209 protein-coding genes, 1 other RNA gene and 3 pseudogenes (2 of these 213 only partly in view) are annotated in these 221,724 nt (G+C 66.1%); 123 read left to right on the plus strand and 90 right to left on the minus strand.

Translation table 11 applies throughout. The features are described 5' to 3' along the window. The 4 genes from PHLH3_RS05825 to gatC all read right to left on the minus strand — a co-directional run. Positions 1 to 270 carry the 5' portion of a septal ring lytic transglycosylase RlpA family protein gene (locus PHLH3_RS05825; protein WP_213628544.1) on the minus strand. It extends 114 nt beyond the left edge of the window, so 270 of the gene's 384 nt are visible here — the first part of the coding sequence; the start codon lies at positions 268 to 270; the stop codon falls past the left edge of the window. A gap of 88 nt (positions 271 to 358) precedes the next feature. Then, a complete protein-coding gene (gene gatB / locus PHLH3_RS05830; protein ID WP_213628545.1) occupies positions 359 to 1,804 on the minus strand; it encodes an Asp-tRNA(Asn)/Glu-tRNA(Gln) amidotransferase subunit GatB in 1,446 nt (481 codons plus the stop codon). 11 nt (positions 1,805 to 1,815) lie between these two features. After that, positions 1,816 to 3,267, minus strand: coding sequence for an Asp-tRNA(Asn)/Glu-tRNA(Gln) amidotransferase subunit GatA (gene gatA / locus PHLH3_RS05835; RefSeq protein WP_213628546.1), 1,452 nt, complete (start codon positions 3,265 to 3,267; stop codon positions 1,816 to 1,818). Between the two features lie 16 nt (positions 3,268 to 3,283). Next, entirely contained in the window at positions 3,284 to 3,571 is a 288-nt protein-coding gene (gene gatC, locus PHLH3_RS05840; RefSeq protein ID WP_021217764.1) for an Asp-tRNA(Asn)/Glu-tRNA(Gln) amidotransferase subunit GatC, read from the minus strand. 218 nt (positions 3,572 to 3,789) lie between these two features. Between gatC and mreB the strand changes: the two genes are divergently transcribed. The 8 genes from mreB to tldD are packed head-to-tail and all read left to right on the plus strand — an operon-like array spanning position 3,790 to position 14,675. Then, positions 3,790 to 4,827, plus strand: coding sequence for a rod shape-determining protein MreB (gene mreB / locus PHLH3_RS05845; RefSeq protein ID WP_021217765.1), 1,038 nt, complete (start codon positions 3,790 to 3,792; stop codon positions 4,825 to 4,827). Positions 4,828 to 4,860: 33 nt separating this feature from the next. Further along, entirely contained in the window at positions 4,861 to 5,883 is a 1,023-nt protein-coding gene (mreC, locus tag PHLH3_RS05850; protein ID WP_213630425.1) for a rod shape-determining protein MreC, read from the plus strand. Then, on the plus strand, positions 5,883 to 6,371 hold the full coding sequence (gene mreD, locus PHLH3_RS05855) for a rod shape-determining protein MreD (RefSeq protein ID WP_213628547.1): 489 nt from the start codon (positions 5,883 to 5,885) through the stop codon (positions 6,369 to 6,371). Before mreC ends, mreD begins: the two co-directional genes overlap by 1 nt. A gap of 49 nt (positions 6,372 to 6,420) precedes the next feature. After that, positions 6,421 to 7,014: a Maf family protein gene (locus tag PHLH3_RS05860; RefSeq protein ID WP_213628548.1), complete on the plus strand. Its 594-nt coding sequence runs from the start codon at positions 6,421 to 6,423 to the stop codon at positions 7,012 to 7,014. 9 nt (positions 7,015 to 7,023) lie between these two features. Beyond that, entirely contained in the window at positions 7,024 to 8,481 is a 1,458-nt protein-coding gene (rng, locus tag PHLH3_RS05865) for a ribonuclease G (RefSeq protein ID WP_213628549.1), read from the plus strand. A gap of 14 nt (positions 8,482 to 8,495) precedes the next feature. Beyond that, positions 8,496 to 12,326 (plus strand): YhdP family protein, encoded by a 3,831-nt coding sequence (locus PHLH3_RS05870; RefSeq protein ID WP_213628550.1) that lies wholly within the window; start codon positions 8,496 to 8,498, stop codon positions 12,324 to 12,326. Between the two features lie 55 nt (positions 12,327 to 12,381). Continuing rightward, positions 12,382 to 13,236: a carbon-nitrogen hydrolase family protein gene (locus tag PHLH3_RS05875; protein ID WP_213628551.1), complete on the plus strand. Its 855-nt coding sequence runs from the start codon at positions 12,382 to 12,384 to the stop codon at positions 13,234 to 13,236. Next, positions 13,233 to 14,675, plus strand: a complete 1,443-nt coding sequence (tldD, locus tag PHLH3_RS05880) for a metalloprotease TldD (RefSeq protein WP_213628552.1) — start codon at positions 13,233 to 13,235, stop codon at positions 14,673 to 14,675. The genes PHLH3_RS05875 and tldD overlap by 4 nt, the downstream gene beginning before the upstream one ends. Positions 14,676 to 14,733: 58 nt before the next feature. Here tldD and yjgA read toward each other — a convergent pair whose 3' ends face one another. Then, positions 14,734 to 15,255 (minus strand): ribosome biogenesis factor YjgA, encoded by a 522-nt coding sequence (gene yjgA / locus PHLH3_RS05885; protein WP_173173224.1) that lies wholly within the window; start codon positions 15,253 to 15,255, stop codon positions 14,734 to 14,736. Between the two features lie 144 nt (positions 15,256 to 15,399). Between yjgA and pmbA the strand changes: the two genes are divergently transcribed. The 6 genes from pmbA (at position 15,400) to PHLH3_RS05915 (ending at position 20,865) form a co-directional block, all read left to right on the plus strand. Further along, positions 15,400 to 16,746, plus strand: coding sequence for a metalloprotease PmbA (pmbA, locus tag PHLH3_RS05890; RefSeq protein ID WP_213628553.1), 1,347 nt, complete (start codon positions 15,400 to 15,402; stop codon positions 16,744 to 16,746). 274 nt (positions 16,747 to 17,020) lie between these two features. Then, positions 17,021 to 17,413 carry a FagA protein gene (locus PHLH3_RS05895; protein WP_213628554.1) on the plus strand — a complete coding sequence of 131 codons (393 nt, stop codon included), beginning with the start codon at positions 17,021 to 17,023 and terminating at the stop codon, positions 17,411 to 17,413. Continuing rightward, on the plus strand, positions 17,410 to 18,786 hold the full coding sequence (gene fumC / locus PHLH3_RS05900; protein ID WP_213628555.1) for a class II fumarate hydratase FumC: 1,377 nt from the start codon (positions 17,410 to 17,412) through the stop codon (positions 18,784 to 18,786). The genes PHLH3_RS05895 and fumC overlap by 4 nt, the downstream gene beginning before the upstream one ends. A gap of 53 nt (positions 18,787 to 18,839) precedes the next feature. Further along, complete coding sequence (locus PHLH3_RS05905) at positions 18,840 to 19,286, plus strand: tetratricopeptide repeat protein (RefSeq protein ID WP_213628556.1); 447 nt, start codon at positions 18,840 to 18,842, stop codon at positions 19,284 to 19,286. Positions 19,287 to 19,300: 14 nt separating this feature from the next. Next, on the plus strand, positions 19,301 to 19,912 hold the full coding sequence (locus tag PHLH3_RS05910) for a superoxide dismutase (protein ID WP_213628557.1): 612 nt from the start codon (positions 19,301 to 19,303) through the stop codon (positions 19,910 to 19,912). 65 nt (positions 19,913 to 19,977) lie between these two features. Beyond that, positions 19,978 to 20,865 (plus strand): ZIP family metal transporter, encoded by an 888-nt coding sequence (locus PHLH3_RS05915; protein ID WP_213630427.1) that lies wholly within the window; start codon positions 19,978 to 19,980, stop codon positions 20,863 to 20,865. A gap of 95 nt (positions 20,866 to 20,960) precedes the next feature. Here PHLH3_RS05915 and PHLH3_RS05920 read toward each other — a convergent pair whose 3' ends face one another. From PHLH3_RS05920 to PHLH3_RS05965, 10 genes are all read right to left on the minus strand, one after another. Further along, positions 20,961 to 21,233 (minus strand): HPr family phosphocarrier protein, encoded by a 273-nt coding sequence (locus PHLH3_RS05920; RefSeq protein ID WP_213628558.1) that lies wholly within the window; start codon positions 21,231 to 21,233, stop codon positions 20,961 to 20,963. Between the two features lie 15 nt (positions 21,234 to 21,248). Then, positions 21,249 to 22,106, minus strand: a complete 858-nt coding sequence (gene rapZ, locus PHLH3_RS05925; protein ID WP_173173210.1) for an RNase adapter RapZ — start codon at positions 22,104 to 22,106, stop codon at positions 21,249 to 21,251. Positions 22,107 to 22,115: 9 nt separating this feature from the next. After that, the gene (gene ptsN / locus PHLH3_RS05930) at positions 22,116 to 22,580 is read right to left on the minus strand and encodes a PTS IIA-like nitrogen regulatory protein PtsN (RefSeq protein ID WP_111262502.1); all 465 of its coding nucleotides are present in this window, start codon (positions 22,578 to 22,580) and stop codon (positions 22,116 to 22,118) included. Between the two features lie 13 nt (positions 22,581 to 22,593). Beyond that, on the minus strand, positions 22,594 to 22,902 hold the full coding sequence (raiA, locus tag PHLH3_RS05935) for a ribosome-associated translation inhibitor RaiA (RefSeq protein ID WP_021217832.1): 309 nt from the start codon (positions 22,900 to 22,902) through the stop codon (positions 22,594 to 22,596). Positions 22,903 to 22,984: 82 nt separating this feature from the next. Beyond that, on the minus strand, positions 22,985 to 24,484 hold the full coding sequence (locus PHLH3_RS05940) for an RNA polymerase factor sigma-54 (RefSeq protein WP_213628559.1): 1,500 nt from the start codon (positions 24,482 to 24,484) through the stop codon (positions 22,985 to 22,987). A 141-nt stretch (positions 24,485 to 24,625) separates the two neighbouring features. Further along, on the minus strand, positions 24,626 to 25,351 hold the full coding sequence (gene lptB, locus PHLH3_RS05945; RefSeq protein WP_021217834.1) for an LPS export ABC transporter ATP-binding protein: 726 nt from the start codon (positions 25,349 to 25,351) through the stop codon (positions 24,626 to 24,628). Next, entirely contained in the window at positions 25,351 to 25,896 is a 546-nt protein-coding gene (gene lptA / locus PHLH3_RS05950; RefSeq protein ID WP_111262500.1) for a lipopolysaccharide transport periplasmic protein LptA, read from the minus strand. The genes lptB and lptA overlap by 1 nt, the downstream gene beginning before the upstream one ends. Continuing rightward, entirely contained in the window at positions 25,883 to 26,455 is a 573-nt protein-coding gene (lptC, locus tag PHLH3_RS05955; RefSeq protein WP_213628560.1) for an LPS export ABC transporter periplasmic protein LptC, read from the minus strand. The genes lptA and lptC overlap by 14 nt, the downstream gene beginning before the upstream one ends. A 9-nt stretch (positions 26,456 to 26,464) precedes the next feature. Beyond that, a complete protein-coding gene (locus PHLH3_RS05960; RefSeq protein ID WP_213628561.1) occupies positions 26,465 to 26,989 on the minus strand; it encodes an HAD family hydrolase in 525 nt (174 codons plus the stop codon). Beyond that, entirely contained in the window at positions 26,990 to 27,964 is a 975-nt protein-coding gene (locus PHLH3_RS05965) for a KpsF/GutQ family sugar-phosphate isomerase (protein WP_213628562.1), read from the minus strand. It abuts the gene before it with no gap. A 245-nt stretch (positions 27,965 to 28,209) separates the two neighbouring features. Between PHLH3_RS05965 and PHLH3_RS05970 the strand changes: the two genes are divergently transcribed. From PHLH3_RS05970 to hisC, 10 genes are all read left to right on the plus strand, one after another. Further along, complete coding sequence (locus PHLH3_RS05970) at positions 28,210 to 29,019, plus strand: ABC transporter ATP-binding protein (protein ID WP_111262496.1); 810 nt, start codon at positions 28,210 to 28,212, stop codon at positions 29,017 to 29,019. After that, the gene (gene mlaE, locus PHLH3_RS05975; protein ID WP_111262495.1) at positions 29,019 to 29,816 is read left to right on the plus strand and encodes a lipid asymmetry maintenance ABC transporter permease subunit MlaE; all 798 of its coding nucleotides are present in this window, start codon (positions 29,019 to 29,021) and stop codon (positions 29,814 to 29,816) included. Before PHLH3_RS05970 ends, mlaE begins: the two co-directional genes overlap by 1 nt. Beyond that, positions 29,816 to 30,283 (plus strand): outer membrane lipid asymmetry maintenance protein MlaD, encoded by a 468-nt coding sequence (gene mlaD, locus PHLH3_RS05980; RefSeq protein ID WP_021217841.1) that lies wholly within the window; start codon positions 29,816 to 29,818, stop codon positions 30,281 to 30,283. The genes mlaE and mlaD overlap by 1 nt, the downstream gene beginning before the upstream one ends. An 11-nt stretch (positions 30,284 to 30,294) precedes the next feature. Next, a complete protein-coding gene (locus tag PHLH3_RS05985; RefSeq protein ID WP_173173198.1) occupies positions 30,295 to 30,942 on the plus strand; it encodes an ABC transporter substrate-binding protein in 648 nt (215 codons plus the stop codon). Further along, on the plus strand, positions 30,935 to 31,243 hold the full coding sequence (locus PHLH3_RS05990; RefSeq protein WP_213628563.1) for an STAS domain-containing protein: 309 nt from the start codon (positions 30,935 to 30,937) through the stop codon (positions 31,241 to 31,243). The genes PHLH3_RS05985 and PHLH3_RS05990 overlap by 8 nt, the downstream gene beginning before the upstream one ends. A gap of 109 nt (positions 31,244 to 31,352) precedes the next feature. Continuing rightward, on the plus strand, positions 31,353 to 31,592 hold the full coding sequence (locus PHLH3_RS05995) for a BolA family protein (protein ID WP_173173194.1): 240 nt from the start codon (positions 31,353 to 31,355) through the stop codon (positions 31,590 to 31,592). Between the two features lie 23 nt (positions 31,593 to 31,615). Next, positions 31,616 to 32,881 carry a UDP-N-acetylglucosamine 1-carboxyvinyltransferase gene (gene murA, locus PHLH3_RS06000; RefSeq protein ID WP_043241471.1) on the plus strand — a complete coding sequence of 422 codons (1,266 nt, stop codon included), beginning with the start codon at positions 31,616 to 31,618 and terminating at the stop codon, positions 32,879 to 32,881. 85 nt (positions 32,882 to 32,966) lie between these two features. Next, positions 32,967 to 33,602, plus strand: a complete 636-nt coding sequence (hisG, locus tag PHLH3_RS06005) for an ATP phosphoribosyltransferase (protein ID WP_111262492.1) — start codon at positions 32,967 to 32,969, stop codon at positions 33,600 to 33,602. A gap of 119 nt (positions 33,603 to 33,721) precedes the next feature. Beyond that, the gene (gene hisD / locus PHLH3_RS06010; protein ID WP_213628564.1) at positions 33,722 to 35,035 is read left to right on the plus strand and encodes a histidinol dehydrogenase; all 1,314 of its coding nucleotides are present in this window, start codon (positions 33,722 to 33,724) and stop codon (positions 35,033 to 35,035) included. A 2-nt stretch (positions 35,036 to 35,037) separates the two neighbouring features. Then, positions 35,038 to 36,090, plus strand: a complete 1,053-nt coding sequence (gene hisC / locus PHLH3_RS06015; protein WP_213628565.1) for a histidinol-phosphate transaminase — start codon at positions 35,038 to 35,040, stop codon at positions 36,088 to 36,090. A 71-nt stretch (positions 36,091 to 36,161) separates the two neighbouring features. Here hisC and PHLH3_RS06020 read toward each other — a convergent pair whose 3' ends face one another. The 3 genes from PHLH3_RS06020 to algW form a co-directional block, all read right to left on the minus strand. Beyond that, complete coding sequence (locus tag PHLH3_RS06020) at positions 36,162 to 36,890, minus strand: DUF4198 domain-containing protein (protein ID WP_213628566.1); 729 nt, start codon at positions 36,888 to 36,890, stop codon at positions 36,162 to 36,164. A 13-nt stretch (positions 36,891 to 36,903) separates the two neighbouring features. After that, positions 36,904 to 38,991, minus strand: a complete 2,088-nt coding sequence (locus PHLH3_RS06025) for a TonB-dependent receptor (protein ID WP_213628567.1) — start codon at positions 38,989 to 38,991, stop codon at positions 36,904 to 36,906. A 130-nt stretch (positions 38,992 to 39,121) separates the two neighbouring features. Further along, entirely contained in the window at positions 39,122 to 40,279 is a 1,158-nt protein-coding gene (algW, locus tag PHLH3_RS06030; RefSeq protein ID WP_173173184.1) for a Do family serine endopeptidase AlgW, read from the minus strand. A 112-nt stretch (positions 40,280 to 40,391) separates the two neighbouring features. On the opposite strand from algW, the gene PHLH3_RS06035 reads away from it, so the two are divergent. The 4 genes from PHLH3_RS06035 to cysN all read left to right on the plus strand — a co-directional run bounded on the left by PHLH3_RS06035 (position 40,392) and on the right by cysN (position 44,569). After that, positions 40,392 to 41,150, plus strand: a complete 759-nt coding sequence (locus PHLH3_RS06035) for a Nif3-like dinuclear metal center hexameric protein (RefSeq protein ID WP_213628568.1) — start codon at positions 40,392 to 40,394, stop codon at positions 41,148 to 41,150. A gap of 152 nt (positions 41,151 to 41,302) precedes the next feature. After that, a complete protein-coding gene (gene cysD / locus PHLH3_RS06040) occupies positions 41,303 to 42,220 on the plus strand; it encodes a sulfate adenylyltransferase subunit CysD (protein ID WP_021217853.1) in 918 nt (305 codons plus the stop codon). A 55-nt stretch (positions 42,221 to 42,275) separates the two neighbouring features. Continuing rightward, positions 42,276 to 42,617, plus strand: coding sequence for a four helix bundle protein (locus PHLH3_RS06045; RefSeq protein ID WP_111262485.1), 342 nt, complete (start codon positions 42,276 to 42,278; stop codon positions 42,615 to 42,617). A gap of 53 nt (positions 42,618 to 42,670) precedes the next feature. Next, positions 42,671 to 44,569 (plus strand): sulfate adenylyltransferase subunit CysN, encoded by a 1,899-nt coding sequence (cysN, locus tag PHLH3_RS06050; RefSeq protein WP_213628569.1) that lies wholly within the window; start codon positions 42,671 to 42,673, stop codon positions 44,567 to 44,569. A gap of 173 nt (positions 44,570 to 44,742) precedes the next feature. On the opposite strand, the gene PHLH3_RS06055 is transcribed toward cysN, so the two are convergent. After that, positions 44,743 to 45,183 (minus strand): DUF1043 family protein, encoded by a 441-nt coding sequence (locus tag PHLH3_RS06055; RefSeq protein ID WP_111262483.1) that lies wholly within the window; start codon positions 45,181 to 45,183, stop codon positions 44,743 to 44,745. Positions 45,184 to 45,309: 126 nt separating this feature from the next. Between PHLH3_RS06055 and PHLH3_RS06060 the strand changes: the two genes are divergently transcribed. The 3 genes from PHLH3_RS06060 to zapE all read left to right on the plus strand — a co-directional run bounded on the left by PHLH3_RS06060 (position 45,310) and on the right by zapE (position 48,506). Then, complete coding sequence (locus tag PHLH3_RS06060; RefSeq protein WP_213628570.1) at positions 45,310 to 45,939, plus strand: alpha/beta fold hydrolase; 630 nt, start codon at positions 45,310 to 45,312, stop codon at positions 45,937 to 45,939. 30 nt (positions 45,940 to 45,969) lie between these two features. Continuing rightward, entirely contained in the window at positions 45,970 to 47,316 is a 1,347-nt protein-coding gene (locus tag PHLH3_RS06065) for a tryptophan--tRNA ligase (protein WP_213628571.1), read from the plus strand. A gap of 95 nt (positions 47,317 to 47,411) precedes the next feature. Further along, positions 47,412 to 48,506, plus strand: coding sequence for a cell division protein ZapE (gene zapE / locus PHLH3_RS06070; RefSeq protein WP_213628572.1), 1,095 nt, complete (start codon positions 47,412 to 47,414; stop codon positions 48,504 to 48,506). Positions 48,507 to 48,617: 111 nt separating this feature from the next. Here the strand turns inward: zapE and PHLH3_RS06075 are convergent, their stop codons facing one another. Together PHLH3_RS06075 and PHLH3_RS06080 are read right to left on the minus strand one after the other, a co-directional pair. Next, positions 48,618 to 49,580: a hypothetical protein gene (locus tag PHLH3_RS06075; RefSeq protein ID WP_213628573.1), complete on the minus strand. Its 963-nt coding sequence runs from the start codon at positions 49,578 to 49,580 to the stop codon at positions 48,618 to 48,620. A gap of 133 nt (positions 49,581 to 49,713) precedes the next feature. Continuing rightward, positions 49,714 to 50,613 (minus strand): GlxA family transcriptional regulator, encoded by a 900-nt coding sequence (locus tag PHLH3_RS06080; protein WP_178082980.1) that lies wholly within the window; start codon positions 50,611 to 50,613, stop codon positions 49,714 to 49,716. Positions 50,614 to 50,860: 247 nt separating this feature from the next. Here PHLH3_RS06080 and PHLH3_RS06085 point away from each other — a divergent pair, with 247 nt between their 5' ends. Both PHLH3_RS06085 and nfi read left to right on the plus strand, forming a co-directional pair. Then, the gene (locus tag PHLH3_RS06085) at positions 50,861 to 51,997 is read left to right on the plus strand and encodes an acyl-CoA dehydrogenase family protein (protein WP_173173167.1); all 1,137 of its coding nucleotides are present in this window, start codon (positions 50,861 to 50,863) and stop codon (positions 51,995 to 51,997) included. Between the two features lie 85 nt (positions 51,998 to 52,082). Then, complete coding sequence (gene nfi / locus PHLH3_RS06090; protein ID WP_213628574.1) at positions 52,083 to 52,790, plus strand: deoxyribonuclease V; 708 nt, start codon at positions 52,083 to 52,085, stop codon at positions 52,788 to 52,790. A gap of 1 nt (position 52,791) precedes the next feature. On the opposite strand, the gene PHLH3_RS06095 is transcribed toward nfi, so the two are convergent. Next, positions 52,792 to 53,829: an NADP(H)-dependent aldo-keto reductase gene (locus PHLH3_RS06095; RefSeq protein ID WP_213628575.1), complete on the minus strand. Its 1,038-nt coding sequence runs from the start codon at positions 53,827 to 53,829 to the stop codon at positions 52,792 to 52,794. A gap of 273 nt (positions 53,830 to 54,102) precedes the next feature. Between PHLH3_RS06095 and rplM the strand changes: the two genes are divergently transcribed. The 7 genes from rplM to PHLH3_RS06130 all read left to right on the plus strand — a co-directional run bounded on the left by rplM (position 54,103) and on the right by PHLH3_RS06130 (position 58,918). Then, complete coding sequence (gene rplM / locus PHLH3_RS06100; RefSeq protein ID WP_021217864.1) at positions 54,103 to 54,531, plus strand: 50S ribosomal protein L13; 429 nt, start codon at positions 54,103 to 54,105, stop codon at positions 54,529 to 54,531. A gap of 14 nt (positions 54,532 to 54,545) precedes the next feature. Next, positions 54,546 to 54,938, plus strand: a complete 393-nt coding sequence (rpsI, locus tag PHLH3_RS06105; RefSeq protein WP_111262474.1) for a 30S ribosomal protein S9 — start codon at positions 54,546 to 54,548, stop codon at positions 54,936 to 54,938. A 251-nt stretch (positions 54,939 to 55,189) separates the two neighbouring features. Beyond that, entirely contained in the window at positions 55,190 to 55,783 is a 594-nt protein-coding gene (gene petA / locus PHLH3_RS06110; protein ID WP_111262473.1) for a ubiquinol-cytochrome c reductase iron-sulfur subunit, read from the plus strand. Beyond that, positions 55,783 to 56,994, plus strand: coding sequence for a cytochrome bc complex cytochrome b subunit (locus PHLH3_RS06115; RefSeq protein ID WP_173173161.1), 1,212 nt, complete (start codon positions 55,783 to 55,785; stop codon positions 56,992 to 56,994). The genes petA and PHLH3_RS06115 overlap by 1 nt, the downstream gene beginning before the upstream one ends. Further along, positions 56,994 to 57,776, plus strand: coding sequence for a cytochrome c1 (locus PHLH3_RS06120; protein WP_111262471.1), 783 nt, complete (start codon positions 56,994 to 56,996; stop codon positions 57,774 to 57,776). The genes PHLH3_RS06115 and PHLH3_RS06120 overlap by 1 nt, the downstream gene beginning before the upstream one ends. Before the next feature lie 88 nt (positions 57,777 to 57,864). Continuing rightward, positions 57,865 to 58,482 carry a glutathione S-transferase N-terminal domain-containing protein gene (locus PHLH3_RS06125; RefSeq protein WP_111262470.1) on the plus strand — a complete coding sequence of 206 codons (618 nt, stop codon included), beginning with the start codon at positions 57,865 to 57,867 and terminating at the stop codon, positions 58,480 to 58,482. A 13-nt stretch (positions 58,483 to 58,495) separates the two neighbouring features. Continuing rightward, the gene (locus tag PHLH3_RS06130; RefSeq protein ID WP_173173159.1) at positions 58,496 to 58,918 is read left to right on the plus strand and encodes a ClpXP protease specificity-enhancing factor; all 423 of its coding nucleotides are present in this window, start codon (positions 58,496 to 58,498) and stop codon (positions 58,916 to 58,918) included. Positions 58,919 to 58,966: 48 nt separating this feature from the next. Here the strand turns inward: PHLH3_RS06130 and PHLH3_RS06135 are convergent, their stop codons facing one another. Genes PHLH3_RS06135 through PHLH3_RS06150 form a run of 4 tightly spaced genes read right to left on the minus strand, consistent with a single transcriptional unit; the run spans position 58,967 to position 62,292 of the window. Continuing rightward, complete coding sequence (locus tag PHLH3_RS06135; protein ID WP_111262468.1) at positions 58,967 to 59,497, minus strand: BON domain-containing protein; 531 nt, start codon at positions 59,495 to 59,497, stop codon at positions 58,967 to 58,969. Continuing rightward, complete coding sequence (locus PHLH3_RS06140; protein ID WP_111262467.1) at positions 59,494 to 60,087, minus strand: phosphoheptose isomerase; 594 nt, start codon at positions 60,085 to 60,087, stop codon at positions 59,494 to 59,496. The genes PHLH3_RS06135 and PHLH3_RS06140 overlap by 4 nt, the downstream gene beginning before the upstream one ends. A gap of 28 nt (positions 60,088 to 60,115) precedes the next feature. Further along, positions 60,116 to 60,484, minus strand: coding sequence for a YraN family protein (locus PHLH3_RS06145; RefSeq protein ID WP_173173154.1), 369 nt, complete (start codon positions 60,482 to 60,484; stop codon positions 60,116 to 60,118). Continuing rightward, a complete protein-coding gene (locus PHLH3_RS06150; protein ID WP_213628576.1) occupies positions 60,481 to 62,292 on the minus strand; it encodes a penicillin-binding protein activator in 1,812 nt (603 codons plus the stop codon). The genes PHLH3_RS06145 and PHLH3_RS06150 overlap by 4 nt, the downstream gene beginning before the upstream one ends. Before the next feature lie 152 nt (positions 62,293 to 62,444). On the opposite strand from PHLH3_RS06150, the gene rsmI reads away from it, so the two are divergent. The 18 genes from rsmI (at position 62,445) to lpxC (ending at position 81,735) form a co-directional block, all read left to right on the plus strand. Next, positions 62,445 to 63,287, plus strand: a complete 843-nt coding sequence (gene rsmI / locus PHLH3_RS06155) for a 16S rRNA (cytidine(1402)-2'-O)-methyltransferase (protein ID WP_213630429.1) — start codon at positions 62,445 to 62,447, stop codon at positions 63,285 to 63,287. A gap of 40 nt (positions 63,288 to 63,327) precedes the next feature. After that, an RNA gene (gene rnpB, locus PHLH3_RS06160) (RNase P RNA component class A) lies at positions 63,328 to 63,685 on the plus strand. Between the two features lie 304 nt (positions 63,686 to 63,989). Next, positions 63,990 to 64,445 carry a division/cell wall cluster transcriptional repressor MraZ gene (gene mraZ, locus PHLH3_RS06165; protein WP_031287485.1) on the plus strand — a complete coding sequence of 152 codons (456 nt, stop codon included), beginning with the start codon at positions 63,990 to 63,992 and terminating at the stop codon, positions 64,443 to 64,445. Continuing rightward, positions 64,442 to 65,389 (plus strand): 16S rRNA (cytosine(1402)-N(4))-methyltransferase RsmH, encoded by a 948-nt coding sequence (rsmH, locus tag PHLH3_RS06170; protein ID WP_111262462.1) that lies wholly within the window; start codon positions 64,442 to 64,444, stop codon positions 65,387 to 65,389. Before mraZ ends, rsmH begins: the two co-directional genes overlap by 4 nt. After that, a complete protein-coding gene (gene ftsL / locus PHLH3_RS06175) occupies positions 65,386 to 65,679 on the plus strand; it encodes a cell division protein FtsL (RefSeq protein WP_111262461.1) in 294 nt (97 codons plus the stop codon). The genes rsmH and ftsL overlap by 4 nt, the downstream gene beginning before the upstream one ends. Next, entirely contained in the window at positions 65,676 to 67,409 is a 1,734-nt protein-coding gene (locus PHLH3_RS06180) for a penicillin-binding transpeptidase domain-containing protein (RefSeq protein WP_111262460.1), read from the plus strand. The genes ftsL and PHLH3_RS06180 overlap by 4 nt, the downstream gene beginning before the upstream one ends. Further along, positions 67,409 to 68,872: a UDP-N-acetylmuramoyl-L-alanyl-D-glutamate--2,6-diaminopimelate ligase gene (locus tag PHLH3_RS06185; RefSeq protein WP_213628577.1), complete on the plus strand. Its 1,464-nt coding sequence runs from the start codon at positions 67,409 to 67,411 to the stop codon at positions 68,870 to 68,872. The genes PHLH3_RS06180 and PHLH3_RS06185 overlap by 1 nt, the downstream gene beginning before the upstream one ends. Further along, on the plus strand, positions 68,865 to 70,229 hold the full coding sequence (murF, locus tag PHLH3_RS06190) for a UDP-N-acetylmuramoyl-tripeptide--D-alanyl-D-alanine ligase (protein ID WP_213628578.1): 1,365 nt from the start codon (positions 68,865 to 68,867) through the stop codon (positions 70,227 to 70,229). Before PHLH3_RS06185 ends, murF begins: the two co-directional genes overlap by 8 nt. 2 nt (positions 70,230 to 70,231) lie before the next feature. Continuing rightward, positions 70,232 to 71,314 (plus strand): phospho-N-acetylmuramoyl-pentapeptide-transferase, encoded by a 1,083-nt coding sequence (gene mraY / locus PHLH3_RS06195; protein WP_111262457.1) that lies wholly within the window; start codon positions 70,232 to 70,234, stop codon positions 71,312 to 71,314. A 7-nt stretch (positions 71,315 to 71,321) separates the two neighbouring features. Next, complete coding sequence (murD, locus tag PHLH3_RS06200; RefSeq protein WP_213628579.1) at positions 71,322 to 72,668, plus strand: UDP-N-acetylmuramoyl-L-alanine--D-glutamate ligase; 1,347 nt, start codon at positions 71,322 to 71,324, stop codon at positions 72,666 to 72,668. Next, positions 72,668 to 73,876 carry a putative lipid II flippase FtsW gene (gene ftsW, locus PHLH3_RS06205; RefSeq protein ID WP_213628580.1) on the plus strand — a complete coding sequence of 403 codons (1,209 nt, stop codon included), beginning with the start codon at positions 72,668 to 72,670 and terminating at the stop codon, positions 73,874 to 73,876. Before murD ends, ftsW begins: the two co-directional genes overlap by 1 nt. Beyond that, the gene (gene murG, locus PHLH3_RS06210) at positions 73,873 to 74,943 is read left to right on the plus strand and encodes an undecaprenyldiphospho-muramoylpentapeptide beta-N-acetylglucosaminyltransferase (RefSeq protein ID WP_213628581.1); all 1,071 of its coding nucleotides are present in this window, start codon (positions 73,873 to 73,875) and stop codon (positions 74,941 to 74,943) included. Before ftsW ends, murG begins: the two co-directional genes overlap by 4 nt. Then, the gene (murC, locus tag PHLH3_RS06215; RefSeq protein ID WP_213628582.1) at positions 74,936 to 76,393 is read left to right on the plus strand and encodes a UDP-N-acetylmuramate--L-alanine ligase; all 1,458 of its coding nucleotides are present in this window, start codon (positions 74,936 to 74,938) and stop codon (positions 76,391 to 76,393) included. The genes murG and murC overlap by 8 nt, the downstream gene beginning before the upstream one ends. Beyond that, positions 76,390 to 77,337 (plus strand): D-alanine--D-alanine ligase, encoded by a 948-nt coding sequence (locus PHLH3_RS06220; protein ID WP_173173142.1) that lies wholly within the window; start codon positions 76,390 to 76,392, stop codon positions 77,335 to 77,337. Before murC ends, PHLH3_RS06220 begins: the two co-directional genes overlap by 4 nt. Before the next feature lie 4 nt (positions 77,338 to 77,341). After that, the gene (locus PHLH3_RS06225) at positions 77,342 to 78,205 is read left to right on the plus strand and encodes a cell division protein FtsQ/DivIB (protein ID WP_173173140.1); all 864 of its coding nucleotides are present in this window, start codon (positions 77,342 to 77,344) and stop codon (positions 78,203 to 78,205) included. 16 nt (positions 78,206 to 78,221) lie between these two features. Then, the gene (gene ftsA / locus PHLH3_RS06230; RefSeq protein ID WP_021218769.1) at positions 78,222 to 79,472 is read left to right on the plus strand and encodes a cell division protein FtsA; all 1,251 of its coding nucleotides are present in this window, start codon (positions 78,222 to 78,224) and stop codon (positions 79,470 to 79,472) included. A 48-nt stretch (positions 79,473 to 79,520) separates the two neighbouring features. After that, positions 79,521 to 80,711, plus strand: coding sequence for a cell division protein FtsZ (gene ftsZ / locus PHLH3_RS06235; RefSeq protein ID WP_173173138.1), 1,191 nt, complete (start codon positions 79,521 to 79,523; stop codon positions 80,709 to 80,711). Positions 80,712 to 80,823: 112 nt separating this feature from the next. Then, complete coding sequence (lpxC, locus tag PHLH3_RS06240; RefSeq protein WP_111262449.1) at positions 80,824 to 81,735, plus strand: UDP-3-O-acyl-N-acetylglucosamine deacetylase; 912 nt, start codon at positions 80,824 to 80,826, stop codon at positions 81,733 to 81,735. Positions 81,736 to 81,835: 100 nt separating this feature from the next. Here the strand turns inward: lpxC and PHLH3_RS06245 are convergent, their stop codons facing one another. After that, positions 81,836 to 82,297 carry a DciA family protein gene (locus PHLH3_RS06245; RefSeq protein ID WP_111262448.1) on the minus strand — a complete coding sequence of 154 codons (462 nt, stop codon included), beginning with the start codon at positions 82,295 to 82,297 and terminating at the stop codon, positions 81,836 to 81,838. A 79-nt stretch (positions 82,298 to 82,376) separates the two neighbouring features. Between PHLH3_RS06245 and PHLH3_RS06250 the strand changes: the two genes are divergently transcribed. From PHLH3_RS06250 to PHLH3_RS06270, 5 genes are all read left to right on the plus strand, one after another. After that, positions 82,377 to 83,303 (plus strand): M23 family metallopeptidase, encoded by a 927-nt coding sequence (locus tag PHLH3_RS06250; RefSeq protein ID WP_213628583.1) that lies wholly within the window; start codon positions 82,377 to 82,379, stop codon positions 83,301 to 83,303. 117 nt (positions 83,304 to 83,420) lie between these two features. Further along, positions 83,421 to 86,162: a preprotein translocase subunit SecA gene (gene secA / locus PHLH3_RS06255; protein ID WP_213628584.1), complete on the plus strand. Its 2,742-nt coding sequence runs from the start codon at positions 83,421 to 83,423 to the stop codon at positions 86,160 to 86,162. 123 nt (positions 86,163 to 86,285) lie between these two features. Next, on the plus strand, positions 86,286 to 87,503 hold the full coding sequence (gene argJ / locus PHLH3_RS06260) for a bifunctional glutamate N-acetyltransferase/amino-acid acetyltransferase ArgJ (RefSeq protein ID WP_213628585.1): 1,218 nt from the start codon (positions 86,286 to 86,288) through the stop codon (positions 87,501 to 87,503). Positions 87,504 to 87,664: 161 nt separating this feature from the next. Then, positions 87,665 to 88,306: a glutathione S-transferase family protein gene (locus PHLH3_RS06265; protein WP_213628586.1), complete on the plus strand. Its 642-nt coding sequence runs from the start codon at positions 87,665 to 87,667 to the stop codon at positions 88,304 to 88,306. Then, the gene (locus PHLH3_RS06270) at positions 88,303 to 89,247 is read left to right on the plus strand and encodes a Nudix family hydrolase (protein ID WP_213628587.1); all 945 of its coding nucleotides are present in this window, start codon (positions 88,303 to 88,305) and stop codon (positions 89,245 to 89,247) included. The genes PHLH3_RS06265 and PHLH3_RS06270 overlap by 4 nt, the downstream gene beginning before the upstream one ends. Positions 89,248 to 89,281: 34 nt before the next feature. On the opposite strand, the pseudogene PHLH3_RS06275 reads toward PHLH3_RS06270, so the two are convergent. The 5 genes and pseudogenes from PHLH3_RS06275 to PHLH3_RS06295 form a co-directional block, all read right to left on the minus strand. Then, positions 89,282 to 89,746 (minus strand): annotated as a pseudogene (locus PHLH3_RS06275) (transposase). A gap of 88 nt (positions 89,747 to 89,834) precedes the next feature. After that, positions 89,835 to 90,410, minus strand: coding sequence for a cob(I)yrinic acid a,c-diamide adenosyltransferase (locus tag PHLH3_RS06280; protein ID WP_213628588.1), 576 nt, complete (start codon positions 90,408 to 90,410; stop codon positions 89,835 to 89,837). A gap of 1 nt (position 90,411) precedes the next feature. Then, complete coding sequence (locus PHLH3_RS06285) at positions 90,412 to 92,424, minus strand: HAMP domain-containing sensor histidine kinase (RefSeq protein WP_213628589.1); 2,013 nt, start codon at positions 92,422 to 92,424, stop codon at positions 90,412 to 90,414. 45 nt (positions 92,425 to 92,469) lie between these two features. Beyond that, entirely contained in the window at positions 92,470 to 93,381 is a 912-nt protein-coding gene (locus PHLH3_RS06290) for a putative 2-dehydropantoate 2-reductase (RefSeq protein ID WP_213628590.1), read from the minus strand. Then, on the minus strand, positions 93,378 to 94,340 hold the full coding sequence (locus PHLH3_RS06295) for a response regulator (protein WP_111264779.1): 963 nt from the start codon (positions 94,338 to 94,340) through the stop codon (positions 93,378 to 93,380). The genes PHLH3_RS06290 and PHLH3_RS06295 overlap by 4 nt, the downstream gene beginning before the upstream one ends. A 227-nt stretch (positions 94,341 to 94,567) precedes the next feature. Here PHLH3_RS06295 and PHLH3_RS06300 point away from each other — a divergent pair, with 227 nt between their 5' ends. The 3 genes from PHLH3_RS06300 (at position 94,568) to PHLH3_RS06310 (ending at position 97,316) form a co-directional block, all read left to right on the plus strand. Continuing rightward, a complete protein-coding gene (locus PHLH3_RS06300; protein ID WP_111264780.1) occupies positions 94,568 to 95,047 on the plus strand; it encodes a YajQ family cyclic di-GMP-binding protein in 480 nt (159 codons plus the stop codon). A 117-nt stretch (positions 95,048 to 95,164) separates the two neighbouring features. Further along, positions 95,165 to 95,995, plus strand: a complete 831-nt coding sequence (locus PHLH3_RS06305) for a mechanosensitive ion channel family protein (RefSeq protein ID WP_213628591.1) — start codon at positions 95,165 to 95,167, stop codon at positions 95,993 to 95,995. Between the two features lie 98 nt (positions 95,996 to 96,093). Continuing rightward, a protein-coding gene (locus PHLH3_RS06310) for an IS3 family transposase (protein WP_213626103.1) occupies positions 96,094 to 97,316 on the plus strand; the annotation gives its coding sequence in 2 pieces (ribosomal slippage) (positions 96,094 to 96,457 and positions 96,457 to 97,316; 1,224 coding nt in all). 60 nt (positions 97,317 to 97,376) lie between these two features. On the opposite strand, the gene PHLH3_RS06315 is transcribed toward PHLH3_RS06310, so the two are convergent. Both PHLH3_RS06315 and PHLH3_RS06320 read right to left on the minus strand, forming a co-directional pair. Continuing rightward, positions 97,377 to 99,146 carry an AmpG family muropeptide MFS transporter gene (locus PHLH3_RS06315; RefSeq protein WP_213628592.1) on the minus strand — a complete coding sequence of 590 codons (1,770 nt, stop codon included), beginning with the start codon at positions 99,144 to 99,146 and terminating at the stop codon, positions 97,377 to 97,379. 75 nt (positions 99,147 to 99,221) lie between these two features. Beyond that, a complete protein-coding gene (locus PHLH3_RS06320) occupies positions 99,222 to 99,536 on the minus strand; it encodes an MGMT family protein (protein WP_244863055.1) in 315 nt (104 codons plus the stop codon). Between the two features lie 248 nt (positions 99,537 to 99,784). On the opposite strand from PHLH3_RS06320, the gene PHLH3_RS06325 reads away from it, so the two are divergent. Beyond that, positions 99,785 to 100,789: a DUF481 domain-containing protein gene (locus PHLH3_RS06325; RefSeq protein ID WP_213628594.1), complete on the plus strand. Its 1,005-nt coding sequence runs from the start codon at positions 99,785 to 99,787 to the stop codon at positions 100,787 to 100,789. A gap of 103 nt (positions 100,790 to 100,892) precedes the next feature. Here PHLH3_RS06325 and PHLH3_RS06330 read toward each other — a convergent pair whose 3' ends face one another. Next, the gene (locus PHLH3_RS06330) at positions 100,893 to 101,651 is read right to left on the minus strand and encodes an SDR family oxidoreductase (protein ID WP_111263043.1); all 759 of its coding nucleotides are present in this window, start codon (positions 101,649 to 101,651) and stop codon (positions 100,893 to 100,895) included. 109 nt (positions 101,652 to 101,760) lie between these two features. On the opposite strand from PHLH3_RS06330, the gene PHLH3_RS06335 reads away from it, so the two are divergent. From PHLH3_RS06335 to groL, 4 genes are all read left to right on the plus strand, one after another. After that, a complete protein-coding gene (locus tag PHLH3_RS06335; RefSeq protein WP_213628595.1) occupies positions 101,761 to 102,489 on the plus strand; it encodes a HugZ family protein in 729 nt (242 codons plus the stop codon). Between the two features lie 65 nt (positions 102,490 to 102,554). Next, positions 102,555 to 103,007 carry an FxsA family protein gene (locus PHLH3_RS06340; protein WP_213628596.1) on the plus strand — a complete coding sequence of 151 codons (453 nt, stop codon included), beginning with the start codon at positions 102,555 to 102,557 and terminating at the stop codon, positions 103,005 to 103,007. 224 nt (positions 103,008 to 103,231) lie between these two features. Continuing rightward, complete coding sequence (locus tag PHLH3_RS06345) at positions 103,232 to 103,525, plus strand: co-chaperone GroES (RefSeq protein ID WP_111263046.1); 294 nt, start codon at positions 103,232 to 103,234, stop codon at positions 103,523 to 103,525. Between the two features lie 39 nt (positions 103,526 to 103,564). Beyond that, positions 103,565 to 105,205: a chaperonin GroEL gene (groL, locus tag PHLH3_RS06350; RefSeq protein WP_213628597.1), complete on the plus strand. Its 1,641-nt coding sequence runs from the start codon at positions 103,565 to 103,567 to the stop codon at positions 105,203 to 105,205. 105 nt (positions 105,206 to 105,310) lie between these two features. On the opposite strand, the gene PHLH3_RS06355 is transcribed toward groL, so the two are convergent. Beyond that, a complete protein-coding gene (locus PHLH3_RS06355; RefSeq protein WP_173179704.1) occupies positions 105,311 to 106,039 on the minus strand; it encodes a phosphatase PAP2 family protein in 729 nt (242 codons plus the stop codon). Between the two features lie 153 nt (positions 106,040 to 106,192). Here PHLH3_RS06355 and PHLH3_RS06360 point away from each other — a divergent pair, with 153 nt between their 5' ends. The 4 genes from PHLH3_RS06360 (at position 106,193) to PHLH3_RS06375 (ending at position 110,021) form a co-directional block, all read left to right on the plus strand. Next, a complete protein-coding gene (locus PHLH3_RS06360; protein ID WP_213628598.1) occupies positions 106,193 to 106,876 on the plus strand; it encodes a response regulator transcription factor in 684 nt (227 codons plus the stop codon). Then, positions 106,866 to 108,143, plus strand: a complete 1,278-nt coding sequence (locus PHLH3_RS06365; RefSeq protein WP_213628599.1) for a HAMP domain-containing sensor histidine kinase — start codon at positions 106,866 to 106,868, stop codon at positions 108,141 to 108,143. Before PHLH3_RS06360 ends, PHLH3_RS06365 begins: the two co-directional genes overlap by 11 nt. A 559-nt stretch (positions 108,144 to 108,702) precedes the next feature. Beyond that, a complete protein-coding gene (locus tag PHLH3_RS06370) occupies positions 108,703 to 108,927 on the plus strand; it encodes a hypothetical protein (RefSeq protein ID WP_213628600.1) in 225 nt (74 codons plus the stop codon). 389 nt (positions 108,928 to 109,316) lie between these two features. Next, entirely contained in the window at positions 109,317 to 110,021 is a 705-nt protein-coding gene (locus tag PHLH3_RS06375; protein ID WP_213630431.1) for a lipopolysaccharide kinase InaA family protein, read from the plus strand. A 55-nt stretch (positions 110,022 to 110,076) separates the two neighbouring features. Here PHLH3_RS06375 and PHLH3_RS06380 read toward each other — a convergent pair whose 3' ends face one another. The 7 genes from PHLH3_RS06380 to PHLH3_RS06410 form a co-directional block, all read right to left on the minus strand. Continuing rightward, entirely contained in the window at positions 110,077 to 113,142 is a 3,066-nt protein-coding gene (locus PHLH3_RS06380) for a multidrug efflux RND transporter permease subunit (RefSeq protein ID WP_213628601.1), read from the minus strand. Between the two features lie 23 nt (positions 113,143 to 113,165). After that, positions 113,166 to 114,320, minus strand: coding sequence for an efflux RND transporter periplasmic adaptor subunit (locus PHLH3_RS06385; RefSeq protein ID WP_213628602.1), 1,155 nt, complete (start codon positions 114,318 to 114,320; stop codon positions 113,166 to 113,168). Between the two features lie 335 nt (positions 114,321 to 114,655). Beyond that, positions 114,656 to 116,287: a methyl-accepting chemotaxis protein gene (locus PHLH3_RS06390; protein WP_213628603.1), complete on the minus strand. Its 1,632-nt coding sequence runs from the start codon at positions 116,285 to 116,287 to the stop codon at positions 114,656 to 114,658. Positions 116,288 to 116,387: 100 nt separating this feature from the next. Continuing rightward, positions 116,388 to 117,482 carry a DUF1513 domain-containing protein gene (locus PHLH3_RS06395; protein WP_213628604.1) on the minus strand — a complete coding sequence of 365 codons (1,095 nt, stop codon included), beginning with the start codon at positions 117,480 to 117,482 and terminating at the stop codon, positions 116,388 to 116,390. A 1-nt stretch (position 117,483) separates the two neighbouring features. Then, a complete protein-coding gene (locus tag PHLH3_RS06400; RefSeq protein WP_173179693.1) occupies positions 117,484 to 118,548 on the minus strand; it encodes an imelysin family protein in 1,065 nt (354 codons plus the stop codon). Between the two features lie 10 nt (positions 118,549 to 118,558). Next, on the minus strand, positions 118,559 to 119,986 hold the full coding sequence (locus PHLH3_RS06405) for a di-heme oxidoredictase family protein (RefSeq protein WP_213628605.1): 1,428 nt from the start codon (positions 119,984 to 119,986) through the stop codon (positions 118,559 to 118,561). 245 nt (positions 119,987 to 120,231) lie between these two features. Next, entirely contained in the window at positions 120,232 to 121,569 is a 1,338-nt protein-coding gene (locus PHLH3_RS06410; RefSeq protein WP_111263058.1) for an imelysin family protein, read from the minus strand. Between the two features lie 201 nt (positions 121,570 to 121,770). Here PHLH3_RS06410 and PHLH3_RS06415 point away from each other — a divergent pair, with 201 nt between their 5' ends. Further along, the gene (locus PHLH3_RS06415; protein ID WP_043241229.1) at positions 121,771 to 122,343 is read left to right on the plus strand and encodes a LemA family protein; all 573 of its coding nucleotides are present in this window, start codon (positions 121,771 to 121,773) and stop codon (positions 122,341 to 122,343) included. A 29-nt stretch (positions 122,344 to 122,372) separates the two neighbouring features. Beyond that, positions 122,373 to 123,254 (plus strand): E3 ubiquitin ligase family protein, encoded by an 882-nt coding sequence (locus tag PHLH3_RS06420; protein WP_244863056.1) that lies wholly within the window; start codon positions 122,373 to 122,375, stop codon positions 123,252 to 123,254. Positions 123,255 to 123,424: 170 nt separating this feature from the next. On the opposite strand, the gene PHLH3_RS06425 is transcribed toward PHLH3_RS06420, so the two are convergent. The 4 genes from PHLH3_RS06425 to PHLH3_RS06440 all read right to left on the minus strand — a co-directional run bounded on the left by PHLH3_RS06425 (position 123,425) and on the right by PHLH3_RS06440 (position 127,678). Then, entirely contained in the window at positions 123,425 to 125,491 is a 2,067-nt protein-coding gene (locus tag PHLH3_RS06425) for a GGDEF domain-containing phosphodiesterase (protein WP_213628607.1), read from the minus strand. A 386-nt stretch (positions 125,492 to 125,877) separates the two neighbouring features. After that, entirely contained in the window at positions 125,878 to 126,459 is a 582-nt protein-coding gene (locus tag PHLH3_RS06430; RefSeq protein ID WP_213628608.1) for a Fe-Mn family superoxide dismutase, read from the minus strand. Positions 126,460 to 126,664: 205 nt separating this feature from the next. Continuing rightward, on the minus strand, positions 126,665 to 127,267 hold the full coding sequence (locus tag PHLH3_RS06435) for a LysE/ArgO family amino acid transporter (RefSeq protein WP_213628609.1): 603 nt from the start codon (positions 127,265 to 127,267) through the stop codon (positions 126,665 to 126,667). 3 nt (positions 127,268 to 127,270) lie between these two features. Beyond that, entirely contained in the window at positions 127,271 to 127,678 is a 408-nt protein-coding gene (locus tag PHLH3_RS06440) for an ACT domain-containing protein (RefSeq protein ID WP_213628610.1), read from the minus strand. 91 nt (positions 127,679 to 127,769) lie between these two features. Here PHLH3_RS06440 and PHLH3_RS06445 point away from each other — a divergent pair, with 91 nt between their 5' ends. Then, positions 127,770 to 128,666: a LysR family transcriptional regulator ArgP gene (locus tag PHLH3_RS06445; RefSeq protein WP_213630433.1), complete on the plus strand. Its 897-nt coding sequence runs from the start codon at positions 127,770 to 127,772 to the stop codon at positions 128,664 to 128,666. 1 nt (position 128,667) lies between these two features. On the opposite strand, the gene PHLH3_RS06450 is transcribed toward PHLH3_RS06445, so the two are convergent. Continuing rightward, a complete protein-coding gene (locus PHLH3_RS06450) occupies positions 128,668 to 129,726 on the minus strand; it encodes a saccharopine dehydrogenase NADP-binding domain-containing protein (protein WP_213628611.1) in 1,059 nt (352 codons plus the stop codon). Positions 129,727 to 129,902: 176 nt separating this feature from the next. Here PHLH3_RS06450 and PHLH3_RS06455 point away from each other — a divergent pair, with 176 nt between their 5' ends. After that, on the plus strand, positions 129,903 to 130,892 hold the full coding sequence (locus PHLH3_RS06455; RefSeq protein WP_213628612.1) for an NAD-dependent epimerase/dehydratase family protein: 990 nt from the start codon (positions 129,903 to 129,905) through the stop codon (positions 130,890 to 130,892). Between the two features lie 6 nt (positions 130,893 to 130,898). Here PHLH3_RS06455 and PHLH3_RS06460 read toward each other — a convergent pair whose 3' ends face one another. Beyond that, positions 130,899 to 131,159 (minus strand): hypothetical protein, encoded by a 261-nt coding sequence (locus PHLH3_RS06460; protein ID WP_111263068.1) that lies wholly within the window; start codon positions 131,157 to 131,159, stop codon positions 130,899 to 130,901. Between the two features lie 315 nt (positions 131,160 to 131,474). On the opposite strand from PHLH3_RS06460, the gene PHLH3_RS06465 reads away from it, so the two are divergent. Then, on the plus strand, positions 131,475 to 132,314 hold the full coding sequence (locus PHLH3_RS06465; protein WP_213628613.1) for an ATPase: 840 nt from the start codon (positions 131,475 to 131,477) through the stop codon (positions 132,312 to 132,314). A gap of 285 nt (positions 132,315 to 132,599) precedes the next feature. Here PHLH3_RS06465 and PHLH3_RS06470 read toward each other — a convergent pair whose 3' ends face one another. From PHLH3_RS06470 to PHLH3_RS06480, 3 genes are read right to left on the minus strand one after another with little or no spacing between them, the layout of a single operon-like run. After that, complete coding sequence (locus tag PHLH3_RS06470) at positions 132,600 to 133,649, minus strand: alkene reductase (RefSeq protein ID WP_173178778.1); 1,050 nt, start codon at positions 133,647 to 133,649, stop codon at positions 132,600 to 132,602. Between the two features lie 15 nt (positions 133,650 to 133,664). Then, positions 133,665 to 134,828, minus strand: a complete 1,164-nt coding sequence (locus PHLH3_RS06475) for an MFS transporter (RefSeq protein ID WP_213628614.1) — start codon at positions 134,826 to 134,828, stop codon at positions 133,665 to 133,667. Between the two features lie 44 nt (positions 134,829 to 134,872). After that, on the minus strand, positions 134,873 to 135,181 hold the full coding sequence (locus PHLH3_RS06480) for a helix-turn-helix transcriptional regulator (protein ID WP_213628615.1): 309 nt from the start codon (positions 135,179 to 135,181) through the stop codon (positions 134,873 to 134,875). Positions 135,182 to 135,318: 137 nt separating this feature from the next. Between PHLH3_RS06480 and PHLH3_RS06485 the strand changes: the two genes are divergently transcribed. Both PHLH3_RS06485 and PHLH3_RS06490 read left to right on the plus strand, forming a co-directional pair. Further along, a complete protein-coding gene (locus PHLH3_RS06485) occupies positions 135,319 to 135,900 on the plus strand; it encodes an ACP phosphodiesterase (RefSeq protein ID WP_213628616.1) in 582 nt (193 codons plus the stop codon). 69 nt (positions 135,901 to 135,969) lie between these two features. After that, positions 135,970 to 136,830 (plus strand): universal stress protein, encoded by an 861-nt coding sequence (locus PHLH3_RS06490; protein ID WP_213628617.1) that lies wholly within the window; start codon positions 135,970 to 135,972, stop codon positions 136,828 to 136,830. A 3-nt stretch (positions 136,831 to 136,833) separates the two neighbouring features. Here PHLH3_RS06490 and PHLH3_RS06495 read toward each other — a convergent pair whose 3' ends face one another. Continuing rightward, a complete protein-coding gene (locus tag PHLH3_RS06495; protein WP_213628618.1) occupies positions 136,834 to 137,607 on the minus strand; it encodes a lysophospholipid acyltransferase family protein in 774 nt (257 codons plus the stop codon). A gap of 14 nt (positions 137,608 to 137,621) precedes the next feature. Further along, positions 137,622 to 138,392, minus strand: coding sequence for an L-ornithine N(alpha)-acyltransferase (gene olsB / locus PHLH3_RS06500; protein WP_213628619.1), 771 nt, complete (start codon positions 138,390 to 138,392; stop codon positions 137,622 to 137,624). 138 nt (positions 138,393 to 138,530) lie between these two features. Here olsB and PHLH3_RS06505 point away from each other — a divergent pair, with 138 nt between their 5' ends. From PHLH3_RS06505 to PHLH3_RS06520, 4 genes are all read left to right on the plus strand, one after another. Further along, complete coding sequence (locus PHLH3_RS06505; protein WP_213628620.1) at positions 138,531 to 139,415, plus strand: acyl-CoA dehydrogenase family protein; 885 nt, start codon at positions 138,531 to 138,533, stop codon at positions 139,413 to 139,415. Positions 139,416 to 139,683: 268 nt separating this feature from the next. Then, positions 139,684 to 140,469, plus strand: a complete 786-nt coding sequence (locus PHLH3_RS06510) for an MBL fold metallo-hydrolase (protein WP_111263078.1) — start codon at positions 139,684 to 139,686, stop codon at positions 140,467 to 140,469. Between the two features lie 109 nt (positions 140,470 to 140,578). After that, positions 140,579 to 141,691, plus strand: a complete 1,113-nt coding sequence (locus PHLH3_RS06515; protein WP_213628621.1) for a serine hydrolase — start codon at positions 140,579 to 140,581, stop codon at positions 141,689 to 141,691. Next, a complete protein-coding gene (locus PHLH3_RS06520) occupies positions 141,688 to 142,020 on the plus strand; it encodes an amidase (protein ID WP_213628622.1) in 333 nt (110 codons plus the stop codon). The genes PHLH3_RS06515 and PHLH3_RS06520 overlap by 4 nt, the downstream gene beginning before the upstream one ends. Before the next feature lie 152 nt (positions 142,021 to 142,172). Here PHLH3_RS06520 and PHLH3_RS06525 read toward each other — a convergent pair whose 3' ends face one another. Further along, positions 142,173 to 142,565 (minus strand): GFA family protein, encoded by a 393-nt coding sequence (locus PHLH3_RS06525; protein ID WP_213628623.1) that lies wholly within the window; start codon positions 142,563 to 142,565, stop codon positions 142,173 to 142,175. Between the two features lie 181 nt (positions 142,566 to 142,746). Here PHLH3_RS06525 and PHLH3_RS06530 point away from each other — a divergent pair, with 181 nt between their 5' ends. From PHLH3_RS06530 to PHLH3_RS06580, 11 genes are all read left to right on the plus strand, one after another. Then, entirely contained in the window at positions 142,747 to 143,955 is a 1,209-nt protein-coding gene (locus tag PHLH3_RS06530; RefSeq protein WP_213628624.1) for an amidohydrolase, read from the plus strand. A 16-nt stretch (positions 143,956 to 143,971) separates the two neighbouring features. Then, complete coding sequence (locus PHLH3_RS06535; protein WP_213628625.1) at positions 143,972 to 145,306, plus strand: citrate-proton symporter; 1,335 nt, start codon at positions 143,972 to 143,974, stop codon at positions 145,304 to 145,306. A gap of 194 nt (positions 145,307 to 145,500) precedes the next feature. Then, positions 145,501 to 146,271, plus strand: a complete 771-nt coding sequence (locus tag PHLH3_RS06540; RefSeq protein WP_213628626.1) for an IclR family transcriptional regulator — start codon at positions 145,501 to 145,503, stop codon at positions 146,269 to 146,271. 131 nt (positions 146,272 to 146,402) lie between these two features. Continuing rightward, positions 146,403 to 147,710 carry an OprD family outer membrane porin gene (locus tag PHLH3_RS06545; RefSeq protein WP_213628627.1) on the plus strand — a complete coding sequence of 436 codons (1,308 nt, stop codon included), beginning with the start codon at positions 146,403 to 146,405 and terminating at the stop codon, positions 147,708 to 147,710. A 142-nt stretch (positions 147,711 to 147,852) separates the two neighbouring features. Next, on the plus strand, positions 147,853 to 148,434 hold the full coding sequence (locus tag PHLH3_RS06550) for a YceI family protein (RefSeq protein WP_173178764.1): 582 nt from the start codon (positions 147,853 to 147,855) through the stop codon (positions 148,432 to 148,434). Next, the gene (locus PHLH3_RS06555; protein WP_213630435.1) at positions 148,431 to 149,588 is read left to right on the plus strand and encodes a phosphatidylserine/phosphatidylglycerophosphate/cardiolipin synthase family protein; all 1,158 of its coding nucleotides are present in this window, start codon (positions 148,431 to 148,433) and stop codon (positions 149,586 to 149,588) included. The genes PHLH3_RS06550 and PHLH3_RS06555 overlap by 4 nt, the downstream gene beginning before the upstream one ends. A gap of 76 nt (positions 149,589 to 149,664) precedes the next feature. After that, positions 149,665 to 150,228, plus strand: coding sequence for a DUF2846 domain-containing protein (locus PHLH3_RS06560; RefSeq protein ID WP_213628628.1), 564 nt, complete (start codon positions 149,665 to 149,667; stop codon positions 150,226 to 150,228). Between the two features lie 88 nt (positions 150,229 to 150,316). Then, positions 150,317 to 150,898, plus strand: a complete 582-nt coding sequence (locus tag PHLH3_RS06565; RefSeq protein WP_213628629.1) for a DJ-1/PfpI family protein — start codon at positions 150,317 to 150,319, stop codon at positions 150,896 to 150,898. Positions 150,899 to 151,171: 273 nt separating this feature from the next. After that, the gene (locus PHLH3_RS06570; protein ID WP_173178761.1) at positions 151,172 to 151,474 is read left to right on the plus strand and encodes a ribbon-helix-helix domain-containing protein; all 303 of its coding nucleotides are present in this window, start codon (positions 151,172 to 151,174) and stop codon (positions 151,472 to 151,474) included. A 129-nt stretch (positions 151,475 to 151,603) separates the two neighbouring features. Beyond that, a complete protein-coding gene (locus tag PHLH3_RS06575) occupies positions 151,604 to 152,104 on the plus strand; it encodes a hypothetical protein (RefSeq protein WP_213628630.1) in 501 nt (166 codons plus the stop codon). 110 nt (positions 152,105 to 152,214) lie between these two features. Beyond that, the gene (locus PHLH3_RS06580; RefSeq protein ID WP_213628631.1) at positions 152,215 to 153,531 is read left to right on the plus strand and encodes an Nramp family divalent metal transporter; all 1,317 of its coding nucleotides are present in this window, start codon (positions 152,215 to 152,217) and stop codon (positions 153,529 to 153,531) included. 22 nt (positions 153,532 to 153,553) lie between these two features. Here PHLH3_RS06580 and PHLH3_RS06585 read toward each other — a convergent pair whose 3' ends face one another. From PHLH3_RS06585 to PHLH3_RS06605, 5 genes are all read right to left on the minus strand, one after another. Next, complete coding sequence (locus tag PHLH3_RS06585) at positions 153,554 to 154,096, minus strand: hypothetical protein (protein ID WP_213628632.1); 543 nt, start codon at positions 154,094 to 154,096, stop codon at positions 153,554 to 153,556. Then, a complete protein-coding gene (locus PHLH3_RS06590) occupies positions 154,074 to 156,878 on the minus strand; it encodes a M66 family metalloprotease (protein ID WP_213628633.1) in 2,805 nt (934 codons plus the stop codon). Before PHLH3_RS06590 ends, PHLH3_RS06585 begins: the two co-directional genes overlap by 23 nt. Positions 156,879 to 156,930: 52 nt before the next feature. After that, the gene (locus tag PHLH3_RS06595) at positions 156,931 to 157,164 is read right to left on the minus strand and encodes an SPOR domain-containing protein (RefSeq protein ID WP_213628634.1); all 234 of its coding nucleotides are present in this window, start codon (positions 157,162 to 157,164) and stop codon (positions 156,931 to 156,933) included. Then, positions 157,137 to 159,254, minus strand: a complete 2,118-nt coding sequence (gene gspD, locus PHLH3_RS06600; RefSeq protein ID WP_244862987.1) for a type II secretion system secretin GspD — start codon at positions 159,252 to 159,254, stop codon at positions 157,137 to 157,139. The genes PHLH3_RS06595 and gspD overlap by 28 nt, the downstream gene beginning before the upstream one ends. A 329-nt stretch (positions 159,255 to 159,583) precedes the next feature. Further along, the gene (locus PHLH3_RS06605) at positions 159,584 to 161,107 is read right to left on the minus strand and encodes a fumarate hydratase (protein ID WP_213628635.1); all 1,524 of its coding nucleotides are present in this window, start codon (positions 161,105 to 161,107) and stop codon (positions 159,584 to 159,586) included. 224 nt (positions 161,108 to 161,331) lie between these two features. Here PHLH3_RS06605 and PHLH3_RS06610 point away from each other — a divergent pair, with 224 nt between their 5' ends. Genes PHLH3_RS06610 through PHLH3_RS06620 form a run of 3 tightly spaced genes read left to right on the plus strand, consistent with a single transcriptional unit; the run spans position 161,332 to position 164,188 of the window. Further along, positions 161,332 to 162,459 carry a GGDEF domain-containing protein gene (locus tag PHLH3_RS06610; protein WP_213628636.1) on the plus strand — a complete coding sequence of 376 codons (1,128 nt, stop codon included), beginning with the start codon at positions 161,332 to 161,334 and terminating at the stop codon, positions 162,457 to 162,459. Further along, positions 162,452 to 163,390 (plus strand): iron-sulfur-binding ferredoxin reductase, encoded by a 939-nt coding sequence (locus tag PHLH3_RS06615; protein ID WP_213628637.1) that lies wholly within the window; start codon positions 162,452 to 162,454, stop codon positions 163,388 to 163,390. The genes PHLH3_RS06610 and PHLH3_RS06615 overlap by 8 nt, the downstream gene beginning before the upstream one ends. 24 nt (positions 163,391 to 163,414) lie before the next feature. Beyond that, the gene (locus tag PHLH3_RS06620; RefSeq protein ID WP_213628638.1) at positions 163,415 to 164,188 is read left to right on the plus strand and encodes an enoyl-CoA hydratase; all 774 of its coding nucleotides are present in this window, start codon (positions 163,415 to 163,417) and stop codon (positions 164,186 to 164,188) included. A 236-nt stretch (positions 164,189 to 164,424) separates the two neighbouring features. Here the strand turns inward: PHLH3_RS06620 and pyk are convergent. Both pyk and PHLH3_RS06630 read right to left on the minus strand, forming a co-directional pair. After that, a pseudogene (gene pyk, locus PHLH3_RS06625) lies at positions 164,425 to 165,875 on the minus strand (pyruvate kinase). An 87-nt stretch (positions 165,876 to 165,962) separates the two neighbouring features. Further along, entirely contained in the window at positions 165,963 to 166,766 is an 804-nt protein-coding gene (locus PHLH3_RS06630) for an outer membrane assembly lipoprotein YfiO (protein WP_213628639.1), read from the minus strand. Positions 166,767 to 166,927: 161 nt separating this feature from the next. Between PHLH3_RS06630 and PHLH3_RS06635 the strand changes: the two genes are divergently transcribed. The 3 genes from PHLH3_RS06635 to PHLH3_RS06645 all read left to right on the plus strand — a co-directional run bounded on the left by PHLH3_RS06635 (position 166,928) and on the right by PHLH3_RS06645 (position 168,230). After that, entirely contained in the window at positions 166,928 to 167,302 is a 375-nt protein-coding gene (locus tag PHLH3_RS06635) for a tetratricopeptide repeat protein (protein ID WP_213628640.1), read from the plus strand. A gap of 84 nt (positions 167,303 to 167,386) precedes the next feature. After that, positions 167,387 to 167,809, plus strand: a complete 423-nt coding sequence (locus PHLH3_RS06640; RefSeq protein ID WP_213628641.1) for a DUF4124 domain-containing protein — start codon at positions 167,387 to 167,389, stop codon at positions 167,807 to 167,809. Positions 167,810 to 167,870: 61 nt separating this feature from the next. Further along, positions 167,871 to 168,230, plus strand: a complete 360-nt coding sequence (locus PHLH3_RS06645; protein ID WP_173178748.1) for a PilZ domain-containing protein — start codon at positions 167,871 to 167,873, stop codon at positions 168,228 to 168,230. Positions 168,231 to 168,350: 120 nt separating this feature from the next. On the opposite strand, the gene PHLH3_RS06650 is transcribed toward PHLH3_RS06645, so the two are convergent. The 7 genes from PHLH3_RS06650 to PHLH3_RS06680 form a co-directional block, all read right to left on the minus strand. Continuing rightward, on the minus strand, positions 168,351 to 169,682 hold the full coding sequence (locus PHLH3_RS06650) for a DUF58 domain-containing protein (protein ID WP_213628642.1): 1,332 nt from the start codon (positions 169,680 to 169,682) through the stop codon (positions 168,351 to 168,353). Beyond that, on the minus strand, positions 169,679 to 170,806 hold the full coding sequence (locus PHLH3_RS06655) for a MoxR family ATPase (RefSeq protein WP_244862989.1): 1,128 nt from the start codon (positions 170,804 to 170,806) through the stop codon (positions 169,679 to 169,681). Before PHLH3_RS06655 ends, PHLH3_RS06650 begins: the two co-directional genes overlap by 4 nt. Beyond that, positions 170,803 to 172,104 carry a DUF4350 domain-containing protein gene (locus PHLH3_RS06660; RefSeq protein ID WP_213628643.1) on the minus strand — a complete coding sequence of 434 codons (1,302 nt, stop codon included), beginning with the start codon at positions 172,102 to 172,104 and terminating at the stop codon, positions 170,803 to 170,805. The genes PHLH3_RS06655 and PHLH3_RS06660 overlap by 4 nt, the downstream gene beginning before the upstream one ends. Beyond that, positions 172,101 to 173,702, minus strand: a complete 1,602-nt coding sequence (locus PHLH3_RS06665) for a DUF4129 domain-containing protein (protein ID WP_213628644.1) — start codon at positions 173,700 to 173,702, stop codon at positions 172,101 to 172,103. The genes PHLH3_RS06660 and PHLH3_RS06665 overlap by 4 nt, the downstream gene beginning before the upstream one ends. Beyond that, on the minus strand, positions 173,689 to 174,666 hold the full coding sequence (locus PHLH3_RS06670; protein ID WP_213628645.1) for a stage II sporulation protein M: 978 nt from the start codon (positions 174,664 to 174,666) through the stop codon (positions 173,689 to 173,691). Before PHLH3_RS06670 ends, PHLH3_RS06665 begins: the two co-directional genes overlap by 14 nt. After that, on the minus strand, positions 174,663 to 175,400 hold the full coding sequence (locus tag PHLH3_RS06675) for an RDD family protein (protein WP_173178743.1): 738 nt from the start codon (positions 175,398 to 175,400) through the stop codon (positions 174,663 to 174,665). The genes PHLH3_RS06670 and PHLH3_RS06675 overlap by 4 nt, the downstream gene beginning before the upstream one ends. A gap of 90 nt (positions 175,401 to 175,490) precedes the next feature. After that, positions 175,491 to 176,243: a hypothetical protein gene (locus PHLH3_RS06680; RefSeq protein WP_213628646.1), complete on the minus strand. Its 753-nt coding sequence runs from the start codon at positions 176,241 to 176,243 to the stop codon at positions 175,491 to 175,493. A 181-nt stretch (positions 176,244 to 176,424) separates the two neighbouring features. Between PHLH3_RS06680 and sbcB the strand changes: the two genes are divergently transcribed. Then, a complete protein-coding gene (gene sbcB, locus PHLH3_RS06685; protein WP_213628647.1) occupies positions 176,425 to 177,855 on the plus strand; it encodes an exodeoxyribonuclease I in 1,431 nt (476 codons plus the stop codon). 82 nt (positions 177,856 to 177,937) lie between these two features. Here the strand turns inward: sbcB and mvaT are convergent, their stop codons facing one another. Continuing rightward, positions 177,938 to 178,315: a histone-like nucleoid-structuring protein MvaT gene (gene mvaT, locus PHLH3_RS06690; RefSeq protein WP_111263379.1), complete on the minus strand. Its 378-nt coding sequence runs from the start codon at positions 178,313 to 178,315 to the stop codon at positions 177,938 to 177,940. A gap of 308 nt (positions 178,316 to 178,623) precedes the next feature. On the opposite strand from mvaT, the gene purU reads away from it, so the two are divergent. Together purU and PHLH3_RS06700 are read left to right on the plus strand one after the other, a co-directional pair. Then, positions 178,624 to 179,475: a formyltetrahydrofolate deformylase gene (gene purU / locus PHLH3_RS06695; protein WP_111263380.1), complete on the plus strand. Its 852-nt coding sequence runs from the start codon at positions 178,624 to 178,626 to the stop codon at positions 179,473 to 179,475. 37 nt (positions 179,476 to 179,512) lie between these two features. Further along, positions 179,513 to 179,701 carry a hypothetical protein gene (locus PHLH3_RS06700; protein WP_213628648.1) on the plus strand — a complete coding sequence of 63 codons (189 nt, stop codon included), beginning with the start codon at positions 179,513 to 179,515 and terminating at the stop codon, positions 179,699 to 179,701. A 94-nt stretch (positions 179,702 to 179,795) separates the two neighbouring features. On the opposite strand, the pseudogene PHLH3_RS06705 reads toward PHLH3_RS06700, so the two are convergent. Further along, positions 179,796 to 181,672, minus strand: a pseudogene (locus PHLH3_RS06705) (methyl-accepting chemotaxis protein). Positions 181,673 to 181,790: 118 nt separating this feature from the next. Here PHLH3_RS06705 and PHLH3_RS06710 point away from each other — a divergent pair. Next, positions 181,791 to 183,281 carry a helicase HerA-like domain-containing protein gene (locus PHLH3_RS06710; RefSeq protein WP_213628649.1) on the plus strand — a complete coding sequence of 497 codons (1,491 nt, stop codon included), beginning with the start codon at positions 181,791 to 181,793 and terminating at the stop codon, positions 183,279 to 183,281. A gap of 61 nt (positions 183,282 to 183,342) precedes the next feature. On the opposite strand, the gene PHLH3_RS06715 is transcribed toward PHLH3_RS06710, so the two are convergent. The 10 genes from PHLH3_RS06715 to PHLH3_RS06760 form a co-directional block, all read right to left on the minus strand. Then, positions 183,343 to 184,815: an inorganic phosphate transporter gene (locus tag PHLH3_RS06715; RefSeq protein ID WP_213628650.1), complete on the minus strand. Its 1,473-nt coding sequence runs from the start codon at positions 184,813 to 184,815 to the stop codon at positions 183,343 to 183,345. Positions 184,816 to 184,969: 154 nt separating this feature from the next. Continuing rightward, positions 184,970 to 185,167 (minus strand): hypothetical protein, encoded by a 198-nt coding sequence (locus PHLH3_RS06720; RefSeq protein ID WP_111263385.1) that lies wholly within the window; start codon positions 185,165 to 185,167, stop codon positions 184,970 to 184,972. Between the two features lie 312 nt (positions 185,168 to 185,479). Then, a complete protein-coding gene (mapR, locus tag PHLH3_RS06725; protein WP_213630440.1) occupies positions 185,480 to 186,889 on the minus strand; it encodes a GntR family transcriptional regulator MpaR in 1,410 nt (469 codons plus the stop codon). A gap of 77 nt (positions 186,890 to 186,966) precedes the next feature. After that, positions 186,967 to 188,385 carry a cytochrome c oxidase accessory protein CcoG gene (ccoG, locus tag PHLH3_RS06730; protein WP_173178735.1) on the minus strand — a complete coding sequence of 473 codons (1,419 nt, stop codon included), beginning with the start codon at positions 188,383 to 188,385 and terminating at the stop codon, positions 186,967 to 186,969. 831 nt (positions 188,386 to 189,216) lie between these two features. Continuing rightward, a complete protein-coding gene (locus PHLH3_RS06735; RefSeq protein WP_213626083.1) occupies positions 189,217 to 189,468 on the minus strand; it encodes a hypothetical protein in 252 nt (83 codons plus the stop codon). After that, positions 189,465 to 189,932 carry a BRO family protein gene (locus tag PHLH3_RS06740; protein ID WP_213628651.1) on the minus strand — a complete coding sequence of 156 codons (468 nt, stop codon included), beginning with the start codon at positions 189,930 to 189,932 and terminating at the stop codon, positions 189,465 to 189,467. The genes PHLH3_RS06735 and PHLH3_RS06740 overlap by 4 nt, the downstream gene beginning before the upstream one ends. 515 nt (positions 189,933 to 190,447) lie before the next feature. Next, positions 190,448 to 191,356 (minus strand): AraC family transcriptional regulator, encoded by a 909-nt coding sequence (locus PHLH3_RS06745; protein ID WP_213628652.1) that lies wholly within the window; start codon positions 191,354 to 191,356, stop codon positions 190,448 to 190,450. A gap of 126 nt (positions 191,357 to 191,482) precedes the next feature. After that, on the minus strand, positions 191,483 to 191,998 hold the full coding sequence (locus PHLH3_RS06750) for a phage infection protein (protein ID WP_213628653.1): 516 nt from the start codon (positions 191,996 to 191,998) through the stop codon (positions 191,483 to 191,485). A gap of 201 nt (positions 191,999 to 192,199) precedes the next feature. Then, positions 192,200 to 193,123 carry an NADP-dependent oxidoreductase gene (locus PHLH3_RS06755; RefSeq protein WP_213628654.1) on the minus strand — a complete coding sequence of 308 codons (924 nt, stop codon included), beginning with the start codon at positions 193,121 to 193,123 and terminating at the stop codon, positions 192,200 to 192,202. Between the two features lie 60 nt (positions 193,124 to 193,183). Beyond that, positions 193,184 to 193,615 carry a DoxX family protein gene (locus tag PHLH3_RS06760; RefSeq protein WP_213628655.1) on the minus strand — a complete coding sequence of 144 codons (432 nt, stop codon included), beginning with the start codon at positions 193,613 to 193,615 and terminating at the stop codon, positions 193,184 to 193,186. Positions 193,616 to 194,050: 435 nt separating this feature from the next. On the opposite strand from PHLH3_RS06760, the gene PHLH3_RS30620 reads away from it, so the two are divergent. The 6 genes from PHLH3_RS30620 to PHLH3_RS06785 all read left to right on the plus strand — a co-directional run bounded on the left by PHLH3_RS30620 (position 194,051) and on the right by PHLH3_RS06785 (position 199,018). Next, a complete protein-coding gene (locus tag PHLH3_RS30620) occupies positions 194,051 to 194,185 on the plus strand; it encodes a hypothetical protein (protein WP_280527452.1) in 135 nt (44 codons plus the stop codon). Between the two features lie 56 nt (positions 194,186 to 194,241). Then, on the plus strand, positions 194,242 to 195,423 hold the full coding sequence (locus PHLH3_RS06765) for a carboxymuconolactone decarboxylase family protein (protein ID WP_213628656.1): 1,182 nt from the start codon (positions 194,242 to 194,244) through the stop codon (positions 195,421 to 195,423). Positions 195,424 to 195,562: 139 nt separating this feature from the next. After that, the gene (locus PHLH3_RS06770) at positions 195,563 to 196,762 is read left to right on the plus strand and encodes an MFS transporter (protein WP_213628657.1); all 1,200 of its coding nucleotides are present in this window, start codon (positions 195,563 to 195,565) and stop codon (positions 196,760 to 196,762) included. Between the two features lie 187 nt (positions 196,763 to 196,949). Next, entirely contained in the window at positions 196,950 to 197,687 is a 738-nt protein-coding gene (locus tag PHLH3_RS06775; RefSeq protein ID WP_213628658.1) for an SDR family oxidoreductase, read from the plus strand. Between the two features lie 30 nt (positions 197,688 to 197,717). Beyond that, on the plus strand, positions 197,718 to 197,972 hold the full coding sequence (locus PHLH3_RS06780) for an Atu4866 domain-containing protein (protein WP_213628659.1): 255 nt from the start codon (positions 197,718 to 197,720) through the stop codon (positions 197,970 to 197,972). Between the two features lie 140 nt (positions 197,973 to 198,112). After that, positions 198,113 to 199,018 (plus strand): AraC family transcriptional regulator, encoded by a 906-nt coding sequence (locus tag PHLH3_RS06785; RefSeq protein WP_213630442.1) that lies wholly within the window; start codon positions 198,113 to 198,115, stop codon positions 199,016 to 199,018. Positions 199,019 to 199,027: 9 nt separating this feature from the next. Here the strand turns inward: PHLH3_RS06785 and PHLH3_RS06790 are convergent, their stop codons facing one another. The 5 genes from PHLH3_RS06790 to PHLH3_RS06810 form a co-directional block, all read right to left on the minus strand. Next, complete coding sequence (locus tag PHLH3_RS06790) at positions 199,028 to 199,585, minus strand: flavin reductase family protein (protein WP_213628660.1); 558 nt, start codon at positions 199,583 to 199,585, stop codon at positions 199,028 to 199,030. A 71-nt stretch (positions 199,586 to 199,656) separates the two neighbouring features. Continuing rightward, a complete protein-coding gene (locus PHLH3_RS06795; protein ID WP_213628661.1) occupies positions 199,657 to 200,418 on the minus strand; it encodes an SDR family oxidoreductase in 762 nt (253 codons plus the stop codon). Between the two features lie 233 nt (positions 200,419 to 200,651). Continuing rightward, complete coding sequence (locus PHLH3_RS06800; protein ID WP_213628662.1) at positions 200,652 to 201,074, minus strand: nuclear transport factor 2 family protein; 423 nt, start codon at positions 201,072 to 201,074, stop codon at positions 200,652 to 200,654. A gap of 75 nt (positions 201,075 to 201,149) precedes the next feature. Then, positions 201,150 to 201,749: an NAD(P)H:quinone oxidoreductase gene (wrbA, locus tag PHLH3_RS06805; RefSeq protein WP_213628663.1), complete on the minus strand. Its 600-nt coding sequence runs from the start codon at positions 201,747 to 201,749 to the stop codon at positions 201,150 to 201,152. Positions 201,750 to 201,868: 119 nt separating this feature from the next. After that, positions 201,869 to 202,774, minus strand: coding sequence for a LysR family transcriptional regulator (locus PHLH3_RS06810; RefSeq protein ID WP_213628664.1), 906 nt, complete (start codon positions 202,772 to 202,774; stop codon positions 201,869 to 201,871). 98 nt (positions 202,775 to 202,872) lie between these two features. Here PHLH3_RS06810 and PHLH3_RS06815 point away from each other — a divergent pair, with 98 nt between their 5' ends. Both PHLH3_RS06815 and PHLH3_RS30285 read left to right on the plus strand, forming a co-directional pair. Next, on the plus strand, positions 202,873 to 203,760 hold the full coding sequence (locus PHLH3_RS06815) for a pirin family protein (RefSeq protein WP_213628665.1): 888 nt from the start codon (positions 202,873 to 202,875) through the stop codon (positions 203,758 to 203,760). 416 nt (positions 203,761 to 204,176) lie between these two features. Continuing rightward, positions 204,177 to 204,410 carry an acyl-CoA dehydrogenase family protein gene (locus PHLH3_RS30285; RefSeq protein WP_244862990.1) on the plus strand — a complete coding sequence of 78 codons (234 nt, stop codon included), beginning with the start codon at positions 204,177 to 204,179 and terminating at the stop codon, positions 204,408 to 204,410. A gap of 144 nt (positions 204,411 to 204,554) precedes the next feature. Here PHLH3_RS30285 and PHLH3_RS06825 read toward each other — a convergent pair whose 3' ends face one another. The 4 genes from PHLH3_RS06825 to PHLH3_RS06840 form a co-directional block, all read right to left on the minus strand. Further along, a complete protein-coding gene (locus PHLH3_RS06825) occupies positions 204,555 to 205,367 on the minus strand; it encodes an SUMF1/EgtB/PvdO family nonheme iron enzyme (RefSeq protein WP_213628666.1) in 813 nt (270 codons plus the stop codon). Between the two features lie 58 nt (positions 205,368 to 205,425). Beyond that, on the minus strand, positions 205,426 to 206,577 hold the full coding sequence (nirK, locus tag PHLH3_RS06830; RefSeq protein ID WP_213628667.1) for a copper-containing nitrite reductase: 1,152 nt from the start codon (positions 206,575 to 206,577) through the stop codon (positions 205,426 to 205,428). A gap of 166 nt (positions 206,578 to 206,743) precedes the next feature. Continuing rightward, the gene (locus PHLH3_RS06835) at positions 206,744 to 207,628 is read right to left on the minus strand and encodes a TIGR02285 family protein (protein ID WP_213628668.1); all 885 of its coding nucleotides are present in this window, start codon (positions 207,626 to 207,628) and stop codon (positions 206,744 to 206,746) included. 23 nt (positions 207,629 to 207,651) lie between these two features. Further along, positions 207,652 to 208,851, minus strand: coding sequence for a CaiB/BaiF CoA-transferase family protein (locus tag PHLH3_RS06840; RefSeq protein ID WP_213628669.1), 1,200 nt, complete (start codon positions 208,849 to 208,851; stop codon positions 207,652 to 207,654). A 331-nt stretch (positions 208,852 to 209,182) separates the two neighbouring features. Here PHLH3_RS06840 and PHLH3_RS06845 point away from each other — a divergent pair, with 331 nt between their 5' ends. The 8 genes from PHLH3_RS06845 to PHLH3_RS06880 form a co-directional block, all read left to right on the plus strand. Further along, positions 209,183 to 209,803 carry a YjfI family protein gene (locus PHLH3_RS06845; RefSeq protein ID WP_213628670.1) on the plus strand — a complete coding sequence of 207 codons (621 nt, stop codon included), beginning with the start codon at positions 209,183 to 209,185 and terminating at the stop codon, positions 209,801 to 209,803. A gap of 14 nt (positions 209,804 to 209,817) precedes the next feature. Then, positions 209,818 to 210,513, plus strand: a complete 696-nt coding sequence (locus PHLH3_RS06850; protein WP_213628671.1) for a PspA/IM30 family protein — start codon at positions 209,818 to 209,820, stop codon at positions 210,511 to 210,513. Positions 210,514 to 210,574: 61 nt separating this feature from the next. Next, entirely contained in the window at positions 210,575 to 211,204 is a 630-nt protein-coding gene (locus PHLH3_RS06855) for an OB-fold-containig protein (protein ID WP_213628672.1), read from the plus strand. Between the two features lie 58 nt (positions 211,205 to 211,262). After that, positions 211,263 to 213,308: a flotillin family protein gene (locus PHLH3_RS06860; protein WP_213630444.1), complete on the plus strand. Its 2,046-nt coding sequence runs from the start codon at positions 211,263 to 211,265 to the stop codon at positions 213,306 to 213,308. 210 nt (positions 213,309 to 213,518) lie between these two features. Beyond that, positions 213,519 to 218,771, plus strand: coding sequence for a DNA repair ATPase (locus PHLH3_RS06865; RefSeq protein WP_213628673.1), 5,253 nt, complete (start codon positions 213,519 to 213,521; stop codon positions 218,769 to 218,771). A gap of 50 nt (positions 218,772 to 218,821) precedes the next feature. Further along, positions 218,822 to 219,319: a rhomboid family intramembrane serine protease gene (locus PHLH3_RS06870; protein WP_213630446.1), complete on the plus strand. Its 498-nt coding sequence runs from the start codon at positions 218,822 to 218,824 to the stop codon at positions 219,317 to 219,319. Positions 219,320 to 219,334: 15 nt separating this feature from the next. Next, positions 219,335 to 220,024 carry a phospholipase D-like domain-containing protein gene (locus PHLH3_RS06875; protein ID WP_213628674.1) on the plus strand — a complete coding sequence of 230 codons (690 nt, stop codon included), beginning with the start codon at positions 219,335 to 219,337 and terminating at the stop codon, positions 220,022 to 220,024. Between the two features lie 250 nt (positions 220,025 to 220,274). Beyond that, positions 220,275 to 221,724, plus strand: the 5' portion of a protein-coding gene (locus PHLH3_RS06880) for an AAA domain-containing protein (RefSeq protein WP_213628675.1). It continues 1,268 nt past the right edge of the window; only the first 1,450 of its 2,718 coding nucleotides appear in the window; it begins with the start codon at positions 220,275 to 220,277; the stop codon falls past the right edge of the window.

Here is a 221,724-nt window from a genome sequence, read left to right on the forward strand (position 1 = left end):
GTTGATACGGACCACCACGCTGCGGTCGTTGTCGAGGTTGGTGACCTTGACCCGGGTGCCGAAGGGCAGGGTGCGGTGGGCGGCGGTCAGGGCGTTCTGGTCGAAGCGTTCGCCGCTGGCGGTCTTCTGGCCATGGTGGCGCGCGCCGTAGAAGGAGGCGCGGCCCTCGGCGCGGTAGTCGCCCGGGGTTTCGCTGTCGCGTTCGAAGGGAAGGTAGGAGCAGCCGGTCAACAGGCCGGAGAAAGCGAGAAGGCAGAACAGTCGCTGCATGGCGTCACCTGATGGAGGCGAATCGGTCCTTTTGCCCTGCCATTACCCAGTGGGCCCCGCATGTGCGGGGCCCACTGGGCTAGCGGGCTCAGGCTTCGAGCTTCTTCTTCAGCAGTTCGTTCACTTGGGCCGGGTTGGCCTTGCCCTTGGCCGCCTTCATGGCCTGGCCGACGAAGAAGCCGAACATCTTGCCGCGCTTGGCTTCATCGCTGGCGCGGTACTGCTCGACCTGTTCGGCGTTGGCGGCGAGCACCTCGTCGAGCAGCTTCTCGACGGCGCCGCTGTCGGTGTTCTGCACCAGGTCGCGGGCCTTGATGATCTCGTCGGGCGAACCTTCGCCTTCGGCCAGGGCGGCGAACACGGTCTTCGCGGCCTTGCCGTTGATGGTGCCGTCCTTCAGGCGCAGGATCATGACGCCCAGGTGCTCGGCGGAAACCGGCGATTGCTCGATCTCCAGGCCATCCTTGTTGAGCAGGCTGGAGAGCTCGCCCATCACCCAGTTGGCGGCCAGCTTGGCGTCGCCGCAGGTGCGCTGCACGGCCTCGAAGTAGTCGGCCATCTCGCGGCTGGCGGAGAGCACGCTGGCGTCGTAGGCGGAGAGGCCGAACTGGCTCTCGAAGCGCTCGCGCTTCTGTACCGGCAGCTCCGGCAACTGGGCGCGGACTTCGTCGAGGAAGCTCTTCTCGATCACCACCGGCAGCAGGTCGGGGCAGGGGAAGTAGCGGTAGTCGTTGGCTTCTTCCTTGCTGCGCATGGAGCGGGTTTCGTTGGCCGCCACGTCGTAGAGCACGGTTTCCTGGACGATCTTGCGGCCCGATTCCAGCTCGTCGATCTGCCAGGCGATCTCGGTGTTGATGGCGCGCTCGATGAACTTGAACGAGTTGACGTTCTTGATCTCGCGGCGGGTGCCGAACTCGGCCTGGCCCTTGGGACGGACCGAGACGTTGCAGTCGCAGCGCAGCGAGCCTTCGGCCATGTTGCCGTCGCAGATGCCGAGGTAGCGCACCAGGGCGTGGATCGCCTTGGCGTAGGCGACGGCTTCCTTGGCGCTGCGCATCTCCGGCTCGGAGACGATCTCCAGCAGCGGGGTGCCGGCACGGTTGAGGTCGATGCCGGTCATGCCGTGGAAGTCTTCGTGCAGGCTCTTGCCGGCGTCCTCTTCCAGGTGCGCGCGGGTGATGCCGATGCGGCGGGTGGTGCCGTCTTCCAGGGTGATGTCCAGGTGGCCCTTGCCGACGATGGGCAGGTCCATCTGGCTGGTCTGGTAGCCCTTGGGCAGGTCCGGGTAGAAGTAGTTCTTGCGGGCGAAGACGTTGCGTTCGCCGATCTCGGCGTCGATCGCCAGGCCGAACTTCACGGCCATGCGCACGGCTTCGGCGTTGAGCACCGGCAGGACGCCGGGCATGCCCAGGTCAACCAGGCTGGCCTGGGTGTTGGGCTCGGCGCCGAAGGTGGTGGCGCTGGCGGAGAAGATCTTCGATTGGGTGCTGAGCTGTGCGTGGATTTCCAGCCCGATCACGGTTTCCCATTGCATGTGTGTCGTCCTCAGAATCCGGCCGGGGCCTGTTTGTGCCAGTCGGTGACCTGCTGGTACTGGTGGGCCACGTTGAGCAGGCGTCCTTCCTGGAAGTAGGGCGCGAGCAGCTGCACGCCTACCGGCAGGCCGTCGACGAAGCCGGCGGGCATGGACAGCCCCGGCAGGCCGGCGAGGTTGGCGGTGATGGTGTAGATGTCCTCGAGGTACTGGGCGACCGGGTCGTTGTTCTTCTCGCCCAGCTTCCAGGCCGGGTTGGGCGTGGTCGGGCCGAGGATGACGTCGACATCGGCGAAGGCCGCGACGAAGTCGTTCTTGATCAGGCGGCGGATCTTCTGCGCCTTGAGGTAGTAGGCGTCGTAGTAGCCGGCGGAGAGCGCGTAGGTGCCGACCATGATGCGGCGCTTCACTTCGCTGCCGAAGCCTTCGGCGCGGGAGCGCTTGTACAGGTCGGTCAGGTCCCTGGGGGCTTCGCAGCGGTAGCCGAAGCGCACGCCGTCGAAGCGCGACAGGTTGGAGCTGGCCTCGGCCGGGGCGATCACGTAGTAGGCGGGGATGGCGTGCTGCATGTTGGGCAGCGAGACATCCTTGACGGTGGCGCCGAGCTTCTTCAGCTCCTCGACCACGGCCATGACGGCTGCGCCGATGCAGGCGTCGAGGCCGGCACCGAAGTATTCCTTCGGCAGGCCGATGCGCAGGCCGGCCAGGGGCTGGGCGAGGGCGGCGAGGTAGTCGTCCACCGGGGCGTCGACGCTGGTGCTGTCCTTCGGGTCGAAGCCGGCCATGGCGCCCAGGAGCAGAGCGCAGTCCTCGGCGGTGCGGGCCAGCGGGCCGCCCTGGTCGAGGCTGGAGGCGTAGGCGACCATGCCCCAGCGCGAGACGCGGCCGTAGGTGGGCTTGATGCCGGTGAGGTTGGTGAAGGCGGCGGGCTGGCGGATCGAGCCGCCGGTGTCGGTGCCGGTGGCGCCGGGCACCAGGCGCGCGGCGACGGCGGCGGCGGAGCCGCCCGAGGAGCCTCCGGGGACGCGGTCGAGCGCCCAGGGGTTCTTCACGGCGCCGTAGTGGCTGGATTCGTTGGAGGAGCCCATGGCGAACTCGTCCATGTTCAGCTTGCCGAGGCTGACGGTGCCGGCGGCCTTGAGCTTCTCGACCACGGTGGCGTCATAGGGCGCGGTGAAGTTGTCGAGCATCTTCGAGCCGCAGCTGGTGCGCACGCCCTGGGTGCAGAACAGGTCCTTGTGGGCGATGGGCGCACCGAGCAGGGCACCGTTCTCGCCGGCGGCACGACGGGCGTCGGCGGCGCGGGCCTGTTCCAGGGCCTGGTCGGCGGTGACGGTGACGAAGCTGTTGAGTTGCGGGTCGAGGGCCTGGATGCGCGCCAGCAGGGCGCCGCTCAGTTCCTCGGAGGAAAATTCCTTGGCGGCCAGCGCGCGGGCGATCTCGGCCAGGGTCAATTGATGCATGCTGTAACCCTTTTCCTTAGTCGATGACTTTAGGCACGAGGTAGAGGCCGTTCTCGACGGCCGGCGCGATGGCCTGGTAGGCGTCGCGGTGGTTCTCCTCGGTCACTTCGTCAGCGCGCAGGCGCTGGGTGGCTTCGAGGGGGTGGGCCAACGGCTCGATGCCGTCGGTATCCACGGCCTGCATCGCGTCGATCAGGCCGAGGATGTTGTTGAGGGTCTCGGTGGTACGCGGGATATCGCCGTCGTTCAGGCCCAGGCGGGCGAGATGGGCGATCTTTTCCACGTCGGAGCGTTCAAGCGCCATCGGGTTCTCCAGCTGAGGTGCGGTCAGCGCGGTGCTCGGGACCGTGCGGGAAGGGCGCCGGGAACGGCACCGCGAACGGGCGGTCAAAGGCCGCGATGATGGGCCTAGAGGCCCGGAAAAACCGGCAATTTAACATATCGGCGCCTTGCCCAAAATCCCTGTCGTTGTTAGAGTTTGCCGCACTTTTTTACCCACGCGTTGCCTAGGGTCCCTCTCCCATGTTCAAGAAACTGCGTGGCATGTTTTCCAGCGATCTGTCGATCGACCTGGGCACTGCCAATACCCTGATTTATGTGCGCGAACGCGGCATCGTCCTGAACGAGCCGTCCGTGGTCGCCATCCGTAACCACGGCAACCAGAAAAGCGTCGTGGCTGTTGGGACCGAGGCCAAGCGCATGCTCGGTCGTACCCCCGGCAACATTTCCGCCATCCGCCCGATGAAGGACGGCGTGATCGCCGACTTCAGCGTCTGCGAGAAGATGCTGCAGTACTTCATCAACAAGGTGCACGAGAACAGCTTCCTGCAGCCCAGCCCCCGCGTGCTGATCTGCGTTCCCTGCAAGTCCACCCAGGTCGAGCGTCGCGCCATCCGCGAATCCGCCCTGGGCGCCGGCGCCCGTGAAGTCTTCCTGATCGAAGAACCCATGGCCGCGGCCATCGGTGCCGGCCTGCCGGTCGAAGAGGCCCGTGGCTCCATGGTCGTCGACATCGGCGGCGGCACCACCGAGATCGCCCTGATCTCCCTCAACGGCGTGGTCTACGCCGAATCCGTACGCGTGGGCGGCGACCGTTTCGACGAGTCCATCGTCACCTACGTGCGCCGCAACTACGGCAGCCTGATCGGCGAATCCACCGCCGAGCGCATCAAGCAGGAAATCGGCACCGCCTTCCCGGGTGGCGAGGTCCGCGAGATCGATGTTCGTGGCCGCAACCTGGCCGAAGGCGTACCGCGCAGCTTCACCCTGAACTCCAACGAGGTTCTGGAAGCGCTGCAGGAATCCCTGGCGACCATCGTCCAGGCGGTCAAGAGCGCCCTGGAGCAGTCTCCGCCGGAGCTGGCTTCCGACATCGCCGAGCGTGGCCTGGTGCTGACCGGCGGTGGCGCGCTGCTGCGCGATCTCGACAAGCTCCTGTCCCAGGAAACCGGCCTGCCGGTGATCGTCGCCGAGGACCCGCTGACCTGCGTGGCCCGTGGCGGTGGTCGTGCCCTGGAAATGATGGATCGTCACGCAATGGACCTGCTCTCCACCGAATAAGGTCGGAGAGCCATTGCACCAGAGGAGCGGGTCATAAAACCGCTATTCGCCAAGGGACCTTCGCTCGGCGTGCGCCTGTTGGTGTTCGCCGTGCTTTCTGCCGCCTTGATGGTGGTGGATGCCCGCTTCGACACCCTGAAACCGGCACGCAGCCAGATGGGCCTCGTGCTGACGCCCTTCTATTGGCTGGCCGATCTGCCGGTGCGCCTCTGGGATGGCGTCAGCGACCAGTTCACCAGCCGCAGCACCCTGATCGCCGAGAACGAGAAACTCAAGGCCGAAGGCCTGCTGATGCAGCGTCGCCTGCAGAAGCTGGCGGCCCTGACCGAGCAGAACGTGCGCCTGCGCGAGCTGCTCAACTCCTCCGCCCTGGTGGACGACAAGGTGCTGGTGGGCGAACTGATTGGCGTCGACCCGAACCCCTTCACCCACCGCATCCTGGTGGACAAGGGCGAGAAGGACGGCGTCTTCCTCGGCCAGCCGGTGCTCGACGCCCGCGGCCTGATGGGCCAGGTGGTGGAGGTCATGCCCTACACCGCCCGCGTCCTGCTGCTCACCGACACCACCCATAGCATTCCCGTGCAGGTCAACCGCAACGGCCTGCGCGCCATCGCCAGCGGCACCGGCAACCCGGAGCGCCTGGAACTGCGCCATGTGGCCGATACCGCGGACATCAAGGAAGGTGACCTGCTGGTGAGCTCCGGCCTCGGCCAGCGCTTCCCCGCCGGCTATCCGGTGGCGACGGTCAAGGAAGTCATCCACGACTCCGGCCAGCCCTTCGCCATCGTCCGCGCCGTACCCACCGCCGCGCTGAACCGCAGCCGCTACCTGCTCCTGGTGTTCACCGATACACGCAGCCCCGAACAGCGTGCCAACGACTCGGCCGAAGCCCAGGAAGCGGCCGATCGCGAGGCCGCCGGCCGGCCCGCTGCGGGTACCCCGGGTTCGGCCGCGCCTGCCGCCACGCAGGCGGCACCTGCATCTCAAGCACCAACACCTGCCGGCGCGGCTTCCTCGACACCGGCCACGCCGTCCGCCAACCGGGAGAACCGCTGATGGTCAGCGCCCGCTCGAACAATGGCTGGGTGATCTGGTTCAGCCTGGTACTGGCGCTGCTGCTCAGCGTCGCGCCCATGCCGACCTTCATGGAAGTCGGGCGGCCGCTGTGGCCCGCGCTTCTGCTCACCTACTGGACCCTGGCCCTGCCGCACCGCGTGGGCATGACAACCGCCTGGCTGGTGGGGATCGCCGAAGACGTGCTCTACGGCACCCTGCTGGGGCAGAACGCGTTGATCCTGGCGCTGATCACCTTCCTCGTACTGGCCCTGCACCAGCGCTTGCGCATGTTCCCCATGTGGCAGCAGAGTCTGGTACTCATGGTGGTCTTCGGCCTGGCCCAGCTGGTGCAGCTGTGGCTCAACGCCCTGACCGGCAACCGTCCGCCGACCCTGTTGTTCCTCTTGCCCGCTCTGGTCAGTGCCTTGCTCTGGCCCTGGGTTTTCGCCGCCCTGCGCGGCTTGAGCCGCCGCCTCAACGTCAACTGACCGGGCCGCGGCCATGCCGCGTGCCTTCTCGACATGGAGAAGTCCCAGCATGGCCACGCTCCACCTGGCATCCGGCTCGCCCCGCCGCCGCGAACTGCTCGCCCAGATCGGCGTTCCCTTCCAGGTTCTTTCCGCTGCCATCGATGAGTCCGTACGCCCCGGCGAGACGGCCGAGCGCTATGTCGAGCGCCTGGCCCGTGAAAAGGCCGCCGCCGGCCTGGCTGCGCTCGGTGATGCCGCAGCCGGCACCTGTGTGCTGGGGGCCGACACCTCGGTGGTGCTCGATGGCCGTATCCTCGGCAAACCCCTGGATCGCGACGACGGCCTGGCCATGCTGGCGGACCTCTCCGGGCGCGAGCACGAGGTGCTGACCGCCGTGGCGGTGGCCGAATCCGGCCTTTGCCTCTCGCGCCTGGTGACCAGCCGGGTACGCTTCCGCGTCATCCCCCAGGCGGAGCGCGAGGCCTACTGGGCTACCGGTGAGCCGCTGGACAAGGCGGGCGGCTACGCAATCCAGGGGCTCGGTGCGGTGTTCGTCGAGAACATCCAGGGGAGTTATTCCGCCGTTGTGGGTCTACCGTTGCTGGAAACGGCGGACTTGCTGGGCGAATTCGGCATTTCTGTTTGGCAGCGGGTCGGGTAGGTTCTCAGCATGAGCGAAGAGATTCTGATCAATATCACGCCGATGGAGTCGCGCGTGGCGGTGGTGGAGAACGGTGTGCTGCAGGAGGTGCATGTCGAGCGCACCCAGCGCCGCGGCATCGTCGGCAACATCTACAAGGGCAAGGTGGTGCGGGTACTGCCGGGCATGCAGGCGGCCTTCGTCGACATCGGCCTCGACCGCGCGGCCTTCATCCACGCCTCGGAGATTTCCAACCGAGAAGGCAGTGCGGTGGAGAACATCACCGCCCTGGTCCACGAGGGCCAGGCCCTGGTGGTGCAGGTGACCAAGGACCCCATCGGCAGCAAGGGCGCACGCCTGACCACGCAGCTGTCCATCCCCTCGCGCTACCTGGTGTACATGCCGCGTACGGCCCATGTCGGCATCTCGCTGAAGATCGAGGACGAGTCCGAGCGCGAACGCCTCAAGCAGGTGGTCGCCGATTGCGTCGCTGCCGAAGGCATCGAGGAAACCGGTGGCTTCATCCTGCGTACCGCTGCCGACGGCGCGCGGGCCGAGGAAATCCTCGTCGACATCCGCTACCTGCGCCGCCTGTGGAAGCAGATTTCCTCGCAGATGCAGAGCGCCCCGGCGCCTTCGGTCATATACGAGGACCTGAGCCTGGCCCTGCGCACCCTGCGCGACCTGGTGAACCCGCGGATCGAGAAGATCCGCATCGACTCCCGCGAGACCTTCCAGAAGGTCACCCAGTTCGTCGACGAGCTGATGCCCGAGATCGCCGATCGCCTGGAGCACTACCCCGGCGAGCGCCCGATCTTCGATCTCTACGGCGTCGAGGACGAGATCCAGAAGGCCCTGGAGCGCAAGGTGCTGCTGAAGTCCGGCGGCTACCTGATCATCGACCCCACCGAGGCGATGACCACCATCGACGTGAACACCGGCGCCTTCGTGGGCCATCGCACGCTCGAAGAGACCATCTTCAAGACCAACCTCGAGGCGGCCACCGCGATCGCCCGCCAGCTGCGCCTGCGCAATCTGGGCGGCATCATCATCATCGACTTCATCGACATGGAGGACGAGGAGCACCAGCGCCAGGTCCTGCGGACGCTGGAGAAGCAACTGGAGCGGGACCACGCCAAGACCAATATCATCGGCATCACCGAGCTCGGCCTGGTGCAGATGACCCGCAAGCGCACCCGTGAAAGCCTGATGCAGAACCTCTGCGAACCCTGCCCGAGCTGCCAGGGGCGCGGCATGCTGAAGACCGCCGAGACCATCTGCTACGAGATCTTCCGCGAGATCCTCCGCGAGGCCCGCGCCTACCAGGCCGAGGGCTACCTGGTGCTGGCGAACCAGAAGGTGGTGGACCGCCTGCTGGACGAGGAGTCGGGCAACGTCGCCGATCTCGAGGCCTTCATCGGTCGCACCATCAAGTTCCAGGTCGAGAGCATGTATTCCCAGGAACAATACGATGTCGTGCTGCTCTGAGGGCTTGAACTGATATGGCGCGCAAGGGCCTGTCCCTCGTCACCCTCCTGCGTACCCTGCTGGCGCTCTGCGCGCTGGGCCTGGTGCTCGCCGCCCTCTATGTGAGCCTCGGCCGGCAACTGGTGCCGCTGGTGGCCGAGTACCGGGGCGAAGTCCAGGAGAAGGCCCGGCAGGCCCTTGGCAAACCCCTGCTGATCGGCAGCCTCGAAGGTCGCTGGCAGGGCATGGGGCCGGTGCTGGTCGCCCATGACGTCACGCTCGGGGAAGGTGACGAAGTCCTGCGCCTGGACCAGGTGCGCGTGGTGCCCGACCTGCTCGGCAGCCTGCTGGCGCGCACCGCGCGCATCGCCAGCCTCGAGGTCGAGGGTCTGCAGTTGCAGGTGCAACAGGACGAAGCCGGCAAGTGGACCCTGGCCGGCCTGCCCGCCCGGGACGACCAGGCCCCGTTCGATGCGCGCAAGCTGCTCGATGGCTTCAAGCACGTCCAGCGCCTGTCCCTGCTCAACAGCCAGGTCACCCTGGAGCCCTGGAAGCAGAAGCCGGTCACCTTCACCTATGTACAGACGACCCTCAGCGGCAGCGCTGCCCGGCAGCGCCTGGACGGCCGCCTGACGCTGCCGGACGGCCAGCCGCTGAGCCTGCGCCTGCGCACCCGCATCGACCCAGACGCGCTGCTGGGCAGCGAGGCCGAGATCTACCTCAGCCTGCCCCAGAGCGACTGGGCACGCTGGTTGCCCAGGAGCCTGACCCGCGACTGGCGTGTCGAGCAGCTCAAGGGCGGTGGCGAACTCTGGGTCGACTGGAAGCGCGGCGCCCTGCAAGGCGCGGTGGCCCGGCTGCATGTCGGCGAACTGCGCGGCAGCTACGCGCAACGCAAGCCCGTGGCCGTCCAGGACCTGGCGGTGGACGCCTATTTCAACCGCAGCGACAAGGGCATGAGCCTGCTGCTGGATTCCCTGGCGGTGAGCGTCGGCGAGCAGCGTTACAGCAACGCCCACATTCGCCTGGAGCAGGTGCAGGACAACGGGCAGGGCGAAGCCGAGTGGAAGCTAGCCGCCGACCGCCTCGACCTCGATCCCCTGGTGCCGCTGGTGGAGGGCCTGGTGCCGCTGCCGGACCTGGCCGCGGAACTGGTCAGCGGGCTCAAGCCCCGTGGTGCGCTGCGCAATCTGCAGGCGGTCTACCGGCCCCAGGTGGAGGGTGCCCGGCGCATCGGCTTCAGCACCAACCTGGAGCGCATCACCTTCAATGCCGTGCATGGCGCGCCGGCGGCCGAGAACGTCAGTGGCAGCATCACCGGCGACCTGGCCGGCGGCGAGCTGCGGATGGATTCCGATGATTTCGCCCTGCACCTCGATCACCTGTTCCCCAAGCCCTGGCGCTACCGCGAGGCGCACGCGCGCCTGACCTGGAAGCTGGATGACCAGGCGTTCACCCTGATCAGCCCCTACCTCCAGGTGGTCGGCGATGAAGGCAAGGTCGCAGGCGACTTCCTCATCCGCCTGCTGCGCGACCCGGCCCAGGAGGACTACATGGACCTGCGTGTCGGCTTGCACGACGGCGATGCGCGCTACACCGAGAAATACCTGCCGACCCTCTCCAGCGGCCTCAGCCCGGCCCTGGCCGAGTGGCTGAAGACCGCCATCAAGGGCGGCTCGGTCGACGAGGGGTTCTTCCAGTACCAGGGCTCGCTGCAGCACGACTCGGTGCCGGAATCGCGATCCATCAGCCTGTTCTTCAAGGTCCACGATGCCGAGCTCGCCTACCAGCCAGGCTGGCCGGCGCTGCGCGAGGCCCGTGGCGATGTGTTCATCGAGGACAGCGGCGTACGGGTGCGGGTGCCCAGTGCGCGCATTCTCGACAGCCGCATCAGCGATGCGCGTGCCGATGTGCCCCACGTCGAGCATGGCCAGGTGCCGCGCCTACGGGTCCGGGCCAAGCTGGACAGCAGCTTCGGCGATGGCCTGAAGATCATGCAGGAAGCGCCGACGCCAGCCGCCGAGGTGATGGCCGGTTGGCAGGGCGATGGCACCCTGGACGGCAGCCTGGACCTGGACATCCCGCTGGAGAAGGCCGGTGGCGAGCCCCGGGTGATCGTCGAGCTGGCGACCCGTGAATCGCGCTTGAAGTTCGCCAAGCCGAGCCTCGAACTCACCGACCTCGCCGGCGCCTTCCGCTTCGATACCGCCAGCGGTCTCAGCTCGCCGCAGATACGCGGCAAGGCCTTCGGTCGCGAAGTCACCGCCAAGGCGGTCGCCGAAGGGCGCAATGGCAAGGGCCGCACGCGCATCCAGGCCAGCGGCCGTGCCGCGATCAAGGATGTCTCGGCCTGGCTGGGCGTGACCCGGCCCCTGCCGGTCGCCGGCGATGTTCCCTACCAGCTCGACCTGTTGCTGGATGGCAAGGACAGCCAGTTGCGCATCGCCTCCAGCCTAAAGGGCGTATCCGTCGACCTGCCGGCGCCTTTCGGCAAGGCTGCCGACGAAGTACGTGACAGCCAGTGGCGCATGACCCTGGACGGCCCGGAGCGACGCTACTGGTTCGACTATGGCGGTCGGGCCAACCTCGCGGTTGCCGCGCCGGCGACGGACTTGGCCCAGGCGCGCGGCGAACTGCTGCTGGGCTCGGGCAGCGCAAGCATGCCGTCGAACCGCGGCATCCGGGTGCGTGGCACCCTGGACGAGCTGGACCTGTCGGCCTGGCAGGCGGTGCGGGATCGCTACGCCGCCAAGGACGCCGGTGATGCCGTCGGCCTGTTGCAGGGGGCCGACCTGCGCATCGGCCGCTTCAGCGGCATGGGCATGAGCCTGGAGGACTTCCGCATCGGCCTGGCGCGGGGCGATGCGCTGTGGAAAGTCGATCTGGACAGCGACCTGCTGCAGGGCAGCGTCAACCTGCCCGATGCCAAGGGGGCGCCCATCGTCGTCGATATGGCCCGCGTGCGCCTGCCCAAGCCGCCGGAGAACGACGAGGCGGCGGAGGCCAGCCCCGACCCGCTCAAGGACATCGACCCCCATTCCATCCCGGCGCTGGACGTGCGCATCGCCCAGGTGCAGTTCGGTGACGAGCCACTGGGGGCCTGGGCGCTCAAGGCCCGGCCGACGCCCCAGGGCACTCTGTTCAGTGATCTCGATCTCAACCTCAAGGGCCTCAAGATCACTGGTTCCACCGGCTGGGAGGGCAACGCCGGGGCGAGCTCCAGCTGGTACAAGGGGCGCCTGGAGGGCAAGAACCTGGCCGATGTGCTGCTGGCCTGGAACTACGCGCCCACCGCCACCAGCGAACGTTTCCGCCTGGACGCCGATGGCCGCTGGCCGGGCTCGCCGGCCTGGGTCAGCCTCAAGCGGTTCTCCGGCACCCTCGATGCCAGCCTGCGCAAGGGGCAGTTCGTCGAGGTCGAGGGCAGCGCCCAGGCGCTGCGTGTGTTCGGCCTGCTGAATTTCAATTCCATCGGCCGCCGCCTGCGCCTGGACTTCTCCGACCTGCTCGGCAAGGGCCTGGCCTATGACCGGGTCAAGGGCCTGCTGGTGGGCAGCGAGGGCGTCTTCGTCACCCGCCAGCCCATCGTCCTCGAAGGGCCTTCCAGCGGGGTCGAGCTCAAGGGCACCCTGGACATGGCCCACGACACCATCGACGCCAAGCTGCTGGTGACCCTGCCGGTGACCAACAACCTGCCGCTGGCCGCGCTGATCGTCGGCGCCCCGGCCATCGGCGGTGCGCTGTTCGTCGTGGACAAGCTGCTGGGCGACAAGGTCGCGCGCTTCGCCAGCGTGCAGTACGAGGTGAAGGGGCCGCTCAAGGAGCCGAAGATCAGCTTCGACAAGCCGTTCGAGAAGCCCAATTGATTCCGTCGGCCCTGCGCTGGAGTAGCATGCGGCGATATCCACTGTGGAGAACGCCATGAGTTTCGCGGTGATCCAGATGGTCAGCCAGGACGATGTCCTGGCCAATCTTGCAGCCGCTCGTCGCCTGCTCGAGTCTGCCGCCGGGAACGGTGCCCGCCTCGCCGTGCTGCCCGAGAACTTCGTCGCCATGGGCCGCCGCGACTACGGTGCGATCGGCCGCGCCGAGGCGCATGGCGAAGGGCCGATCCTGCCCTGGTTGAAACGGACGGCCCGCGACCTCAGGTTATGGGTGGTCGCCGGGACCCTGCCGTTGCCGCCGGACGATGCTCCGGACGCCAAGCCCAACGCCTGTTCGCTGCTGGTGGACGACCAGGGCGAGCGGGTCGCGCGCTACGACAAGATCCACCTGTTCGATGTCGACGTGGCCGATGCCCGAGGCCGCTACCGCGAGTCGGACGACTACGCCTTCGGTGATCGCGTGGTGGTCGCCGACACCCCCGTGGGGCGGCTGGGCCTGACGGTCTGCTACGACCTGCGCTTCCCCGAGCTGTACGGGGCGCTGCGCGAGGCCGGGGCCGAGCTGATCACCGCGCCGTCGGCCTTCACGGCGGTGACCGGCGCGGCGCACTGGCAGGTGCTGGTGAGGGCCCGCGCCATCGAGACGCAGTGCTATGTGCTGGCGGCGGGGCAGGGTGGCGTTCATCCGGGGCCACGCGAGACCTTCGGGCATTCGTCTATCGTCGACCCATGGGGTCGCGTGCTGGCCGAGCAGGCCAGCGGCGAAGCGGTGCTGATGGCCAACCGTGATGCGGAGGAACAGCTGGCGGTGCGCCAGCGCATGCCGGTGACGGCACACAGAAGATTCTTGACGCCGGCCGCACCTGCGCCTGCGAGAACGGAGAAGTTATGAGCCAATTGTTGTTATCCGTCAGTGACCAGCTGCTGGCACCCGGCGGCCTCACCATCGAGCAGCTGCCGGGCGTGCTGGGCGAGCTCGCAGGCCCGGGCATCGACGCTGCCGACCTGTACTTCCATGGCCAGGTCTCCGAGTCCTGGGTGCTGGAGGACGGCATCGTCAAGGACGGCAGCTTCCATCTCGACCAGGGCGTGGGCGTGCGCGCGCAGTCCGGCGAGAAGACCGGCTTCGCCTACAGCAACGCCATCACCGCCGACGCCCTGGGCCAGGCGGCCCGCGCCGCACGCTCCATCGCCCGCGCCGGGCAGCAGGGCCGCGTGCAGGCCTTCGCCAGCCCCGACGTGGCGCGGCTCTACGCGCCCGACAGCCCGCTGGACGTGATCGACCGGGCGGAGAAGGTCGAGCTGCTCAAGCGCATCGACGTCGCTACCCGGGCGCTGGACCCGCGCATCAAGCAGGTCACCGTCAGCCTGGCGGGTGTCTGGGAGCACATCCTGATCGCCGCCAGCGATGGCAGCCTGGGTGCCGACGTGCGCCCGCTGGTGCGCTTCAACGTCAGCGTCATCGTCGAGCAGAACGGTCGTCGCGAGCGTGGCGGCCACGGCGGTGGCGGGCGTACCGACTACCGCTATTTCCTCCAGGAGGACCGCGCCATGGGCTACGCCCGCGAGGCGCTGCGCCAGGCACTGGTCAACCTCGAAGCCATCCCGGCGCCGGCTGGAACCCTGCCGGTGGTGATGGGGGCGGGCTGGTCCGGCGTGCTGCTTCACGAAGCGGTGGGCCACGGCCTGGAGGGCGATTTCAACCGCAAGGGCAGCTCGGCCTACAGCGGGCGGATCGGCGAGAAGGTCGCCTCCAGCCTTTGCACCATCGTCGACGACGGCACCCTGGCGGGTCGTCGTGGCTCGCTGAGCCTGGACGACGAAGGCACGCCGACCCAATGCACCACGCTGATCGAGAACGGCGTGCTCAAGGGCTACATGCAGGACAAGCTCAATGCCCGCCTGATGGGCGTGGCGCCCACCGGCAACGGCCGTCGCGAGTCCTATGCGCACCTGCCGATGCCGCGCATGACCAACACCTACATGCTGGCGGGGGAGAGCGACCCCGAGGAGATCATCGCGTCGGTGGAGCGCGGCATCTATTGCGCCAACCTGGGCGGCGGCCAGGTGGACATCACCAGCGGCAAGTTCGTGTTCTCCACCAGCGAGGCCTACCTGATCGAGAACGGCAAGATCACTGCGCCGGTCAAGGGCGCGACCCTGATCGGCAACGGCCCCGAGGCGATGAGCCGGGTTTCCATGGTCGGCAACGACCTGGCGCTGGACAGCGGCGTGGGTACCTGCGGCAAGGACGGGCAATCGGTGCCCGTGGGTGTGGGTCAGCCGACGCTGAAGATCGATGCGATCACGGTGGGGGGGACGGGAGCCTGAGGAGGGGCGTTGGGCGCTCGAAGCCGTGTGGCTTCCGGCTTCGAGCTACCAGCGGCCTTTAACGCAGCCCGCGCTGGGTTTCGTCCAGATCGCGGATGTATTTGAAGACCTTGCGCGCGGCGGCCGGCGGTTTGTTACGGGCCGCTTCGTGCTGGGCATGACGGATCAGGCTGCGCAGGTGCTGGCGGTCGGTTTCCGGGTATTCGACGACGAAGGATTCCAGGGTGTCGTCGTCACCGCCGATGAGGCGATCGCGCCAGCGCTCCAGGTTGTGGAAGCGCTCGTTGTACTGGCGGGTGGAGGCGTCGAGTTGGTCGACGAGGGTGACGATGGCCTCGATGTCCTGCTCGCGCATGAGCTTGCCGATGTATTGCAGGTGGCGTTTGCGTGCGATGTGGGCCTTGTGCTTCGGCGCGTCCAGCAGGGCCTTCTGCAACGCATCGGTCAGCGGCAGCTTGGCGAGAACATCGGGTTTGAGCGTGGTCAGACGTTCACCAAGGTCCTGCAGGGCGTGCAGCTCTTTCTTGACCTGGGTTTTGCTCTTCTCTCCGGAGAAGTCGTCGTCGAGGTATTCAGACATGGGGGCGATCCAGTGGGAAACGCCGCCATGATAACCAGTCGGACGGGGATTGTCCGGCCCGGCTGGCGCCGCAATGATGCGGTCCGTGGGGCGGTGCGCCGGGTGCGCCCGCCCCGTCGAAAGGTTTTGTGAACTGGAGTGGCTATGAGTGAAGTAGAAGTGGTCGGCCCGCAGGCCTTGCCCGAGTTGCAGGCACGGGTCGAGCGCATCCTCGCCGAAGCCGGTCGCCAGGGTGCGACGGCCTGCGAGGTCGCGGTTTCGGTGGAGCAGGGATTGTCGACCACGGTGCGCCAGCGCGAGGTGGAGACCGTCGAGTTCAACCGCGACCAGGGCTTCGGCATCACCCTGTACGTGGGGCAGCGCAAGGGCTCGGCCAGTACCTCGGCCACCGGCGACGACGCCATCCGCGAGACGGTGGCGGCTGCGCTGGCCATTGCCAGGCACGCGTCCGAGGACGAGTGCGCCGGCCTCGCCGATCGCGGCCTGATGGCCCGCGACCTGCCGGACCTGGACCTCTACCACCCCTGGGCCATCACCCCCGAGCAGGCGGTGGAGCAGGCGCTGGTGTGCGAGGTGGCAGCCTTCGATGCCGACCCCCGCATCAGCAATGCCGATGGCACCACCCTCAGCACCCACCAGGGCTGCCGCGTCTACGGCAACAGCCACGGCTTCATCGGCGGCTATGCCAGCAGCCGGCACAGCCTGAGCTGCGTGATGATCGCCGGTGGCGAAGGGCAGATGCAGCGCGACTACTGGTATGACGTGAACCGTATCGGCACCCAGCTGACCGATGCGCAGGTCATTGGTCGTCGTGCGGCCGAGCGCACCGTCAACCGCCTGGGCGCCCGCCCGGTGCCGACATGCGAGGTGCCGGTGCTGTTCGCGGCCGAGTTGGCCACCGGGCTGTTCAGCAGCTTCCTGTCGGCGATCTCCGGCGGCAATCTCTACCGCAAGTCATCCTTCCTCGAGGACTCCCTGGGGCAACGCCTGTTCCCCGAGTGGCTGAGCATCGACGAACGCCCGCTGATACCGCGTGCCATGGCCAGCGCCTCCTTCGACAACGACGGGCTGGCGACCTACGCCAAGCCGTTCGTGGAGAAGGGCGAACTGGTCTCCTACATCCTCGGCACCTATTCCGGCCGCAAGCTGGGCCTGCCCAGCACCGCGAACGCCGGAGGCGTGCACAACCTCTTCGTCACCCACGGGCAGGAGGACCAGAAGGCGCTGCTGCGCCGCATGGACCGCGGGCTGCTGGTGACCGAGCTGATGGGGCACGGCCTGAACATGGTCACCGGCGACTACTCCCGTGGCGCGGCCGGCTACTGGGTGGAGAACGGCGAGATCCAGTTCCCTGTCCAGGAAGTCACCATCGCCGGCAACATGAAGGACATGTTCCGGCAGATCCTGGCGGTGGGTAGCGATCTCGAAGTGCGCGGCAATATCCGCACCGGCTCGGTGCTGATCGAGCGCATGACGGTGGCGGGCAGCTGATCGCCCAGCCATCGTCATGAAGAACGCGCCCTGGTGGCGCGTTTTTTATGGGTGATTTTCCCGCACCGAAGGTTCCCTGACACCCGACGACACGACTTTCATGCGCCCCGGAGATTGGCGCTGTTGGGTGTTTTGCAGCCTATCTGCCAGCCGTTATCTCGTAGGTTGCGTCCGCTGACGTGAGGCGGGGCCGCCTCCGACGCACTTTCACTTTGCAACTGTCGATAATGTTTATTATTCTCAAATACGAATATTTTCTATTTGAGGATTCACAGTGCGGCCCCGTCTCGACGAACCCCAGGCATGCTCCGATTGGCGCTGGCTCGGCCAGCGCATCCGCTGTGCCCTGGCACCGGACGACCCGCGCCAATTGATGCGTTTTCTCGACGATGGCCACGAATTGGTGGTGCATCACGGCCTGCCGGCCTGGCGCATCTTCGAAGGCAGTTTCCAGCTGCTGCTGGACAGCGCGACCGACCGCGCCCTGCCCTGGCATTGGCGCTGCCTGTGCCTCGACCACGCCTACCTACCCCTGCAAGCCCTGCGTCCTCTGGCCCGCGACCCGTCGCGTCGCCAGCGCCTGCTCGGCCTGCAGCGGCGCCTGGCGACCCTTCGCCTGGCGCCATCCCTGAGCTTCATCGAACCGGAAGAAGGACATACAGCGTGACTGACACCCGAATCGAACGCGACAGCATGGGCGAGCTGGCGGTCCCCGCCAAGGCGCTCTACGGGGCCCAAACCCAACGGGCGGTGAACAACTTCCCGGTTTCCGGACAGCGCATGCCGGCAGCCTTCATCCGCGCGTTGATTCTCGCCAAGGCGGCTGCCGCGCGGGCCAACGTCGACCTGGAGCAGATCGGCCCGGCGATGGGCGATGCCATCGTCGGCGCCTGCCAGGAGTTGCTGGCCGGTGATTTCATGGCGCACTTCCCGGTGGATGTGTTCCAGACCGGCTCGGGCACCAGTACCAACATGAACGCCAACGAGGTGATCGCCACCCTGGCCAGCCGCCTGCTGGCGGAGCAGGTCAGCCCCAACGACCACGTCAACTGCGGGCAAAGCAGCAACGACATCATCCCGTCGAGCATCCACGCCAGCGCGGCCATCGAGTTGAGCGAGCGCCTGCTGCCCGCCCTCGGTCACCTGCTCAAGGTGCTCTGCGAGAAGTCCCTTGATGTTCGCCCCTACGTGAAGACCGGCCGCACCCACCTGATGGACGCCATGCCGGTGCGCATGAGCCAGGTGCTCGATGGCTGGGCCCAGCAGGTGCAAAGCAACATCGAGCACCTGCGTGCGCTGATGCCGAGCCTGCAGCAACTGGCACAGGGTGGTACCGCCGTCGGCACCGGGATCAATGCGCACCCGCGCTTCGCCGAGCGCTTCTGTTCCGAGCTGAACCTGCTGACCGGCCTGCAATTCACCCCGGGCAGCAACTTCTTCGCCCTGATCGGCTCCCAGGACACCGCGGTGGCCCTGTCCGGCCAGTTGAAGACCGTGGCGGTGACGCTGATGAAGATCGCCAACGACCTGCGCTGGATGAACTCCGGTCCGCTGGCGGGCCTGGCCGAGATCGAGCTGGAGGCGTTGCAGCCGGGCTCCTCGATCATGCCGGGCAAGGTCAACCCGGTGATCCCCGAAGCCACGGCCATGGTCGCCGCCCAGGTGATCGGCAATGACGCGGCGATCACGGTCGCCGGGCAGTCGGGCAACTTCGAGCTGAACGTGATGCTGCCGGTCATCGCTCACAACCTGCTGAACAGCATCCAGCTGCTGTCGAGCAGCAGCCGGTTGCTGGCCGACCGCGCGGTGGCGAGCTTCCGCGTCAATCAGCCGAAGCTGGACGAGGCGCTGTCGCGCAACCCGATCCTGGTCACTGCGCTCAACCCGATCATCGGCTACCTCAAGGCCGCCGAGATCGCCAAGCAGGCGTACCGCGAGGGCAGGGCGGTGATCGACGTGGCCCAGGAGAACACCGACCTCGGCCGTGCCGAACTGGAAAAGCTGCTCGACCCGGAGAAGCTCACCGAGGGCGGCCTCTAGCCGCGACCCGGGTGCCACGCAGGCGGCGCCCTTCGCCCACCCGGAGGTGGCCGATGGAGTACTGGAAACGAACCATCGAGGCAGGCAACCACTGCTTCCGTGCCGGTGAATGGATCGAGGCGCGCGAGCGCTACCTGCAGGCCCTGGCCCAGGCGCAGATGCTCCTCGAGCGCTGGCCCGACCCGGACCAGGCGGTGGCGGCGTTCGTGGTCTCGCACCACAACCTGGCCGACCTGCACCTGATGCTCGGGCAGCCGGAGGAGACCGCCGAGAACCTCTGCGCCTGCCACGAGCGCCTGTTGCAGGTGCTGCGCGATCCAGGCCTGCCCGAGACATTGCGCGACGTCGCCTTGCGCCACAGCCGCTGCACCTACGGCAGCCTGTTGCAGTTCATCCAGGAGCACGGCGCCTATCCCCGCACCGATCGCCTGCTCGGCATCGCCCCTGGGCACTCGTCGCGGGAGACGCCGCACCTTGCCCGCAGCCGCTACTACCACTGAATGAGGACCCGACCATGACCTACAGCCTGCCCACGCTGCCCTACGCCTACGACGCCCTGGAGCCGCACATCGACGCGCAGACCATGGAGATCCATCACGGCAAGCACCACCAGGCCTATATCAACAACCTCAACGCCGCGCTGGAGGGCAACCCCCTCGGGCAACTGCCGGTGGAGTCGCTGCTGCGGCGCCTGGCCGAGGTGCCCGAGCCGCTGCGCGCTGCGGTGATCAACAACGGCGGCGGCCATGCCAACCATTCGTTGTTCTGGACCGTGATGTCACCCAGTGGCGGCGGCCAGCCCCACGGCACGGTACGGACGGCCATCGAGGCCGAGCTGGGCGGGTTCGTCGCCTTCAAGGAAGCCTTCACCAAGGCGGCGCTGACGCGTTTCGGCAGTGGCTGGGCCTGGCTCAGCGTGACGCCGGACAAGCGCCTGGTGGTGGAGAGCAGTGGCAACCAGGACAGCCCGCTGATGAAGGGGCACGTACCGATCCTCGGGCTGGACGTCTGGGAGCACGCCTATTACCTGCGCTACCAGAACCGACGCCCCGAATACATCGGTGCGTTCTACAACGTCATCGACTGGGCCGAAGTCGATCGTCGATACCGTGAGGCGATGGCCTGATGCCCGAACCCGACATGCACGGCCTGGGCGTCGAAGGGCACCTGCACACGCCCGCCCGGGGCGCCATGCTGCCCCTGCTGCCGAGCGGGCTTTCCCTGCGCCAGGTCCTGGGGCTCTGTGTGATGCTCGCCGGTTGCGTGCTGCTGTCCTGGCAGGCGGTGCTGGAGGCCGAGCGTGCGCTGGAGCCCCATCTTTGGCATGCCCTGAAGTCGGGCGCGCTGTGTGCGTTGGGCACCGCTGTCGGGACCTTGCCGGTGCTGTTCATGCGCAGCATCTCGGCGCGTACCTCCGACGCCCTGCTGGGTTTCGGTGCCGGCGTGATGCTGGCGGCGACGGTGTTCTCGTTGCTGATCCCAGGCCTCGAGGCTGCCGGGCAACTGGGCTTCTCCCGCTGGTCGGCGGGGTTCCTGATGAGCCTCGGCCTGTTGCTGGGAGCCAGCGCATTGTTCGGCCTTGGCAGGCTGTTGCCGGAGCGGCCGCTGGAGGTCGACACGCGAACCGATCGCCTGGTGCTGGCGCCGCGCATCCTGTTATTCGTCATCGCCATCGTCCTGCACAACATCCCCGAGGGCATGGCCGTGGGGGTGGCCGCGGGCGCCGGGCTGGCGGGTGCGGACAGCCTGGCATTGGGCATCGCGCTGCAGGACCTGCCGGAGGGGCTGATCATTTCCCTGGTATTGGCGGGGGCGGGTATGTCACGGGGCAGGGCGATGCTGATCGGCGCGGCATCCGGGTTGGTCGAGCCGCTGTTCGCGTTGCTTTGCGCCTGGCTGGTGCAGGTGTCGGTGTTGCTGTTGCCCTGGGGCCTGGCCTTGGCGGCTGGAGCGATGCTGTTCGCGGTGACCCACGAAATCATTCCGGAGTGCCACCGCAAGGGACATGAGACCGCAGCGAGCCTGGGGCTGGCGGCGGGCTTCTGTCTGATGATGATGCTGGATACGGCGCTGGCCTGATCGGCCGATGCTTCACGCGGCGACGCAGGGAGGCGTCGCGCGGCGGTGTGTCCGCTTGCTCTGCGTGCCTGGCGCCGCTGGGGCGAGGCCTGTCTTCACTCGCCTTCGTCGAAGCGATTGTTGATCAGTTCGATCAACGCGTTGAGCGCATCGTCGTCCTGCTCGCCTTCGGTGTGCAGGTGGATGGAGGTGCCCTTGCCTGCGGCGAGCATCATCACGGCCATGATGCTCTTGCCGTCCACCAGGCTTTCCGGGTTGCGACCGACGCGGATCTGGCAGGGATAGCGGCCGGCGACGCCGACGAACTTGGCGGCGGCACGGGCATGCAGCCCCAGTTTGTTGATGATGGTGATTTCGCAGGCTGGCATCGCGGCGGGGATCCTTTAACTGAGGTCGCGGTGGCGAACCTGGACGTTCTTCAGGTTGGGTTTGAGTGCCTGCCCGAGGCGTTCGGCCAGGTACACGGAGCGGTGGTGGCCGCCGGTGCAGCCGATGGCGACGGTGACATAGGCGCGGTTGCTGGCGGCGAAGCGCGGCAGCCATTTGTTCAGGTAGCCGAGGATGTCCTGGTACATCTCCTCGACATCCGGCTGGGCGGCCAGGTATTCGGCGACGACGGCATCCTGGCCGGAGTGGTCGCGCAGCTCGGGCTTCCAGTAGGGGTTGGGCAGGCAGCGCACGTCGAACACCAGGTCGGCGTCGACCGGCATGCCGCGTTTGAAACCGAAGGATTCGACGAGGAAGGCGGTTCCCGGTTCGGGCTTGTTCAGCAGGCGCAGCTTGATGCTGTCGCGCAGCTGGTAGAGGTTGAGGTGGGTGGTGTCGATCTTCAGATCGGCCAGGTCCGAAATGGGCGCGAGCAGCTTCGACTCGTCGAGGATGGCTTCGGCCAGGGAGCGGTCCTCGTTGGTCAGCGGGTGTCGCCGGCGGGTTTCGGAGAAGCGCTTGAGCAGGGTCTCGTCATCCGCGTCCAGGTACAGCACGTCGCACTGGATATGGCGCGCGCGGGCCTCTTCGAGCAATTCGGGGAAGCGCTTGAGCTGGCTGGGCAGGTTGCGCGCGTCGATGGACACGGCGACCTGCGGATGCAGCAGCTCGGTCTGCAGCAGGGCGCGTTCGGCCAGTTCGGGGAGGAGGCCGGCGGGCAGGTTGTCGATGCAGTAGAAGCCGTTGTCCTCGAGGACATCGAGGGCGGTGCTCTTGCCTGAGCCTGAACGGCCGCTGACGATGATCAGGCGCATGGCAAGGTCCTAGCGTCCGTTCTGGACGTCCACTACCACCTGATACAGGCTGTCGCTGCTCTGCGCCACGCGCAGGCGGTCGCGCACTTCGGTGCGGTCCAGCATGCTGGCGATCTGGCGGAGCAATTCCAGGTGCTCGTCGGTGGCGGCTTCGGGGACCAGCAGTACGAACAGCAGGTCCACCGGGGCGCCGTCGATGGCGTCGAAGTCGACGGGGGCTTCCAGGCGCAGCACGGCGCTGATGGGCGCGGCGCAGCCGGGAAGCCGGCAATGGGGGATGGCGATACCGTTGCCGAAACCTGTCGAGCCGAGTTTCTCCCGGGCGATCAGGCTTTCGAAGATATCTTGCGAGTCGAGGTCGGGAAGTTCGCGAGCAACCAGGTTGGCGATCTGTTCCAGGACACGTTTTTTGCTGCCGCCCGGCACGTTCACGAGGGAACGGCCGGGGGTCAGGATTTGCTCAAGTCGGATCATAGGAAGGGGAATGTCAGCGGGCGGTTGCGCCCTGCTGGCGGTTCAGCTGCTTTTCCTTGTGTTTGATCAGTTGGCGGTCGAGTTTGTCCGTAAGCAGGTCGATGGCCGCATACATGTCTTCATGCTCCGCATTGGCCACGACCTCACCACCGGCGATGTGCAGGGTGGCTTCGATCTTCTGCTTCAGTTTCTCCACCTGCATGATCACCTGCACATTGGTGATCTTGTCGAAGTGGCGCTCCAGTCTGTCGAACTTCTCGACGACATAGTCGCGCAGGGCGTCGGTCACATCCAGTTGATGTCCACTGATGTTGACTTGCATACCGCTTTCTCCTTATTGCCCGTGTGTAAGAGACAGGCTAACGGGCCTGCCACCGGAACACTTTGGCGTGGATCAATCCGCGTCACATCAGCCGCTTGCGTTCGCTGGAAGGCGCTATCCCGAGGGATTCCCGGTACTTGGCGACTGTGCGGCGGGCCACTTGGATACCCTGTGCTTCCAGTAAACCAGCGATCTTGCTGTCGCTCAACGGCTTTTTGGCATTTTCCGCAGCGACCAGTTTCTTGATGATCGCGCGGATGGCGGTGGACGAGCATTCACCGCCTTCGGAGGTGCTGACGTGGCTGGAGAAGAAGTATTTCAGCTCGTATATGCCACGGGGGGTGTGCATGAATTTCTGGGTGGTGACGCGCGAAATGGTCGACTCGTGCATGCCCACCGCTTCGGCGATGTCATGCAGTACCAGGGGCTTCATCGCCTCGTCGCCGTACTCGAGGAAACCGCGCTGGTGCTCGACGATCTGGGTCGCCACCTTCATCAGGGTCTCGTTGCGGCTTTGCAGGCTCTTGATGAACCAGCGTGCTTCCTGCAACTGGTTGCGCATGAAGGTGTTGTCGGCGCTCGAGTCTGCACGGCGGACGAAGCCGGCGTAGTGCGGGTTCACGCGCAGGCGAGGGACGGCTTCCTGGTTCAGCTCCACCAGCCAGCGTTCGTTGTGCTTGCGCACGATGACATCCGGCACGACGTATTCGGGTTCGCTGGCCTCGATCTGCGAGCCGGGACGCGGATTGAGGCCCTGGATCAGCTCGATCACCTGGCGCAGCTCGTCTTCCTTGAGCTTCATGCGGCGCATCAGCTGGCTGTAGTCGCGACTGCCCAGCAGGTCGAGATAGTCGCCCGCCAGGCGCTGCGCTTCGCTCAGCCAGGGAGTCTTGGGCGGCAACTGGCGCAGTTGCAGGAGCAGGCATTCGCGCAGGTCGCGAGCGCCCACACCCGCCGGCTCGAACTGCTGGATACGACGCAGGACAACCTCGACTTCGTCGAGCTCGACCTCGAGTTCGGGGTCGAAGGCTTCCACGACTTCCTCGAGGGTTTCCTCCAGATAGCCGTCATTGTTGATGCAGTCGATGAGGGTGACGCCGATCAGGCGATCGGTATCGGACATGGGCGCCAGGTTGAGCTGCCACAGCAGGTGGCTCTGCAGGCTCTCGCCGACCGAGGTGCGGGAGGTGAAATCCCACTCGTCGTCGTCCGAGCTGGGCAGGCTGCTGGCGCTGGTCTGGTAGACGTCTTCCCAGGCGGTGTCGACGGGCAGCTCGCTGGGGATGCGCTCGTGCCATTCCCCGTCTTCGAGGCTCTCGTTCTCGGAAGTGGGGACGCTGGATTCCTGGAAGCTGGATTCCTGGCTGGCCGAGTTGGGCTGCTGCTCGCTTTCGGCCATGGGGTCGGAGTTGTCGAAGTCCTCTCCTTCCTCCTGGCGTTCAAGCATGGGATTGGACTCCAGCGCCTCCTGGATTTCCTGCTGCAGATCCAGGGTGGACAGTTGGAGTAGGCGGATGGCCTGTTGCAGCTGCGGAGTCATCGTCAGCTGCTGGCCCATCTTCAGGACTAGCGATGGTTTCATGGCAGGGGGCTTAGCACCTTATTCGCCGGCGCGCATGCGCCATCCACTACAGGGCGCCGAGGCGCCACCAGGAAGCAAATTATATGCCTGACCTTGAATGATTTTTCTACTGCTCGCAACTTCTGCGTGCAGGGCTGGCCTTCAGAGGCGGAATTCGTGCCCCAGGTAGACTTCCTTGACCAACTGGTTGGCCAGGATCTCTTCCGCACTGCCTTCGGCGATGAGTTGGCCGTCATTCACGATGTAGGCGGTTTCGCAGATATCCAGGGTCTCGCGGACGTTGTGGTCGGTGATCAGCACGCCGATCCCCTTCGCCTTGAGGTGGTGGATGATCTGCTTGATGTCGCCCACGGAGATGGGGTCGACACCGGCAAAGGGTTCGTCGAGCAGGATGAACTTGGGGGCGGTGGCCAGGGCGCGGGCGATCTCGACGCGGCGGCGCTCACCACCGGACAGGCTCATGCCGATGCTGTCGCGGATGTGGCTGATGTGGAATTCCTGGAGCAGGCTCTCCAGCTCGCGATGGCGGCCGGCGCGGTCGAGTTCCTTGCGGGTCTCGAGGATGGCCATGATGTTGTCGGCCACGCTGAGCTTGCGGAAGATCGAGGCTTCCTGAGGCAGGTAGCCGATGCCGGCGCGGGCGCGGCCGTGCATGGGCTGGTGGGTGACGTCCTGCTGATCGATCAGTACGCGGCCCTGGTCGGCCTTCACCAGGCCCACGATCATGTAGAAACAGGTGGTCTTGCCGGCGCCGTTGGGGCCGAGCAGGCCGACGATCTGGCCGCTGTCGATGGACAGGCTGACATCACGTACCACCTGGCGGCTCTTGTAGCTCTTCGCCAGGTGCTGGGCTTTGAGGGTCGCCATTACTGTGCTTGTCCCGCTTGCTGCTCTTTCTTCTTCGGCTGGATGACCATGTCGATGCGCGGGCGCGGGGTGCCGACATTGGTGCCGGTGGCGCGACCCGCGTTGACGATCTGGCGCTGGGTGTCGTAGACGATCTTCTCGCCTTCGAAGGTGTTGCCTTCCTGGATCACCTTGGCCTGGTCGATCAGCACGATGCGCTCGTTGGCGGCGAAGTACTGGATGGTCATGCCGTAGGCTTTGACGATCTGCTTGTCCACCGCAGGCTTCTGCTCGTAGTAGGCAGGTTTGCCGACCGAGGTGAAGACCTCCAGTTCGCCCTGGGCGTTCTGGGTGATGGTCACGGTGTCGCCGGTGATCTTCAGGGTGCCCTGGGTGATCACGACATCACCGCGATAGACCGCCACGCCTTGCTTGTCGTCGAGTTCGGCGCTGTCGGCCTGGACCCGGATCGGCTGATCACGGTCGCTGGGCAGCGCCCAGGCGCTGGCACTTCCGAGTGCGGCACCCAGGCTGAGCAGTAGGGGGAGGGTTTTAACGAACCTCATGCTGGCCTCTTACGTTGGACTGCAGGATCATCCTGCTGTCATTCAAGTACGCTTTCATTCCTTGTGCCGTGGTAACCCCGTTGGCGGCGTCGATTCTAACGGCTTGCTGGGTTTCCGCATATTGCTTGTCCGGGAACACGGTCAGGCGGCTGGTGGTGAGAATGGTCGGCCGGCCCTTGGCATCGGTGCGCGCCACGCGGACCTTGTCGATCAGTTCCACTTGCTCGCCTTCGGGGCCGACCTCGCCGTGCTCGCTCTGCACGTGCCAGGGGAATTCGGTGCCGCGGTAGAGCTGCAGGTCCGGATTGGTCAGCAGCGTCACGTCGCTGGCCTTGACGTGTTCCAGCTTGGCGGCGGTCATCTCGTAGTGACGTTTGCCGTCTTCCTGGTACTGCACGCTGGAGGCATTGACCACGTAGAAGTCGATGGCGTTCTCGTCCGCCTGTGCGCTGGCCTGGCGCTCCATGAAGCTTTCCGGGCGGATGTTCCAGTAGCCCAGCGCGATCAGCAGGGCGGCGACCGGGATCAGGATCAGGGCGAGGCGGAAGTTCTTCGACATGTTCCGGACCTAGAGGTAGGCGGCCTGTGCAGCGTCGAGGCTGCCCTGGGCGCGCATGATCAGTTCGCAGAATTCGCGTGCGGCGCCTTCGCCACCGCGTGCCCGGGTGGTGCCGTGGGCGTGCTGGCGGACGAAGCCATCGGCGCTGGCGACGGCCATGCCCAGGCCGACGCGGCGGATAACCGGCAGGTCGGGCAGGTCATCGCCGAGGTAGGCGACCTGCTGGTAGTCCAGGCCCAGCTCCGCGAGCAGTTCGTCGAGCACCACCATCTTGTCCTCGCGGCCTTGGTAGAGGTGCTGGATGCCGAGGTTGCGGGCGCGGCGCTCGACCACCGGGGTGCTGCGGCCGGAGATGATCGCGGTGCGTACGCCGGAGTTGATCAGCATCTTGATGCCGTGGCCATCCAGGGTATTGAAGGTCTTGAATTCGCTGCCGTCGACCAGGAAGTAGAGCTTGCCGTCGGTGAGTACGCCATCGACGTCGAAGACCGCCAGGCGGATGCCCTTGGCGCGTTGCAGCAGGTCGTCGCTCATTCAGATCACCCCGGCGCGGGTCAGGTCGTGGATGTGCAGGGCGCCGATGGGGGTGTCGTTGTCGTCCACCACCACCAGTACGTTGATCTTGTGGTCGTCCATGATCTTCAGGGCTTCGGCGGCGAGCATCTCGGCCCGCACGGTCTTGCCGTGTGCCGTCATCACGTCGTCGATGCTGGCCTGGCGCACGTCCACGCCCTTGTCCAGGGTGCGGCGCAGGTCGCCGTCGGTGAAGATCCCGGCCAGCCTGCCGTCGGTTTCCAGCACGGCGGTCATGCCCAGGCCCTTGCGGGTCATTTCCAGCAGCGCATCGCGCAGCGAGGTGCCGCGCTCGACGCGGGGCAGGCTGTCGCCGCCGTGCATGATGCTCTCGACCTTCAGCAGCAGGCGGCGGCCCAGGGCGCCACCGGGATGGGAGAAGGCGAAGTCCTCGGCGGTGAACCCACGGGCCTCCAGCAGGGCGATGGCCAGGGCGTCGCCCAGTACCAGCGATGCGGTGGTGGAGGAGGTCGGGGCCAGGTTCAGCGGGCAGGCTTCGTGCTCGACGCGGGCGTCGAGATTGGCTTCGGCGGCCTTGGCCAGCGGAGACTGCGGGTTGCCGGTCATGCTGATGAGGGTGATGCCGAGGCGCTTGATCAGGGGCAGCAGGGTGACGATCTCGGCGGTGGAGCCCGAGTTCGACAGGGCCAGCACCACATCGTCCGGGGTGATCATGCCCATGTCGCCGTGGCTGGCCTCGGCGGGGTGGACGAAGAAGGCGGGTGTGCCGGTGCTGGCCAGGGTCGCGGCGACCTTCTTGCCGATGTGGCCGGACTTGCCCATGCCCACCACCACCACGCGGCCCTTGCAGGCGAGGATCAGCTCGCAGGCACGGACGAAGTCGGCGTCGATCCTGCCGAGCAGGGTGTCGATGGCTTCACGTTCCAGGCGGATGGTGCGGTGTGCGGATTGGATCAGATCGCTGGACTGGCTCATGTCGAGAGTGCAGTTGCCGAGGAAAAGGCGGGGATTATACCGGCAAAGAGTCGTTCGCTCACCCTTCATTGCATGCCCCGGTGGAGAAACCTGTCTCAGGCCTGAACAATGGGGCGCTGCGGCCTTGGGTGGCATTGTGCTGCGATGCTATAGTTCGCCGCCTGTTCGGCCACCCCTCAGGCATCGTGTCCCGGCTGCCGGAGGCGACGTCTTCAGCAGGGATGGCCGCATCGCAAGGAGTACAGATGAGCGCTGATAACGCTTACGCCGTCGAGTTGAAGGGCGTCACCTTCAATCGCGGCACACGCAGTATTTTCCAGAACGTCGATATCCGTATCCCGCGTGGCAAGGTCACCGGGATCATGGGGCCGTCCGGCTGTGGCAAGACCACCCTGCTGCGCCTCATCGCCGCGCAGCTCAAGCCAGCGGCTGGAGAGGTCTGGGTCAACGGTCAGAACCTGCCGACGCTGTCCCGGGCCGACCTGTTCGACATGCGCAAGCAGTTCGGCGTGCTGTTCCAGAGCGGTGCGCTGTTCACCGATCTCGATGTGTTCGAGAACGTCGCCTTCCCGCTTCGGGTGCATACCAAGCTGCCCGAGGAAATGATTCGTGACATTGTCCTGATGAAGCTGCAGGCGGTCGGCCTGCGCGGCGCCATCGACCTGATGCCCGACGAACTCTCCGGTGGCATGAAGCGCCGTGTGGCCCTGGCCCGCGCCATCGCACTGGACCCACAGATCCTCATGTACGACGAGCCTTTCGTCGGTCAGGACCCCATCGCCATGGGCGTACTGGTGCGGCTCATCCGCCTCCTCAACGATGCCCTGGGCATCACCAGCATCGTGGTCTCCCATGACCTGGCGGAAACCGCCAGCATCGCCGACTACATCTATGTGGTGGGGGATGCCCAGGTGCTGGGGCAGGGGACCCCCGCCGAGCTCATGGAGTCGGATAACCCGAGGATCCGCCAGTTCATGAAAGGCATCCCCGACGGGCCGGTGCCCTTTCACTTCCCGGCACCCGATTACCGCAACGATTTGCTGGGAGAGCGTTGATGCGCAAGAAGTCTCCGCTCGAGCGCATCCGCCTGCTCGGGCGTGCCGGCCTGGACGTCGTCGAGGCGCTGGGCCGTTCCACCCTGTTCCTGCTGCGTGCGCTGTTCGGCCGTACCGGCACCGGCGCGGGTTTCCAGCTGCTGGTCAAGCAACTGTATTTCGTCGGCGTGCTGTCGCTGCCGATCATCGTCGTGTCCGGTGTCTTCATCGGCATGGTGCTGGCCTTGCAGGGCTACAACATCCTGGTGGAGTACGGCTCCGAGCAGGCGGTCGGCCAGATGGTCGCGCTGACCTTGCTGCGTGAGCTGGGACCCGTGGTCACCGCGCTGCTGTTCGCCGGGCGTGCCGGTTCCGCGCTGGCGGCCGAGATCGGCAACATGAAGTCCACCGAGCAGCTCTCCAGCCTGGAGATGATCGGCGTCGACCCGCTCAAGTACATCATCGCCCCGCGGCTCTGGGCCGGCTTCATCTCCATGCCGTTGCTGGCGATGATCTTCAGCGTGGTGGGAATCTGGGGCGGTGCGATGGTCGCCGTCGATTGGCTGGGGGTCTACGATGGCTCCTTCTGGGCCAACATGCAGAACAGTGTCGAATTCACCGAAGATGTGCTGAATGGCGTGCTGAAAAGCGTGGTCTTCGCCTTCGTGGTGACCTGGATCGCCGTGTTCCAGGGTTATGACTGCGAGCCGACCTCCGAAGGGATCAGCCGCGCAACGACTAAAACCGTGGTCTATGCCTCGCTGGCCGTGCTGGGGCTCGACTTCATCCTGACCGCCTTGATGTTTGGAGATTTCTGATGCAAATCCGCACCCTGGAAATTGGTGTCGGCCTGTTCCTCCTGGCCGGGTTGCTCGCCCTGCTGCTCCTGGCGTTGCGCGTGAGCGGCCTGTCGGTCGGTGGCGCCAGCGAAACCTATAAGGTCTATGCGCATTTCGACAATATCGCCGGTTTGACTGTCAGAGCAAAAGTGACCATGGCCGGTGTGACCATCGGCAAGGTCACCGCCATCGATCTGGACCGCGAAAGCTACACCGGCAGGGTCACCATGGAACTGGAGAAGCGCGTCGACAACCTGCCGACCGATTCCACCGCTTCCATCCTCACTGCCGGCCTGCTGGGCGAGAAGTACATCGGCATCAGCGTCGGTGGCGACGACCAGTTGCTGAAGGACGGCGGCACCATCCGCGACACCCAGTCCGCGCTGGTGCTGGAAGACCTGATCGGCAAGTTCCTGCTCAACACGGTGAATAAGGAAAGCAAGTGAGGACCTTCGACATGATCAAAGCAATGCGTAACGGCCTGCTGGTTCTGCTCGCCGCGCTGCCCCTGCTGGCCAACGCGGCGCCGAGCGCGCGCGATGTGGTGCAGCAGACCACCGACAAGCTGCTCAGCGACCTCAAGGCCAACAAGCAGCAGTACCGCAGCAACCCGGGCGCCTTCTACGATGCGCTGAACAATATCCTCGGTCCGGTGGTGGATGCCGATGGCATCTCCCGCAGCATCATGACGGTCAAATACTCGCGCAAGGCGACCCCGGAGCAGATGACCCGCTTCCAGGAGAACTTCAAGCGCAGCCTGATGCAGTTCTACGGCAACGCCCTCCTGGAGTACGACAACCAGGACATCCGCGTGCTGCCCGCCAAGCAGGAAGATCCCGAGCGCACCAGCGTCGGCATGGAAGTGAAGGACAGCAAGGGCACGGTCTATCCGGTGTCCTACACCATGGTCAACCTCGATGGCCAGTGGATGCTGCGCAACGTGATCATCAACGGCATCAACATCGGCAAGCTGTTCCGCGACCAGTTCGCCGACACCATGCAGAAGAACGGCAACGACCTGGACAAGACCATCGACGGCTGGGCCGAGGTGGTGGCCAAGGCCAAGCAGACCGAGGAAGGCCAGAAGGCCGCCGGTCATGAGTGACGCAACCCTCAGCGCCGGCACTGGCGGGGAGTTGAAGCTCTCCGGCGTGCTGGACTTCCGTAGCGGCCCCGAATTGCGCGAGACCGGCGCTCGGCTGATCCGCGAGCACGGCCTGAGCGACCTGGTGCTGGACTGCTCTGGCGTCGAGAAGTCCAGCAGCGTCGGCCTGTCGCTGCTGCTGGCCTTCATGCGGGATGCACGCAAGACCGGCAAGACGCTGAGCATCCGCGCCTTGCCCGAGGACATGCGGCAGATCGCCGGCGTCTCCGGGCTCGACGAGCTGCTGCCGCTGGAAGTGTGAAAGACGTCGAAAGCCCTCCGTCAGACCTTGCTCGCGCGGGGTTCGCAGGCGGAGGGCTTTTTTGTATCATGGCCGACCCGCGCGCGTAGGGCGCCGATTGAGGTTGAGCATGCAGGCCGTAGAAGTGAAAAGCCTCCTGGAGGCGAAGCTGCCCGGAACCGAGGTGGTAGTTGAAGGGGAAGGCTGCAACTTCCAGTTGAATCTGATCAGCGACGAGCTGGCCGGCATGAGCCCGGTCAAGCGCCAGCAGCAGGTTTATGCCCATCTGAACGCCTGGATCGCCGATGGCAGCATCCACGCGGTCACCATGAAATTCTTCAGCCTCGCTGGCTGGGCCGAGCGTTCCTGAGCCTACGGGCGACGAGATTCCAAATGGACAAACTGATTATTACCGGCGGCCAACGCCTCGATGGCGAAATCCGTATTTCGGGCGCCAAGAACTCGGCCCTGCCGATCCTCGCGGCCACCCTGCTGGCCGATACTCCGGTCACCGTGTGCAACCTGCCGCACCTGCACGACATCACCACCATGATCGAACTCTTCGGTCGCATGGGCGTGCAGCCGGTGATCGACGAGAAGCTCAGCGTCGAAGTCGACGCCAGCACCATCAAGACCCTGGTCGCGCCCTACGAGCTGGTGAAGACCATGCGCGCCTCGATCCTGGTGCTCGGCCCGATGGTCGCGCGCTTCGGTGAAGCCGAAGTGGCGCTGCCCGGCGGCTGCGCCATCGGTTCCCGCCCGGTCGACCTGCACATCCGCGGCCTCGAGGCCATGGGCGCGCTGATCGACGTCGACGGCGGCTACATCAAGGCCCGCGCACCGGCCGGTGGCCTGCGTGGCGCGCACTTCTTCTTCGATACCGTCAGCGTGACCGGTACCGAGAACATCATGATGGCCGCCACCCTGGCCAACGGCCGTACCGTGCTGGAAAACGCCGCTCGCGAGCCGGAAGTGGTCGACCTGGCCAACTGCCTGATCGCCATGGGCGCGCAGATCCAGGGCGCCGGTACCGACACCATCATCATCGACGGCGTGAAGCGCCTCGGCGGCGCGCGCTACAGCGTGATGCCCGACCGCATCGAGACCGGCACCTACCTGGTGGCCGCCGCTTCCACCGGTGGCCGCGTCAAGCTCAAGGACACCGATCCGACCATCCTCGAATCCGTGCTGCTGAAGCTGGAAGAGGCCGGGGCCCACATCAGCACCGGCAACAACTGGATCGAGCTGGACATGAAGGGCAACCGCCCCAAAGCGGTCAATGTGCGCACCGCGCCGTACCCGGCGTTCCCCACCGACATGCAGGCCCAGTTCATTTCCATGAACGCCGTGGCCGAAGGCACTGGCGCGGTCATCGAGACCGTGTTCGAAAACCGCTTCATGCACGTCTATGAGATGAACCGCATGGGTGCGCAGATCCTGGTCGAGGGCAACACCGCCATCGTCACCGGCGTTCCGCAGCTCAAGGGCGCTCCGGTCATGGCCACCGACCTGCGGGCGTCCGCCAGCCTGGTCATCGCCGGCCTGGTCGCCGAGGGCGACACCCTGATCGACCGCATCTACCACATCGACCGTGGTTACGAGTGCATCGAGGAAAAACTGCAGCTGCTCGGCGCCAAGATCCGCCGCGTGCCGGGTTAGGTGACGCTCGGGCCGACCGCTGCCGGTCGGCCCGCATGCTCCCTCAAGGGCCCGCAGAGGGCCGAAGCCAAGGACATCCAGTTCCATGCTCACCATCGCGTTATCCAAGGGCCGCATCCTCGACGACACCCTGCCGCTGCTGGCGGAAGCGGGCATCGTCCCCACCGAGAACCCGGACAAGAGCCGCAAGCTGATCATCCCCACCACCCAGGATGACGTGCGCCTGTTGATCGTCCGTGCCACCGACGTGCCGACCTATGTCGAGCATGGCGCGGCGGACCTCGGCGTGGCCGGCAAGGATGTGCTGATGGAGTACGGCGGCCAGGGCCTGTACGAGCCCCTGGACCTGCGCATCGCCCGTTGCAAGCTGATGACCGCCGGCGCGGTCGGCGTGCCCGAACCCAAGGGGCGCCTGCGCGTGGCCACCAAGTTCGTCAACGTCGCCAAGCGCTACTACGCCGAACAAGGTCGCCAGGTCGAAGTGATCAAGCTCTACGGCTCCATGGAGCTGGCCCCGCTGGTCGGCCTGGCCGACAAGATCATCGACGTGGTCGACACCGGCAACACCCTGCGCGCCAATGGCCTGGAACCCCAGGAACTGATCGCCACCATCAGCTCCCGCCTGGTGGTCAACAAGGCCTCGATGAAGATGCAGCACGCCCGTATCCAGGCGCTGATCGACACCCTGCGCCAGGCGGTCGAGTCGCGACACCACGACTGACACCCGTGCGGCCCCGGCCGCACCCGCCTATCCGTGTCATAGCCAATAATCTCGGGTGCCCGCACGGTGGGCTTGCTACTCTAGCGGCGCCCGAGCATTTGCCAATAATGAGGCCCGCTATGACCGTTCAAACCGCTGTTCGCCGACTCAATGCCGCTGATCCGGACTTCGCCCGTCATCTGGATCATCTGCTGAGCTGGGAAAGCGTATCCGACGAGTCGGTCAACCAGCGCGTCCTCGACATCATCAAGGCCGTGCGCGAGCGCGGCGATGCCGCCCTGGTCGAGTTCACCCAGCGTTTCGATGGCCTGGCCGTCGACTCCATGGCCGACCTGATCCTGCCGCGCGAGCGCCTGGAACTGGCCCTGACCCGCATCACCGCCGAGCAGCGCCAGGCCCTGGAGACCGCCGCCGAGCGCGTGCGCCTCTACCACGAGAAACAGAAACAGGATTCCTGGACCTACACCGAGGCCGATGGCACCGTGCTGGGCCAGCAGGTCACCCCGCTGGACCGTGCCGGCCTCTACGTGCCGGGCGGCAAGGCGTCCTACCCGTCGTCCGTGCTGATGAACGCCATCCCCGCGAAGGTCGCAGGCGTCGCCGAAGTGGTGATGGTGGTGCCGACCCCGCGTGGCGAGATCAACGAGATCGTCCTCGCCGCCGCTTGCGTGGCCGGCGTCGATCGCGTCTTCACCATCGGCGGCGCCCAGGCCGTGGCAGCGCTGGCCTATGGCACCGAGAGCGTGCCCCAGGTGGACAAGATCGTCGGCCCCGGCAACATCTATGTCGCCACCGCCAAGCGCCACGTGTTCGGCCAGGTGGGCATCGACATGATCGCCGGTCCCTCGGAAATCCTCGTCGTCTGCGACGGCCAGACCGACCCGGACTGGATCGCCATGGATCTGTTCTCCCAGGCCGAGCACGACGAAGACGCCCAGTCCATCCTGGTCAGCCCCGATGCCGAGTTCCTCGACAAGGTGGCCGCCAGCATCGAGAAACTGCTGCCGACCATGGAACGTGCCGAGATCATCCGCACCTCCCTCACCGGCCGTGGCGCGCTGATCCAGGTCGCCGACATGCAACAGGCGATCACCGTCGCCAACCGCATCGCTCCCGAGCACCTGGAGCTGTCGGTCGCCGACCCGCAGGCCTGGCTGCCGCAGATCCGCCATGCCGGCGCCATCTTCATGGGCCGCTACACCGCCGAGGCGCTGGGCGACTATTGCGCCGGCCCGAACCACGTGCTGCCCACCTCCGGCACCGCGCGTTTCTCCTCGCCGCTGGGTGTGTATGACTTCCAGAAGCGCTCGTCGATTATCTTCTGCTCGGCCGAAGGTGCCTCCGAGCTGGGCAAGACCGCGTCCGTGCTGGCCCGTGGCGAGTCGCTGACCGCCCACGCCCGCAGCGCCGAATACCGGATCAAGGGAGAATGACGATGAGCAAATTCTGGAGTCCCTTCGTCAAGGAGCTGGTGCCCTACGTTCCGGGCGAGCAGCCGAAGATCGCCAACCTGGTGAAGCTGAACACCAACGAGAACCCCTACGGCCCGTCGCCGAAGGCCATCGCCGCCATGCAGGCGGAACTGGGTGACAGCCTGCGCCTGTACCCGGACCCGAACAGCGACCGCCTCAAGCAGGCGGTGGCCGAGCACTACGGCGTGACGACCGCCCAGGTGTTCGTCGGCAATGGCTCGGACGAGGTGCTGGCGCATATCTTCCATGGCTTGTTCCAGCACGGCCGGCCGCTGCTGTTCCCGGACGTGACCTACAGCTTCTACCCGGTCTATTGCGGCCTCTACGGCATCCCCTTCGAGGCGCTGCCGCTGGACGAGCAGTTCCAGATCCGCGTCGAGGACTACGCGCGCCCCAATGCCGGCATCATCTTCCCCAACCCGAACGCCCCCACCGGCTGCCTGCTGGCGCTGGAGGCCGTGGAGAAGCTGCTGCAGGGCAGCCCGGATTCGGTGGTGGTGGTCGACGAGGCCTACATCGACTTCGGTGGCCAGAGCGCCATCGCCCTGGTGGATCGCTACCCGAACCTGCTGGTAACCCAGACCCTGTCCAAGTCCCGCTCCCTGGCTGGCCTGCGCGTGGGCCTGGCGGTGGGGCACCCGGACCTGATCGAGGCCCTGGAGCGCATCAAGAACAGCTTCAACTCCTACCCGCTGGACCGCATGGCCATCGCCGGCGCCGCCGCCGCCTTCGAAGACAGGCCCTACTTCGAGGAAACCTGCCGCAAGGTCATCGACAGCCGCGAGTGGGTGGTGAGCGAGTTGGCCAAGCGTGGTTTCGAGGTGCTGCCTTCGGCGGCCAACTTCGTCTTCGCCCGGCACCCGGACAAGGACGCGGCGGGCATCGCCGCCGGTCTGCGCGAGAAGGGCGTGATCGTGCGTCACTTCAAGCAGGCGCGCATCGCCCAGTTCCTGCGCATCACCATCGGTACGCCGGAGCAGAACCAGGCATTGCTGGACGCGCTCGACGCCGGTTGATTGCGGGGCCGCGAACAAGAAAGCCGAGACGGGAAACCGCCTCGGCTTTTTTCATGGACGGGTGCGGCCCGTCACTCGTGATGCGCTTCGCCGACGAAGGTCAGCGAGGTGAAGAAGCCGTGCTCCTCCGCCTCCGGGTCCTTGCCGCTCTTCACCGTGGCCTGGGCGGCGATCACGTTGAGGCCGGCGTTGCGCACCAGTACCTTGGCCTTGCCCTGGGCATCGGTGGTGGCACTGACGGTGTGCGGATCGCTGCGGTAGTCACCGAACAGCTCGATGCCCGCCGCCGGCTTGCCGTCCATCAGTACCTGCACGGGCAGCGGTTTGCCCGGACCGACGGCAAGCGGGTCGACCTGCGGCACGATGACTAGTCGCAGGCGCTCCATCGTCGGCAGCTTCGCGCCTTCACGGTAGATCGCCAGGCTGTACTTCCAAGTGTGGATGGAGGCGACGGCGTCTTTCACCTGGTCGCGGCCCTTGTTGATCCACTGCTTGTCGGCGGTCTGCGACCAGGCGCCGTTGTCCAGCGCCACGGCGAGGCTGGCAGGCGGCGTCAGCGGTTGCAGGCGGGCGTGGTCGTCCAGGCGCTGGATGGTGACCGGAATCATCTTGCCGGCTGCGTCATAGGCCCAGGCGCCGCTGACCTTTTCGGCCTTGAAGGCGTCGTCCTCGGCGCCGTGCCCGTAAATCACTTCGATGTTGCCGCGGCGCTGTTCGGTCCAGAGGCCGTGGGCCTGCGCCTGGCCGGCGAGCAGGGCACCGAGGGCGGCGGTGAGCAGCAGTTTGCTGTGGAGTCGCATGGGGGAGTCCTTGTCAGAGGTTGAGGGTAAGGCTGAGGGTCAGGTTGCGCGGGTCGCCGGGCAGTACCCAGACGCTGTTGTAGGAGCGCTCGTAGTACTTGCGATCGAAGACGTTGTTGAGGTTCAGGCCGATGCTGAGGTCGTCGCTGGCCTTGTAGTGGGCGAGCAGGTCGAGGGTGGTGTAGGCGGGCAGTTCGAAGGCGCTGCCGGCCTGGCCGGAGCGATCGCCGACATGGTTGGCGGCCGCGCCCACATCCGCGCCGCGCAGCCAGCCGTCCTGGAACTCGTAGACCCCCATCAGGCTGCCACTGTGCCTGGCGATACCGAGCAGGCGGCTGCCTTCGGGCAGGGTGTTGTCCTCGGTCACCTCGGCATCGATATAGGCGTAGGCGCCGATCAGGCGGACGGCGTCGGTGAGCTGGCCGGCGACCTGCATGTCCAGGCCCTGGCTGCGTGCCTTGCCGGCGGCGATGTTCTGGCCCGGGTCGCTGGGGTCGGCGGTCAGCACGTTCTCCTTCTCGATATGGAAGAGCGCGATCGTGGCGCCAAGGCGGCTTTCGAGCAGGTCCAGCTTGACCCCGCTCTCATAGCCGACACCTTTCTCCGGCTTGAACACCGTGCCCTGGCTGCTGATGGCGTTGGGCTTGACCGAGGTGGAGGCGTTGGCGAACACGCCGACTTCCGGGGTGAGCTGGTAGAGCAACCCGAGACGCGGGGTGACGACATCCTTGTGCTGGGCGTTGCGGATGCGCGTGGAGCGGTCCAGCGCCGCCTGCCCGAAGCGTTCGAGGCGCACGCCGGCCAGCCCGCGCAACCGATCGGTGAAGGCGATCTGGTCCTGCAGGTTCAGAGAATGGCTTTCCACCCGCTCGAAAAAGTCGTTCTTGCGGGTGAGCGCGGGCTTGGGCTGGCCGTAGATGGGGTTGTGGATATCCACGCCGTAGCTGAACAGGGGGTCGCTCTGGGGGTACTTCTGGCTGTTGCGGTAGTTCTCGTACTCGAGCCCGATCAGAGTCTGGTGCTGCCAGGTGCCGGTGGCGAAGCTGCCGTGCAGCTCGGCCTGGGTGATGCTGGTGTTCCACTCGAAATCGCGCTGGCGGTAGAAGCGGCTGACGAGGTCGCCAGACAGGCGCGAAGTCTCCGAGGAGTCTCCGGCGAGGTGGCCCTGGGCGTAGTGGTTGGCCAGGCGCAGCTTCCAGTCGTCGTTCAGGTAGTGCTCGAGGCTGACCTGCAGCATCTGGTTGCGGTTGCGGATCTCGCCGTCGTTGGGCTCGCCGAGGAAGGTGGAGCGCTTGACCGTGCCGAGCTGGTTGCCAGGGGCGGGGATGCCGCGATCGAACACCGATTCATGGCGCACGAACTCGCTCTCGATCAGCAGGCGCGTGTCCGGGCTCAGCTGCCAGCTCAGGGACGGGCTGATCACCAGGCGCTCGCTGCCGACGTGGTCGCGGAAGCCCTGGTTGTCCTCCGCCGCGAGGTTGATGCGCGACAACAGGGTGCCGGCGTCGTCCAGCGGCGTGTTGACGTCGAGGCTGCTGCGGTAGCGGTCCCAGCTGCCTGCGCTGGCTTGGAAGCGGGCGAAGGCTTCCTCCTCGGGCTTCTTGGTGACGATGTTGACCAGGCCACCCGGGTCGCCACGACCATAGAGGCTCGCCGCCGGGCCCTTGAGCACCTCGATGCGCTCGATGCCGCTGGCGTCCGGCGAGCTGTAGCTTCCGCGGTTGATGGCGAAGCCGTTCTTGTACAGCTCGCCGGTGGTGAAGCCGCGCACGCTGTAGTTGAGGAAGGTCAGGCCGCCGAAGTTGTTCTGCCGGGAGACGCCGCCGGCGAAATCCAGCGCGCGGTCGATGCGGGTGGTGCCGAGATCGTCCAGCACCTGCGCGGGGACGACGGCGACGGATTGTGAGACGTCGCGCAGGTCGGTGTCGGTTCGTGTGGCGCTCGCCGATCGGGTGGCGCGATAGCCGGTGACGGGGCCGTCGGCGCGTTCGTGGCGTGATTCGATGGTGATTTCTTCGAGTTCAAGCGGGTTGGCATGGGCGCTGCCGCTGGCCAGGCCAAGTGCCAGTCCGGCGACCGAGGCGATGCTGCGTGACTTCATTGTCGGTGGGTCTCAGGGCGTTAAAGATGTAATAACATAACATTTTATTTTTTCATCTTTCATCTGCTGCGTTCGAGGGAGAGGGTGTTGAGGACAGAAACAAGAACGGCGCCATCAGGCGCCGTTCGGGTCAGTCGTTGTCCGCGGGTGCGGTCTGTTGCGGGGGCCTAAGGCCCACCTCGGCGGAAAGCTCGATGATCTTGCCGTTGCGCATCACCTCGACACTGACCTTTTCGCCCGGCTTGGTACGCGCCACCTGGTTCATGGAGCGGCGACCGTCGCCGGCGGGCTCGCCGTCGATGCTGAGGATGATGTCGCCCGGCTGCAGGTTGGCGCGCTGCGCGGGGGTGTCGCGGTAGATGCCGGCGATGACGATGCCCGGGCGGCCTTCGAGACCGAAGGATTCGGCCAGTTCGGGCGTCAAGGGCTGCACTTCGATGCCGAGCCAGCCCCGGATCACCTGGCCGTGCTCGATGATGGCCTTCATCACGTCGAGGGCGAGCTTGGCGGGGATGGCGAAGCCGATGCCCTGGGAGCCGCCGGACTTGGAGAAGATCGCGGTGTTGATGCCGATCAGGTTGCCGCCGGCATCCACCAGCGCGCCGCCGGAGTTGCCCGGGTTGATGGCGGCGTCGGTCTGGATGAAGTCCTCGTAGGTATTGAGGCCGAGCTGGTTGCGGCCGGTGGCGCTGATGATGCCCATGGTCACGGTCTGGCCAAACCCGAAGGGGTTGCCGATGGCCAGGGCGACGTCGCCGATGCGGATGTTGTCGGAGCGCCCGAGGGTGATGGCGGGCAGGTTGTCGAGGTCGATCTTGAGCACCGCGAGGTCGGTCTCGGGGTCGCTGCCCACCAGGCGGGCGAGGGTCTCGCGGCCGTCCTTGAGGGCGACCACGATCTGGTCGGCGCCGGCGGTGACGTGGTTGTTGGTCAGCAGGTAGCCCTCGGGACTCATGATCACCGCCGAGCCCAGGCTGGATTCCATGCGCCGCTGGCGGGGCAGGTTGTCACCGAAGAAGCGGCGGAACTGCGGGTCCTCGAACAGCGGATGGGCCGGCTTGCTCACCACCTTGGTGGTGTAGAGGTTGACCACGGCGGGGGAGGCGCTGTTGACCGCCTCCGCGTAGGATTCCGGCCCCTGGCGCGAGAAACTGTACTTGGGCGCTTCCTGCAGGTGCACCTGTTGGCGGGGCAGGCCCACCAGCTCGGGGTATTGCTGGATGATCAGCAGTGCTACGAGTACGCCGACAAGCAGGGGCCAGCCGAAGAAACGCAGGGCCTTGAGCATCGAGGGGAATCCTGAGGGTTGCGAGGGGCGAGGGTGCCCCTTAAGGTGGCGCCATTATACGGGGCGGCCGCCAATAAAATAGCCGCTCGCAACAGCTTGTGAGGAGAGGCAGATGGCCATTGCACTGACCACCCTGGTGGAGGAAGCGGAGCGTTTTCTCGGGGCTTCGCGGATCTCGGACTACTGCCCAAACGGCCTCCAGGTCGAGGGGCGGCCGCAGGTTCGACGCATCGTCAGCGGGGTGACCGCGAGCCAGGCATTGCTGGATGCGGCGGTGGAAGCCGAGGCCGATGTGGTGCTGGTGCACCATGGCTATTTCTGGAAGGGGGAGAACCCCTGCGTAGTCGGCATCAAGCAGCGGCGCCTGAAGACCCTTCTGGCCAATGACATCAGCCTGCTGGCCTACCACCTGCCGTTGGACGTGCACCCGGAAGTGGGCAACAACGTGCAGCTCGCCCGCCAGCTGGACATCGTCGTCGAAGGTCCGCTGGAGTCGGACAACCCTCGCACCGTCGGCCTCGTCGGCTCCCTGGCCGAGCCCCTCACCGCACGCGACTTCGCCCGCCGCGTGCAGGATGTGCTCGGTCGCGAACCGCTGCTGGTGGAGGGCCCGGAGATGATCCGCCGCATCGGCTGGTGCACCGGCGGCGGCCAGGGCTACATCGACACGGCCATCGCCGCCGGCGTCGATCTCTACCTGACCGGCGAGGCTTCGGAGCAGACCTTCCACAGTGCGCGGGAAAACGGCATCAGCTTCATCGCCGCCGGCCACCACGCCACCGAGCGCTATGGCGTGCAGGCGCTGGGGGACTACCTGGCGCGGCGTTTCGCCATCGAACACCTGTTCATCGATTGCCCCAATCCCATCTAGGAAAGGGGCCTCCGAGCGCCCATTCCGGCAGGTATAAAGCTAGATCGTTTCGTTCTAAGTGGGCTCCTGAATAGAAGCAGGCGCTGTGCTAGAGTGCGCCCTCGTCCACGGCCCGCAGGCCGTCGTATCAGATAAGAAATCCGTGAGTAGCCATGCTCGACAAACTGACGCACCTGAAACAGCTGGAGGCGGAAAGTATCCACATCATTCGTGAGGTGGCCGCCGAATTCGATAACCCGGTGATGCTGTACTCCATCGGCAAGGACTCCGCCGTCATGCTGCACCTGGCGCGCAAGGCCTTCTTCCCGGGCAAGCTGCCGTTCCCGGTGATGCACGTCGATACCCAGTGGAAGTTCCAGGAGATGTACCGGTTCCGCGACAAGATGGTCGCCGACCTGGGCCTCGAGCTGATCACCCACGTGAACCCCGAGGGCAAGGCACAGGGCATCAACCCCTTCACCCACGGCAGTGCCAAACACACCGACATCATGAAGACCGAGGGCCTCAAGCAGGCCCTGGACAAGTACGGCTTCGATGCGGCCTTCGGTGGCGCCCGCCGCGACGAGGAGAAATCCCGCGCCAAGGAGCGCGTGTACTCCTTCCGCGACAGCAAGCACCGCTGGGACCCGAAGAACCAGCGCCCCGAGCTGTGGAACGTCTACAACGGCAAGGTCAAGAAGGGCGAGTCGATCCGCGTCTTCCCGCTCTCCAACTGGACCGAGCTGGACATCTGGCAATACATCTACCTGGAGCAGATCCCGATCGTGCCGCTGTACTTCGCCGCCGAGCGCGAAGTCATCGAGAAGAACGGCACGCTGATCATGATCGACGACGACCGCATCCTCGAGCACCTCTCGGACGAAGAGAAGGCACGCATCGAGAAGCGCATGGTGCGTTTCCGCACCCTGGGCTGCTACCCGCTGACCGGTGCGGTCGAGTCGGAGGCCACCAGCCTCACCGACATCATCCAGGAAATGCTCCTGACCCGGACTTCCGAACGCCAGGGCCGCGTCATCGACCATGACGGCGCCGGTTCGATGGAAGAGAAAAAGCGGCAGGGGTATTTCTAGAAAGCGGTTGCAAGCAGCAAGCGACAAGCTTCAAGCAGGGAAGATTGGAGTTCGAATGGATTTCGAGCGACTCGATGTCTGGCGAAGATCCAAGCAGCTCACGGTAAGCATCTACAGGGCGTTCGCGGAGTGCCGCGATGCCGGGTTCAAGGATCAGGTAACCCGTTCGGCGCTGTCCGTACCCAGCAATATCGCCGAGGGTATGGAACGCGGAAGCGCCAAGGAGAAATGCCGGTATCTGTGGATAGCCAAGGCATCCTGCGGTGAGCTGCGAACCCAGCTGATGATCGGAGCTGAAATCGGGTACATAGCGGAATCGCTTGCCGCTGATTGGGTAGTCGAAACCCGCGAGCTGTCGAGAATGCTCACGGGGTTGATCAACAAAATTTCTGTCTAGCTGGACGCCGACGAGCTTGCCGCTTGAGGCTTGCAGCTTGGAGCTTGAGTGAAATGAGCCATCAATCCGATCTGATCAGCCAGGACATCCTCGCGTACCTGGCCCAGCACGAGCGCAAGGAACTCCTGCGCTTCCTCACCTGCGGCAACGTCGACGACGGCAAGAGCACCCTGATCGGGCGCCTGCTGCACGACTCCAAGATGATCTACGAAGACCATCTGGAAGCCATCACCCGCGATTCCAAGAAGGTCGGCACCACGGGTGACGAAGTGGACCTGGCGCTGCTGGTGGATGGCCTGCAGGCCGAGCGCGAGCAGGGCATCACCATCGATGTCGCCTACCGCTACTTCTCCACCGCCAAGCGCAAGTTCATCATCGCCGACACCCCCGGCCATGAGCAGTACACGCGCAACATGGCCACCGGCGCGTCCACCTGCGACCTGGCGATCATCCTGGTCGATGCCCGCTACGGCGTGCAGACCCAGACCCGCCGCCACAGCTATATCGCGTCCTTGCTGGGCATCAAGCACATCGTCGTCGCCATCAACAAGATGGACCTGAAGGACTTCGACCAGGGCGTGTTCGAGTCGATCAAGGCCGACTACCTGCAGTTCGCCGAGCGCATCAAGCTCAACCCGACCTCCATCCACTTCGTGCCGATGTCGGCGCTGAAGGGCGACAACGTGGTGAACAAGAGCGAGCGTTCGCCCTGGTACACCGGCCAGTCGCTGATGGAAATCCTCGAAACCGTCGAGGTTTCCGGTGATCGCAACTTCGACGACATGCGCTTCCCGGTGCAGTACGTCAACCGCCCCAACCTGAACTTCCGCGGCTTCGCCGGCACCCTGGCCAGCGGCATCGTGCACAAGGGCGACGAGGTCGTCGTGCTGCCCTCGGGCAAGGGCAGCAAGATCAAGTCCATCGTCACCTTCGAAGGCGAGCTGGAGCAGGCCGGCCCCGGCCAGGCCATCACGCTGACCCTGGAAGACGAGATCGACGTATCCCGTGGCGACATGCTGGTGCATGCCGACAACCGTCCGCAGGTCACCGACGGCTTCGAGGCCATGTTGGTGTGGATGTCCGAGGAGCCGATGCTCCCGGGCAAGAAGTACGACATCAAGCGCGCCACCAGCTATGTGCCGGGCTCCATCGCCAGCATCACCCACAAGGTGGACGTGAATACCCTGGAAGAGGGGGCCGCCAGCGACCTGCAACTGAACGAGATCGCCAAGGTCAAGGTCAGCCTGGATGCGCCCATCGCCCTCGACGGCTATGAGCGCAATCGCACCACCGGCGCTTTCATCGTCATCGACCGCCTCACCAACGGCACCGTCGGCGCCGGCATGATCATCGCCGCGCCGGTTGCTGCCGGTGGCCAGGGCATTCATGGCGAGTCTGCCCACGTTTCCACCGAGGAGCGTGCCGCGCGCTTCGGCCAGAAACCGGCCACCGTGCTGTTCAGCGGCCTCTCCGGCGCCGGCAAGAGCACCCTGGCCTATGCCGTCGAGCGCAAGCTGTTCGACATGGGCCGCGCGGTCTACGTCCTCGATGGCCAGAATCTGCGTCACGACCTGAACAAGGGCCTGCCGCAGGATCGCGCCGGGCGCACCGAGAATTGGCGCCGTGCCGCCCATGTGGCGCGCCAGTTCAACGAAGCCGGCCTGCTGACCCTGGCCGCCTTCGTCGCGCCGGACGCCGAGGGACGTGAACAGGCCAAGGTGCTGATCGGCAGCGATCGCCTGATCACCGTATACGTCCAGGCCTCCCCGCAGGTCTGCCGCGAGCGTGACCCGCAAGGGCTCTACGCGGCCGACCAGGACAACATCCCGGGCGAGTCCTTCCCCTACGACGTGCCGCTGAATGCCGACCTGGTGATCGATACCCAGAGCCAGTCGGTGGAAGAGGGCGTCAAGGCGGTACTCGACCTGCTGCGCAGTCGCGGCGCGATCTGATCGCACCGCAATGAGAAAGCCCCGCTGATGCGGGGCTTTTTCTTTGCGCCATCCAGGGCCGCAATTTCCGCCCAGGTGGCTCGGATGTGCCCGGACTTCAGTCCGGGGAAACGGGCTGGTGCTGAAATGAAGAAGCCCCGCCGGGGCGGGGCTTCTTTCGACGCATCCAGGGATCAGTACTTGCCCTTGAGGCCGAAGTTCTCATCCAGGGTGCCCGGGCCATCCGGCGACTTGGGCGCGTAGTCCTTGGGCGCCTCGTGGCTGCGCGGCGGGGTCAGGCGTTCGCGCGGGCCGGGGGCGTCGTCCGTGTGCAGGGCGGCGAGCAGGCGCTGGCGGGTCAGTTCGTCCAGGGCCAGGCGGCTGGCGCCATCGGACAGGTGTTCCTGCACTTCCTGGTAGCTCTGGGTGAGTTTCTTCACCAGGCTGGCGGTGGTGTTGAAGTGGGTGACCACTTCACTCTGATAGGTATCGAAGCGTGCCTGCAGGTCATCCAGTTGCCGCTGCGTGCGGTTCGGCGCGGTGCCGGGCAGCAGTCGGGCGACCAGAAAACCGATGCCGATACCGGCGAGCAGAGCGAGTGCTGGCAACAACCAGGCCGTGAGCGACTGTTCCACGAGTCCTTCCTCTATAAGCAGCTTTGCATTACGTTAACGGCTCGAATCCGCGCTGTATACCGCGACGCAAGCCCTGTGGTGCTTAACCAAGACGAGTCGACCCGGTCCGGGGTCACGGAGTTCCCGTTGTCCAATCGTGAAAATCCCATTCTGCTCCAGGGGCCAAGTGGCCAGCTGGAAGCGCTTCATCTCGACCTGCCCGATGCCAAGGGGCTGGCGCTGATCTGCCACCCGAACCCGATCCAGGGCGGGACCATGCTCAACAAGGTCGTCTCCACCCTGCAGCGCACCGCCCGCGATGCCGGCTACAGCACCCTGCGCTTCAATTACCGCGGCGTCGGCGCCAGCGCCGGCAGCCATGACATGAACACCGGTGAGGTGGATGACGCCGAAGCGGCCGCCCACTGGTTCCGCGCCCAGCGTCCGGAACTGGCGCTGACGCTGTTCGGTTTTTCCTTCGGCGGTTTCGTCGCGGCGAGCCTGGCCGGCCGCCTGGAACGGCAGGGCATCGACGTGCCCCGGTTGTTCATGGTGGCGCCAGCGGTGAAGCGCCTGACCGTCGAGACGCCGCTGCCCGCGCATGGCGAGCTGACGGTGATCCAGCCGGACACCGACGAGGTCGTCGAGCCGCAGGCGGTGTATGACTGGTCTGCATCCCTGCAACGCTCCCATGAGCTGCTGAAAGTGGCAGAATGCGGGCACTTCTTTCATGGCAAGCTGACCGATCTGAAGGATCTGGTCCTGCCGCGCCTCTGACCCCGACAGCCGTCCGACAAGCGATCCCCCATGACCACTCGTATCCTCACCGGCATCACCACCACCGGTACCCCGCACCTCGGCAACTACGCCGGCGCCATCCGTCCTGCCATCGTCGCCAGCCGTGATGCCGACGTCGATTCCTTCTACTTCCTGGCCGACTACCACGCGCTGATCAAGTGCGACGACCCGGCGCGTATCCAGCGCTCGCGCCTGGAGATCGCCGCCACCTGGCTGGCCTGCGGCCTGGACACCGACAAGGCGACCTTCTACCGCCAGTCGGACATTCCCGAGATCCCCGAGCTCACCTGGCTGCTCACCTGCGTCGCGGCCAAGGGCCTGCTCAACCGCGCACACGCCTACAAGGCGTCGGTGGACAAGAACGTGGAGAACGGCGAGGACCCGGATGCCGGTGTCACAATGGGCCTGTACAGCTACCCGGTGCTGATGGCGGCGGACATCCTCATGTTCAACGCCCACAAGGTGCCGGTCGGCCGTGACCAGATCCAGCACGTGGAAATGGCCCGCGACATCGGCCAGCGCTTCAACCACCTGTTCGGCGCCGGGCGCGAGCTCTTCACCCTGCCGGAGGCGGTGATCGAGGAAGAGGTGGCGACCCTGCCGGGCCTGGACGGTCGCAAGATGTCCAAGAGCTACGACAACACCATCCCGCTGTTCGGCAGCGCCAAGCAGCTGAAGGACGCCATCGCCCGCATCGTCACCGACTCGCGCGCCCCCGGCGAGCCAAAGGACCCGGACAGCTCCCACCTGTACACCCTCTACCAGGCCTTCTCCACGCCGGCCCAGCTGGCGGCCTTCCGTGCCGAGCTGCTCGATGGCCTGGCCTGGGGCGAAGCCAAGCAGCGTCTGTTCCAGCTGCTGGACAACGAGCTGGGTGAAGCCCGCGAGCGTTATCACACGCTTATCGAGCGCCCGGCCGATCTGGAAGACATCCTCCTTGCCGGTGCAGCCAAGGCCCGCAAGACCGCGACGCCCTTCCTCAACGAGCTGCGCGAGGCGGTCGGTTTGCGCTCCTTCCGCAGCAACGTGCAGAGCGCCGATGCCGGCAAGAAGAAAGCGGCCAAGAGTGCACGCTTCGTCAGCTTCCGCGAAGACGACGGCAGCTTCCGCTTCCGCCTGCTGGCTGCCGATGGCGAGCAGTTGCTGCTGTCCCGGACCTTCGCCGATGGCAAGTCCTCGGGCCTGGTGACCAAGCGCCTGCAGGACGGCAGCGTCCTGGATATCCGCGCCGAAGGCTCCAGCTACGGCCTGTGGCTCGATGGCGAGGTTGTGGGGCAGGGCGGCGAGTTCGCTGATTCCGATGCCCGTGACGCCGCCGTGCAGCGTTTGCGCGAGGCCCTTGCTCCCCAGGAGTAAGGCGCTTTCTTACGGCCGGCGTAGCTGGCCGATTGCCAAGAAACGGGGCCGTCGCTAAAGTGACGACCCCGTTTTTCGTTGCCTTGCTACCGATCATGACCCCCCTCGAGCGTTACCAGGCCGATCTCAAGCGGCCGGACTTCTTCCACGACGCCGCGCAGGAAACTGCCGTCCGCCATCTGCAGCGCCTGTACGACGACCTGATCGCCGACAGCCAGAGCAAGCCCGGCCTGTTTGGCAGCCTGTTCGCCAAGAAGCGCCAGGGGCCGGTCAAGGGCCTGTACTTCTGGGGCGGCGTAGGGCGCGGCAAGACCTACCTGGTCGACACCTTCTTCGATGCCCTGCCGTTCAAGGAGAAGATGCGCACCCACTTCCACCGCTTCATGAAGCGCGTGCACGAAGAGATGCGTACTCTCAAGGGCGAGAAGAACCCGCTGACCATCATCGGCAAGCGCTTCGCCGACGAGGCCCGGGTGATCTGCTTCGACGAGTTCTTCGTCTCCGACATCACCGACGCGATGATCCTCGCCACCTTGCTGGATGAGCTGTTCAAGAACGGCGTGAGCCTGGTGGCGACCTCCAACATCGTCCCGGATGGCCTGTACAAGGACGGCCTGCAGCGCGCTCGCTTCCTGCCGGCCATCGCCTTGCTCAAGCAGCACACCGACATCGTCAACGTCGACAGTGGCGTGGACTACCGGTTGCGCGCCCTCGAGCAGGCCGAACTGTTCCACTGGCCTCTGGGCGACGAGGCCGAGGCCAGCCTGAAGAAGAGCTTCAGGAGCCTGCTGCCCGACTGCACCCAGGCCCAGGAGAACGAGGCGCTGATGATCGAGAACCGCGAGATCCGTGCGATCCGCGTGTGCGAGGACGTCGCCTGGTTCGAGTTCCGCGAGCTTTGCGATGGCCCGCGCAGCCAGAACGACTACATCGAGCTGGGCAAGATCTTCCACGCGGTGATCCTGGCCAACGTCGAGCAGATGGGCGTGGCCAAGGACGACATGGCGAGGCGCTTCATCAACCTGGTGGATGAATTCTACGACCGCAACGTCAAGCTCATCATCTCCGCCGAAGTGGAGCTGAAGGACCTGTACACCGGTGGTCGCCTGACCTTCGAGTTCCAGCGCACCCTCAGCCGATTGCTGGAGATGCAGTCCCACGAATTCCTCTCGCGGCCGCATAAGCCTTGAGGGCATAAGCGGCAAGCCGCAAGTTTCAAGCCTCAAGAAAAAGTGCGGACCGATTCAACCGGTCCGCACCCTGTCTTGCAGCTTGCAGCTTGCAGCTTGCAGCTTGCTGCTTTAGCGCTGCGCCACTTCCTTCTCAAACTGCTTCAGCAGTTGCTGTGCATGGGCCACTTCCAGGGCTTCCATGGCGTTGATCGGCTTGATCGCCACGGCTTTCTTCAGGTGCTCCATGACCTTCTGCTCTTCGTCGTCGCCGTAGACGTAGACGAGTGCATTGGCGTACTCGTAGTGGCCGATCGGCAGGTCATCCCTGGCGCTGAAGGAGCGGGTGAAGTACTGCTCCATCTTGTCCGAGCTGACCCCATAGGTCATTTTCCCGACCAGTTTGCCGACCTTGCGGATCACGCCGGCTTCGTAGCCGCCGTAGAGCGCGAGGGCGAAGGGCTGGCGCGGCTGCTTCTGCAGCAGGGCGTCCAGTTCCTCGGGGATCTGGCTGGTGTAGCCGCGCTTGAGTACCACCGGTACCGACAGCTCTTCACCCAGGCGGGCCTTGGCGTAGACGCGGCCGAACTGGGCCACGGTATCGGCCTGTACCAGTTCGCCGGCCTCGTCGGTGTACTTGATCACTTCCTCCAGCAGGCGGTGCTTCTCCTCCTGGTTGGGGGCGAGGAACATCGCGTAGATCACCTGCGCGAACATCGCCGGTACCTGGCCGCCGACGCCCAGCGCCAGGCCCTGCTTCTTGGCTTCGGCGAAATCGCCCTTGAACATCAGGCGCCACACATCCTGCAGCCTGGCGGCATAGGCCTCGGCTTCCTCGGGCTTGCCGGTGAAGCCGGTGTTGCCGGTCACGGTCATTTCCAGCGCCTTGGGGTTCTGGGTGGCCATGGTCACCACCCAGTCGGCATCCGGGAAGGGGTAGTCAGGGCCGAAGCCACGGGTCAGCTGGGGCCAGGCCTGGCGCAGCTTGTCGCCGGAGTAGTCGTAGGCGGCCTGGTCGTAGGGGAAGGGTTTCCAGTCGTCTGCGACGGCTGTGAAGCTGGCGGCAGCCAGCAGGGCAAGCAGGTAACGGCGCATGGTTGAGTACCTTTTATTGTTGTTCTTCATCCGCCGTACCGCTGACGGAAAAGGTTCGGACACCCCTCTGGGGACCATGCCCGGATCATAATTCGCTGCCGCCACCGGCCAACCCATCCTTGGGATGGCCGCCTCAGTCGCCCTTGTGCTGGAACTGCCTGCGGTACTGGTTGGGGGAGAGATTGGTGTGCTGGCGAAACAGTCGGGCGAAGAAGCTGGCGTCGTCGTAACCCACTTCGTAGCTGATGGTCTTGATGCTCTTGCGGGTCGCCGAAAGGAGGCCCTTGGCTGTTTCGATGCGTAACCGTTGCAGGTAGTGCAGGGGTTTGTCGCCGGTGGCGGCCTGGAAGCGCCGCATGAAGTTGCGGATGCTCATGCCGTGGTCGCGGGCGACGTCCTCGAAGCGGAACTTGTCGGCGAAGTGCTCCTCGAGCCAGTGCTGGATCTGCAGGATGGTCACGTCCTGGTGCAGCTTCTGCCCGCCGAAGCCGATGCGCCCGGGGGCGTAGCTGCGCTGCACTTCGTAGAGGATGTCGCGGGAGACGGCCTGGGCGATGCTGGCGCCGCAGAAGCGTTCGATCAGGTAGATGTACAGGTCGCAGGCGGAGGTGACGCCGCCGGCGCAGTAGAGGTTGTCGGCATCCGACAGGTGCTTTTCCTGGTTGAGCAGCACCTTGGGGAAGCGTTCGCCGAACTCGCGGAAGAAGCGCCAGTAGGTGGTCGCTTCCTTGCCATCGAGCAGCCCGGCCTGGGCCATCCAGAACACGCCGGTGGCCTCGCCGCAGATGGAACTGCCGGCGGCATGGCGCTCGCGCAGCCATTGCAGGACCTGCGGGTGGCGCTCGCAGAGGGCGTCGAAGTCGTCCCAGAAGGCTGGAAGGATGATGATGTCGGCCTCGTCCAGCGCACCGTCGACCGGCATGATCACGTCGCTGAAGCTGCGCACGGGCAGGCCGTCCGGGCTGACCAGGTGGATCTCGAACGCGGGCTTGAGGCCGAGGCCCTGGAGCTTGCTGTAGCGGAGGCTGGCCATGTGGAAGAAATCCTTGGCCTGCATCAGGGTGGAAGCGAAGACACCTTCGGTGGCGAGGATGCTCACCCGCCTTAGGATGGGGGACTGCTGGTTGGTCATGGTCTTGTTCTTATAAGGGGAAAGCGGTCATTAGCCGGCTGGATCGTCTTATTTTTTGTCGCAACTGTCCAGTGTGCGTCTGGTGCGACTGTCCTACAGTCTCTGGCCTTCCAACTTCGAACCCAGACGCATCCGCCAAGGTGACCGCATGATCCCCAGAACCCTGTTCAGCTCCGATCACGAACTCTTCCGCGACAGCGTGCGCAAGTTCCTCGAACAGGAGGCGGTGCCCTTCCATCACCAGTGGGAGAAGGACGGTTACATCGACCGCGCGTTGTGGAACAAGGCGGGGGAGGCCGGGATGCTCTGCTCGCACATCCCCGAGGAGTACGGCGGCATGGGCGCCGACTTCCTCTACAGCACGGTGGTGATCGAGGAGATCGGTCGCTTGGGTCTGACCGGTATCGGCTTCTCGCTGCATTCGGACATCGTCGCACCCTATGTCCTCCACTACGGCTCCGAGGCGCTGAAGCAGAAGTACCTGCCGCGCATGGTGACCGGCGAGCTGGTCACCGCCATCGCCATGACCGAGCCTGGCGCGGGCTCGGACCTGCAGGGCGTGAAGACAACTGCGGTGCTGGACGGCGACGAATACGTGATCAACGGCTCCAAGACCTTCATCACCAATGGCTACCTGGCCGACCTGGTGATCGTGGTCGCCAAGACCGATCCCAAGGCCGGCGCGAAGGGCACCAGCCTGTTCCTGGTTGAGGCGGGCACGCCGGGCTTCTCCAAGGGCAAGCGCCTGGAGAAGGTGGGCATGAAGGCCCAGGACACTTCCGAGCTGTTCTTCCAGGACGTGCGCGTACCCAAGGAGAACCTGCTGGGCCAGGCCGGCATGGGCTTCGCCTACCTGATGCAGGAACTGCCCCAGGAGCGCCTGACCGTCGGTATCGGCGCGCTGGCCTCGGCCGAGGCGGCGCTGAAGTGGACCCTCGACTACACCCGCGATCGCAAGGCCTTCGGCAAGGCCATCGCCGAGTTCCAGAACACCCGCTTCAAGCTCGCGGAGATGGCGACCGAGATCCAGGTAGGCCGCGTGTTCGTCGACCGCTGCCTGGAGCTGCACCTGCAGCGCAAGCTGGATGTGCCCACTGCGGCGATGCTCAAGTACTGGGGCACCGACCTGCAATGCAAGGTGCTGGACGAATGCGTCCAGCTGCACGGCGGTTACGGCTTCATGTGGGAGTACCCAGTGGCGCGCGCCTGGGCCGATGCCCGTGTGCAGCGCATCTATGCGGGCACCAACGAGATCATGAAAGAGATCATCGCGCGCTCGCTGTAAGTCCCCTGGTCCGCCGCCGGGCTACGCGGCGGACCCTTCCTGCGGGCTCCGGGTCTACCTTATGTCGTTCTTTCGGAGCCTGCCCATGAGTTCTTCCCCCTTCGATGACTGGGACGGCAGCGTCCGCCACGCCAAGCGCCTGCAGGGCGATCTGGCAGCGCGGGTGCTGCTGGTCGACGATTTCTCGCCGCTGAAGGTGGTGGCGGGCTTCGATGTCGGCTTCGAGGAGGGTGGCCAGATCACCCGGGCCGCCGCCGTGTTGCTGGATGCCGATGGCTACCGCCTGCTGGGCCAGGTGGTGGCGCGGGTGCCGACGTCCATGCCCTACGTGCCGGGGCTGTTGTCCTTCCGTGAGCTGCCTGCTCTGCTGGAGGCGCTGGCCGGGCTGCCGCAGCGGCCGGACCTGGTGTTCTGCGACGGGCAGGGCATCGCCCATCCGCGCCGACTCGGCATCGCTTCGCACCTGGGCGTGGTCACCGGGCTGCCGACCATCGGGGTCGCGAAGAAGGTGCTGGTGGGGCATCACGAGGAGCCGGGACTCATGCGTGGCGATCATGTGCCGCTGGAGCACGACGGCGAGCAGATCGGCTGGATGCTGCGCAGTCGCGATCGGGTCGCGCCGCTGGTGGTTTCGCCGGGGCATCGTGTATCCATGCGCAGCGCACTGGAGCTGGTGCTGCGCAGTTGCTGCGGCTATCGGCTGCCTGAGCCGACCCGGCTGGCGGATCGGCTGGCCTCCCGGCGGGGCGACATGCCGATTGCACGGGATGTCGCGCCGGGTCTGTTCGACTAGGTCAGGGGGCGGGGTTGGGCTGGCTCCGATGGATCTCGGCGATGCCTTCAAGTACCGCACCTGGCAGCGTCAGCTGGCTGCTGGCGAGGTTGCTCTCCAGTTGCTCCAGGGTGGTGGCGCCAATGATGTTGCTGGTGACGAAAGGCTGCGCGGTGACGAAGGCCAGGGCCATCTGTGCAGGGTCCAGGCCATGTTCGTGGGCCAGCGCCACGTAGCGCGAGCAGGCGGCCTGGGCCTGCGGGTTGGTGTAGCGGGCGAAGCGGCTGAACAGGCTGATGCGGGCGTTGGCCGGGCGCGCGCCGTTCTCGTACTTGCCGGAGAGCATGCCGAACGCCAGCGGTGAATAGGCCAGCAGGCCGCAGCGCTCGCGGATCGCCACTTCCGCCAGGCCCACTTCGAAACTGCGGTTGAGCAGGTTGTAGGGGTTCTGGATGGAGGCGGCGCGGGGCAGGCCAAGCTGATCGGCCAGTTGCAGGAACTTCATCGTGCCCCAGGGCGTTTCGTTGGACAGGCCGACATGGCGGATCTTGCCGGCCTTCACCTGTTCGGCGAGGACTTCGAGGGTTTCCTGGAGCGGGGTGAAGTCTTCGTCGCGGTGCTGGTAGCCCAGCTGGCCGAAGAAGTTGGTGCTGCGCTCTGGCCAGTGCAACTGGTAGAGGTCGATCCAGTCGGTCTGCAGGCGCTTGAGGCTGGCATCCAGTGCCGCGGTGATGTGCTGGCGGTTGTGCTTGAGGTTGCCGTCGCGGATATGGGTGATGCCGTTGCCCGGCCCGGCCACCTTGCTGGCGAGCACCCAGTCGGCGCGGTCCCTGTTCCTGGCGAACCAGTTGCCGATGATGGTTTCGGTCGCAGCGTAGGTTTCCGCGCGGGGCGGGACCGGGTACATCTCGGCGGTGTCCAGGAAGTTGATGCCGTAGGATTTGGCACGCTCGATCTGCGAGAATGCTTCTGCCTCGGTGTTCTGTTCGCCCCAGGTCATGGTGCCCAGGCACAGGCTGCTGACCTTGATATCGGTGTTGCCGAGTTGGCGGAATTCCATGCAGCGCTCCTCTGGTGGCAAAGATAGCTATCAAATCAGGTTGAAATTTTCCACGCAATCGGCATAATTCCGCGGCTTTCTTTGCGGGGATGCCTAGCTCGCGAAGAAGGAAGGTGGGGATGCCTAGCCCGCCGAAACCCCCATGCCGTGTGCGGACGCGCTGACCCGAGCCCCCGATAGCGTCTGTTTCCGGCTGCCCTGTGTTGCCAGGGCGAGCACTATTCAGTAAGATCCGCCGTCTTATTTTCAGGGCGGCCCCTGAGGCTATAGCGAATGAAGACTTTTACTGCAAAACCGGAAACTGTTAAGCGCGACTGGTATGTCGTCGACGCTGCCGGTCAGACCCTGGGTCGTCTGGCCACCGAAATTGCTAGCCGCCTGCGCGGCAAGCACAAGCCGGAATACACCCCGCACGTTGACACCGGCGACTACATCGTCGTGATCAACGCCGAGCAGGTACGTGTGACCGGTGCCAAGACTACCGACAAAATGTACTACTCGCACTCCGGCTTCCCGGGCGGCATCAAGGAAATCAACTTCGAGAAGCTGATTGCCAAGGCCCCTGAGCGCGTGATCGAGACCGCGGTCAAAGGCATGCTGCCGAAGAACCCGCTGGGTCGCGACATGTATCGCAAGCTGAAGGTGTACAAGGGTTCTGCTCACCCGCACACCGCTCAGCAGCCCCAAGAACTGAAGATTTAACGGGATAGTTCATTATGTCGGCGACTCAAAACTACGGCACTGGCCGTCGTAAGACTGCAACCGCACGCGTATTCCTGCGTCCGGGTACTGGCAAGATTTCCATCAACAACCGCAGCCTGGATCAGTTCTTCGGCCGCGAAACCGCTCGCATGGTCGTGCGTCAGCCGCTGGAGCTGACCGAGACCGTCGAGAAGTTCGACATCTACGTCACCGTCCTCGGTGGTGGTGTCAGCGGTCAGGCTGGTGCGATCCGTCACGGTATCACCCGTGCCCTGATCAGCTACGACGAAGCCCTGCGCAGCCCGCTGCGCAAGGCCGGCTACGTGACTCGCGATGCCCGCGAAGTCGAGCGTAAGAAGGTCGGTCTGCGTAAAGCGCGTAAGCGTCCGCAGTACTCCAAGCGTTAATACGACGCTTCGAAAAACGCCCAGGCCCTTGTGGATCTGGGCGTTTTTTTATGCCCGCGAAAACGCCCTGCGACAGCTTGTCGCACGCGCGTAACCCTTATCTCTCAAGGCTTTCAGCAGTTTTGTATCCGGCTATTACCTTGTCAGGAGAGGGGGTTTTCTTTACCATTTGGCGAATTTTTTGCGCGGCTCGATTTTTACTTAGTAGAGGCCTGAACAACAGGCCACAAAAGCTGATGGGAGACGACTGAATGAGCAATGACGGCGTGAATGCAGGCCGGCGTCGCTTCCTCGTAGCAGCCACATCCGTGGTGGGTGCTGCAGGAGCGGTGGGTGCTGCGATCCCGTTCGTGGGGTCATGGCAGCCCAGTGCGAAGGCCAAGGCCGCAGGGGCACCGGTGAAGGTGAATATCAGCAAGATCGAAGCAGGTCAGCAGATGATTGCTGAATGGCGCGGTCAGCCGGTATTCATCGTTCGCCGTACCGAGGAGATCCTCGGCAACCTGGGCAAGATCGACGAGCGCATGGCTGACCCGAAGTCCGAAGCATCCGTGCAGCCGACCTATGTCGATCCGCATAACCGCTCGATCAAGCCGGAGATCCTGGTTCTGGTCGGTCTCTGCACCCACCTCGGCTGCTCGCCCTCCTTCCGTCCGGAAGTTGCGCCTGCCGACCTGGGCGCCGAGTGGGTGGGTGGCTATTTCTGCCCCTGCCACGGTTCGCGCTACGACCTCGCTGGCCGTGTCTACAAGGCGCAGCCCGCACCCTTGAACCTGCCGGTGCCGCCCCACTCCTACGAGTCGGATGATGTCATCGTCATCGGTGTGGACCAGGAGAAGGCCTAATGAGCAAATTCATGGAATGGATCGATGCGCGCTTCCCCGCGACCAAGATGTGGGAAGACCATCTGAGCAAGTACTACGCTCCGAAGAACTTCAACTTTTTCTATTTCTTCGGCTCCCTGGCCCTGCTGGTCCTGGTGAACCAGATTCTCACCGGCATCTGGCTGACCATGAGCTTCACGCCGTCCGCGGAAGAAGCCTTCGCCTCCGTCGAGTACATTATGCGCGACGTCGAGTACGGGGCGATCATTCGCTACCTGCACTCCACCGGCGCCTCGGCGTTCTTCATCGTGGTCTACATGCACATGTTCCGCGGCCTGCTCTACGGCTCCTACCAGAAGCCGCGCGAGCTGGTTTGGATCTTCGGCATGCTGATCTACCTCGCTCTGATGGCCGAGGCCTTCATGGGCTACCTGCTGCCCTGGGGCCAGATGTCCTACTGGGGTGCCCAGGTGATCATCTCGCTGTTCGGTGCCATCCCCGTCATCGGTGGTGACCTGACCCAGTGGATCCGCGGTGACTACCTGATCTCCGGCATCACCCTGAACCGCTTCTTCGCGCTGCACGTGATCGCCCTGCCGATCGTGATCCTCGGCCTGGTCGTGCTGCACATCCTGGCCCTGCACGAAGTGGGTTCGAACAACCCCGATGGCGTGGACATCAAGAAGAAGAAGGACGAGAACGGCATTCCGCTCGACGGCATCGCCTTCCACCCCTACTACACCGTGAAAGACATCGTTGGTGTGGTGGTCTTCCTCTTCGTGTTCTGCTTCGTGGTGTTCTTCTTCCCGGAGATGGGCGGCTACTTCCTCGAGAAGCCGAACTTCGAACAGGCGAACCCGTTCAAGACCCCTGAGCACATCGCGCCGGTGTGGTACTTCACCCCGTTCTACGCGATTCTCCGCGCGGTTCCGGACAAGCTGATGGGCGTCATCGCCATGGGCGCCGCCATTGCCGTGCTCTTCGTCCTGCCGTGGCTGGATCGCAGCCCCGTCAAGTCGATGCGCTACAAGGGCTGGCTGAGCAAGATCTGGCTGCTGGTCTTCTGCGTGTCCTTCGTCATCCTCGGCGTGCTGGGTGTTCTTGCGCCGACCCCGGGCCGTACGCTGCTGTCGCAGGTGTGCACCATCCTGTACTTCGCGTACTTCATCCTGATGCCCTTCTACACCAGGATGGAAAAAACCAAACCGGTTCCGGAAAGGGTGACAGGCTGATGAAAAAGCTATTCGCTGCATTTGTTATCGCTGCACTGCCGGCCTTGACCTTCGCCGCCGGTGGCCATGATGTAGAACTGGATCATGTCGATATCGACCTGACCGACAAGGCTGCACTGCAGGACGGCGCTCGTACCTTCGCCAACTACTGCATGGGCTGCCACAGTGCCAAGTTCCAGCGCTATGAGCGCGTGGCCAAGGACCTGGGCATTCCCGAAGAGCTGATGCTGGAAAACCTGGTGTTCACCGGTGCCAAGATCGGCGACCACATGCAGATCGGCATGAAGCCGAGCGATGCCAAGACCTGGTTCGGCGCCGCGCCGCCGGACCTGACCCTGGTCGCCCGTGTTCGTGGTACCGATTGGCTGTACAGCTACCTGCGCAACTTCTACGAAGATCCGGCGCGTCCCTGGGGCGTGAACAACAAGATCTTCCCGAACGTCGGCATGCCCAACGTGCTGGTCGGCCTGCAGGGTCGCCAGGTCGTGGGTTGCAAGCAGGTCCAGGCTGTCGAGGAAGGCAAGAAGCAGTACGATCCGCTGACGGGCGCTCCCATCACCCATGAAGCGTGCGACCAGCTGACCATCGTGCCGAAGACCGGCAAGCTGAGCGAAGCCGAGTTCGACCAGAAGGTGCAGAATCTTGTGACCTTCCTGGCCTACTCCGCTGACCCGAACAAGCTGCACATGCAGCGCATCGGCACCTACGTTCTGCTGTACCTGGCCTTCTTCTTCGTGTTCGCCTACCTGCTCAAGCGCGAATACTGGAAAGACGTGCACTGATAGCTGGCTCCATCGTTGTATACTCGCGCGCCCTTAATGGGCGCGCGCGTTTTTCTACTACTGCATAACTTCAAGCGAGGAGGGCGCCATGGCCGTGACCAACAGGTTGGCCTGTTACTCCGACCCCGCAGACCACTATTCCCATCGTGTACGCATCGTGCTCGCCGAGAAGGGTGTCGCTGCGGACATCATCGATGTCGAGCCGGGGCGCTGTCCGCCCAGGCTGGCCGAGGTCAACCCCTACGGCAGTGTGCCGACCCTGGTTGATCGTGACCTGGCGCTCTATGAGCCCACCGTGGTCATGGAATACCTCGAGGAACGCTATCCGCACCCGCCGCTCATGCCGGTCTATCCGGTTGCGCGGGGCAACACCCGTCTCCTCATGCACCGCGTTCAGCGTGATTGGTGCAGCCTGGTGGACCAGATTCTCGACTCCCGGGTGAAGGAGGCTGCCAAGGCCGTCGCTCGCAAGGAGCTGCGCGAGAGTCTCACCGGTGTATCGCCACTGTTCGCCGACAAGCCATTTTTCCTGAGCGAAGACCTCAGTCTTGTAGACTGCTGTCTGCTGCCGATCCTCTGGCGCCTGCCGGTGCTGGGAATCGAGTTGCCTCGCCCTGCCAAGCCGCTGCTGGACTACATGGAGCGCCTGTTCGTACGCGACGGCTTCCAGGCCAGTCTGTCAGCCGTCGAGCGCGACATGCGCTGATGAGGAGCACCTGATGAACTCCAGTCGTCCCTACCTTGTCCGTGCGCTCTACGAGTGGATAGTCGACAACAATTGCACCCCGCACCTGCTGGTCAATGCGGAGCATGCCGGTGTTCAGGTGCCGGCCGGTTATGCCAACGATGGCCAGATCGTGCTCAACGTTTCTCCCAGTGCCGTGCGTCACCTGCACATGGATAACGAGGCGGTGAGCTTCGAGGGGCGTTTTGGGGGCGTCGCCCACACCCTCTACATTCCTGCGCCGGCGATCATGGCCATCTATGCGCGGGAGAACGGGCAGGGCATGGTCTTCGATCTGGAGCCGCCGGTGGTAGACGACGAGGACCTGGGGCCCGAGGATGATGGCCCTTCCGGCGGCGATCCGTCCGGAGGCTCGCCGCGACCCAGCGGGCGCCCCAGCCTCAAGGTGGTCAAGTAATAAAAAAGGCGATCCGGTTGGATCGCCTTTTTTGTGTCCGCAGTTCGGTCAGTTGGTGTACTCGAACAGCTTGACGATGCGCTGTACGCCGGAGACGCCCTGGACCACGCTGGTGGCCTTGGCTGCTTCCTGGCGGGTCACCAGGCCGAGCAGGTAGACGATGCCGTTCTCGGTCACGACTTTGATCTGCGAGCTGGGAATCTGGCTGTCGGCCAGTAGCTGGGTGGTGATCTTGGTGGTGATGGTGCTGTCGTTCATGCGGGCCAGGGTCGAGGAGTTCTGCCCGACATGCAGTTCGTTGTGCACCTTCTTCACGCCCTGTGCGGTACGCGCGGCCTGTTCGGCCTGGGCCTTGAGGTTGTCGTTGGGGGTCTGTCCGGCCAGCAGCACGACGCCGTTGTAGCTGGTCACGACGATGTGCGAATTGGTCTTGAGATCAGGGTTCGCCGCTTCGATCTTGGCCCGCACCTTGGAGGGCGTGGACTGGTCGTCGATGGTCTTGCCGATGGTACGGCCACCGCAGCCACCCAGAACCAGGGTGACGGCGAGGCAGGCGAGGATCAGGGGGGAACGCGTCATTCTTCACTCCCAAACAGTTGACGATCGATCAGGTCACAAAGGCAATGGATGGCCAGCAGATGAACTTCCTGGATACGCGCCGTGGACTTGGCGGGTACGCGGATCTCGACATCTTCGGGCAGCAGCAGCGAGGCCATGCCGCCGCCGTCGCGGCCGGTCAGGGCTACGACAATCATTTCGCGGTCATGTGCGGCCTGGATGGCCTGGATGATGTTCGCGGAGTTCCCGCTGGTTGAGATCGCCAGCAGGATGTCGCCGGGTTGGCCCAGGGCGCGGATCTGCTTGGAGAAGATCTCGTTGTAGCTGTAGTCGTTGGCGATGGAGGTGATGGTCGAGCTGTCGGTGGTCAGCGCCAGCGCGGGCAGGCTGGGGCGTTCGCGCTCGAAGCGATTGAGCAGCTCCGAGGAGAAGTGCTGGGCGTCGCCGGCGGAGCCGCCATTGCCACACGAGAGTATCTTGCCCTCGTTGAGCAGCGCGTTGACCATCACCATGCTCGCATGCTCGATGTGCGGAGCGAGCATTTCCATGGCGAGCAGCTTGGTGTCGATGCTGGCCTGGAAGAGCTGGCGGATTCGGGGTTGCATGTCCATCGGGTTGACCTTAAGTGGGAGCGACTGCTCAGGTATCAAAGGCGTTCTGCAGCCATGTCAGTCGCGGGGGTGAGTCGCCATCCATCGAGTTGATGGCGACCACGTCAAATCGGCACGGGTATCGAGACCAGCGGGATTCCTTCTGGAGGAAGTGCTGGGCTGCGGTGATCAGCTTGGCGCGCTTGCGCGCATCGACGCTCTCCAGGGCGCCGCCCCAGGCGGCATGCCGTCGGTAGCGTACTTCGACGAATACTACTGTATCGCCGTCCAGCATGACCAGATCGAGCTCGCCTCGCGGGCACCGCCAGTTGCTGGCCAGCAGGCGCAAGCCATGACCTTCGAGGTGGGTGCGGGCAAGGGCTTCTGCCGCTTGCCCGCTGCTCTGTCGCTGGTTCAAGAATCGCTGTCGGGGAGGCGCTGCACCTGGCCGTCGCGGAATTCGGCCCAGGGCAGTTGGCGCTCGATGCGTTGAGCGGGGTTCAGGCTCAGGCTGCCGGAGAGGCCGTCGACACGACTTTCCGGCAGGGCCTTGAGCTGGTTGAGGCGTGGGGCGAGGCGATAGGCGTCCACGCCCATGGCGTAGAGGCGGCCCAGGCTGCCCCCGGCTTGCGGCCACTGGCGATCGACCTGCTGGCGCAGCGGGTCGTTGCTGTTCAGCAGCCAGGGGGTTTCGCAGAAGCGGATGCCGTTCAGGTCCAGGTACTGGGCCTGGTCGTTGCTGCCGGTGTACAGGTGGGAGGTGGCATACACGGGCACGTCGCCAGCGTATTGGAAGGCCAGGGTGGGTTTGATCTGCTGGGCCTGCTGCGGAGTGGCGGCGAGGAAGATGAAGTCGACATCCTGGCGGCGCGAGGGTTGAGCGGCGACCTGCGTACCGAGGGTGCTCTGCAGGCGCTTGGCGCGCGATTCGCTCTGGCGCAGTTGGAACAGATCGGCGATCTGCTGGGCCAGTTCCACCGGCTGATCGACGTGCTCTGCGGCGATCAGGCTGCCGCCGGCCTGTTCCCAGTTCTGGCGGAATGCATTGAGTACGCGGTCGCCCCATTCGCCACGCGGCACCAGTGCCACGGCGCGACGCATGCCGTCGCCCCAGGCGCGGCGGGCCACTTCACGGGCTTCGTCCTCGGCGGCGAGACCGAACTGGAACAACTGGGCGGGGCCTTCCTGGCCGGCGTCGCTGTAGTTGAGGGCAAGGGTGGTGATGGGCAGTTGCTCGCGGTCGCTCATCTGCTTGACCAGCGGTTTCTCCAGCGGCCCGACCACGAGTTGTACGCCGTCGGCCTGTGCCTGGCGGTAGAAGTCATCTAGGGAGCTGAGGTGCGAGCTGTCGTAGAGCTGGATGGCCGGCGGGTTCTGGCCGGCCTGCTGAGCCTGGTAGTGAGCGGCGAGGAAGCCGTCTCGAAGGGCGCGGGCCACCGAGGCGAGCGGGCCTTCCTGGGGCAGCAGCAGGGCGATCTTGGTCAGGGGCTGGTTGGCCAGTTCCTTCAGTTTGAGAAGGGGGGCAGGGAGCTGCTCGGCAGCTGGGTGTTGCGGATTCTGGGTGCGCCAGGTTTCGATGGCCGCCTGTTGTTGCTCCAGGGTGCCGGCGCTCTTGGTCACGCGGGCCAGTTCCATCCAGCCGGCGAGATCGGCGTCGCCGCCGGCCTGCAGCTGGTCGGCTGGCAGGTTGGACACCAGGGCCCAGATCGCTTCGTGGTTGGTCTTCTCGGCTTCGCCGTTGAGCAGCGGGGCGATGAATACGCGCTCACGTGCGGCGGCGAGGTTCTGGCCGTCGGCCTCCAGGGCGCGGGCGCGGACCAATTGGGTGCGGACCTGCTGTTCCACCGGCAGCTCGGCCAGTCGCTCCAGGCTCGGATGGCTCAGGGCCTTGAGGGCGCTCTTGGGCTGGTTGCGTGCCATGGCGAGTTCGGCCGCCAGGGTGCTGGCGTACACCTGCTGGGCGGGCTTGAGGCCGTCCAGCGGAACCTGTTCGAGAATGCGGGCCGAGCGGCCTATATCCTGCTGCTTGTACGCCATATCGGCGGCGGCAAGGCGCAGGAGGGCAGCCTGCTCCGGCTTGCTGTCGTTCGCTTGCTGGAGCATCTGCTCGATGCTGGCCTGGGGCGTGCGGGGCAGTTCGCCGAGAGTTGAGGTGGGCGAACTGCCACAGGCGGCCAGCAGGCCGACGAGGCAGAGTGCGGAAAGCGGGCGCAGGCAAGCGATCATTTAACGATCCCGGTACTCGATCAAAGAAGCGTCGGATTGTACCCAAGGCCCGCCCGGGGTGCGATGTTGGAGGTCAGAAACGGGCTACAATGCGCGCCTTTAAGTGAATTCCGAGGTGTCTTGTGACCGTTTCCCCAGGCTCTGTTGCCACCTTGGGCAAGCTTTACGTGGTGGCCACGCCCATCGGGAATCTCGATGACATCAGTGCTCGTGCGCTGCGAGTGCTGCGCGAGGTGTCCCTCATCGCCGCCGAGGACACCCGCCACTCCGTGCGCCTGCTTCAGCACTTCGGCATCGATACGCCGTTGGCGGCCTGTCATGATCACAACGAGCGCGAGGAGGGCGGCCGTTTTCTGGCTCGCCTGCAGGCTGGCGAGGATGTCGCGTTGATTTCCGACGCTGGTACCCCGCTGATATCCGATCCTGGCTATCACCTGGTGCGGCGGGTTCGGGCGGCCGGCATCGCCGTGGTGCCTGTGCCGGGGCCCAGCGCCCTGATCGCGGCGCTTTCTGCGGCGGGTCTCCCCTCGGATCGCTTCATATTCGAGGGCTTTCTGCCCGCCAAGACGGCCGGCCGTCGCTCGCGCCTGGAGTCGGTAAAGGAGGAGCCGCGCACCCTCATCTTCTACGAGGCTCCGCATCGGATACTCGAATGCCTGGAGGATATGGTTTCGATCTTCGGAGGAGAGCGTCAGGCGGTGCTTGCGCGCGAGTTGACCAAGACGTTCGAAACGCTGAAGGGCAGTCCGCTGGCCGCGCTGCGCGATTGGGTTGCGAGTGATAGCAATCAGCAGCGGGGTGAGTGTGTGCTGCTGGTGGCTGGCTGGCAGGCGCCCGAGGGCGAAGATGCGATCAGTGGTGAAGCGTTGCGTGTACTCGATCTGCTGCTTGCCGAACTGCCCCTGAAGCGAGCGGCGGCGCTGGCTGCGGAAATAACCGGGGTGCGCAAGAACCTGCTCTACCAGGCTGCGCTGGAGCGCCAGGGCGATTCTTGAGCTTGTTCTTCTGCTGGCCTGCCGCTACCCTTGGCGGCGGAGAGTCGATCGGACAGTCGCTGTCTCATTTCGTTCGCGATTTTGAGAGGGAGGAAAGTCCGGGCTCCGCAGGGCAGAGTGCCAGGTAACGCCTGGGAGGCGAAAGCCTACGGAAAGTGCCACAGAAAATAACCGCCTAAGCGCGCAAGCGCCGGTAAGGGTGAAAAGGTGCGGTAAGAGCGCACCGCGCGACTGGCAACAGTTCGTGGCTAGGTAAACCCCACTCGGAGCAAGACCAAATAGGAATCCTTGGCGTGGCCCGCGTCGGATTCGGGTAGGTTGCTAAAGGCTGTCAGTGATGGCAGCCGTAGATGAATGACTGTCCACGACAGAACCCGGCTTACAGATCGACTCTCCACTTTTCCCCACTTCTGCTTTATTTGCTCCACGTCTGAAATACCGAAAAAATCTTACTCTTGAGAAATTACTTTAAGTTCGCGCTTCAGCTCTCTGGCGCGCCTTATTTTTGTGCCTGAAATCCGCTGCAATATCTCTCCCGCCCCCTCCCAAAAGCTCGCTAAATCTCCGTCCTGTAAGGAATTTTCCGTCTTTGCCCGCCTTGACGGTGGGGCGCGCGCATTTCTATAGTGTGCGGAAGTGGTGCAAAGTGGGAAAAAGTGGGATCAATTGGTACGGGAAGCCTAAAACAGGGGAAGCGCAGCCGTGTTTCGCGGAGCAAATGCCATCAGTCTCGACGCCAAAGGGCGCATCGCGATGCCGAGTCGGTATCGTGATGAGCTTTTTTCGCGTTGTGATGGCCAGCTCATCGTCACCATCGATGCCGTCGACCGCTGTCTGACCCTCTACCCGCTCCCCGAATGGGAGCTCATCGAAGCCAAGCTTCGCGAGCTGCCGTCCCTGCGTGAAGAAACCCGCCGCCTGCAACGCCTCCTGATCGGTAACGCCGTCGACCTCGAGTTGGACGGCAACGGTCGTTTCCTGGTCCCGCCGCGCTTGCGCGAGTACGCGGGCCTGGACAAGAAGGCGATGCTGGTTGGCCAGTTGAACAAGTTCCAGATATGGGACGAAGACGCCTGGAACGCGATTTCCGATGCGGACCTGATGGCAATCAAACAACCCGGCGGCCTGCCGGACGAACTGCGTGACCTTATCCTGTGAGTACCGAAAGCAGCTTCCGCCACATCACCGTCCTGCTCGACGAGGCCGTAGACAGCCTCGCCGTGCGTGCGGACGGCTGCTACCTGGACGGCACCTTCGGTCGCGGGGGGCACAGTCGGTTGATCCTCCGGCATCTTGGTGAGGAGGGCCGGCTGCTCGGTTTCGACAAGGACCCCCAAGCCATAGCTACAGGGCAAGCGCTGGCGGCCGAAGACGGCCGCTTTGTCATTGTGCAGCGCAGTTTCGCCGAGATGGCGGGCGAGCTCGCCGAGCGAGGCCTGGCCGGCAAGGTCGATGGCGTCCTGCTCGATCTCGGTGTCTCCTCGCCGCAGCTGGATGACGCCGAGCGTGGCTTCAGCTTCCTCAACGACGGTCCCCTCGATATGCGCATGGACCCCACTCGCGGCGTCAGTGCCGCGCAATGGATCGCCACCGCGCCCGAGGATGAGATCGCCCGCGTGCTCAAGGAATATGGCGAGGAACGCTTCGCCAAGCGCATGGCGCGTGCCGTTGTGCAGCGCCGGGCCGAGAAACCCTTCGAGCGCACCGCCGACCTGGCTGCCGTGCTCACGGTGGCCAATCCCGCCTGGGAAAAAGGCAAGAATCCGGCTACCCGTGCTTTCCAGGGCATTCGCATCCATGTGAACAACGAGCTGGGTGATCTGGAGCGTGGCCTCGAGGCTGCCCTGGAGAATCTCGCCGTTGGCGGCCGCCTGGTCGTTATCAGCTTCCACTCCCTGGAAGACCGCATCGTCAAGCTGTTCATGCGCAAGCATGCGAAAGGCGAGGCGGACAAGCTGCCGCGCAACCTGCCGATCCGTCCCCCGGCCTTCGATCCCCGGCTGAAGCTGCTGGGCAAGCCCCAATTCGCATCCGAGGAAGAGCTGAAGGCCAACCCGCGTTCGCGCAGCGCCGTCATGCGTGTGGCGGAGAAGCTCAGATGAGCCGCATCTACGCCAAGCCCCTGCCGGGCGGCAGCTTCCTGATGCTGTTGCTGTTCATCGCCGTACTGGTTTCCGCCATCGGCGTGTCCTACAGTGCGCACTGGAACAGGCAGTTGCTCAACAAGCTCTATACCGAACTCAGCGTGCGCGACAAGGCGCAGGCCGAGTGGGGCCGCCTGGTGCTGGAGCAGAGCACCTGGACTGCGCACAACCGCATCGAGTCGCTGGCCAGCGAGCAATTGAAGATGCGTATCCCCGAACCTGCGGAAATCCGCATGGTGGCGCCATGATCAACCTTGAGGGGGCGCTCTACCCCTGGCGCTTCCGGGTGGTCCTGGTGCTGCTCGCCCTCATGGTCGCGGCCATCTCCTGGCGTATCGTGGACCTGCACGTGATTGATCGCGACTTCCTCAAGGGGCAGGGCGATGCGCGCAGCGTGCGGCACATCCCGATTCCGGCGCACCGTGGCCTGATCACCGATCGCAACGGTGAGCCGCTGGCAGTCAGCACCCCGGTCACCACCCTCTGGACCAACCCCAAGGACCTGATGGCTGTGCGTGACCAGTGGCCGGTCATCGCCGCGACCCTGGGGCAGGACCCGAAGATCTTCGCCGAGCGCATCGAGCAGAACGCCGGTCGTGAATTCCTCTATCTCGCTCGTGGCCTGACGCCTGAGCAGGGGCAGGCGATCCTTGCCCGCAAGCTGCCGGGCGTGTACGCCATCGAAGAGTTCCGTCGCTTCTACCCGGCCGGCGAGGTGACCGCCCATGTGGTCGGCTTCACCGACGTCGACGATCGCGGTCGCGAGGGCGTCGAGCTGTCCTTCGACCAGTGGCTGGCCGGTGTGCCCGGCAAGCGCCAGGTGCTCAAGGATCGCCGTGGTCGTCTGATCAAGGACGTCCAAGTCGCCAAGAACGCCAAGCCTGGCAAGACCCTGGCCCTGTCCATCGACCTGCGCCTGCAGTACCTCGCCCACCGCGAGCTGCGCAACGCGCTGGTGGAGAACGGTGCCAAGGCCGGCAGCCTAGTGATCGTCGACGTCAAGACTGGCGAAGTGCTGGCTATGGCCAACCAGCCCACCTACAACCCGAACAACCGCCGCAACCTGCAGCCGGCGGCCATGCGCAACCGCGCCATGATCGACGTGTTCGAGCCGGGTTCGACGGTCAAGCCGATCTCCATGTCCGCCGCCTTGCAGAGCGGGCGCTGGAAGCCCGAGGACAAGGTCGAGGTCTACCCCGGCTCGCTGCAGATCGGCCGCTACACCATCAAGGACGTCTCCAAGACCGAGGGCCCGATCCTCGACCTGACAGGCATCCTGATCAATTCCAGCAACGTCGGCATGAGCAAGATCGCCTTCGACATCGGCGGCGAGACCATCTACGAGACCATGCGCCAGCTGGGCCTCGGCCAGGATACCGGCCTCGGCTTCCCCGGCGAGCGCGTGGGCAACCTGCCCAACCACCGTGAGTGGCGCAAGGCCGAGACCGCGACCCTGTCCTATGGCTACGGCCTCTCGGTGACCGCCATCCAGATGGTCCATGCCTACGCCACGCTGGCCAACAACGGCCAGGCCGTGCCCCTTTCGATGACCCGGGTCGACAGCCTGCCCGTCGGGACCCAGGTGATTCCCGGGGATGTCGCCAAGACCATGCAGGGCATGCTCCAGCAAGTGGTCGAGGCGCCGCGCGGCGTGTTCCGCGCCCAGGTGCCGGGCTATCACGTTTCCGGCAAGAGCGGCACGGCGCGCAAGGCCACTGTCGGTGCCAAGGGCTACACCCAGAACGCCTACCGCTCGCTCTTCGCGGGCTTCGGTCCGTCCACCAATCCGCGTCTGGCGATGGTGGTGGTGATCGATGAACCCAGCAAGGCCGGCTACTTCGGTGGCCTGGTCTCGGCACCCGTATTCGGCAGGGTCATGGCTGGCGCGTTGCGCCTGATGAACATCGCACCGGACAACCTGCCCACCGAGGAACAACAGACCGCGGAAGCGGCTACCGGCAAAGGAGGGCGGATCTGATGCCCATGCCACTGAATCAATTGTTGCCCCAGGCCGAAAGCGCCACCCTGATCCGTGAACTGACCCTGGACAGCCGCAAGGTGCGCCCGGGTGACCTGTTCCTGGCGGTTCCCGGCGCCCAGCACGACGGCCGCGACCACATCGCCGATGCCATCGCTCGCGGCGCCAGTGCTGTCGCGTACGAAGCGGAAGGCGCCCCGGCTGTCGATGCCAGCGGTGCCGAACTGTTGGCCATCAAGGGGTTGGCTGGCCAGCTCTCGGCCATCGCCGGGCGCTTCTATGGCGAGCCCAGCCGCGGCCTGAATCTCGTGGGCGTCACCGGAACCAATGGCAAGACCAGCGTCAGCCAACTGATCGCCCAGGCCCTGGACCTGCTCGGCGAGCGTTGCGGCATCGTCGGGACCCTGGGGACAGGCTTCCACGGCGAGCTGGAGAGCGGCCGCCATACGACCCCCGACCCGTTGGCGGTGCAGGCCACCCTGGCCAACCTCAAGCAGGCCGGTGCCCGCGCCGTGGCGATGGAGGTTTCCTCCCATGGACTGGAGCAGGGACGCGTGGCCGCACTCGCCTTCGATGTCGCGGTGTTCACCAACCTGTCCCGCGATCATCTCGACTACCACGGTTCGATGGAGGCCTATGGCGCTGCCAAGGCTCGCCTGTTCGACTGGCCCGAGCTGCGTTGCCGGGTGATCAACCTCGACGATGCGTTCGGCCGCGAACTCGCCTCGCGTACCCATGAGTCCCGTCTCATCGGCTACAGCCAGGAAGACGCGTCCGCCTTCATCTATTGCCGCGAAGCACATTTCGATGACGATGGCGTGCGTGCGAGCCTGGTTACGCCGCAAGGCGAAGGCCTGCTGCGCAGCCCGCTGCTCGGGCGTTTCAACCTCAGCAACCTGCTGGCGGTGGTCGGTGCCCTGCTGGGCATGGGCTACCCGCTGGACGAAATCCTTCGCGCGCTGCCCGGCCTCCAGGGGCCGGCCGGCCGCATGCAGCGCCTGGGCGGTGGTGACAAGCCGCTGGTGGTCGTGGATTACGCCCACACCCCCGACGCCATGGAAAAGGTACTCGAAGCCCTGCGCCCCCACGCTCGGGGCCGCCTGCTGTGCCTGTTCGGCTGCGGCGGTGATCGCGACCGTGGCAAGCGCCCGCTGATGGCAGCCCTGGCCGAGCGCCTGGCCGACCACGTACTGGTCACCGACGACAACCCGCGCAGCGAGGACCCGGCGCAGATCTTCGACGACATTCGCCCCGGCTTCGCCGATGCGGCAAGGGCCGAGTTCGTCCACGGTCGTGGCGTCGCCATCGCCCGCCTGATCGCCACCGCTGGCGTCGACGACGTGGTGTTGCTGGCCGGCAAGGGGCATGAGGATTACCAGGAAATCAACGGCGAGCGCCTGCCGTTCTCCGACCTGCAGGAAGCCGAGGCCGCCCTGGGCGCCTGGGGAGCCAGCCATGCTTGAACCGATGCGTCTTTCCGCCCTGCAGGCTCCGTTGCAGGCCCGCTTGATCGGGGTTGATGCCGCATTCTCGGCGGTGTCCACCGACAGCCGGCGCGTCGAGCCCGGGCAACTGTTCATCGCGCTGGTCGGACCGAATTTCGATGGCCATGACTACCTGGCCGACGTCGCCGCCAAAGGGGCCGTCGCCGCGCTCGTGCAGCGCGAGGTCCCGGGCGCGCCGCTGCCGCAGTTGCTGGTGGCCGATACCCGCCTCGCCCTTGGTCGGCTCGGCGCGCTCAACCGTGACGCCTTCACCGGCAAGGTGGCCGCGGTTACCGGGTCCAGCGGCAAGACCACGGTCAAGGAGATGCTCGCCAGCATCCTGCGCACCCAGGGCCCCGTACTGGCTACCCGCGGCAACCTCAACAACGACCTGGGCGCGCCGCTCACCCTGCTCGAACTGGCGCCGGAGCACCGCAGCGCCGTGATCGAACTGGGCGCTTCCCGGGTGGGCGAGATCGCCTACACCGTCGGCCTGACCCGGCCCCAGGTTGCCATCATCAACAACGCCGGCACTGCCCATGTGGGCGAGTTCGGAGGCCCGGAGAAGATCGTCCTGGCCAAGGGCGAGATCCTCGAAGGCCTGGCCGACAACGGTATCGCCGTGCTCAACCGCGACGACAAGGCATTCGATACCTGGCGCCAGCGCAATGGCGCCCGCCGGGTGCTGAGCTTCGGCCTCGATGCCGTCGATGCCGACCTGCGCGCCGAATCCATCGTGCGTGATGCTCGTGGCTGCATGGCCTTCATCCTCAAGGGCGTGGCGGGTGAAGCCAACATCCAGCTCAACCTGCTGGGCCTGCATAACGTCGCCAATGCATTGGCCGCCGCCGCTGCCGCGCACGCGCTGGGCGTACCGCTGGTCGGTATTCGCGACGGCCTGCAGAACCTGCAACCGGTCAAGGGCCGCACCGTAGCGCAGTTGGCGCCCAGTGGCATGCGGGTGATCGACGATAGCTACAACGCCAACCCGGCTTCGATGATCGCGGCCGTTGATATACTCGCCGGCTTTTCCGGCCGCACCGTCCTGGTGCTCGGGGATATGGGCGAGCTGGGCGAGTGGGCCGAGCAAGGCCACCGCGACGTGGGGCTCCACGCCCGCGGCAAGGTCAGCGCGCTCTATGCAGTCGGTCCTCAGATGGCTCATGCAGTCGCCGCTTTCGGCGACGATGGCCGCCATTTCGCCGATCAGTCCAGCCTGATCCAGGCCCTGGTCGATGAGCAGGACGCCAACACAACCATTCTGATCAAAGGTTCCCGCAGCGCGGCGATGGACAAGGTCGTCGCGGCCATCTGCGGAACGGGGGAGGCTCACTAATCATGCTGCTGCTGCTCGCTGAGTACCTGCAACAGTTCCATAAGGGGTTCGGGGTGTTCCAGTACCTGACCCTGCGCGGGATTCTCGGCGTCCTTACGGCGCTGTCGCTGTCGCTCTGGCTCGGGCCCTGGATGATCCGCACCCTGCAGGTGCGCCAGATCGGCCAGTCCGTGCGCAACGACGGGCCGCAATCGCACCTCTCCAAGTCCGGTACGCCGACCATGGGTGGCGCGCTGATTCTTACCGCCATCGGCATCAGCACCCTGCTCTGGGCCGACCTGTCCAACCGCTACGTCTGGGTGGTGCTGGGCGTGACGCTGCTGTTCGGCGCCATCGGCTGGGTCGACGACTATCGCAAGGTGATCGAGAAGAACTCCCGTGGGCTGCCGAGCCGCTGGAAGTATTTCTGGCAGTCGGTGTTCGGCATCGGCGCTGCGGTCTTCCTTTATATGACCGCGACCAGCCCGGTGGAGACCACCCTGATCCTGCCGATGGTCAAGGATGTCGGGATCCCGCTGGGTGTCGGCTTCATCGTGCTGACCTATTTCGTGATCGTCGGCTCCAGCAACGCGGTCAACCTGACCGACGGGCTGGATGGCCTGGCCATCATGCCGACCGTGATGGTCGGCGGCGCGCTGGGGATCTTCTGCTACCTGTCGGGCAACATCAAATTCGCCGAATACCTGTTCATCCCCTATGTGCCGGGCGCGGGTGAACTGATCGTGTTCTGCGCCGCCCTGGTGGGCGCCGGCCTCGGCTTCCTCTGGTTCAACACCTACCCGGCCCAGGTCTTCATGGGTGACGTCGGCGCGCTGGCGCTCGGCGCTGCCCTGGGCACCATCGCCGTGATCGTGCGCCAGGAAGTGGTGCTGTTCATCATGGGGGGCGTGTTCGTCATGGAGACGCTGTCGGTGATGATCCAGGTCGCCTCGTTCAAATTGACCGGCCGTCGTGTATTCCGCATGGCCCCTATCCACCACCACTTCGAACTGAAAGGCTGGCCCGAGCCCCGCGTGATCGTACGTTTCTGGATCATCACCGTGATCCTCGTGCTGATCGGCCTCGCCACCCTGAAGCTGCGTTGAGGAGACCATGAGCCTGATCGCTTCCGACCAGTTCCGCATCGTTGTCGGCCTCGGCAAGAGCGGCATGTCCCTGGTGCGCTTCCTGGCGCGCCAGGGCGTGCGCTTCGCCGTGGCCGACACGCGCGAGAACCCGCCCGAACTGGCCACCCTGCGTGCCCAGTACCCGGAGGTGGAAGTGCGCTGTGGTGAACTCGACGTCGATTTCCTCTGCCGCGCCAGCGAGCTCTACGTGAGCCCCGGCCTAGCCATCGCCACGCCGGCGCTGCAGGAGGCGGCCAAGCGCGGCGTCAAGCTGTCCGGCGATATCGAGCTGTTCGCCCGTCACGCCAAGGCGCCCATCGTCGCCATCAGCGGCTCCAACGCCAAGAGCACCGTCACCACCCTGGTGGGCGAGATGGCGCAGGCGGCCGGTCGCAGGGTCGCCGTCGGTGGCAACCTGGGGACCCCGGCGCTCGACCTGCTGGCCGATGACATCGAGCTTTACGTGATGGAGCTGTCCAGCTTCCAGCTGGAGACCACCGATCGCCTGAACGCCGAAGTGGCCACCGTGCTCAACGTCAGCGAAGACCACATGGACCGCTACGCCGACATGCAGGCCTATCACCTGGCCAAGCACCGCATCTTCCGCGGCGCCCGGCAGGTGGTGGTCAACCGTGGCGATGCGCTGTCCCGGCCCCTGGTCGCCGACCAGCTACCCTGCTGGACCTTCGGCCTGAACAAGCCGGACCTCAGGGGCTTCGGCCTGATCGAGGAAGAGGGCGAGAAGTACCTCGCGTTCCAGTTCGAGAAGCTGCTGCCCGTGCGCGAACTCAAGGTCCGTGGCGCCCACAACCAGGCCAATGCCCTGGCGGCCCTGGCCCTGGGGCACGCCGTCGGCCTGCCCATGGAGCCGATGCTGGAGACCCTCAAGACCTTCACCGGCCTCGCCCATCGCTGCCAGTGGGTGCGCGAGCGCGAAGGCGTGGCGTACTACGACGACTCCAAGGCCACCAATGTCGGTGCGGCGCTGGCCGCCATCGAAGGCCTGGGTGCGGACATCGACGGCAAGCTGGTGCTGATCGCCGGTGGCGATGGCAAGGGCGCCGATTTTTCCGGGATGCGCGAGCCGGTGGCGGGTTTCTGCCGCGCCGTGGTGCTGCTGGGGCGTGACGCCGAACTGATCGCCCAGGCCCTGGGCGATGCCGTGCCGCTGGTGCGCGTGCGGACTCTGGACGAGGCCGTGAGCCGTGCCGCCGAACTGGCCGTCCGGGGAGACGCCGTGCTGCTGTCGCCCGCGTGCGCCAGCCTCGACATGTTCAAGAACTTCGAAGAGCGCGGACGCCTCTTCGCCCAGGCCGTGGAGGGGCTCACCTGATGCTGGCCCGCCTGTTCGCCCTGCAGTCGCCGCTGCGCAGTCGCCGTGGCCTCGACATGGACTTCCCGCTGCTGGCGGGTTGCCTGGCGCTGCTCGGCCTGGGGCTGGTGATGATCACCTCGGCGTCCTCGGAAGTGGCCGCCGCGCTGTCCGGCAACCCGCTCTACCACAGCATCCGCCACCTCATTTACCTGGCCATCGGCGGGGTCGCCTGCGTGCTGACCCTGCAGGTGCCCATGAGCTTCTGGCAGCGCTACGGCGCGCGCCTGATGCTGGTCGCCTTCGTCCTGCTGATCATGGTGCTGCTGCCGGGCATCGGCCGCGAGGTCAACGGCGCCAAGCGCTGGATCGGCTTCGGCCTGTTCAACCTGCAGCCGTCCGAACTGGCCAAGCTGTTCACCGTCATGTTCATCGCCGGCTACCTGGTGCGCCGCCAGGACGAGGTGCGCGAGAAGCTCACCGGCTTCATCAAGCCGATGCTGGTGCTTGGCCCCATCGCCGTGCTGCTGCTGGCGGAGCCGGACTTCGGCGCCACCGTGGTACTGGTGGGTTCCTGCATCGCAATGCTGTTCCTCGGTGGCATCAACCTGGTTCGCTTCGTCCCGCTGGTCGGCGCGGTGCTCGGTGCCGGGGTGCTGGTCATGACCAGCCAGAGCTACCGCATGCAGCGCCTGACCAACTTCATCGACCCCTGGGCCGACCAGTACGGCGCCGGCTACCAGTTGAGCCAGGCGCTGATCGCCTTCGGCCGTGGCGAATGGTTCGGCGTCGGCCTGGGCAACAGCATCCAGAAGCAGTTCTACCTGCCCGAGGCGCACACCGACTTCGTCTTCGCCGTACTGGCGGAAGAACTGGGCATGGTCGGGGCGCTGGCCACGGTCGCCCTGTTCGTGTTCGTCAGCGTCCGGGCGCTGCACATCGGCCTCTGCGCGGAACGCGCGCGGCAATATTTCTCGGCCTACGTGGCCTATGGGCTGGCCTTCCAGTGGATCGGCCAGGTCCTGATCAACATCGGTGTGAATGTCGGCCTGCTGCCCACCAAGGGCCTGACCCTGCCGTTCCTCAGCTACGGCGGCAGCTCCCTGGTGATCTGCTGCGTCTGCCTCGGCCTGCTGCTGCGGATAGAATGGGAAAGCCGCACGCACCTGGGCAACGAAGACATCGAGTTCGTCGAGAGCGACTTCCTCGAAGAGGAGGCACGTCCATGAGCGGCAATGTATTGATCATGGCGGGTGGCACCGGCGGGCACGTTTTCCCGGCACTGGCCTGCGCCCGCGAGTTCCAGGCCCGTGGCTACAGCGTGCACTGGCTGGGCACCCCGCGTGGCATCGAGAACGAACTGGTACCCCAGGCCGGCCTGCCGCTGCACCTGATCCAGGTCACCGGCCTGCGCGGCAAGGGCATCAAGTCGCTGCTCAAGGCGCCGTTCTCCCTGGTGCGTTCGCTGTTCCAGGCGCGGCGCGTGGTCAGCGAGCTCAAGCCCGTCTGCGTGCTGGGCATGGGTGGCTATGTCACCGGCCCCGGCGGCCTGGCTGCGCGCCTGGCCGGCGTACCGCTGGTCATCCACGAGCAGAACGCCGTCGCCGGCACCGCCAACCGCAGCCTGGCACCGTTCGCCAGCCGCGTCTGCGAGGCCTTCCCGGATACCTTCGGGTCCAGCGACAAGCGCCGCACCACGGGCAACCCGGTGCGCGAGGAGCTGTTCCTGGAAACCCCGCGCGACGCCCTGGCCGGTCGCACGCCGCGCCTGCTGGTGCTGGGCGGCAGCCTGGGGGCCGAGCCACTGAACAAGCTGCTGCCGGCAGCCGTCGCGCTGCTGCCTGCCGAACTTCGCCCGCAGGTGTTCCACCAGGCCGGCAAGAATCACGATGGGGTCACTGCGGAGCGTTATCGCGAAGCCGGTGTCGAAGCGGAGGTCGCACCCTTCATCAAGGATATGGCACGGGCCTATGCCTGGGCCGATCTGGTCATCTGCCGCTCCGGCGCGCTGACCGTCAGCGAACTCGCTGCCGCCGGGTTGCCGTCTTTCCTGGTGCCGCTGCCCCATGCGATCGACGACCACCAGTCGCGCAATGCCGATTATCTGGCGAAGGAGGGCGCGGCCTTCCTTCTCCCGCAACATGCCACCGACGCGGCCGCACTCGCCGCCCGGCTGACCGAGGTACTGATGCAACCCGAACGACTCAAGGCCATGGGCGCGATCGCCCGCAGTCTGGCCAAGCCCGATGCCACCCGCAGCGTGGTCGATATCTGCCTGGAGGTGGCCCATGGTTGAGAGCCAGAAAGCCATGCCGCAACCGGAAATGCGCCGCATCCGTCGCATCCACTTCGTCGGCATCGGCGGCGTGGGCATGTGCGGGATCGCCGAAGTGCTGCTGAACCTCGGCTACAACGTCTCCGGTTCCGACCTCAAGGCCTCGCCCGTGACTGCGCGCCTGGAGAGCTTCGGTGCGCAGATCTTCATCGGCCACCGTGCCGAGAACGCCGAGAACGCCGACGTGCTGGTGGTTTCCAGCGCGGTGAACAAGGCCAACCCGGAGGTCGCCGTCGCCCTGGAGCGCCGTATCCCCGTGGTGCCGCGTGCCGAGATGCTGGCCGAGCTGATGCGCTACCGCCACGGCATCGCCGTCGCCGGGACCCACGGCAAGACCACCACCACCAGCCTGATCGCCTCGGTGTTCGCCGCGGGCGGCCTGGACCCGACCTTCGTCATCGGCGGGCGCCTGAACGCCGCCGGCACCAACGCGCAGCTGGGTACCAGCCGGTATCTGGTGGCCGAGGCCGACGAGAGCGACGCCAGCTTCCTGCACCTGCAGCCGATGGTCGCGGTGGTCACCAACATCGACGCCGACCACATGAGCACCTATGGCGGCGACTTCAACAAGCTGAAGAAGACCTTCGTCGAGTTCCTCCACAACCTGCCGTTCTACGGGCTGGCGGTGCTTTGCGTGGATGACCCTGTGGTGCGCGAGATCCTCCCTCAGGTGGCCCGCCCGACCGTGACCTACGGCTTCGCCGAGGATGCCGACCTGCGCGCCATCAACGTCCGCCAGCAGGGCATGCAGACCTTCTTCACCGTGCTGCGCAAGGACCGTGCGCCGCTGGACGTCTCGGTGAACATGCCGGGCAACCACAACGTATTGAACGCGCTGGCGACCATCGCCATCGCCACCGATGAAGGCATCGATGACGACGCCATCGTGCGCGGCCTGTCGGGCTTCCAGGGCGTGGGCCGACGCTTCCAGGTCTACGGCGAGCTGCAGGTCGAAGGCGGCAGCGTGATGCTGGTCGACGACTATGGCCACCACCCGCGCGAAGTCGCGGCGGTGATCAAGGCTGTACGTGGTGGCTGGCCGGAGCGCCGCCTGGTGATGGTCTACCAGCCGCACCGCTACAGCCGCACCCGTGATCTGTACGACGACTTCGTGCAGGTGCTGGGAGAGTCCAACGTGCTGCTGCTGATGGAGGTCTACCCGGCGGGCGAGGAGCCCATCCCCGGCGCCGACAGCCGCCAGCTGTGCCACAGCATCCGGCAGCGCGGCCAGCTGGACCCGATCTACATCGAGCGTGGTGTCGAACTGGCGCCGCTGGTCAAGCCGTTGCTGCGCGCCGGCGACATCCTGCTCTGCCAGGGTGCCGGCGATATCGGCGGGCTGGCCCCGCAATTGATCCAGAGCCCGTTGTTCGGTGGTGGCGATGATGCCGCCGCGAGGAAAGAGTCATGAGCGCGAACCTGAAATCCACCCTCGAGCCCAAGGCCTTCGGCCGGGTCGCCGTGCTCTACGGCGGCAAGAGCGCCGAGCGCGAAGTCTCGCTGAAGTCCGGGAGCATGGTCCTGGAAGCGCTCCAGGGCGCAGGCGTCGAGGCCTTCGGCATCGATGTCGGCGACGACCTGCTGCAACGCCTGGCCGCCGAGAAGATCGACCGCGCCTTCATCGTCCTCCACGGCCGTGGCGGCGAGGACGGCAGCATGCAGGGCCTGCTCGAATGCCTGGGCATCCCCTACACCGGTAGCGGTGTGCTGGCCTCCGCCCTGGCGATGGACAAGCTGCGGACCAAGCAGGTCTGGCAGAGCCTCGGCCTGTCCACCCCGCGTCACGCGGTGCTCGCCAGCGAGGCGGATTGCCGTGCGGCGGCCGAAGCGCTGGGCTTCCCGCTGATCGTCAAGCCGGCTCACGAAGGCTCGAGCATCGGCATGGCCAAGGTGGCGGATGTCGACGCATTGATAGAAGCCTGGAAGGGCGCCAGCCGTTATGACTCCCAGGTACTGGTGGAGCAGTGGATCCATGGGCCGGAGTACACCATCGCGATGCTGCGCGGGCAGGTGCTGCCGCCCATCCGCCTGGGTACCCCGCATACTTTCTACGACTACGACGCCAAGTACCTGGCCAATGACACCCAGTACCAGATCCCCTGCGGGCTGGACGCCGCCAGGGAGCAGGAACTCAAGGACCTGACCGCGCGCGCGTGCGAGGCGGTGGGTACCCAGGGCTGGGCGCGTGCCGACGTGATGCAGGACGCCGACGGCCGCTTCTGGCTGCTGGAAGTGAACACCGTTCCGGGCATGACCGACCACAGCCTGGTCCCGATGGCCGCTCGCGCTGCGGGCCTGGATTACCAGCAACTGGTGCTGGCGATCCTGGCCGACAGCGTCGAGGCACGAGGTTAAGCACATGCGTGGCGCCACGGTCCGTCATCAGCAACCCGCCATCGGCCGCGCTCCCCAGCGCAAGCCGGTGCCGCGTGGTGCCAGCCGGATGGTGGCCAAGGAGCCGCTCAGCACACGCCTGCCCAAGCCGAACTTCAGCGTGTTCAAGCGCCTGGTCTGGCCGGTGGTCCTGGTGGTGCTGGGGTTCGGTGCCTACGAGGCGGCGCAGCGCCTGCTGCCCTATGCGGATCGCCCCATCGCCAAGATCAACGTGCAGGGCGACCTGAGCTACATCAGCCAGCAGGCGGTGCAGCAGCGGATCGCCCCGTACATCGCGGCGAGCTTCTTCAGCATCGACCTGGCCGGCATGCGCAGCGAGCTGGAGCAGATGCCCTGGATCGCCCACGCCGAGGTGCGCCGGGTGTGGCCGGACCAGGTGATGATCCGCCTGGAAGAACAATTGCCGATCGCCCGCTGGGGCGATGAGGCGCTGCTGAACAACCAGGGCCAGGCCTTCACCCCGCGTGAGCTGGCCCACTACGAACAACTGCCGCAGCTGTGGGGGCCACAGCGGGCCCAGGAACAGGTGATGCAGCAGTACCAGATGCTCAGCCAGATGTTGCGCCCGCTCGGGTTCTCCATCACCCGCCTGGAGCTGCGCGAACGCGGCAGCTGGTTCCTGTCCACCGGGCAGGGCGTGGAGATATTGCTGGGAAGGGATCATCTGGTGGAGAAGATGCGTCGCTTCATCTCGATCTACGAGAAGACGCTCAAAGAACAGATCGCCAACATCGAGCGTGTCGACCTGCGTTACCCCAACGGCTTGGCGGTAGCGTGGCGAACCCCGGTAGAGGCACCCGCGGCGGCCGTAGCCAGCCGCGCGAATTGAGGAGAAGGTTAGAACCATGGCAAGCGTGCAGAGCGGCAAGATGATCGTCGGCCTGGATATCGGCACCTCCAAGGTGGTGGCGCTGGTGGGCGAGATCGCGGCCGACGGCCAGCTGGAGATCGTCGGGATCGGCACCCATCCGTCCCGCGGGCTGAAGAAGGGCGTGGTGGTGAACATCGAGTCCACCGTGCAGTCCATCCAGCGCGCGGTGGAAGAGGCGCAGATGATGGCGGGCTGCCGTATCCACTCCGCCTTCGTCGGCGTCGCCGGCAATCACATCCGCAGCCTGAACTCCCACGGCATCGTCGCGATCCGCGATCGCGAAGTCAGCCCGGCGGACATCGAGCGCGTGCTCGACGCCGCCCAAGCCGTGGCCATCCCCGCCGACCAGCGGGTGCTGCACACCCTGGCGCAGGACTACGTGATCGATAACCAGGAAGGGGTGCGCGAGCCCCTGGGCATGTCCGGCGTGCGCCTGGAAGCCAAGGTCCACGTGGTGACCTGCGCGGTGAATGCGGCGCAGAACATCGAGAAGTGCGTGCGCCGTTGCGGCCTGGAGGTGGACGACATCATCCTCGAGCAACTGGCCTCGGCCTATTCGGTGCTGACCGATGACGAGAAGGAACTGGGCGTGTGCCTGGTGGACATCGGCGGCGGCACCACCGACATCGCCATCTTCACCGAGGGCGCGATCCGCCACACCGCGGTGATCCCGATCGCCGGCGACCAGGTGACCAACGACATCGCCATGGCCCTGCGGACGCCGACCCAGTACGCCGAGGAGATCAAGATCCGCTACGCCTGCGCCCTGGCCAAGCTGGCCGGTGCCGGCGAGACCATCAAGGTGCCGAGCGTCGGCGACCGTCCGCCGCGGGAACTCTCGCGCCAGGCACTGGCCGAAGTGGTCGAGCCCCGCTATGACGAACTGTTCACCCTGATCCAGGCCGAGCTGCGCCGCAGCGGCTACGAGGACCTGATCCCGGCTGGCATCGTGCTGACCGGCGGCACCGCGAAGATGGAGGGTGCGGTCGAGCTCGCCGAAGAGATTTTCCACATGCCGGTGCGCCTGGGCGTGCCGCATAGCGTCAAGGGCCTGAGCGACGTGGTGCGCAACCCGATCTACTCGACCGGCGTTGGCCTGCTGATGTACGGCCTGCAGAAGCAGTCCGACGGGATTTCGATGTCCGGCGGCCTGGGCAGCTTCAGCGACGAACCCAAGACACCTGTTCTGGAGCGGCTCAAGCGCTGGGTCCAGGGCAACTTCTAAAGAGTTTTTGCAGTAGGCGATACAACTAGAAAAGGAAGGAGAGGGGAAATGTTCGAACTCGTAGATAACGTTCCGCAAAGCGCGGTCATCAAGGTAATCGGCGTGGGCGGTGGCGGCGGCAACGCAGTCAACCACATGACCAAGAGCAACATCGAAGGCGTCGAGTTCATCTGCGCCAACACCGATGCCCAGGCACTGAAGAACATCGGTGCGCGCACCGTCCTGCAACTCGGCCCGGGCGTTACCAAGGGGCTGGGCGCGGGTGCCAATCCCGAGATCGGTCGTCAGGCCGCTCTGGAAGACCGCGAGCGCATCGCCGAAGTGCTGCAGGGCACCGACATGGTCTTCATCACCACCGGCATGGGTGGCGGTACCGGTACCGGTGCGGCACCGATCATCGCTGAAGTGGCGAAGGACATGGGCATCCTCACCGTTGCCGTGGTCACCCGTCCGTTCCCGTTCGAGGGCCGCAAGCGCATGCAGATCGCCGACGAGGGCATTCGTGCGCTGTCGGAAAGCGTCGACTCGCTGATCACCATCCCCAACGAGAAGCTGCTGACCATCCTCGGCAAGGACGCGAGCCTGCTGTCCGCCTTCTCCAAGGCTGACGACGTGCTGGCCGGTGCCGTGCGCGGTATCTCCGACATCATCAAGCGTCCGGGCATGATCAACGTCGACTTTGCCGACGTGAAGACCGTGATGAGCGAAATGGGCATGGCGATGATGGGTACCGGCTGCGCCAGCGGCCCGAATCGTGCCCGTGAGGCCACCGAGGCGGCGATCCGCAACCCGCTGCTGGACGACGTCAACCTGCAGGGCGCGCGTGGCATCCTGGTGAACATCACCGCCGGTCCCGACCTGTCCCTGGGCGAGTACTCCGATGTGGGCAACATCATCGAGCAGTTCGCTTCCGAGCACGCCACCGTGAAGGTGGGCACCGTGATCGATCCGGACATGCGCGACGAGCTGCACGTCACCGTGGTCGCCACCGGACTGGGCGCTCGCCTGGAGAAACCCGTCAAGGTAGTGGACAACACCGTCCAGTCCGCAGCCGTTGCCGCGACCAGCCCCGCACCCCAGCGTGCAGAGCAGCCGTCGGTCAACTATCGCGACCTGGATCGTCCGACCGTCATGCGCAACCAGGCTCATGGCAGCGCCGCGACCGCCGCCAAGATGAACCCGCAGGACGACCTGGATTACCTGGACATTCCGGCCTTCCTGCGTCGTCAGGCCGATTGATGAAGTTTATCGACGCTATGTCTGTGATTGGTGTTCAGCAAAGGCCGGTTCTGCTATCATCCCCGGCCATTGTTGAAAACTGTTCGCAACTAGCGCGAAAGCGGCCACTGCCATGATCAAACAACGCACTTTAAAGAACGTCATCCGTGCCACAGGCGTAGGGCTGCATTCCGGGGAAAAGGTCTACCTGACCCTCAAGCCCGCCCCTGTGGATACCGGCATCGTGTTCTGCCGTACCGACCTGGACCCCGTCGTCCAGATCGCCGCCTATGCCGAGAATGTCGGTGAGACCACCATGTCCACCAATCTTTTCAATGGCGACGTCAAGGTCGGCACGGTAGAGCACCTGCTTTCGGCCATGGCTGGCCTGGGCATCGACAACGCCTACGTCGAGCTGTCCGCCGCCGAAGTACCGATCATGGATGGCAGCGCCGGCCCGTTCGTGTTCCTCATCCAGTCCGCTGGTCTCGAGGAGCAGGAAGCCGCCAAGCGCTTCATTCGCATCAAGCGCGAAGTGAGCGTGCAGGATGGCGACAAGCGCGCCACCTTCGTGCCGTTCGATGGCTTCAAGGTCACTTTCGAGATCGACTTCGACCACCCGGTGGTCAACGGTCGTACCCAGAAAGCGTCGGTCGATTTCTCCAGCACCACCTTCGTCAAGGAAGTCAGCCGTGCCCGTACCTTCGGGTTCGTGCGCGATCTGGAATTCCTGCGCTCGCACAATCTGGCTCTGGGCGGCAGCGTCGAGAATGCCATCGTGGTTGATGAGGACAGCGTATTGAACGAGGACGGCCTCCGTTACGAGGACGAATTCGTCAAGCACAAGATCCTCGACGCCATCGGCGACCTCTACCTGCTCGGCAACAGCCTCATCGGCGAGTTCCGTGGCTTCAAGTCCGGTCATGCACTCAACAATCGCCTGCTGCGTGCACTGATCGCCGACAAGGATGCCTGGGAAGTGGTCACCTTCGAAGATGCCAAGACCGCACCCATTTCCTACATGCGCCCGGTAGCGGCCGTGTAAGCAACACCTCTTTCCTTCTTTGGAGGCCACCCCATGGGGTGGCCTCTTTTTTTGTGCCGGGAAAATAGGGAAGGGCGAAGCGGCGGATTGTCGCGGGAAGTCAGTCGCGCTCGGGCTTGCGGGCGCGCTCGGCGAGGCGCTCCAGGGCGGCACGCAGCTTGGGATCCTCGATCCCTTCCGCGGTGGCCTGGATGCTTTCGGCGGCAAAGGCCGACAGCTCGATGGTGCGGCCTGGTGCACGTCCCGAGCCTTGGGAAGGTTGCACCTTGAAGATGATTTTCGTTAAGGTCGCGAACTCTTCGAGGGCCTGGAGCTGACGCTGCAGCCGGCGTTGCTGGTATCGCAGCCGCGTCGCCCAGTGGCCGTCACTGATGATCAGCATCAGGCAGCCCTCGCGCCACGACGCTACACGGCAATGTTCACGCGCCGCTGGTTGCAGCTGGCTTTCCAGCAACTGTTGCCAGTGGTCGATGCGTTGGGCCTGGTTGAACAGGGCCTTGAGCGGTTTTTCCTCGCGCAGCAGTGCGGCGGGGGACCGGGCCGGCAAGGGACGAAAAGACATGGCAGGACGCCTGAAGAAAACAGAGTGGCCATGGTAGCAGAAGGCTGCACCGGGTAACGCTCGATCAATTGGGGAAGTCATGCACATCATTCTTCTGAGCCGCAGGCACGGGGCGGCGCGTTCGCTGAGTCTCGACCTGCGCGTGCTCCTGGGGCTCGGTGGCCTGCTGCTGGCGCTGGTGCTCGCTTCGGGGATCGCCCTCGGTGCCTGGATCAGGCCCGCGACGCCCGCTGCTGAAGACAGCCAGCAGATGACGCTCGCGCTCGACGAGCAGCGCAGCCAGGTGAGCCAGGCGCGCGCCGACGCCCAGCGTCAGCTGGACGCCTTTGGCGCCCACATCGCCGACCTGCAGGCGCGCCTAACCCGGCTCGACGCCCTGGGCGAACGTGTCGCGGAACTGGCGGACCTGGACGCCAGCGAGTTCGATTTCTCCCTCAACGTCGGCCAGGGCGGCCCGGAAGACCCGCTCGATGCGCCGGCCTACCAGGCACCGCCCTTCATGGACGTGCTGGACAGCCTGACCGAGCGCCTCGACAGTCGCGAGCAGCAACTGGAAGTCCTCGAACAGCTGCTCGGCGAGCGCCGCATCAGCGAGGCCGAGCACCTGGCCGGACGCCCCGTGCTGCAGGGCTACATCTCCTCGCCCTTCGGCGTGCGCAGCGACCCCTTGACCGGCCGCCTGAGCAAGCACAAGGGCGTGGACTTCGCGGCCAAGGCCGGTAGCGATGTCCTGGCCGTCGGTGCGGGCGTCGTCACCTGGTCCGGACGCAAGACCGGCTACGGCAACATGGTCGAGATCAGCCATGCGGATGGCTACCGTACCCTCTATGCGCACAACCAGAAGAACATGGTGCAGGTGGGTGATCTGGTGCAGCGTGGCCAGGCCATCGCCAAGGTCGGCAGCAGCGGTCGTTCCACCGGTGCGCACGTCCACTTCGAGGTCACCCGCGGTGGCGAGGTGGTCAACCCGGCCCTCTATATAGCCCGTTCCGCAGCCGCGGAATAACGCTACTTTTCTCTACAACGAATCCGGGTAGAATGCCCCCTTCGCAAGCAGCCATGAAGGCTGCGCGGGCGACTCCGGGGCCGCCCCCCATCCATATATGTGGAAGATCCTGTCGATATGTTTGCGCCTTTGTTGAAGAAACTCTTTGGAAGCAAGAACGAGCGCGAAGTGAAGCGCATGGCCAAGGCTGTCCAGGCGGTCAATGCCCTGGAAGAGCAGATGGTCGCGCTGTCCGACGAGCAGCTCAGAGCCAAGACCGAAGAGTTCAAGGCGCGGGTAGCCAAGGGCGAGACCCTCGACCAGATCCTGCCGGAAGCCTTCGCCGTCGCCCGTGAGGCCGGCAAGCGCGTGATGGGCATGCGTCACTTCGACGTGCAGCTCATCGGCGGCATGACCCTCCACGAAGGCAAGATCGCCGAGATGCGCACCGGTGAGGGCAAGACCCTGGTGGGCACCCTGCCGGTCTACCTCAACGCGCTGTCCTGCAAGGGCGTGCACGTGGTCACCGTGAACGACTACCTGGCCCGCCGCGACGCCAACTGGATGCGTCCGCTGTATGAGTTCCTCGGCCTTACCGTCGGCATCGTCACCCCGTTCCAGCCGCCGGAAGAAAAACGCGCCGCCTACGCTGCCGACATCACCTACGGCACCAACAACGAATTCGGCTTCGACTACCTGCGCGACAACATGGCCTTCAGCCTGGAAGACAAGTTCCAGCGCGAGCTGAACTTCGCCGTTATCGACGAAGTGGACTCCATCCTCATCGACGAGGCGCGTACGCCGCTGATCATCTCCGGCCAGGCCGAAGACAGCTCCAAGCTGTACATGCAGATCAACAAGCTGATCCCGCGCCTGAAGCAGCACATCGAGCCGGAAGAGGGCAACGTCGTCCAGGAAGGCCACTATTCCGTCGACGAGAAGACCCGCCAGGTCGAGCTCAACGAGCAGGGCCACCAGTTCATCGAGGACATGCTCACCCAGGCCGGCCTGCTGGCCGAGGGCGAGAGCCTGTACTCCGCGCACAACCTGGGCCTGCTGACCCACGTCTACGCCGGCCTGCGCGCCCACACCCTGTTCCACCGCAACGTCGAGTACATCGTGCAGAACGACCAGGTCCTGCTGATCGACGAGCACACCGGCCGCACCATGCCCGGTCGCCGCCTCTCCGAGGGCCTGCACCAGGCCATCGAGGCGAAGGAAGGCCTGAACATCCAGGCCGAGAGCCAGACCCTGGCCTCCACCACCTTCCAGAACTACTTCCGCCTCTACACCAAGCTGGCCGGCATGACCGGTACCGCCGATACCGAAGCCTTCGAGTTCCACTCGATCTACGGCCTCGAAGTGATGGTGATCCCGACCCACCGTCCGGTGGCGCGCAAGGACTTCAACGACCTGGTCTACCTGACCCAGGAAGAGAAGTACGCCGCCATCATCACCGACATCAAGGATTGCCAGGCCAATGGCCGTCCGGTGCTCGTGGGCACCGCCTCGATCGAGAGCTCCGAGTACGTCTCGCAGCTGCTGGTCAAGGCCGGCATCGAGCACAAGGTGCTCAACGCCAAGTACCACGAGAAGGAAGCCGAGATCATCGCCCAGGCCGGCCGTCCCGGTGCCGTGACCATCGCCACCAACATGGCGGGCCGTGGTACCGACATCCTGCTTGGCGGCAACTGGGAAGTCGAAGTCGCCGCCCTCGAGAACCCCACCGAGGAGCAGGTCGCCCAGATCAAGGCCGAATGGCAGAAGCGTCACCAGCAGGTGATCGAGGCCGGTGGCCTGCACGTGGTCGCGTCCGAGCGCCACGAATCCCGCCGCATCGACAACCAGCTGCGTGGCCGCGCGGGTCGCCAGGGTGACCCGGGCTCCAGCCGCTTCTACCTGTCGCTGGAAGACAGCCTGATGCGCATCTTCGCCTCCGACCGGGTGAAGAACTTCATGAAGGCCCTGGGCATGCAGTCCGGCGAGGCCATCGAGCACCGCATGGTGACCAACGCCATCGAGAAGGCGCAGCGCAAGGTCGAAGGCCGCAACTTCGACATCCGCAAGCAGCTCCTCGAATTCGACGACGTGGCCAACGAGCAGCGCAAGGTGATCTACCACATGCGCAACAGCCTGCTGGCCGCCGACGACATCGGCGAGACCATCGCCGAGTTCCGCGAGGACGTGCTGGGCCGCACCATCGACGCCCACATCCCGCCGCAATCGCTGCCCGAGCAGTGGGACATCACCGGCCTGGAAGCCGCCCTGTACAGCGACTTCGGCATCAAGCTGCCGGTCCAGCAGTGGCTGGACGAAGACGACAAGCTGTTCGAGGACACCCTGCGCACCAAGATCCTCGAGCAACTGATCGCCGCCTACAACGAGAAGGAAGAGCTGGCGGGCGCCGAAGCCCTGCGCTCCTTCGAGAAACAGATGCTCCTGCGCGTGCTGGACGACCTGTGGAAGGACCACCTGTCCACCATGGATCACCTGCGCCACGGCATTCACCTGCGCGGTTACGCGCAGAAGAACCCCAAGCAGGAATACAAGCGCGAGTCCTTCACCCTGTTCCAGGAGCTGCTGGATTCCATCCGTCGCGACACCATCCGCGTCCTGTCCCATGTCCAGGTCCGACGCGAAGACCCGGCCGAGGAAGAGGCCCGCCTGCGTCGCGAAGCCGAGGAACTGGCCAAGCGCATGCAGTTCCAGCATGCCGAGGCCCCCGGCCTGGAAGAGCCCGAAGCCCACCTGCAGGGCGAGGAAGGCGACGTCGCGGTAGCCGCCGCTCCCGTCCGCACCGAACCCAAGGTCGGCCGCAACGAGCCCTGCCCCTGTGGTTCCGGCAAGAAATACAAGCACTGCCACGGCCAGATCAGCTGAGGCTAAGCTGTAGTTCCCCACGCCGCGACCGGCCCAGCCGCTCGCGGCGTTTTCAACTCGACATCCCCTGAACGGCAGCGCCCAGCCGCCGATTCAACTGACGACACGACAAGGAGCGCTTCCATGGCTGTTGGTCTCGGCCCCCTGCCCACCCTGCACCCGGTTCCCGGTTTCGAACTCGGCATCGCCTCTGCCGGCATCAAGCGCCCTGGCCGCAAGGACGTGGTGGTCATGCGCTGCGCCGAGGGTTCCACCGTAGCGGGTGTGTTCACCCTCAACGCCTTCTGTGCCGCGCCGGTGATCCTGTCGAAGAAGCGCGTCCTGGGGGCCGTGCGTTATTTCCTGACCAACACCGGCAACGCCAACGCCGGCACCGGTGAGCCAGGCCTCGCTGCTGCCGAGCGCACCTGCGCCAAGCTGGCCGAACTGGCGGGCGTCGACGCCAGCGCCGTGCTGCCGTTCTCCACCGGTGTGATTGGCGAGCCGCTGCCGGTCGAGAAGATCGAAGCCGCCCTGGGCGACGCCCTGGCCGATCTTTCCGAAGGCAACTGGGCTGCCGCCGCCACCGGCATCATGACCACCGACACCCTGCCCAAGGGTGCCAGCCGCCAGTTCGTGCATGACGGCGTCACCGTCACCGTCACCGGCATCAGCAAGGGCGCCGGCATGATCAGGCCGAACATGGCCACCATGCTCGGCTACATCGCCACCGACGCCAAGGTCGCCCAGGGCGTGTTGCAGGACCTGCTGCGCGATGCCGCCAACAAGTCCTTCAACCGCATCACCATCGACGGCGACACCTCAACCAACGATTGCTGCATGCTGGTCGCCACCGGGCGGGCGGCCTTGCCGGAAGTGACCCAGGCCAGCGGCGAGCTCTTCGCCGCGCTCAAGCAGGCGGTGCTGGAAGTCTCCATGGAAGTGGCCCAGGCCATCGTCCGTGACGGTGAAGGCGCCACCAAGTTCGTCACCGTGCAGGTCAACGGCGGCGGCACCCACCAGGAGTGCCTGGACGTGGCCTACGCCGTGGCCCATTCGCCGCTGATCAAGACCGCGCTGTTCGCCTCCGACCCGAACTGGGGCCGCATCCTGGCCGCAGTCGGCCGTGCCGGCGTGCCGCAACTGGACGTGAGCAAGATCGACGTGTTCCTGGGTGAGGTCTGCATTGCCAGCAAGGGTGGCCGTGCCTCGACCTACACCGAGGACCAGGGTGCCGCCGTGATGGCTCGTGAAGAGATCGGCATCCGCATCGAACTGGGACGCGGCGCCTGCAGCGAAACCATCTGGACCACCGACCTGTCCCACGAGTACGTCAAGATCAACGCGGAATACCGCACCTGAGGCCCGTGCCGCCGCGACTAGGTTCGCGGTGGCAGCCGCTCTGGCTCCTGGCATTCCCGTTGTTCATGGCCCCATGAGCAACGGGAATTTGCCATCCCCGCCTGCGCCTTTTAAGGTCCAGCGACCCCTCTGGATAACCCGAGGGTCTCAAGGAGAAACGCATGGCACTCACCCTGGTCATCGGCAACAAGAACTACTCGTCCTGGTCGCTGCGCGGCTGGCTCGCCATGGCGCTCACCGAGGCCCCTTTCGAAGAGCTGCGCATCCCGCTCTACGCTGCCGATAGCCACAGGCGCCTGCTGGCCCATTCGCCCACCGCCAAGGTGCCGGTGCTGGAGACCGAGGCCGATGGCGCGATCTGGGACTCCCTGGCCATTGCCGAATACCTTGCCGAGCGCTTCCCCGAGGCCCACCTCTGGCCCTTCGGCCAGGCGGCCCGCGCCCATGCGCGCGCCATCTGCGCCGAGATGCACAGCGGCTTCGTCGCCTTGCGCAGCCACATGCCCATGGACATGAAGCGCAACCAGGCGCTGGATGGCATCCCCGAAGAGGCGGCCGAGGACATCCGCCGCATCTGCGCCATCTGGTCGGATTGCCGTCGCCGTTTCGGCCAGGACGGCCCCTATCTGTTCGGCCATGCCAGCGTCGCCGATGCCTTCTACGCGCCGGTGGCCAGCCGCCTGCGCAGCTACGCCGTCGAGCTTCCCGCCGAAGCCGCGGCCTATGTCGACACCATCTACCGGTGGCCCGCGTTCCAGCGCTGGTACCAGGCCGCCCTGCAGGAAACGGAGATCATCGAATGAAGCGAGTGCACGTCGCAGCCGCGGTCATCCGCGGTGCCGACGGCCGGGTGCTGATCGCACGCCGCCCGGACGACAAACACCAGGGCGGCCTGTGGGAGTTCCCGGGCGGCAAGGTGGAGGAAGGCGAGGCCGTGCAGGCCGCCCTGTCCCGGGAGCTGGAAGAGGAACTGGGCATCCGCGTGAGCGCCGCGCGCCCGCTGATCCAGGTGCATCACGACTACCCCGACAAGCAGGTGCTGCTGGATGTCTGGGAAGTCACCGCCTTCGACGGTGAGCCCCACGGTGCCGAAGGCCAGCCGCTGGCCTGGGCCAGCAACCATGAGCTGGGCGACTACCAATTCCCCGCCGCCAACCAGCCGATCGTGGCGGCCGCGCGCCTGCCCGACCGCTACCTGATCACGCCCGACGAGCTGGAGCCCCAGGAGCTGTTGCAGGGTGTCCGCGCCGCGCTGGCCGAAGGCGCAAAGCTGATCCAGCTGCGCGCGCCGAACATGTTCGACGCCCAGTACCGCGACCTGGCCGTGGATATCCAGGGGCTCTGCGCCCGTCGAGCACAGCTGATGCTCAAGGGGCCGCTGGAATGGCTGGGAGACTTTCCCGCCGCCGGCTGGCACCTCACCGCCGACCAGCTGCGGCGCTACGCCCCCCGCGGCCGCCCGTTCCCCAGGGAGCGCTGGCTGGGTGCTTCCTGCCACAGCGCTCAAGAGCTGGAGCTGGCGACCGAGATGGGCGTGGACTTCGTCACCCTGTCGCCCCTGCAACCCACCCAGACGCACCCCGAGGCACAGCCGCTGGGCTGGGACGCTGCACGGGAAATGATCCGTCGCTTCAACAAACCGGTGTTCCTGCTCGGCGGCGTCGGCCCCGACGACACCGAGCGCGCCTGGCAGATCGGCGCCCAGGGCGTGGCAGGGATACGGGCGTTCTGGCCGCAAGGCTGAGCGGGCGAAAGCGATTCGCGAGCAGAGCTCGCTCCTACGTTGGCTCCAGCCAGATTGCATCCCATAGTGGGTAATCGGCAACCCGGCTGACCAGGCCAGCCCGCAACGGGTTGGCCACCACCTAGCGGGCCAGGTCGATCAGATCCTCCTCTGTGCGCAGGGCTCTGTCGTGATAGCCCTTCTGCCAGACCTGCCCTTGTGTTCCGAGGTGTTGATTGACTGCCTTGGCGCTGCGGGATTTGAAACGTTGCGCCAAGCGGTCCAGGGAACCCTGCTCCAGCTGGACGAGCCAGTGCAGGTGATCCGGCATCAGCACCCAGCAAAGCGTTTGCGCCAGCCCGCAGGACTGGGCTTCACGCAGGTGCTCGACGACTTTCCGCCCTGTATGAAAGTCGTCGAACAGTCGCCGGCGGCCGTGGGTGACCGTGGTTAGCAGGTAGATCCGGCCTGTCTCGGAAAAGCGTCCGCGACGCAGGGCCTCGCCTCGATAGCGTTGCACATCAGATTCCCTCTCATGTCTCGCAACTCACCCCATTCCCCAGACGCTCTGTTTCGTAGGAGCGAGCTCTGCTCGCGAAGCTTTCGCCTCATGCTTTCGCTGCAGCCTGCCACAACACCTCGTCCACACCCTCGCGCCGTGCGATGAGACGGGCAGCGACGAAGAGGAGGTCGGAGAGGCGGTTGAGGTAGGCCAGCAATTCCGCACGCAAGGGTTCCTCGGCGTTGAGTGCCTGGGCGCGGCGTTCGGCGGTGCGGGCGGCGGAGCGGCAGACGTGGGCCTGGGCCACCAGGGACGAGCCGCCGGGCAGGATGAAGTTCTCCAGCGGGCCCAGCTCCTCGTTCCAGCGGTCGATGGCCGCTTCCAGGCGCTGCACCTCGCTCTCCTGCAGCACCTGGTACTCCGGCATGGACAGTTCGCCGCCCAGGTCGAACAGGCGGTGCTGGCAGGGGGCGAGGACGTCGATCACATCCCCCAGGCCCGGCCGTGCTGCGTGTCGCTCGGCCAGTTGCGCCAGCAGCAGGCCCAGGTGGCTGTTGAGCGAGTCCACCTCGCCGATGGCCTCGATACGCGGGTGGTCCTTGGCGACGCGACGGTTGCCGGAAAGCCCGGTCTCGCCCGTGTCGCCGGTGCGGGTGTAGATCTTCGAGAGGCGGTTGCCCATATCAGGTTCCCGAGGGGCCGGAGGTCAATGGCAGGCGCAGGGTGAAGCAAGTTCCCTGGCCCGGCTTGGAGTGCACCTCCATCTGGCCCTTGTGGTTGTTGGTGATGATGAAATACGAGACCGACAGGCCGAGCCCGGTGCCCTGGCCCACTTCCTTGGTGGTGAAGAAGGGCTCGAAGATGCGCTTGCGCACGTTCTCCGGAATGCCGACGCCGTTGTCCTCCACCTGGACTTCCGCCCAGGGCGGCGCCAGGCGCGTACGCAGGGTGATGCGGCCCTCCTGGTCGTCGTCGCGCTGGTGGATGGCCTGGGCGGCGTTCTTCAGCAGGTTCAGCAGCACCTGTTCCAGTTCGTTGGCGGTGCCCGGCACCGGCCCCAGCTCGGGGTCGAATTCGCGGGTGATGGTCATGCCCTTGAAGTCGAACCCCTCGGTCAGGTCGAAGTCGTTGCTGGCGATCTCCACCGCCTGGTCGAGCAGCACCGGCAGCAGGCAGGGCGCGAGCTGGCGGTTGCTGCGGCGGCTGAAGGAAAGCATGTGGGTGACGATCTTCGCCGCGCGGGTGCCGGCCTGGTGGATGCCGTCCAGCAGCTTGGGCACTTCGCGTGCCTCCAGGTAGTGGTTCACCGAGTCGAGGCAGATGCCGTCGGCCCGTGCCTGCTCCAGGTTCTTCTCAAGGTCCGGTGACAGGCGCCGGCGGATGTTCTGCACGTTGTGCAGGATCGCCCCCAGCGGGTTGTTGATCTCGTGGGCCATGCCGGCGGCCAGCCCGCCGACGCTGAGCATCTTCTCCGACTGCACCACCATCTCCTCCATGGACAGGCGCTGAGTGATGTCGTCGACGCGGATCACCACGCCACGCCCGGTGCCGCCCATCAGGGGGTAGAAGGTCAGGCTGTAGTGGCGGACCTCGTCTCCCAGCAGCCAGCTCACCCGTTCGACCTTCTCCACCTTGTGGCGCTCGGCGGTGAGCTTGATCTGCGGCAGGAAGGGCTTGAGCGAGGGGAAGGCGAGGAACACCGGCTGGTTGAGTGCATCGTCCAGGGTGGTGCCGGAAAGCGCGGTGGCTTCCTGGTTCCACTGGGTGACATAGAGCTGCTCGTCGAGGGCGATGAGTGCCGAGGGCATCGAGTCGATGATGCTGTTGAGGTAGTTCTGGAACCCGGTGAGCTTCTTCTCGATCTTGCTGCGCACCTGCACTTCCAGCTCCAGCCGGCGGTTGGAGTGACGCGTCTCCTCGGCCAGCGCCTGGGCCTGGTCGACGGCGTTCTGGGAGTCGTCGCGGGCACGCTTGAGCTGCTGCTCGCGCGCCTCGATGCGGCTGAGCATGGTGTTGAAGGCGTCCGCCAGGCTGCCGATCTCGTCGCGGTTGCCGCGCTGGGCACGCAAGGCGTAGTTCTCCTCGCGGGTGACCTGGCGCGAGAGCTCCTCAAGGCGGCGGATCGGGCCGGTGACCATCACGCGGATCTGCCGTGCCACCAGCAGCCAGAGCAGCACGCTGCTGGCCAGGATCGCCAGGCTGGCGGTGAGGGTGCCGGTGTAGAAGGCGCCGGGCAGCTCGCTGGAGGCCACCAGCAGCAGGTAGCCGGGCGGGCCGTTGTCCTGGGGCAGCTCCACCACCTGGCTGGTGCGGAATTCGTGCAGGCGCCAGCGCTGCAGTTTCTCGGCGTGCTGCGGCAGTTTCATCATGCTGCCGCTGATCAGTTGCGCCAGCAGCTCGCCCTGGCCGTCGTAGAGGGCGGCGGCGCGCAGCGGGGCGTAGCTGTCCAACTGGTCGAGCAGCCGGCGGGCGGATTCCGGGGAGGCCAGCGCCTCGCGCGACAGCGGCGCGGTGGCGAACAGGCGGCCGAGGGTCTGCAGCGCCTGGGGCGCCATGCTCTCCTGGGAAATCCAGTAGGCGGCGCTGATGAATGCGAGGTTGGCGATCAGCAGTACCGTGGCCATCAGGACCAGCAGGGCGGCCAGCAGTTTTCTGCCGACGGACAGGTTTTCGAGGCGCTGGCGCAGGCTGTTCAAGGGGGGGGATCCAGGCGGTTGGGCTGCCGGCAGGGTAGCGCGGGGTCAGTCCAGCGGCAATCCGCGCTCGGCCAGGTGGGCGCGCAACTGCCTGAGCAGTGCCTGCAGGTGGGGCAGGACCAGGCGGTGGCGCTCGGCGGCGGCGCAGGCGTAGCCCAGCAGGTAGCTGATTTCGGTGCGGCGCCTGGCGGCGACGTCCTGGTACATAGAGGAGTAGTTGGCGGCGGTGGCCTGGATGACCCGGCCGACTTCGTCGTGCAGGTCCTGCGCGGCGTCCGGCTGGCCGCACAGGTGCAGCAGTCCGGCGAGTTCGGCGCACAGCTCCTGGACCTGCGCCGGATGCTCGGCCAGGCCGCCGTTGCGGCAGCCGTGGAGCACCGTCAGCGGGTTGATCGCGCAATTGAGGGCGAGCTTGCGCCAAAGCCGCGAGAGGATGTCCGGCGTCCAGCCATGGGGGATGCCGGCGCGCTCAAGCTCGTTCAACCAGGCCGGCGGTGCGATGGCCTGTGGGTCGCCCAGCCAGGTGAAGCCGTGGCCGGCGAAGACCACGCGAAAGTCGCCGTCGCGGAACGCGCCCTCGGTGCTGGAGGCGAGGATGCAGCGGGCGTGCGGCACGCGTGCGGCGACGGCGTCTTGGCTGCCCAGGCCGTTTTGCAGCAGGACCAGTTCAGCGCCAGGTGCTAGACGAGGGGCCAGCGCGACGACGGCCGCCTCGGCGTCGTAGGCCTTGCAGGCCAGCAGCAGGCGCTGGATTGGGGGCTCGTCGGTGGCGAGTTCGGCGGGCAGTTCCAGACGCAGGGCCTGGCCCTGTTCCACCAGGGTCAGACCGCCTGCGGCTTGGTAGGCGGCCAGGCGCTCGGCGTCACGCAGTACCAGGCGCACCGGCAGTCCGGCGCGCGCCAGGCGGATCGCCCAGAGGCTGCCGAGGCTGCCGATGCCGAGGACGTGCCAGGTCACGGCAGGGGCAGGCGAATGGCGCTGACCCGGCCACTGGCATAGGACTCGGGCAGCAGCCTGGAGGCCTGTTCGATGATGTTCTCCACGTCCACCGGCAGAGCCTTGCCGTCCATGCCGACGAGGCTGATGCCCGCCTTGAGGGTGATGAAGCCCTCGCTGGTCTTGAAGGCCTTGAGGTTGAGGCCTTCGTGCAGGCGCTTGAAGCTGCTGGGCGAGCACTCGTGGAGGTCTTCGAGTAGGGTGATCAGGCCGAAGTGGTTGTCATCCAGGCGGGTCAGCACGTCCAGCGGGCGCACCAGCTGCTGCAGGCGCCGGGCGACGCCGTGGAGCAGCTCGTTGTAGAAGTCGTTGCCGTACTGCACGCGCAGGGCGGAGGCGTCGTGCAGGCCGATCAGCAGGTAGCACAGCGCGCCGCCACGGGATTCGACCTGGCGCAGGCTGTCGGACAGCTTCTGGCGCAGGTAGCGCGGATTGCCGAGGCCGGTGAGCGGGTCCACCAGGTTGCGCTGTTCCAGGCTGGCGATGTTCTGCGTCATCAGCCGGTTCTCGTGGAGCAAGCGCTGCAGGGTGTTGCACAGGCGGTCCGCTGCGTAGACGCGGGGCACCAGTTGCTCGTTCATCGCCGCCTTGCTGATGAAGTCGTCGACGCCGCGGTCGAAGGCCTCGCCCAGGACGTTCTCGCCCTCCTTGCCGGTGAGCAGGATGACGTAGGTGTAGTGGTCGATCATCTCGTCCAGCTGGCGCACCCGTGCGGTCAGTTCGAGGCCGTCGATCTCGGGCATCAGCCAGTCCGCCAGCAGTACGTTGGCGGGGCGCTCTTCGAGCAGGCGCAGGGCTTCCGTCGCGCTGCTGGCGAAGCGGACATCCTGGTAACCGGCCTGGGTGAGGGCACGACCGATCATGGCGCTGGAGAACTTGGCGTCGTCCACCACCAGGATGCTGAGATGAGGGTTGGGCATGGCAGGCTCACAGGGAAGTGGCAAGGGTTGGCGGTAGTGGCTTGTTGCTATTAGTGCCTATTTCAGCAGGTTTTGCGTCCGCCTGTCAGAGCTGAATGCTTAGCTGCCATGCAATCCTGCAAAAATCGGGCTCCGTTGCTCAGTTATAATGGGCCCGCTTTTTTTACCGTCAAGCCAGGCGCCTTCCTTACGTGATGTGGGTCGCGCCGTCTATCTGGAGGAATCCCATGCCATCGTTCGACGTGGTGTCCGAGCTGGACAAACACGAGCTCACCAACGCGGTGGACAACGCGATCAAGGAGCTCGATCGCCGCTTCGACCTGCGCGGCAAGTGCAGCTTCGAGAGCAAGGACAAGGCCGTCACCCTGACCGCCGAAGCCGACTTCATGCTGGAGCAGATGCTCGACATCCTGCGCAGCAACCTGATCAAGCGCAAGATCGATATCCACTGCATGGAGATCGAGGATCACTACGCCTCCGGCAAGGTGGTCAAGCAGGAAGTGAAATTCCGCGAGGGCATCGAGAAGGAGCTGGCGAAGAAGATCGTCGCGCTGATCAAGGAGCGCAAGCTCAAGGTCCAGGCCGCGATCCAGGGCGAGCAGGTACGTGTCACCGGCAAGAAACGCGACGACCTGCAGGAAGCCATCGCCATGCTGCGCGGCGAGCCCCTGGACTTCCCGCTGCAGTACACCAACTTCCGCGACTGACGCCGCATTTTTGAACCTTCACCGCTGGCCCGCGTCGCAACGTGCAGGGTCAGCGACCTTCGCCGTGGCCTGCCCACGGCGTTTTTGTTTTCGAGAAGGCAAGAGAGGAGAGTGCGTATGGATATAACCGTCGACGAACTGGTCAGGCGATCCGAAGGCTGGCTGCCGATCATCCTCGAGTACAGCGGCAAGCTCACGCTGGCCCTGATCACCCTGCTGATCGGCTGGTGGCTGATCAACCGGATCACCAACCGGGTCAGCAACCTTTTGGCCATGCGCCGGGTCGACAAGACCCTGCACGGCTTCATCGGCAGCCTGGCCAACATGGTCCTCAAGGTGCTGCTGCTGGTCAGCGTGGCCTCCATGATCGGCATCGAGACCACGTCCTTCATCGCCGCCATCGGTGCGGCCGGCCTGGCCATCGGCCTGGCATTGCAGGGCAGCCTGGCAAACTTCGCCGGTGGAGTGCTGATCCTGTTGTTCCGCCCCTTCAAGGCTGGCGACTTCATCGAGGCCCAGGGCGTGATGGGGACGGTGGACCACATCCAGATCTTCCACACCGTGCTGCGCACCGGCGACAACAAGACCGTCATCGTGCCCAACGGCTCGCTGTCCAACGGCATCATCACCAACTACTCGAACCAGGCCACCCGCCAGGTGCTTTACGACGTCAAGGTCGACTACGCCAGCGACCTGGCCAAGGCCCGCGAGGTGCTGCTCAAGCTGGCCGAGGACCCGCGTGTGCACAAGGACCCGGCTCCGGTGGTGGTGGTCTCCGCCTTGGGGGACACCTCGATCAACCTGTCGCTGCGCATGTGGACCTCCAACGCCGACTACTGGGGCGTGATCTTCATGCTCAACGAGTCGGTGCGCGACAAGTTGCACGAGGCGGGCGTCCAGCTCGCCCAGCCGCCGCGCATGGTGCAGGTGGTCCCCAGCGCAGGGTGAGGCGATTACGAGAAGGCCGGCGAATGCCGGCCTTTTTCATGTCCGTGTCCCGTCCTGAATAAGGTTTACACCTTCGCCCTTATTTCAGGAGAACCCCGATGGCAGAAGGTATCCGTCGCAGTCAGCGTGATTACACGCAGGCTTTTAAACTGGCAGTGGTCGATCAGGTCGAAAAAGGCGAAATGAGCTACAAGGAGGCTCAGGCTCGCTACGGCATCCAGGGCCGATCGACGGTGCTGGTGTGGTTACGCAAGCATGGCCGGCAGGACTGGAGTCAGGGAGCTTCCATTCGATCCGCCAGGAGCAAGCCGATGTCCGAACCCAACCTGCCACTGACGCCGGAGCAGCGCATCAAGGAGCTGGAGCAGCAGCTGGAAGTCATGAGCCAGAAGGCCCAGTTCTTCGAGGCGGTCGTGACTGTACTGAAGAACGACTACGGCGTATCCGTTGTAAAAAAGCGTCCCGGCAAGTCCTCACGCAAAGGCAAGTCCCGGCGCTGAGCGTTAGCAGGGCTTGCCAGTTCATGGGCTTGAGTCGCCAAGCCTATTACCAGCGCAACCGCTCGGCGGACCGGCGTTCCGAGCAAGATTCGCTGATTGCCCAGGTCGTGCGTGAGGTACGGATGCGGCAGCCCCGTCTGGGAACGCGCAAGTTGCATTTTTTGCTGCAGGATCAGGCCAGGATCGCGTTCCATGTGGGCCGGGATCGCCTGTTTAGGGTGCTGGCGGAGCATCGCCTGCTGGTCAAACCCAAGCGGGCGTATCACAAGACCACCCACAGCTTTCACCGGTTCTATCGTCATCCGAATCTGCTCAAGCCAGGGCCACAGCAGGTGTTGCCCTACGCCCCGGAACAGGTATGGGTGGCGGACATCACCTATTTGCCGAGCCAGAGCGGTCCGCTGTACCTGAGCCTGGTCACCGATGCCTATTCGCGCAAGATCGTCGGCCATCACGTCCACGACAGCCTGCATGCCGAGTCGGTGGCCCGAGCCTACAGCCAGGCGCTGCGGTACCGCACGACGCGGAATCCCCTGGTGCATCACTCCGACCGAGGCATCCAGTACTGCTCGGAGCTGTACCAGCGCCTGCACGCGCAGCACGGGGCAACCTGCTCGATGACCGATGGTTACGACTGTTACCAGAATGCGCTGGCTGAGCGCGTCAACGGCATCCTGAAGAACGAGTTGCTGGAGCACCCTCCCACCGACCTCGGACAGGCGCGCCGCATGGTGCGCGAAGCCGTCGATATCTATAACCGGGAGCGGCCTCACCTGGCTCTGAAATACAAAACACCCGATGCGGTACATCGGACGTTTTGAGGTCTGGAGCCTGGCCTGAAAGGTGTAAACCTATTTCAGGACTAGACACCGTGCAAAGCGCTACGGCTGTTCCGACTGCGCGCGGGGAGCGGGGGGCTGGGGCGCGGGGGGCGTGTCCGCTTCCGTGGTCGGCGGGGTGCTGCTGTCGGGCTGCCGGCGCTCCTGGCCCCACTGCACGGCGATGAGGATCAGCGTCGGCACGCCGAGCAGCGCGGTGAGCTGGAAGAACTGGTGATAGCCGAGGGATTCGACCATCACGCCCGAGTAGCCGCCGATCAGCCTCGGCAGCAGCAGCATGATCGAACTGAGCAGCGCGTACTGGGTGGCGGAGAACTTCAGGTTGGTGAGGCTCGACAGGTAGGCGACGAAGGCCGAGGTGGCGAGCCCTGCGCTGAAGTTGTCGCAGGAGATGGTGAGGATCAGCATGTCCAGGTGCGGGCCCATGTCGCTGAGCACCACGAACATCAGGTTGGTCGCCGCCGATGCCGCGCCGCCGATGAAGAGGATCGGCAGGATGCCGAAGCGCACGATCAGCAGGCCGCCGGCGCCCGCGCCGAGCAGGGTCATGATCAGGCCGAAGAGCTTGCTGACGCTGGCGATCTGCTCCTTGCTGAAGCCCTGGTCGATGTAGAAGACGTTGGCCATCACGCCCATCACCGTGTCCGACATGCGGTAGGTGGCGATCAGCCCCAGCAGCAGCAACGCCTGCCAGCGGTAGCGCTGGACGAACTCGCTGATGGGCGTGACCACCGGCGCCATCAGCAGGCGGCCTGGGGCGGAGAAGCAGGCGAGGGCGATCAGCACGAACAGCGTGCCGCGCGGCCAGGCGCCCGATGCATAGGCCTTGATGGCCGCCGCAGTGGTCACCAGGATGACGATCAGCACGATCATCGACACCGCCTGGTGGACGAAGTCGAAGTTGGGAATCACCTTGCCCCGCGCGGCCACCAGCAACTGGCGGCGCTGCTGACTGAGCAACTCGCGCACCGGGACGATCTGGCGCCTGCCCCAGGGCGACAGGCAGGCCACCAGGAAGAGGAAATAGAGCAGGGCGCGCGGCCAGGCACGATCGAGCATGCCGGTGATCATCGCCGGCAGGGAGATCAGCATCACCAGCAGTATCAGTACCGAGGCCAGCTGGTCCTTGAGCTTGAAGCGCGAGGTGCTGGTCTGGACCTGCGCGTCGATGCGTGGTTCGCGCATCCACAGGCTGGTGACCAGGCCGGGCAGCATGAGAAGAGCGAACAGCAGGTAGGTGCCGGCCCAGGCACCGTACTCGTAGCTCAGCGAGGTGGAGCCGAACCACTCGGCGAAATACAGCGCGCCGGCTGTGGCCAGCAGTGCCGAGACCCGGTAGCCGAGCATGTAGCTGGCGGCCAGCGCGGCCTGGCGGCTGTCCTCGGCGATCTCCAGGCGGTAGGCGTCGACGGCGATGTCCTGGGTGGCGGAGGCGAAGGCCACCACCACGGCGATCGCGATCAGCCAGGTCAGGTGTTGTTGCGGGTCGCACAGGGCCATGCCCACCAGGCCCAGCGCCACCAGGACCTGGGACAGCACCAGCCAGGAACGACGGCGACCGAGGCGACCGAGCAGCGGCAGGCGGAACTGGTCCAGCAGCGGCGACCAGATCCACTTGAAGGCATAGGCGAGGCCGATGAGGCTGGCGAAGCCGATGGTCTCGCGGGAGACGCCGGCCTCGCGCAGCCAGACGGAGAGGGTGGAGAACACCAGCATGTAGGGCAGGCCGGCGGCGAAGCCCAGCAGGAGCAGCGCGAGGGTGGCCGGGCTGGCGTAGGCGGCCAGGGCGGCGCGCCAGGTACGGTGGGGCATCAGGCGTGTAGTCCAGAAATCACGGGGCGGTCCATGACGAGGTGCACGCGACGGAACCGCGACAAAGCGCGCACTCTAACCCTTGGGTGGCATGGGAAGCCAGCCATGCCGACGCATATCCACCCGTTCGTTATGGATGAAGACCCCCTCGGCCCGCAAACGTGCCCGCTGCTCGTCCCCGGAGGGGCTTCCGGCCGGCAGGCTGAGGCGTCCCCCGGCGGCGATCACCCGGTGCCAGGGCAGGCGCGTGCCTTGGGGCAGTTGGCTCAGGGTGCGCCCGACCCAGCGCGCCGCGCGACCCAGGCCGGCCATTTCGCCGAGCTGGCCATAGCTCACCACCTTGCCTGGCGGCACCTGGGCCAGGGTCAGGTACAGCGCTTCGCGGCGCATTTCGGGGCTGGCCGTTGGCAGGTCGTTCGGTACGTTCACGTCGGGACTTGGCTTGCGAGGCACCATGGCGGCAGGTGTCCGGTGCGGGGGTGGTGGCCAGGATAGGGCGGCGGCCAAGGAGCCACAACCGCTCTGCGTTACCTCTTTTTTGTGGAACTTGAGGCTTGTCCGTCGGTCAGTCCTTGCTCAGTCGCCGGGCTTGCGGATAATGCCCGGTTTTTCGCGAACTTGAGCCCGTGTATCCGCCTATGTTGTCCAGAACCCTGCTGTGCCTAGCCATTGCGGCTGCCTCGACCCCCTCCCTCGCCGACACCGTGTGGATGAAGAACGGCGATCGCCTTTCCGGCAAGATCAGGGTCTTCGACGGCGGCAAACTGATGCTCGAAACCGACTACGGCGGCTCCATCCCGCTGGATTGGAAGAAGATCGCCACCCTGGAAAGCGAGCAGGAGCTGATGATCAAGCAGGACGACATCACCGGCGAGCGGGCCAAGACCCTGCGCCCGGCCGAGCCCGGCAAGGTGATCCTGGCCAATGGCGAGGCGCCCAGGACCGTCGAGCTGGCCAGCATCGAGCAGATCATGAAGCCCAAGCCCTTCGTCGAGGACCTGACCTGGTCCGGCAACGTCGACCTGGCCCTGGATTACAAGCGCGCCGAGAAGGACACCGACGACTACGACGTCGATTTCAAGACCAAGGCCCGCCACGGCCGCTGGCGCCACAACGCCACGGGCGAGTACAACCGCGAGTTCCAGGACGACGTGAAGACCACCGAGAACTGGGAGCTCGAGTACGCCCTGGACCGGTTCGTCACCGACAAGTTCTTCTGGCAGGGCCGCGCCGAATACAAGCGCGACAAGATCGAGGACCTGGAGCGCCAGCGCACCCTCGGTACCGGTCCCGGCTACCAGTTCTGGGACGACGAGCTGGGTGCATTCTCCCTGGCGTCTCTGGTCAACCGCACCGACTACGAGTACGCCAATGGCGAGAAGGACAACTTCTACGCGCTCAGCGTGAAGTGGGACTACAACCGCTACCTGGTGGGCAAGACGGTCGAGCTCTTCACCGTCGGCGAAGTCGGCCGCCCGCTGGGCAATGCCGCCGACTACTCCCTGGATGCCGAAGTGGGCCTGCGCTACAAGGTCACCGACTGGGCCTCGCTCAACCTGAAGGCCGAGAAGGACATGGTCAGCGGCTCCGAAGGCGAGATCGACGAGACCCGCTACACCGTTGGTTTCGGCGTAGGTTGGTAAGCATCCAGCCGGCTCTCCCGGGCTGAAGCCCGGGCTACGGGCCTGCAACCGCCGGACAAGAAAAAGCCCCGCTGATGCGGGGCTTTTTCATTGCGGCTCGGCCTTACAGGCGCAGCCCGCCATCGAGTTCCAGGACGCGACCGGTGTAGTAGTCGTTCTCCAGGATGTAGGCCACCGAGTGGGCGATCTCCAGGGGCTTGCCCAGGCGCTTGAGCGGAATGCCGGAGGTCATCTTCTCCAGGGCCTCGGGCTTCATGCTGGCGACCATGTCGGTCTCGATGAAACCGGGCGCCACGCCCGCCACGCGGATGCCGTAGCGTGCCAGTTCCTTCGCCCAGACCACGGTGTCGGCGGCGACGCCGGCCTTGGCGGCGGAGTAGTTGGCCTGGCCCATGTTGCCGGCGCGGGAGATGGAGGAGATGTTGATGATCGCCCCTTCGTTCTTCAGCTCGATCATCTTCGCCGCCACTTCGCGGGTGCACAGGAACACGCCGGTCAGGTTCACGTCGATCACCGCCTGCCACTGGGCCAGGCTCATCTTGGTCATCTCGCCGTCCTTGACCTTGATGGTCAGGCCGTCACGCAGGATGCCGGCGTTGTTCACCAGGCCGTTGATGGCGCCGAAGTCCTCGGCCACCTGGGCGACCATGTGGGTCACCTGCTCTTCGTTGGCCACGTTGCACAGGTAGGCACGGGCATCGCCGCCGGCGGCCTTGCAGGCGGCCACGGCGTCGTCCAGTTTTTCCTGGTTCAGGTCCACCAGTGCCAGCTTGGCGCCCTTGCCGGCGAGGTACTCGCCCATGGCGCGGCCGAGGCCCTGGCAGCCGCCGGTGATGATGATGACCTTGTCTTTGAGCTGCATGCTTTTCCCCTCGAAGTCGAATTGAGTGGCGCTATCCCCGCTGGCGGCCTGGAACCGTTATTCTGGCCGCCCGTCCGTTTTCGACGGATTCTCTGCAAGGAGTCAGAAGGTGAGCGTGAAAGCCGCAAAGAATGCCCGAGAATTGCTGCTCAAGGAATACCGCGGCGTCCTCTCGACCCAGTCCAAGGCCATGCCGGGCTTCCCTTTCGGATCGGTGGCGCCTTATTGCCTGGACGCCGCCGGCCGACCGCTGATCCTCATCAGCCGCATCGCCCAGCACACCCACAACCTGCAGAAGGATCCCAAGTGCTCGCTGCTGGTGGGCGAGCGGGGCGCCGATGACATCCAGGCCGTCGGCCGCCTGACCCTGCTCGCCGAGGCACGGCAGCTCACCGACGAGGCCGAGGTCGCTGCCGCCAGCGAGCGCTACTACCGCTATTTCCCGCAGTCGCGCGACTACCACCAGACCCACGACTTCGACTTCTGGGTGCTGGAGCCCGTGCGTGCCCGCTTCATCGGCGGCTTCGGCGCCATCCACTGGATCGATCAGGTGGTGCAGGCCAACCCCTTCGCCGGCGAGGCCGAGCGCAGCATGATCGAGCACATGAACGACGATCATCAGTCGGCCATCGCCCACTACCTGGCATTGCGCGGGCTGCCCGGGTACGCGGCGGAGATGGTCGGCATCGACGCGGAGGGCTTCCACCTGCGCACCGGGCAGGTGGTGCACTGGCTGCCCTTCCCAACATCCTGTAACAACCCGGGCGCGGTCCGGCAGGCCCTGGTGGCACTGGCGCGCGCCGAAGCCTGGCCGTCCGTCGCCGAGCCAGAAGCTTGAATTCGAGGAAGAGCGGCTTCATCTAAATTGCCATCGGAAGCCGTTCTTCCGTCAAGGATCCCTCGATGCGTTTCTTTCTGTTCCTCTTCCTGCTTTTCCCGATCATCGAACTGGCCGTGCTGATCCAGGTCGGCAGCGTCATCGGCGTCCTGCCGACCCTGCTGCTGGTCATCGGCACCGGTGTGCTCGGCAGCGTCCTGCTGCGGGTCGCCGGGGTCGCCACGGCCTGGCGCGCGCGGGAGAAGCTCGCCCGTGGCGAGATGCCCGAGCAGGAAATGCTCGAAGGCCTGCTGATCGCCGTCGGCGGTGGCCTGCTGCTGCTGCCCGGCTTCATCAGCGACATCTTCGGCGTGCTCTGCCTGATTCCCTTCACCCGTCGCCTGCTGATCGGTCGCCTGCTCAAGCGCGCCCAGGAGCAGGCCCGGCGCCAGCGTGCCTTCGCCGACGATCTCGCCGCCCGCAGCGGGCAGACCCGTCCGAACGTGATCGAGGGCGAATACGAGCGCCGCGACAACTGAGCCTCCGGTCGGCGGCGCTGAACTTCCCGCATTTTTTTCAGCCGCTGCCCTTGAAATGCCTCAGAACGCCCCTATGTATCGGTCACCGCAAGGTTCCTTGCCCTCGCCGGCAAGGTCAGACTTCAGCGGAGTGCCCTGCACCCCGCAGCCGGCAACGCCGGATTTCGCTAACCCGCCGGTCGTTCGTACCGGCGCCGGAAAACACTGATTGGGAGAGTTAGACAATGAAGCTTCGTCCCCTGAATGACCGCGTCGTAATCCGTCGCAGCGAAGAAGAAACCAAGACCGCTGGCGGCATCGTGCTGCCGGGCTCGGCTGCCGAGAAGCCGAACCGCGGTGAAGTGGTCGCCGTCGGTACCGGTCGCGTTCTGGACAACGGCGAAGTCCGTGCCCTGGCAGTGAAAGTGGGTGACCAGGTGGTATTCGGCCCCTACTCCGGCAGCAACGCCATCAAAGTCGATGGTGAAGAGCTGCTGGTGATGAGCGAGAACGAAATCCTCGCTGTCATCGAAGCCTGAACCACTCCCCCTTTCCCATAGAATTCGAGGAAAAAGAACATGGCTGCTAAAGACGTAAAATTCGGCGATGCCGCTCGCAAGAAACTGCTCGTTGGCGTCAACACCCTGGCTGATGCCGTGAAAGCCACCCTCGGCCCGAAAGGCCGTAACGTGGTCCTGGAGCGCAGCTTCGGTGCCCCGCTGATCACCAAGGACGGCGTTTCCGTCGCCAAGGAAATCGAGCTGAAGGACCGCATCGAGAACATCGGCGCCCAGCTGGTGAAAGACGTTGCCTCCAAGGCCAACGACGCTGCCGGTGACGGCACCACCACCGCTACCGTCCTGGCCCAGGCCATCGTCACCGAAGGCCTGAAGTCGGTCGCTGCCGGCCTCAACCCGATGGACCTCAAGCGCGGCATCGACAAGGCCACCGCCGCCGTCGTCGCCGAGCTGAAGAACCTGTCCAAGCCGTGCACCGACACCAAGGCCATCGCCCAGGTCGGCACCATCTCCGCCAACTCCGACGACTCCATCGGCAACATCATTGCCGAAGCCATGGAGAAGGTCGGTAAAGAAGGCGTGATCACCGTCGAGGAAGGCTCGGGCCTGGAAAACGAACTGTCCGTCGTAGAAGGCATGCAGTTCGACCGTGGCTACCTGTCCCCCTACTTCATCAACAAGCCGGACACCATGGTGGCCGAGCTCGACGGCCCGCTGCTGCTGCTGGTCGACAAGAAGATCTCCAACATCCGCGAACTGCTGCCGGTTCTGGAAGCCGTTGCCAAGTCCGGCCGTCCGCTGCTGATCGTGGCTGAAGACGTCGAAGGCGAAGCCCTGGCCACCCTGGTCGTCAACAACATGCGCGGCATCGTCAAAGTAGCTGCCGTCAAGGCCCCGGGCTTCGGCGACCGCCGCAAGGCCATGCTGCAGGACATCGCCATCCTCACCGGCGGTACCGTCATCTCCGAAGAAGTCGGTCTGAGCCTGGAAAGCGCCACCCTGGAGCACCTGGGTAACGCCAAGCGCGTGGTCCTGAGCAAAGAAAACACCACCATCATCGATGGCGCCGGCCAGCAGGTCGACATCGAGGCGCGTGTTGCCCAGATCCGCAAGCAGGTCGAAGAAACCTCTTCCGACTACGACAAGGAAAAACTGCAAGAGCGCCTGGCCAAGCTGGCTGGCGGTGTTGCCGTGATCAAGGTTGGCGCTGCCACCGAAGTCGAGATGAAAGAGAAGAAGGCCCGCGTGGAAGACGCCCTGCACGCTACCCGCGCTGCGGTGGAAGAAGGCGTGGTTCCTGGCGGTGGTGTTGCCCTGGTTCGCGCCCTGGTTGCCATCAAGGACCTGGTAGGTGCCAACGAAGAGCAGACCGCCGGTATCAACATCCTGCGTCGCGCCGTCGAGGCTCCGCTGCGCCAGATCGTCACCAACGCCGGTGACGAGGCTTCGGTGGTTCTGGACAAGGTCAAGCAGGGTTCGGGCAACTACGGCTACGACGCTGCCACCGGCCAGTACGGCGACATGATCGAGTTCGGCATCATCGACCCGGCCAAGGTCACCCGTACCGCGCTGCAAGCCGCTGCTTCCATCGCCGGCCTGATGATCACCACCGAGGCGATCGTTGCCGAGCTGCCGGAAGACAAGGCTGCTCCGGCCATGCCGGACATGGGCGGCATGGGCGGCATGGGCGGCATGATGTAAGCCACCCAGTCCATCCGGTCTGAAAGAAGCCCCGCCTCGTGCGGGGCTTTTTTATGCCTGTGGAAACGTCGCGGGTCGGGCATCGTCCGATGCGCCCGCTACCTGCTAGGGCGCCAGTTCCGTGGCGCCTTGGGGCGCCTCGTCGGCCTGGGGCGCATAGAGCATCAAGCGGTAGCAGCCGAGGCAGATCAACCAGTCCAGCAGCGCCGTCCACAGGTTGTGGGAGAGAAAGTGCGCGCCCTGCATCATCCTCCCCACCGAGAACAGCCCGCCCAGGGCCAGGGCTCCGACCAGGGCGAGGCGTGCCAGGCGGCGATTGCGGTCGCGCAGGAGGAAGTACAGCGCGAAGAAGGTGAAGCCGCTGCTGGCGTGGCCGCCCGGCCAGCAACGCCCGGGCTTGGCGGTGGGCGCGCGTTCGGCCAGCAGCGGGGTGTAGGTCTCCACGCCGCCATAGCGGGTCAGGTCCCAGGGGCAGTGCACGGCGGTCAGCGCCTTCAGGGGCGTCACGATCGCGGTGGACAGGCCCATCGCCAGGACCAGGTAGCCGAGGCGCCTGCGCAGGCCGTACCAGGGGCGATACAGGCAACTGGCGACGAACCCGGCCAGGGCCAGCAGCGCCACCGCGATCACCGCCTGCTTGGCGCGGTCATGCATCACGTCCTCGAGGAAGAAGCTGTGGGCGCCGATGAAGCCTTCTCCAGGCCGGTAGAACAGGTCGGCCAGGGCGAAGTCGAGGCGCGTCGGCTCGATCACCAGCAGGGCGAGGATGATCGCCAGCGGCAGGCCGAGCGCCCAGCCATAGGCGATCGGGCGGGAGGAGAGGGTAGGGGGCATGGGTGTCTCCGGATTGCATGCGGGGGGATTGTCAGGCGAGGGAATGGGCGTAATCTGCCGTGGCCGCCGTGGTGGCACCGTGAACCGCGGGTGAAAAAACTGTCAAAGACGGCCAGGCCCGGACGGGCATCGATGAGGCGTGGGGAGCTGCAGATGCGGATTTTGCTGGTGGAAGACAATCGCGACATCCTGGCCAACATGGCCGATTACCTTGAGCTCAAGGGCTACAGCGTCGACTGCGCCCAGGACGGCCTGTCCGGCCTGCACCTGGCGGCCACCGAACACTTCGACCTGATCGTGCTCGACATCATGCTTCCCGGCCTGGATGGCTACGCCCTCTGCCGGCGCCTGCGCGAGGAGGCGCGGCGCGACACGCCGGTGATCATGCTCACCGCGCGCGATGCACTCGACGACCGGCTGCAGGGGTTCAAGTCCGGGGCCGACGACTACCTGCTCAAGCCCTTCGCGCTCTCCGAGCTGTCGGCGCGCATCGAGGCCGTGCTGCGGCGCTCCCAGGGCGGCGGCAAGCGCAGCCTGCAGGTGGGCGATTTGAGCTACGACCTCGACACCCTGGCGGTCAGCCGTGCCGGCAAGCCGCTCAAGCTCAACCCCATCGGCCTCAAGCTGCTGGCCGTGCTGATGCAGAAAAGCCCCCATCTGGTGCGCCGGGAAGCCCTCGAGGAGGCGCTATGGGGCGACGACTGCCCGGACAGCGACAGCCTGCGCAGCCACATCCACCAGCTGCGCCAGGTGATCGACAAGCCCTTCGGCACCCCCCTGCTGCACACCCTCCACGGCCTGGGCTATCGCCTGGCGGAGTCGGCCGATGGAGTTTAGGCAGAGCCTCGCGCGGCGCATCGTCATCGCCTTCACCCTGATGACGGCGCTGGTTGGGGGGACCTTCTCGCTGGGCATCATCGAAGTGGTGCACCTGATCGAGGAACAGCTGATCTCCCGCGACCTGAACAACGAGCTGGAGCGCATCCTCTACGAGAACCTCGCCAAGGGCCGGGCGCCGAGCCTGGACAGCGACACCCGCTTCTACTTCGGCGAGGGAACCGGCCCCTACGCCCTGCCCGTCGAATACGCCAAGCTGGCGCCGGGTTTCCACGAACTCTTCGAAGGCCAGCTCTCGTTCCACGCCCTGGTGCGGGACATCGACGGCCACCGCTACGTACTGCTGCAGGACCAGAGCGATTTCGAGGACCGCGAGCAGGCGCTCTATGGCGTGGTGCTGGTGGGCTTCATCCTCAGCGTGCTGCTCTCGGCGCTGCTCGGCTGGCTGCTGGCGCGCAAGGTCATCGCGCCGGTGGTACGCCTGGCCGGTCAGGTCCGCCACCGCGACCAGCTGCTCGGCCTGGCGCCGCCGCTGGCGCCGGACTACACCTCCGACGAAGTGGGCCAGCTGGCCCAGGCGTTTGACGACACTCTCGGCCGGTTGCGCGATGCCCTGACCCGCGAGCGCCTGTTCACCAGCGATGTGAGCCATGAACTGCGCACGCCCCTGATGGTGATCGCCACCTCCTGCGAACTGCTGATGGAAAACAACCACCTCGACGACCGCTCGCGTCAGCAGGTGCTCCGCATCGGTCGGGCCAGTGAGGAAATGCGCGATCTGGTGCAGACCTTCCTCATGCTCGCCCGTGCCCAGCGCAACGGTGGCGAGATGGTGCCGCAATCCCGGCTCGGCAGCCTGGCGGATGAGCTGGCCGGCCTCTGGCGCGACCCCATCGAGGCCAAGGGGTTGCGCTTCGACTACCACCCCGGCGTCACCTCGGAGGTTCTCTACAACGCGGCCTTGCTCCGCTCGGTACTGGGCAACCTGTTGCGCAATGCCCTGCACTACACCGAGTCGGGCCACATCGAGCTGCGCCTGGACGAGCGCGGATTCAGCGTCGAGGACAGCGGGGTCGGTATCCCGGAAGAGCAGCGCGAGGCGATGTTCCTGCCCTTCGTGCGGGGTATCGAGCAGCGCGGGGATGGCCTCGGGCTGGGCCTGTCGCTGGTCAAGCGCATCTGCGAAAGCCAGGGCTGGGTGGTTCGCCTGTCGCCTTCCAGCTCAGGCGGTTGTCACTTCCGTGTCGACCTGGATGGCGCCGCCTGACAGATTTTTCACATCGGCTTGACGCCGGCATGACGGCTGCCGGCGGAAGCTGATCGTCTCCAGGGACCCGACGGCCAGTAGAGGGTACGGACCTTGCAGTGTTCGCCTCCCATTGCGCCGGGGTAACACTCGCGACGCCCGGGGGGAGGGCGAGCGGAGGGGCGCATGGGGCTTTCAGGGAACCTGGCGCTTTGCGCGCGGTCCCACCGGGGCCTCGCACGTGGGCAATCGGGTTACTCCTGGGTGATTCCTGTTACCTGGGCGCTGCCTCCGGGCTCGACCAGCGGGCGATGACGAGGCCCGGACGATGAACTGACATGGATTTGCAATGAATCACCGCTAGCCTCGCCCGTCTGCCAACCGACGGTACCGAGGCCGACGGCGCCGCGTGATACGGCAAACAGGCGGTTGAGAGTGCGCTGCTCCTTAGGGACAAGAGCCGCGAAGGGATGACCAGGCCAGAGCGACATGCCATTCGTCACTTCGAAAAAGCGGACTGTGAACTATTGATCTAGTGTGAAGACACAGCGTTTGGCAGCGCTATCAAGGGGTTGCGATCATGAAGTTAGAAATAACGCGAGCTTTGTTCCTCGTAGGAGCCCTGGGCGTCGCGTCCATCGCCGCGGCGGCTTGGCATGAGCCGTCACCTTCGGTCGTCAGCGTCAATGGCCTCGGCTATTGTCCCCTGCCTCCCAATGCCCGGCACAAGGCCGAGGCGGTGCCCGACAGGCAGTTGCTGCTGCTGATGTTCGGGCTTTCCCAGGGCATGGGGCCGCAAGGCTGAGCAGCGTCCCGTAGACATCCAGGCCCCGCGCATGCGGGGCTTTTCATTTGCGCCGCCGACCTCATTCAGTGATCGCCACGCACCTTCTCACGTCCCTTGCGCGCCGACGTCCTGCAACGGTATGGACCTTGCAAACCTGCTGCTCACCCGCTGGCGAGAGTAGGGTTGCTGCGGTTCATCGCCCGGAATAGAGACATCGTTGCCCCATGGGGTGACTTGGGTCCGGGCTTGCCGCCGTGCACAGGGTTACCGAGTGCACGTTCCTGTTACCGCAAGCGACATCAAAAAAGGGCGTGAATCATTCGCCCCCCTGGGCGGTCTGGATCTCGATTGAGACTGCGACCGACCAGGCGATAAACGCAGGGGATGGTCCGATGGAGACAGCTGTGATTGCGTTGGCAAGCGATATGGACGACCCGTTCGAGCGCTTCTGGAACTGGCGTGGGGAATGGGTCGAAGCACCCAACCTGCGACGGGGCGGTGAAAGCGGGGTGGAGCGGGTGCGCCGGGACGACGGTGTCCTGTTGTATAGCAAGCGCCAGTGCGGCCATCTCTATCGCAGCGTGCTGCACCCCTTCGGACGCCCGACGGTGCTTCGCGAACGGGATGCCATCCGCGCCTTCGAACGCCTCGGCGTGAGGGTGCCGCGGCTGGTGTTCTGCGGCGCGCGGCGCGGCGGCGAGGGCGCTTGGCAGGCGCTGCTGGTGACGGAGGCGCTGGAGGGCTTCATCGATTTCGAGCGCTGGTACGCCTCCCTGGAGGAGCGCGCCGACGCCAAGGGCGAGCGCGAGCGGGTGCTCGGCCAGATGGCGGAGGTGCTGGCGCGGTTGCACCGGGGCGGTTGGCAACACGGCTGCCTTTATCCCAAGCACGTGTTCATCCGCGTCGGGGAAGGGGAGGGCGCCGAATCGGTGGAAATCGCCCTGATCGACCTGGAGAAGAGCCGCCGTCGCTTCGCCCATGCCCGGGCGGCGCGCAACGATGTCGGCCAGATCAGGCGCCATTCGGCCATCCGCGACGAGGACTGGGCCTACCTGCTGGCGGCCTACGAGCGTGCCTTCGGCAGCCGCGTGGAGGCGCTGCACCGGCTTTGAGAACCCTGGAATGAAGAAGGCCCCGCAGATGCGGGGCCTTCTCGTTCAACCGGGCTCAGTGGCTTGCGACGGGCTCTGCCTCGGGCTGGGCAGCCGGCCGTGGGTCCGGCTTGGCCAGCAGGGTATAGACGCAGGGCAGCACGAACAGGGTGAACAGCGTGCCGATGGACATGCCGGTGGCGATCACCGTGCCGATATCGAAGCGGCTCACCGCACCCGCGCCGGTGGCGAGGATCAGCGGCACCATGCCGAACACCATCGCGGCGGTGGTCATCAGTACCGGGCGCAGGCGGATGGAGGCGGCTTCCTCCACCGCTTCGCGCGCACTCAGGCCCTTGTCGCGACGCAGCTGGTTGGCGAACTCCACGATCAGGATGCCGTGCTTGCTGATCAGGCCGATCAGCGTCACCAGGCCCACCTGGGTGTAGATGTTCATGCTGGAGATCCCCAGGAACAGCGGGATCAACGCGCCGCAGATCGACAGCGGCACCGTCACCAGAATCACCAGTGGGTCGCGGAAGCTCTCGAACTGGGCGGCCAGCACCAGGAAGATGATCGCCAGGGCCAGGCCGAAGGTGACGTACAGCGCGCTACCTTCCTGGACGTACTGGCGCGAGGCGCCGGCGTAGTCGAAGGCGAAGCCGCGCGGGGCTTCCTCGCGGGCGATCTGCGCCACGGTATCCACCGCATCGCCCATGCTCACAACCGGGAAGCCCTCGATGATCGCCGAGTTCAGCTGCTGGAACTGCTTGAGCTTGGTCGGCCGGGCGGTGTCGTGCACCGTGATCAGGGTCGACAGGGGCACCATCGCACCGCTTTCGCTCTTCACGTAGTAGCTGTTCAGCCAGTCCGGGTTGTCGCGATAGGCACGTTCCACCTGGGCGATCACCTTGTAGCTGCGACCGTCGATGGTGAAGCGGTTGATTTCGCCCTCGCCCAGCAGCAGCGCCAGGGTGGAGCCGAGGTCTTCCATGGAGACGCCCATCTGCGCGGCCTTCTGGCGGTCGATGTCGACCACCACTTCGGGCTTGTCGAACGCCAGGTCGACGTTGAGGAAGGCGAACTTGCCCGAGGCTTCCGCGCGCTGCTTGATGCGCTCGGTCACCTGCAGCAGGGACTCGTAGTCGTTCGGGGTGTTGACCACGAACTGGAAGGGGAGGCCTTCACCGGTCCCCGGCAGCGACGGCAGGTTGAAGCCGAAGATCTGCAGGCCGGGTATGCGGTCGAGCTTGCCCTGCACCTCCTGCAGCAGCTCCATCTGGGTGCGCTCGCGCTCGTCCCACGGCTTGAGCAGGAAGCCGCCGATACCGGCCTGCACACCATCGAAGCCGTTGATCTGGAACGACGAGTAGTACTCGGGGAAGGACTTGAAGATCTCCACGAACTCGTCGGTGTAGGCGTTCAGGTATTCGAGGTTGGTCGGCTGCGGCGCCTTGGCCATGAGGAAGACGATGCCCTGGTCCTCGTCGGGGGCCAGCTCGCTCTTGGTCATCATCAGCAGCACCGGGATCAGCGCCATCACGATGAGCGCGAACACCACCACCACCGGGCGGGTGTTGAGAGTGCCGTGCAGCGCGCTCTGGTATCGACGCTTGAGCCGCTCGAAGATCATGTCCAGCCTGTGGGCCAGGCCGCTCGGGTTCTCCTCGTGGCGCAGCAGCTTGGAGCACATCATCGGCGACAGGGTCAGGGCGACGATGCCGGAGATGATCACCGCGCCCGCCAGGGTCAGGGCGAACTCGCGGAACAATGCGCCGGTGAGGCCTTCGAGGAAGCCGATGGGGGCATACACCGCCGCCAGGGTAATGGTCATGGAGATGACCGGCACGGCGATCTCGCGGGCGCCCTCGATGGCGGCGTCGAAGGGCGTCTTGCCCTCCTCGATGTGCCGGTGGATGTTCTCCACCACCACGATGGCGTCGTCCACCACCAGGCCGATGGCGAGCACCATGGCCAGCAGCGTCAGCAGGTTGATCGAGTAGCCCATCAGCTGCATGAAGAACAGCACGCCGATCATCGACAGCGGGATGGTGATGACCGGGATCAGCACCGAGCGGAAGGCACCGAGGAACAGGAACACGACCACGATGACGATCAGCACCGCCTCGCCGAGGGTCTTCACCACCTCGTCGATGGACGCCTGGATGAAGCGCGTGGCGTCATAGGCGATGGACACCTTGAGGTTCGGCGGCAGCTGCGCTTCCAGCTCGGGCATGATCGCGCGCACGTGCTTGATCACGTCCAGCGGGTTGGCGCTGGGCGTGCCCTTGATGCCGATGTAGACCGAGGGGATGCCGTCGAAGGAGCTGATGGAGTCGTAGTTCTCGGCGCCCATCTCGACGCGGGCGATGTCACGTACTAGCACGCGGCGGTCGCCCTGGGTCTTCACCGGGATGGCGGCGAAGGCTTCGGGGGACTTGAGGTCGGTGGTGGCGTTGATGCTGGTCACCACGTACTCGCCCTTCACCTGGCCGGCGGCCGAGAGGAAGTTGTACTTGCGCACCGCATCGCTGACATCGCCGGCGGTGACGCCGTAGGCGGCCATCTTCACCGGGTCCAGCCACAGGCGCATGGCGAAGACCTGGTTACCGAGGATCTCCGCTTCCGCCATGCCCGGCAGGGTCGCCAGCTTGGGCTGGATGACGCGCGACAGGTAGTCGGTGATCTGCGGGTTGGACAGCTCGTCGCTGTAGAAGCTGATGTACATCAGCGCCGAGGCGTCGGCCGCCTCCTTGGACAGGACGGGGTCCTCGGCGTCCTGCGGCAGCTGGTTCTTCACCTCGTTGGCCTTGGCCAGCAGTTCGGTGAAGAGGCGATCCGAGTTGGCGCCGATGCGTGCGTAGATCGAGATGACCGACATGTTCTGCTGGCTCGACGACGTCATGTAGTCGATGCCTTCGGCGCTCGCCAGGCTCTGTTGCAACGGCTGGGTGATGTAGCCCTGGATGGTCTCGGCATTGGCCCCCGGGTAGGCGGTGGTCACCGTGATCAGGGCGTTTTCCATCTGCGGGTACTGGCGGATCACCAGCTTGCTGAAGGCCTGGAAGCCCAGCAGCACGATCAGCAGGCTGACCACGGTCGCCAGTACCGGGCGACGGATGAAGGGATCTGTGAAAGCCATATCGGTATTCCTTGGCGCCGTGCTTACTGCTCGGCGCTGGCTTGTTTGTCCGTTTTCGGTTGCAGGGCCTGGTCATCGGCGATGGCGACATTGGAGCCGTTGTCCAGTTTCAGCTGGCCTGCGGTCACCACCTGTTCGTCGGCCTTCAGGCCCTTGAGCACCACGACCTTGCCATCGCGGCGCTGGCCGGTCTCGACGAAGCGGCGTTCGACCACCAGGACCGGCTGGCCCTTGTCGTCCTTCAGCGCCTGGCCGTCCTCGCCCTTCTTGGCATCGATCACGTAGACCGAGTTGCCGTAGAGGGTGTAGGTAATGGCGGTTTCCGGCACCACGACGCGCAGGGTGTCACCCGGCAGCAATACCTCGAGATTGGCGAACATGCCCGGCAGCAGCTTGCTGTCGGGGTTCTGCAGCAGCGCACGCACCTGCAGGTTGCGGGTGCTGTCCTCGACCTTGGGATTGATCGCGGCGATCGCGCCCTCGAAGAACTCGCCCGGGTAGGCGGCGACGTTGATCCGTACGTGCTGGCCGATGGCGAGCTTGGGCACCGCCTGCTCGGGCAGGTAGAAGTCGAGGAACAGGGTACTGAGGTCCTGCAGGGTGGCGATGGTGGTGCCGGACGAGAGGAAGTCACCGACGTCCACCTGGCGGATGCCGATGGTGCCGGAGAAGGGCGCGACGATGCGCTTCTTCGCCAGCATGGCCTTCAGTTGGGCGACGCTGGCGTTCGACTTCTGCAGCTCCGAGGAGAGGCGGTCGAATTCGCTCTTGGAGATGTTCTGCCGGTTCACCAGGCTGCGACCGCGCTCGAACTCCACGCGAGCAAGGGCCAGGGTGGCTTCAGCGGTTGCCAGGCTGGCCTGTTCGACGTCGCTGTCCATCTGGATCAGCGGCTGGCCGAGCTTGACCTTCTCGCCGGAAAGGAACTGCACCTCCTGCACGGTGCCGCCGACTTCCACGGTCAGGTCCACGCCCTGGAACGCCTTGAGCGAACCGATGGCCGGCAGGCGCTCCTGCCAGGGCACTTCCACCGCCTTGGCGGCCGAGACGCTGATGGCAGGCTTGGGCGCCGTGAACATCGCGATCTGCTGTTTGATGGAGAAGAACTTGTACGCGGCAAGCGCGGCCACCACGAGGATGACCACGCCGAGCATGATGAGCATGCGGCGGAGCAACATATTCCGGTTCCTTGGCAAGGCAGATTGAGGGCCTGGGAATAGGCAAGGGGTGCACCTTAGTACCACTGGCGGGGGCAAGTCAAAGGCGCGGAATTGCAAAAGTTTACATGCTGGCACGATGCCCATTCGGTGCCTTGCAGATCGCCGGAGATCGCTACGGATCGGTGCTTTTCAGTCGACACGAAAGGCGCCTGGGCGGGAAGGCCCGTTAAGCGCAGAAGGCAGCACAGCGGCGCCCTGGCTGCGGGCGGGTGCAACTCCGGGGAATCATGGGGGGCGGCAAGGGTGCCACCAGGCTGTGACGGAGAAGGCACGTCCATGTGCCGGGTGCGGTGTCAGGCGCTGAAGCGGCGGGTGACCTCGCTCAGGTCGCCGGAGAGTTCGTGCAGGCGGTTGCTGGCCGCCTCGGTGCGTTGCACGTTCTCGTTGTTGGTGACGGCGATGGCGGTGATTTCGGTGAGGTTGCGCGAGATGTCCTCGGCCACCGAGGTCTGCTCCTCCGCCGCCGTGGCGATCTGCCGGTTCATGTCGCGGATGGCCTCCACCGCGCCGGTGATGCGTTGCAGCATCGCGCCGGCCTCGGTCACCTGGGTGACGCTCTGCTCGCTGCGGCTCTGACCGCTTTCGATGGCGCGTACCGCGTTCACCGCGCCGGTCTGCACCGTGTCGATGATCTGGTGGATCTCGGCGGTGGATTCGGCGGTGCGCTGGGCGAGGGTCCGCACCTCGTCGGCGACCACCGCGAAGCCTCGGCCCTGCTCGCCGGCGCGGGCGGCCTCGATGGCGGCGTTGAGCGCCAGCAGGTTGGTCTGCTCGGCGATGCCGCGGATCACTTCCAGCACCTTGCTGATGCGGCCGCTGTCGTTCTCCAGGCGGCGGATCACCTCGGCAGTGGAGTCGATCTCGCCGCGCATGCCGGTGATGCTCTGGATGGTCGCCTGCATCACTCGCTCGCCCTGCTGGGCCGAGCTGTCGGCGTCGTCGGCGGCGCGCGCGGCATCGGCGGCATGGCGGGCCACCTCCTGGGCGGTGGCGGACATCTCGTGCATCGCCGTGGCCACCTGGTCGGTGCGCGAGAACTGCTCGCGGGTGCCGCCGGCCATTAGCGTGGCGATGGCGTTGAGCTCGCCGCTGGCGCTGTCCAGCTCGGCGGTGCTGTGCTTGAGGCGGTTGAAGGTGTCGGCGAGGAAGTCCCGCAGGATGTTCGCCGAGTTGGCCAGGCGCCCCAGTTCGTCGCGGCGGCTGCTGTCGACGCGCTCGCCGAAGTTGCCCTGGCTGAGGCGGCCGATGTGGTCGATCAGGGTGCGGATCGGATCGATCAGGCGACGGTTGATCAGCCAGATCGCCAGCAGGCCCACCAGCACGCTGGACACCAGCATCACCACCAGGCCGGTGGTCACGGTACTGGCGGCGCTGGCGCTGATCTCGGCGGACTGCTGTGTGCCGCGGTCATGCAACTGGGTGACCAGGGCGGTCATCTGCTCGCTGGCGGCGCGGTCGATGCCCTGCACCGCCTTGTCGCCCGCGGTCGGGTCGGCGCCGGCGGCGAGGAAGGTCTCGCGGCCTTTGCGGTAGGCCGCCCCCAGGGTCTGGTGCTCGCTGCGCAGGCGCTCCACCTGACTCTGCAGGCTGCTGTCGCCCTGCTCGCGGGCCTCGTTGACCAGCTTGCCGAGGATATCTTGGACCTTGCGCTCCTGATCCTCGAACTGGCCCCAGTACTTGGACAGGGCGGCCGGGTCCTTGCCGCGCAGCAGGACGTTCTTCCATTCCTGCACCTGGCCCTTGAATTCGACGTTCGCGCTGTCGACGAGGCTGGATGCCTCCAGCGTGCCACCTACCAGGGTGCGGTAGGACTGGATCCCTCCAGATAGAAAGTTGAAGCAGGTCAGGGCGATGACCAGGATCAGCAGCAGGCTGCCGCCCAGCAGCGCGAGGAGCTGACCTCGCAGGGAGTTTTGCAGGGACATGTAGTTACGCCTCAGGGACGTGGGAGGGAAGGGTTGGCTGGTGAAGTATAGGTCGGCCGCCGCGACCGTTCGTTGAGGTCGCGGCGACGAAATGCAGGTGTCAGGCGAGGTGCAGGTGGTTGTCCCAGAGCCCGGCGGGCAGTTGCAGAGGAGCGGCGGTGATCGTCGCCTTGCGGCAATCGTAGAAGCGGCAGCGGCCCTGGCCGGAGGTGACCACGAAACCGTCCTTCACCGCCCCGACGCCGGCGCAGTCGGGGAGCGGGGCGTCGAGGCGCACGGCGCCGCTGTCCAGGTCCCAGATGAAGAAACGGTTGCCGCGCGGGGCGGTCAGGGCCACCAGGCGCAGTTCGTCGTGGATGGCGACGCTGGCGGTGTACTGGGCCATCGACAGGCGTTGCTCGTCGGCCAGGGGGAAGGGCTGGAAGCGCTGGCCCGGGCGCTTGATCGCCAGCAGGTCGGCATGGTCGCCGGCATCGCCCATGTATTGCTGGCCGGCGACTATGGTGCCGTCGCTCGCGATGGCCAGGTGGCGCACGCTGTTCATCTGCTGGGGCAGGGTCTCGCGGCTGATCAGGCTGCCGTCGCGGCGCATCAGCACCAGGCTGGGCTCCATGGCATGGAGGTTCATCTCCACGCGGCTCTCGGCCTCGGTGCGGATGCCGCCGTTGGCGACCACGAAGGTCTCGCCGTCCGGCATCCAGGACACCTGGTGCGGCCCCAGGCCGTGGGTGGACAGCTCGCCCTGGAAGCTCAGCCGGCGGTCGGCGTAGGCATACACGCCGAGCAGGCCGCGACCGGGGTCGGTGGTGTCGTTGTCGGTGGTGTAGAGCCACTCGCCGCTCTTGTGGAACACGCCGTGCCCGTAGAAGTGGCGGTCCGGCTGCGAGCGCAGCGTCTGCAGCAGGCTGCCGTCGGTGAGGTCGATCAGGTAGCTCTCGGTGCCCGGGCGGCGGGCGACGAACAGGGCCACCGCCTCGCTGGGGTGTTCGACGATGTCGTGGCAGCGCTGCGCCACGCGGGTGGCGAACACCTGGGTGCCGTCGAGGCGGTAGCCGACGGCGTAGTGGCCGCCATCGGCATCGTCACGGGCGGAGAGCAGCAGCGGGTCGCGACCCTTGCGACTCAGGGTCCAGCCGCCCAGCGTCACGGCGCCGAGCAGGAGGCTGCCGAGGGCGAGTACCTGGCGGCGGAACATATCAGTCACCATCGTTGGCGTTGAAGCCGAGTTGCACGTTGAGGACGCGGGCCAGCTCGTTGGAGTGCAGGCGGTGCACCACGTCGAGGCTGTCGTAGAAGACGTTCAGTTGCTTGAGGCCTTCCTCGCTCTGCAGCAGCTTGCTCAGCGGCGGTTGCAGGGCGTCCAGCTTGGCGCGGGCGTCGGCGTAGGCGCCGTCGATCTTCTCGGCCAGGGCCTTCTGGTCGTCACCCAGCAGGCTGCGGAGGCCCTTGCCGTCGGCACCGTTCCACAGCTGCTCGGCGCTGAGCAGGCTGGCGCCCAGGCTGGCCAGGGAGGTGTCGCTGCGCCAGCCATCGGCCTGGTAGGGCTGCGGCTGGCTCTTGGCCTGGCGGCCCATGGGCGTGCCGAGCTTCTTCTTCAGGGTGTCCAGGGCGGTGACCTGGACACGCAGCAGCTCGGAGACGGCCTCGTGGGAGTCGGCGTAGCGCTGGTTGGGGAACTTGCTCAGTTGCTCGAGCATGCCGTCCTTGCTGTTCCAGGAGGCGAGGATCTCCTCGGCGAGGCTCTGCTGGCGCTGGCCGATGGCTTCCAGCAACGGGCAGTAGCGGGCCTTCTGCTCCTGGTCGGCGAGGTCCAGGTTGCTGTCGAAGAGGATGTATTCGTAGGCGGAGAGGCCCTGTACCACGACGCTGGACTTGGCCAGGCCGGCGGCGTCGATGTCGGGCTTGGCCTGGACCAGTTGCTCGACCTGGCGACCCACCAGGTTCTTCTTGTCCGGCCAGAACTGCACCTGCCAGGCGCGGTTGCCCTCGGCCAGGGGGCCGACCATCAGCGGTTGCAGCTCGGCCCAGGCCTTCTGCGCCGCGAGGAAGTCGGCACGGGCCTTGGCCAGGTCTTCCTTCCCGGAGCAGAACGCCAGCGCGCTGGCGGCCAGGGCGCGGTCGGCTTCCACCCAGCGGCTGTAGGTGGGCAGGATCACCTGCTTGGCCAGCGCGGCGGTGGCCTGGGCCTGCGGGTCCTGCGGGGCGCAGGCGCCCAGGGCCAGGGCGGCGAGGCTGGTGAAGAGCAGTTTGGGTCTGAACATGCAGGGCTCCTTAAAGGGAATTCAGGAATGCCAGCAGCGCGGCTCGCTGTCCAGCGTCATAGCGCATGACGGTCTGTTTCGCCGCCTCGGCCTCGCCGCCGTGCCAGAGGATGGCCTCGAGCAGGTTGCGGGCGCGCCCATCGTGGAGGAAACGGGTGTGGCCGTTGACCGCCTGGGTCAGGCCGATGCCCCAGAGGGGCGCGGTGCGCCAGTCGCGGCCGCCGGCCTGGAACTCGGGACGGCCGTCGGCCAGGCCTTCGCCCATGTCGTGCAGCAGCAGGTCGCTGTAGGGGCGGATCACCTGGTTGGCCAGCTCCGGCTCGGCGGCATCGCTGCCGGTGGTGAAGCTCGGTACGTGGCAGCCCTGGCAGCCGGCCTGGTGGAACAGGCCCTTGCCTTCGAGCACCAGCGGGTCGTTCACCTGGCGCCGCGCGGGCACCGCGAGGTTGCGGGCGTAGAACAGCACCAGGCGCAGGATGTTGTCGCTGACCTCGGGCACGCCGCCGTTGACGGCGGCCAGGCAGTCGACCTGGGCGGGCATGCAGTCGTCGCGGGGCAGCAGGCTGGTGGTCAGGCCCATGTCGCCGGAGAAGGCGTGGGCGTTCTGCTGGTTGAGGCTGGGCTGGCCGGCCTTCCAGCCGAAGCGGCCGAGCACGGTCTGGCCGGCGGCGTCGTCCCAGACCCGGTTGGCGCGGCCGACGATGCCGGCGGGCTTGTCCTTCGAGGCACCCGCGTTGGCGAGGATGGCGGATTCGGGAATGGCTTCCAGCAGGCCCAGGCCGATCATCGGCGGGGCGACGCGGGCGGAGAACATCGTCTGCGGGTGCAGGGGACCGTAGCCGAGCTGGGTGATCTCCAGGATCGGTTTCTGCAGCTCGACGCGGGTGCCGTCGGCGAGGGTCACCGGGACGGCTTCGTAGCGCATGCGCACCTTGCCTTCCGGGGCGACGCCGGGGATGGCCACGTCCTGCAGCTGGCCGCCGTAGACCGGTTCGGGCACCACCCCCAGGCGCTCCAGGGCCTGCTGGTGCTCGGCCTTGGCCTCGGCGGGAATCGACAGGCGCACGAGCATGGACACGGCGTTGACCGCGCCCGCTTCGGGCGGGTGGCCGCGGCCGTCCTTGATGTGGCAGTTCTGGCAGGCGTTGGTGTTGAACAGCGGGCCCAGGCCGTCACGTGCGGTGGTGGAGGAGGGCGCGATCACCCAGGGATTGCGGAAGAAGCTGTTGCCGACGCTGAAGTCCAGGCGGCGGCTCGGCGGCAGGTTGGCCGAGGGCAGCGAGAAGGCATTGCGATCACTCTGCTCGACCGTGGTGGCGCCGCCGGAAAGGTGCTCGCCCGGCTCGGCCCGGGTGAAGCGTGGCGTGTCGTCGCAAGCGCCCAGGCCAAGTGCTAGCAGCAGGGGAAATGCGCGGCGAAAGGCCGATGAGGCGGGCATTGGAGGGTCCGGTCGGCTGAAAACAGGCGGGCAATGTTAGCAGGCGAAGGATCATTAAATAAGAGGGATTTGCGTTTGCCTCTAGGGTCCTTCCGAGGCTGGCGCGGGTGCGTCAAAAAGGCCGGGGCGAGGGCCGGAGCCCGCATGTGGAGCGGTCGGCAGGCGCGCTCGTCATGGCTGCCTGACGCGCACAAAAAAGCGGATGCGGCGTTGCGCCGCATCCGCTTGGCGGGTTACCGGGGCGATCAGAACTCGTGATCGGCGTTGTCCGGTTTCAGGTCGCTGATGCCCAGCTTGCCGGCGGCCTGCTCGATGGCACCGGTCTGCTTGACCAGGGCGGCGATGGCGTCACGGACGATCTGGTTGCCTTCGGCGTTGTCCGGGGCGATCAGTTGGTCGAAGTGCACGCCCTTGTCGGCGCTGTCCACCAGCACTTGCAGCTTGGCTTCGGTGGCTTCCAGGTCGGCCTTCAGGGTGGCGTCGGTCGCGGCGTCGATCTTGGCCACCAGGGAGGACAGGCTCGGGCCGGTCAGGGTGGTGCCGTCGACCTTCTTGTACTCGCCCAGGTACACGTTGCGGATGCCCTTGCCGTTGTAGAAGTGCGAGTTGTGGGTGTTGTCGCTGAAGCAGTCGTGCTCGTCCTCGGGCGAGTTGGCTTCCAGGGCGACCTTCATGCGCTCGCCGGCCAGTTCGCCCAGGGACAGGCTGCCCATGCCGAACAGCATCTTGCGCAGGCCGGATTCGGCAGGCTCGGCTTCCAGCTTGGCGCGGTAGTTGTCGGCGACGCCGGCTTTCCACTGGCCGACCATGTATTCCAGGTCGCTGACCAGCAGGTCGGTGGCGGCCTTCAGGTAGGCGGCGCGGCGGTCGCAGTTGCCGCCGGTGCAGTCCTTGCCCTGGGCGTAGTCGGTGGCCGGGCGGTTGCCGGCGCCCGGGCCGGTGCCGTTCAGGTCCTGGCCCCAGAGGAGGAATTCGATGGCGTGGTAGCCGGTGGCGACGTTGGCTTCGGAGCCGCCCAGCTCGTTGAGGCTGGAGAGCTTCTCGCCGGTGATCTCGGTGACGTCGATCTTGTCTTCGCCGACCTGGATTTCCTTGTTGGCGATGATGTTGGCGGTGGCGCCCGGGTTGCCCAGCGCGTGCTGGTAGTCCTTGGCGACGTAGTCGATCAGGCCCTCGTCCAGCGGCCAGGCGTTGAGGCCGCCTTCCCAGTCGTCGACGACGGCGTTGCCGAAGCGGAAGACTTCGCTCTGCATGTACGGGGTGCGGGCGGCCAGCCAGGCTTCACGGGCGGCTTTCAGGGTGTCGTCGCCAGGCTTGGCGATAAAGGCGTCGACGGCTTTCTGCAGGTCGACGGCGGTGCTGTGGGCGTCGCTGAAGACGGCCAGGGCCAGGTCGGCGTAGTGCTTGACCACGGCCTTGGCGGCGGCTTCATCGACTTTCGCTACGGTCGCGGCTGGGGTGCTGCTGGCGGCTGCGGGAGCGGCGGCTTGCGGTGCTGCGGCCTTGTCCTTGTCGTCGCCGCAACCGGCGAGGGTGATGGCGATGGCAAGCAGGCTGGCAGTAGCCAGGGGCATACGACTCATGGCGAATTCCTTTGCGTGTTGTGGGGGACGTGGCGCAATTGCGCCCGAGAAACCGCGACATAATGCGAAAGATTTGCATTTTTGAAAAGGCCCGATGCACCGTCCCCTGGATGCGGGATGTGCCCGTCGTCTCTATGCGCCAGCCGGGCTGACGTTAGAATGCCAGCAGTCAAGTTCCACCGAAGCCAAGGAGTCGCTCGCATGTCCCTGACCAGTGTTGCCCTGATCGTCGCTGCCCTGCTGGTCGCCGCTTACGCGGTGACGCTCTACAACGCCCTGGTGCGCCTCAAGCACGGGGTGACCAAGGCCTGGTCGAACATCGAGGTGCTGCTCAAGCAACGCCACGACGAGCTGCCCAAGCTGGTGGAAACCTGCAAGCAGTACATGCAGCACGAGCGCACCACCCTGGAGAACGTCATCGCCGCCCGCAACGCCGTGGCCAGTGCCCGCGAGCGTGGCGACGTCGGTGCCCTGGGCCAGGCCGAGAGCGGCCTGCGCGCGGGCCTCGGCCAGCTCTTCGCCCTGGCGGAGAACTACCCGCAGCTCAAGGCCAACGAAAGCTTCCAGTTCCTCCAGCAGCGCATCAGCGGGCTGGAGAACGGTATCGCCGACCGTCGCGAGCTCTACAACGAGGCGGTGAACCTCAACAACGTGCGCATCGAGCAGTTCCCCGACGTGCTGCTGGCTCGCCTGTTCGGCTTCAAGCCCGCCGAGCTGCTGGTGTTCAGCGAGGCCGAGAAAGCCGACGTCGACCTCAAGTCGCTGTTCAACTGATGGCCGGCGGTGATGCCGCCGGGCTCGCGATGAGCCTGGCCTTCAGCCTCGGTGCCTTCTTCGGCGGCGGGTGGTGGTGCATCAAGCGCCTGTCCGAGGCGCGCTTCCTGCTGGACACGCCGACCTCGAAGATCCGCTCCGCCGCCCAGGGCTATGTGGAGCTCTACGGCGTGCTCCAGGAATCCACCCTCGGCCAGCTGCAGGCGCCGCTCACCGGCAAGCCCTGCCTGTGGTGGCGCTTCCGGATCGAGGAGTATCAGGAGAGTGGCAAGAACAAGAGCTGGCGGGTGATCGAAAGCGGCACCAGCGACCAGTGGCTGCAACTGGGCGATGGCACCGGCGATTGCCTGATCGACCCGCGTGGCGCCGAAGTGCGCCCCTCCACCCGCGAGGTGTGGAAGGGCAACCAGCGCCACCCGCGCAATGGCGCGGCTCCGGCCGGGTTCTTCGGCATGCTGCTGGGGGGCGGTGAATACCGTTACACCGAGGAGCGCCTGCACCTCGGCGGCCCGCTCTACGCCATCGGTGATTTCCATACCGCCGGCGCGGGGCACCAGGGCTTCGATGGCTCGGCGGCTCAGGGCGCGGTGATCCGTGAATGGAAGAGCGATTTCGCCGGGCTGCTGCGGCGTTTCGACAGCAACGGCGATGGCCAGTTGGACGAGGCCGAGTGGAACCGCGTGCGCCTCGCCGCCCAGCTGGAGGCCGAGGACCGCCACCGTTCCACCAGCGCGGCACCTGCGGTGAACCACCTGCGCAAGCCGGGCGAGTCGCGGCCCTTCCTGCTTTCCAGCCATGGCGAGGACGTGCTGGCGCGCTCCTTCTACTGGCAGGCCCTGGGGGGTGGACTGGTGTGCATCGCTGGAGCGGTGGGCACCGTGTACCTGTTGCAGGTGACGGGGCTGATGTGACGCCTCGCGCCCTTGCGTTGGGCCTCGCTGCGCTTGGCACCAACCTACGCGCCAATCTGTCTGTCGACCCTGTCCCGTAGCCCGGGCTTCAGCCCGGGAAGGGCGCGCATGAACACGAACCACAGCCATGAAGAAGCCCGCCTTCGAGGCGGGCTTTTTCATTTCCGGGTTCAGAGCGTCGCGGGGTTGGAGGCGGCGTTGGTCAGGCGGCGCGCCTGCTTGAGGTAGCCGGTGAGCTCGCGGGCGGGCAGGGGCTTGCTGTACAGGTAGCCCTGACCCTCGTTGCAACCCTGGGAGATGATGTACGCCTCCTGCTCCTGGGTCTCCACGCCTTCGGCGATCACCTGCATGCCCAGGCTGCGGGCGAGCTGGATGATGGCGCGCACGATGGTGGCGTCGTCCTCGTCCTCGAGCACGTCCTGGACGAAGCTCTTGTCGATCTTGATCTTGTCCAGCGGCAGGCTCTTCAAGTAGCTCAGCGAGGAGTAGCCGGTCCCGAAGTCGTCGATCGCGATCAGTGCGCCGGAGCGGCGCAGGCTCAGCAGGTGCTGGGCGGCGGTGGAGATGTCCTCCATCAGGCCGGTCTCGGTGACTTCCACTTCCAGGCTGCGCGGCGGCAGGCGGTAGACCTGCAGCAGGTTGTTGACCACCCGCGGCAGCTCGGCGTGGTGCAACTGCACGGTGGAGAGGTTGATGGCCATGCGCAGCTCGCTGAAGCCCTGGTCGTGCCATTCGCGCAACTGGCGGCAGGCCTGGTCGAGCACCCATTCACCGATGGGGATGATGGAGCCGTTCTGCTCGGCCAGGGGGATGAACAGGTCCGGCGGCACGAAGCCATGCTGCGGGTGCTGCCAGCGCAGCAGCGCCTCGACGCCGACCACGCGGTGGTCGCGGTAGTCGACCTGGGGCTGGTAGACCAGGTGCAGCTCGTTGCGGGTGAGGGCTTCGCGCAGGTCCTTCTCCAGCTCGCGGCGGCGACGCATCTCGCTGTCGACGCTGGCGATGTAGAACTGGTAGCGGTTGCGCGAGCGGCTCTTGGCCAGGGTCATGGTCTGTTCGGCTTTCTGCAGCAGCTTCTCGGTGCTGTCGCCGTCTTCCGGGAACAGGGTGATGCCGATGGTGGCGCGCAGGCGCACTTCCTGCTGCTCCAGGGCGAAGGGCGCCTCAAGGTCGTCGAGCACGCTCTGGGCCAGTTCGGCCGCTTCATAAGGCTGCTCGATATCGGCCTGGACCAGGGCGAACTGGTCGCCCCCCAGGCGGGCCAGCGCGCCGAGCCGGCCGCTGTGGCCGCGCAGGCGGTCGGCGAGGGCGATCAGCAACTGGTCGCCTGTCTGGTAGCTGAACTGTTCGTTGACGCCCTTGAAATCGTCCAGCCCCACGCAGAGCACGGCGACGCGGCGCTGCAGGCGGCCGGCATCATCGAGGATCTGGTCCAGCTGCTGCTGCAGCTGCTGGCGGTTGGGCAGGCCCGTGAGGAAGTCGTACTGGGCCATTCGCAGCAGGCTGTTTTCCGCTTCCCGGCGCAGGTGGGTGTTGCGCTCGATGGAGGCCAGCAACTCGTTGGCGGTGTTTATCCACAGCCCCAGTTCGTTCTTCTCGTTGCCCTTGAGCATGGGCAGCTTGTGTTCGCTGGGGCGGTCCGGGTTGATGTTGGTGAGGTGCTCGATGATCTTCGACAGCGGCTTGGTCAGCAGCCAGTGGTAGACCGAGTAGAGCACCAGGCCCATGGCCAGGGCGCGCAATACGCCGGAGACGAAGATGATCACCGAGCTGATGACGAAGTCCTCGCCGTAGGGCGCGGTGTCCAGGGTGATGTTGAGGTCGCCGTAGTACTCGCTGTACGGGCCGCGGCCCACCAGTTGGGTGGTGAAGTTCTGTTCCTTGCCGAGGATCGCGTCGGTGAGCCAGCGCGTCGGCAGCTCCATCAGCGGGCGGGATTTCTCGGCGAGCATCGGCTCGTTGGGGTGGCCGATGGCGGCGAAGCGGACCGACTCGTGCTGGAACAGGCCCTCGATGACCTGCATGCCCATCTCCCGGTCGAGGCTGTAGACGGCCTGGGTCGAGGGGTCGCGGAACATGCCGAGGATGCGATGGGCGTCGTTGGCCACCGCCTGCCGTGTCTTGTAGACGTCGAACACTATCTGCGCGCAGCTCAGCACTACACCGACCACCAGCGCGGACATCAGCACCACGCGGAGCAACTTCAGTGACAAGCTGTGTTTGAGATCCAGCTTCAAGTAGGGATTCCTTGTTCGATGCCGGTAGGCGTCAGACCGCTTGAGTATTGGCAAACACGAGATAGCCGTCAAAGGGCCATTACGCAAATGCGGGTATTTTCACCTTGCCCGGTCCTCTACCGGCGCATGGGCGGACGAACCTTGTCCCATCCCGCACTGTGTCGGTGCACATCCTCCCTACTTGAATGCCGTTCGACGGATTTATTCTGGCACAGCCTGGGCCAATGCCTTGGCGAGCCGGCGGACGGCGCGTCCCACAGGCCCGGCTGCGCGCCGTCTAGCGCCCATGGCCCTGCAAGCTTCGCACCGGGGCGCGTCCGCGCCGGACGCGCAAATGAAAAGACCCGGCACTAGGGCCGGGTCTTTTCGTGGAGCTGGAGCGGGTCTCAGGCAGCGTAGTTCTTGGCTACGAAGTCCCAGTTGACCAGGTTCCAGAATGCCTCGACGTACTTCGGACGCAGGTTGCGGTAGTCGATGTAGTAGGCGTGTTCCCAGACGTCGCAGGTCAGCAGCGGAGTGTCGCCGCTGGTCAGCGGGCAGCCGGCACCGATGGTGCTGGCCAGGGCCAGGGAGCCGTCGGCCTTCTTCACCAGCCAGCCCCAGCCGGAGCCGAAGGTGCCGATGGAGGTCTTGCTGAACTCTTCCTTGAACTTGTCGAAGGAACCGAAGGCAGCGTTGATGGCGTCAGCCAGGGCGCCGGTGGGCTGGCCACCGCCGTTGGGGCTCAGGCAGTTCCAGTAGAAGGTGTGGTTCCACACCTGGGCGGCGTTGTTGAAGATGCCGCCCGACGAGGTCTTGACGATCTCTTCCAGGCTCTTGCCTTCGAACTCGGTGCCCGGAACCAGGTTGTTCAGGTTCACGACATAGGTGTTGTGGTGCTTGTCGTGGTGGACTTCCAGGGTCTCGGCGGAAATGTGCGGCTCGAGGGCATTCTTCTCGTACGGCAGCGGCGGCAATTCGAAAGCCATGTCTATCTCCTTCATCAGGTCTGGATTTGTGCGCGAGGCGCGGGGCCGTTCACGGGCGGCCGGTAGGCGGCTGCGAGTTTGTACTCTTTTTTGCCGCGAAGCCCGGATCATAGCATCGGCCCTGCGGCATAACCACGCAGCAAACGTGTGGAAATCGCGGCGCCAGGGCCTTTGCATCGTGCCTGACGGGTTCGACAAGGCGTGCTCAGAGACCGTTCAGCAATTGTGCGGCCATGGCGAACATCATCAGTGCCACGCCGAAGTCGAGCAGGCGCCAGGTGGCTGGCCTGGCCAGCCAGGGCGCCAGCCAGGCGGCGCCCAGGGCCAGGGCGAAGAACCAGATCAGCGAGGCGCTGGCGGCGCCCAGGGCGTAGGCACCGGGCACCGGCTGCTGGGCGCCCAGGGAGCCGATCAGCAGCACCGTGTCCAGGTACACGTGGGGGTTGAGCAGGGTCACCGCCAGGGCCGCCAGCAGCACCGCCTTGCGTGAGCGCGGGCCGGCGTTTGCCGCCTGGCCCAGCGTCTGCGGGGCGAGCGCCCGGAGCAGCGCCTTGGCGCCGTACCAGCTGAGGAAGGCGATGCCGCCCCAGCGCGCGACGGCCAGCAGCGTCGGGTTCTGAGCCAGCAGCGTGGCCAGGCCGAAGACCCCGGCGCAGACCAGCACCGCATCGCACAGCACGCAGAGCGCGGCCACCGGCAAGTGGTGCTCGCGGCGCAGGCTCTGGGCCAGGACGAAGGCGTTCTGCGCGCCGATGGCGATGATCAGCCCCGCCGCCACCAGCATCCCGTTGAGGTAGCTCTGCCACATGGCTCAGGCCTCCCCGGCGCTGGCGGCCAGCGCCCGCAGGGTGGAGAGGGCGCGTTCGGCATCGCTGCGGGCGACGAACAGGTGGTCGTGGTAATAGCCGGCGATGACGTTGCAGCTGACGCCGGCCTGGGCGAGGGCGCCGGCGAAGGCGGCGGTGAGGCCGACGGCGGCCAGCGAGGAATGCACCTCCAGGGTGATCCAGGCGGCTACGTAGTCGTAGGCCAGGCCGAGACGGTCGGCGTCCTCGCGGGCCAGGATCACGGTCAGTCCCTCGCGCTCGCGGAAGCTGCCGACGGCCTCGCAGCCTTGCAGCGCGCGGGTTTCGTCGAGGGTGCAGAACACGTAGTCGCCCTCGTTCAGGTGCGGGGACATGCTGCGGATCAGCAGTGCGAGGGAGGTTTCGCCGGCCATGGAGGGGGTCCTGTTCGAGGGGGAGATGTGGCGATTCTGCGGAGGAGGCGTGTATAAGAAAAACAAATCATGCTGATCCCCTATTAGGAAAATCGATTTGTTCGACTACAAGTTGCTGGCCGCCCTGGCGGCGGTGGTGGAGCAGGGCGGCTTCGAGCGCGCTGCACAGGTACTCGGCCTGTCGCAGTCGGCGGTGTCCCAGCGCATCAAGCTGCTGGAGGCGCGGGTCGGCCAGCCGGTGCTGGTGCGCGCCACGCCGCCCACCTCGACCGAGATCGGCACCCGCCTGCTCAACCACGTGCAGCAGGTGCGCCTGCTGGAGCGCGACCTGCAGTCCCAGGTGCCGGCCCTGGACGAAGGTGGCCCCCGCGAGCGCCTGCGCATCGCCATCAACGCCGACACCCTGGCCACCTGGTGGGCGCGGGCGGTGGCGGACTTCTGCTCGCGCCACGAGGTGCTGATGGACCTGGTGGTGGAGGACCAGGACGTCGGCCTCAAGCGCATGCGTGCCGGCGAGGTGGCGGGGTGCGTATGCGGTGCCGAGCGGCCGGTGGCCGGGGCGCGCAGCATTCCCCTGGGCGCCATGCGCTATCGCGCGCTGGCCAGCCCGGCCTTCATCGCCCGGCACTTCGCCGAGGGCGTCACCCCGGCGGCGCTGGCCCGGTCGCCTTCCATCGTCTACGGGCCCGACGACCTGCTCCAGCACCGCTACATGGAGTCATTGGGCATCGCCGGCAGCTTCCCCCATCACCTCTGCCCGTCGTCCGAGGGCTTCGTGCGTCTCACCGAAGGCGGCCTGGGCTGGGGGCTGGTGCCCGAGCACCAGGTGGAAGGCCAGCTGGCGCGGGGGGAGCTGCGCGAGCTGATTCCCGGGCGCCCCATCGACGTGCCGCTCTACTGGCATCACTGGCGCCACGGCGGCGAGCTGCTCGCCCAGCTCACCGAGCACCTGGCCCACGCCGGTGCCCGCTGGCTGGTGCAGGCCTGATTCAGGCGATGCGGATGCGCCCGCTGCCCGGCAACTGCTCCACGCAGCGCTCGCCGAACAGCTGCGACGGCGTGCGGTAGCCCCCGGGCCCGTTGTAGGCGAGCAGGTGGCGCACGGCGAGCAGCACGCCGTGGACGGTGACCTCGTAGCCGTTGGCCGTTTCCAGGTGCGCGGTGCGGGTTTCCCCGGCGGCGTTGCGTGCCTCGCCCCAGACCCAGGTGCGCAGGCGTTCACGGGTGGCCTGGTCGGGGCCGCGCACGCGCTTGTCCACCTGGCCCTTCAGCCACTTCTGCGCCGCCGCGCCGCCCAGCAGGCCGCGCAGCGGGTCGATCAGGCGCATGCCCAGGGCCGCCGCCGGTGGTGCCGGCAGGTAGACCTCGATATTGGGGATGCCCGTGGAGTAATAGGCCGTGGCCACATCGCCCCAGGGGATGGTCACCGCGTTCTTCTCGCCACGGCCGAAGTCGATGCGTCGCTGGCGGTAGCCCAGGGGCACCCTGACGCGTTCGCCATCCCGGCGTACCTGCCCGCCCAGGCGCAGCCCCTCCACCGAGGTCTTGGCGGTGCCCGGCGACAGGCCGCTGCCGGTGTCGAAGCCCAGCGCCAGGTGGCTGGCATCCGGCAGCGCCTGCTTCAGGCAGGCCGCCACGCAATCGGTGGGAATGACGTCGAAGCCGACGCCCGGGCAGATCACCAGGGCCGCTTCCCTGGCCAGCAGGTCGTAGGCACGGGCCTGCTCGAACACGGCGATCTCGCCGGTGATGTCGACGTAGTGACTGGCGCTGGCCAGGCATGCCTCGATCATCGGCGCGCTGGTGGCGGAGAAGGGGCCGGCGCAATGGGCCACGACCGTCACCCCCGCGATTGCCGCACGGCTGGCCAGCGGGTCGGCCAGGTCGAAGGTGCGGGCAGGCAGCGACAGCTCGGCGGCGACGCGCTCCACCTCCTGCGCGTTGCGCCCGGCCAGTATGGGCGCCAGTCCCTGGCGCACCGCTTCGGCGGCTACCAGCCGGCCGGTGTAGCCGTTGGCGCCGTAGATCATCCAGGCTGAATCGCCCATGCCGTATCTCCTCGTTGACGTGGTCGACAAGACTAGCCGTCTCTTCGCCACGTGATGCCGGACCTAGGTTGGGCGTCTTGGCTTTCAAGGTCGGGCCGCTGGCTCGCGACGCCACGGCGCCGCCTGGCCCGCGCTGCTAGAGTCGCAGGCATGACGAGAACACCGGGGGATGAGCAATGAAGATTCTGGTAACGGGGGCGAGCGGCTTCATCGGCGGGCGCTTCGCTCGCTTCGCGCTGGAGCAGGGCCTGGCGGTGCGGATCAATGGCCGTCGCCCCGAAGCGGTGGAGCACCTGGTGCGGCGCGGCGCTGAATTCGTCCAGGGCGACCTGGCCGACCCTAAGCTGGCGCTGGCCCTTTGCGACGACGTCGAGGCCGTGGTGCATTGCGCCGGCGCGGTGGGGGTCTGGGGTAGCTACCAGCATTTCTACCAGGCCAACGTCGAAGTCACCGAGAACATGGTCGAAGCCTGCCTGAAGCGGAAGGTGCGGCGCCTGGTGCACCTGTCCTCGCCTTCCATCTATTTCGACGGTCGCTCCCATGTGGGCATCCGCGAGGAGCAGGTGCCCAAGCGCTTTTCCGACCACTACGGCGCCACCAAGTACCTGGCCGAGCAGAAGGTGTTCGCCGCCGAGGAATTCGGCCTGGAAGTGATCGCCTTCCGCCCGCGCTTCGTCACCGGGGCCGGCGACACCAGCATCTTCCCGCGGCTGATCGAGATGCAGCGCAAGGGTCGCCTGGCGATCATCGGCAACGGCCTGAACAAGGTGGACTTCACCAGCGTGCACAACCTCAACGAGGTGTTGCTGAGCGGCCTGCTGGCGGCGGGGCCGGCGCTGGGCAAGGTGTACAACATCAGCAACGGCCAGCCGGTGCCGCTGTGGGACGTGGTCAACTACGTGCTGCGCCGCCTCGACCTGCCGCCGGTGGACCGGCACGTGCCCTTCGGCATCGCCCACGCGGCGGCGACTATCAACGAGACCGTCTGCAAGCTGCTGCCGGGGCGCCCGGAACCTTCGCTGTTCCGCCTCGGCGTGGCGGTGATGGCGCGGGATTTCTCCCTCGACATCAGCCGTGCACGGCAGTACCTGGAGTACGACCCCGCGGCCAGCGTCTGGTCGGCACTGGACGAGTTCTGCACCTGGTGGAAGGCCCAGCAGTCCTGAGGCGGCTCAGCCGCGCAGCGGGCCGGCGTACTGGGTGTACTTGCGGATCAGCTCTTCCTCGCTCAGCTCCTTCTTCACGCGGATGCCGGTGAGTTCGCTGAGCCGTTCGCCCAGGCTGATGATGCTGTCCTGTCGCGACTCGGCGCAGGCCTTGAGCATCGACTGGATGGCGTCGGGCTGGCTGAGACGGATGTCCAGCGCCTGCTCCTCGCGAATCTGCCGACGCAGGGTTTGCATGCAGTCCAGTACGGCTTTGGTCAGTTCCACGCGTAATCCCCCCATGATCAGAAGAGAGCTCCGTCCGTCTCTTCCCGGATCGGCGGAGCGCGTCGGGCCCCCACTGCACGGGCCCGCCAGGCTGAGGCGCCCCCAAGACGCCCTATGGGGTGATTAGCAAGGTGCGTACCAGTTCACGTATTCAGGAACCCTGGGGCCTGCAGCGGGTCGATCGACCGTGCGTCGCCCCGTGGCGGTGCGAAATCGCACCAGCTTGGCGCGACGCTGATGCCGCCCGAGCGAAACGGTATACTGGCGCACTTGTGGCCAGCCGCGGCCCTTAGCGCTCTCTTCCGAAGGTCAACCATGCGTAACGATGCTCTCGATGAACTGGACGATGTCCCCAGCCTGACCACCGACTCCCGGGATCGCGACGCGTACGGCCACCATGGCCACGCCGCCCACGCCCAGCCCGGCCATGCGGGCCACGGCCATGCAGCGGCGGTCAAGGTGCCCAGCACCGGCCCGCTGTGGGCGTTGATCGGCGCGCTGCTGATCGCTTTCTGCGGCCTCGGCTGGTGGAGCTTCCAGCAGATCTCGCTGATGGAGCAGCAACTGGTCGCTACCCAGGAGAGCTTCGCCCGCATCAGCGAGGAAGCCGCCGGTCGCATCCAGGACATCAGCGGCAAGGTGGTCGCCACCGAATCCAACGTCACCAGCGGCAGCGAGTCGCTGAAGCTCGAGCTCAAGCAACTGCAGGGCAAGGTCGCCGAACTGGTCAAGCAGCAGCAGAGCCTCAACACCCAGATCGGCGGCCAGGGCAAGCGTGTCGACCAGATCGCCGCCGACCTCAAGGCCCAGGAGGGCACCGCCGGCCAGCTCGATGGCCGCCTCAAGGGCCTGGCGGACGAGCAGGGCAAGCTCAAGGCTGCCCAGGGCGATTCCTCCAAGGTCGACGAGCGCCTGAAGGCCCTCTCCGCTGAAGTCGACGCGCTGAAGAAGCAGGGCAACCCCAACCAGGCGATCAAGAGCCTGGAACAGGACCTGCTGGTGCTGCGCAGCGAACTGGACAACCGCCCGGCACCGGCCCAGAACGTGGGCGGCAACACCGCCGAGTTCGACGCCTTCCGCGCACAGATGACCCGCAACATCAGCACCCTGCAAAGCCAGGTGCAGAACCTGCAGCAGCAGATCAACGCCCGCTGATCCCTGCCGCCATGAAAAGCCCTGCTCCGCAAGGACCGGGGCTTTTTCATGCCCGGACGGATCGCGATGTTGCCGGGAGCACCCTGTTGGGGCGAATTCATTCGCCCGTTCTGCATGCAATCGCGCTCCGTTGTCACCGGCAACGGTGGTGATGGGTTTCGCTGCGCTCTACGCCATCCTACGGTTCGTGTTGGCCGGCGGCTCTTCCGTCGCCCGCACTTATCCACAGCCACGAAAAAGCCCCGGCCTTGCGGGCCGGGGCTTGGTTCATCGCAGCGTCGCCGCTTACAGGCGCGGGTAGTCGATGTAGCCGACCGGGCCCTTGCCGTAGAAGGTTTCCGGGTGCGGCTCGTTCAGCGGGGCGTCCTGGGCCAGACGCGCTGGCAGGTCGGGGTTGGCGATGAAGGGGATGCCGAAGGCCACGGCATCGGCCTTGCCTTCGGCCAGCCAGGCGTTGGCCTGTTCCTTGGTGAAGCGTTCGTTGGCGATGAACACGCCGCCGAAGGCTTCCTTCAGGCTCGGGGTCAGGCTGTCGTCGGCGACCTTCTCGCGGGCGCAGATGAAGGCCACGCCACGCTTGCCCAGCTCACGGGCGACGTAGCCGAAGGTCTCGGCGCGGTTGGAGTCGCCCATGTCGTGGGAGTCGGCGCGCGGCGCCAGGTGCACGCCCACGCGGCCTGCGCCCCAGACCTTGATCAGTGCGTCGGTCACCTCCAGCAGCAGGCGTGCGCGGTTCTCCAGGGAGCCGCCGTAGAGGTCGGTGCGCTTGTTGGTGCTGTCCTGCAGGAACTGGTCGATCAGGTAGCCGTTGGCGGCGTGCAGCTCCACGCCGTCGAAGCCGGCGGCCTGGGCGTTCTCGGCGCCCACGCGGTAGGCCTCGATGATGTCGCCGATCTCTTCGGTTTCCAGGGCGCGGGGCACCGGGTAGTCACGCAGCGGGCGCAGCAGGCTGACGTGGCCCTTGGCGGCGATGGCGCTGGGGGCGACCGGGGTTTCGCCGCCCAGGTAGCTGGGGTCGGAGATGCGGCCCACGTGCCACAGCTGCAGGACGATCTTGCCGCCGTTGGCGTGCACGGCCTTGGTGATGTTGCTCCAGCCCTTGACCTGCTCGTCGCTCCAGATGCCGGGGGTGTCGGGGTAGCCGACGCCCAGCGGGGTCACGGAGGTGGCCTCGCTGATGATCAGGCCGGCGGAGGCGCGCTGGGTGTAGTACTCGGCCATCAGCGCGTTGGGCACGCGGCCCTCGTCGGCGCGGCAGCGGGTCAGCGGGGCCATGATGATGCGGTTGGCGAGTTCCAGTTCGCCGATCTTGATGGGATCGAAAAGCGTTGCCATGGGATACACCTCGGTTTAGTCGAGAGCGGTTTCCAGCTCGGGTTTGCGTTGACTGAAGGTCAGGACGGTCGCGACCAGGGCGAGGATCGCCAGCACGGCTGCGGCCAGTGGGACACGGGTCAGGCCCAGGCCCTGGTCGATGACCAGGCCGCCGACCCAGGCGCCGAGGGCGTTGCCCACGTTGAAGGCGCCGATGTTCAGGGTGGAGACCAGGTTCGGCGCACCGGCGCCGAAGGCCACCACGTTGACTTGCAGGGCGGGCACGGCGGCGAAGGCGGCCGTGGCCCAGAGGAACAGGGTGATCTCGGTGGGGATCAGCGCCACGCTGGTCCAGCTCAGCGCCGTGGAGGCGACGGCCAGGGCGACGAACACGCCCATCAGGGTCTGCGCCAGCTTCCAGTCGGCCAGGCGGCCGCCGATGACATTGCCCAGGGTCAGGCCCAGGCCGATCAGCAGCAGGCTCAGGGTCACGCCACGGGGCGAGACGCCGGTGACTTCGCCCAGCAGCGGTGCCACGTAGGTGAAGATGCAGAACACGGCAGCGGAGAACAGCACGGTGGTCGACAGCGCCAGCCACAGCCCCGCGCCGTTGAGCGCGGCCATTTCGCTGCGCATGTCGGCCTTCTCTTCGTCATGTCGGTTGGGCAGCACGCGCCACAGGCCGATCAGCGCGGCGATGCCGATCAGGGTCACGGCCCAGAAGGTCGAGCGCCAGCCGGCGGCCTGGCCCAGCGCGGTGCCCAGGGGCACGCCGAGCACGTTGGCCAGGGTCAGGCCGGTGAACATCAGCGCCACGGCCGAGGCCTTGCGGTTCTCCGGCACCAGGCTGGCGGCGACCACCGAACCGATACCGAAGAAGGCGCCATGGCAGAGGGCGGTGACCACCCGCGCCAGCATCAGCAACTCGTAGTTGGCGGCCACCGCGCACAGCAGGTTGCCGAGGATGAAGATGCCCATCAGTGCCAGCAGCGCGGCCTTGCGGGGGAAGCGGGCCGTTGCCATGGCCATGAACGGGGCGCCCACGGCCACGCCCAGGGCGTAGCCGGTGACCAGCCAGCCGGCGCCGGGAATCGACACGCCGAGGTCGGCGGCTACATCGGGCAGCAGCCCCATGATCACGAATTCCGTGGTGCCGATGGCGAACGCGGACAAAGCGAGGACGAGAAGCGAAGTCGGCATTGGCCTGCTCCTGGAAAGTTGAGGGTTGTGGCAGGTATGAAGGCCTAGAGCTCGTCGCTCATCTGGCGAAGGAATTCACTGATTACGGCTTCATTTCTTTTGAAGAAGCTCCACTGCCCGACCTTGCGGCTGGTGACCAGCCCGGCACGCTGCAGGGTCGCCAGGTGCACCGAGACGGTCGACTGCGAAAGCCCCGTGCGCTGGTCGAACTTGCCGGCGCAGACGCCGATCTCGAACGGGTGGTCCTGTTCGACGAAGTGCTTGTGCGGGTCTTTCAGCCACTGCAGCATCTCGCGCCGCACCGGATGGGCGAGGGCCTTGATGATTTCGTCGATGTCGATGGGCGTGGTCATTGGGCAATCCGGGTAAAGCCATATCGGGAATGGGCGAACTATATATCGGCTCCGGGCGATACAGGATCGTTTGTGCCGATAGTCTTCATCACGCTGGCTGATGGAAGCGCCCCCGGCCATGGGCGTAAGCTTGGCCGATGAATTACCTCGCCCACCTGCACCTCGGCGGCGACCAGCCCGCCCAACTGCTCGGCAGCCTCTACGGCGACTTCGTCAAGGGGCCGCTGGACGGGCGCTGGCCGGCGGACATCGAGGCCGGTATCCGCCTGCATCGGCGCATCGACGTGTTCACCGATGCCCACCCGCTCACCGCCGAGGCCAGGGCGCTGTTCCCGGCCGAGCGCCGGCGCGTCGCCAGCATCCTCCTCGACCTGTTCTTCGACCACTGCCTGGCGCGCGACTGGCAGCGCTATGCCGAGGTGCCGCTGCCGGCCTTCACCGGCCAGGTCTACCGGGTGCTGGCCGAGGAGCCGGCGCTGCCCGAGCGGCTGGCCTTCATCGCCCCTCGCATGGCCGCGCAGGACTGGCTCGGCAGCTACCGCGACTTCGCGATCATCGAGCAGGTGCTGGTCGGCATGTCGCGCCGCTTCTCCCGTCCCGGCCTGCTGGACGGCGCCTTCGCGGAGATCGAGCGCTTGTACGAGCCGCTCAGCGATACCTTCCGTCGCTTCTACCCCGAGCTGCAGGGCTTCGCCTCCGAGGCATCCCGCCGCGCTTGACCTGCATCAAGCGCCACCACCCCGTACCGGCGTGCAATATCCGTAGCTAACTGGTTACGGAGGTGCCCCATGAAATCCCTGCTGCTGGCGACCGACCTGTCCTCGCGCTCCGAGCGCGCCCTGCTGCGCGCCGCGAGCCTGGTGCGGCAGTTCGACTGCCCCTGGTTCATCCTCCACGTGGTCGACAGCGACCAGCCGCAGTTGCGCGTCGAGCTGGAGGTGGAGCAGATCCGCCGCGACCTCGAGGCGCGCCTCGGCGAATTCACCGAACGGGCCGGCCGCGCCCCGGAAATCTGGGTGGAGGCCGGGGACCCGGCGCCGCGCATCGCCGAATGCGCGCGCTGGGGCGATATCGACCTGCTGGTAATGGGGGTTCACCGACGCAACGCCCTGCGCGACGTCTTCGTCGGCACCACCCTGGAGCGCGTGGTGCGCACCTGCGAGAAACCGGTGCTGGTGGTCAACCGCGAGCCCGAGTCCTCCTACCGCGACCTGGTGCTGGCCCTCGATCTCTCGCCCACCTCGGCCCGTGCCGTGCGGGCGGCCAAGGCGCTGGGGCTGATGGATGGCGCGCGCTGCCGGGCGGTGCATGCCTTCGAACCCTTCGCCAAGGTGATGCTGATGAACGCCGGCATCGCCACCCCCGCGCTGGACGACCACCTTACCGGCGAGGAGCGCAACGCGCGGCTGAACCTGATGGCCTTCCTCGACGAACAGGGCCTGCTGGCCCTGGTGGGCGAGCTGCGCGTGGAGGAGGGGTTGCCGATGACCATTCTGCGCCGGGTCATGGCCGACTCGCCGCCGGACCTGCTGGTGCTGGGCACCCGGGGCATGGGCGGGATCAAGCGTGTGCTGATCGGCAGCGTCGCCGATGCGGCGCTGCGCGAATTCGAGTGCGACATCCTCGCGGTCCCGCCGGGGCGGGACTGAGGTTCAGGCCGCCAGCTCCTCGGCGGCTTGCTCGCCGAACAGCTGCGTGCGGATCGCGCCGTGGGCCTGGCGGCTGACCACCGTGCGGCTCTGGTCGAGCGTGGGAATGGGCGGCAGCAGGTGGATCTCGACCAGGGCGACCTCGCTGCCGAGCAGGCGCAGCAGGTGCGAGAGCAGATCGTCGTCGCCGATGAAGGGCGCTATCCCGTCACGCTGGCCGTCGCGCAGGTAACGGATCGCCACCGGTTGCACCGGCACGCCGGTTTCGCAGGCGCTGGTCAGCAGGCGGCTGTGGAAGGTGCGCAGCAGGCTGCCGTCGGTGGTGGTGCCTTCGGGGAAGATCGCCAGCTGGCGGCCCAGCCCCAGGTGGCGGGCGAGTTGCTGGCCCACCAGGTTGCTGTCGCCCGCGCCACGGCGGATGAACAGCGTCCCGGCCTTGTGCGCCAGCCAGCCCGCGACCGGCCAGGCGCGGACTTCGGCCTTGGACAGGAACGACAGCGGCGCGAGCATGCCCAGCAGCGGGATATCGGTCCAGGACACGTGGTTGGACACCCACAGCATCGGCTGGCGCGGTACGTCCCCCGTCACCTTCACGCGAAAGGGCAGGGCAGCGCTCAGGCGGGCGAGGAACCAGCGGGTCAGGCGCTGGCGCCGCACCATCAGGTCGCGGCCCCGGAACAGGCGCTCCAGCCCCCCGACCCAGCAGGCCAGCAGCAGGCCGAGGCCGACCACCGCCAGCAGGCGGGCGATGCGCAGGTACAGGCGCAGCTTGCTCATGCCGGCGCCTCCGTTCAGACCGCCGCCTTGAAGTGGCGGGCGTAGCGTGGGCAGAGCTCGTCGCGCTTGAGCAGGATGAACACGTCGGCGACTTGGAAATCCTGGTCCCAGCAGGGCTCGCCGCAGATCTTCGCGCCCAGGCGCATGTAGGCCTTGAGCAGCGGCGGCATCTCGGCGATGACGTTGCCGGGCAACTCCAGCGCCGGCAGCGGGGTGCGCGGTTCGGCACGCAGGTGTTCGGTGCACAGGTAGCGTTCGCGCAGGCGCTGCATGATGGCCTGGGCCTGGATGCCGCCGTCCTGCATGGGGATGCTGGCGCAGCCCATCAGGTAGCGGTAGCCGCCTTCGTTGAGCACTTCGGCCAGCTCGCTCCAGAGCACGGCGATGGTGCCGCCGTTGCGGTAGGCCGGGTCGACGCAGGTGCGGCCGATCTCCAGCACCGGGCCTTGCAGGTCGCCCAGGCCTACCAGCTGGAATTCCTCTTCGCTGTAGAAGCGGCCGATGTCGTGGGCGGCGCGGTGATCGAGCAGGCGGGTGGTGGCCACCAGGCGGTCGCTGTCCAGGTCGCGCACGCCGATGTGCATGCAGTGCGGGTCGTAGTCGTCCATGTCGAGGCCGAACTCGGCGCCCTTGAGCTTGGCGTCGAACTCCGCGCTGAATACCTGGTAGCGCAGGGCCTGGGCTTCACGCAGCGCGGCGATGCCGCTCAGGCGCTCGGCCTGCAGGCGGCGCGGGCTTTTCTCGCCGCGGGCGGCGTTGTCGCGGGTGATGGCGATCTGAGTCATGAATGAAGCCTCCGTTAGCCGGCTAGATCCCGGTTGCAGCCGGTCGATCTTGTTGTGCAAAGTCAGGCTAGGGAGACCCGGTGTCACCACCATGACGTTTCCGTGATGCTTGAATGACAGCGACCAAAGGAGCCCGACATGACCTGGCAACGCCTGCTGGACATCAACGACCGCCTGCCCCCGGCCCCCCTGGAGGACTGGTACGGCGCGCTGCTGGGGCGCCTGGGCGAAGCCTCGCCCTTCGAGCTGGCGGTGCTCGGCGGCCGGCTCGCCGCGACGCCTGGCCTGGCCTTCCTCGCCGGCTACCAGGGGGCATTGCGCCTGCTCTGGCCGTCCGCCCCGCAGAGCCTCGGCGCCCTGTGCGTGACCGAAAGCCGCAGCACCCGCCCGGCGGAAATGCAGACCCGCGTCACCGGGTTGAGCCTGTCCGGGCGCAAGGATTTCGTCACCGCCGCCGACGCCTCCGACTGGCTGCTGGTGGCCGCCCGCGAGGACGCCGAAGGCCAGCCGCCGCGGCTGGCCCTGGTGGTGGTGCGCAACGGCGCGCCCGGCGTGCGCATCGAGACCTTGCCGTCGCTGCCGCTGATGCCGGATATCCCCCACGCCCGCCTGCACCTGGACGCCGCCCATTGCGAGCGCCTGGCCGGTGATGGTTGGGATGCCTACGTGAAGCCCTTCCGCAGCATCGAGGACCTGCACGTGCTCGCCGCCATCGGTGGCTGGCTGTTCGGCATCGGCCGTGACAGCGGCTGGCCGGAAGCCCTGCAGCTGCGCCTGCTGGGGTTGCTGGGCAGTGCTGCGGAAGTCTCCCGCCTGTGCGCCACCAGCCCGGTGATGCACCTGATGCTGGCCGGCCTGTTCGCCCAGTTCGACGGCCTGCGCCCCGAGCTGGAAGCCGCGCTGGCCGAAGGCCCGCAGGAATGGGCCAGTCTCTGGCAGCGCGACCAGGGCCTGCTCGCCATCGCCAGTGGCCCCCGCGCCAAGCGCCTGGAGAAGGCACGCGCCGGCCTCGGCCTGGGCTGAGCGGCGGGGGAGCACACACCGTAGGTTGGGCTTGGTTCGTAGGATGGGTAGAGCTACGCGAAACCCATCATCGGGGGCCCGGCCGGGCCTCGCCTGGTGGAGGAAAAAAGCGTCCTCCACCCTACGCCCCGTTCCACCCCTACCAATCGCGACATGGCGCGCGTCCCTGCGACGTTTTCGCCCTTGACGCCGGGTTCGCTTGATTCAGGTCAGTACGGGAAAAATCCACAGCCACGATGCTGGCCGCCGCAACCAATTCGAGGTTTCCATGCGGCGTGAACCCATAGTGCTGTTCGACAACGGCGCCCACCAATGCCTGATGTTCGACGACCTGGTCAGTGGTGATGGCGTGCAGTCCAACCAGTTCCTGATCACCGATCATGAGCAATACCTGCTGCTCGACCCGGGCGGCGACCTGACCTACACCCCCCTGTCGCTGGAGTTGTCCAAGCACATCCCGCTGCAGGAGCTGACCTACATCTTCGCCTCCCACCAGGACCCGGACATCATCGCGTCGCTGGACAAGTGGCTGCTGCACACCCGCGCCAAGGTCATCTGCTCCAAGCTCTGGGCGCGCTTTTTGCCGCACCTGACGGCCAACTACCTGGCCATCAGCCACGGCATCTCCACCTACGATCGCATCATCGCGCTGCCCGACCGTGGCCAGTCGATCCCGCTCGGGCGTTGCAACCTCAAGGCGGTGCCGGCGCACTTCCTGCACTCGGTGGGCAACTTCCAGATCTACGACCCGATCAGCAAGATCCTCTTCTCCGGCGACATGGGCGCGTCCATGGTCGACGACGCCAACCCGGTGCGTGATTTCGTCAACCATGTGCCCGAGATGGAAGGCTTCCACCGCCGCTACATGGCCGGCAACAAGGCCTGTCGCCTGTGGGCCGCCATGGTCCGCGAGATGGACGTGGAGATGATCGTGCCGCAACACGGCCGGCCCTTCGTGGGCAAGGAGATGATCAGTGCCTTCCTCTACTGGATCGAGAACCTGCAATGCGGCCTCGACCTGATGGGCCCGGACGATTACCGTCTGCCCCGCTGAACACTGACCTTTCGCGCCGAATGTCCCCGCAAGCGGCACGTTCGGCGCTTTTTAGCGTCATATTCCCCGTGCTACGGTTCCGCCTCCGCTGACAACAAGAGGCTGACCAATGCCCGTCCCGCTGCTGCGATCCCTGAGCCTGGCACTCGGCCTCTGCGCCGCCACGCTCGCCCACGCCGAAACCTGGCCCGGTGCCGAATGGGCCCAGGGCGCCAAACCCTCCGGCGCCGCCCTCGACGCCTTCGAGGCCTATGCCTTCCCCACCCGTGACGATGCCCAGCGCAAGGGCGTGCGCACCGACGCCGTGGTGGTGATCCGCGATGGCGAACTCATCTACGAGCGCTATGCCGGCCCCACCCGCGCCGAGACGCCGCACCTCACCTGGTCGGTGAGCAAGAGCCTGCTCGCCGCCACCCTGGGCGTGGCCTATGGCGAAGGCCGCTTCAAGCTCGACGACCCGGTCGCCCGCCACTACCCGGCCTTCGCCGGCCATGGTGCGGTGCAGATGAACCACCTGCTGCACTGGGCCTCGGGCCTCGCCTGGCAGGAGGACTACGAATACGCGCCGCTGAAGTCCTCGGTGGTGGCCATGCTCTACACCCGGGGCCGTGGCGATATGGCCGCCTTCGCCGCCGCGCACCCGCTGGATGCCGTGCCCGGCAAGCGCTTCCGCTACTCCAGTGGCGACACCAACGTGCTCTCCGCCGCGCTCAGGGGCATGGTCGGGGATGCCTACAAGGACTACCCCTGGACCGCGCTGTTCGACCCCCTGGGCATCCGCTCGGCGGTGTGGGAAACCGACGCCGCCGGCACCTTCGTCGGGTCGTCCTATGCCTACATGAGCGCCCGTGACCTTGCCCGCGTCGGCCTGCTGATGCAACGCGACGGCCGCTGGGTCGACCGCCAGTTGCTGCCGAAGGAATGGGTGGCGTTCAACCGTAAGCCCTTCGCCGAATTCCATACCGACCCCAAGGCCCCCGGCGACGCCGTGCCAGGCGGCCACTGGTGGCTCAACGCGGTGGTGGCGGGCAGTGCCAAGCCCTGGCCAGACGCCCCGGAAGACACCTTCGCCGCCCTCGGTCACTGGGGCCAGGCGCTCTACGTGCTGCCGGCGCAGAAACTGGTGATCGTGCGCTTCGCCGATGACCGCGACGGCAGCTACCAGCACAATGCGTTCCTCAAGCTGGCCCAGGCCGCCTTCGCCCAGGAGGTGCAGCCATGATCCGCCGCCACCCCATCCTCGCCATCCTGGCCCTGCTGCTTCTGGTGCTGGCCGGCCTCGCCTGGCAGAACCGCGTCCACATCCAGGCGTTCCCCGGCATCATCAGCGCCTACACCGCCAAGGAGTACTGCTCCTGCCGCTACGTCATGGACAACCCGGCGGACTACTGCCAGGGCTACGTGAAGCAGTACGTGCCCACCAGCGCCTTCCTCGATGACGCCGCCGCCAAGCGCGTGACCTCGCGCGGCCTCGGCGCCACCTCCACTGCCGCCTGGCTCGGCCCGCGCCAGGGCTGCCAGTTGCTGCCGCAGGCGGACAGCCTGCCCTGATGAGCGCTGGCCCGGCCCGCCCGAAGAAGTGCGGTGGGCTGAAGCCCACCCTACGCCCACCCTGCGCTCGCTATGTGCCCGTGCTGCGAAGCGCTTCGCGAGTTTCGTAGGATGGGTTGAGCGCAGCGAAACCCATCAGTACGCCATTCGATTCACCCCTCGAAACGGCTGCTCTCGTCACGGTCGCGTGGGTAATGCCGGGCGAGAGGGAAAGGCGGCAGCCATGTCTCACGGCGCACCGTCCACAGCTCGTAGGTCGGCTGCAGCTGGTCGGGGGCGTCCAGGGCGCCGAGGTTCACCTCGATCTCGTCGCCGCTGCGTCCGAATACCGAGGAGCCGCATGTGGGGCAGAAGCAGCGCCCGGCGTACTCGCCCACCACGCCCTCGATCGCCACCGCGTCCACGGGGAAGATCGCCGAGGTGTGGAACAGCGCGCCGTGGTGCTTGCGGCAGTCCAGGCAGTGGCACAGGCCGACCCGATACGGGCGCCCGGAGGCGACGATGCGCACCGCGCCGCACAGGCAACCACCGGTGAATCGTTCCATGGCGAATCTCCTCTGAAGATGGACTGAGGCATTCCTTATAGCGGGCCCAGGCCCCGTGTGGCCAAGCGGTGGCGCCCTGTTCCACCCTGTGGAACCGTCTTCGATTGTCCTCCTCGCCCCGTGGCGCTTGACTGGCGCCGGGCCGCCTTCCCGGGCGGCCATGACGAGGAGAACAACAACAATGACCCGTTACGCGCACATCCCTGCCTGGCTCAATGGCATCGACGACGAGTTGCGCCGCCTGCGCCAGGACATCCACGCCCACCCCGAGCTGGGCTTCGAGGAAACCCGCACCGCCGGACTGGTGGCCCGTGCCCTGGAAGGCTGGGGCTACGAGGTGCACCGGGGCGTCGGCCGCACCGGCGTGGTCGGCGTGCTGCGCCGGGGTGACGGCAGGCGGCGCCTGGGGTTGCGCGCCGACATGGATGCGTTGCCGATCATCGAGGCCACCGGTGTCGCCCACGCCAGCCGTCATCCCGGTTGCATGCATGCCTGCGGCCACGACGGCCACACCGCGATGCTGCTGGGGGCCGCGCGCTACCTGGCCGAGGCGGGGCGCTTCGACGGCACCCTCAACCTGATCTTCCAGCCCGCCGAGGAAGGGCAGGGCGGTGCCGAGGCGATGCTCGCCGACGGCCTGCTGGAACGCTTCCCCTGCGATGCGCTGTTCGCCATGCACAACATGCCGGGGCTGGAGGCAGGGCGCATGGCCTTCCGCGCCGGGCCGGTGATGGCCTCCCAGGACCTGCTGGAGGTCACCCTGGAAGGCGTCGGCGGCCACGGCTCCATGCCGCACCTGTGCGTCGACCCGCTGGTGGCCGCCGCCGATATCGTCATGGCCCTGCAGACGGTGGTGGCGCGCAACATCGATGCGCAACGCGCCGCCGTGGTCACCGTGGGTGCGCTGCAGGCGGGGGAGGCGGCCAACGTCGTCCCGCAGAGCGCCTTGCTGCGCCTGAGCCTGCGGGCGCTCGACCCGGAGGTGCGCGAGCTGCAGCTGCAGCGGGTCACCGCGATCATCCGCGGGCATGCCGCGAGCCACGGTTGCCGCGTGGCCATCGAGCACCGTCCGGCGTACCCGGTGACGGTCAACCACGCGGCCGAGACCGCCTTCGCCCGCGACGTGGCCTCAGGACTGCTGGGGGAGGGCGCGGTGCAGGAGGCGCAAACGCTGATGGGCAGCGAGGACTTCGGCTGGATGCTGCAGCGCTGCCCCGGCAGCTACCTGATGATCGGCAACGGCGAGGGGCCGATGGTCCACAACCCCGGCTACGACTTCAACGACGACATCCTCGTGCGCGGCGCGGCCTATTGGGCCGCCCTGGCGGAGGCCTGGCTCCAGGCCGCACGCAGCGACCTGCCCAGCAGCGCGACCCCCGCCCACGCCTAAGCCCCGGAGGCCCACCATGCACACGCCAACCCGCGGCGCCTCGCGCGGCCGCCAGGTGACCGCTGCCGTCATCGGCAACGCCCTCGAGTGGTACGACTTCATCGTCTACGGCTTCCTGGCGAGCATCATCGCCAGGTTGTTCTTCCCTTCCGATAACGAATACGCCTCGCTGCTGATGGCCCTGGCCACCTTCGGCGTCGGCTTCTTCATGCGCCCGGTCGGTGGCGTGCTGCTGGGCCTCTATGCCGACCGCAAGGGACGCAAGGCGGCGATGCAGCTGATCATCCTGCTGATGACCTTCTCCATCGCCCTGATCGCCTTCGCCCCGGACTACGCCGCCATCGGCCTGGGTGCGCCGCTGCTGATCGTGGTCGCGCGGATGATCCAGGGCTTCGCCACCGGCGGCGAGTACGCCAGCGCCACGGCCTTCCTGGTGGAGTGCGCGCCGGCCCATCGCCGTGGCCTGTATGGTTCCTGGCAGCTGTTCGGCCAGTGCCTGGCGGTGTTCGCCGGCTCCGGGATGGGCGCGCTGGTCACCCACAGCCTCTCGCCCGAGGCGCTGGACAGCTGGGGCTGGCGCCTGCCCTTCGTCGTCGGCCTGCTGATCGGCCCGGTGGGGTTGTGGATGCGCCGTAACATGGAGGAGACCGAGGCCTTCCTCGAAAGCCGCGCCCGCCAGGCTGTGGATAACCTCAGCCTGGGGCGGATGCTGCGGGACAACCGGCGAGGCGTGCTGGTGACCCTGGGCAACACCATCAGCGGCACCGTGGCCTTCTACGTGGTGCTGGTGAACATGCCGACCTTCGCCCACAAGCAGCTCGGCCTGCCGCTGGACCAGGTGTTCATGGTGCAGATGGCGGCGGTGGCGCTGATGACCCTGGTGATCCCCATCGCCGGTGCGCTCTCGGACCTCTACGGTCGCCGGCCGGTGCTGCTGGCCGGCACCTTCGCTTTCCTGGTGCTGGTCTACCCGCTGTTTGCCTGGGTGGCGGCGGCGCCCAGCCTGGAGCGCCTGCTGGTGATGCAGCTGCTGCTGTGCGCCGCCATCGGCACCCTCTACGGGCCGGGGCCCACGGCCGGCGCCGAACAGTTCCCCACCGGGGTGCGCTCCACCGGGCTGGCGCTGTCGAACAACCTGGGGGTGATGCTCTTCGGCGGCTTCGCACCCTTCATCGTCACCTGGCTGACCCAGGTCGCCGATGATCCGGTCGCCCCGGCCTATTACGTCCTCTTCGCCGCCGGCATCGGGCTGGTCGCGGCCTGGAACCTGCGCGAAGGGGCCCCGGCCGCGCTGGAGCGTCGCGAGCGGCGCCGGCTGCTGGCCCACGCCACACGGAGGCTGGTCGAATGAGCCGTTGCGGACGTCCCCTGACCGAGCGCGTCGCCCAGGCCGCGGGGGGCGACCCCACGCCCGCGAGCGGCGGGCCCGATGCTTGCAGCGCTGCCCAACGGCGCTGCAAGGTTGGGCCCGAGCGGGGCCCACCGAGGCGGGCCCGTTGCGTGCAGGAGTCGGGCGTGACCTCGGCGGGCGAGGGGGAGGCGCAGATGCGCAGCAGAGAAGAAAGCGGCACCGTGCGCTCGGTGGAGCGCGCCCTGGCCATCGTCGAGCTGCTGGGGGAACACGATTCGCTGGGGCTGGAGGAGCTGCACTACCTGACCGGCCTGCCCAAGGCCACCGTCTCGCGGCTGTTGCATACGCTGCTCGAGCAGGGCTGGCTGTATCGCGGCCTGTGCGACCGGCGTTACCGGCTCAGCGCCCAGCGCCTGTTCGGCGACCCGGACCAGCGCTTCGCCCGCCAGCTGGTGGAAAGGGCATCGCCCCTGCTCAGCGCACTGGCCGAGCGCACCGGCCTGGTGGCCGACCTGTCGTTCTTCGACGGGGACGACCTGCACGTGGTGGAGAGTGCGGTGCCCGAGGTGTTGCGCCGACGCTACCCCAGCAACCGCCTGGTGGTGGGGCTGAAGGCCAGCCTCGCCGATTCCGCCATGGGCCGCGCCTGCCTCGCCACCCTCGGTGACGAGGAGCTGCAACGCCTCGCCAGGCGCCACGCGCTGCCGGACGAGACGCTGCGGCTCGCCCATCGGCAGACCCATGACCAAGGCTTCGGCGAGCGCATCGAAGGCTCCTGGGAATACTCGGTGCGCCTGCCCTTCCTGATCCGCGCGGTGGCCCTGCCGGTGTACCGCCAGGGCCGCCCGGTGGGCAGCGTGGCGCTGCACTGGCCGAGGGACCAGGACAGCGTCGAGCGGGTCAGCCGGCGGCACCTGGACGACCTCGCCGAGGCCGTCGACGACCTGCAGCGCAGCCTCGGCTGAGGCCGCGCACCCGCCGCCCCGTTCCGTGGGGCGGAACCCAATTCGATTGCCCTTCCCGGCCCCGGATCGACAATGGAGCCTGCCCGTCCGGACGGCATCCACCTCATCCAGAACAACAAGAAGGACATGAGATGAACATGCTCGACAAGGGCCTGGCGGGCGCCGCCTGCCTGCTGCTCACCAGCCTGTGCCAGGGCGGCACCTTCCTCGACGACAGCAAGCTCGCCGTGCGCTACAGCCAGTACTACTGGAAGGAGAGCAACGGCGGCGAGGTCGGCCCCGTGCGGGACGAATGGGTGCAGGCCACGCTGCTCAGCTTCAACTCCGGCTGGTACCGCGAGGTGCTGGGGTTCGACTACGCCTACGGGCTGGCCGACGACCTGCACGTGGGTCGCGACGCCACCAGCATCAGCAACCTGGAGGCGGGCCATTCGGTGCAGTCGCCCCATGGCATCGCCAAGCCGGTGGAGGCCTACCTGCGGGCACGCCTGGCCGGCGAGCCGGGCGAGCTGCAACTGGGGCTGGGCAAGAAGAGCCGGCGCTACGCCCAGTACTACGACGACCCCTTCAGCCGCGTCCTGCCGCCCTCCACCCTGGGGGCGGACGTGGAGTTCCGCCGCCCCGGCCTGGAGCTGCGCTACAGCCGCATCGAGGGCTTCAGCGCGCGCAACGAATCGGGCTGGGCGGACGGCCTGACCAACTTCCGCGGCCGGAAGATCGACGCCCTGCACCTGTTCGCCCTGGGCCTGGACCTACCCGGCGCCGGCACGCTGAAGCTGGAATACAGCGAGTCGGAGGACTACCTGCGGGTGGGCTCGGCGAAGCTCGAACGCAGCGTCGAGCTGGGCGGGGAGCGCTTCCTCGACCTCCATGCCACCCTCGGCGCCCAGCAGGATGCCGGGCGGCTGTTCGACTACGGCGGCGTCACCGGCCTCTACGACGCCACCTCGTCGCACCGGGCGCGCTACCTGGACCTCTCCGCGCGCATGCGCTGGCCGCACCACTACCTGGGCATGACCTGGAACCAGGTGCGGGGCGACGACTTCGACCGCTTCTTCTTCAGCCAGGACCACGGCACCTGGAACAGCAGCGCCAAGCTGTTCTACCTGTTCGGTGCCGAGGACGAGGCGATGTTCAAGCTGGTGGCCGGCACCGACTTCGCGGCGCTGGGCCTGCCGGGGTTGCGCCTGGACGGCCACTACGCCTTCTCCGACCATGCGGCGGGGTACGACGGCTTCTCCCGGCGGGAATTCCAGGGCGTGCTGCAATACCGCTTCGCCGGCCTGCTCGAAGGCCTCAGCCTGGCCTGGCTGCACAACGAGTTCCACACCAAGGGGCGTGCCGACGGGGTCACCCGCTTCACCACCTCGCGGGGGCCCGCCGGCATCATCACCCACAACGCGGAACGCCTTTACCTGAACTACGTCTATAGCTTCTGATCGGCTGGCCGGGACCCTCCCGGCCGCCTCCCTCCTCGCGGGGCGGGCGCCGACCCCATGAGCGTTCGCCGCCCCGTGCCTGTGGTTTGCAGGCGCACCGACTGCCGGTTTAAGGTGGCGCGATTGTGCGACAGGAGCCCGCATGGCCAAGCTATTCCCCCTCATTCCCGCCCTGCTCGGCGCCCTTGCGCTGCCGGTGCAGGCCGACTGGTACCTGGACAACGAGTCCTCGCGCCTCTCCTTCATTTCCACCAAGGGCGGCAACCTCTCCGAGGTCCACCGCTTCCTCACCCTGCACGGCAACATCGCCGACAGCGGCAAGGCGCACCTGCGCGTCGAACTGGAGTCGGTGAGCACCGGCATCCCGCTGCGGGACCAGCGCCTGCGCGACCTGTTCTTCGAGATCGAGCGCAACCCCGAGGCCGAGGTCTTCGCCCAGCTCGACCTGCGCCCCATCACCGACCTCGCCCCCGGCGCCCAGCTGGAGCTGCGCCTGCCGCTGAAGGTGAAGCTGCACGGCCGCGAGCACGAGTACATGGCCGAGCTGCTGGCCACGCGCCTGGACGATCGCCGCTTCCAGGTGGTGACCCTGGCGCCCCTGGTGCTGCAGGTGGAGGACTTCGGCCTCACCGAGTCCCTCGGCATGCTGCGCGAGATGGCCGGGCTGCCCTCCATCAGCCTCTCGGTGCCGGTGGGTGCCGTGCTGATCTTCACCGCGCGCTGATGGGCCACATCTTCCCCTGGAAATCCGGCAACCGCTTCGAGCTGCTGATCGACGGGCCGAGCTTCTTCCCCGCGATGCTCACCGACATCGCCCGGGCCGAGCACCACGTGTCCCTGGAGCTCTACCTGGTGGAAGACGGTCGCTGCAGCGAGGCGCTGGTCGAGGCGCTGTGCCTGGCCGCGCAGCGCGGGGTGAAGGTGCGTTGCCTGTTCGACGGCTTCGGCAGCAAGAAGCTCGGCAGCGCCCTGCGCCAGCGCATGGTGCTGGCCGGCGTGCAGCTGCAGTTCTACAACCCGGTGCGCTGGCGGCGCGGGGTGCGCAATTTCTATCGCGACCACCGCAAGGTGCTGGTGGTGGACGACCGCGTCGCCTACGTGGGCGGCACCGGCTCCACCGACGAGTTCTGGGAGCCCGAGCAGCCCGAGAGCCGCTGGCACGAGGTGATGGTCGCCATCGAGGGGCCGCTGGTGGTGCACTGGAAGCTGATCTTCGACTACCAGTGGCTGGCCAACCTGCATCGCCGGCCCTGGCGCCCCGACGAGGCCCCGGGCCTGGAGCGCCTGCCGCCGCTGCCCTCCGCCGGCATCGGCATGGGCCGGGTGGCCTACGCCGACGCCCGCCAGCACTGGGACATCGTGCAGTCGCTGGTGCGCAGCATCCGCAACGCCAAGACCCGCATCTGGCTGGCCACGCCGTATTTCCTGCCGAGCTGGAAGGTCCGCCGCGCACTGCTCAAGGCCGCGCGGCGTGGTGTCGACGTGCGCCTGCTGCTGACCAGCCGCAACACCGATCACCCGCCGGTGCGCTTCGCCGGCCAGCGCTATTACCCGCGCCTGTTGCGCGCCGGGCTGCGCATCTTCGAGTACCAGCCGCGCTTCCTGCACCTGAAGATGGTGCTGGTGGACGACTGGGTCAGCGTCGGGTCCTGCAACTTCGACCACTGGAACCTGCGCTTCAACCTGGAAGCCAACCTGGAGGCGCTGGACCGTCACTTCACCGCCGAGGTGGCCGCCAGCCTGAGCCGCGACTTCGACGACAGCCGCGAGATCACCCTCGAGGCCTGGCATGCGCGGCCGTTGATCAAGCGCTTCTACCAGCGGCTCTGGGGCTGGCTCGACCGCCTCGCCGTCAACCTGCTGGACCGCCGTCGCTAGCCGAACCTTTGTCGGGTGTCGGCCGGGCCCGCGCGCCGGCTAATCTCCCCGCATAACCACAACAAGAGATGCGCCCATGCGCCGTCCGCTTCCCGCCCTGTCGCTCCTCGCCCTCCTGCTTGCCGGCTGCTCCACGCCCGGGGCCTTCTTCGGCGCCACCGACGGGCCGGCCTTCGTCGCGCGCACGCCCAGCGATGCCGACCACGCGCTGGTCTACCTCTATCGCCCGCGCAGCGACTGGGCCGACCAGGAGCTGGAGGCGCCGGGCCTGTTCATCAATGGCGAACTGATCGGCGCGTTGCCGAGCAACGGCTACCTGCCCCTGGAGTTCGAGACCGCCAGCTACCGCCTGGAGATGCGCCGCCCGCTGCTGGGCAGCTACTGGACCTTCTTCGCCGGCGGCCCGCTGGACTTCACCGAGATCACCAGCTTCGCCCTCGACGCCGGGGCCGGCGCCACCTACTACTTGCGCTACGACGAGCTGAACCCGCCGCCGCAGAACGCCGAGCTGCCGCCCCAGGGCGACGGCCCGCTGCAACTGGTGGGTGCCGAGCTGGGTGCCAGCGAGATCGCCGCCACCCGCGAGGTGCACCCGCTGCAGCGCTTCGGTTCCGCCGGCGAGCCGCTGGACGACCTGTAGTAGCCGCCTGTTACCCGGTGCGGGGAGGGCGGGCGGATACTTCGTCTACCCTTTGAATCCTCGAAGGCCCCACACGGAGGAACCCGCCATGGCGGCGAAGAAGATCCTGATGCTGGTCGGCGACTACGCCGAAGACTACGAAACCATGGTGCCCTTCCAGGCCCTGCTGATGGTCGGCCACGCCGTGCATGCGGTGTGCCCGGACAAGCGTGCCGGCCAGAGCGTGCGCACCGCCATCCACGACTTCGAGGGCGACCAGACCTACAGCGAGAAGCCGGGCCACAACTTCGCGCTGAACTTCGACTTCGACAAGGTCCGTGCCGAGGACTACGACGCCCTGCTGGTCCCCGGTGGCCGCGCCCCCGAGTACCTGCGCCTGAACGCCCGGGTCATCGAACTGGTGAAGGCCTTCGACGCCGCGGGCAAACCCATCGCCGCCGTCTGCCACGGCGCCCAGCTGCTGGCGGCCGCCGGCGTGCTCAAGGGCCGCGCCTGCAGCGCCTACCCGGCCTGCGGCCCGGAAGTGACCCTGGCCGGTGGCGAGTACGTGGACATCCCCGTGGACCAGGCCCACGTCGACGGCAACCTGGTCACCGCCCCCGCCTGGCCCGCGCACCCGGCCTGGCTGGCGAAGTTCCTCGAGGTGCTGGGCACCCGTATCACGCTGTGAGGATACGGGCCGCAGGCCCGTGCTCTTCACCGGGTCCCCGCGTGCGCGGGGATGACGGGGCCTGGCACCTTCCAGGCGACCGCCATCCTCGCGAACGTGGATGCCGGCCCACGGCCATGGCGCCGCGTGATGGGTTTCGCTTCGCTCTACACCATCCTACGAAGGCGCCACCCCGTAGGGTGTTCGATGCACAATGACGCTGCTGCGCACCGCCTGGCGGATGAATTCGCCCCTACAGGTTTTCCAGGCCACATTCGAAAAGGACCCCACTCCATGTGCGAACTCTATGTAAAGGCCGACCCGATCCTCTACGAGTCCCGCTCGCGCTCGCTGCGCATCCGCGGCGTGGTGACCACGCTACGGCTGGAGAACCAGTTCTGGGACATCCTGCGGGAGATCGCCGAGGTGGACGGCATGACCACCAACCAGTTGATCACCAAGCTCTACGAGGAAGTCATGGACTACCGCGGCGAGGTGGTGAACTTCGCCTCCTTCCTGCGGGTGAGCTGCACCCGCTACCTGGCCCAGCGCGCCGCGCCGGCCAACCTGGCACTGCTGCCGCGGCGGGCTGGCTGAAACTTGCGGCGGTCGGCGGAATTCCCTGACCGGCCGGTCTAGGCTGTTCGCGCGCGTGGCAGGGATGCCTTGGCCGCGCGCCTGCCAGTCGCCGTCGTGGCTGGAGTCCAGATCCCAGGAGTTACTTTCATGGCTGCCAAACGCCTCTTTTCCGTTTCCCTCCTCGCCGCCTGCCTGCTGGCCGGCACCAGCGCCTTCGCCGACCCGTCCCTGGCCGAGCGCCGCGCCATCACCGCCTACCAGGAAGGCCCCTACGTCGAGCAGCTGAAGGCCATCCAGGCCGCCGCCGGCTTCGAGGTGCCGCTGGACGTGCAGTGGAACAGCATCGCGCTGCCTGACCAGTCGCAGAACTACACCCAGGACGGCTTCTGGAAGCAGGTCTACTTCACCCCGCTGGAGAAGGCCTTCGCCTCCGTGGCCGTGGACGACATGGGCAAGCAGGCGCTCAAGGCCAAGCTGAGCAAGGTGGTGGTGCGTTACGACGAGGCCACCGCGCCCTCCAGCAACTACCCCGATGGCGTCGCCTTCGACGGCGGCGTGCTGAGCCTGAACTTCAAGCCCTTCACCAACGTCGACGACGTCGATGCCCGCGCCGAGGCGATCCAGAAGGCGCTGGAAGCCAAGCTCTGATCCTGCCGGGCCGGCCCGCAACCGGGCTGGCCCTTCTCCTGCGCGCGGGCTTTTGCGCGGGGCGTCGCGGCGTTTAAGCTGCGTCATCCCCTTCGCCCGGCGCGTCCCCGATGTACAAGCTGCCCACCACGGCCACCGCGCCGTTCTGCCCCTCCGCCGTCAGCCACAGCGTGGCGGTGCCGGCCAACGCGTCCCTTGGGCGCAAGCTCATGCTCTTCGTCGGCCCCGGCCTGCTGGTGTCGGTGGGCTACATGGACCCGGGCAACTGGGCGACCGCCATCGAGGCCGGTTCGCGCTTCGGCTATGCGCTGCTGTTCGTGGTGGTGCTGGCGAGCTTCTCGGGCATGTTGCTGCAGAGCCTCTGTTCGCGCCTGGGCATCGCCACCGGGCGCGACCTGGCGCAGCTCTCGCGGGAGCGCTACCGCCCCGTCGTGGCGCGCGGACAATGGCTGCTCGCCGAGCTGTCGATCATTGCCACCGACCTGGCCGAGGTGCTCGGCGCGGCGCTGGCCTTCCACCTGCTGCTGGGGGTGTCGATCACCACGGGCGTGGTGCTGACCGCCTTCGACACGCTGATCGTCCTCGCCCTGCAGGGCGCCAATTTCCGCCGCCTGGAAGCCATAGTGCTGGGGCTGATCACCACCATCGGCGCGTGTTTCTTCGTCGAGCTGGTACTGATCAAGCCCCATTGGCCGGACGTCGCCGCCGGGCTGCGTCCCTCCTGGGACGTGCTCTCCAGCCAGGAGCCCTTGTACCTGGCGATCGGCATCCTCGGCGCCACGGTGATGCCGCACAACCTCTACCTGCATTCGTCCGTGGTGCAGACCCGGGTCAATGGCGACGACGAGGCGAGCAAGCGCAGTGCTATCCGGTTCTCCCGCCTCGACACCATCGGCTCGCTGTCCCTGGCGCTGCTGGTCAACGCGGCGATCATGATCCTCGCGGCGGCGGCTTTCCACGGCAGCGGCCACACCGAGGTGGTGGAGATCCAGGACGCCTACCACCTGCTCGACCCCCTGGTGGGCGGGGCGCTGGCCAGCTTCCTGTTCGGCTTCGCGCTGCTGGCGGCGGGGCAGAGCTCCACCTTCACCGGCACCATCGCCGGCCAGGTGGTGATGGAGGGCTTCCTGCAAGCGAAGATCCCCTGCTGGCAGCGCCGCCTGATCACCCGCGCCCTGGCGCTGGTGCCGGCGCTGGTCGGCGTCATCTGGCTGGGGGAGGGCGCGGTGGGCAAGCTGCTGGTGCTGAGCCAGGTGGTGCTGAGCCTGCAACTGCCGTTCGCCCTCTGGCCGCTGATCCGCTTCACCAGTGACCGCCGGCTGATGGGGCCGTTCGCCAACAGCCGCCTGGTGGCGAGCATCGCCTGGAGCCTGTTCGGGCTGATCTCCCTGGCCAACCTGACGCTGCTGTATTTCTGGATGGCCTGACCGGCAGGCAGGCAGGCGTGTTTCAGAGGCCGGGGTCGACCGCCGTCGGGCAGCCGCCCAGGGCCTGCAACTCGTCCAGGGGCACGCCGGCCTGGACGAAGGATTCGCAGCCCGCCGGCAGCACCGGCAACATCGCCGCGGGTTCGACGTCGACGGCACGGATAGCCGCATCCGGGGCCCGGAGCGCGCGCCCCTGGATCACCAGTTCGCCCACCTGAATACCGCGCCGCAGCAGCAGGCGATCCCGCTCCACGGCCAGCACCTCGATGCCATCGGGCAGCCGGTCGCCGGCCTGCACGCTGAGCAGCCTGCCGTCGTCGAGGCTGAGCGATGCCAGGCCCTGGCCGTCGCCCCGGCTGAAGACGCTGTACAGGCGCCAGTCGTCGAGGCCCGCCAGCGGGCGGGGCGCAGGGTAGGGCTTCAGCGACAGGGGGGCGGGTTCGGCGAGCAGTGCCTGGGGCAGCTGCACCGCCGAGACGGGCGCGCTCAGCAGCAGGGCCGCCAGCAGCGCTCGGCTGCGGCGGCCGCCACGGGTGGCGACGCTAGGGCGCGGTGCGGCTGGCACGTTGCTCGGCATAGGCCATGAACAGGTTCAGGTTGCGGCTCTGCAGCAGCGGGAACAGCCCGTTGTCGTTGAGCGTCGGCCCGTACCACTTCTGGTTGCCACCGCCGGTGCAGCCGTAGGTGATCAGCTTGCCGCGCCCGTCGGTGAGGTAGCCCCCGGAAAGGTCCATGCAGCGGTTGCCGTATTTCAGCTGCGGCAGGGCGGAGAAGTCCCAGGCCTGGGCGTCGACCTGGCTGTCGCAGGTGCTGAGGCCGATGTCGCCGTTGGCGGTCAGGCACTGCGTCGGCTGGGCCGCGCTATGGATGCGGCCACCGGCATCGACCCGCCATTTTTCGTCGATCGCTCCGGTGCACTGGGCCTTGGCGGCGACGTAGGGCCTCCAGGCGCCATCGACCTGTTCGATGCGCACGCAGTTGCCGTTGCTCATGGCCAGCGGTTGGGCCGGCGGCAGCAGCGGAGTGGCGTCGAGTTGCAGGGTGGCCAGCAGGGTGTCGAGCGCCTTGGCGGCCTCGGCGTCGCTGGCCAGGCGGCTGCCGTAGGCATCCAGCCAGCGGTTCAGGCGCTGGGCCTTCGCCTGCTGTTGGTCGAGGCGTTGCAGCACCTCCCGGGCCGGACCGGAGAGGCCGTCGGGGCGGTCGCTGTAGCTGTCGAAGAGCACGCGCGCTTCGCCCTTGAGCGTCGGCACCGCCTGCCCGGCGAGGGCGGCGAGGGCGCTGTCCAGCTTCGGCAGTTCCACCTCGCGCAGCGCGTCGAAGCGTGCGTCACGACCGACGATGACGGCGGGTGCCATCGCCGGCAGCCCCTGGGGAATGATCAGGCTGGCCAGCTCGGTGGTGGCGGCGCCGGCCGTGTCGCGGCATTGCAGGGCCGCCGCGACGGGCAGCTCGGCCTGGGCCAGGTTGACGTGCAGCTTGTTGGCATTGCTGCCCAGGCGCGTGGGGGCGACGGCGATGCGCTGGGTCCTGTCGTTGGCGAAGCTGACCTCCAGCCAGCATTGCCGGCTGGTGGCGGCGGCATTGGGCGGCGGCAGGTCGTAGACCTGGCCCCAGTTGCCGCGCAGGGCCGGGTAGAGCACGGCGGCGCCTGTCTCCGGGTCGTAGCCGCCAAGCAGGGTGATGACCGGGACGCCGAACAGGCGCGGCTTGCGGTAGTTGCCGTCGGCGCTGTCGTACCAGACGTTGCGGGAGGTCGGCGTCTTCGGCTGGAACACCTCCATCTTGCGGCTCGTGGCGTCCCACTTGCGGTAGCCGGTGGGGGAGTCGGGGGCCCAGACGGCGCGGTTCAGCGCTGGCTGGATCTTCTGCCTGGTGCTGTAGCCGGTGTAGTGGGTGTAGCGCGACAGGCCGCTGGCGAAGTTGCCGCCGGCCATGGCGTCGGTGGCGAAGCTGTAGGCATCGGCGTAGATCGGCATGCCGTTGAGGCCGCCGGTCTTGGCGCGGGTCCAGTGCAGGTTGGCACGCATGCGCTTGCGGTAGGCGATGTAGCCCCAGCCGCTGTCCTGGTGATGCCCGGACCAGAAGTAGTTGTCGCCGCTCTGCCCGGGGTAGTGGCCGAGGCCGTAGTGGTGGCCGATCTCGTGGCTGAATTCGTTCCCCACCGAGTCGATCAGGGTGAGGATGCCGTTGCCGCCGCTGAGGCCATGGTTGACGGTGCCGTTGCTGTACAAGCCGCGGGCGTGGTGGATGACCGCCGAGTTGGTCAGTTGCGGCTGCTCCTGGCTGGCCATGCCGGCGCTGGTGATGCCCCAGTTGGCCAGGTTGATGCCGGTGCTGAAGGTGGACTTGGCAGTGTTCTCGCGCATGTCGCCGCTGTAGACGTCGCCGGTGGTGGCGCTCACCTGGCCCTGGTCGGCGTCGTAGATCGTGCCGTTGGCCACCATCACCTTGCGCAGCAGCACGTCCTCGTACCGGCTGGCCACCATGCGGGCGATGGGCACGGTCTGGAAGTAGTCGGTGGCGGCCTGGGCCGGCTGGGTGTTGAACCAGTGCTGGCCGCCCGGGACCTCGGGGGTGAGCATGCCGATGCGAATGGCCTGGACCAGCAGCTCGGCGGGCGGGGCGAAGTCGAAGGCCTCGGCGCCGCGCTGGCCGCTGCGGCCCTGGTCGTCGCTGAGCTGCAGGCTCATGCCGGGCACCACCCAGTCCCAGGGCAGCACGGCGGACCAGGCGCGGCGCGAATAGACCACGTCGGGGCGGGCGTCGCTGCCGGTGCGGTCGGCACGGTAGAGCTCGTCGGGGTGGCGCAGCGTCAGGTCGCCCTTGAGGGCGCCGTCCACCAGCACCTGCACGCGCAGGGATCTGGGCAGGGGCTGGTCCGGGGCGGGGGTGACCAGCAACAGGGCTTCACGCTCGCTGGTCAGGCGCGGCATGTTCTTCGCTTCGTTGCCCTGCGGGTCCACCGAGTGGCTCTGCACGAACTGCAGCATCGCCGCAAGGGTGCCGGTGAGGTCGTTGCGCACGGGGCGGGTCTGGCCGTCGGCGGTCTGGTCGTAGAAGCCCCGGGCGTTCACCTCGTCGACCACCGCGGCATCCGGCTCGGGGAAGCGTTCGCCCGGCTGCGTCACGGGCGGTTCGGTGGGCGGGGTCACCGGCGGCGTGACCGGTATCTCGGGGGGCGCGGTCTCGTCCGGCGGCGTGCCCGGCTGGGCGGGCGGCGTGGTGACGCTGCCGGACCCGCCGGTGCCGGGGCTGGGGCTGCTGCCCCCACCGCCTCCGCCGCCACCCAGATCGAGGCAGCCGGCCAGGCTCAGCAGCCCGGAGATAAGAACGATCTTGCGCAACATGGTCCCTCGCTTGTTCACAGTTCGGCGTTGTTGTGGTTGTTCCGTGTGTCCGTTACAGCGCGGTCACCTGGCCGCGATGGCTGGGCAGGGTGGCCGGCAGGTTGTGCAGGGCGCGCTCGGCCAGGTCCGCCTGGGGGTAGTCGCCATAGAACATGCGGTACCAGTCGCGGCCATCGCGTTGCGAGCGCTGGATGCGCAGGGGCTCCCCGGGGTGGCGGGCCATCAGTGCGCGCATGTACTGCTCGTTGCTGCCTTCGATCAGGTTGATGCTGTAGCGCTTCGCCACCGAGGGGGCGGCAGGCGGCGGGCTGGCCTTGGCGGCGGAAGGGGGGCGCTGGCCTGGGTGCTGGCGTGCAGGGGCGGTTCGGATGGTGCCGCGTAGGGACGCGCGGCGGGAGCCGGCTGGGGCTCCACGGAGGGCGGCGGGGTGGCTCGCGCCGGGGCTTGCGGTGCCGGCTGCTGGAACAGCTGCACCGGGTCCTGCGGCAGGGCGCGCTGGGCGTCCTGGGTGGCGGTCAGGTGGCGCATATCCTGGTACTTCTCCTGGCTCAGGTCGGCCAGGCGGGTGCCGTCACGCACCACCCTGGGCCGCAGGAAGACCATGAGGTTGCGCTTGACGTTGACGTCCTTGCTGGAGCGGAACAGGCCGCCGACCAGCGGGACGTCGCCCAGCAGCGGCACCTTGCTTTCGCTGCGTGTCACGTCGTCCTGGATCAGGCCGCCGAGCACGATGACCTGGCCGTTGTCTGCCAGCACGGTGCTCTTGATCATGCGTTTGTTGGTGACCAGGTCGACCGCGCGCGAGGCCGCCCCGGTGCTGGGGGCGATGGAGGAGATCTCCTGCTCGATCACCAGGCGCAGGGTGCCGCCTTCGTTGATGTGCGGGGTGACCTTGAGGGTGACGCCGACATCCTTGCGCTCGATGGTGGTGAAGGGGTTGTTGGCCCCGGCGGCGTCGGTGGTGTAGGAGCCGGTCTGGAAGGGCACGTTCTGGCCGACGAGGATCTCGGCCTGCTGGTTGTCGAGGGTGAGCAGGCTGGGGGTGGACAGCAGGTTGCTGTGGCCGCTGGCCGACAGCGCGGTGATCAGCGCGCCGAAGTTGTCGTTGCCGATGCCGACGATGGCGCCGTCGGGCAGGCTGACCGGGGTCTTGGCTTCGATGGCGCCGAGCAGGGTGCCCACCGACAGCCCGGTGTTGCTGAAGTTGGTGCCGCCGATGGGGCCGCTGTCGGAGCGGCCGTCGATGGCCCACTGCACGCCGAGCGCTTCGCTGACGTCGCCGGACATCTCGACGATGGCGGCTTCCACAAGCACCTGGGCCCGGGGCACGTCGAGCTGGTGCACCAGCTCCTCCAGCTGGCTGACCATGTCGGGCTCGGCCATCAGGATGAGGGCGTTGAGCCCTTCGTCGGCACGGATCAGCACCGGCGCCTGGGTGGTGGTGGGCGAGGTGGCGCCGCGCAGTTGCTCGGACAGGTCGCTGAGGGTCTTGGCCAGGTCCTTGGCGTCGCCGTGGCGCAGGCGCACCACCCGGGTGTTGGCGGAGCGCACGGGCGCCGTGTCCAGTTGGCGGGCCATCTTCAGCAGGCGCTCGCGGGCTTCGGGCGGGCCCAGCAGCAGCAGGCGGTTGGTGCGCGGGTCGGCGATCACCTGGGCGTTGCCGTTGCCGACGGCCTGACCCCGGCGCAGGCTTTCCTGGAGCATGGCGGCCACGTCCTTGGCCCAGGCGTGCTGCATGTCGTAGAACACGCTGTCGTCGGCGCCGGCCCGGTCGAGCTGGGTGATCAGGGCGATCAGCCGCTCGATGTTGGCGCGCTTGTCGCTGACGATCAGCGAGTTGCTGGAGGGGATGGCCGCCAGGTGGCCGTTCTGCGGCACCAGCGGGCGGATCAGCGGGAGCAGTTCGTTGACCGGGGTCTGCTGCACTTGCAGCAGGCGCGTCTCGAGGGTTTCCGGCCCGCTGCCGACGGGGCTGTTGGCGACGCTGCGACCGTCGATGTCGGGCACGATGCGCGCCTGGTTGCCCTGGGCGATCACGCTGTAGCCGTGGGTGCTCATCACCGAGAGGAACAGCTGGTAGACCTCGCTGAGGGTCAGTGGTGACTCGGAGATGACGGTGACCTGGCCCTTGACGCGCGGGTCCAGCACCAGCGTCTGGCCGCTGATGCCCGCCACCAGTTCGGTGAAGTCCTGGATGTCGGCATCGCGCATGTTGATGGTCCAGCGTTCTTCGCTGCCGTCGGCGGGCGGTTGCGCCATCGCCAGGGGGCAGAGCAGCAGGACGATCCAGGCGGCATGACGGAGCCTGGTGCACAGCGTCAGCAGCAGGTAGCGGGCCACCCGCAACGGCGGGAATACGGGTGTGGTACGAAGCATGTGGAAAGCTCGACAGACATCCGCGCATCCGTGCGCCTTGCTGGTTTTCTCTGGAGGGCCCTACCCGGGGCCGAAGGACTGGCGAGAATAAGTAAAGTTGCACGCATGTACTAAAAATCCGCTTGCAACTGTGGGCGGTTTCACACTGTTTATCCTGACCATTCGGTCATGTGCGACTGGTTGGCAGATTGAGGAAAATCCCGGGCGTTGCCCCGCGATGCCGCCTTGTTTTTTTGATGGATCGACCCGGCCTGCAGTGACGGTGGCGCCGATCTGCGCCCATGAAAAAGCCCGGCGCAGGGCCGGGCTTCTTCATGGAGCGGGGAGGCTTACTTCACTTCCACCGCCAGGCTCTCGGCGATCTTCTTGTTCCAGATCGCAGGGCCTGTGATGTGCACCGATTCGCCCTTGGTGTCGACGGCGACGGTGACCGGCATGTCCTTCACCTCGAACTCGTAGATCGCTTCCATGCCCAGTTCGGCGAAGGCCAGGACCTTGGACTTCTTGATCGCCTGGGCCACCAGGTAGGCGGCACCGCCGACGGCCATCAGGTACACGGCCTTGTTGTCCTTGATCGCGTCGATGGCGATGGGGCCGCGCTCGGACTTGCCGATCATGCCCAGCAGGCCGGTCTGCTCGAGGATCTGTCGGGTGAACTTGTCCATGCGGGTGGCGGTGGTGGGGCCTGCAGGGCCGACCACTTCGTCACCGACCGGATCGACCGGGCCGACGTAATAGATGAAGCGCCCCTTGAGGTCCACCGGCAGCTCTTCGCCCTTGTTGAGCATGTCGACCATGCGCTTGTGCGCGGCGTCGCGGCCGGTGAGCATCTTGCCGTTGAGCAGGACGGTCTCGCCCGGCTTCCAGCTCTGCACGTCTTCCGGGGTCAGGGTGTCGAGGTCGACGCGGCGCGCGGAGGGGCCGGCTTCCCAGACGATCTCCGGGTAGGCGTCCAGCGGCGGCGCTTCCAGTTCGGCCGGGCCGGAGCCGTCGAGCACGAAGTGGGCGTGACGGGTGGCGGCGCAGTTGGGGATCATGCACACCGGCAGGGAGGCGGCGTGGGTCGGGTAGTCCATGATCTTCACGTCGAGCACGGTGGTCAGGCCGCCCAGGCCCTGGGCACCGATGCCCAGCTGGTTGACCTTCTCGAACAGCTCCAGGCGCATCTCCTCGATCCTGTTCTGCGGGCCACGGGCTTTCAGCTCATGGATGTCGATGGACTCCATCAGCACTTCCTTGGCCATCACCGCGGCTTTCTCGGCGGTACCGCCGATGCCGATGCCGAGCATGCCCGGCGGGCACCAGCCGGCGCCCATGGTGGGGACGGTCTTGAGGACCCAGTCGACGATGGAGTCGGAGGGGTTGAGCATCGCCATCTTCGACTTGTTCTCGGAGCCGCCGCCCTTGGCCGCGACGTCCACTTCCACGGTGTTGCCGGGGACGATGGAGTAGTGGATGACCGCCGGGGTGTTGTCCTTGGTGTTCTTGCGGGCACCTGCCGGGTCGGCCAGGATCGAGGCGCGCAGCACGTTCTCCGGCAGGTTGTAGGCGCGGCGTACCCCTTCGTTGATCATGTCGTCGACGCTCATGGTGGCGCCATCCCAGCGCACGTCCATGCCGACACGCACGAAAACGGTGACGATGCCGGTGTCCTGGCAGATCGGGCGATGGCCGGTGGCGCACATGCGCGAGTTGATCAGGATCTGCGCCATCGAGTCGCGCGCGGCGGGCGACTCCTCGCGCAGGTATGCCTCGTGCATGGCCTGGATGAAGTCGACGGGGTGGTAATAGGAAATGAACTGCAGTGCGTCGGCGACGCTCTGTATCAGGTCGTCCTGCTTGATCACGGTCATGGGGCGCGCTCCTCTTGAATTCGGGAACATCGGGAAGCGCCGGACCACGACCCGGCGCGCATTGGATTGGGGGTGAAAATGGCGCGGAAGTATACCGCGTGCTCAAGCGCGGGCACACCCGCCGACAGTCGACCTTGGTCGCTGACCGCCCCTCACGCGTCCCCTAGGTTTTTTGTGATCACGGGCGTACAGTGGCGGCATGGTGCCACTACGGGATGGAGCCCATGAGCACAGCGAGTCAACGGGTCACCCATCGCGCGTTGCAAAGCCTGCTGCTGAAACGCTTCGGCATGGCGGCCTGCACCTATGCCCTTGCCCTCTGCCTGTTCTGGATAGCCGTGCTGGGGAACCTGTACCACGCGACCATCGCCAGTGCGCTGGCCGCCTGCGCTCTGATCGTGCTCTCGCAACTGGTCTTCCTGTTCATTTTCCTCAGCGGCCGCAACCTGGCCTTTCGCGACCCCAGCCTGACCGAGGCACAGGTCCTGGTGGCCCTCGCCTGGCATACCTTGCTGCTGTCCGACCTGGAAGGCGCCCGGGGCGCACTGCTGGTGGTCTATGTGCTGATCATGCTGTTCGGCGCGTTCCAGCTGCAGCCGCGGGTTTTCGTACGGTGCTCGGCCATCGGCTTCTTCGCCTTCACCGGGCTGAACCTGTGGGAGGCGTACCAGATGCGCCTCGCCGAGCCGGCCCTGGCGGTACTGCAAGTGTGCGCGCTGTTCGTGGTGCTGGGCTGGCTGGCCCTGTTCGCCAGCTATGTGCAGGCCCTGCGCCAGCGCATGCGCCAGCGGCGCTTCGCCCTGCAGGCGCACCAGGACACGTTGCGCGGCATGATGCGGCAGCTGGAGGACCTGGTCGCCACCGACGAACTGACCGGCCTGTTCAACCGCCGTCACTTTCTGCGCCTGGCCACCCGTGAGCTGCAGGGGCTGGCGCCCGGCCGCCAGCACGGCCTGGCGCTGATCGACCTCGATCACTTCAAGCGCATCAACGACATCCACGGTCATGCCGCTGGTGACCGCGTGCTGCAGACCTTCGCCGCCGTGGCGCGGGCCTGCCTGCGCGATGGCGACATCCTGGCGCGCTACGGTGGCGAGGAGTTCGTCCTGCTGCTGCCCAATTGCGATGCCGACCGCCTCACCGCCTGCTGCGAGCGCTTGCGCGAGGCCTTCGCTTGCGCCGAGCCGGTCGGCGTGCAGGTCGATGGCCTGAGTCTGTCGGCCGGCATGACGTTGCTGGGGGAGAGCGACGAGCTCGATGATGCGCTGCAGCGCGCCGATCAGGCACTCTATCGGGCCAAACGTGGCGGGCGGAACCGCTGCGACGCCGCCTGGGAGGAGCAGGGTGCCTGAACTCGAGGTATCGGGAAGACGCTGGAACGTACCACCGGCCAGCAATCTGCTGGACCAGCTCAACGCCGCAGGATGCAAGGTCCCCTTCAGTTGCCGGGCCGGCAGTTGCCATGCCTGCATGGTGCGCTGCGTGGCCGGCGAGCCGCTCGACGCGCGGCCCGAGGCGCTCGACCCCGAGCGCCGCGCCGAAGGCTGGCGCCTCTCCTGCCAGTGCCAGGTGGTGACGGACATGGTGGTGGAGGTGTTCGACCCGCAGCGTGATGGCCTGCCGGCGGAGGTGGTGGCGCTGGACTGGCTGGGTGACGTCGCGCGCCTGCGCCTGCGTCCCCACCGCCCGTTGCGCTACAGCCCCGGGCAGCACCTGCTGCTATGGAACGCCGAGGGTGTCGCCCGGCCCTATTCGCTGGCCAGCGTGCCTGGCGAGGAGCCCTGGCTGGAGTTCCACATCGACTGCCGCCAGCCCGGCGCCTTCGCCGATGCGCTGCGGCCATTGCAGGTCGGCGCCACCCTGCGCCTGGGCGAGTTGCGCGGTGGCGCCCTGCACTACGACCCGGACTGGGACGGTCGCCCCCTGCTGATCCTCGCCGCGGGCACCGGCCTGGCGCCGCTCTGGGGCCTCCTCCGCGAGGCCTTGCGCCGGCATCACCAGGGCGCGATCCGCCTCATTCACCTGGCCCATGACCCGGCCGGGCACTACCTCGCCGAGCCCCTGCAGGCACTGGCCGGGCGCCATGAAAGCCTGCGGGTCGAGCTGGTCACTGCGGCGCAGCTGCAAGGTGTTTTGGCCGATCTCCGGCTTGTTTCGCGCCGGACCGTCGCCTTACTCTGCGGCAGCCCCGCCAGCGTCGAAGACTTCGCGCGCCGCCTCTATCTGGCCGGTTTGCCGCGCAATCAACTGCTGGCCGACGTATTCCTGAGCCGCTCCTTCTGAGGCGGCCACCGCCGAGGAGCCACCATGAGCGAGCACATCCACCTGGAACGTGACCAGGGCCTGCTGACCATCCGCATGCAGCGAGCGGACAAGATGAACGCCCTGACCCGCGCCATGTACGGCGCCATGGCCGACGCCCTGGACGCGGCTGGCGAGGATCGCAGCGTGCGCGCGGTGCTGATCACCGGCAGCGAGACCTGCTTCACCAGCGGCAACGATGTCGCCGATTTCATCCAGGCACCGCCTTCGGGGCTGGACAGCGAAGTGTTCCGCTTCATGAAGGCGCTGTTCGATTTCGCCAAGCCGGTGGTGGCGGCGGTGAGCGGTCCGGCGGTGGGCATCGGCACCACGCTGCTGCTGCATTGCGACCTGGTCTATGTCGCCCGCGACGCCAAGCTGAAGATGCCCTTCGTCAATCTCGGGCTTTGCCCGGAGTTCGGTTCCAGCCTGATCCTGCCGCGCATGCTCGGCCATGCCCGCGCCGCACAATTGCTGCTGCTCGGCGAAGCCTTCACCGGCGAGCAGGCGGCGGCCTGGGGCATCGCCAACGAGGCACTGGACGATGGTGCCGCGACCCTGGCCCGTGCTCGCGAGATGGCCCAGCGCTTCGAGCAGCTGGCGCCCTCGGCGGTGGCGGTGAGCAAGCGCCTGATGCGCGAGCCGGGGCGCGAGGAATTGCGCCAGGTGATCATGGAAGAGGGCGAGCTGTTCGGTCAGCGCCTGCGCACACCCGAGGCGATCGAGGCGCTCTCGGCCTTCATGCAGCGCCGCAAGCCGGATTTCTCCAGGTTCGCCTGAGGCTCGCAGGCGGGTTTCACCCGCCCCACGGCGCTCCGGCAACCGCAGGATGGGGCGGGCGGCGTTCCGCGAGCTCCGCGAAACCCATCGATAAGGCGGGTCAGGCACGCACAGGTGCCACGCTCGACTCCGCTTGGTGGAGGTAAAAAGCGACCTCCACCCTACGTATCGGTCATGCTCTGCTCGAATGAAAAAAGGCCGCTCGATGAGCGGCCTTTTCACTTGTTGCAGATGCCTTACACCAGCGGGTCGCCGACGTGGAGGATCTTCATGGTGTTGGTGCCGCCAACGGTGTGGTAGCTGTCGCCCTTGGTCAGGATGACCCAGTCGCCCTGCTGCACGATGCCGCGCTTGAGCAGTTCGTCCACGGCGGCCTGGCTGACCTTGTCGGCCGGCAGCGCGGCCGGGTCGAAGGGCACGGTCTGCACGCCGCGGAAGAGAGCGACGCGGGCCTGGGTGGCACGGTGGGGGAGAAGGCGAAGATCGGCACCGAGGAGCGGATGCGCGACATGATCAGCGGGCTGTAGCCACTCTCGGTGAGGCAGATGATGGCCTTCACGCCCGGGAAGTGGTTGGCGGTGTACATGGTCGCCAGGGCCACGCTCTCGTCGCAGCGGCTGAAGGTGTGCCCCAGGCGGTGGCTGGATTTCTGGCTGGTGGGGTGCTTCTCGGCACCGACGCAGACGCGCGCCATGGCCTTGACCGCTTCCACCGGGTATTCACCGGCGGCGCTCTCGGCGGAGAGCATCACGGCGTCCGTGTAGTCCAGCGCGGCGTTGGCTACGTCGGAGACTTCGGCGCGGGTCGGCATCGGGCTGTGGATCATCGATTCCATCATCTGGGTCGCGGTGATCACGGCTTTGTTGTAGCGGCGGGCGTGCAGGATGATCTTCTTCTGGATGCCGACCAGCTCGGCGTCGCCGATCTCCACGCCCAGGTCGCCACGGGCCACCATCACGGCGTCGCTGGCGCGGATCAGGCCGTCCAGGGCTTCGTCGTCGGCCACGGCTTCGGCGCGCTCGATCTTGGCCACCAGCCAGGCGCTGCCACCGGCTTCGTCGCGCAGGCGGCGGGCCAGTTCCATGTCGGCGGCGTCACGGGGGAAGGAGACGGCCAGGTAGTCCAGGTCCATCTCGGCGGCCAGCTTGATGTCGGCCTTGTCCTTGGCGGTCAGGGCCGGGGCGGTGAGGCCGCCGCCGCGACGGTTGATGCCCTTGTGGTCGGACAGCGGGCCGCCGATCAGCACGGTGCAGTGCAGTTCGTCGGCGGTGGTGGCGTCGACGCGCATGACCACGCGGCCGTCGTCCAGCAGCAGTTCGTCGCCGACGCCGCAGTCCTTGATCAGGTCGGGGTAGTCGATGCCCACCACTTCCTGGTTGCCGGCGTCACGCGGGTGGGTGACGGAGAAGCGGAATTTGTCGCCAACGTCCAGTTCGATGCGCTTGCCTTCGAACTTGGCGATGCGGATCTTCGGGCCTTGCAGGTCGCCGAGCAGGGCCACGAAGCGGCCGTGCTTGGCCGCCAGCTCGCGGACCAGGCGCGCGCGCGCCTTGTGCTCGTCGGGGGTGCCGTGGGAGAAGTTCAGGCGGGCGACGTCGATACCGGCGAGGATCAGCTGTTCCAGCACCTCGGGCGAGTTGCTGGCTGGGCCGAGGGTGGCGACTATCTTGGTGCGGCGAAGGGACATGCGAAGGCTCCATTTTTCAAGCAGAGCCCGAGGCTACACCGCTGGCAACCTGTAGTCATTGTTCCTCTTCACTACCCTTTGCGCGGGTCATTCCACGCCCGGATTCAAGGCCTGGTCCAGGTGCCGCGCGGCGTTCTCGGCCTGCTCGGCATCGGGGAACTCGGCGAGCAGGCGGCGCAGGTAGCCGATGGCGCGGCCCCGGTCGGCCCGGGGGTTGGCCGGTGCGAGGTTCATCAGCGCCATCTGGTACAGCGAGCGGGCCTTGATGTCGGGCTGCACATGGGCATCGCCCAGGGCCAGGGAGTAGAGCTGCTCGGCTTCGTCGACGCGGTCCTTGAGCACGGCGCGGCGCGAGAGCAGGGTCATGTCCGGGTCGAGGTCGCTGCGGTAGAGGTCGAGGTTCTGGCTGGGCTTCCAGTCCGCCAGCAACTCGCGGGCGGTCTTTTGCACCGGCTCGTCGGCGCGCTGGCGGATCATCAGGATGCGCGCTTCGGCCCGCTCGGCGGCTCGGGTGCCGGGGAATTCGTTGGTGATCTGGTAGAAGCGGTTGAGCGCCTTGGTGTCGTCGCGCTGGTCGTTGTAGCGGCTCATGTAGATCAGGCCGATCTGGTAGAGCGAGATGGCGCGCACCTCGGCGCTGAACTGGTGGTCCTCGTAGCCGGTCAGGTAGAGCTTCTCGGCCTCGGCACTGGTGCCGTCGCGGATGGCCATGGCGCTGTAGGTCAGCAGGTCGCCGTCTTCCTCCACGGCCGCGGCCATGCGGTTGTTCTTCATCACCTTGTATTCCACCGCTTCGTTGGTGGTCACCTGGGCGATGAACAGCGGCGTGGTGGGGGAGCAGGCGGCGAGCAGCAGGAGGGCGCTCAGGAGGGCGGGGCGGACGGGCTGCATGGAGGCTCCGATGGCGGCGTTTCCGCGAGTCTAGCAGCGCCTCGGTCGGGGCCGCGGGTGCGTTGCGCAAGTCCCATCGGAGGATGTGCCCGGGTCTCTGCCGGACGGCGTTGCAGAAATATCCGACAGCGCCGATATACTCGCCAACGGAGGAACTACCCATGCGCACGCTGATCATCCTGGCCCTGCTCGCCGGCCTCACCGGCTGCACCCGCTGGTCACTCGACCACCACCTGAACAACGCCTACCACGCCTACGACGAAGGTGACTGCGACACGGTCATGCTCGAGCTGTCCCAGGCCGAGCGCAAGAGTCGCTCGCGGGCCTACATGCAGCCGGAGATCTCCCTGCTGCGCGGCCAGTGCCTGGAACGCCAGAGCCTGTTCGTGGACGCCGCGCAGACCTACCACTTCATCATCGGCCGCTACCCCACCAGCGAGTACGCCTACCGTGCCCGGGCGCGGCTGGAGACCCTGGAGAAGCTCGGCCAGATCAGCGGTGCCGTGCCCGCCAAGGCCAGCCCGGCCGCGCTCTGACCGATGTTTCGACCGTCGGTCGTGGCTCGCTTGAGTGGCCTCGTGCCAGCGCTAAGCTTTGCCTTTGTTTCAGGGAGGGGTGCCATGCGTCGCCTGCTTTTGCTGGTCGTCCTGCTGCCAGGGCTGGCCAGCGCGGAGATCTATCGCTGGACCGACGCCAGTGGCAAGGTCCATTTCAGCGAGCGTCCCCAGGCCGGAGCCCAGCAGGTCCAGGTCAAGCCGCAGGTGGTGGAGCGTGACGAGGCCACCCGCGAGCGCGAGCAACGCACCGAGCAGTTCTTCGATGCCCGCCGCCAGGAGCAGGCCGAGGCCCAGCGCAAGACGGCGGACGCACGCAACCAGCGTCAACAGCAATGCGGCAAGCTGCGCAGCGATCTCGCGCGGCTTCGCGAGGGTGCCTCTTTCTACCGTCTCGACGAGAAGGGTGAGCGTCAGTACTACAGCGACGGCGAGATCGATGCCGCCCGTCGCCAATTGACCGCGGAGATCAGCCAGCACTGCGGTTAATAGTTGGTTCGAGTGCAGTAGTGAGGCCATACTGAACGGCCATCAATAGCGATTCGCCATCATGCGTAGCCAGCGCCGAATAGAACGCCATCAGTTGCCCTACTACCTGAAGGTATTCAACCGCATCACCGACAAACCCATGGGCTATCTGGGCAACGTTTCCCTCGACGGCCTGATGCTCATCAGCCAACTGCCGATGCTGGTGGGGGCCCGTTTCGACATGCGCCTGAAGATCCCGGGGCATGACGGCCAGCAGCATTTCATCGACTTCTACGCGACCTGCCAGTGGAGCCGGGAAGACGTCAACCCGGGCAATTTCGATTCCGGGTTCGCCCTGGTGGCGCCGCCGCCGGAGTACGTCGAGATGGTCGAGGCGCTGCGCCACTACTTCAGCTTTCGTCCCCTCCCGACCTCGGTCTGACCGCGTCAGGCGCTAGCCGCTGTGGTCAACGCAGGCCCCCCCGGACTTGGGTCTGGGGGCGGGCAGCATGGGTTTCGTATCTCTACCCATCCTACGGGGACGGTTGCGCCTTGATGGGCGTCAGAGCACGCCGGCTTTCTTCCAGGCCAGGTAGCGCCCCACCAGCTCGGGGCCGAGTTCGCCGGGGCGGCAATCCAGCACCGGGACGTCGTGGGCGGCGAGGCGCTCGTGCAGGCTGGCGCGGGCGTTGAGGTAGTCCACCGTGCCGCAGTAGGACAGCGCCTGTTCGAAGCCTTGCACCGGTTCGTGGCGCAGGGCGTCCAGCACTTCTTCGCGCAGGCTGGCGATCAGCACCCGGTGGTGGCGACCGAGGCGCTTGACCGCGGCCAGCAGCTCCTCGTCGTCCTCGTCGCGCAGGTTGGTCACCAGGACCACCAGGGCGCGGCGGCGCTGGCGGGCCAGCAGGGCGTCGATGGCGGCGCCGAAGTCGGCCGGGCGCTGGGTGCTCTCGAGGTCGTAGACGGCGTTGAGCAGCACGCTCAACTGGGCCGGGCCCTTGACCGGTGCGAGGTAGCGCTGCTGGTCGCCGGCGAAGGTGGTGAGGCCGACCGCATCGCCCTGGCGCAGGGCCACGTAGCTCAGCAGCAGGCTGGCGTTGAGGGCGTGGTCGAAGTGCGAGAGGTCGCCATCCTGGCTGCGCATGCGACGGCCGCAGTCGAGCATGAAGACGATCTGCTGGTCACGCTCGTCCTGGTACTCGCGGGCGATGGGCGTGCGCTTGCGCGCGGTGGCCTTCCAGTCGATCTGGCGCAGGGTGTCGCCGTCGCGGAATTCACGCAGCTGGTGAAACTCCAGGCCCAGGCCACGGCGCGGGCGCTGGCGCACGCCGAGCTGGCTGAGCCAGTCGTCCACCGCCATCAGCTGGGCGCCGTAGAGGCGGGCGAAGTCGGGGTAGACGCGGGTCTCGCCCGGCAGGTCGAGGTAGCGTCGCTGGCCCCAGAGGCCCAGGGGGCTGGGCAGCTCCACCTCGCACAGGGGGAAGGCGAAGCGGCCGCGCTCGAGCGGGCGCACGCGATAGCCGAACTCGGTGACCTCGCCCGGATGCAGGGCAACGGACTGGGGCAGGAACTCGGTGTCCATCCCCGCCGGCACGTGGTCGTAGACCTTGAGTTGCAGGGCGCGGGTGAACGCGTGGTGCACGCGCATGCGCACCTCGCCCCAGCGGCCCAGCGACAGGTTGCCCGGCAACTGGCGCTCCAGTGCGGGCGAAGGCAGGCGGCGCAGCCACAGCGCATCGAGCACGGCGAGCAGGGCGAGGGCGCAGAGCAGCCCCCACCAGAGCAGCCGCAGCTGGTCCGGCAGCTTGGTGCCGAGGGCATGCAGGGTGCCCAGGACCAGCGCCACGGCCAGCAGGCCGGCGATCAGGCCGAGCAGGATGCGCGATGGTTTCATAGGCGCGGCGCCGGCACCTGTTCCAGCAGCTGTTGCAGGACCTGGTCCACGGACTGGCCTTCGATATCCAGTTCTGGCGACAGGCGCACGCGGTGGCGCAGCACGGCCAGGGCGCAGCTCTTCACGTCATCGGGCAGCACGAAGTCGCCGCCACGCAGCAGGGCGCGGGCGCGACCGCCACGGACCAGTGCGATGGAGGCGCGCGGACCGGCACCCAGGGCCAGGCCCGGCCAGGTACGGGTGGCACGGGCCAGGCGCACGGCGTAGTCGAGCACCTGGTCGTCCATCGGCAGCTCGCTGGCGATGCGCTGCAGGGCCTGCACGTCCTTGGCCTGCAGCAGGGTGCGCAGCGGCGCCACCTCCAGCATGTCGGCGCGGGCGGAGCGGGTCACCTGGCGCACCAGGGCGAGCTCCTCGCCGGCCTCGGGGTAGTCCATGCGCAGCTTGAGCATGAAGCGGTCGAGCTCGGCTTCCGGCAGCGGGTAGGTGCCTTCCTGCTCGATGGGGTTCTGGGTCGCCATCACCAGGAAGGGCAGGGGCACCGGCAGGGCGCGGCCTTCGAGGGTCACCTGGCGCTCCTGCATCACTTCCAGCAGTGCGGCCTGGGTCTTGGCCGGGGCGCGGTTGATCTCGTCCGCCAGCAGCAGGTTGGTGAACACCGGGCCCTTGCGCAGCTTGAACTGCTCGCTCTGCATGTCGTACACGGCGTGGCCGGTGACGTCGCTGGGCATCAGGTCGGGGGTGAACTGGATGCGCGAGAACTCGCCGCCGAAGCAACGCGCCAGGGCACGCACCAGCAGGGTCTTGCCCAGGCCCGGCACGCCTTCGACCAGCACGTGGCCGGCGGCGATCAGGGCGGTGAGCACATCGTCGATGACGGCGGTCTGGCCGACCACGGCCTTCTGCAGCTCCTGGCGCAGGGCCTGGGCCAGCTGGCTGGCGCGCTGGCGCTGGCTGCTGGCGGCCGAGGGGGCGGCAGCCGGTGCGACCGGCGCGGCGACGGGCTCGCTCGGCTGGGAAGCCGGCGCCACGGCGGGCGGGGCTTCGGGGGTGACGTCGGAAAGGTCCAGGTTCAGGCCTTCGGCTTCATCGTTGATCGGCTGATCGGGCGTCTGTTCGCTCATAGGGCATTCCTGAGGCTTTGCAGGTGGGCGACCTGGCGGGTGAATTCGGAGGCGCTGAGGCGCTGCCTGGGCAGCGGCCGCATGGCCTGGCTGATGGCGGCGGTGGGCATGCGGGTCAGGCGGCTGAGCACCTGCCACTGCTCGGCCACGCCGAGTCGTTCGAAACCGGGGTGACGGCGCCGCGCGCGGCGCAGGATGTCGCGCTGCAGGCCCTGCAACAGTACGTGCTTGCCGCTGCGGCGCAGGAGGAAGTCGGCGCTGGCGCGCAGGTGCTCCTCCAGTTGGCGGCGCGAACGGCTGGCAGGCGCCAGTTGCGGCCCCTGGCGGCGACCGACGTGCCAGAGCACCAGGGCGATGAGCAGGGCCAGGGCCACCAGGGCCTCGGGGAAGTTGCGCCAGAGCAGCGCCGGGAGGTCGTCGCGTTCGGCCCTGTAGAGCAGCGTCACCTCGGTGTCCTGGGTCAGGTACCAGAGCAGCCAGGCGTTGTCGTGGCTGACGATGTTGCGGTTCTGCCAGATCCAGCTGTCGGTGAGCACGGTGATCAGGCCGTCGCCATGGTTCATCTGCAGCATGTGGGTGGCGTTGGCGCTGTTGGCCCAGGCATGGGCGCGGTCTTCGCTGTCGTAGAGGTGGAAGCCGGTGTCGAAGTCGATGTACGCCGGCGCGTCCTCGTTCTCCAGGTAGAGCTTGGTCAGCTCGGGGTAGCGGTCCTCTTCCTCCGGCTCGGCGTCGGCCTCGGCCGGGGCTTCTTCCTCGCCCTGGGCCTGCTGCTGGTCATCCTCGGCCGCGTCGCTCTCGACGCCTTCCTCGGTGGCGGCGTCTTCCTCGCCCTCGGTCGCTTCGCTCTGCTCGGCGCCCTCGCTGTCTTCTTCGTCGAGGTCTTCGGTCTCGAACTGCTGGATGCCGAGGCGATCCAGCAGCAGGTCGCCGCTCTCGCCTTCGTCCTCGTCGTACAGGGCTTCGGCGACGAACAGCACGTGGCCGCCGTGGGCCGCCCAGTCCAGCACGCGATCGGCCTGCCGCGGGGTCATGCGGCTGCGATCGGCGAGCAGCAGCAGGGTATGGCCGGGGGCGGGCAGGTCGGCCAGGACCTCCAGGCCATCGGCGCGACTGACCCTGAGCCCCTGTTTGCGCAGGAAGCTCTCGGCGGCGAGGTAGTCGTTGAAACGCGCCTCGGGCGAGGGGCCGTGGGTCAGGGTTTCCTGGTACGGCTCGATCTTGTTCAGCAGCCAGATGAGGAACAGGCCGAGCAACAGGAAGAGCAGGGCACCGAAGATGAAGCCGCCGCGACGGGTCATGCGCTGGCTCCCTTGGCGATCAGCCGGCGCCAGCCCTCGCAGAGGCCGCGCTTGAGGCTCTCCGGCGGCAACTGGTGGCCGTAGGCGAGGTTCTGCCAGTGACGGGTGAGGACCTGGGCGAAGCGGGACAGCTCGTCACGCTGCAGCCCCTGCACCAGGCCGAGTACCTCGCCTTCGGTGTGGGAGCCCTTGAGCGGCAGGCGGAAATCGTGGAGCAGGTGGCTGAGCAGCGCACGGTAGAGCAGGCCGAGGGCCTCGCGCGGGTGCTCGGCCCAGAGCCGCTCGGCTTCGCTGGCGACATCGTCGGGCAGGGTCTCGGGCGCGACTTCCAGGCCGAACAGCTGCAACGGCGCCTCGCGACGCTTGCGTTGGGGCAGGCCGATGCTGCCGACGAAGGTGGAGAGCCATTCGCGGTAGCGCCAGATGATCAGGGCGACGAGGCTGATCAGCAGCCCCCAGAGCACGACCTTGATGATGAGCGCCAGCCAGGAGGTGCTGTTCCAGAGGTCGGCCAGCTTGAACAGGCCCTTGATGAAGTTGGTGAGGCTTTCCGCGTCTTCCTTGGAGAGCTCTTCCTTCTTCTTGTCCTTGGCATCGGTGTCGGGGAAGCGCCAGCGGGTCACCGTCTCGCGGTTCTCGAAGGGGGGCTCGTCGAGCAGCTTGGCGATGCTCTCGCTGGCGGCCTGGCTGCTCAGTTCCTGGTGGGTGAGGCGCGGGGCGTCGGGGCCGTTGGGGTCTTCGACCGGGAGCGGGCAGCTGCTGGCGCCTTCGGCGGCCAGCACCGGCTGGGCGGGCAGGGCGCTCGCCAGGACCACGCCCATGCCCAGCACCAGGGCGTAGGCGAGGCCGGTCAGGCGCTGGCGCAGGCGGCGGAACACCAGTTCGATGTCCCAGGCCTCGAGTGCGGTGCGGCGGTTCAGGTAGAGGGTGAAGCCGCAGGCGACGTAGACCGGTTCCCAGACCATGAGCACGAAGAAATACAGGCTGTTGGACAGGTGCTCCATCCACACCCAGTCGCCTTCGGCCTGCTCCAGCAGTTTCTGCCAGTCCCAGTCGGCCACCACCTGCTGCGGCAGCATCAGGTAGAGGAGGGTGATCAGGCCCATCCACAGGGCGGTTTCCAGGTGCATGCCGATGATGGTGAGCCAGGTGGCGCCGCCGGCATCGCGCTGGCCGAGGACCACCAGGCGCTGGCTGCGGGCCGCGCCGGAGAGGCCTTCGAGTTGCATCACCGGCATGTCGAAGCTGCGCGTTGGGCTGAGGCGGCGCCAGGTGAGGCTGGCGATCAGCTGTGGCTTGAGCAGGCGCGGGTAGGCCTTGAGCGCCTCCTTGAGCGTCGGCGTGTCGCCGAACAGCGCACGGGAGAGGATGTACAGCGGCAGGCGCTCGAAGGCGGGCTTGAGCAGCCAGAAGACGAACATCGCCCAGCCGGAGTAATTCCACAGCAGCAGGCTGAGCAGGAGGAACACTGGCAGGGTGATCAGCGCCCAGCTGGCCATGAGCAGGCCCATGTGGCGCCGGGCGAGCAGCACGCCGAGGTCCATGGCTTCCCAGGCGCTGCGGGGGCGGATGGCGACGCTGGCATCAGTCAGGCGCATGGCGACTCCGACCGGCGAAGCAGAAGTAGCTGCCCACCAGCAGCCACAGGCCCGCGCCCACGATGTATTTGACCTTGGGCGTGGTGAAGGTCATGGACGACCAGTAGGCCTCGATGAAGGCGGCGATCAGCAGCATGAGCATGGCGCCGGCGATCAGCTTGACGCTGTGGGTGGCGGCCAGGCGCAGGGATTCGGCGCGGGTCATCCGCCCGGGGGCGAGCAGCGACCAGCCCAGCTGCAGCCCGGCGGCACCGGCGAAGGTGATGGCGGTGAGCTCGAAGGCGCCGTGGCCGATGACGAAGGACCAGAAGGTCTCGCCATAGCCGACCTCGGTCAGGTGGCCGGCGACGGCGCCGATCATCAGGCCGTTGAAGAACAGGAAGAACAGGCTGCCGAGTCCGAAGAGCAGGCCGCTGGCGTAGGTCTGAAAGGCGATGCCGATGTTGTTCATTATGTAGTGGCCGAACATCATCCAGTCGTCGCCGGAGTCGCGTTCGCTGGCGCCGATGCGATGGGCGTCGGGCTCGTACATGGATTCCATCTCGGCCACCTGGTCCGGCGGCACCACGCTGTAGACGAGGTCGGGGAACTGGTGCACCAGCACGCCCATCACCGCCAGGCTGACGTAGAACAGCAGGCTGGCGATGAGGACGCTGCGCCACTGCTCGCGGACCAGGCGCGGGAAGCCGCCGAGGACGAAGCCGAGGATCTGCGCGCCCAGGTGGCTGCGGTGGCGGTAGAACTGCTGGTGGCCGCGCATGGCCAGTTGCTGCAACTGGTCGATCAGGTGGCTGCTGTAGCCGCGTTCCTGGGCCAGGGCCAGTTGCTGGCAGAGGTGGCGGTAATCGGCGGCGAAGCCCTCGCAGGACTTGGCGTCGGCCTTGCCGCGCTCCAGGGCGTCGAGCTGGGCGCCGAAGCGTTCCCAGTCGGCCTGGTGGCGACGTTCGAACAGGCTCTGTTTCATGGACTTCCCAGTAGGCTCCTGGCGATGCCGTTGAGGCGGGCCTCGGCCTGCTCGGCCGGGACCTCCAGCGGCTCGGCGAGGATGCCCGCGAGCTCGGCGCGGCGACCGCTGGAGAGGCCGGCCTGGCGCTCGGCGTAGCCGAGGATGGCGCGTTGCTCGGTGAGGCTCAGGATGAAGGGCGCACGTTGTGGCTCGGCGTCCGGCAGTTGCGGGCGCGAGGGCTTGTCCTCGCGGTAGACCACCAGGGTGCCGGCGGCCAGGTCGCCGAGGCGCTTGAAGGCGGGGTGCATCAGCGTGCTGAGGATGCCCAGGGCGTAGCCGAAGGGGAGGATGTCGACGAAGCGCAGCAGGTTGCGCACCAGTGACGAGGACCAGCCAACGGGCGTGCCGTCGTCGTGGACCACGCGCAGCCCCATCAGGTGCTTGCCCGGCGAGCGGCCCTGGTTGAGCACTTCGAACAGCACCATGTACCACCAGGTGACGAGGAAGGTGACGATCAGCCCCAGGCCCATGCCGAACTGCCCGAGCAGCAGGAACACCGAATACAGCACCAGCAGCAGGATGCCGCGGATCAGCAGGTCCACCGTATAGGCGAGGGCGCGGGGCAGGAGGCTGGCGGGGCGCAGCACGAGGTCGATGCCCTCGGGCGTTTCCACCTGGTAGCGGGTGTCCAGGGGGGCGGACTGACCCTGCTCATTTCCATATGGGCTGGTGGTGCGGGACGTCGATGTCATGGGTCGACTGCGTTGGGGAAAGCACGATGCTAGCGGAGCATCACTTGGCGAGGCAACCGACCCGCCGGTGGCGGGTCGGCACTGAGCGGATCACTGCGGCGGGGGCAGCACGCCGAAGATGGTGCGGTAGAGGATGCCGACCGCGATGATGAACATCGGGAAGGTCCAGATCAGGCCGATGCCCAGCGGGATCATGCTCAGGATCATGATCAGCGACAGCACCAGCATCAGGCCGAAGACCTTGAACCAGCGCTGGGTGATGGCCTTGCGCGAGGCTTCCAGGGCTTCCCAGGGCGACAGCTTGCGCTCCATCGCCAGGGGCAGGGCGAGCATGTAGGCGATGGCCAGGTAGAAGCCGGGGATGAGCAGCAGCAGGAAGCCGATGTAGATCAGCACCGCCATCAGGATATTGAGGATGAACAGCGGCACGAACAGGTTGAAGTTGCTGAACAGCTCGTTGAAGTTCAGCGGCTGGCCGGCAGCCTGGCGGATGCCCAGCAGGTAGATGCCGCCAAGAATCGTGGCGCAGAGGCCGGAGCCGATGACGCCGCCGATGAAGGACAGCACCGTGGCGGCGATTTCACCGGCCATGCCGCCGATGAAGCCCAGGACCAGGCCGAACAGTGTGGCCAGGACCTGGCTGGCGACACCGTAGATGATCATGCCGCAGACGATCATGCCCTTGGAGCCCTTGACCCGCTGCCAGGACTCGCTGATCACATCGCCGATATTGAAGTCGTAGCCACGGGCCAGGGCGGCTTCGACGCTCAGGGCGCCGTTGTCGCTGGTTTCGACCAGGGCGCTCTGGGGCGCGGAATAGGGGTTTTCGGGGGTGCCTTGCATGGTCGCTTCCTTGTGAGTCGGTGCAGGAGGCTCAGGCCCGGGGCGGGCATGGCGCGAGCGCGATATTTTCTGGTTTCGGCAGGACGAATTCAATCGGCTGCGTCACTGTTTGGCGAATTGGCGGACGCCGGCCCCTGCCGTCCGGGTGATAGACTCCGGCCCCTTGGCCATAGGAGGCAGCGTGACTTCCAGCATCTTCTGGTACGACTACGAAACCACCGGCATCAATCCGCGTTGCGACCGCCCCATCCAGGTGGCGGGCATCCGCACGGACGAGGCGCTCAACGAGATCGAGCAGCCGCTGAACCTCTATTGCCGGCCCAGCGACGACATCCTTCCCCACCCGGGCGCCTGCCTGGTCACCGGGATCCTTCCGCAGACCCTGCGCGAAAAGGGTCTGGACGAAGGCGAGTTCATCACCCGCGTGCACGCCGAATTGTCGCGACCGGGCACCTGCGGTGCGGGCTACAACACCCTGCGTTTCGACGACGAGATGACCCGCTACAGCTTCTACCGCAACTTCCACGACCCCTATGCTCGGGAGTGGCAGGGTGGCAACAGCCGCTGGGACCTGATCGACACCCTGCGCACCGCCTACGCCCTGCGCCCGGAAGGCATCGAGTGGCCGACCGAGGAAGGGCGCGTGTCGCTGCGCCTCGAACGCCTGACCGCCGCCAACGGCATCGACCATGGCCAGGCCCACGACGCCCTCTCCGATGTGCGCGCCACCATCGCCCTGGCGCGCCTGGTGCGGGACCGGCAGCCGAGGTTGTACGACTTCCTCTTCCAGTTGCGCAGCAAGCACAAGGTGCAGGAACAGATCCGCCTGCTGCAGCCGCTGGTGCATATATCCGGTCGCTTTTCAGCGGCACGGCATTACTTCTCCGTGGTACTGCCGCTCGCCTGGCATCCGAAGAACCGCAATGCATTGATAGTCTGCGACCTGTTATCGGATGTATCGCCGCTGCTGAACCTCGATGCGGAAACTCTGCGACGTCGCCTCTATACAAGGCGCGATGAATTGGCGGAGGGCGAAGTGCCGGTGCCGTTGAAACTCGTGCATATCAATCGTTGCCCGGTAGTGGCGCCCCTTAGTGTCCTGCGGGCGGCGGACCAGCAGCGCCTGCAAGTGGACTTGGCGGGGATTCAGGAAACGGCGCGACAACTTGCCGAGTTGCGCACGCAATGGCAGGACAAGTTGCCGGCCATTTACGCGGAGGAAGCCTTTCCCGGAACCGAAGATCCGGAGCAGCAACTCTATGACGGTTTTATTGGTGATCGCGACAGGCGACTCTGCGAGCAAGTGCGAAATGCCGAACCGCTTCGCCTGGCGCGTGAACCCTGGCCATTCGATGATCCGCGTTTACCGGAGTTGCTCTTCCGTTACCGCGCTCGAAACTTCCCGGATACTTTGTCCCCCGCGGAACAGGATCAATGGACGGTGTTCTGCAGAAACCGGCTCGTTGATCCGGCCCTGGGCGCGCCCAATACCCTGGCGGCGTTCGATCAGGCCGTGCAGGAGCTGAGTGTCGGCGCCACGCCCGCCCAGTTGGCGATACTCCAGGCCTGGGCGGAGCACGCCGCCGCGTTGCGCCAGCGCTACCGGCTATGAAGGGATGCCCCTTTGCAAGAAGGGGTTATTCCGGACAATAAAAAACGCCAGCTTTCGCTGGCGTTTTTCGTACCGTTGGCAATTAGCCCAGCAGGGTGGCCCAGCTTTCAACGGTGTCGGCGCCCCACTTGGCTTTCCACTCTTTCAGTGTCTTGTGGTTGCCGCCTTTGGTTTCGATAACTTCGCCGGTGTGCGGGTTCTTGTATTGCTTGACCTTGCGGGCGCGTTTGCTGCCAGTGGTCTTGGCGGCAACACGCGGGGCCTTGGAAGTTTTGGAGTCCGGATCGAGCAGGGCGATGATATCGCGCAGGGACTTCTGGTATTCGCCCATCAGGGTGCGCAGTTTGCCTTCGAATTCCAGCTCTTTCTTCAGCTTGTCGTCTTGCGACAGGTTCTTCAGGCGCTCTTGCAGTTCTTTGATGGCTTCTTCGGTAGCGCGGTATTCGTTGATCAGCGACATGTCTGAGTCCCTTGGTGAAAATGGTGTTGGCGGCGGTGACTTGAATGTCAGGGATAATAGTCAGCGCGTTAATACAAGTAAACAGCGGGAAAAGTTTTGTCGGGATTATTTTCCGGATATGCCGTTGTTTGAATTAATGCGCACTGTCCGAAGCGATCGATCCGGAGGTTGGAACTTGTGTGCATTCGGGCCTCCGTCCGAGTTGGCCCGATGGGGTGCATGCGCGACGGGAAGTTCACGGGGCTGCTGAAGTTTTCACGGCGTGTGGATAGAATGGCCGCCTTTGCGAAGTATCTGGAGTTTCCCCCATGCGCACATTTCGTCTGGTGATCGCCTGTCCGGACGGCGTTGGCATCGTAGCCAAGGTCAGTAATTTCCTGGCTACTTATAACGGCTGGATTACCGAGGCGAGCCATCACTCCGACACCCAGAGTGGCTGGTTCTTCATGCGCCACGAGATTCGCGCCGATTCGCTGCCTTTCGACCTGGAGGGTTTCCGCCAGGCCTTCGCGCCGATCGCCCGTGAGTTCTCCATGGAGTGGCGCATCACCGACTCCGCCGTCAAGAAGCGCGTCGTGCTGATGGCCAGCCGCGAGTCCCACTGCCTGGCCGACCTGCTGCACCGCTGGCACAGCGGCGAGCTGGATTGCGAGATCCCCTGCGTGATCGCCAACCACGACGACCTGCGCAGCATGGTCGAATGGCACGGCATCCCTTACTTCCACGTCCCGGTGGACCCGAAGAACAAGCAGCCGGCCTTCGAGCAGGTCTCGCGCCTGATCGACGAACACAAGGCCGACAACGTGGTGCTGGCGCGCTACATGCAGATCATCCCGCCGGACCTGTGCCAGAAGTACCGCCACCAGGTGATCAACATCCACCACAGCTTCCTGCCCTCGTTCATCGGCGCCAAGCCTTACCACCAGGCGTCCCTGCGTGGCGTGAAGCTGATCGGTGCGACCTGCCACTACGTCACCGAGGAACTGGACGCCGGCCCGATCATCGAACAGGACGTGGTGCGCATCAGTCACCGCGACAACATCGAGGACCTGGTGCGCCTCGGCAAGGACGTGGAAAAGCTGGTGCTGGCCCGCGGCCTGCGCTATCACCTGGAAGACCGCGTGCTGGTTCACGACAACAAGACCGTGGTGTTCGACTGACACAACGGACGTCCGCCAGTGGCGTCGGGAGGCCGGCATGACCGATCCACGCAACCGGGGTACCTCCAGCCCGCCGCCGACCCTCGGCGAGGGCTGCGTGCGCCGCTACGACCCCGATGAGCTGACCGAGGAGAACGGCACCGACTTTCCCGGTGCCGCGGAGTTGTGGGAGCGGGTGCGCAAGGAGCAGCCGCAACCGCCCGGGGACGAGGGCGACGCCCCGTAGCGCAAGGCGCTCCCGCTGCGCCGGGCCCTGCCAGGGCCATCCTCCCGAATGAAAAAGGCGCCCGCAGGCGCCTCCTCCCTTTCAGCGATCCCGATCAGATGCGGAAGCTGTCCACCAGGTGCTTCAGGCGCGCAGCCTGCTGCTCCAGGTCGGCGCAGGCGCGCAGGGTGGCCTGGAGGTTCTCCACGCCTTCCTGGTTGAGCATGTTGATCTCGTTGATGTCCATGTTGAGCGACTCCACCACCGAGGTCTGTTCCTCGGTCGCGGTGGCCACGGACTGGTTCATCCCGTCGATCTCGCCGATGCGCTGGGTCACGCTGGAGAGCCGCTCGCCGGCGAGGTTGGCGATGGTCACGCTCTCCTCGCTGTAGCGCTGGCTCTCGGTCATGGTGTTGACCGCCTCGCGCGCGCCTACCTGCAGCTCCTCGATCATCTTCTGGATTTCCTGCGCCGACTCCTGGGTTCGGTGGGCGAGGTTGCGCACCTCGTCCGCCACCACGGCGAAGCCCCGGCCGGCTTCACCGGCGCGGGCCGCTTCGATGGCGGCGTTGAGCGCCAGCAGGTTGGTCTGCTCGGAGATGCCCTTGATGACCTCGAGGATCTGCCCGATGTTCACCGTCTTGCTGTTCAGCGTCTCGATGTTGCCGCACGAGGCGCGGATCTTCCCGGACAGGTCGCTCATCGCGATGATGGTCTTCTCCACCACCTGGCGACCGTCCTCGGACTGGTTGCGCGCATCGGAGGCCTGGTGCGAGGCGTCGGCGGCGTTGCGGGCGATCTCCTGGGCGGCGGCGCCCAGCTCGTTGATCGCCGCGGCGACGCTGTTGGTGCGCTGGGCCTGCTCGTCGGAGTTGCTCATCGACGAGTTGGAGGCCGACAGCACCAGCTTGGCGACTTCGTTGACCTGGCGCGTGGTGGCGGAGACCTCGCGGATGGAGGAGTGGATGCGCTCGACGAACTGGTTGAAGGACTGGGCCAGCTCGCCGAACTCGTCCTGGGAATGCACCTCCAGGCGGCGGGTCAGGTCGCCTTCGCCCTGGGCGATGTCCTGCATGGCGCGGCCCATCAGCAACAACGGCTGCATCAGCACGCGGATCAGCATGCCCAGCAGGGCAATGATGATCACCACCGCGATGACGGTGACGATGATCGCCGAGGTGCGGAACTCACGCAGCATGGCGAACGCTTCGGCCTTGTCGATCGACAGGCCGATGTACCACTTCACCGTCGGCAGGCCCTTGATCGGGGCGAAGGTGAGGATGCGCGCCTGGCCATCCAGTTCGGCCTCGGAGAAGTCGGTGCTCATGCGCGGCGTGTTCTGCGGGTAGAGATCCGCCAGCTTCTTCATCACCAGGTCCTTGTTGGGGTGGACCAGGATGGTGCCGTCCTCGCTGACCAGGAAGGCGTAGCCCATGCCCTGGAAGTCCAGCGAATTGACGATCTGCTGCAGCGTATCCAGGCTCAGGTCGCCACCGACCACGCCCTTGTCCCGGCGGGCGTGGCGATGGTCATGATCAGCGTGCTGGTGGCGGCATCGATGTAGGGCTCGGTCAGGGTGGTGGCGCCGGCGGCCATGGCGTCCTTGTACCAGGGGCGGGTGCGCGGGTCGTAGCCTTCCGGCATCGCGCTGTCCGGGCGCATGGTGAAGGAGCCGTCCGAACTGCCCAGGTAGGTGAAGGCGAAGGTCGAGGCCAGCACCTTCTGCTCCAGCAGCGAGGTCACGGATTCGGCCTCGGCATGCCGGGCGATATTCTGCGCGACGTTCTCCACCAGCAGGATGCGGCCCGAAAGCCAGTTCTGGATGTTGCTTGAGGTCACGTCCCCCATTTCCCTGAGGTAGCTTTCAAGATCCTCGCGGATCGCATTCCGTTGCAGGTAGTCGTTGTAGAGCGTGAACAGCGAGAACGCCGCTATCACTACCAGAGAGGCTGCCAGCAGGATCTTGTGGCTGAACTTCAGGTTCTTGGTCATGTCTTCTTGCGTCCGATTGAGGCAGGTACCAGTCTTGGCGGGCCACCGGTTTTTTATGAACGGATCCGGCGTTGAACACTGTGTCGGTACAGAACCAGTAAAGCTTGAGGATGGCGAGATGCCTGCATCCAGATCGATAATTCTTGGCGCTGACCCCTCCGGCCAGCCGATCACCCAGGCGTTGCGCCTGGCCAACCGTCACGGCCTGGTCGCGGGTGCCACCGGAACCGGCAAGACAGTGACCCTGCAGCGCCTCGCCGAGGCCTTCAGCGATGCGGGCGTGGCGGTCTTCGCGGCCGACATCAAGGGCGACTTGTGCGGCCTCGGTGCCGCCGGCGCGCCCCAGGGCAAGGTCGCCGAACGCATCGCCTCGATGCCCTGGCTCGAACACCAGAGCAAGGCCTACCCGGTGACGCTCTGGGACGTCGCCGGCAAGAGCGGCCACCCGCTGCGCACCACCCTCAGCGAAATGGGCCCGCTGCTGCTGGGCAACCTGCTGGAACTCACCGACAGCCAGCAGGCCGCGCTCTATGCCGCCTTCCAGGTGGCCGACCGCGAGGGCCTGCTGCTGCTCGACCTGAAGGACCTGAAGGCGCTGCTCAACCACCTGCGCGAACACCCCGAACTGCTCGGCGAGGACCGCGCCCTGTTCGCCGGTGCCTCCGCCCAGGCACTGCTGCGGCGCCTGGCGACCCTGGAGCAGCAGGGCGCCGATGCGCTGTTCGGCGAGCCGGCACTGCAACTGGAGGACATCCTTCACCCCGACCGCGACGGTCGTGGTCGCATCCACCTGCTCGATGCCAGCCGGCTGGTGCACGAGGCGCCGAAGGTCTACGCCACCTTCCTGCTCTGGTTGCTGGCCGAGCTGTTCGAGCAGCTGCCCGAGCGCGGCGATGCCGAGCAACCGGTACTGGCGCTGTTCTTCGACGAGGCGCACCTGCTGTTCAACGACACGCCCCGTGCCCTGCAGGAACGCCTGGAGCAGGTGGTGAGGCTGATCCGCTCCAAGGGCGTCGGCGTCTATTTCGTCACCCAGTCCCCCGGCGACCTGCCCGACGAGGTGCTGGCCCAGCTGGGCCTGCGCATCCAGCACGGCTTGCGCGCCTTCACCGCCAAGGAACAGAAATCCCTGCGCGCGGTCGCCGACGGCTTTCGTCCCAACCCGGCCTTCGACAGCCTCGGCGTGCTCACCGAACTGGGCATAGGCGAAGCGTTGGTGAGCACGCTGGAGGAAAAGGGCACGCCGGCCATGGTGCAGCGCGTGGCCATCGCGCCGCCGCAGTCGCGCATCGGGCCGCTCAGCGAGGCCGAGCGCGCCGAGCGGGTGCGCACCTCGCCCCAGGCCGGGCGCTACGACAAGCCGATCGACCGTGAGTCCGCCTACGAGATCCTCACCGCCCGCGCCGCCGAGGTGCCGGCCGCTCCCGAGGCCAAGGGCAAGGCCAGGCCCGCCGAGGCGGATGCGGGTTTCGCCGGTGCCGCCGGCGAACTCCTGGGCAGCCTCGCCACCCAGGCGATGAAGACCGCCGTGCGCCAGGCGGCCAACCAGCTGGGCCGGCAACTGGTACGCGGGTTGATGGGCTCGCTGTTGGGCGGCAAGCGCCGCTAGCCGGGTTCTCGCCGCAACGAAAAAAGGCGCCCTGAGGCGCCCTTTTTCATGGCTGAGGGGATCAGACGAACAGCTTGGTCGAGATCCAGAACAGCGCGGCGGCCAGGGCCATGGAGGTGGGCAGGGTCAGCACCCAGGCCAGCAGGATGTTGCGCACGGTGCCGCCCTGCAGGCCGCTCTTGTTGGCGACCATGGTGCCGGCGACGCCGGATGACAGCACGTGGGTGGTGGATACCGGCAGGCTGTAGATGTTGGCCAGGCCGATGGCGGCGGCGGCGGTGATCTGCGCGCTCATGCCCTGGGCATAGCTCATGCCCTGCTTGCCGATCTTCTCGCCGACGGTGAGTACCACGCGCTTCCAGCCGACCATGGTGCCGATGCCGAGGGCCAGGGCCACCGCGATGATCACCCAGAAGGGGGCGTATTCGGTGGTGGCGGTCAGGTCCTTGCGCAGCTTCTCCAGGTCCGCCTTCTCGCGCGCCGGCAGGTCGGAGAGCTTGCCCACCTTCTTCGCGGTGTCGTCCAGGCAGAGCAGGTAGCGACGGGTCTCGACGCGGGTTGCCTCGCTCATGTCGGTGTAGCTGGCCACGCCCTTGAGGTTGGTCATCAGCCCGGCGATGGTCGCTTCGGTCTGCTTGGGATCGCAACGGAACGCCTGCGGCATCTCGCTGGGAGTGGCCTTGCCCAGGGCCAGCATCTCACCGAGGGTGTCGGTGTGGCGCTGGTAGAACTGGCTCAGGTGCGTGGCCGCGTCACGGGTGCGTTCGATCTGGTAGGTGGTGCTGTTCAGGTCGAGCACGAACTTGGCCGGGACGATGCCGATCAGCACCAGCATGATCAGGCCGATGCCTTTCTGGCCGTCGTTGGAGCCGTGCACGAAGCTCACGGCCATGGCCGAAAGCACCAGTACCAGGCGGTTCCAGAAGGGCGGGTGCTTCTTGTCGTCGACTTCCTTGCGGGTCTCCGGGGTCTTGTGCATCTTCGACGCCGGGTACAGCCACTTCAGCGACAGCAGCAGCAATGCCGCGACCATGAAGCCGGCGGCCGGCGAGAAGATCAGCGACAGGCCGATATCGATGGCCTTGCCCCAGTTCACGCCTTCGCCCAGCGGCAGGTCGCTGATCAGCGCGTTGGCCAGGCCGACGCCGAGGATCGAACCGATCAGGGTGTGCGAGCTGGAGGCCGGGATACCGAAGTACCAGGTGCCGAGGTTCCAGGTGATGGCCGCCGCCAGCAGCGAGAACACCATGGCCAGGCCGTGGCCGGTGTTGACGTTGATCAGCAGCTCCACCGGCAGCAGGTGGACGATGGCGTAGGCGACGCCGACGCCGCCCAGCAGCACGCCGAGGAAGTTGAAGATGCCGGAGAGGACCACCGCGCGGTAGGGCGACATGGCCTTGGTGTAGATGACCGTGGCGACCGCGTTGGCGGTGTCATGGAAACCGTTGATGAACTCGAAGGTCAGGACGAATGCCAGGGCGAGCAACAGGCTCAGCACCAGCCAGGCATCAAGCCCGCTGAAGAGATCGAACATGAAGGTTTAGTGACAGGCTGGTTAGGGGGCGCGAATTATGCCAGAAAACCGGCCCGCGCCCAGCGTCTGACCGCCGATCGGTACCCGTTGCCACTGCGTCACGGCAGCGCAGCCCAGTAAATCAGGGCCATGCAGGGCATTGTTCGAAATCGTTTCAGCTGTCCTGGCCGAGTTCTTTCTCGATCTTCTGGATTTCCCGCTCGAAGGCCTGGTCCTGGTAGGTGGGGCGCTTGCGCCAGGGTTTGCGTTCGGGTTCGGGCTGCGCGGCGTAAGTGGTCACTTCGCCGCCGTAGACATCCTTGTAACGTTTTTCCTGGCGCTCGAGTTCGGCGCGCAGTTCGTCTTTCGTCACGTGTTGATCCGCTTGGTCTGAATAATGGGTCTTGAGTTTCCGGCGATGGAAGGCGCGAGGGCCTTCTGCAACTTTCGCCTGTCATGGACTTGGGCCGGACGGCCGTTCCATTTTCTTCAGCGACCCTCCCGGTCGACTTTCACACACCACCGAGAGCCAGGCGCACCGCGCCTTCGCGCAATTAAGCCGGCTAACTTCGGAGGGGCGGCGAAGTATATAGGGAAACTCACCAGAAGCTCTATCGAATAGAAAGCCGAAGGCACGACGAGTTCAACTTTCGTTGCACTCGCCGTGCACTTCCCTGGTGCATGTTCAGAGGCTGCGGATGATACGTCCGAGTGTTTCCATCGCCTGTTCGCTGCGTGTCGTCCAGGGGTGGCCGTAGTTCAGGCGTGCGCAATTGCTGAAGCTCCGGGTCGCCGAGAAGATCGGCCCCGGCGCGATGCTGATGCCCTGGGCGAGCGCCAGCTGGAACAGGCGCAGCGAGTCCACCTGCTCGGGGAATTCCAGCCAGAGGAAGTAGCCCCCGTCCGGACGGCTCACCCGGGTCTGCTCCGGCAGATGGCGGGCGACCGCGGCGAGCATCGCGTTCTGCTGGCTTTCCAGGGCGTAGCGCAGGCGCCGCAGGTGGCGGTCGTAGCCGCCGTGCTGCAGGTAGTCGGCGATGGCCGCCTGGGCCGGGACCGAGGCGGAAATGCTGGTCATCAGCTTCAGCCGCTCGATCTCCCCGGCATAGCGCCCCCCGGACACCCAGCCGACCCGGTAGCCCGGTGCCAGGCTCTTGGAGAACGAACTGCAGTGCATCACCAGGCCCTCGCTGTCGAAGGCCTTCACCGGCTTGGGCGCCTGTTGGCCGAAATACAGCTCGGCATAGACGTCGTCCTCGATCATCGGCACCTGGTACTGCTTGAGCAGTTCCGCCAGGCGTCGCTTGCGCGCTTCGGCCAGGCTCGCCCCCAGCGGGTTGTGGAAGTTGCTCATGAACCAGCAGGCCTTGATCGGCAACTGTTCGAGGCTGCGCTCCAGCACTTCCAGGTCGATGCCCTCGCGGGGGTGCACGGGGATCTCCACCGCCTTCAGCTTGAGCCGTTCCAGCACCTGCAGGCTGGCGTAGAAGGCCGGCGACTCGATGGCCACCAGGTCGCCCGGGCGGGTCACCACCTGCAGGCAGAGGTTGAGTGCCTCCAGTGCGCCGTTGGTGATCACCAGCTCCTCGATGGACAGCGGCAGGCCGCCGACCATGTAGCGCAGGGCGATCTGCCGGCGCAGGCCGTGGTTGCCGGGCGTCATGTCGGCGACGGTGGAGCGCGGGTCCATCTCCCGCACCGCGTGGGACATGGAGCGCGCCAGGCGTTGCAGGGGGAACAGCTCCGGACTGGGGAAGGCCGAGCCGAAGGGCACGGTGTCCGGGTCCTTGATGGAGCTGAGCACCGAGAACACCAGCTCGCTGACGTCCACCTCGGTGGTGGCGGCCTCGCGGCTGGCCACCTCTGGCTCGCGCAGCGGGCGCTGCACGTGCTGGCAGACGAAGTAGCCGGAGCGTGCGCGGGCCATGATCAGGCCACGGCTCTCCAGCAGGTAGTAGGCCTGGAACACGGTGGAGGCGCTGACGCCGTAGGTGCGGCTGGCATGCCGCACCGAGGGCACCTTCTGGCCCGGTGCGAGCACGCCGGTACGGATCAGTTCGGCGATCTCGTCGGCGAATTTCTCGTAGCGCTTCATCTTGTCCTGCGGGTGGGCGGCCTGGGCCGCCCACTCTAAGCGCTGCGTCGGGACGCCGCCAGCTGCGCCGTCCATGCTCAGCGCCTCGGGCTGACGAAGGTGCTGTCGGCGGTGGCGGTCGCCGTGTCGCCGTCCAGGCTGGTGATGCGGAACACCAGCTCGCGGGAGCCGCCGCCCAGGGTGTCGTCTTCCTGCGCCACCGAGACCGGCAGCTCGAGGATCTCCCCAGCCTCGATGCTCACCTCCGCCGGTGCCTGCAGGCGCAGGCCCTCGCCCTCGGCCAGCTCCAGGCGGTAGCGGTGGCTGAGCTGGGTCTTGTTGATCAGCTTGAGGTTGTAGATGTTCTCGATCTCGCCGGCGGCGTTCTCGCGGAACATGCCACGGTCCTTGATGACGTCCACGGAGATTTCCGAACGCGAGGCCAGCAGCCAGCCGAAGGCGCCGATCATCAGCACCAGGGCCGTGGCGTAGCCGATCAGGCGCGGCCGCAGCAGGTGGGTGTGGCCGCCCTCCAGGGCGCGTTCCGAGCTGTAGCCCACCAGGCCACGGGCGTAGCCCATCTTGTCCATCACCGAATCACAGGCGTCCACGCAGGCCGCGCAGCCGATGCAGGCGATCTGCAGGCCGTCGCGGATGTCGATGCCGGTGGGGCAGACCTGCACGCACACCGTGCAATCGATGCAGTCACCCAGGCCCTGGGCCTTCGGGTCGCTACCCTTCTTGCGCGCCCCACGGGACTCGCCCCGGGCGGCGTCGTAGGACACGATCAGCGTGTCCTTGTCGAACATCACGCTCTGGAAGCGGGCGTAGGGGCACATGTGGATGCACACCTGCTCGCGCATCCAGCCGGCGTTCACGTAGGTGGCGGCGGTGAAGAACAGCACCCAGAACAGCGAGACGCCGCCGGCCTGAAGGGTCACCAGCTCGGTGGCCAGTTCGCGCACCGGGGTGAAGTAACCGACGAAGGTCACCGCCGTCGCCAGGCTGATGGCGAGCCACAGGCCGTGCTTGGCGACGTTGCGCGCCACCTTCTCCACGCCCCAGGGGGCGGCGGCCAGCTTGATGCGCTGGTTGCGGTCGCCCTGGGTGCGCTGCTCGACCCACATGAACATCCAGGTCCAGACGCTTTGCGGGCAGCTGTAGCCGCACCAGACGCGGCCGGCGAACACCGTGATGAAGAACAGCCCGAAGGCGCAGATGATCAGCAGCCCCGAAAGCAGGATGAAATCCTGCGGCCAGAAGGTCGCGCCGAAGATGTAGAACTTGCTGTCCTCCAGGCTCCAGAGCACGGCCTGGCGGCCATCCCAGTCGAACCAGAGGGTGCCGAAGAACAACAGGCACAGCAGCCCCGCGCCGAGCAGGCGGAAGTTGCGGAACCGTCCCGTGAAACTGCGGGTGTGGATGGGGGCACTGGAGGCGTAAAGGGACTTGCTGGCGGCGGCGGGGCGACTCGGTTGGACGACCTCTACCTGCCTGACGGGAATCATCTCGCTCATGATGCTGGCCTTTTGGGCTATGACGGCGAGGCGGACTATAGGGAGAGGCTGATACTGGAAACAGATTCAGGTGAACGGACAAAAACCGTATCAGATGGAGCGGGATGACCGCTCATGCCGCAAGGCGCGTGGTTCCGGGCGTAGCCCGGGTGCACCGTGCGGCATGCGCGGCAATAGGTCGCAGCGCTAGAGGCGCAGCACCGGGCGATAGCAGTTGGCGATCTGCGCCTGGCAGGGGTTGACCCCGGCCGGCGCTGTTCCACCCCCATGGCGTACTCGCGCACCAGCAGCACGTGATGAGGACCGGCAAGGCTTCGCCCCGCACCTGTGCAGGCGCATCGTCCGGATGGAGCAGCACCATGGAGTGCCGCAGCGGTGTGGGATCGATTTCATTCGCGCAGCGGTGCCCGAATCTGCATGGCACAACGTTTCAGTGGCCCCCGCGTTCGCGAGGGTGACGGTACAAATCCGGGCGCCCAGCCAACCCCCGTAATCCTCGCGAATGCGGGAAACCACTCGACAGAGGGCGGGGGAGTTCCCGCGCAAGGCTGTCTGCAACAGGGCCACATGTGCATGACGGGTGCATTCAGCGCGGTGCTGGTGGCGAGTCCGAGGTGCGCGCAGCACACCCTACGTCCGGAGTGAGCGGCGGCTGCATGCTCCGAGGCCTGATTGCGACCCTTCCAGACGGGCAAAAGCGAAGCCACCTTCCACGAGCGTGGATTTTTACTCGTGAAAGACTTCTCCCGCGCGGTCCATCCAGAGCACCCGTACAAGGGCAACCCCGTTGCCCCAAAGGCCCCTCCCGATCCGAGAGGGGCCAGGCTCAGGTCAGCTCTTCCACAACGCCAGCTGCTCCAGCTTCATCAACTGCCAGAACTCCTGCTGGTTGCTGCGGCACAGGTCCACCATCGCATCCATCAAGGCGCCTTCACCGACCTCATCCAGGTAGGGCCCGGGGATTCCCTCGCGCAGGCCTGCGTTGTCCCGGATGATCTCGGCGATCACATGCACGGTGTTCAACCGCGACTCCATCCGATCCACCCACTGCCGCAGCCGGCGTTCCGCAACCTCCTGGCTCATACCGACACCTCCTGGCCGCCGGCCATGAACAGCGGCAAATCCCGCCAGGCCACCCACAGCTCACCCTGCCAGCGCACTACACCCAACTGCCGGCCCTCGTAGATCAGCGTTTCACGCGTGGGGGCCGCATCGGGCGTGCGGTGATAGTCATGCAGCGTCGGCACCAGCACCTCGTTCACCCAGCGGCCCACATTGCCGTGCCTGGGCGTGCCGAACTGGAACAGCGCCCGGTAGGCGCCGATATCGCTGATCACCACCACCTCTTCGTGGAAGCCGTCGGTGTAGATGAGGGCGAGGGTTTGCTGCTGGTGAGGCTCCAGGGTCGGGAGCAAGGGAAGGGCATCGGCGAGGCCGATCAACTGCGCGAAATCATGGGCGACGAACCAGGGCTGGTTGTCGACCATCACGGCGCGCAGGCGTTGGTGGTGGTGATAGAAAACGAGGGGGGTGAATGCGTTTTTCATGATGAATCTCCTCTTGCGATAGGAAGACTCCACCACCCGCGCTGTCATCGAGGGTGGCAGATCGCGCGGGGTTGACAGACCGAGGCAAGAGGACCCGGCAGACCACGAGGGTCTCCCCACGCGATCCGCCATATAGCGTTGCAGTTGAAAACTGCATGCGAGCAAGGGCCTGCAGAAGCAATTCGCCGCTTCCGCATGCACCGTTGAGGCGCAATCGCGCCTCTTGCTTTCGGGCTGTCAAACCCGGCCACGGGATTTACCGTGGCTCGGGGAGGATAGGGAGGAGGGAGTGGGAGGGCAAGGGTGTGGCAGTAGTTCGCCAGATGGATCGCGGGGAAGGGGGAAGCAAGCCAACATTCATCTGGTGGGGCTGCTGCTCGTGACTGGCAGTTATCGGCCAACAATAGACGTAAACTCGTTACCGTTTCTGCTAGTTGTATCCCTAGTCATCATCCGGCACGTGTAAATAAGTCCTATCGCTTTGCGAATGGGTTGAAGGGGAATAAATGAGTTGACTACGCTATCGACCGAATCTTTGCGATGTCTTTGCTGGGGGGAGCACCAAACATCCGGCTGTATTCCCGGCTGAACTGTGAGGGGCTTTCGTAACCCACTTTGAAGCCGGCTGCTGAAACGTCCATCCCTTCGGAAATCATCAGGCGACGTGCTTCCTGTAAACGAAGTTGCTTTTGGTATTGCAACGGGCTCATCGCGGTGACGGCTTTGAAACGATGATGAAGGGTTGAAATGCTCAGATTCACGTAGCTGGCCAGTTCATCAATATGCAGGGGTTTGGCGTAGTTGCGGTTTAGCCATTCAATCGCGCGGGTAACCCGGTGGGTTTGGCTATCGGCGATGGCGATCTCGTGCAAGCGCTGGCCCTGCTGGCCTTTGAGCAGGCGATAGAAAATCTCGCGCAGCGCAAGGGGGGCCAGTGCCGGGATATCAGCCGGAGTATCCAGCAGCCGCACCAGGCGCAGCATCGCATCGAGCAAGGTGGTATCGATCTTGTCGAGGTACAGGCCCCGGCTCGGTTCGCGGGCTGGAACGCCGATAGGGCTGACGTCGGCGATAAGCTGCGCGATCTCGGCGGGGTCTATGTCCAGGCGTATGCACAAGTAGGGGCTCTCGGGGGACGCCTCGATCACTTGCCCTGCCAACGGCAAGGTGACCGATACCACAAGGTAATTCAGCGGGTCATAGACATAGCTTTCATCCCACAGGCGAACTTCCTTGCGTCCTTGCGCGATGATGCACAAGCCTGGCTTGTGAATGGTATGGATCGTATCGGTGGGCGCATCGCTGCGGATGAAGTGAAGGGGCGAAATAGCCGTTTGATATACACCGTACTCCGGGGCGAATCGCTGCATCGTTGCGGCCAGTTCAGCTCGGCGTCGGATAATTTCTGCGTCTAGATCGTTCACCTTTCTCACTCCCTTTTGGATGTCCGGTCCCAAAGGATATTTCTATTGCTCGCCGCTTGGTAGACGCTGTTTTGCTACTTTTACTGGCAAAAGGCCCGGCGATAACGCCGGGCTTTTTTGTCGTGCTCAGACGATCTTGCCAGCGGCTCGGTGTGCTGCACCGTCCTCTTCCACGCGCAGACCTGACGAGCGCTCGCTGCCGTTTTCGGCCACGCGATCAGCGCTCACTCGGTCAGCACCGCCTTCAACCAGACGCAGCCCCTTGGAGCGATCCGCTCCATCTTCGGTTACACGCAGGCTCTTGGCGCGCTCGCTGCCGTTTTCGGCCACGCGATCAGCGTTCACTCGGTCAGCACCACCCTCAGTCAGACGCAGCCCCTTGGAGCGATCCGCTCCATCTTCGGCTACACGCAGGCTTTTGGAGCGTTCACTGCCGTTTTCGGCCATGCGATTTACGTTGCTGCGCTCTGCGCCACCCTCGGCCACCGAGGCATTCATCGACAGAGCCATCGAGCCCGCGCTGATTGCAGACAGGGCCACGGCGATCATCATTTTGTTGAGGTTTTTCATGACAGCGACTCCGGAAATAGTGAGGTTTTTAGTTACCGGGTGGTCAGTGCAGAGAATGATGGCGGCCTTCATGTCGCAGGCCTGGTTGCTCTGATTGCCGGTGGCAGTAGCTGTTTGCTTTCTGCTTGGGCTCAGAGTACGGCGACCCGCCTTGGGTCGTTATTCGCTTCCTGCGAGTGTTTTGCACAATCCTGCGGCGCATGCGAGACGGCCAATGAGGCAGCAAAAACGGCGAGAGTGGAGCGGCCCTGTGCAGGGCCCTCTCCCGGTTTTTCAACGGCTGACATCCAGCACGATTTTTCCCCGCGTGTGCCCGGCCCAGCTCTGTTTCACGGCGTCGACAACCTCGCTGAGCGCTACTACCTGAGCCTGGAGCTGGAGCTTGCCGGCCGTGAAGAGCCCGGCAATTTCTGCCAGCTGGCGGCCATCGGAGCGCGTAGCGAAATGTTTGCCAGTGACGCCATAGGCGCTCGCCATTTGCGGATCTGGCGCGCTGACGGGGGAGACCAGAACGCCGCCGCGTTTGATTACGCGCCAGGAGCGGGCCTGCGTCTGTGCGCCCACCAGATCGATTACGGCATCGACATTCGCAACCTGGTCTTCAAACTGCACCGAGGTGTAATCAATGACCTCGTCCGCGCCAAGCGAGCGCAGGTACTCATGGTTTTTTGCGGAGCTGGTGGCCACCACGTACGCGCCTGCAAGGTGAGCCAACTGAATGGCGAAGCTGCCCACGCCACCGGCGCCGCCGTGAATCAGTACTTTTTGCCCGGCCTTGAGCAGGGCGTGTTCATGCAATGCTTGCCACGCCGTCAACGCGGCAGCAGGTACGCCGCCGGCCTGTTGCAACGAGAGGTTACTGGGGGTGTGAGCGAGCCGATCTGCGCTTGCAAGTGCTTGCGTGGCATACCCGCCAACAATCCCGATGAAACCGAACACCTTGTCGCCAACGACGAAGTCGGTAACGTTCTTGCCAACGGCGGCCACTGTTCCCGATACCTCGACGCCCGGTGTGTAAGGCAATGGCAAGGGAATGAACTGCTTCATGGCACCGGACAGAATCTTCCAGTCGATTGGGTTCACTCCACTGCCCGCGACATTGATCAAAACCTGGTCGTCGTCCGGTGCAAGGTCGGGAACGTCTTTGAGCTGTAATGCTTCGGCCTGGCCGTATTGCGCTACTTGGATCGCTTTCATAAGAGTCTCTGGGTCAAAGGGCAGGATTCGCCGGCGCCATCCGGGGTGCCGGCGGCTCAATCAGCGGCGGCGAGCGTCGAGGCTGAAACGGCCGGCGCCGAACGCGACGATCTGCAGAAGCCCGCCCGCCATGGCGATATTTTTGAAGAAGTGAATGAACTGGTTCTGGTCAGCCAGAGCACTGTGGAACATCAGCGCGGTAACGACACTGAACGCCGCCAGTACCGCAGCGGTGATGCGTGTGCGGTAGCCGGCGATCAGCGCGGCGCCGCCAAGGATTTCCACGGCGATTGCCGCCGCCAACGCCAGTTGGGGGAAGGGCAGCCCAACGGAGCCGATGTAGCCGATCATCATCGCGGGCGCACTCAATTTGGATACGCCGGAAAGAATGAAAATGGCGCTCAGCAAAATGCGTCCTGCTAAAGAAGCGGTGTGGGTCAGGTTGGACGATGCTGCAACGGTGGTGCTGGAAAGGCTTGCTGCTTGGGACATGACGGTAGATTCCTTTGGACTCATCGCTTCACCCTGAAGCGCTGTTGTGGGGGAAATACTGTCATCGGCCCACTGTGCTGAATAGCCGACTAATTTCGACAGTTAGGTTCTAGTAAATAGAAAAAAAGCTTTTTGCCGGAAAGCGATTGATGGGCTGGCGCGCCCGTCATTTATCGGCGCTCAGGTCGTACTGCTATCGGGCAGGATAGACACAGCAACCGGGGGCATAGGCGGAGCGCACCTGAGTTGGGCTGGGCAGGATCAGGCAAATACGCTGGACAAATCGAATAACGCCTTCAGGGCTCGATCGGTAGCCTAATGCACAAGTGAAAAGCTCAGTTTCACTGGTCCGGACGTCAAGACGTACGCGACTGTATTTCGAGGTCACGTCAAGCACTGATACGCCGGCTCTTCACTTCCAGCGGAGAACCCACCGTGAAAACGTTATCCATCCTTGCAGCGCTCATTATTTTGCTGGCCGCCAGTTTCGGCGCGGCGGCGCTGCCCAAAGACCAAGAGCAATTCACCTCGCGTCAGCTTCTGGCGCCAGTGATCACACAGTTTGTCTAGCTGTTTTAGAGGTCGATATGACAGGTGAAATGAACCCGCCAGATTTCGAGCGAGGCATGGGCCTTCTGAAACTGATCGGCGGCCGGGATTTCGATGGTCCCATCAATAGCCTGGCCGCCGTGTCGGCAGACATGGCGCGCCTGACGGTCGCCTTTCCCTACGGCCAGGTGCTTTGTAGAGAACTGCTGGACCTGCGCACCCGGCAGATCTGCACGGTCAGTTCCCTGATTGCCCATGGCTCTGCGCAGAGCCAGTTGCGCTTCCATATGCAGGGCTTGCTGAACGCCGGGGGCACGCCACAGGACCTGGTGGAACTGATGTTTCTCTCAACGGCCCTCATCGGCTTTCCAACGGCAATCAATGCAATCGACATCGTGCGCAGCATTTTCAACGAGCGCTCGATCGTCTACCGCGACCCGCCCAGCGAACCGTCCTCTTCCGATATGGACCGTTATGAAGCCGGGCTGGTGGCATTTGAACGACTGATGCACCTGTCGCCGGCAGCGTATGTGCAAGCGCTCGAGGCGCTTTCACCGGACATGGCCGACTGGGCAATGGAGTTCGCTTTTGGCGAGATCCTGGGACGAAGCGGCATGGAGGTCTCCCATAAGCAGTTCGCCGCTATCAGCATGTTGGCTACCTGCGGTAACCGTCAGGATCAGCTGGCCGCACATATGCGCGCTGCTCTGGCTGATGGCATAACGGTGAGTCGCGTTGCAGAAGTGCTGATTCAGTTAAGCGTTTACGCCGGTTTCCCTATGGCGCTAAACGCTTTTTCCGTGCTCGCTACTGCGATCGAGGAGCCAACAACCCCGGCCGTCGATTCCCGCCGCCCACGCCCCGCCACAGGGCCCAACGAGGACAGGATGGCGAGGGGGGAAGCCGCGTTGGCAGCGAGCTCGGGCGGCTCGGGCGCGGCTGTGGTGAACAGCTTTGATGATATTGCTCCGGATATCGGGCGGATGATTGTCGAGCATTCCTATGGCGATATCTTCTGCCGCCGTGGCATCGACCTCAAAACCCGCGAGCTCACCGCCTGTGCCGCTTTGGCCGCCAAGGGGACGAGGACCACCGAGAAACCATTGCGCGTGCATATCAACGCTGCGGTGAAGGCTGGGGCCAGCAGTGAGGAAATAGTGGAAACGCTGCTGAACCTGCTTCCTTACTGTGGCTACCCGACCGTGCAGGTCGCGTTGGCTATCGCACGGGATGAGTTGGCCGCGCTAGACCAGCACTAGCTGGCCCCCTCGGAGGCCAGCAGAATCAGGCAAACAACTGGCAGGAGTGGCGTAACGGGGGCGCCGCGGCTCGCGCGAGACTGGGCACGTTTACAACAACCTACCCAGTTCCGCACCGCTCGTATCGAGGCGCATCGTTATGAACTCACCGTCCCCGTCCCGCTCGCTCATGTGGCTGTTTGCATTCGCCGCTGGGGCCATGATTGCCAATATGTATTACCTCCAGCCCATTCTCTCCCTGGTGGCGAGCTCGTTCGGTATTCCCGTTTCAACCTCTGGCCTGTTGGTCAGTTGTACGCAGCTTGGTTACACGCTGGGCATCGTGCTGGTGGTTCCCTTGGGCGATGTGCTGGAAAGAAGGTCGCTCTTGAGCCTGATGTTTGCGTTGAGCGCATCGGCGATGTTTATCGCGGCGGCCAGCCCGAACTTCATGCTGTTCAGCACCGCCGTGCTTCTTTCCGGCGCGACGGCTTCGGCGGCCATGTTGATCGTGCCCTACGTGGCGTCCATCACGGCGGAGCATCAGCGCGGGCGAGTCGTCGGGCTGGTGATGACCGGGGCCTTGTTGGCTATTCCATTGTCCTGGCTGGTCTCCGGTGGCGTTGGAAACATGGCGGGATGGCGGATGGTCTATGCGACCGCCGGATGCGCCACGCTGACTCTTCTGCTGCTGCTCCGAATCACCTTGTCGGCGGAACCTGAGCAACGCGGGCGGCCGCTCCAGTACCACAAGCTGATGCACTCGTTGTGGCGCATTACCCTAGAGCACTCGGCGCTTCGTCGCCGGGCGCTTTACGGGGCGTTGGGAATGGCCAGCTTCAGTAGCTTGTGGACAGGCCTGCCCATCTTGCTGTCGCAACCGCCCTATGGCTTTCCGGCTTCGCGTATCGGCATGATCGGATTGACCGGCGTCGCCGGTGCCCTGATTCCCGGGCTGATCGGCCGCCTTAATGATCGCGGCCACCAGCACGCGCTGGCGATCGGGCTGGGCAGCTTGATGATGCTTGCCTGGGTGGCCTTGTGCTTCGCGGCCAAGGGGCTGTGGATCATTGTTGTGGCGGCCATGGCGCTGAACATAGCGGTAATGGGGCTGCAGATAACCCATCAATCGGTCATCTACAAACTGGATCCGCACGCCAACTCCCGTATCACCGCCGTGTTTATCAGCCTCAATTTTGTCGGCGGCGCCATCGGCTCGGCAGTGGCCAGCATCGGTTTGCGTCATTTCGGCTGGGAGGGGTTGTGCGTGTTGGGTGCAGGCTTGCCCGCGGCACTCCTGGTCACCTATGCGATCAGCGAGCGACCGCGCCGCGGCCGGCTCAGCGAGCCTGCCAATTAGCTGTTAGCAGCCCCGCAACCCCCTCGCAAACAACCTGTTGCCTGCGTTTGACCCTGTTTCGCTACTGCCGGGAGCATTGTGCAAAATCTTCGCAGGATTCGCTTAACGGTCCTTGGGTGTGACTTCTTAATCTGGCTTCAACACCTGCACACCGGCAGGTACCTCTGAAGCGAAAAGGAGTTGGGACATGCGCAACATCGAACAGAAAGTCGTTGTAATCACTGGCGCCAGCAGCGGCATTGGCGAAGCGACCGCGCGCCTTCTTGCCAGCAAGGGCGCCCGCGTCGTACTCGGCGCCCGCCGCACCGAGCGCCTTGAGGCACTGGCCAGCGAAATTCGCGCAGCCGGCGGAACCGCCGATGTATTGCCTCTGGATGTCACCCGCCTGGATGACGTGCAGTCGTTCATCGATTTCGCCATCGAGCTTCACGGCCGTGTCGATGTACTGGTGAACAATGCCGGTGTCATGCCGTTGTCCAAGCTGGAGGCCCTGAAGGTTCATGAATGGAACCAGATGATCGATGTGAACATCCGCGGCGTCTTGCACGGCATTGCCGCCACCTTGCCCGTTATGCAGCAGCAGAAATCGGGGCAGATCATCAATATCGCCTCCATTGGTGCCTATGCCGTGAGCCCTACCGCTGCGGTGTATTGCGCCACTAAATACGCCGTGCGTGCGATCTCGGAAGGGCTTCGCCAGGAGGTAGGTGGCGATATCCGCGTAACCGTGATCGCTCCCGGGGTTACCGAATCCGAGCTCGCCGAGAGCATTTCTGACGAAGGCGGGCGTGCGGAGATGCGCGAGTTCCGCAAGATCGCCATTCCCGCCTCCGCCATTGCCCGCGCTATTGCGTACGCCGTCGAACAGCCCGCGGATGTGGACGTCAGCGAATTGATTGTTCGCCCCACCGCGAGCCCTTTCTAATCGGCTTCGTAAATTACGCAGGAGCAGGCTATGTCGCAGCCATCTGGAGACCAAAACAAGTACGTCGGCATGTGGGTGACAGCCGACGGTCGTATCCGCCACGAGTTGTTGCCGGGGGGCCGTTATGACGAGGCCCGCGGCCGGCAAAAGAGTGCTTATCAGGGGCGTTATTGGCTGGAGGGCGACCACATCGAATATGTGGATGACACGGGGTTCACCGCCGACGGTGAGTTTAGAAATGACGTGCTGTACCACGCAGGTATGGTGTTGTACCCCGAGCGTTAACAGATGAGCCGGAATGAAAATTCCGGCTTTTTTTATGCGTCGGGGGAGGGCATTGAATGCAAGGAACTGCTTCGCCAACGGATGGCCTCAATCAAGCGGGCCGCGGGGTTCGCTTTTCACCTGTTTCGCGAGATGACGTGATGAACAAGGACCCAGCTGAACGGACCTCTCCCCAGGGCTTGGAAGCCTTTATTCGTGGCAAGCGCCTGGCCGCCTCGGATGAGCTCGATGCCCGCGATGTGTTGGTGCAGATATTCAACCGCGAACGGCACGAGGACAGCTTTATCGTGCCGGCAGTGGCCGAGCCCTTGCTGGTCTGGGTGATGTCGGGAACGGCAGAGATTGATGAAAGAACCTTGGGTGGCCAATGGCAGACCAGTGTCGTGGGCAAGGGCGATTTCTTTCTTACTGCCTCGGCCGAGCCTTACGAAATGCGCTGGAATGTTCACGGCGAAGAAGCCTTTGTGGTGATGCATATCTATCTAGGTATCGCGCTACTGGAAAAAGCCATTGGCGAGACGCTCGGGAGCGCTGGTACGGTTCGCTTGCGTGAGGTGTCGGGTGGGCGCGATGGGGTGTTGTCCATGCTGCTGGAGCAGTTCCGCATGGAACTGACCGAGCGTGCCACGGGCAGTGCGCTCTTCCTGCAGGGCCTGGCGCAGTGCCTGGCCGTACACCTGGCTCGCGAGTACCTGGACGATTCGGCGGACGATATCGCGCGCCGCAATGCGCTGCCTGCCTACAAGCTGCGGCGGGCCTTGGTGGCAATGGAAAGTAACTTGCACAAGGAATTCAGCTTAGGCGCGCTGGCCGAAGGCGCTGGTATGAGCGAATTCCACTTCAGCCGATTGTTCAAGAAGGCCACCGGGCATTCGCCGTCTCAGTTTTTTATTCGCCTGAGGATGGCCCGCGCCCGGCAGCTTCTTTTAGAGACGCAACGCAGCATTATCGACATTGGCCTGGACGTGGGTTACAGCAGCCCAAGCCATTTTTCGCAAGTGTTCAAGCGCGAAGTGGGCGTGACGCCCAGCCAGTATCGCAAGTGAGCGAGCAGGCTATAGGTTCTGCGCAAGAAACTGCTCATGAAGGTCCAGGGTTTCTCCAGCCACCATGAATTTTCCTTCGCCCCGGTAGTGCAAGGTTTTTGGGTTTTTCACCGACATCGCCACATGCCCTTTGACCACTTCCCATATAAACAAGCCGTACTCGCCGATCAGGTTCGCATCGAAAAGTTGGCACTCGAAATTGGCGTAGCACTCCTTGATAAGCGGCGCCTTGACGCGCTGAGCCGGCAGCGGGGTGAGCCCGATTTCGCTGAACTTGTCGATGGCGGCGCCGCTGCAGTTGCCCACGGCAACAACCTGGGCGGCCAGTTCGGCGGTGGGTACGTTGATCACGCATTGCTGGCTGTTGCGGATCAACTCGTAGCTATGGTTCCCCGTCCAGATGTAGCAGCCGAACAGGGCAGGAGAGAACTGCATCATCATGTGCCAACCCATGGTCATGATGTTGGTTTCATCTTTCCAGGCTGAGGTCACTAAAACGATGGGACCAGTCTCCAGGTGCTGACGAACGTCGATTAAAGGGAAGTCGGATTTTCGAAGAGCACTCATGACGCCTCCGCTAATGGTCTAAAAATAAAAACGCGTGGTGCGGTACGCACCACGCGTCTGAAGGCAAAGCATTAGCCCACTGGGATGCTCATGCCGCCGTCGGCCATTACCACCGAGCCGACAATAAAACTGGCGCGCTCGGAGGCCAGGAAGGAAACAATCTCTGCGATTTCCTCGGGGGCAGCGGCACGGCCAATGGGCGCCGATTTGCCATGCTCTTCAAGGAAGCCGCGACCGTCGTCCATGAAATGGTTCAGCAGGTTGGTCACCACATCGCCTACGCCGATGGCGTTTACGCGGATGCCATGCTCGATCGCCTCGAGCGCCTGGGTGCGCGTCAGCTGGGCCAAGGCCCCTTTGGACGCGGTATAGGCCGCAATGCCGGGGAAGGCGAAGTAGGAGGCATACGAGGCAATGTTCACGATGGCGCCGGATTTGTGCTTCATCATTTCCTTCATCGCTTCACGGGAGTGAAGGAAGGCACCGGTGACATTGGTTTCCATCTGCCAAGCCCAGTCTTCGCGAGTCATTTCGATGATGGGTTTATAGAGAATGCGCCCCGCGTTATTGACCAGCACATCCAGCTTGCCGAACTTCTCGACTGCCAAGGCGACCGCTTGCTCGGCTGAGCCATCCACGGTGATGTCCGCTACGTAGGGGACGATGCCGGGACGCTCGAGGGCGTTCACCGATGGGGCGATATCCTCAGCGATCACGTTGGCACCGCGAGCGTGTAGGAGCTCGGCAATGGCTTTACCGATACCGCTTGCCGCGCCGGTAACCAGGATTACTTTGCCGGCCACTTCATTGGGGGTTGGGGTGAAGTCAATCATGTCGTGTCTCCAAGTAGTCATTGGGTAGTCGCTTTCGACGGTTCCAATTTCGCTCTTTTTGACACGCCCCTCTTTTGTAGCCTTGCTCAGCCTGTCGGGGTTTTGCTTCTTTGTGCGCGGTGCTCTCAATGGGCGGGACGCGGACGAACGATCGGCCCCGGCATGGTGCCGACGCTCCCGGTGTCAGGTCGCTATCGGCCGTATCTGCGGCGTCAGCAAGCCAGCCGTTTCTCCTAGGGCTGCGGCATCACCACCGGCGTTTCCAGCGCGTACGCCGCCTTTACCGGATCAAAATACTCGCGAATATAGGAAAGCTTTCCGTCGGCCACGCTAACGAACAAAACGTATTCTTGCGTATAGGTTTTGCCGGTTTGCTTGATGATGCCCTCGGCCTTGACTTGCGCCGCCGCCGAGTGGGACTCGGCGGACGCCTGGATACGCAGGTCAAAGAACTTGAAGTCTTCCACCGCACCTACGAACCAGCCCACGTGATCGAGGACCCGCTGGCGCCCTACCAGCTTCTCGGGGTGTCCGAGGCTCGGGGCGAAGGGCAGTTCCCAGACAATGTCGTCGGCTACCAGTGTTTGCCATTGCTCATGGTCATCTACAAACGTCTCGAAATGGCGCTGTAGGATTTCGGCTGCGTTAGAGGTCATTTCTCTCACCAAGGCGTATCGCGGGGAAGGGAGGTTGCAAGTCAAACGGCCGCCTCGGGATCGGCGGCCGTAGGTTTAGCCGAAAAGCTTCGCGGCGGTTTTGGCAATCAGTTCGCCCTGGTGACGAGCGCCGGAGAGTTCGATTTCGCTGGGCTGGCGCGATCCGTCTGCGCCGGCGATCGTGGTGGCGCCGTAGGGAGCCCCACCGACGATCTCGGTGACGCTCATTTGGCCTTGATGGCTATATGGCAGGCCGACGATGGTCATACCGAAATGGAAAAGGTTGGTGATGATTGAAAAAAGGGTGGTTTCCTGGCCGCCGTGCTGGGTGGCGGACGAGGTAAATGCGCCACCTACCTTGCCGTTGAGGGCCCCTCTGGCCCAGAGACCGCCGGCTTGATCGAGAAACGCCGCCATCTGGCTGCTCATGCGTCCGAAGCGAGTGCCCGTACCTACGACAATCGCGTCGTAGTGCTCAAGGTCGGCAACCGAGGCGACGGGGGCCACCTGGTCAAGCTTGAAGTGCGCATTCTTGGCGACTTCCTCGGGCACCGTTTCCGGGACGCGTTTGATATCGACGTGGGCGCCAGTGCTGCGGGCACCTTCTGCCACCGCGTTGGCCAGGGTTTCGATGTGGCCGTACGTCGAGTAATACAGAACAAGAACTTTAGCCATGGGAGCGATTCCTAATCGTTGGGGCAGCCTTCTGGCTGCGTGATTAAAAATCTAGCATGGGCGTTTGTTCAGAAATATAGGGATAATTTCTAGCATAATGTTCGATTAAATAGAAAAGATCAGCCGCTGGCCACCTGTTGACCGAAGCGTTCGATCAACCAACGGCCAGCTGGGCCCGGTGGCGAATCGGTTCTATAAATGGCATCGAATGTATAGGTGCCGCCTCTGCAGTCAGGCATATCCAGTTCGACCAGGCGCCCCTCCTCAAGGTCAGCCTGGACCATGGGAATAGGCATGTTTCCCCAGCCGATACCCTCTTTCAGAAGCATGTGCTTGGCGCCCAGGTCGGCCAGGCGCCAGGTGCGGGTGCTCACTACGGCGAAGTCCTTGTCACCGGTCAGCGTCGAGCGGTCGGATAACACCAGTTGCACGAATTCTCTGGCAGCCCCTGGCGATTTGGAGCTTTCCATCGCCAGCGGGTGAGCAGGTGATGCGACCGGTATCAATTGAACGCTGCCCACTCCGATGCGTTCGATACCGTCGAGGCCGATATCCAGCGGGCCGCTGACGCCGATGCCTGCTTTCTTGTTCATGACCAACTGAGTGACCGCGCCCAAGGCCTCCATATGCAGGTGCAGGGTGACGGTAGGGAACACTTCCCTGAACGTCTTAAGCGCATCCACTACGCGCTCTGCGGGGAGCATTACGTCGAGCGCGAGGTGGACTTCCGCCTCCAATCCGTGCAGCAAGCCGGAGACTTTGGCGCGAAGCCCGTTTACGCCGTTGGTGATGGTGCGTGCTTCGGCCAGGACCGTTCGCCCGGCGTCCGTCAGCTGCGGTTTGCGTGTGGTTTTACGGTCAAACAGAGAAACCCCGAGCTGCATTTCCAGGTTGGAAATCGTATAGCTCACCACCGAGGTGGCACGGTGCAATTTTCTGGCCGCAGCGGCAAAACTGCCCACTTCGACCACCGTCAGGAAAACTTTGAGTTGATCAAGCGTCGGCGTTCCAGGATCAGCGATCATTTCTATTGTCTCGAACGTTTTGGGCGAAATTATCCTAGTTTCGCAGAGAGTGGCGTGTCCATAGATTGAGGGCCTGATATCCAATCGAGGCTTTCGCAATGGCACATCTGTTGAATACCCGTATCGAGCAAATCATCCTTCCAAGCGTCCGTAATCTGGGCAACGAATTCAAAGTCAGACGCGCGCTGCCGTCACCTCAACGCATGACGGTCGGGCCCTTCATTTTCTTCGATAGTTTCGGCCCGGTGGTCTATCAGCCGGGCGACGGGCTGGATGCTCGCCCGCATCCACACATAGGCCTGTCGACGCTCAGCTATCTTCTCGAAGGCCAGATGATTCACCGCGACAGCGAGGGTTACGTGCAAAGCATTCGGCCCGGCGAGGTCAACCTGATGACGGCCGGTTCCGGCATCGTGCATTCGGAGCGAAGCAGTGACGATGACAGGGCGTCTGGCAGCCGACTCCAGGGCTTTCAAGCCTGGATTGCCTTGCCGGCGCGATACGAAGAAACGGCCCCCACCTTCCAGCACCTTGGCGCACAGCAATTACCGCAGATGGAAGCGGAGGGGGTGCGACTGCGCCTGCTTGCGGGATCGCTTTTCGGCATGACGTCGCCTACCAGAACCCACAGTGATCTGTTTAACGCCGAGGTCGTATTGGAGCCTGGTGCGCGGCTGAAAATCGGCGCGGAACACATCGAACGCGCGGTTTACGTGGTGAGTGGCGGGATCGAAATCGAGGGCGAAAGGGCTGCGGTAGCTGAGCGTTTACTCGTTTTCAAACCGGGTGAAGAGATAGTGGTGCGGGCGTTGGGCTTTACCCGCTTGATGTTGCTGGGCGGAGAACCGCTGGCGGAGCCGCGGCATGTCTATTGGAACTTCGTATCCAGTCGGCCTGAACGAATCGAACAAGCAGTAGAAGACTGGAGGCAAGGTGCGTTTGGCCAGGTTCCAGGGGATAAGGAATTTATTCCCCTCCCTGCATGACATGGTCGTGAGCACCCTGCTGGTCCGCTTTGGCTGGTTTGCTGCCCGTCACAGGCAGCTATTGGCCGAAAGCAGCCGTTCATGTCTTGTAAATGGTTTCAGCTAATCGCACTTACGTTACTCACTGACGCGCGATCAAACTTGTGCTGCGCTATGTGATTGGATTGCTCATCTCCTTTCACCTCTCGCACTTGTATCTTCCCGTCGTCTACTCGGACGATTCCCCCTCCCCACAACCCGCCAGACTGCCGTCCAGCCCAGTAATCACCACAAGGCAGTCCCATGGAATTCGCGTTCAGCGATGAGCAGGAGATGATCCGCGCGTCCGCCGAGAGTTTTACTCAGCCGCCGTGCGTGCGGCGATGGCGTCCGAGCGGGGGTATGACCCCGCGCTGTGGTAGCGCCTGTGCACGGAGATGGTGTGGCCGGCCATTCATATTCCCGAGCAATACGGCGGGTTGGGGCTGGGGTTCGTGGAGCTGGCGATTCTGCTGGAGCAGATGGGCCGGCGTTTGTTCTGTTCGCCCTTTTTCGCCACGGCCTGCCTGGCCACGCCGGCGCTGTTGCTGGGCGGCAGTGATGCGTGGAAGGCGCGCTGGTTGCCGCATTTGGCCGAGGTCCGCCTGACCGCGACCCTGGCCGGGCCATAGCCGTGAAGGGCCGGAGGCGATGTTTCGTCATCGAGAGGCGCTTGCGCCAGGTGCCGGATGGCCACGAGGAAGGACTGCTGGTTTTGGTCGGCCGGGGCGTTGAGGTGGGCGGCAAGCCGGCCAGCCAGGCGCAGTCGAGGGGGATCACGGGATGTCCCTGACCAGGCGGAAGCCGAGGTTGTCCGGCGGCTGCCCGGCGGCGCAGCCACCGCCGCGCGCGTCGCGCACGAAGTCGTTGATCGCTGCGCGGTGGCGGCCTTCGGCGATGCGGATCGAGCAGGCCTCGATGCGGCTGAGCTGCGCCCCTCGGGCATCGAGCTTGATGCGCTGGTGGCAGCTGTCGGTCCATTCCCAGACGTTGCCGGCGAGGTCGGCGATGCCGAATTCGTTGAGCCCGTGGCCGCCGCGTGCCAGCGGCCGGGCCGATTCGGCGGTGCGCGTCTCGGCTTCGAAGCTGTAGCGGGCCAGCCAGCGCCGTGCCGGGTTGCTGCCGTCGTCGTCGATGAGCAGGGCGTCGTCGGCCCAGCGCGAGCCGGCGAAGAAGGCCCATTCCAGGTCGCTGGGCAGGCGCCAGCGCTGGCCGGTGCGGCGGCTCAGCCAGTCGGCGTAGAACTGCGCGTCCAGCAGGCTCACTCCGGTGATGGGCAGGTCGTCGCGGGGGCTGCCCCCTTCGCTCAGCGGCAGGCAGTCGCCCTCGGCCACGCAGCGCGCGTACTCGGCCTGGCTGACCTGGTACTTCATCACCTCGAAGCCGGGTTGTAGCCGCTCGCGCCGGGCGGGGGCGTCGATGGCGCGAGCCTCCTGCCAGTAGTCGCCGGCGGGGCGGAAGGTGAATGCGCGGGCCGTCAATGCCACCGTTTCCGGTGCCGGCCCGGGCGGGTGCCGTGGACCGAGAAGAAGGGCCGCCGCCGCGATGGCGAAGGCGGCGGGCAGGCTGATCCGGGTGGCCTTGTGCATGGCGGCGGCGTCCGTTGGCCAGGGTGGATGGCCGGCCCTTGCGGGCCGGCCGGCGGGCTCATTTGATCGGCGATGGCGGCTCGACCTGGCTCATCAGGTCGGCGTTCCATTCGCCCTCGACCTGGAAGTGCGCGGTGGCGCCCAGCAGCACGCCTTCGATCAGGTTGTGGTTGAGGTAGGCGTACAGGCCCGGCTGGCGGAAGGTGTAGAGCGCCGCGCCGGCCGCGCCACCCGGGATGAACCAGGTCTCCAGGTCCTGCTCCGGCGGGTTGCTGAACTTGCCGCTGGCCCAGACGTGGTCGCCGTGGCCGCCGATCAGGTGCGGGCGGGTGTCGCGGTTGGCCTGGGAGTGGACGACCAGCACCGTCTCGCCGACGCGGGCCTTGAGGGCGTTCTTGCCGGTCAGGGCGCCCACCTTGCCGTTGAACACGATGTGGCTGGGGACCAGCCCCTTCATGACGCCCAGCATGTCGGCGAAGCTCTCCATCGGGCTGGCGTAGCGCTTGAACCTGCCGTCCTTGTCACGCGGGACGTAGAAGTCCTGTTCGCCGACGTAGAACACCTTGTCGTACTTCAGCGCCTTGCCGGCGCGGTCCTTCAGGCCGTCACGGGGGAGCACCATGATCGCGCCGTTCATGCCCGAGACCACGTGCCAGGGGATCATCGCGCCACCCGGTGCGCAGTGGTAGACGAACACGCCGGCGCGGGTGGCCTTGAAGCGCAGCTTCACCTGCTCGCCGGGGTTGACGATGGTCAGCGCGCCGCCGCCCAGGGCACCGGTGGCGGCGTGGAAGTCGATGTTGTGGGCCATGACGTTGGTCGCGGGGTTGACCAGGGTGAGCTCCACGTAGTCGTCCTGGTGCACCACCATCAGCGGGCCGGGCACCGAGCCGTTGAAGGTCATGGCGTGGACTTCGGTGCCTTCGTCGTCGAGCACCAGGGTCTTCTCTTCGATGGTCAGGGTGAACTCCACCACCTTCGGCGAGCCGCTGGCGCGGGCCTCGTGGGCGTGGACGAAGGGTGGGGCGACCAGCTCGACCTTGACCCGCTCCAGCCTGGACAGGTCCGGGGCCGCACCCGGTTTCTTCGGTGCCGGCTCCGCCCCGGCCAGCGCCTTGCCGCTGCCGAGCACCGAGCCGGTGACGCCGAGCACCACCGCGCCTGCGAGCAGGGTGCGGCGGGAAAGGGACATCGCTTCCTCGTCGTGCATGATCATCTCCGTAATGACTACCGTCGTTGGCTACAGAGATACCGCGTGGCCAGGAACTTTCCTTGAGCTGAGACAAGCAAGCCTGCAACTGGACAACCTGCTGCCGGGAGGATGTGCGTCATGTCGCGTTTGTGCAGGTGCCGGCCTTGCGCAAGGTGGGGCGGGCTCAATCCTTCCCGAAAAAGCCCTTGGCGTCCTGCAGGTAGGCCTCGCGGGTGGGGCCGTCCAGCCAGCGTGCGTAGAGCTGGATCAGCTCCTCGCCGCGCAGCTCGCGGATCACCTCGTTGATCGCCTCGATGGCCCGCTTGCCTTCGGGTGTCTTCGAGCAGCCCACGTAGGCGAGCAGGTAGCTGGGCATGCCCTGCACCGGATGGAAGCGCAGGTCGGAGACATCCACGCCATCGGTCTCGGCCAGGTAGCGCACCTCGGGCCAGTAGCCGAGCAGGGCGCTGATGCGGCCGTGCTGCTGCATCTGCAGCAGGCTGCCCAGGGCGTTGTTGCCGTGGTGCACCAGCAGGCGCTCGGGGGCTGCGGCGTGCAGCGTGGCGTCGATCGACGGCCCGTAGCTGCGCTCCACCAGTACGCCGAGGCGCTGGCGCGGGTCGGCGAGAAAGGCCGCCAGGTCGATCCTGCCGTCCTTCAGGTAGGGCTGGATCTCGCCCTCCAGTTCCCGGCGCACCACCACGCCGTTGGTCACCACACCGAGGGTGGGGATGGAGAAGTACATCAGTTGCTCGCGCTCCTGGGTCCTCAGCACGCCCGCGTCGCAGGTGAGGGTGTCGCGGGCGAACATCTGGTTGGCACGAGCGCGGTTGACGCGGCTGTTGACGTGGCGGTACTGCGGCAGCCGCTGCTGCAACAGGCCGAGCATCCGGTCGGCGATGCCCTGGCCCTTGAGCGGGCCTTCCATGATGTTGAACGGCGCCATGTCGCGCACCGTCCAGGTGATCAGCGTGTCGGGTGCCGCCGCACAGCCGCCGGCGGCCACCAGCAGCGCGCCGCCGAGCAGCAGGCCGCGCAGGCGCGAGCGGAATCCGGGCCGACCCGCCATGGGCGAGGGGGAGGGTGGGCAGCTCAGATGGCGCCTTCCTTGCGCAGGGCGTCGATGCGTGCGGCGTCGTAGCCCAGGGCACCGAGCACTTCGGCATTGTGTTCGCCCAGTTCCGGGCCGACCCATTCGGCCGAGCCCGGGGTCGCCGAGAGCTTGGGCACGATGCCGGGCATGCGGAACGGCTTGCCGTCGGGCAGGCGCGCCTGGAGGAACATCTCGCGGGCGATGAACTGCGGGTCGGCGAACATGTCCTCGGCGGAATAGATGCGGCTGGCCGGCACCTCGGCACGGGTCAGCACCGCCAGCACCTGGTCCAGGGGTAGCGAGCCGACCCAGCGGTCGATCACCCCGTAGAGTTCGTCGCGGCGCGCGTCACGGCCGTCGTTGCTGGCGAGCGTCGGATCGAGGGCCAGGTCCTCGCGGTCGATGGCGAGCATGAAGCGCTTGAAGATGGCATCGCCGTTGGCGCCGATCTGCACATGGCGGCCGTCGGCGCTGGTGTGGATGGAGGAGGGGGTGATGCCGGGCATGATGTTGCCGGTGCGTTCGCGGATGAAGCCGAACACGTCGAACTCCGGGACCATGCTCTCCATCATGGCGAACACCGCCTCGTACAGCGCCACGTCCACCACCTGGCCTTCGCCGCCGTTGACCTCGCGGTGGCGCAGCGCCATGAGCGCGCCGATCACGCCCCAGAGCGCGGCGATGGAGTCGCCGATGGAGATGCCGGTGCGCACCGGCGGGCGGTCCTCGAAGCCGGTGATGTAGCGCAGCCCGCCCATGGATTCGCCCACCGCGCCGAAGCCCGGCTGGTCCTTCATCGGGCCGCTCTGGCCGAAGCCTGAGAGGCGCAGCATCACCAGCCTGGGGTTCAGCGCGTGGAGCACGTCCCAGCCCAGGCCGAGCTTTTCCAGCACGCCGGGGCGGAAGTTCTCGATGAGGATGTCCGCCTCGCTCAGCAGGCGCTTGAGGATGGCGATGCCGTCGGGGTGCTTGAGGTTCAGCGTCAGCGACTTCTTGTTGCGCGCCTGCACGAACCACCAGAGCGAGGTGCCCTCGTAGAGCTTGCGCCACTTGCGCAGCGGGTCGCCGCCATCGGGGGACTCGACCTTGATCACCTCGGCGCCGAACTCCGCGCACAGGCGCGAGGCGAAGGGGCCGGCGATCAGGGTGCCGAGTTCGATGACTTTCAGTCCGGCGAGGGGCTTGGCGAGGGTATCCATTGCACGTCCGTGGGGCAGGAAAAAACCCGCCTAGCCTAGACCATTGCCCCGTTTCAGGGCAGCCTTCGGCCGGCTGCTTTTTCGTGAATCAGTTCGGTCTTCGGCCGATCCCCGCTTTCCAAGGCGCGACGAGGGGGTTCTAATCCCCGGCGACACGGCACGCGTACAGCAGAAACCATGGACAGGTCCTCATGCCCCGCCGCTCCTCTTCCCACCTTTGCAGAACCCTTCGGGCCCGCTCCGAGGCTTAGTCCTGCGCGCGTCTGGCACGCTTCGGAAATATTACATGTGATGGATTGAAAGCTTACATGTGATGGATTAATCTGCGCCCATGGAAAACAAGTCATCCGCCCATTACCAACGTTTGTTCCGCCAGCGCCTGCGTGATCAGGGGCTGGTGAAAAAGGAAGTCTGGATACTGCCGGAGAACGCCCAGGCGCTCCTGGCGGTTGAACGCAAGCTGCGCCAGCCTCAACCGGGGCCGGTCAATCTGGAAAAGGAGGGGGCCATGGAAATGCCTCAGATCTGGAATGCGCGAGCGCTCTGCGAGGCCTTGGCCGCGACCGAGCTCTTCACCCGTGGCGATGCCGGCATCGAGCTGATCGAAGGTGCCGAGCCCAGCCTGCACGTGACCATGCGCGAGTACGGCGACCTGCCGTTGTTCGTCGCCCTGCACGGTGAGCAGATCATCGTCGAGGCGCTGCTCTGGCCGCAGAGCGACGTGCGCGACCTGGCTGCCTTCAACGAGGAGGTGCTGCTCAGTCGCCAGTTGTTCCCGCTGTCCAGCATCGGCCTGGAGACGCTGCCCGGCGGCGAGCGTTGCTACACCATGTTCGGCGCCCTGAGCGCCTCCTCGATCCTGTCCAACGTGGTCTACGAGATCGAGACGCTCGCCAGCAACGTGATCCGCGCCACCGAAGCCTACGAAGGCTACCTGAAGGCTCAGGCCTGAACTGGAGGAAGCACATGAACGTTTGGAGCAAGCTGCTCACCGCCCTGCGCGGCGGTGTCAACGAAGCCGGCGAGGCCATTGTCGACAGCCAGGCGCTGCGCATCCTCGACCAGGAGATCCGCGACGCCGACCTGGAGCTGCGCAAGTCCAAGGAAGCCCTGGCCGAGATCATGGCGCGGCAGAAGCTGGCCGAGGATCGTGCCGGCAAATGCACCGCCAAGATCGGCGAGTACGAAGCCTATGCCCTGAAGGCCCTGGAAGGCGGCAACGAGGCCCTGGCCAAGGAAGTGGCGGAGAAGATCGCCAACCTGGAGAACGAGCTGGCCGTCGAGCGCGAGCAGGCCGCCGGCTTCGCCGCCAGCGTGGCCCAGCTGCGCAAGGCCGTGACCCAGGCCGAAGGCAACATCAAGCACCTGAAACAACAGGTCGATACCGTCAAGGCCACCGAGAGCGTGCAGAAGGCGCAGATGGCCGTGGCCCAGCGCTACAGCGGCTCGCAGACCAAGCTGCACACCGCCGTCGAATCGCTGGAGCGGATCAAGCGCCAGCAGGCCGAGCGTGCGGCGAAGATGGAAGCGGCCGCCGAACTGGCCGCCACCAGCAGCCCGGACGATGACCTCGATGCCAAGCTGCGCGCAGCCGGCATCGTCGCCGACGGCACCAGCGCCGACAGCGTGCTGGCCCGCCTGAAGGACAAGGGCAAGTCCTGATCCACCGTTGAACGGGCGGGGTCGCTCGACCCCGCCCAGCCTTTTCAGGGATAGGAAAGCGATGGAAATCTTCCTGCAGACCGCACTGTCGTTCCCCACCGTGCTGTTCAGCTTCCTGCTGTGCCTGGCCATCGTCTACTGGGCGATCGTCGCGCTCGGCCTGGTCGAGGTCGACCTGCTGGACGTCGAGGCCGACTCGCTGCTCGCCGGCGATGGCGTCGCGGCCCTGCTGTCGAAGCTCAAGCTCAACGGCGTGCCGGTCACCCTGGTGCTCAGCCTGCTGTTCGCCGGCTCCTGGTTCCTCAGCTATTTCGCCGAACTCCTGGTCCTCAGCCACCTGCCCCTGGGCCTCCTGCGCTACCCGCTGGGCCTGGTCGTGGCCGTGGTCGCGCTGGGCCTGTCGCTGCCCGTGGCGGCGCTCATCTGCAGCCCGCTGCGGCCGCTGTTCCACAAGGCGGAGGCCGTCACCAGCAAGAGCGTGCTCGGCCAGACCGCCATGGTGCGCAGCGGCCGGGTCACCCTTGCGCATGGCGAAGCCGTGCTCGAAGACGGTGGCGCCGGGCTGATCCTCAAGGTCCGTGCCGACGAAGCCCTCGGGCTCAAGCGCGGCGACCGCGTCGTATTACTGGAATACCTGGAGGCGCAGCACGCCTATCGGGTCATCACCGAGGACGAATTCCGGGGCATATGACCCGGTGCGCCTCAGCATCAAAGGAGAGTGATTGCAAATGAACAACATCGAGTGGGTGATGCCCTTCCTGACCGTGCTCGGACTCGTCGTCCTGTTCGTGGTCGGCATCCTGGCCCTGTTCAAGGCCTTCTACATCAAGGTCCCGCAGGGCACCGCGCTGATCGTCAACGACATGTCCTCCACGCCCAAGGTGCACTTCACCGGCGCCCTGGTGTACCCGGTCATCCACCTCAAGGAGTTCATGCGCATCTCGCTGATCACCCTGGAAGTCGACCGCCGCGCCAAGGACGGGCTGATCTGCCGAGACAACATGCGCGCCGACATCACCGTCGCCTTCTACCTGCGCGTCAATGAAACCCAGGAAGACGTGCTCAAGGTGGCCAAGGCCATCGGCGTCGAGCGTGCCTCCGACCGCGCCGCGGTGAACGAGCTGTTCAACGCCAAGTTCTCCGAAGCGCTGAAGACCGTCGGCAAGCAGTTCGACTTCGTCCAGCTGTTCGAGAACCGCCAGGACTTCCGCGACCGCATCATCGAGGTGATCGGCAACGACCTGAACGGCTACGTGCTCGAAGACGTCGCCATCGACTACCTGGAGCAGACCGCGAAGAACTCCCTCGACCCGAGCAACATCCTCGACGCCGAAGGCATCCGCAAGATCACCGAGCTGACCGCCGCGCAGAACGTCATCACCAACGAGCTGGAGCGCAACCAGGAGCTGGCGATCCAGAAGAAGAACGTCGAGACCCGCGAAGCCGCCCTGGCCCTGGAACGCCAGCAGGCCGACGCCGAAGCCCGGCAGAAGCGCGAGATCGAGACCATCCGCGCCCGCGAGGAAGCCGAGACCGCCAAGGTCAAGGAAGAGGAGCGCCTCAAGGCCGAGCAGGCGCGCATCCAGGCGCAGCAGGAGATCGACGTGCGCGTCGAGAACCACCAGCGCGAAGTGGAAGTGGCCCAGCAGAACCGCCAGCGCGCCGTGGTCATCGAGGTGGAGAAGGTCACCCGTGCCAAGGACCTGGAAGTGGTCGCCCGCGAGCGCGAGGTCGAGCTGCAGCGCATCGAGAAGGAAAAGGCGCTGGAAGAACAGCGCAAGAACATCGCCAACGTGATCCGCGACCGCGTCGCCGTCGAGAAGACCGTGGCCCAGGAAGAGGAGCGCATCAAGGAAGTGCGTGAGATCTCCGAGGCCGAGCGTGCCAAGCAGGTCATCGTGCTCCAGGCGCAGGCCGAGGCCGAGCAGGAGCTGGTGCGCCAGGTCAAGCAAGCCGAGGCCGACGAGACCCGCTCCAAGCACAAGGCCGTGGAAATCAACAACCTGGCCCAGGCCGAGCTGGAAGCCGCTGCCAAGCAGGCCGAGGCCAAGAAACGCCTGGCCGAAGGCATCGAGGCCGAGCGTGCCGCCCCCGGCCTGGCCGACGCGCGGGTGCTGGAAGTCACCGCCGCCGCCAAGGAGAAGGAAGGCCTAGCCGAAGCCCGCGTGCGTGCCGAGCAACTGATCGCCGAAGCCCGTGGCGAGCAGGAGAAAGGCCTGGCCGACGCCCGCGTGCTGGAAGCCGCCGCAGCAGCCAAGGAGAAGGACGGCCTGGCCGAAGCCAAGGTGCTGGAAGAGAAGCTGGGCGCCCAGGCGCGTGGCGAAGAACAGCTCGGCGCCGCCAAGGCCAAGGCCACCAAGGACCTGGGTTCGGCGGAAGCGGAAATCCTCCTGCAGCGCCTCAACGCCGAGGCCGAAGGCCTGGGCAAGAAGTTCGGTGCCCTCGATGCCCTCAGCGACAGCGCTCGCCAGCACGAGGAGTTCCGCATGCAGCTGGAGAAGAGCTTCGAGGAAGCCATGGCCGCCATCGCCGCCAACAAGGACATCGCCAAGGACCAGGCCGAGGTGCTCGCCACCGCACTGGGCAAGGCGAAGATCGAGATCGTCGGCGGCGAAGGCGACTTCTTCAACTCCTTCGCCAAGTCGCTCTCCGTGGGCAAGGCCATCGAAGGCGTGGTGGGCAAGAGCCCGGTGGTGCAGGACGTGCTGGCGCGCCTGCTCAATGGCAAGCCGGCCGCTGCGGCCGTCGCTGCCCCGGCCAAGGCCGAGCCGCAGGACCCGGTCGCCGGCGCCTGACGGTTGGCCCCGGGAGCGGGCTGCGTCCACCGACGCCCGCTTCCGGGGTCGTTCCCCCACATGGTTTCGAAGGCTGCTCGCGTTCTTCTCAGTGGGTTCCCGCGTTCGCGGGAATGACGGTGCCCGGTATGGCCACCGTCATCCGCGCGGACGCGTGGACCTACACAACGGCAGCTCTTTCAACAGCGTCGCAGATTCAGGAAGACCACGATGTCGGATGCACACGCCGCAACCCCCGCACAGGATGTATTGGACAAGGCCGTCGCCGAAGGCGGCGCCTACGAGGTGCTGCACAAGCGCCTGCAGGACCAGGGGCAGCGCCTGCGGCAGACCACCGAGGCCCTCAACCAGAAGCGCCTGGAAGAGTTCGGCAACAGCCGCATGGACGTCATCGGCCGTGTGCGCATCCGCACCGAGAACAACTGCATCGCCCGCGACATCGTCCAGGTCGGCGACTGCCTGCTGTTCGGCTACAACGTGTTCATCGGGCTGCGCAAGGAAACCCATGTCGCCGACGTGTTCTCCCTCTACCGCCTGGTGGAGGAGGGCGAGGGCTACGAAGCCGAGCCGGTGCCGCTGGAGGGTTCGTTCCTCGCGGCCCAGGGCTTCGTCAACGACTTCAACGAGCTCTACACCTACTACAAGAACACCCGCCTGCTGCAGCTGGCCATCCGCGACGGCAAGCTGCTGGCGAGCTTCCAGATCGGCGAGCGCATCAGCGACATCCGCGTGTTCCGCTGGTCCATCTCCGCCGATGGCCGCGAGGTGCGCTACATCGACAACCGGGGCGAGCGCGACATCGCCCTGCCGGCGCCCTTCGACTTCGAATGGAAGAAGGCCACCCGCGACATGGTGGTACAGGGGCGCTTCCCGCACCTGAACATCCTCGACACGGTGTTCGTCGAAACCATCGGCGGTGACCTCACCATCAAGGTGGAGAACAACACCGAGGATGGCCTGGGCATCTACCGCGAGGAGGTGCTCGACAAGACCCAGTCCCTCGACGACGCCCAGGTGGAGTTCGCCCGCCTCGGCAGCCTGGTGCTGCTCAAGGTGCTGCCCTACCGCGAGGAGCAGTGGCGCTACCTGGTGTTCAACGGCCTGACCCGCAAGGTCGAGCGCATCGACGCCATTGGCCTGGCCTGCGTCCAGCTGCCGGAAGACCACGGCATCATCTTCCCCGGCGGCTACTACCTGCAGAGCGGCGAGTACAAGACCTTCGAGCAGTCCATGGACGGCATGCGCTTCAAGCGCGCCGTGCGCTCGCCCAACGGCGAGGACGTGCAGTACGTCTTCTACCACCCCGAGCAGGGCCGCGCGGTGCTGCTCACCTACAACATGATCAACCGCCAGCTGCAGAACCCGCTGTTCGGCCATGGCTACGCGCGCCTGGAGGACGGGCGCATGGTGATCTTCGCCGCCGAGGGCGACGAGCCCACCCGCATCCACCCGATGCAGGTCTGGCAGACCCCCTTCTGCACCGAGGAATTCGCCGCCCGCCAGCCGGCCCGCAGCGGCTTCCTCGGGCGCATCGGCAACGCCGAGCTGGTGCGCGGCGTCTCCGACCTCTATGACCTGTGCCGCGAGATCGACGCACCCGCCGTCTCGGTGCAGCGCTACTCGCTGCTGTGCCAGAACACCCGCCGCCTGTTCGACGTCTACCACTGGCTGGGCAGCGACCAGCTCGACGGCCTGGCGCCGCTGCTGCGCGAGGTGGCCGCCACGTCCGAGCTGGTGCTGGACGAATACGAGAAGGTCGAGAGCATCCGCCGCCAGTCCGACCAGGCCATGGCCGGCGCCGAGGCGAAGCAGAAGGCCCTGCTCGACGGCCTGCTGCCCGACAGCTGGGACCAGGCGCAGAGCTTCGTCGACGCGCTCAACGGCATCACCGCCCAGCGCGGCCTGCTGCTGACCATCCGCGACTACCGCTACATCGATGTCGCGCGCATCGACGCCATGGAGGCCGAGCTGCTCGAGGCCCAGGCGAAGACTGCCGCCGCCACCGCGACCTTCCTCGCCAGCGAGCAGGCCCTGCAGCCCTTCGTCACCCGCCTGGAGACCCTCGACGCCGAGGCGCAGAAGGCCGAGACCGTGGCCCAGCTGGCGGCACCCCTGGCCGCCTTGCAGGCCATGGCCGCCGACCTCGACATGCTCTCCAGCCTGATGGCCTCGCTGCAGATCGACGACGCCACCCAGCGCACCCGCATCATCGAGTCCATCTCCGAGATCTACGCCCGCCTCAACCAGGCCAAGGCCCGTGCCGAGCAGCGCCGCAAGGGGCTCGGCTCCACCGAGACCGTCGCCCAGTTCGGTGCCCAGTTCAAACTCTTCGGCCAGGGCATCACCAGCGCCCTGGCCCAGGCCCAGGACCCCGAGCGCTGCGACGAGCAGCTGTCGCGCCTGCTGGTGCAGCTGGAGGAACTGGAGAGCCGCTTCGGCGATCACGAGCAGTTCCTCGGCGACATCCTCGCCAAGCGCGAGGAGCTGCTGGAAACCTTCGAGGCCCACAAGCAATCCCTGCTCGACGAGCGCCAGCGCAAGGCCCAGGGCCTGCTCGACGCCGCCCGGCGCATCCTCGAGAGCCTCGGCCGGCGCACCGCCAAATTCACCCATGCCGAGGAGCTCAACGCCTTCTTCGCCGCCGACCCGCTGATCCTCAAGCTGCGTGAGCTGGCCCAGCGCCTGCGCGAGCTCAAGGACAGCGTCAAGGCCGACGACGTCGAGGCCCGCCTCAAGGGCGCCCGCGACCAGGCGGTGCGCGCCCTGCGCGACAAGAGCGAGCTGTTCGAGGAGGGCGGCAACGTCATCCGCCTCGGCCCGCGCCACCGCTTCAGCGTCAACACCCAGGAGCTGGACCTGACCCTGATGCCCCGGGGCGAGGCGCTCTACCTGCACCTCACCGGCACCGACTTCCTCGAACCGTTGCGCGACCCGGAGCTGGAAACCCTCAAGGCCTTCTGGCAGGTATCGCTGGAGTCCGAGTCCGAACGCCTGTACCGCGCCGAATACCTCGCCGGCCAGGTGCTCGACGCCGCCGACGCCTCGCAGGAGAACCTCAGCCTCGACGGCCTCAAGCAATGGCTGGGGCAGCCGGAGGAGCTGGCGCGGGTGATTCGCGACTTCGCCGCACCGCGCTACAGGGAAGGCTACGAGAAGGGCATCCACGATCACGACGCCGCCGCCATCCTCGCCCAGCTGCTGCCGCTGCGCGAAAGCGCCGGGTTGCTGCGCCACGGGCCGCTGCCGCGTGCCTTCGCCGCGCTCTACTGGGACCTGCAACGCGCCGCCGAAGGCCCGGCCCAGTGGCCGGAGCGGGCACGCACCAGCCGCCATATCCAGCAACTGTTCGGCCGCCGCGACGGCCTGCTCGACCTGCAGGCGGAGATCGCCGCCGCCATGGACGCCTTCCTCGCCACCGAGCCCCTGGGCCTGGCCCCGGCCGAGGTGCGGGAGGCCGCCGAATACCTGGTGAGCGAACTGGCCGCCGAGCGCATCGAATTCACCTTCAGCAAGTACGCCCGCCAGCTGCAGGAGGCGCTCAAGCTGCGCCTGCAGGGCGCGCGCATGTGGGACGACTACCAGCAGGCGCTCGGTCGCCTCGACGGCCGCCCGGCGGCGCAGTGGGCGCTGGCCGGCAACTGGCTGCGTGGTCTGTGTTCCGAGGCGGAGTACGGCGCATTGCAGGACTACCTGCCCGAGGCGGTGGCGCTGTCGCTGCTGGCCGAGGACTTCCCGCGTCGGGTCACCGAGGTCGACCTGCGCTTCGTCGTCACCGGCTTGATGGGCGAGCACCCGCGCATCCAGGAGCACAGCCTGCAGCTGGCGGTGGACGACTTCTTCGCCCGCCTGCGCCAGCACCGCGAAGGCTTCCTGCCCGGCCTGCAGCGCTACCAGGCGCTGCGCCAGGCGGTCATCGGCCGTGAGCGCGAGGCCCTGCGCCTGGCCGAGTTCAAGCCGCGCCCGCTCAGCTCCTTCGTGCGCAACAAGCTGATCAACGATGTCTACCTGGGCGTGATCGGCGACAACCTGGCCAAGCAGATGGGCACCGCCGGGGAGAACAAGCGCACCGACCTGATGGGCCTCTTGATGCTCATCTCGCCGCCCGGCTACGGCAAGACCACGCTCATGGAATACGTGGCGCACCGCCTCGGCCTGATCTTCATGAAGATCAATGGCCCGGCCCTCGGCCACGAGGTGCGCTCGCTGGACCCGGGCCAGGCGCCCGACGCCACCTCGCGCCAGGAGCTGGAGAAGCTCAACCTGGCGCTGGAGATGGGCAACAACGTGATGCTCTACGTCGACGACATCCAGCACACCCACCCGGAGTTCCTGCAGAAGTTCATCTCGCTCTGTGACGGCACGCGCCGCATCGAGGGCGTGTGGAAGGGCCGCACCAAGACCTACGACATGCGCGGCAAGAAGTTCTGCGTGGTGATGTCGGGCAACCCCTACACCGAGTCGGGCGATGTGTTCCGCATCCCCGACATGCTCGCCAACCGCGCCGACATCTATAACCTCGGCGACACCCTGGGCGGCATGCAGGACGCCTTCGCCCTCAGCTACATCGAGAACGGCCTGACCTCCAACCCGGTGCTGGCGCCGCTGGCCACCCGCGACATGGCCGACGTCTACCGCTTCGTGGCCCGCGCCGAGGGCAAGCCCTTCTCCGCCAACGAGCTGAGCCACAGCTACAGCGGCGCCGAGATCAACGAGATCACCACCACCCTGCAGCGCCTGATGCAGGTGCGCGACGTGGTGCTCAAGGTCAACCAGCAGTACATCGCCAGCGCCGCCCAGGCCGACCAGTACCGCACCGAACCGCCGTTCAAGCTGCAGGGCAGCTACCGCAACATGAACAAGATGGCGGAGAAGATCTCCGCCGTGATGAACGACGCCGAGCTGCTGCAGCTCCTGGCCGACCACTACCAGGGCGAGTCGCAGCTGCTCACCACCGGCGCCGAGGAGAACCTGCTCAAGCTCGCCGAGCTGCGCGGCAACCAGAGCGCGGAACAGGCCGAGCGCTGGGCGCAGATCAAGCGCGACTTCATGCGCAACAAGTCCATGGGCGGCAGCGACACCGATGTCGGCGGCCGCGTGGTGGCCCAGCTCAACGACCTGGTGGAAGGCGTGCGCGGCCTGGCCCGCCAGCCCGAAGCGGAGGAGGCCCCGGCCGATGCCCAGATGCCCTGGCGCGAACTGCTGGCGGCCCTGGAGAAGCTGGTGCAGAAGCCGGCCAACCTCGAGGTCGAAGTGGTCGCCCCGGCCCAGCAGGGCGTGCGCGAGGTACTGGAGAGCCTGGCCGCGAGCCTGGAGAACAGCTTCCTGCCGCTGATCCGGGTGATGGACAAGAAGATCGACGTCGACCTGCGCACCCACCACCGCATCACCGACATCTCCAATCGCCTCAACCAGCTCGGCGAGATGATGGGCGCCGGCAAGGCACCGGGCGGCGAGTCGTCGTGACCCGCCGGGCCGGCCCGCGCATCCGGCTGCTCGCCGGCATCGCCGGGCTCATGCTCCTGCTGCAGCTCGCCAACAGCCTCAGCGGGCAGGCCCTGAACGCCTGGGGCCTGCTGCCCCGGCACCTGGACGGGCTGCTCGGCATCCTCTTCGCCCCCTGGCTGCACGGCAGCTGGGTGCACCTGGCGAGCAACCTGCCGGGCCTGCTGGTCCTCGGCTGGCTGGCGATGCTCGGCGGCATCCGCGCCTTCCTCCTGGCCAGCGCCAGCATCATCCTCGGCAGCGGCCTGCTGGTCTGGCTGTTCGGCCGCACCGGCATGCACGTCGGCGCCAGCGGCTGGCTGTTCGGCCTCTGGGCGCTGCTGCTGGTGCGTGCCTGGTTCCAGCGCAGCTGGCTCGACCTGCTGGTGGCCGCGCTGGTGCTGTTCTACTACGGCGGCTGGGTCTCCGGCCTGCTGCCGCAGTCCGGGGTTTCATTCGAATACCACATCGCCGGTGCGCTCTGTGGCGGGCTCTATGCCGCCCTGGCCAGGCCGCGCCGCACAACCTGAAGACAGGGAGGCTCCATGGATTTCGACGGACTCGACCAGCAGCTGCGCGACAGCCTGCTGGACCTGAAACTGAGCAACGAGGAGCGTGACGAGCTGCGCCAGCTGGGCAGTGAGCTGGGCCCGGACCAGGTGCGTTACCTGCGCAACCGCGCCTTCGACCTGGTGCGCGAGCTGGCCCTGGCCGATGCCGCCAACACCCTGCCGGCGCTGAAGTGGCTGGAGCAGGTGGTCAAGACCCTGGACGTCAGCGCAGCACCGGTGCGCACCCTCGCCAGCGCCCACTTCAGCCCCGGCGAGGAATGCCGGCGCAAGATCCGCGAGTTGCTGCGCCAGGCGCGGCAGAGCGTGGACATCTGCGTCTACACCATCTCCGACGACCAGCTCAGCAGCGAGATCCTCGCCTGCCACCAGCGTGGCATCGCGGTGCGGGTGATCAGCGACAACGAGAAACAGTTCGACGAAGGCAGCGACATCCGCCAGTTGCTGGAAGCCGGCGTGCCGCTGCGCATCGACGACAGCCCGTTCCACATGCACCACAAGTTCGCCCTGTTCGACGGTCGCCTGCTGCTCAACGGCAGCTTCAACTGGACCCGCAGCGCCAGCACCAGCAACGAGGAGAACCTGCTGGTGATCGACAATGCGCAACTGGTGGGCAGCTACCTGGCGGAGTTCGAAGAACTCTGGAAGCGCTACGCCCCGCGCTGACCGGGCGCGGCACCGCGCTCGCAGGATGGGTGGGGGCACGAAACCCATCGATGCGAAGTCCCGGGCGTCTCGCGAGTATCAGCCCGGCACCGCCGTTTTCGTAGGGGCGCCTTCAGTCGCCAAGCGGCGCGTAGCGCCGCCCCGGAAGTGCCCCGACCGTGAATCCATCCCCCAAAATCCGCATCCGCCGATTCAGCCCATCCCCCTGATTCCGGCACAATGCGCCGCTGGAAACCGCCCGGGACGCCCCATGCCGTCGATCGCGAAACGCCTGTCCTTCTACCGCGCCTGCTACCAGGCCGATAGCCGCGAACTGCAACTGGACGATGTCAGTACCTTCAAGGCCGAGCGCTGGGGCTGGCTGGACGGGCGCGAGGAGCTGGCCAGCGGCGCCCTGCCCTTCGCCGCGCTGTCGGCCGAGCTGGGCGAGCACTTGTTGCAGCAGCAGAACCTCTACCAGCGCGAGCTGCAGCTGATCTACGGCGTGCTGCCGGTGTGCGGCCGGCGTAGCGATGCGGAAGGCAGGACGGTGCGCCACTGCGCGCCGCTGGTGTACTTCGAGGCGCGCCTGGAAAGCCTCGGCGAGGGCGCGCCGCCTAGCCTGGCCATCGACCTCGCCCAGCCCCAGCTCAACCGCCGCCTGCTGCGCCAGCTGCTCAAGGCCGATGCCGAGCCGGGGCTGGAAAGCCTGCCGCTGCCCGGCGGTGCGCTGGACGATCACTACCTGGCCGACCTGATGGCCTGGCTGCAACGCTTCACCGTGGTCGGCGAGGTGCTGCCGGCCAGCGCCTTCCCGGTGCTGGAGGGCGCCGCGACCCTGAAGAAGGCCATGGCTGCGCAACGCCTGTCGCTGCGCGCCGCGGCGCTGGTGGCCCTGGCCGAGCGCGGTGCCGGCAGCCGCGGCATTCTTCATGAACTGCAATTGCTGCAGGGCGCGGAGCGCCATTCGCCGGCACTGCGGCAGTTGCTGGGCGAGGATGCGGTCGGCGAGGAGAATACGATCCTCGGCACCCCCAGCCGCCCGGAAGCGTTGCCGGCCTCCCTCAGCCTGGCCCAGCGCCAGGCCCTGGCCAACGCCACCCGTTACCCCCTGAGCTTCGTCGCCGGGCCGCCCGGCACCGGCAAGAGCTACACCCTCGCGGCGCTGGCGCTGGACCGCCACCTGCAGGGCGAGAGCGTGCTGCTGGTCAGCCGCAGCCAGCAGGCGGTCACCGTGATCGCCGACAAGCTGCGCGACGACCTCGGCCTGCGCGACGGCGTGCTGCAGGTGGAGGAGCAATCACTTTTGCGCACCCTGCGTTCGCGCCTCGACCAACTGCTGCAGGGCGAGCTGCCGCCATTGGAGGAGGGCGCCGTGGCGCGCCAGCAGCGCGCATTGAAGGACCTGCTGGACGAGGAGGCCGCCTTGTCCCGGGCCTTCGACAAGCGCAGCCGCCAGGCCTTGCGCTGGAGCGGCCTGCTGGTGCGTGCCGAGCGCGGCGCCCTGGCCTTCTGGCAACGCTGGCTGCAGGTGCCCTGGGTCGAACGACGGGTGCGCGGCAGCGTGCGCCACTGGCAGGTACTCGACGACCTGCGCGACTGCCAGCGCCGCCGCGAGGCCCACAGCCGGCAGTACATCGACAGCCTGCGGGTCGAACGCCTGCAACGGCTGCTGGACAGCGACCGGCAGACCTTCGTGCGCTACAACCAGGCGATCCGCG

Source organism: Pseudomonas sp. Pc102 (genome assembly GCF_018408275.1).
Classification (GTDB): Bacteria; Pseudomonadota; Gammaproteobacteria; order Pseudomonadales; family Pseudomonadaceae; genus Metapseudomonas; species Metapseudomonas tohonis.

What these genes read in the sequence shown, in the direction of transcription:
- PHLH3_RS06655 (WP_244862989.1), bottom strand. Translation starts at nt 170,806, where the DNA reads ATGAGCGAACAGACGCCCGATCAGCCGATCAACGATGAAGCCGAAGGC.
- PHLH3_RS06420 (WP_244863056.1), top strand. Translation starts at nt 122,373, where the DNA reads ATGAGCCTGGCCTTCAGCCTCGGTGCCTTCTTCGGCGGCGGGTGGTGG.
- mlaE (WP_111262495.1), top strand. Translation starts at nt 29,019, where the DNA reads ATGCGCAAGAAGTCTCCGCTCGAGCGCATCCGCCTGCTCGGGCGTGCC.
- zapE (WP_213628572.1), top strand. Translation starts at nt 47,412, where the DNA reads ATGACCCCCCTCGAGCGTTACCAGGCCGATCTCAAGCGGCCGGACTTC.
- PHLH3_RS05920 (WP_213628558.1), bottom strand. Translation starts at nt 21,233, where the DNA reads ATGCCAGCCTGCGAAATCACCATCATCAACAAACTGGGGCTGCATGCC.
- nirK (WP_213628667.1), bottom strand. Translation starts at nt 206,577, where the DNA reads ATGCACGACGAGGAAGCGATGTCCCTTTCCCGCCGCACCCTGCTCGCA.
- PHLH3_RS06550 (WP_173178764.1), top strand. Translation starts at nt 147,853, where the DNA reads ATGGCCAAGCTATTCCCCCTCATTCCCGCCCTGCTCGGCGCCCTTGCG.
- ftsW (WP_213628580.1), top strand. Translation starts at nt 72,668, where the DNA reads ATGCTGGCCCGCCTGTTCGCCCTGCAGTCGCCGCTGCGCAGTCGCCGT.
- PHLH3_RS06810 (WP_213628664.1), bottom strand. Translation starts at nt 202,774, where the DNA reads ATGATCGCTGATCCTGGAACGCCGACGCTTGATCAACTCAAAGTTTTC.
- PHLH3_RS06590 (WP_213628633.1), bottom strand. Translation starts at nt 156,878, where the DNA reads ATGTTGCGCAAGATCGTTCTTATCTCCGGGCTGCTGAGCCTGGCCGGC.
- ftsZ (WP_173173138.1), top strand. Translation starts at nt 79,521, where the DNA reads ATGTTCGAACTCGTAGATAACGTTCCGCAAAGCGCGGTCATCAAGGTA.
- PHLH3_RS06120 (WP_111262471.1), top strand. Translation starts at nt 56,994, where the DNA reads ATGAAAAAGCTATTCGCTGCATTTGTTATCGCTGCACTGCCGGCCTTG.
- PHLH3_RS06345 (WP_111263046.1), top strand. Translation starts at nt 103,232, where the DNA reads ATGAAGCTTCGTCCCCTGAATGACCGCGTCGTAATCCGTCGCAGCGAA.
- PHLH3_RS06270 (WP_213628587.1), top strand. Translation starts at nt 88,303, where the DNA reads ATGAAGCGAGTGCACGTCGCAGCCGCGGTCATCCGCGGTGCCGACGGC.
- PHLH3_RS06475 (WP_213628614.1), bottom strand. Translation starts at nt 134,828, where the DNA reads ATGCCGACTTCGCTTCTCGTCCTCGCTTTGTCCGCGTTCGCCATCGGC.
- PHLH3_RS06130 (WP_173173159.1), top strand. Translation starts at nt 58,496, where the DNA reads ATGAACTCCAGTCGTCCCTACCTTGTCCGTGCGCTCTACGAGTGGATA.
- PHLH3_RS06065 (WP_213628571.1), top strand. Translation starts at nt 45,970, where the DNA reads ATGACCACTCGTATCCTCACCGGCATCACCACCACCGGTACCCCGCAC.
- PHLH3_RS05910 (WP_213628557.1), top strand. Translation starts at nt 19,301, where the DNA reads ATGACCTACAGCCTGCCCACGCTGCCCTACGCCTACGACGCCCTGGAG.
- ftsA (WP_021218769.1), top strand. Translation starts at nt 78,222, where the DNA reads ATGGCAAGCGTGCAGAGCGGCAAGATGATCGTCGGCCTGGATATCGGC.
- mvaT (WP_111263379.1), bottom strand. Translation starts at nt 178,315, where the DNA reads ATGTCGCTGATCAACGAATACCGCGCTACCGAAGAAGCCATCAAAGAA.
- PHLH3_RS06300 (WP_111264780.1), top strand. Translation starts at nt 94,568, where the DNA reads ATGCCATCGTTCGACGTGGTGTCCGAGCTGGACAAACACGAGCTCACC.
- PHLH3_RS06865 (WP_213628673.1), top strand. Translation starts at nt 213,519, where the DNA reads ATGTCGGATGCACACGCCGCAACCCCCGCACAGGATGTATTGGACAAG.
- raiA (WP_021217832.1), bottom strand. Translation starts at nt 22,902, where the DNA reads ATGCAAGTCAACATCAGTGGACATCAACTGGATGTGACCGACGCCCTG.
- hisG (WP_111262492.1), top strand. Translation starts at nt 32,967, where the DNA reads ATGCTCACCATCGCGTTATCCAAGGGCCGCATCCTCGACGACACCCTG.
- PHLH3_RS06440 (WP_213628610.1), bottom strand. Translation starts at nt 127,678, where the DNA reads ATGGCCGGCGAAACCTCCCTCGCACTGCTGATCCGCAGCATGTCCCCG.
- PHLH3_RS06140 (WP_111262467.1), bottom strand. Translation starts at nt 60,087, where the DNA reads ATGGACATGCAACCCCGAATCCGCCAGCTCTTCCAGGCCAGCATCGAC.
- lptC (WP_213628560.1), bottom strand. Translation starts at nt 26,455, where the DNA reads ATGTCGAAGAACTTCCGCCTCGCCCTGATCCTGATCCCGGTCGCCGCC.
- PHLH3_RS06220 (WP_173173142.1), top strand. Translation starts at nt 76,390, where the DNA reads ATGAGCGCGAACCTGAAATCCACCCTCGAGCCCAAGGCCTTCGGCCGG.
- PHLH3_RS06540 (WP_213628626.1), top strand. Translation starts at nt 145,501, where the DNA reads ATGCGCAGCAGAGAAGAAAGCGGCACCGTGCGCTCGGTGGAGCGCGCC.
- nfi (WP_213628574.1), top strand. Translation starts at nt 52,083, where the DNA reads ATGAGTTCTTCCCCCTTCGATGACTGGGACGGCAGCGTCCGCCACGCC.
- PHLH3_RS06415 (WP_043241229.1), top strand. Translation starts at nt 121,771, where the DNA reads ATGTCCCTGACCAGTGTTGCCCTGATCGTCGCTGCCCTGCTGGTCGCC.
- PHLH3_RS06325 (WP_213628594.1), top strand. Translation starts at nt 99,785, where the DNA reads ATGTTGTCCAGAACCCTGCTGTGCCTAGCCATTGCGGCTGCCTCGACC.
- PHLH3_RS06740 (WP_213628651.1), bottom strand. Translation starts at nt 189,932, where the DNA reads ATGAAAAACGCATTCACCCCCCTCGTTTTCTATCACCACCACCAACGC.
- wrbA (WP_213628663.1), bottom strand. Translation starts at nt 201,749, where the DNA reads ATGGCTAAAGTTCTTGTTCTGTATTACTCGACGTACGGCCACATCGAA.
- PHLH3_RS06370 (WP_213628600.1), top strand. Translation starts at nt 108,703, where the DNA reads ATGAAGTTAGAAATAACGCGAGCTTTGTTCCTCGTAGGAGCCCTGGGC.
- PHLH3_RS06480 (WP_213628615.1), bottom strand. Translation starts at nt 135,181, where the DNA reads ATGACCACGCCCATCGACATCGACGAAATCATCAAGGCCCTCGCCCAT.
- PHLH3_RS06630 (WP_213628639.1), bottom strand. Translation starts at nt 166,766, where the DNA reads ATGCAGCCCGTCCGCCCCGCCCTCCTGAGCGCCCTCCTGCTGCTCGCC.
- PHLH3_RS06525 (WP_213628623.1), bottom strand. Translation starts at nt 142,565, where the DNA reads ATGGAACGATTCACCGGTGGTTGCCTGTGCGGCGCGGTGCGCATCGTC.
- PHLH3_RS05940 (WP_213628559.1), bottom strand. Translation starts at nt 24,484, where the DNA reads ATGAAACCATCGCTAGTCCTGAAGATGGGCCAGCAGCTGACGATGACT.
- PHLH3_RS06535 (WP_213628625.1), top strand. Translation starts at nt 143,972, where the DNA reads ATGCACACGCCAACCCGCGGCGCCTCGCGCGGCCGCCAGGTGACCGCT.
- murG (WP_213628581.1), top strand. Translation starts at nt 73,873, where the DNA reads ATGAGCGGCAATGTATTGATCATGGCGGGTGGCACCGGCGGGCACGTT.
- PHLH3_RS06265 (WP_213628586.1), top strand. Translation starts at nt 87,665, where the DNA reads ATGGCACTCACCCTGGTCATCGGCAACAAGAACTACTCGTCCTGGTCG.
- gatB (WP_213628545.1), bottom strand. Translation starts at nt 1,804, where the DNA reads ATGCAATGGGAAACCGTGATCGGGCTGGAAATCCACGCACAGCTCAGC.
- PHLH3_RS05905 (WP_213628556.1), top strand. Translation starts at nt 18,840, where the DNA reads ATGGAGTACTGGAAACGAACCATCGAGGCAGGCAACCACTGCTTCCGT.
- PHLH3_RS06715 (WP_213628650.1), bottom strand. Translation starts at nt 184,815, where the DNA reads ATGTTCGATCTCTTCAGCGGGCTTGATGCCTGGCTGGTGCTGAGCCTG.
- PHLH3_RS06180 (WP_111262460.1), top strand. Translation starts at nt 65,676, where the DNA reads ATGATCAACCTTGAGGGGGCGCTCTACCCCTGGCGCTTCCGGGTGGTC.
- PHLH3_RS06115 (WP_173173161.1), top strand. Translation starts at nt 55,783, where the DNA reads ATGAGCAAATTCATGGAATGGATCGATGCGCGCTTCCCCGCGACCAAG.
- PHLH3_RS06785 (WP_213630442.1), top strand. Translation starts at nt 198,113, where the DNA reads ATGAACAAGGACCCAGCTGAACGGACCTCTCCCCAGGGCTTGGAAGCC.
- PHLH3_RS06080 (WP_178082980.1), bottom strand. Translation starts at nt 50,613, where the DNA reads ATGGCCAGCCTCCGCTACAGCAAGCTCCAGGGCCTCGGCCTCAAGCCC.
- PHLH3_RS06360 (WP_213628598.1), top strand. Translation starts at nt 106,193, where the DNA reads ATGCGGATTTTGCTGGTGGAAGACAATCGCGACATCCTGGCCAACATG.
- purU (WP_111263380.1), top strand. Translation starts at nt 178,624, where the DNA reads ATGCGCACATTTCGTCTGGTGATCGCCTGTCCGGACGGCGTTGGCATC.
- PHLH3_RS05965 (WP_213628562.1), bottom strand. Translation starts at nt 27,964, where the DNA reads ATGAGCCAGTCCAGCGATCTGATCCAATCCGCACACCGCACCATCCGC.
- PHLH3_RS06490 (WP_213628617.1), top strand. Translation starts at nt 135,970, where the DNA reads ATGAAATCCCTGCTGCTGGCGACCGACCTGTCCTCGCGCTCCGAGCGC.
- PHLH3_RS06825 (WP_213628666.1), bottom strand. Translation starts at nt 205,367, where the DNA reads ATGCACAAGGCCACCCGGATCAGCCTGCCCGCCGCCTTCGCCATCGCG.
- PHLH3_RS06400 (WP_173179693.1), bottom strand. Translation starts at nt 118,548, where the DNA reads ATGTTCAGACCCAAACTGCTCTTCACCAGCCTCGCCGCCCTGGCCCTG.
- PHLH3_RS06580 (WP_213628631.1), top strand. Translation starts at nt 152,215, where the DNA reads ATGTACAAGCTGCCCACCACGGCCACCGCGCCGTTCTGCCCCTCCGCC.
- rapZ (WP_173173210.1), bottom strand. Translation starts at nt 22,106, where the DNA reads ATGCGCCTGATCATCGTCAGCGGCCGTTCAGGCTCAGGCAAGAGCACC.
- PHLH3_RS06045 (WP_111262485.1), top strand. Translation starts at nt 42,276, where the DNA reads ATGGATTTCGAGCGACTCGATGTCTGGCGAAGATCCAAGCAGCTCACG.
- PHLH3_RS06510 (WP_111263078.1), top strand. Translation starts at nt 139,684, where the DNA reads ATGCGGCGTGAACCCATAGTGCTGTTCGACAACGGCGCCCACCAATGC.
- PHLH3_RS06850 (WP_213628671.1), top strand. Translation starts at nt 209,818, where the DNA reads ATGAACGTTTGGAGCAAGCTGCTCACCGCCCTGCGCGGCGGTGTCAAC.
- gatA (WP_213628546.1), bottom strand. Translation starts at nt 3,267, where the DNA reads ATGCATCAATTGACCCTGGCCGAGATCGCCCGCGCGCTGGCCGCCAAG.
- PHLH3_RS06870 (WP_213630446.1), top strand. Translation starts at nt 218,822, where the DNA reads ATGCTCCTGCTGCAGCTCGCCAACAGCCTCAGCGGGCAGGCCCTGAAC.
- groL (WP_213628597.1), top strand. Translation starts at nt 103,565, where the DNA reads ATGGCTGCTAAAGACGTAAAATTCGGCGATGCCGCTCGCAAGAAACTG.
- PHLH3_RS05985 (WP_173173198.1), top strand. Translation starts at nt 30,295, where the DNA reads ATGATCAAAGCAATGCGTAACGGCCTGCTGGTTCTGCTCGCCGCGCTG.
- PHLH3_RS06875 (WP_213628674.1), top strand. Translation starts at nt 219,335, where the DNA reads ATGGATTTCGACGGACTCGACCAGCAGCTGCGCGACAGCCTGCTGGAC.
- PHLH3_RS06520 (WP_213628622.1), top strand. Translation starts at nt 141,688, where the DNA reads ATGATCCGCCGCCACCCCATCCTCGCCATCCTGGCCCTGCTGCTTCTG.
- PHLH3_RS06355 (WP_173179704.1), bottom strand. Translation starts at nt 106,039, where the DNA reads ATGCCCCCTACCCTCTCCTCCCGCCCGATCGCCTATGGCTGGGCGCTC.
- mraY (WP_111262457.1), top strand. Translation starts at nt 70,232, where the DNA reads ATGCTGCTGCTGCTCGCTGAGTACCTGCAACAGTTCCATAAGGGGTTC.
- lptB (WP_021217834.1), bottom strand. Translation starts at nt 25,351, where the DNA reads ATGGCGACCCTCAAAGCCCAGCACCTGGCGAAGAGCTACAAGAGCCGC.
- algW (WP_173173184.1), bottom strand. Translation starts at nt 40,279, where the DNA reads ATGCTCAAGGCCCTGCGTTTCTTCGGCTGGCCCCTGCTTGTCGGCGTA.
- pmbA (WP_213628553.1), top strand. Translation starts at nt 15,400, where the DNA reads ATGAGTGAAGTAGAAGTGGTCGGCCCGCAGGCCTTGCCCGAGTTGCAG.
- lpxC (WP_111262449.1), top strand. Translation starts at nt 80,824, where the DNA reads ATGATCAAACAACGCACTTTAAAGAACGTCATCCGTGCCACAGGCGTA.
- PHLH3_RS05915 (WP_213630427.1), top strand. Translation starts at nt 19,978, where the DNA reads ATGCTGCCCCTGCTGCCGAGCGGGCTTTCCCTGCGCCAGGTCCTGGGG.
- PHLH3_RS06385 (WP_213628602.1), bottom strand. Translation starts at nt 114,320, where the DNA reads ATGTTGCTCCGCCGCATGCTCATCATGCTCGGCGTGGTCATCCTCGTG.
- gatC (WP_021217764.1), bottom strand. Translation starts at nt 3,571, where the DNA reads ATGGCGCTTGAACGCTCCGACGTGGAAAAGATCGCCCATCTCGCCCGC.
- mreB (WP_021217765.1), top strand. Translation starts at nt 3,790, where the DNA reads ATGTTCAAGAAACTGCGTGGCATGTTTTCCAGCGATCTGTCGATCGAC.
- PHLH3_RS06835 (WP_213628668.1), bottom strand. Translation starts at nt 207,628, where the DNA reads ATGGCGGGTCGGCCCGGATTCCGCTCGCGCCTGCGCGGCCTGCTGCTC.
- murA (WP_043241471.1), top strand. Translation starts at nt 31,616, where the DNA reads ATGGACAAACTGATTATTACCGGCGGCCAACGCCTCGATGGCGAAATC.
- PHLH3_RS06800 (WP_213628662.1), bottom strand. Translation starts at nt 201,074, where the DNA reads ATGACCTCTAACGCAGCCGAAATCCTACAGCGCCATTTCGAGACGTTT.
- secA (WP_213628584.1), top strand. Translation starts at nt 83,421, where the DNA reads ATGTTTGCGCCTTTGTTGAAGAAACTCTTTGGAAGCAAGAACGAGCGC.
- mlaD (WP_021217841.1), top strand. Translation starts at nt 29,816, where the DNA reads ATGCAAATCCGCACCCTGGAAATTGGTGTCGGCCTGTTCCTCCTGGCC.
- PHLH3_RS06455 (WP_213628612.1), top strand. Translation starts at nt 129,903, where the DNA reads ATGAAGATTCTGGTAACGGGGGCGAGCGGCTTCATCGGCGGGCGCTTC.
- PHLH3_RS06620 (WP_213628638.1), top strand. Translation starts at nt 163,415, where the DNA reads ATGAGCGAGCACATCCACCTGGAACGTGACCAGGGCCTGCTGACCATC.
- PHLH3_RS06515 (WP_213628621.1), top strand. Translation starts at nt 140,579, where the DNA reads ATGCCCGTCCCGCTGCTGCGATCCCTGAGCCTGGCACTCGGCCTCTGC.
- PHLH3_RS06485 (WP_213628616.1), top strand. Translation starts at nt 135,319, where the DNA reads ATGAATTACCTCGCCCACCTGCACCTCGGCGGCGACCAGCCCGCCCAA.
- PHLH3_RS06125 (WP_111262470.1), top strand. Translation starts at nt 57,865, where the DNA reads ATGGCCGTGACCAACAGGTTGGCCTGTTACTCCGACCCCGCAGACCAC.
- PHLH3_RS06095 (WP_213628575.1), bottom strand. Translation starts at nt 53,829, where the DNA reads ATGGAATTCCGCCAACTCGGCAACACCGATATCAAGGTCAGCAGCCTG.
- PHLH3_RS06735 (WP_213626083.1), bottom strand. Translation starts at nt 189,468, where the DNA reads ATGAGCCAGGAGGTTGCGGAACGCCGGCTGCGGCAGTGGGTGGATCGG.
- PHLH3_RS06320 (WP_244863055.1), bottom strand. Translation starts at nt 99,536, where the DNA reads ATGCGCCGCGAAGCGCTGTACCTGACCCTGGCCCAGGTGCCGCCAGGC.
- yjgA (WP_173173224.1), bottom strand. Translation starts at nt 15,255, where the DNA reads ATGTCTGAATACCTCGACGACGACTTCTCCGGAGAGAAGAGCAAAACC.
- PHLH3_RS06315 (WP_213628592.1), bottom strand. Translation starts at nt 99,146, where the DNA reads ATGCCCCACCGTACCTGGCGCGCCGCCCTGGCCGCCTACGCCAGCCCG.
- PHLH3_RS06605 (WP_213628635.1), bottom strand. Translation starts at nt 161,107, where the DNA reads ATGACCGTGATCAAGCAGGACGACCTGATACAGAGCGTCGCCGACGCA.
- PHLH3_RS06635 (WP_213628640.1), top strand. Translation starts at nt 166,928, where the DNA reads ATGCGCACGCTGATCATCCTGGCCCTGCTCGCCGGCCTCACCGGCTGC.
- murF (WP_213628578.1), top strand. Translation starts at nt 68,865, where the DNA reads ATGCTTGAACCGATGCGTCTTTCCGCCCTGCAGGCTCCGTTGCAGGCC.
- ccoG (WP_173178735.1), bottom strand. Translation starts at nt 188,385, where the DNA reads ATGAGCGAGATGATTCCCGTCAGGCAGGTAGAGGTCGTCCAACCGAGT.
- PHLH3_RS05970 (WP_111262496.1), top strand. Translation starts at nt 28,210, where the DNA reads ATGAGCGCTGATAACGCTTACGCCGTCGAGTTGAAGGGCGTCACCTTC.
- PHLH3_RS06840 (WP_213628669.1), bottom strand. Translation starts at nt 208,851, where the DNA reads ATGGATACCCTCGCCAAGCCCCTCGCCGGACTGAAAGTCATCGAACTC.
- PHLH3_RS05995 (WP_173173194.1), top strand. Translation starts at nt 31,353, where the DNA reads ATGCAGGCCGTAGAAGTGAAAAGCCTCCTGGAGGCGAAGCTGCCCGGA.
- PHLH3_RS06570 (WP_173178761.1), top strand. Translation starts at nt 151,172, where the DNA reads ATGTGCGAACTCTATGTAAAGGCCGACCCGATCCTCTACGAGTCCCGC.
- PHLH3_RS06645 (WP_173178748.1), top strand. Translation starts at nt 167,871, where the DNA reads ATGCGTAGCCAGCGCCGAATAGAACGCCATCAGTTGCCCTACTACCTG.
- PHLH3_RS06765 (WP_213628656.1), top strand. Translation starts at nt 194,242, where the DNA reads ATGGGCCTTCTGAAACTGATCGGCGGCCGGGATTTCGATGGTCCCATC.
- gspD (WP_244862987.1), bottom strand. Translation starts at nt 159,254, where the DNA reads ATGCTTCGTACCACACCCGTATTCCCGCCGTTGCGGGTGGCCCGCTAC.
- PHLH3_RS06610 (WP_213628636.1), top strand. Translation starts at nt 161,332, where the DNA reads ATGAGCACAGCGAGTCAACGGGTCACCCATCGCGCGTTGCAAAGCCTG.
- PHLH3_RS06845 (WP_213628670.1), top strand. Translation starts at nt 209,183, where the DNA reads ATGGAAAACAAGTCATCCGCCCATTACCAACGTTTGTTCCGCCAGCGC.
- PHLH3_RS06305 (WP_213628591.1), top strand. Translation starts at nt 95,165, where the DNA reads ATGGATATAACCGTCGACGAACTGGTCAGGCGATCCGAAGGCTGGCTG.
- PHLH3_RS06815 (WP_213628665.1), top strand. Translation starts at nt 202,873, where the DNA reads ATGGCACATCTGTTGAATACCCGTATCGAGCAAATCATCCTTCCAAGC.
- PHLH3_RS06020 (WP_213628566.1), bottom strand. Translation starts at nt 36,890, where the DNA reads ATGCGACTCCACAGCAAACTGCTGCTCACCGCCGCCCTCGGTGCCCTG.
- PHLH3_RS06650 (WP_213628642.1), bottom strand. Translation starts at nt 169,682, where the DNA reads ATGAAACCATCGCGCATCCTGCTCGGCCTGATCGCCGGCCTGCTGGCC.
- cysD (WP_021217853.1), top strand. Translation starts at nt 41,303, where the DNA reads ATGCTCGACAAACTGACGCACCTGAAACAGCTGGAGGCGGAAAGTATC.
- PHLH3_RS06225 (WP_173173140.1), top strand. Translation starts at nt 77,342, where the DNA reads ATGCGTGGCGCCACGGTCCGTCATCAGCAACCCGCCATCGGCCGCGCT.
- cysN (WP_213628569.1), top strand. Translation starts at nt 42,671, where the DNA reads ATGAGCCATCAATCCGATCTGATCAGCCAGGACATCCTCGCGTACCTG.
- PHLH3_RS06700 (WP_213628648.1), top strand. Translation starts at nt 179,513, where the DNA reads ATGACCGATCCACGCAACCGGGGTACCTCCAGCCCGCCGCCGACCCTC.
- petA (WP_111262473.1), top strand. Translation starts at nt 55,190, where the DNA reads ATGAGCAATGACGGCGTGAATGCAGGCCGGCGTCGCTTCCTCGTAGCA.
- mapR (WP_213630440.1), bottom strand. Translation starts at nt 186,889, where the DNA reads ATGAAGCGCTACGAGAAATTCGCCGACGAGATCGCCGAACTGATCCGT.
- PHLH3_RS05870 (WP_213628550.1), top strand. Translation starts at nt 8,496, where the DNA reads ATGGCGCGCAAGGGCCTGTCCCTCGTCACCCTCCTGCGTACCCTGCTG.
- PHLH3_RS06150 (WP_213628576.1), bottom strand. Translation starts at nt 62,292, where the DNA reads ATGATCGCTTGCCTGCGCCCGCTTTCCGCACTCTGCCTCGTCGGCCTG.
- lptA (WP_111262500.1), bottom strand. Translation starts at nt 25,896, where the DNA reads ATGAGGTTCGTTAAAACCCTCCCCCTACTGCTCAGCCTGGGTGCCGCA.
- PHLH3_RS06085 (WP_173173167.1), top strand. Translation starts at nt 50,861, where the DNA reads ATGATCCCCAGAACCCTGTTCAGCTCCGATCACGAACTCTTCCGCGAC.
- PHLH3_RS06135 (WP_111262468.1), bottom strand. Translation starts at nt 59,497, where the DNA reads ATGACGCGTTCCCCCCTGATCCTCGCCTGCCTCGCCGTCACCCTGGTT.
- PHLH3_RS06435 (WP_213628609.1), bottom strand. Translation starts at nt 127,267, where the DNA reads ATGTGGCAGAGCTACCTCAACGGGATGCTGGTGGCGGCGGGGCTGATC.
- PHLH3_RS05860 (WP_213628548.1), top strand. Translation starts at nt 6,421, where the DNA reads ATGGCCACGCTCCACCTGGCATCCGGCTCGCCCCGCCGCCGCGAACTG.
- murC (WP_213628582.1), top strand. Translation starts at nt 74,936, where the DNA reads ATGGTTGAGAGCCAGAAAGCCATGCCGCAACCGGAAATGCGCCGCATC.
- PHLH3_RS05875 (WP_213628551.1), top strand. Translation starts at nt 12,382, where the DNA reads ATGAGTTTCGCGGTGATCCAGATGGTCAGCCAGGACGATGTCCTGGCC.
- PHLH3_RS05990 (WP_213628563.1), top strand. Translation starts at nt 30,935, where the DNA reads ATGAGTGACGCAACCCTCAGCGCCGGCACTGGCGGGGAGTTGAAGCTC.
- hisC (WP_213628565.1), top strand. Translation starts at nt 35,038, where the DNA reads ATGAGCAAATTCTGGAGTCCCTTCGTCAAGGAGCTGGTGCCCTACGTT.
- PHLH3_RS06670 (WP_213628645.1), bottom strand. Translation starts at nt 174,666, where the DNA reads ATGAAACAGAGCCTGTTCGAACGTCGCCACCAGGCCGACTGGGAACGC.
- PHLH3_RS06295 (WP_111264779.1), bottom strand. Translation starts at nt 94,340, where the DNA reads ATGCCCAACCCTCATCTCAGCATCCTGGTGGTGGACGACGCCAAGTTC.
- PHLH3_RS06640 (WP_213628641.1), top strand. Translation starts at nt 167,387, where the DNA reads ATGCGTCGCCTGCTTTTGCTGGTCGTCCTGCTGCCAGGGCTGGCCAGC.
- rpsI (WP_111262474.1), top strand. Translation starts at nt 54,546, where the DNA reads ATGTCGGCGACTCAAAACTACGGCACTGGCCGTCGTAAGACTGCAACC.
- PHLH3_RS06790 (WP_213628660.1), bottom strand. Translation starts at nt 199,585, where the DNA reads ATGAGTGCTCTTCGAAAATCCGACTTCCCTTTAATCGACGTTCGTCAG.
- PHLH3_RS06665 (WP_213628644.1), bottom strand. Translation starts at nt 173,702, where the DNA reads ATGCGCCTGACTGATGCCAGCGTCGCCATCCGCCCCCGCAGCGCCTGG.
- PHLH3_RS06430 (WP_213628608.1), bottom strand. Translation starts at nt 126,459, where the DNA reads ATGGCTTTCGAATTGCCGCCGCTGCCGTACGAGAAGAATGCCCTCGAG.
- PHLH3_RS06280 (WP_213628588.1), bottom strand. Translation starts at nt 90,410, where the DNA reads ATGGGCAACCGCCTCTCGAAGATCTACACCCGCACCGGCGACACGGGC.
- PHLH3_RS06710 (WP_213628649.1), top strand. Translation starts at nt 181,791, where the DNA reads ATGCCTGCATCCAGATCGATAATTCTTGGCGCTGACCCCTCCGGCCAG.
- PHLH3_RS06365 (WP_213628599.1), top strand. Translation starts at nt 106,866, where the DNA reads ATGGAGTTTAGGCAGAGCCTCGCGCGGCGCATCGTCATCGCCTTCACC.
- PHLH3_RS06860 (WP_213630444.1), top strand. Translation starts at nt 211,263, where the DNA reads ATGCCCTTCCTGACCGTGCTCGGACTCGTCGTCCTGTTCGTGGTCGGC.
- PHLH3_RS06530 (WP_213628624.1), top strand. Translation starts at nt 142,747, where the DNA reads ATGACCCGTTACGCGCACATCCCTGCCTGGCTCAATGGCATCGACGAC.
- PHLH3_RS06780 (WP_213628659.1), top strand. Translation starts at nt 197,718, where the DNA reads ATGTCGCAGCCATCTGGAGACCAAAACAAGTACGTCGGCATGTGGGTG.
- PHLH3_RS06245 (WP_111262448.1), bottom strand. Translation starts at nt 82,297, where the DNA reads ATGTCTTTTCGTCCCTTGCCGGCCCGGTCCCCCGCCGCACTGCTGCGC.
- PHLH3_RS30285 (WP_244862990.1), top strand. Translation starts at nt 204,177, where the DNA reads ATGGTGTGGCCGGCCATTCATATTCCCGAGCAATACGGCGGGTTGGGG.
- rplM (WP_021217864.1), top strand. Translation starts at nt 54,103, where the DNA reads ATGAAGACTTTTACTGCAAAACCGGAAACTGTTAAGCGCGACTGGTAT.
- PHLH3_RS06410 (WP_111263058.1), bottom strand. Translation starts at nt 121,569, where the DNA reads ATGAGTCGTATGCCCCTGGCTACTGCCAGCCTGCTTGCCATCGCCATC.
- mreD (WP_213628547.1), top strand. Translation starts at nt 5,883, where the DNA reads ATGGTCAGCGCCCGCTCGAACAATGGCTGGGTGATCTGGTTCAGCCTG.
- PHLH3_RS06545 (WP_213628627.1), top strand. Translation starts at nt 146,403, where the DNA reads ATGAACATGCTCGACAAGGGCCTGGCGGGCGCCGCCTGCCTGCTGCTC.
- PHLH3_RS06855 (WP_213628672.1), top strand. Translation starts at nt 210,575, where the DNA reads ATGGAAATCTTCCTGCAGACCGCACTGTCGTTCCCCACCGTGCTGTTC.
- PHLH3_RS06675 (WP_173178743.1), bottom strand. Translation starts at nt 175,400, where the DNA reads ATGACATCGACGTCCCGCACCACCAGCCCATATGGAAATGAGCAGGGT.
- hisD (WP_213628564.1), top strand. Translation starts at nt 33,722, where the DNA reads ATGACCGTTCAAACCGCTGTTCGCCGACTCAATGCCGCTGATCCGGAC.
- PHLH3_RS06075 (WP_213628573.1), bottom strand. Translation starts at nt 49,580, where the DNA reads ATGCGCCGTTACCTGCTTGCCCTGCTGGCTGCCGCCAGCTTCACAGCC.
- PHLH3_RS06380 (WP_213628601.1), bottom strand. Translation starts at nt 113,142, where the DNA reads ATGGCTTTCACAGATCCCTTCATCCGTCGCCCGGTACTGGCGACCGTG.
- tldD (WP_213628552.1), top strand. Translation starts at nt 13,233, where the DNA reads ATGAGCCAATTGTTGTTATCCGTCAGTGACCAGCTGCTGGCACCCGGC.
- PHLH3_RS06390 (WP_213628603.1), bottom strand. Translation starts at nt 116,287, where the DNA reads ATGTCCCTGCAAAACTCCCTGCGAGGTCAGCTCCTCGCGCTGCTGGGC.
- PHLH3_RS06465 (WP_213628613.1), top strand. Translation starts at nt 131,475, where the DNA reads ATGCGTAACGATGCTCTCGATGAACTGGACGATGTCCCCAGCCTGACC.
- murD (WP_213628579.1), top strand. Translation starts at nt 71,322, where the DNA reads ATGAGCCTGATCGCTTCCGACCAGTTCCGCATCGTTGTCGGCCTCGGC.
- PHLH3_RS06575 (WP_213628630.1), top strand. Translation starts at nt 151,604, where the DNA reads ATGGCTGCCAAACGCCTCTTTTCCGTTTCCCTCCTCGCCGCCTGCCTG.
- ftsL (WP_111262461.1), top strand. Translation starts at nt 65,386, where the DNA reads ATGAGCCGCATCTACGCCAAGCCCCTGCCGGGCGGCAGCTTCCTGATG.
- PHLH3_RS06250 (WP_213628583.1), top strand. Translation starts at nt 82,377, where the DNA reads ATGCACATCATTCTTCTGAGCCGCAGGCACGGGGCGGCGCGTTCGCTG.
- PHLH3_RS06185 (WP_213628577.1), top strand. Translation starts at nt 67,409, where the DNA reads ATGCCCATGCCACTGAATCAATTGTTGCCCCAGGCCGAAAGCGCCACC.
- PHLH3_RS06775 (WP_213628658.1), top strand. Translation starts at nt 196,950, where the DNA reads ATGCGCAACATCGAACAGAAAGTCGTTGTAATCACTGGCGCCAGCAGC.
- PHLH3_RS06330 (WP_111263043.1), bottom strand. Translation starts at nt 101,651, where the DNA reads ATGCAGCTCAAAGACAAGGTCATCATCATCACCGGCGGCTGCCAGGGC.
- PHLH3_RS06760 (WP_213628655.1), bottom strand. Translation starts at nt 193,615, where the DNA reads ATGTCCCAAGCAGCAAGCCTTTCCAGCACCACCGTTGCAGCATCGTCC.
- argJ (WP_213628585.1), top strand. Translation starts at nt 86,286, where the DNA reads ATGGCTGTTGGTCTCGGCCCCCTGCCCACCCTGCACCCGGTTCCCGGT.
- PHLH3_RS06795 (WP_213628661.1), bottom strand. Translation starts at nt 200,418, where the DNA reads ATGATTGACTTCACCCCAACCCCCAATGAAGTGGCCGGCAAAGTAATC.
- PHLH3_RS06680 (WP_213628646.1), bottom strand. Translation starts at nt 176,243, where the DNA reads ATGCAAGGCACCCCCGAAAACCCCTATTCCGCGCCCCAGAGCGCCCTG.
- ptsN (WP_111262502.1), bottom strand. Translation starts at nt 22,580, where the DNA reads ATGATCCGACTTGAGCAAATCCTGACCCCCGGCCGTTCCCTCGTGAAC.
- PHLH3_RS06450 (WP_213628611.1), bottom strand. Translation starts at nt 129,726, where the DNA reads ATGGGCGATTCAGCCTGGATGATCTACGGCGCCAACGGCTACACCGGC.
- rng (WP_213628549.1), top strand. Translation starts at nt 7,024, where the DNA reads ATGAGCGAAGAGATTCTGATCAATATCACGCCGATGGAGTCGCGCGTG.
- PHLH3_RS06560 (WP_213628628.1), top strand. Translation starts at nt 149,665, where the DNA reads ATGCGCCGTCCGCTTCCCGCCCTGTCGCTCCTCGCCCTCCTGCTTGCC.
- PHLH3_RS06405 (WP_213628605.1), bottom strand. Translation starts at nt 119,986, where the DNA reads ATGCCCGCCTCATCGGCCTTTCGCCGCGCATTTCCCCTGCTGCTAGCA.
- PHLH3_RS06495 (WP_213628618.1), bottom strand. Translation starts at nt 137,607, where the DNA reads ATGAGCAAGCTGCGCCTGTACCTGCGCATCGCCCGCCTGCTGGCGGTG.
- PHLH3_RS06505 (WP_213628620.1), top strand. Translation starts at nt 138,531, where the DNA reads ATGACCTGGCAACGCCTGCTGGACATCAACGACCGCCTGCCCCCGGCC.
- PHLH3_RS06025 (WP_213628567.1), bottom strand. Translation starts at nt 38,991, where the DNA reads ATGAAGTCACGCAGCATCGCCTCGGTCGCCGGACTGGCACTTGGCCTG.
- PHLH3_RS06565 (WP_213628629.1), top strand. Translation starts at nt 150,317, where the DNA reads ATGGCGGCGAAGAAGATCCTGATGCTGGTCGGCGACTACGCCGAAGAC.
- PHLH3_RS06470 (WP_173178778.1), bottom strand. Translation starts at nt 133,649, where the DNA reads ATGGCAACGCTTTTCGATCCCATCAAGATCGGCGAACTGGAACTCGCC.
- PHLH3_RS06035 (WP_213628568.1), top strand. Translation starts at nt 40,392, where the DNA reads ATGGCCATTGCACTGACCACCCTGGTGGAGGAAGCGGAGCGTTTTCTC.
- PHLH3_RS06750 (WP_213628653.1), bottom strand. Translation starts at nt 191,998, where the DNA reads ATGAAGGCCGCCATCATTCTCTGCACTGACCACCCGGTAACTAAAAAC.
- PHLH3_RS05960 (WP_213628561.1), bottom strand. Translation starts at nt 26,989, where the DNA reads ATGAGCGACGACCTGCTGCAACGCGCCAAGGGCATCCGCCTGGCGGTC.
- PHLH3_RS06755 (WP_213628654.1), bottom strand. Translation starts at nt 193,123, where the DNA reads ATGAAAGCGATCCAAGTAGCGCAATACGGCCAGGCCGAAGCATTACAG.
- PHLH3_RS06660 (WP_213628643.1), bottom strand. Translation starts at nt 172,104, where the DNA reads ATGACCCGTCGCGGCGGCTTCATCTTCGGTGCCCTGCTCTTCCTGTTG.
- PHLH3_RS06770 (WP_213628657.1), top strand. Translation starts at nt 195,563, where the DNA reads ATGAACTCACCGTCCCCGTCCCGCTCGCTCATGTGGCTGTTTGCATTC.
- PHLH3_RS06395 (WP_213628604.1), bottom strand. Translation starts at nt 117,482, where the DNA reads ATGTTCCGCCGCCAGGTACTCGCCCTCGGCAGCCTCCTGCTCGGCGCC.
- PHLH3_RS06340 (WP_213628596.1), top strand. Translation starts at nt 102,555, where the DNA reads ATGCGTTTCTTTCTGTTCCTCTTCCTGCTTTTCCCGATCATCGAACTG.
- olsB (WP_213628619.1), bottom strand. Translation starts at nt 138,392, where the DNA reads ATGACTCAGATCGCCATCACCCGCGACAACGCCGCCCGCGGCGAGAAA.